This window comes from Curtobacterium sp. NPDC090223, from assembly GCF_044746585.1.
GTDB lineage: Bacteria > Actinomycetota > Actinomycetes > Actinomycetales > Microbacteriaceae > Curtobacterium.
The window spans coordinates 112,404-343,089 of record NZ_JBIVCN010000001.1; the positions used below are offsets into that span (position 1 = coordinate 112,404).

A 230,686-nucleotide genomic window follows, 5' to 3' on the forward strand; every position below is an offset into this window, starting at 1 on the left:
TCAACGCCCTGCTCGCGATGTACGCGATCGTCGCCTACATCGGGATCTGGAACTCGGTCGTCGACGTGTTCATCTGGGCGACCCGGTGGATGTTCTACGACCCGGCTGCCCGGGTGGCCCGCAAGCAGGCACGCGCCGCACGCCGGAGCGCCCGCACGCAGCCGCAGGAACCGGCCACCGAGGACTGGCGCGCCGTCCTCTACTTCGGCGACCGCGGCCACAGCATGCCGAAGCGCCACCACGCCGACGTCGTCGGCGCGGGCCGCGGCGCAGCGGGCAACGGTACGGACCACCCCGGTACGCGCCGCCAGGACACGACGACCATCGACACGAACGAGAAGACGGCCGCCTGACCATGTCGACCACGAAACGCCTCTCCCCGCTCCGCGTCGGCCTCGCCGCCGTCGTGGCCGTCGCGCTCGTCGCCGCCGGGTACGTCGGCTTCGACCGCTGGCAGTCCGCGCAGGCCGCCGAGACCCAGCAGTCCTGGTTCGCCGGGTACACCGACGTGACCGCCACCCCGACCTTCGCCTTCGAGGACGTCAAGTCCGCGAAGGGCCGCAACGTGATGCTGTCCTTCGTCGTGGCGGACAACGACGCCGCGTGCACCCCGACGTGGGGCTCGTTCTACTCGTTGCAGGGCGCATCCGACCAGCTCGACCTCGACCGGCGCATCGCTCGCCTGCAGCAGCAGCACGGCGAGGTCGGGGTCTCCTTCGGCGGCCTCTCGAACGACGAGCTCGCGACGACCTGCACGAACCGCTCCGACCTGGTCGACGCCTACACGACGGTGGTGAAGCGCTACGACGTCAGCACGGTCGACTACGACGTCGAGGGCGACGACCTCACGAACCACGCCGCGGGGGAGCGCCGCGCGAAGGCCGTGGCGGAACTGCAGGAGCAGCGTCGAGCCGCCGGGCACCCGCTCGCCGTGTGGCTGACGCTCCCAGCGGTGCCGTCCGGTCTGACGAGCGACGGCACCACCGCGGTCGCGCAGTTCCTCAAGGCCGGCGTCGACCTGGCCGGCGTGAACGCGATGACGATGGACTACGGCGACGGCAAGGGGGCGAGCCAGAGCATGTACTCCGCCTCGGTCCAGACGCTGCAGCAGGTGCACCGGCAGCTCGGCGTCCTGTACGAGCGGTCCGGCACGCCGCTGTCCGACGGCACGCTCTGGCACAAGGTCGGCGCGACGCCGATGATCGGCCAGAACGACGTGCAGGACGAGGTGTTCACGATGGCCGACGCGAAGAAGCTCAACACCTGGGCGAGGCAGCAGGGACTCGGCCGGATGTCGATGTGGTCGCTCAACCGCGACACGACGTGTGGGTCGAACTACGTCAACCTGTCGACCGTGTCGGACTCCTGCTCCGGCGTCGACCAGGACGGCGTGCTCTTCGCGGACGTGCTCGGCAAGGGCTTCAGCGGTGGGGTCGTCGCGGCCGCGTCGGACGTCACGACCGCCGAGCCCTCGGCCACCGCGGAGCCGACGGACGACCCCTCGACCAGCCCGTACCCGGTGTGGAGCGCGGACGCGTCCTACCTCGAGGGCACGAAGATCGTCTGGCACCGCAACGTCTACCAGGCGAAGTGGTGGACCTCGGGCGACCTGCCGGACGACCCGGTGCTGAGTGCCTACGAGACCCCGTGGCAGCTCGTCGGCCCCGTCCTCGAGGGCGAGAAGCCGGTGCAGCAGGTCACCCTGCCCGCTGGGACGTACGACGCATGGTCGGGCACCGCGACGTACGACACGGGGGACCGCGTCCTCTTCGACGGGATCCCGTACCAGGCGAAGTGGTGGAACACGGGCGACAGCCCGGAGGCCTCCACGAGCGACCCGGACGGGTCGCCCTGGGTGAAGCTCAAGGACTCCGAGATCGCGCGGATCCTGCAGGACGGCAGCTGACGCCGCCTGGTCGCGACCACGACGGACGGGAGGCCCGGTGCCAGCTGGCACCGGGCCTCCCGTCCGTCGTCGGGTCGCGCGCCTGTCCGCTCGCCGCGGACAGGTCGTGTCACCCGTCCACGGGACTCTCGACGGCACTCGCGTTTCCGATACGCTTGGACGCCAAGAGGAGGAGGTCCACCGATGCCAGATCCAGTGGTCCCGCAGCCAGAGGGACAGCGTGCCCCGGAGCAGCGGCTGGTCGACACGACGCTGACCTTCAGCATGGAACTCGGAGCGGCACTGACGCCCGAGTCCGGTGTCTCGCCCGAAGAACGTGAAGCGATCAACGCCCTGCCCTCCGGCTCGGCGCTGCTCGTGGTCCGCCGCGGTCCCAACGTCGGCGCCCGGTTCCTGCTCGACTCCGACGTCACGACGGCAGGCCGGCACCCCGACGCCGACATCTTCCTCGACGACGTCACGGTGTCCCGCAAGCACGCGCAGTTCCTCCGGCGCGGCACGACCTTCAGCGTGAAGGACCTCGGTTCGCTGAACGGCACGTACTTCGACGGCGACCGCATCGACGAAGCACAGCTCACCGACGGCGCCGAGGTGCAGGTCGGCAAGTTCCGCCTGACGTTCTACGCGTCCCGCGTCGACCTGGCGCGCCTGGCGAACGCGTAGTGGCTGCTCGCTCGGCCGTGGTGCGGTCGGGTTCGCCGGCCGCGGACCTGCTGACTATCGGCCAGGTCCTCGCGCGGCTGAAGCCGGAGTTCCCGGACCTGTCGAGCTCCAAGCTGCGCTTCCTCGAGGAACGCGACCTCGTCACGCCGGTCCGGACCGCCAGCGGGTACCGCAAGTTCTCGCCCGCCGACGTGGAGCGCCTCCGGGTCGTGCTCGGGCTGCAGCGGGACCACTACCTCCCGCTCAAGGTCATCAAGGAGTACCTCGCCGACGTCGACGCCGGGCGCGACCCGGTCCTGCCCGGTGGCGGCGACGGTCCGAAGCCCTCGATCCTCGGCGGCGAGAAGCGGTACTCCCGCGATGACCTCGTGCGTGCCGCCGGCGCCTCGCCCATGCTGCTCTCCGACGCCGTCACCGCGTCGCTGCTGCCAGCGTCCGACACCTTCGGCGAGGACTCCGTCGTCGTGCTGAAGGCCCTCGTCGAACTGCAGCGCACCGGCATCGAGCCGCGCCACCTCCGCACCTTCCGCAGCACCGCCGAACGCGAGGTCGGGCTCATCGAGTCCGCGCTCATGCCGGTGTCGCGGCGCGGGGACGCGACCTCGAAGGCGAAGGCACTCGAGCTCGCGCGGGAGATCGCCGGGCACCTCGAGGTCATCCGGTCGAACCTCATCCGGGCCGCGATCGGGCGGATGGACGCGTGATCCCGGTCTCCGCTGGGCCTGTCGTTCCGTCGGTGGACGGGCGTATCCTCGACACGCCGGACGCGCCGAGTCGGATGTACCGCGTCGGAGCCGTCGGAGTCGCTACCGTGGACCTCGGCACAACTCTCAACCCGTCGTTGAAGCTTCGGGTGAGGGCTCGATCGTCCTGGAAGGCAGTCCAATGAGTGGGAACGAAACCCCCGGTACCCCGTCAGACATGACGCGGTACGACCTCGGGTTGCTCTTCACCGACGGTCTGCCCGAGCACGACGAGCAGAACGGCTACCGCGGCACCGTCGCCGCGAAGGCAGCCGGCATCAGCTACCGCCAGCTCGACTACTGGGCACGCACCGAGCTCGTCGAGCCGACGATCCGTGGGGCCGCGGGCTCGGGGTCGCAGCGGCTCTACGGCTTCCGGGACATCCTGGTGCTCAAGCTCGTGAAGCGCCTGCTCGACACCGGGATCTCGCTCCAGCAGATCCGCACCGCGGTGAACCAGCTCCGTGAGTCCGGCGTCTCGGACCTCGCCCAGACCACCCTGATGTCCGACGGTGCCTCGGTGTACCTGTGCACCTCCGACGACGAGGTCATCGACCTGGTGTCCCGCGGGCAGGGCGTGTTCGGCATCGCGGTCGGCAAGGTCCTGCGCGAGGTCGAGAGCTCGCTCGTCGAGCTCGACGCGACGCCCGCGGCCGACCCGGCCGACGAGCTCGCGGCGCGCCGCGCGACGCGCGCGTCCTGACGCGCCGCGCGCGCTGACGCGCCGCGCGCGCTGACGCGCCGCGCGCGCGGACGCGCCGCGCGCGCGGACGCGCCGCGCGCGCTGACGCGCCGCGTCCGCACCCCAGACAGCCGTGAGATCGCACTCACTGTCGCCTCGGGCTGTGCTGACCGACCCGGAGTGCGATCTCAGCGAGACGCGCGCGGCCCCGGACGCGCGAGACCCCCGGCGTCGCCGCCAGGGGGCCTGTCGCTCGACCGGTGTCCGCTACTCGGCGGGAGCGCCGTCGGCGTAGGGGCCGATCTTGCCCGTGCGCATGATGCGCTCGAGCAGCTGGTCGAAGTTGCGCGCCATCTCCTGTGCGGACTCGCCGGGCCACACGTGCAGGGGCTTCGCCGCACCCTGGGCCTGCTGCAGCGAGGTGCGCTCGGGCAGCTGCGGGGAGAGCACGAGCGGGCCGAACATGTCGCGGAGTTCCTTGATGCGGAACTGGTGCTCGAGCGACTGCACACGAGCACGGTTCACGATGATGCCGAGCGGCTGCAGGCGGGGGGAGAGCCCGCGACGGATCTCCTCGATCGCGCGGAGTGCACGGTCGGCAGCCGCCACGGAGAAGAGGCCGGGCTCGGTGACGACCGTCACGCGGTCGGATGCCGCCCACGCGGTGCGGGTCAGGGCGTTGAGCGACGGCGCGCAGTCGATGAGCACGAGCTCGTAGTCCTGCTCGACGTTGGCCAGGGCCTCTTCGAGCTTCCAGATGTCCCGGATGGAGGGGTGCGGGCCGTCGAAGTTGATGGCGGAGGGCGAGCCGACCATGACGTCGATCTTGCCCTGCGAGCCCTTCGTCCAGCCGGACGGCGCGATGGCCTGGCGGACGATCTTCTCCTTCGGGTTCTCGAGCACGTCGGCCACGTTGAGGTGTCCGGCGATGTTGATGTCGAGGCCGGTGGAGACGTCGGACTGCGGGTCGAGGTCGACGACCAGCGTTCGCAGGCCCTTGGCGAACGCGGCCGAGGTCAGACCGAGTGTGACCGTCGTCTTGCCGACACCGCCCTTGAGAGAGCTCACGCTGAGTACATGCACGTTGAGCAACGTTACCGCCAGTAGGGTTGTCCCACCTGACCCAGCGCTGAAAGGGCCCGCGTGTTCCGCAAGATCCTGGTCGCCAACCGTGGCGAGATCGCGATCCGTGCCTTCCGTGCGGCGTACGAGCTCGGCGCGGGCACCGTCGCCGTCTACCCCTACGAGGACCGCAACTCCCTGCATCGTCTCAAGGCGGACGAGGCCTACCTGATCGGCGAGCGGGGGCACCCGGTCCGGGCGTACCTCGACGTGTCGGAGATCATCCGTGTCGCGCTGGAGTCCGGCGCCGACGCCATCTACCCCGGGTACGGCTTCCTGTCGGAGAACCCGGACCTCGCCGCAGCGGCCGCCGCGAACGGCATCACGTTCATCGGCCCGGGCGAGCACGTCCTGGAGATGGCGGGCAACAAGGTCACCGCGAAGGAGCACGCGATCGCGGCCGGCGTCCCGGTCCTCGCGAGCACGCCGGCCAGCCGCGACATCGACGAGCTCATCGCGGGTGCGGACGCCGTCGGCTTCCCGGTCTTCGCGAAGGCCGTCGCCGGTGGTGGCGGCCGTGGCATGCGGCGCGTCGAGACCAAGGCCGAACTCCGTGCAGCACTCGAGGAAGCGATGCGCGAAGCCGACAGCGCGTTCGGCGACCCGACGATGTTCCTCGAGCAGGCCGTGCTCCGCCCGCGCCACATCGAGGTCCAGATCCTCGCCGACGCCACCGGCACCGACGCGGGCACGATCCACCTCTTCGAGCGGGACTGCTCCGTGCAGCGCCGCAACCAGAAGGTCGTCGAGATCGCCCCGGCACCGAACCTGGACCCCGCGATCGCCGCGGCGCTGCACCGCGACGCCGTGGCCTTCGCCCGCTCGATCGGCTACGTGAACGCCGGCACGGTGGAGTTCCTCCTCGACACCGTCGGCGAGCGTGCCGGCCAGCACGTCTTCATCGAGATGAACCCGCGCATCCAGGTCGAGCACACCGTCACCGAAGAGGTGACGGACGTCGACCTCGTGCAGTCCCAGATGCGCGTCGCCGCGGGGGAGACCCTGGCCGACCTCGGGCTCTCGCAGGACACGGTCGCCGTGCACGGGGCCGCGCTCCAGACCCGCATCACGACCGAGGACCCGACGCAGGGCTTCCGCCCGGACACCGGCCGCATCACGACGTACCGCAGCCCGGGTGGCGCCGGGGTCCGGCTCGACGGCGGCACCGTGGCGACCGGCGCCCAGATCAGCCCGCACTTCGACTCGATGCTCGCGAAGATGACCTGCCGCGGCCGTGACTTCCCGTCCGCCGTGCAGCGGGCCAAGCGCGCCCTCGCGGAGTTCCGCATCCGCGGGGTCAGCACGAACATCCCGTTCCTGCAGGCCGTGCTCGAGGACCCGGACTTCGCCCGCGGTGACGTCTCCACCGCCTTCATCGAGGAGCGTCCGCAGCTCTTCAGCGGCCACGTCTCGAAGGACCGCGGCACGAAGGTCGTGAACTGGCTGGCCGACGTCACGGTGAACAAGCCGAACGGCGAACCGGGTGCGCAGATCGTCGACCCGGCGCTGAAGCTCCCGCGCCTGGACGTCACCCGGCCCGTGCCGACCGGCCAGCGCGACCTGCTGCTCGAGGTCGGGCCGGCGGCCTGGGCGAAGGCGCTCCGCGAGCAGACCGCCCTCGCCGTCACCGAGACGACGATGCGCGACGCCCACCAGTCGCTCCTCGCCACCCGGGTCCGCAGCAAGGACCTCGTCGCGGTCGCCCCGTACGTCGCCCGGCTCACCCCGGAGCTGCTGAGCGTCGAGGCATGGGGCGGTGCGACCTACGACGTCGCGCTCCGCTTCCTCGGCGAGGACCCGTGGGAGCGCCTGGCGTCCCTGCGCGCGGCGATGCCGAACATCCCCATCCAGATGCTCCTCCGCGGGCGCAACACCGTCGGGTACACGCCCTACCCGACCGAGGTGACCGACGCGTTCGTCGCCGAGGCAGCCGCCACCGGTGTCGACGTGTTCCGCGTGTTCGACGCCCTCAACGACGTCAGCCAGCTCCGCCCGGCACTCGAGGCCGTGCTGGCCACCGGCACCGCCGTCGCCGAGGCCGCACTCTGCTACTCCGGCGACCTGCTGGACCCCGCCGAGGACCTCTACACGCTCGACTACTACCTCCGCCTGGCGGAGCAGATGGTCGAGGCCGGCGCCCACGTCATCGGCATCAAGGACATGGCGGGCCTGCTCCGCGCGAGCGCCGCCGAGCAGCTCGTCACCGCGCTCCGGGAACGCTTCGACCAGCCGGTGCACGTGCACACCCACGACACCGCCGGCGGCCAGCTCGCGACCCTCCTCGCGGCAGCGCGGGCCGGAGCGGACGCCGTCGACGTCGCCGCGGCCCCGATGGCCGGCACCACCAGCCAGCCGAGCATGTCCGCGCTCGTCGCGGCCCTCGCGCACACCGAGCGGGACACCGGCATCTCCCTCGCCGCCGTCGGCGACCTGGAGCCCTACTGGGAGGCCGTACGCCGTGCGTACGCGCCGTTCGAGTCCGGTCTCGCCGGGCCGACGGGCCGCGTGTACAAGCACGAGATCCCCGGCGGGCAGCTCTCGAACCTCCGCCAGCAGGCGATCGCGCTCGGGCTCGGCGACCGCTTCGAGCAGGTCGAGGACTGGTACGCCGAGGCGAACCGGATCCTCGGGCGGCCGACCAAGGTCACGCCGTCCTCGAAGGTCGTCGGCGACCTCGCGCTGCAGCTCGCAGCGGTCGACGCCGACCCGGTCGACTTCGAGCAGAACCCGCAGAAGTACGACATCCCGGACTCCGTCATCGGCTTCATGGCCGGCGAGCTGGGGGAGCTCCCCGGTGGCTGGCCCGAGCCCTTCCGGTCGAAGGTCCTCGCGGGGCGCGACATCGTCCCGACGATCACCCCGGTGCCCGACCACGAACGCGCTGCCCTGGCCACGCCGGGAGACGACCGCAAGCAGGCCCTCAACCGGCTCCTGTTCGCGGGTCCGACGCAGCAGTTCCAGCAGGTCCGCGACGAGTACGGCGACCTTTCGGTCGTGTCGACGGTGGACTACCTCTACGGCCTCCGCCCCGGCGAGGAGCACGTCGTGCCGCTCGGCAAGGGCGTGCACCTGCTCGTCGGGCTCGAGGCGATCGGTGAAGCCGACGAGCGCGGCATCCGCACGGTGATGACGACCCTGAACGGGCAGCTCCGTCCGGTGGCGGTCCGTGACCGTTCGATCCAGGTCGAGACCAAGGCCGCCGAGAAGGCGGACAAGACCGACCCGAAGCACGTGGCGGCGCCGTTCTCCGGCGTCGTGACGCTCAAGGTCGCCGTCGGTGACTCCGTCGAGGCCGGGCAGGCCGTGGCGAGCATCGAGGCGATGAAGATGGAAGCGGCCATCACGGCACCCGTCGCGGGTGTCGTCGGCCGACTCGCGATCCCGGTGACCCAGCAGGTGGACGCCGGAGACCTCCTGGTGGTGCTGCAGTAACGTGACCGTCCGTCCCATCCGCCTCTTCGGCGACCCCGTCCTCCGTTCGACCGCCGACCCGATCGCCCCGACCGCCCTCGGGTCGAACGGGATCCGGGACCTCGTGCAGGACCTCATCGACACCGTCAAGGAGCCCGGTCGCGCCGGGGTCGCCGCGCCGCAGATCGGCGTCGGCCTCCGCGCGTTCTCGTACAACGTCGACGGCGAGGTCGGGTACGTCCTCAACCCGGAGGTCGTCGAGGTCTCCGGTGAGCCCGAGCTGATGGACGAGGGCTGCCTCTCGGTTCCCGGCCTGGCCTACCCGACCAGCAGGTACCCGTACGCCAAGGTCCGTGGCGTCGACGTCGACGGCAACGAGGTCGTGGTGGAGGGCACCGGGCTGATGGCCGAAGCCCTGCAGCACGAGGTCGACCACCTGGACGGCACCGTGTACGTGATGACCCTCGCCCCGGAGACGCGCCGCCAGGCCCTCCGCGACATCCGCGCCCAGGACTGGTTCCACTGACCGACGCCGAGTGGACAACGGCGGACACGCCGGCGCTGGCCGACGTAGGCTCACCGCAACCACAGGAGCGCGTTCCCGACGTTCCGACCCCCGTCATGGGGCTCGGCACGGCTGCTCCGACCACGTAGGTTCGTCGCGACGCCGCGAGACCAGCGGGGTCCACGGCGACGCCGACGACCAGGGCTCGTCGCGACGCCGCCGATCACCGGACTCGTCACGACGACGACAGGATCAGGGGCAGACGATGGAACGACAGCGCAGGGGAATCCGTGCGGCCGCAGCGGTGACGATGGCGGTGGTCGCAGCGGCGGTGGGGCTCGTCGCGATCACGCCGGCGGCCCCCGCGTCCGCCGCGACCACCGAGTCGGAGGCGGCCGACTACGCCACCGACGTCTACGGCGACGCGTGGGACTTCTCGAACTCCTCGGACTTCAACACCGACTTCTCGCACACCGCGGCGACCGTCTCCGGCGGTGCCCTCAAGGTGTCGCTCGCGACCGGCAACCGCCTGTTCCTGGTCCACTCGATCTCCGGCAGCCTGCCGTTCGGCCGGGACGGCGCACGGCAGCCGGTCGACCCGGCGAAGTACACGCACCTAACGTTCTCGATGGACCAGCCCCTGACGAAGCACATCGGCGCCGTCTACTGGTTCACGTGCCGCGAGCAGACCTCGGCCTGCGGTGGTGGCTTCAGCTTCCCGATCGTGCAGGGCCCGCACGTCTACGACTTCGACCTGACGGCGAAGTCGAACCTGCTGGCGAAGGTGCCGTGGAAGTCCGCCAAGAAGGTCGTCTTCCGGCTCGACCCGGTCGTGCTGGCCTCCAGTGAGGGCAACACCGGCAAGACCGCGAGCATCGACTGGGTCCGGCTGCACGCCGCGCCGGACGCCACGCACCCGCACGCCGGCATGCCCGCCGGGACCTACAGCGGCTACACCGTCACCCCGAAGCCGCAGCTGGTGGTGGACTCCCCGAACCAGACGCAGGGGCAGGACCTGGCGACCGCACAGGCCGGGCGCCCCTGGAACTTCAGTTCCGCGGCGGCGACGGCGAAGGTGACGTTCTCGAACACGAAGGTGACGTCCCGCGATGCGAAGGGCATCAACGCCCGCAACGCCGCGCCGAAGCAGAACGATCCGCAGGTGCACCTGCCGGTGTCCTCGTTCTCCGGCAGCACCTACCACTACGTCCAGTTCGACATGCAGTACGACGGCCGCTTCGACCTCGGCAGTTCGTCCGGCGGCGGGAAGCTGGCGCGTGTGATCTGGAACGTGTCGGGCACCGGGACGCCGCAGATCGGCAACGACGTCCTGACGTACACCTCCGGCAACCAGTCCGAGGTCTCGCTCGACATGACCGCGTCGAACCCCCTGGACGAGAAGGCCCTCGCCCCGAAGGCGGGCTGGGCCGGCCGGACGATCACCGGCCTGCGCTTCGACCCGAACGAGGACCCGGGCCAGGCGACCTGGCACCTGCGCTCGGTGCACCTCCGCGCCGACCCGACGGCCACCGGTGCGACGAACGTGACGTTCCACGACAACGCCTGGGTGCAGGGCACGACCGCCGACGTGGCCGTCGGGACCGCCGCACCCGGGGGCAGCGGCTACACGCGCATCGCCACCGGCGTCGCGGTCGCGAAGGGGGCCAACAGCGTGCCGTTCCGTCTCGGCACGCTGCCCGCCGGCAAGTACAACGTGCAGGTCACCCTGCACCACCCGGACGGCAGCGCCGCGACCGCCTACGCGAACGCCGCGATCGTGATGAAGGCGGACACCTCGCACGACCCGAAGGGCCGCTTCGACGGCGCTTCCGGGAACGCCGACGGCGTGACGATGACCGGGTGGGCGTTCGACCCGGACGCCACCGCGGGCACCCAGGTGCGGGTGTACGACGCGACCTCGGGCTCGCGGTCCATCGGGACGGTCACGACGTCCGTCGCGCGACCCGACGTGCAGCGGGCGTACCCGTCCGCGCCCGCGACGAGCGGATGGTCGTTGACCGTGCCGCTCACCGCCGGTACCCACAAGATCTGCGCGTACGGACTGAACACCGGCGCGGGGTCGTCGAACCCCCTGCTCGGTCAGTGCCGGAACGTCGCGGTCGCTGCGGGGGCGTCGCACGACCCGGCCGGTTCGCTCGAGTCGGCGACGCCGGTCGCGGGCGGCGCGTCCCTGACCGGATGGGCCTGGGACCGGGACACCACGGCACCGATCTCGGTCGCGTTCTACGACCAGACATCGGGTTCGCGGAGCCTCGGTCGCGTCACGACGAGCCTGCCGCGCGGTGACGTCCAGCGGGCACACCCGACGGCGCCCGCGAACACCGGGTACTCCAAGGTCGTCACGCTGGCCGCCGGCACGCACAAGCTCTGTGCGTACGGCATCAACGTCGGCGCCGGCAGCACGAACCCGCTCCTCGGCTGCCGTTCCGTGCGGGTCGGCTGAGCGCGGAACGCACCCGTCGGGGTGACACCCGGACGCGGGATTGTCGCCATGTCCTGACGAAGAGGTACCGTATCCCGGTCGGCCTCCCACCGACACGGTTTCCCACACCTCCAGGACGCACGATGGCACCCCAGAACGACGAGCTCAGCTCGCACCGCACCCGCACGAACCGCCGCCCCGAGCCGGTCGCCACGACGACCTCGTCGACGGCCGTGCTCGAGCCCACGGACGCGCCGGACAACCGCACCGTCTGAGCGCGTGGTGCGTCCGCGACGCGGCGGACGCAGCCGACCTGGTCTGGACCGACTGGAGGCCCGGTGCCGGTCCGACGGACCGGCGCCGGGCCTCCAGACTGGTTCCGTCCGGCGCCCGCCGCCTACTTGCGGCGGCGACCCTCCACCACCGGCGTCGCCGTGGTCTGGACCTTCGATCCCGCGTAGATGTGCGCGATGTCCGCGGCGAAGTCCCGCAGGATCACCGACCGCTTGATGGTCAGCTTGGGGGTGAGGTGCCCCGACGCCTCGGTCAGCTCGGTGTCGAGGATCGTGAACGACCGCACCGACTCGGCACGGGAGACCCGGCTGTTCGCGGTGTCGATCGCCTCCTGCACGACGGCCAGGACGCGCTCGTCGTAGGCGGCCTCGTGCGCGGAGAGCGCCGGCGTGATGCCGCGTGACTCGCACCAGCCGGGCAGCATCTCGCGGTCGAGCGTGACGAGGGCGGCGACGAACGGCTTGCCCTCGCCGACGACGACCACCTGGCCGATGAGCGGGTGCTCGCGGACGCCGTCCTCGAGCGGTGCTGGTGCGACGTTCTTGCCGCTCGCGGTGACGATGAGCTCCTTGGCGCGGCCGGTGACGGTGAGGATGCCGTCGGCGTCGAGCCGGCCGAGGTCGCCGGTGCGGAACCAGCCGTCGGCGAACGCCCTGTCGGTGGCCTCGGGGTTGTTCCAGTAGCGGTCGAAGACGTCGACGCCGCGGATCAGGATCTCGTCGTCCTCGGCAATCCGGATCTCGACGCCGGGGAGCGCGCGGCCCACCGATCCGATGCGGAGCTCGGCGGCACGGTTCACCGTGGCGGGCGCGGTGGTCTCGGTGAGGCCGTAGCCCTCGAGGATGAGCACCCCGATCGACCGGAAGAAGTGCGACAGCCGCGGGGAGAGCGGTGCCGAGCCGCTGATCGCGTACCGGACCCGGCCGCCGATCGCGTCCCGGAGCTTCGCGTACACGAGTCGGTCGAACAGCTTGTACTTCAGTGCGAGGGTGAGCGGCACCCGCGCGGCGGCGACGGCCTCGGAGTGCGCGACCGCGGTGGCGGCCGCTGCCCGGAAGATCCTGCCCTTGCCGCCGAGGTCGGCCTTCTGCTCGGCCGAGTTGTAGATCTTCTCGAAGACGCGGGGGACCGCGAGCAGGAAGCTCGGCTTGAAGGTCGACACGGCCTTCATGAGGTCCTTCGTGTCCGGTTCGTGGCCCACCAGGACACCGGCGGAGATCGACATCGCGGCGATGAACCGGGCGAACACGTGCGCCATCGGGATGAAGAGCAGCGTGGAGGCGTCCCCGGCGATGATCTCGGACATCGCCTCGGTGGAGCCCTCGACCGTCGCGGTGAAGTTGTCGTGCCGGAGCACGCAGCCCTTCGGCCGGCCGGTCGTGCCCGACGTGTAGATGATCGTGGCGTCGTCGTGGCCGTGCACGGCGGCGGTGCGGGCGTCGAGGTCGTCGTCGGTGACGTCCTCGCCGAGCCGGGTCAGGTCGTCGAGGCCGCCGCCGTCGATCGTCCAGTGCTGCCCCAAGTGCGGCAGATCGGCGGCGATGCCGGCGACCCGGCGTGCGTGCTCCTCTTGCTCGACCACGATCGCGACGGCCTCGGAGTCGCTGAGGATGTGCCGGATCTGGTCGGGGGAGCTCGTCTCGTAGACCGGGACCGACACCAGCCCCGCGGTCCAGATGGCGAAGTCCACCAGGGTCCACTCCAGGCGGGTCCTGGACAGGATCGCGACGTGCGCGCCGGGTTCGAGGCCCGCGGCGACCAGGCCCTTCGCGATCCCGCGCACGCGACGTTCGACGTCGAGCGCGCTGATGGTCGTCCACGTGTCGCCGTGACGCTCGCTGAGGATCGGGCGATCCGGCGTCAGGCGCGCACGGTCCGAGAGCAGCCGGGCGGCGGAGCCGTGGTCGGGCGCGACGGGCGGCGTCGTGGCTGGCTGGGACTCGCTGGTTGGTGCGGGTCGCTGATCGTTCACGGCAACTCCCTTGTCGACCGGTTCGATGACGAGTTCGTCTCATGTTGACGACTCTGCTTCCAGCATAGGGCTCGACGTCGCGCGTTCGATGAGTACGCACCGCGCGCGCGTTCGGTGCGTGGGTACCGAACCGGTAGGCTCGGTCCTCGTGCACGCCATCGGAATCGACATCGGGGGCACCAAGATCGCGGGAGCGGTCGTCACGGAACTGGGCGAGATCCTCGCCGAGGACCGCGTCGCCACGAACGCTGCGGACCCGAACGCCATGCTGGACGACGTCGTCGCGATGGTCTCGCGACTCCGCGACGGCCACGACGTGGGCGCCGTCGGCGTCGCCGCGCCGGGGTTCATCGACGCCTCACAGTCGATCGTCTACTACACGCCGAACATCCGGTGGCGGAACGAGCCCCTGCGCCAGAAGCTGCAGGAGCGCCTCGGCGACCTGCACATCACGGTGGACAACGACGCCAACGCGGCCGGCTGGGCGGAGTTCCGCTTCGGCGCCGGACGGCTCGTGTCCGACATGACCATGCTCACGATCGGCACCGGCGTCGGGGGCGCGATCGTCACCGAGGACCGGCTGTTCCGCGGCGGCTTCGGCACCGGTGGTGAGATCGGTCACCTGCGCATCGTCCCGAACGGCCTGCCCTGCGGCTGCGGCGCCCGCGGCTGCATCGAGCAGTACGGCTCCGGCCGTGCCCTGCAGCGCATGGCCAACGACGTCGCCGACGCCGGCGGCATCGGCGTCGCGCTGGCCCAAGCCCGCGACGACAACGGCGGCCAGCTCGACGGCGCGATCGTCGGGGACCTCATCCTCGCCGACGACCCCGGTGCCCTCGCGGCGCTCCGTCGCCTCGGGCGGCACCTCGGCGAGGCCTGCGCCTCGCTCTCCGCGGTGCTCGACCCGCAGCTCTTCGTGTTCGGCGGCGGCGTCGCCAGCGCGGGGGAGCGCCTGCTCGACCCGATCCGTCAGGCGTACCTCAACAACCTGCCGGCCCGCGGGTACCACCCGGAGCCGGAGTTCGTGATCGCCGAGCTCGTCAACGACGCCGGTGTCGTCGGCGCGGCCGACCTCGCGCGGATCCACGCCCGCACCGCCTGACGACCGACGCCGCACGCCTCACGCCTCACCCGATACGGAGTCGACGATGCTCTACTGGCTGCTGAAGAACTTCCTGCTCGGCCCGCTCATCCTCACGCTGTTCCGGCCGTGGGTGGTGGGGCGTGAGCACGTGCCGACCTCGGGGCCGGTCATCTTCGCGTCGAACCACGTGTCGTTCATCGACTCGGTGATCCTGCCCGCCGTGCTCGACCGCCGGATGTCGTTCCTCGCGAAGAGCGACTACTTCACCGGCCGCGGGCTCAAGGGCTGGGCCACGAAGACGTTCTTCAACGCGATCGGGCAGCTGCCGATCGACCGCTCCGGCGGCAAGGCCTCGGAGGCCTCGCTCCGCACCGGCCTGCAGGTCCTGGCGCGCGGCGAGCAGCTCGGCATCTACCCCGAGGGCACCAGGAGCCCGGACGGCAAGCTCTACCGCGGTCGCACCGGCATCGCGCGGATGATCCTCGAGGGCCGCGTCGTCGTGGTCCCCGTCGCGATGGTCGGCACCAGGGAAGTGCAGCAGATCGGGCAGCGCATCCCGAAGTTCAAGCGCGTCGGCGTCGTGTTCGGCAAGCCGCTCGACTTCTCCCGCTTCGAGGGGTTCGAGACGGACCGCTTCATCCTGCGCAGCGTCACCGACGAGGTCATGCACGAGCTCGCCGGCCTCAGCCGCCAGGAGTACGAGGACGTGTACGCGACGAGCGTCAAGGAGCGCGCGAGCACGGCGCGCGAGAAGGTCATGCGGGAACGCGCGGGCACGCCTGCACGTTAGGCTCTGATGGTCCCGGCACCCGGCCGGAACAGCCACCATCGCAGAACCAAGAGGTACAGCCTTGTCCGAGTCGACCGACTTCGTCGCCCTGCAGGATCCGGACGTGATCGAGGGCCTCGACTACTGGCGGACGCTCCCGATCAAGCAGCAGCCGAGCTGGCCGGACCAGGCCGCCGCCGAAGCCGCCTCCGCGGAGATCGCCACGCTGCCGCCGCTCGTCTTCGCGGGAGAGGTCGACCAGCTCCGCGACCGCCTCGCCGCGGCCGCGCAGGGCAAGGCGTTCCTGCTGCAGGGCGGTGACTGCGCCGAGACCTTCGCCGGTGCGACCGCCGACTCCATCCGCGACCGCGTGAAGACGATCCTGCAGATGGCCGTCGTGCTGACGTACGGCGCGTCCATGCCGATCGTGAAGATGGGCCGCATGGCCGGGCAGTTCGCCAAGCCCCGCTCGAGCGACTTCGAGACCCGCGGCGACGTCACGCTGCCCGCCTACCGCGGTGACATCGTGAACGGCTACGACTTCACGCCGGAGAGCCGCGCGGCCGACCCCCGTCGCCTCGTGCAGGGGTACCACACGGCGGCCTCCACGCTGAACCTCGTGCGGGCCTTCACCCAGGGCGGCTTCGCCGACCTCCGCCAGGTGCACTCGTGGAACAAGGGCTTCGCGTCCAACCCCGCGAACGCCCGGTACGAGCACCTCGCGAAGGAGATCGACCGCGCGATCCGCTTCATGGACGCCTGCGGCGCGGACTTCGACGAGCTGAAGCACGTCGAGTTCTACGCCTCGCACGAGGGCCTGCTCATGGACTACGAGCGCCCGATGACGCGGATCGACTCGCGCTCCGGCCAGGCCTACGACACCTCGGGGCACTTCATCTGGATCGGGGAGCGCACCCGCGACCTGGCCGGCGCCCACGTGGACTTCCTGTCCCGCGTCCGCAACCCGATCGGGGTCAAGCTCGGCCCGACCACCACGGTCGCCGACATGGAAGCCCTCATCGAGAAGCTCGACCCGAACCGCGAGCCCGGCCGCCTGACGTTCATCACCCGCATGGGCGCCGGCAAGATCCGCGACGAGCTCCCGAAGCTCCTCGAGGCGATCAAGGGCATGGACGCGAACCCGCTCTGGGTCACCGACCCGATGCACGGCAACGGCCTGACCACCCCGACGGGCTACAAGACCCGTCGGTTCGACGACGTCGTGGACGAGGTCCTCGGCTTCTTCGAGGTCCACCGCGAGGCCGGCACGTACCCGGGCGGCATGCACGTCGAGCTCACCGGTGACGACGTCACCGAGTGCCTCGGCGGGTCGGAGCAGATCGACGAGGCCACCCTCGCGACCCGCTACGAGTCGCTCTGCGACCCGCGGCTCAACCACATGCAGTCGCTCGAGCTCGCGTTCCTCGTCGCCGAGGAGCTCAGCGCGCACCCGCACACCGCGCGCTAGTCGCGCGCACCGCGCCGCACGCTGTCGCTTTCGTCGCCCGGCGCCGCACGCGCCGATTGCGACAGCGTGCGGCCGTCTGCGCCGCGCATCCGCCTGCGCGCTGTCGCATCCGTCGCAAGTGGTGCGGCAGCGACGGTGGTGACGTGCGCGCCCGCGCCGCACTGTCGCTTTCCGCGACCGGTGCGTGGGCGCGCTGCCGCCCCGCGCGCGCTACTGGTCGTAGGCCAGCGTGATGGTGTCGCCCCGGTGGACGGTGGCGTTCGCGCCGGGGTCCGTCGAGGTGACGGGCAGCGTCGACTTCCAGTCGTAGAAGCTGCACAGCACGTTCTTGCAGTCCGGGTAGGACACCTTCAGCCCGAGGTTCTCCAGCGTCGAGGTGGCTTGGTTCAGTGTCTTGCCCTGCACGTCCGGCAGCGTGATCGGCGCCGGGCCCTTCGACACGACGAGGTCGATCGCGGTGCCCTGCACTGCGGGGTCGGCCTCGGCCTTCGCGGAGATGACCTGCCCCTCGGGGACGTCCTCGCTGTACTGCTCGTCCTGGGCACCGACGGTGAGCTCGACGGCCTCGAGGGCTGCCTTCGCGTCCGCAGCGGTCTTCCCGGTGACGTCCGGCACGGCGCCGAGGGACACGGTCAGGGTGACCGGGCCCCGTTCGCCGTAGGTCTGCACCTTCGTCAGGTCGACCGCGTTGCCGTCGGTGTCCCGCCCGGTGGCCGCGATGACGGTGTCCTTGGCGACCTCGTCGGAGAACTGGTACCGCGGGTCCTGCAGGTCGAAGTCGTCGTCGAGGGCCGCCTGCGCGGTGGACACCGACTGCCCGACGATCGCGGGGAGCGTGATCATCTTCGGGCCGTCGGAGACCAGGATCTGCACGGACGTGCCCTTGCGGACCTCACGTGCGGCGGCGGGGGCGGTGGCGGACACCTGGCCCTTCGCGACGACCGCGTCGAAGCGCGCACGGGTCTTCGCGGCCGCCTGGAGCCCCTCGGCCTCGAGCATCTGCCGGGCCTGGGAGACGGACTTGCCGGCGACCTGGGGGATCCGGACGTTGCCGCCGGGACCCGGACCGAAGTACCAGCCGAAGCCGGCGCCGGCCAGGATGAGCGCGACGACCACGACGAGCGCGATCCAGCCGCGCTTCCGGCGCTTGGTGGACTTGTCGGCCAGGCGCTGCGCGGCGGGGGAGAGCGCGCCGGGTGCTTGGCCGGTGCGGCGGGGACCGGGGGCGTTGCGCCCGCGGCCACCGGTCGGGCCCGTGCTGCCCCGACCCGGTTCCGGTGCGGCGTCCGTGCGCGAGCCGATCACCGCGGTCGCGTCGGTGGCGTCCGGGCCCGGTGCGCCGGCCGGCAGGATCGCGGTGGCGTTCTCGGGCCGCAGCACCGCGGTCCGGTACTGCCCGGTCGCCCGCTGCTGGTTGCCGTTGATGTGCTCGAGCATCTCGCGGGCGTCGCGCGGCCGGTCGTCGGGGTCGCGGGCGGTCGACCACGCGACGAGTTCGTCGAGCTCGGCCGGCACGCCCGGCGTGGCCGCGCTCGGCATCGGCACGGTGTCGTTGGCGTGCTGGTAGGCGATCTGCATCGGCTGCTCGCCCTTGTAGGGCTGCTCGCCGGTGAGCATCTCGTAGAGCATGATGCCGACGGCGTAGATGTCGCTCCGGGAGTCGGCGGCACCGCGCGTGACGAGCTCGGGGGAGAGGTACGCGATCGTGCCGAGGAGCGCGGCCCCGGTCGCGGTGTTCTGCGTCGAGGCGCGCGCCAGGCCGAAGTCGCCGAGCTTGATGCGGCCGTCGTCGGCGAGCAGGACGTTCTCGGGCTTGAGGTCACGGTGCACGATGCCCGCGCGGTGCGCGGACGCCAGGCCGGCGAGCACGGCGCGGAGGATGTCCGTCGCCTGCTCCGGCGTCAGGGCGCGGTGCTCCTGCAGCAGGTCCCGCAGCGTGATGCCCGGGATGTACTCCATGACGATGTAGGCGGTGTCGCCCTCCGCGCCCTGGTCGTAGACGCCGACGAGGTTCGGGTGGGACAGCCGCGCGGCCGAACGTGCCTCTTGGATGAAGCGCTCACGAAAGGCCTCGTCGTCGGCGAGGTGGCCGTGCATGATCTTGATCGCGACCCGGCGCTCGAGTCTGACGTCGGTCGCGAGGTACACGGTCGCCATGCCTCCGCGCGCGATGCGGGAGCGGACGCGGTACCGCTGATCGATCATGCGACCGATCATCGGATCCGTGGCGGCGTTCGTGGTCATCGGCGGCATTCTACGAATCGGGACTGCACGACGGCGCATCGGCGCACCGGTCGTGATGCAATCTCGATCTCAGGGATGAGGTCGAGTCCGTGGCGGCCCCGGGTGCGCGCAGCGCTCAGAGCGTCGCCAGCCAGGCGGTCGCGGACTTCTCCCACTGGGCGTACGCCTTCGGGTACGCGGAACGCTGGACGGCCTGCGCGGCGTCGGCCACGCTCTTCGTCGACCAGCCGGGGACGTCCAGGAGCCCCGAGGTCGTGCCCTTGTTCGGGTTGTGCTTGCCGCCGAAGAACAGCTTGGCGGCGTAGGTCGGGTCCTGCAGCTGCGCCGCGGTGCCCCAGCCCTGGCTCGGCCGCTGCTGGAACAGCCCGACCGAGTCCCGGTCGCCGTGCGACAGGTTCCGCAGGCTCGACTCCTGCATCGCGGCGGCCAGTGCGATGACGAGTCCGCGGTCCGGCACCCCGAGCGACCGACCGACGCTGACGATGGTCTCGGCGTTCTGACGCTGCTCGGCGGACAGCGAGGGTCCGGTGGTGGGCAGGACGAGCGTCTTGCCGGCGTAGATCGTGCTCGTGTAGGTCAGGCCGTTCGCGGAGAGGAGTGCCGAGACGGACACCCCGTGCGCGGCGGCGATCGTCGCGATGGTCTCGCCACTGCGGATCGTGACCGACCCCTTCGAGGACGACGACGATGTCGAGGAGGACGGGGTGGCCGCGGTCGTGGCAGCGGCGGGCGCGACCGTGGCAGCAGCCGCTCCGGCCTTCGGCACCGTGAGCGACTGGCCCGGGTAGATGACGCTCGCGAGCGAGAGCTTGTTCGCGCCGAGCAGCGCCGAGGTCGACACGCCCACGCGGGCCGCGATGCCCGAGATCGTGTCGCCCGACTTCACGTGGTAGCTCGACGTGGTCGACGTCGTGGTGCCGGCGGTCGACACCGCGGGCGTCGACGCCAGGTGCAGCGTCTGCCCGGGGTGGATGATCGTGTTCCAGCCGAGGCCGTTGCGCACCAGGATCTCCTGCGCGGAGAGGCCGTACCGGGCGGCGATGCCCGACACGGTGTCGCCCTGCTGCACGGTGTACGTGGTCGGGGCCGTGCGGACGGCGGCGACCGTGGTGACGGTCGTCTGCGTGGGTCGGGCGACCGCGGTGCCGAACACCGACCGGTGCCCGACGTTGTGGTCCTGGTCGACGTGGCGCTTGTTGTTCGCGCCGTCGTCCTCGTGACGCGGCTCGGCGTGGGCGACGGGGCCGGTGAGTCCGGCGGTCACGGCGATGGTGCCGGCCAGGACGATCGGCATGGTCGCGAAGCGGGCGGATCGTTGGCGTCGAGCGTGGTCGTCTGCTGCGGTGTCCACGTGGTGCTCCTGTCTCCGGGTGAGCCGTGCGCACGCGGGCGCGCACTCACAGGTGGCTCCACGCTGGCATGTCGTGAATCGCAAGTCAACCAGAGAGTCGGATGTGATGCGTGTGACGAATGTGACTCGAGTGTGGATTCCGTTCGGCCGTCCCTCTGGCAACATGGGCGTGTGAGTGCCACACCCACGGATGACATGTCCCTTTCCGAACGCTGGCTGACGGTCCCGGACCTCGTCGACCTGCTCGGCGTGAGCCCCGGCCGCGTCCACCGCCTGTTCGAGCAGCGCACCCTGCTGCCCGCGCGCATCGGCGGCGTGCTGCGGGTCCCGAGCGAGTTCCTCGACGAGGGCGAGCCGCTGCCCGAACTGCGCGGCACGCTCGTCGTGCTCGGCGACAACGGGTTCACCGACGACGAGGCGGTCCGCTGGATGCTCGCCGTCGAGGACGCGATCGGCGACTCGCCGATCAACGCGCTGCGCGCCGGCCGCAAGGCCGAGGTGCGCCGCATCGCCCAGTCCCTGCTCTAGCCGCGGCCGCCCCGTCGGGTCCGGCCCGACGTCCTGGTCGCGACCGAGCGACGGACAGGAGGCCCGGTGCCAGCTGGCACCGGGCCTCCTGTCCCTCTGCTGTCGTTTCTACGCGACGCGGCGGCTGACCGTCTCGGCGAGCGACGCGAGCTGCTCCCGCGCCGACGGCGTGAGCGGAGCGGCGTCCAGCGCCGCCTTCGCGCGCTGCACGTGCCGGTCGATCGAGCGCTCCACCGCGGTCACCGCGCCGGACTCGGTCAGGGTCGCCCGGAGCATCTGCACCTGGGCCTCGTCCAGGTCCGGGTCGCCGAGCAGCTCGTCGAGGAGCGCCCGCGAACCACCGGGCAGCGCCTTGCGGGCGGTGGCGATGAGGACGGTGCGCTTGCCCTCCCGGAGGTCGTCACCCGCGGGCTTGCCCGTCACCTCGGGGTCCCCGAACACGCCGAGCATGTCGTCGCGCAGCTGGTAGGCGACGCCGAGGGGCAGACCGAAGGCGCGGAGCCCCTCGAGCTGCGACTCGGACGCGCCGGCGACGAGGGCGCCGATGACGAGCGGTGCCTCGACCGAGTACTTCGCGGACTTGAAGACCACGACGCGCTGCGCACGGAGCAGGTGCTCGCTCTCGTCCACGGTCGGCCACACCGTCTCCTCGTGGATGTCGAGGTACTGCCCGGCGGTCACGTCGAGGCGCATCGCGTGGAACTCCTGGCGGACGATCCGTGCCCTGGCGGGGTCGAGGAGCGCGAGGCCCTCGTCGAAGACCGCGTCGCTCAGGGAGAGCAGTCCGTCGCCGAGGAGCAGAGCGGAGTTCGTGCCGTAGAGGGCACGGTCGCCGACCCAGCCGGAGTCCTGGTGCATCGACTCGAACCGGCGGTGGGCTGCCGGACGCCCGCGGCGGGTGTCCGAGCGGTCCATGATGTCGTCGTGCACGAGGGCGGCGGCGTGGAAGATCTCGAGGGCGGCGGCGACCGTGACGACCGCTTCGGCCGTGGTCTGACGCGACCCCTCCGCGAGGGGGTCGAACGAGCCCGAACGCCCCGCGACGGACTGCCACCCCCAGTAGCAGAACAGGGCCCGGAAGCGCTTGCCGCCGGACAGGAGGTCTCGGGCGAACTCGTCGAACGGAGCCAGGTCCGGACTGATCGCGGCGAGTCGATCGCGCTGCTCGTCGAGCGCCCGATCGATCCGCGCCGAGACGAGGTCCACTAATCGCGTACTCTCAGCCACGATCCCTACCCTAGTGGGTGGCCGAGACATAGAATCGGTCCACCAATCCACGCGTCGATCCCAGGGACAAGAGGGAATCAAGATGCCACTCTCGGAGCAAGAGCAGCGCCTTCTCGAAGAGATGGAGCGCAGCCTCTATCAGAACGACTCCGACTTCGTGGCGCGCGTCACCCGGCGACAGGGGCGTCCGACGTACACGTCGATCACGCTCGGGGTTCTGGGCGCGCTCGCTGGAGTCGCCGTCGTCATCCTCGGGTTGGTCATCCGCCAACCCCTGATCGGAGTCCTCGGCTTCGTCGTGATGCTCGCCGGGGTGCTGTTCGCGCTCCGACCGGGCATGCGCGCGCCGAAGGCGTCCGGGGCACCGCGGGCATCGTCGCCCGGCAAGCCCCGCGGCGCGTCCTCCGGCGGAGGATCGTTCATGGACCGCATGAACGACCGCTGGGACAAACGGAACGACCCGAGCTAGTACGCACCACTCCTGAACGGGGTCGGCCCACACGGGCCGGCCCCGTTCTGCGTGCGCGGGCGGCGGCGCGCCCGGCGCTCCGCCGCTCCGGTCCGCAGGGCTTCTTCGACACGGCACACGTCGATCGACCCGTGCCGTGTCGACTCCTGCGAACGCATCGTGTGCGGGCGCATCGTTCGACAGCGCACGAGTCGATCGACTTCCGCCGTGTCGGATCGTGCGGACGCATGCGTCCGGTCAGCCGTGCGCGCTGCCCGCCGCTCGACACGTGCGCGGCCCTCCGCCACCCCGAGGGCTGCGAAAGTCCTCCACTTTGCTCCACCACACCGCCGCAGCCCCGGATCCGCATGGAACCGGGGCTGTTCTGCGTTCGCCGACCCGCGTCGTGCGCCAGCGAGGGCCCCAAAAGGGGTGTCAGGGGTGATTTCGGGCGCGGATTGCTGGGCTGGTGGAGGGAAGTGGAGTACCGTGGGGCTCATCGACAACCGGTGGAGCTGAGGGGAGGCCCCGACGTGCTGCTCGGTACCCATGCCCCGAAGCTCGACGAGAAGGGTCGCGTGATCCTCCCCGCCAAGTTCCGGGACGAACTGTCCGGGGGTCTCGTGATGACCCGTGGGCAGGAACGGTGCGTGGTCGTCTTCAGTGCCAGGACGTTCGAGGAGATCCACGAACGCGTCCGTCAGGCGCCGATGACCTCGAAGCGCACCAGGGACTACATGCGCCTGTTCCTCTCGGGGGCCAGCGCAGAGCAGCCCGACAAGCAGAACCGCGTGACGATCCCGCAGAACCTCCGTGAGTACGCGGGGCTCGAGCGGGACCTCACGGTCATCGGCAGCGGTGACCGTGCCGAGATCTGGTCGACCCCCGCGTGGGAGGCCTACTACGCCGAAGCCGAAGAGGCATTCGCCGAGAACGACGAGGAGGTGATCCCGGGCATCTTCTGATCCGCGGATCGGGACTCCCAGCCGTCCGCCCTGATGCACCTTCCCCGGTGTCAGGTCGGTATGGATGGGGATCCGGACCCGCGGCTCACGAAGAGCAGGGCTGCACATGGCAGAGGACGAACGCTTCCCACACACCCCCGTCATGCTCGAGCGCATCGTCGACCTCTTCACGCCGACCCTCGAAGGGCCGGGCAAGGTCGTCGTCGACGCGACGCTCGGCATGGGCGGGCACTCGGCGGGGCTGCTCGAGCGGTTCCCGGAGCTGACGCTCATCGGGCTCGACCGCGACACCGACGCGCTCGGCATCGCGGGGGAGCGGCTCGCCCGCTTCGGCGACCGGGTGCACCTGGTGCACACGGTCTACGACGAGATCGACGCGGCACTCGAGGAAGTCGGCGTCACCGAGGTCGACGGCGTGCTGTTCGACCTCGGCGTCTCCTCGCTCCAGCTCGACCGGGCCGAACGCGGCTTCGCCTACAGCCAGGACGCGCCGCTCGACATGCGCATGGACCGGACGCAGGGCATCACCGCGGCCGAGGTCCTCGCGGACTACGACGAGGCCGAACTCCGGCGGATCTTCCAGCGCTACGGCGAGGAGAAGCTCGCCGGCCGGTACGCGAAGGCGATCGTCGAGCGCCGCGCCACCACCCCGTTCACGATGTCGGGCGACCTGGTGCAGGTGCTCCACGACGCGACCCCGGTGGCGATCCAGCGCCAGGGCCACCCCGCCAAGCGGGTGTTCCAGGCGCTCCGCATCGAGGTCAACACCGAGCTGAGCGTCCTCGAGCGGGCGATCCCGGCAGCCCTCGACGCGATCGCGGTCGGCGGCCGGATCGTCGTCGAGTCGTACCAGTCCCTCGAGGACCGCATCGTCAAGCGCGCCCTCGTCAAGCGGACGACCTCGAGCGCACCGGCCGACCTGCCGGTGGAACTGCCCGAGCACGCCCCCACCTTCTCCCTGGTCGTCAAGGGCGCCGAGCTGGCCGACGAGGCCGAACGCGCCGCCAACCCCCGAGCAACACCCGTGCGACTCCGCGCGGCCGAGCGGATCCGGAAGTGACATGAGCACGAACCTCGCACTCGTCGACCCCGTCGTCGCCCCGTCGCGCGCGCCTCGCCCGTCCCGGGAGCAGCAGCGCCCGGAGCTCGTCGAGGTCACGCCGACCCGGGCGCAGCGCCGTGCACGCCCCCGGATCGCCTACGCGATCGTCGCGGTCGCGGCCCTCGGGCTGCTGCTCCTGGCGCAGCTCGGCATCAGCATGGTGCTCAGCCAGGGCGCGTACCAGCTGAACTCCCTGACCGCCGAGCAGACGAAGCTCAGCCGGACGCAGCAGTCCCTGTCCGAGGACCTCCGGGTCCTCGACTCGCCGCAGAACCTGGCCCGCAACGCCCAGGCGCTCGGGATGATCGCGAACTCGACGCCGGTGTACCTCGACCCGAAGACCGGCCGGGTGTACGGCACGCCGACGCCGGCGACCCCGGACGAGGCGACCGGCAACACCGCGAACCAGGTCCCGAACTCGCTGCTCGACGACGTCCCCCTGGTCGCGAAGCAGGGTGACACGACGACGAGCAAGGAGAACGGCGCGACGACGGGCACCACCGACGACGCGACGAAGGACGCCGGCACGAGCACGTCGACCACGGACGACGCTGGGAAGACGAGCGGGTCCAGCGCGTCGGACACGGGTTCCTCGAAGTCCTCCGTAGAGTCCGACCCGAACCAGCTCCAGGCGCCCTCCACCCGGTGACCTGCGGGCCAGAACTGCCCCCAGCACCACCCGGGAAGGACCGCACCGCGTGACGAAGACGATCCGCAACCGACGGCTGAGGTACAGCGTCGTGATCATCGCCGTGATCGCCCTGGTGGCGGTCTTCGTGATCCGCCTGGTCGACATCCAGGTGGTGCAGGCCGCGGCACTCAACGAGGCCGCCACCGCGAAGCGCAGCATCCCGGTGACCCTGTACGGCACACGGGGGTCCATCGTCGACCGGAACGGCACCGAACTCGCCGACAGCGTCACCCGCTACAACATCACCACCGCCCCGCGGCTCGTGAAGGACTTCGAGGGCAAGCTCGGCGGCACCCGCGTCAAGGACGTCACGGTCGACACCGCGCTCACCGCGATCGCGAAGGCATCCGGCGGCGACGCGGCCGCGATGCGCAAGGCCATCGACGCGAACCCGAAGTCCGACTTCGCGTACCTGGTCAAGGGGCTCGACGTGAAGCACTACGAGGCGGTCAAGGCGCTCGAGGTCCCGTGGCTCTACCCGCAGCAGCAGTCGGCGCGGACGTACCCGACCGGCGCGACCACCGGCAACCTGACCGGCTTCATGGGGACCGACGGCGCCCAGGCCGGCCTGGAGTACGCGTACGACAAGTGCCTCGCCGGCACGAACGGCTCCGAGACGTACGAGCGTGGCGAGGACGGCGTCCAGCTGCCCGGCAGCACCGTGACGACGAAGGAGGCCAAGGACGGCGGGACGCTCACGACGACGATCGACAGCGACCTGCAGTACATGGCCGCCCAGGACATCGCCGACGCCGCGCAGCAGCTCGGCGCCGTCTCCGCGACGGCGACGGTGACCAAGGCCAAGACCGGCGAGATCCTCGCGGTCGCGGACTACCCGACGGTGGACCCGAACGACGTCGACGCGACCACGGACAAGGGCGCCTACGGCTCCCGCGCGATCACGGACACGTACGAGCCCGGATCGACGATCAAGGCCGCCATCGCCGCGGCCCTGATCGACCAGGGCAAGGCCACACCGACCACCGGCGTCGTCGTGCCGTACTCGCGGACGTTCCCCTGGGGCGGCACGATCCACGACTCCGAGTTCCACGCGACCGAGAACCTGACGCTGACCGGCATCCTCCGGGACTCCTCGAACGTCGGCATCACCGAGCTCGGCGCCCGGCTGACCGAGCAGCAGCGCTACGACGTGATGAAGAAGTTCGGCCTGTTCCAGCCGGAGTCGGCGATCGACTACCCGGGGCAGCCGGGCATGCAGTACGGCTCCACGCCGGACTGGGACCAGCAGACGGACATCAACTCGATGTTCGGGCAGGGCATCTCGACGACCGCACTGCAGGTCGCGAGCATCTACCAGACCCTCGCGAACGACGGCGTCCGGATCCCGCTGCACTTCGTGAAGGGCTGCACGACGGCCGACGGCACCACGATCGACGCGCCCGACGTGCAGAGCGAGCGCGTCGTGTCCGCGAGTGCCGCCACGCAGGTCACCGACATGCTCCAGAGCGTCGTCACCGGCGGCACCCTGGTCGGCATGAAGCCGATCTCCGGCTACAACATCGCCGCGAAGACCGGTACCGCCGAGGTCGCCGAGGGCTCGAAGGGCTACGGCTCGGAGCGCATCACGTCGGTGGCCGGAATGGCACCCGCCGAGGACCCCCAGTATGTTGTCACGGTGACGTTCACGAAGCCGCAGACCAACAAGTGGTCCAGCGGAGCGGCTCCGGCGTTCCGCACACTCATGTCCCAGGTGCTCGAGAAGTACCGTGTCGCCCCCTCCACGACCGAGGCGAAGACCTACCCGTCGACGTGGTAGACCAAACCGTCCACGTGGTGAGGAAGAAGGAGCACTTGTCCGCACGGATCCCCCCGGTCCTCCGGCCCGAACACCCGACCCCGAGGGCCCTGGCCGAACTGGCGAACGCCTTCGGCCTCTGGGTCGTCGGCTCGCTCGACGGCGTCGAGACGACCGGCGTCACGCTGAGCGCGGCCGAGGTCGCCCCAGGTGACGTCTTCGTCGGCGTGCACGGTGCGAACCGGCACGGCGCGGAGTTCGCCGCGGACGCCGCCGAGCGCGGTGCCGTCGCGGTCCTGACCGACCAGGACGGCGTCGCGCTGGCCGAGCCGTCCGGCCTGCCGGTGCTCGTCGTCGACGACCCCCGCGCGGCGCTCGGCGACGTGTCGGCCTGGGTCTACCGCACGCACCCGGACGAGGCGACCGACCTCCCGCAGCTCTTCGCGGTCACCGGGACCAACGGCAAGACCAGCACGTCCTACATCCTCGAGGGCATCCTCAAGCAGCTCGGCCTGGTCACCGGCCTCAGCTCGACGGCGGAGCGCCACATCGGCTCGCTCAGCGTCACGAGCCGCCTGACCACCCCGGAAGCCTCCGAGATGCACGCACTCCTGGCCCGGATGCGCGAGAGCGAGGTCCGCGCGGTCGCCGTCGAGGTGAGCGCGCAGGCCCTCAGCCGCCACCGTGTCGACGGCATCGTCTTCGACGTCGTCGCGTTCACGAACCTCAGCCACGACCACCTCGACGACTACGCCGACATGGAGGAGTACTTCCAGGCGAAGCTGCCGCTGTTCCAGCCGGAGCACGGCCGCCGCGGCGTCGTCTCGCTCGACTCCGAGTGGGGTCACCGCGTGGTGCAGGACTCCCGGATCCCGGTGACCACCATCACGGTGCACCCCGACGTCGAGGCCGAGTGGCACGTCGACATCGTCGAGGCCCATGCGGCGTACACCGAGTTCCGGCTCACCGGTCCCGAGGGTCGCGAGCTCACCACCCGTGTGCCACTCATCGGCTGGCACATGGCCGCGAACGCCGCCCTGGCGATCGTGATGCTGGTGGAGGGCGGCTTCGAGCTCGGTGCCATCGCGCACGCCCTCGAGAGCAACCACCGTCGGTACCCCGACGAGCAGGACGGCGCGACGGTGTCCGCCATCGAGTGCTACCTCCCCGGCCGTACCGAGCGCGTCTCCGGCGACCGTGGCCCGAGCGTCTACGTCGACTTCGGGCACAGCCCGGACGCGTTCCTCAACACCCTCGCCGCGGTGCGCCAGTTCACGCCGGGCAAGGTCGTGATGCTGTTCGGCGCCGACGGCGACCGCGACAAGACCAAGCGCGGCGACATGGCCCGCGTGGCCGCCGAGGGCTCGGACATCCTCGTCGTCACCGACCACCACCCGCGCTTCGAGGACGCCGCGTCGATCCGGAAGACCCTGGTCGACGCCGCGCGCGAGGCCTTCCCCGAGCACGAGATCCACGAGGTCAGCCCGCCCGAGGCCGCGATCCGCACCGCGGTCGGCCTGGTCGGCGAGGGCGACTCGATCCTCTGGGCGGGCCCCGGCCACCAGGACTACCGCGACATCCAGGGTGTCCGGACGCCGTACTCCGCCCGCGACGAAGCCCGTGCGGCACTCCGCGAGGCCGGTTGGGAGCCGAACGCCGGCCCGGTGGAGGAAGCGCGATGATCGCCCTCACCCTCGCCGAGATCGCCGCCGCGATCGACGGCGAGTTGGTCCGCGGTGCCGCCGAGACGGTCGTGGACGGCTCCGTCGAGACCGACTCCCGCCTGGTCGGCGCCGGCAGCGTCTTCTTCGCCCTGCTCGGCGAGGAGACCGACGGCCACCGCTTCGTGCCCTCCGCCGCCACCGCCGGCGCCGCACTCGTCGTCACCGAGCACGAGACCGAGCTGCCCGACGGCACCGCCACGGCGCAGATCGTCGTCGCGGACGGCTACGCCGCACTCGCCGCCCTGGCCCACGAGGTCGTCGCCCGCGTGCGCGCCTCCAGCGCCGAGCGCACCGCGGCCGACGGCAGCCCGGCACCGCTCCGCGTCGTCGGCATCACCGGCTCGAACGGCAAGACGAGCACGAAGAACATGCTCCGCACGATCCTCGCCGCGCACGGCGAGACCGTCGCGCCGGAAGGCTCTTTCAACAACCACGTCGGCGCCCCGGTCTCGATGCTCCGCATCACGCACGACACCCGCTACCTCGTGGTGGAGATGGGCGCGAGCGGCGTCGGGCACATCGCGAAGCTCGTGCGCATCGCCGAGCCGGACACCGGTGTCGTCCTCAAGGTGGGCCTCGCGCACGCCGGCGAGTTCGGCGGGATCGAGGCGACGCAGCGCGCCAAGTCCGAGATGGTCACCGACCTGCCGGCCAGCGCGACCGCGATCCTCAACGTCGACGACGACCGCGTCGCCGCCATGCGCGGCCTCACGGCCGCCCACGTCGTGGGCTTCGGCACGTCGGACGACGCCGACTACCGCCTGTCCGGTGTGTCCACGGACCGCGACGGCACGCGCTTCACGCTCACCGCGCCTCCCGTCCGGTCGGAAACCGACCACGAGATGCCGGGAGGCTCGGCGCAGGTCGCCGAGACCGTCGACGTCCGCCTCGCCATCCTGGGCGAGCACCACGCGATGAACGCGACGGCCGCGCTGGCCGTCGCCCACCGCTGGGGCGTCCCACTCGCCGACGGCGCCGCCGCGCTCGCGTCCATGACGCGCGCCGAGCGCTGGCGGATGGAGCTGCTCCAGGGCGGCCCCGACGGCGTCACCGTCATCAACGACGCGTACAACGCATCGCCCGACTCGATGTCGGCCGCGCTCCGGACCCTGGCGCAGATCGTGCGTCCGGGGGAGCGGACGATCGCCGTGCTCGGCGAGATGGCCGAGCTCGGGGAGTTCTCCGTCGAGGAGCACGACCGCATCGGCCGGCTCGTCGTCCGTCTCGGCATCGGGCAGCTCGTGGTCGTCGGCCGCGGCGCGATGCCGATCCACCAGGCCGCCACCCTCGAGGGATCGTGGGACGGCGAGTCCGTGTTCATCGAGGACGTCGACGACGCCGTCCACGCTCTGCAGGAGATGGTCCGCCCCGGCGACGTCGTCCTCGTCAAGTCCTCGAAGTCGGCCGGGCTGCGATTCCTCGGCGACCGCCTCGGAGGTGTATCCGAATGATCGCCCTCTTGATCGCCGGCGCCGTGTCGCTGGTGTTCACACTCCTGCTCACGCCGCTCTTCATCCGGCTGTTCCACCGTCTCGGGTGGGGCCAGTTCATCCGTGACGACGGTCCGCAGTCGCACCACACCAAGCGCGGCACCGCGACCATGGGCGGCATCGTCCTGATCCTCGGCACGGTGATCGGCTACTTCGTCGGACACCTCGTCGGCGGGGACTCCATCACGCTGTCCGGTGTGCTCGTGCTCTTCCTGATGGTCGGGCTCGGATTCGTCGGCTTCGTCGACGACTTCCTCAAGGTGCGCCGACAGCGCAGTCTCGGGCTCGGCGGCTGGGCGAAGATCCTCGGGCAGGTCATCGTCGGGGTGATCTTCGCGACCATCGCCCTGGTCGTCCCGACCTCGACGGGCAAACCCCCGGCGTCCACCATGATCTCCGCCATCCGGGACATCCCGTGGCTCGACTTCATGGCGCTCGGCACGGTGATCGGGACGATCCTGTTCCTGGCCTGGATCGTGCTGCTCACGGTGTCGACCTCGAACGGTGTGAACGTCGCCGACGGCCTCGACGGGCTCGCGACCGGGTCGAGCATCCTGGCGATCGGCTCGTACGTGATCATCGGCTTCTGGCAGTCGAACCAGATCTGCGGCGGTGCCCGGCTCGACGCCAGCACCGAACACGCCTGCTACACCGTGACGAACCCGCTCGACCTGGCAGTCGTCGCGGCCGCGGTGTGCGGTGGCCTGATCGGCTTCCTCTGGTACAACACCTCGCCGGCGCAGATCTTCCTCGGCGACACCGGCTCGCTCGGCCTCGGTGGCGCGCTCGCGGGTCTCGCGATCCTCAGCCGCACCGAGCTCCTGCTCGTCCTCATCGGCGGCCTCTTCTTCATCGTCACCGGCTCGGTCATCCTGCAGCGGGCGTACTTCAAGATCACGCACGGCAAGCGCATCTTCCGGATGAGTCCGCTGCACCACCACTTCGAGCTCAAGGGCTGGGCCGAGGTGACCGTGGTCGTGCGGTTCTGGATCATCGCCGGACTGTGCGTCGCCGCCGGTGTCGGACTCTTCTACCTGGAATGGATCGCACGCGTTGGTTGATCGGCTCGCAGGTCTCGACAGCTGGTACTCCGAGGGCTGGAAGGGCCTCGACGTCGCCGTCCTCGGACTCGGCGCGACCGGGTTCTCGGTCGCCGACACCCTGGTCGAACTCGGCAGCACCGTGACCGTGTACTCGACCGACGCCCCGTCGGACAGCGTCGAGCTGCTCGACGTGATCGGTGCCCGGTTCGTGCAGGTCCCGCTCGACACCGTCCCCGTCGCGCTGCAGGACCAGGCACCCGACGTCGTCATCGTCTCGCCCGGCCTGCCGCCGCACAACGCGACCGTGCGGTGGGCCGTGGAGAACAGCACCGTCTGGGGGGACATCGAGCTCGCCTGGCGTGTGCGTGACAAGGTCGTCCGCGGTCCGGTCGCCGCTCCGTGGGTGACCATCACCGGCACCAACGGCAAGACCACCACGACGCAGCTCACGACGGCGATGTACGAGGCCGAGGGGCTCCGTGCCGTGGCCTGCGGCAACATCGGTGTGCCCGTGCTCGACGTCGTCCGTGACCCGGACGGCTTCGACGTGCTCGTGGTCGAGCTCTCCAGCCACCAGCTGCACTACATGGCGGGCTCCGGCGACGGCGCGGTGCTGCCGCTCGCGTCGGCCTGCCTGAACATCGCCGACGACCACCTCGAGTGGCACGGCTCCGCCGCGGCGTACCGGGCCGCGAAGGCCAAGGTCTACGAGCGCACCGTGCTCGCGTGCGTGTACAACGTCACCGACGAGGTCACCCGCGCCATGGTCGAGGACGCCGACGTCGTCGAGGGCTGCCGCGCGGTCGGCTTCACCCCGGGCATCCCCGGCCCGGGTGAGGTCGGGGTCGTCGAGGACGTGCTCTGCGACCGCGCCTTCACCGAGGACCGGCGGAACTCGGCACTCGAGCTCGCGACGCACGCCGACCTGGAGCAGGCCGGCCTCGCGAGCCCGCACATGACGATGAACGTGCTGGCCGCAGCTGCCCTCGCCCGTGCCGGTGCCGTGCGGCCGAGCTCGATCCAGAGCGCGGTGCAGGCCTTCCGTGCCGACCACCACCGCACCGAGCTGGTCGCGACGGGCGTCGACGGCATCGCCTGGGTGGACGACTCGAAGGCCACGAACCCGCACGCGGCGACGGCATCGCTGTCCGCGTTCGAGTCCGTCGTCTGGATCGTCGGCGGCCAGTTCAAGGGCGTCGACATCGACGGCCTCGTCGAGCGCTTCGGGCCGACCGCCCGCGGCGTCGTCGTGATCGGCACCGACCGGACCCCCGTCCTGGAGGCATTCGGGCGACACGCGCCGACGGTGCCGGTGCTGCAGGTCGAAGCATCGGACACTGATCAGGTCATGCCCGAGGCGGTCCGGCATGCCGCTTCGGTCGCGAGACCGGGCGACACGGTCCTCCTCGCCCCGGCTGCCGCGTCGTTCGACCAGTTCGGCTCCTACGCGGACCGGGGCGAGCGCTTCGCGGCGGCGGTCCACGAGCACCTGGGAGGCAACGCCGATGGCGACACCGACGGACCTTCCGACGAACGCCCGTAGCGGGACCGGACGCCCGAGCACGTCCGGACGTCCGAGCGCAGCTGGTCGTCCGAGCGCGGCACAGCAGGCACGTGCGGCGGGCGCCCGACGGACGAACGGTGCGGTCGTCGCCGTGAAGAACGTCTTCGTCGCCGAGTCCAGCACGTTCTACACGATCCTCGGCGTGACGCTGTTCCTGGTCGTGTTCGGCGTCGTGATGGTGCTCTCCTCGTCGAGCGTCGAGCAGTACGCCAAGACCCACGACTTCTTCGGCGCCTTCACCCGCCAGGGCATGTACGCGGTCATCGGTGTCCCGCTGATGCTCATCGCGAGCCGGCTCCCGGTGTCGTTCTGGCGGCGCTGGGCGATGTGGATCGTCGGTGTCGGCCTGGTCGTGCAGGCGCTCGTCGTGCTGACCCCGCTCGGCTACTCGATCCAGGGCAACCGGAACTGGATCCGCGTCGGCTCCTTCACCGCGCAGCCCTCCGAGATCCTCAAGCTCGCGCTCGTGCTCGGCATCGGCGCGATCATGTACAACAAGCGCGGCAAGCTGCACGACTGGAAAGAGGTGTTCGTCCCGGTCGGGCTCGCGAGCCTGCTCTCCATCGGCCTCGTGCTGGTCGGCGGTGACCAGGGCACCGCGATGATCATGATGATCCTGGTGTTCGGCGCACTGTTCGTCGGTGGCGCGCGGCTGCGGCACCTGCTCGTCGGGGTGATCGGCCTGCTCGTGCTCATCCCGTTCGTGACGATGGCCTCGAGCTCCCGGTCCTCCCGCATCAGCGCCTGGCTCTCCGGCTGCACGGACACGAGCCAGTACCAGGACCTCTGCTGGCAGCCGGTCCACGGCATGTGGGCCCTGGCGTCCGGCGGCGTCTTCGGGGTCGGGCTCGGCAACTCCAAGGCGAAGTGGTCGTGGCTGCCCGAGGCGGACAACGACTACATCTTCGCGATCATCGGCGAGGAACTGGGGCTCATCGGCGCGGTCGTCGTGCTCGCGCTCTTCGTCGTGCTGGCGATCGGCATGGTGAAGGTCATCCGGCTCTCGGACGACCCCTTCGTGCGGACGGTGACCGGTGGCGTGCTCGCCTGGGTGATCGGCCAGGCGCTCGTGAACATCGGCGTCGTGCTCGGGCTGCTGCCGGTGCTGGGCGTCCCACTGCCACTCATCTCGGCCGGTGGTTCGGCGCTCATCATGACGTTGGTCGCGATCGGCGTCGTGCTGTCGTTCGCCCGCGAACTCCCCGGCAAGAACTCCCTGCCGACGACGCCGACGACGACGAACGGACAGCTCAGGTGAGCACCTACCTCTTCGCCGGCGGCGGTACCGCCGGTCACGTGAACCCCCTGCTCGCGGTCGCCGACCGGCTGACCGAGCGCTCCCCGGAGGACTCCGTCATCGTCCTCGGCACCGCCGAGGGCCTGGAGTCCCGCCTGGTCCCGATGCGCGGCTACGAGCTCCTGACGATCCCGCGCCTGCCGTTCCCACGGAAGCCGAACGCCGCGGCCCTGCGGTTCCCCGGCGCCTTCTGGCGTGCGGTCAAGCGCACCGAGCAGATCATCCGCGAGCGACAGGTCGACGTCGTCCTCGGCGTCGGCGGCTACGCGTCCGCTCCGGCGTACATCGCGGCGAAGCGCACCGGCACACCGATCGTCGTGCACGAGCAGAACGCCAAGCCGGGCTTGGCGAACCGGCTCGCCGCGTTCCTGACGAAGCACGTCGGCGTCACGTTCTCGAACACCCGGCTCCGTCACTCCCGCGTGGTCGGGATGCCGCTCCGCCGGGAGATCGAGTCGCTCGACCGTCGTGCGAGCCGTGCGGAGGGCCTCGCCGAGTTCGGCCTCGACGCCACGCGTCCGGTGCTGCTCGTCACCGGGGGCTCGTCCGGTGCCCGGAGCATCAACACCACGATCAACCGCTCGGCCGCGACGATCGTCGGCGCCGGGTGGCAGGTCCTGCACGTCGTGGGCGGCAAGTCCGAGATCGGCCCGAGCGACCTCGACGGCTACACCGTGCTGCCGTACTGCGACCGGATGGACCTGGCCTACGCCGCGTCGGACTTCGTGGTCTCGCGCTCCGGGGCGGGCATGGTCTGCGAGCTGACGGCCGTCGGGTTGCCGAGCGTCCTGGTGCCGTACCCTGTCGGCAACGGCGAGCAGCGGCACAACGCCAAGGACGTCGTCGACGCCGGGGGAGCCGTCCTCGTGGCGGACCAGGAATTCGACCAGGACTGGGTGACGTTCCAGTTGCTGGGCCTGCTGCAGGACCGCGCCCGCATCGCGAGCATGGCGGTCCGTGCCGGCAGCGTCGGCCACCGCGACGGGGCCGACCGGATGACCGACCTGGCCCTCGACGCAGCGCGAGAACGCAGCACGAGCGCCAGCAACGGCACCACCGGCACCGACACCAGCACGACCGGCACCAGCACCACCGGCACCACGGAGGAACCATGACCATCAAGCCGGACCTGACCCAGCCGATCCCGGACGACCTCGGCACGGTCCACTTCGTCGGCATCGGCGGTTCCGGCATGAGCGGCATCGCCCGGATGTTCCTCGCCGCCGGCCACACCGTCACCGGCAGCGACTCCCGCGAGACCGCGACGACCGGCCGGATGCGCGAGCTCGGCGCCGAGGTGCACATCGGCCACGACGCGAGCAACGTCGGCGCCGCGGACACGATCGTCGTCACGAGCGCCCTGTGGCCCGACAACCCCGAGCTCCTCGAGGCCCAGCGCCGCGGGCTGCCGGTCCTGCACCGCTCACAGGCCCTCGCCGCGCTGATCGCGGAGCACCGCCTGGTCGCGGTCGCCGGTGCGCACGGCAAGACCACCTCGACCGGCATGATCGTCACCGCAATGGTCGAGCTCGGCCTCGACCCGAGCTTCGTCAACGGCGGCGTGATCCAGTCACTCGGCACCAGCTCGGCGCCGGGCAAGAGTGAACTCTTCGTCGTCGAGGCCGACGAGTCCGACGGATCCTTCCTGCTCTACGACGTCGCCGTCGCGCTCATCACGAACGTCGACGCCGACCACCTCGACCACTACGGCAGCGAGGACGCCTTCATCGACGCGTTCGTCGAGTTCGCCGCGAAGGCCAGCGAACGCGTGGTCGTGTCGAGCGACGACGCCGGTGCCAAGCGCGTCACCGCGGGTGTCCGGGCGCTGGAGCACGCCCCGGAGATCGTCACCTTCGGCGAGGCCGTCGACGCCGACGTCCGCATCGAGGGCATCATCGAGTCCGCCGGCGTCGAGGTCGACTTCCGCGCGGCCGGCGAGTCGCACCACATCACGCTGCGGGTCCCCGGCCGGCACAACGCGATCAACGCCGTCGGCGCCTTCGCGGTCCTCACCGGGCTCGGCGTCGCACCGGCCGACGCGATCCGCGGCATCGAGGCCTTCGGCGGCACCGAGCGCCGCTTCGAGCTGCACGGCGTCGAGCGCGGCGTGTCGGTCTACGACGACTACGCCCACCACCCGACCGAGGTCGCGGCCGCACTGAAGGCAGCGCGGAACGTCGTCGGCGACGGCCGGATCATCGCGATCCACCAGCCGCACCTGTACTCGCGCACCCGGATGATGGCCGGCGACTTCGCCAAGGTCTACGAGGACCTCGCCGACCACACCGTCGTGCTCGACGTCTACGGCGCGCGCGAGGACCCGGAGCCCGGCGTCACCGGCGCCCTCGTCCAGGAACGCTTCGCCGACCAGTCGCACGTCGACTACCTGCCGGACTGGGCCGACGCCTCCGCCCGCGCGGCAGCGGTCGCCCGCGACGGCGACATCATCATGACCCTCAGCTGCGGCGACGTGTACCGGATCATCCCGCAGGTGCTCGCCGCACTGCAGACCGACGGGGCAACGTCCCGGTGAAGCGCCCAGAGGGCTTCGACGAGCGACCGGCCCAGCCGGCCGCTCCGGTCGAGGACGACCGCGCACCGCGAGAGCGACGTGCACCGCGACTCCCGCGGCTGCCGTTCGGTCGCGGGGCCGGCTCGGACGACGGCCGGGAGGCCCGGGTCGCCCCCGACGTGCCCGCTGCGGTCCCGGAGACGGCCGCGCCCGAGCCCTCCCGTCCCGCGGGTGGTCTGCCGGACCTCCCCGACGTCAGCGAGACCGGACCCGTCCGGACCGACCACGGCACCGGGGCCGACCACGACGCGGCCGCGACCGACGTCGTCGACCTGCACCCGGCCTCCCGTTCGGAGCAGACCGACGGACACGACGCGCCCATCGGTGCCGGGGTCCGCGCTGCCGAGACCGCGCGCGACGCGCGTGTCGCTCGGAAGCGTCGCAAGCTCCTCGAGCGTGCCGAGGTCCGGCGGTTCACCCGCCGCTCCCGGCACCGGCGCGCCGCCTGGGTGACCGCCGGCGGCGTGGTCGTCGTGCTCGGCGTGTCGATCCTGGTGGCGGTGTACTCGCCGCTGATGGCACTCCGGACGATCGAGATCAAGGGCACGAGCCGGGTCGACGACGCCGCGCTCCGCCAGGCCCTGTCCGAGCAGATCGGGACGCCGCTCGCGCGCCTCGACTTCGGTGCGATCAAGAAGGACATCGCCGGCTTCCCGCTCATCGAGAGCTACGTGACCGAGGAAGAGCCGCCGAACACGCTCGTCGTGACGGTCACCGAGCGGACGCCCGTCGTCGCGGTGAAGACCGGCAAGACCTTCGACCTGGTCGACCCCGCGGGGATCGTCGTGCAGTCGGCGCCGAAGCAGCCCGACACGATGCCGCTCGCCGACATCGGGTCCGCGAAGCTCGGGTCCTCGGTGTTCCGCACGATGACCGAGGTGGTGCTGGCGCTGCCCTCGACCGTGCGGGCGCAGGTGTCCGGCGTGTCCGCGTCGACGGCGGACGACGTGACGCTCACCATGAAGGACGGTTCCCGGGTCGTGTGGGGGAGCCCGGACGACTCGGACGCGAAGGCGGCGCTCCTCGACGCCCTCGTGAAGGACCACGCGTCCCGCGACCCGAAGACGGCCGTGGAGTACGACGTGTCCGCCCCGGACAACGGCATCATCCGCGCCCAGTCCTGAGCCGCGGCGCCCCGGGATTGCCGAGGCGGCCCGGTGTTGCCGAGGCGGCCCGATGTCGCCGGGGCGCCCCGATGTTGCCGAGGCGCCGCAGTATTCGGCGGCGTCTCGAGCCGACCGAGGCGTGTCGGGGTCGTCGGGGCGCCACCGGCCCGAGCTGGCGGCCCCGACCGCCGGGGCGCCCACATGTCGCGGAGGCGCCGCAGCGTTGCCGAGGCGCCGCAGTTTTTGGCGGCGTCTCGAGCCGACCGAGGCGTGTCGGGGCCACCGAGGCGCCACCGGCCCGAGCTGGCCGCCCCGACCGCCGAGGCGCCCCCATGTCGCCGAGGCGCCGCCCCCTCGCCGAGGCGCCGCAGGATTCGGTGGTGTCTCGGGCCGACCGGGGCGTGTCGGGTTTGCCGGGGCGCCACCGGCCCGACCTGCCGGCCCCGACTGTCGCCGCACGAGGGAGAATTGCGGGACGGTATCGCGACACGCGGCGTGGCGGGGCGACACCGCGGCGAGCACCCCCGTAGCGTCGATGCAAGCACCACACCTAGCAGCAAAGACCCTGAACTTCAAGTAAAGGTTGAGGGTTCAACCGGAGGCCGGACTGACGTGACCACGAACCACAACTACCTCGCCGTCATCAAGGTCGTCGGTGTCGGCGGCGGCGGTGTCAACGCCGTCAACCGCATGATCGAGCTGGGCCTCCGTGGGGTCGAGTTCATCGCGATCAACACCGACGCGCAGGCACTGCTGCTGAGCGACGCCGACGTCAAGCTCGACGTCGGCCGCGAGATCACCCGCGGCCTCGGCGCCGGCGCGGACCCCGAGGTCGGCCGTCGTGCCGCCGAGGACCACGCCGAGGAGATCGAAGAGGCACTCGCGGGCGCCGACATGGTCTTCGTCACCGCCGGCGAGGGCGGCGGGACCGGCACGGGTGGTGCGCCCGTGGTCGCCCGCATTGCGAAGTCGATCGGCGCGCTCACCATCGGTGTCGTCACGAAGCCGTTCAGCTTCGAGGGCAAGCGTCGTCAGTCGCAGGCCGAGAACGGTGTCGCCGGGCTCAAGGACGAGGTCGACACGCTCATCGTCGTGCCGAACGACCGCCTGCTCGAGATCTCCGACCGCGGCATCTCCATGGTCGAGGCCTTCGCGACCGCCGACCAGGTCCTGCTCGCCGGCGTCCAGGGCATCACCGACCTGATCACGACCCCGGGTCTGATCAACCTCGACTTCGCGGACGTCAAGTCCGTCATGCAGGGCGCCGGTTCGGCGCTCATGGGCATCGGCTCCTCGCGCGGTGCCGACCGCGCGATCAAGGCTGCGGAGCTCGCCGTCGCGTCGCCGCTGCTCGAGGCCTCGATCGACGGTGCGCACGGCGTGCTGCTGTCGATCCAGGGTGGTTCGAACCTCGGCATCTTCGAGATCAACGACGCGGCCCGCCTGGTGCAGGAAGCCGTCCACCCCGAGGCGAACATCATCTTCGGTGCGGTCATCGACGACACGCTCGGCGACGAGGTCCGCGTGACCGTCATCGCCGCCGGCTTCGACGGCGGCGAGCCCTCGTCGCAGGTCAAGGAGCGTCGCGCGAGCTGGGTCGACCCGGAGGCCGGTGCGACCGTCCCCGTGGCGGGTGCCGGCTCCACGGCGATCGAGGACTCGACGAACTCCTCGCCGTCCTGGGCGTCCTCGGAGCACGAGCCGCCGGCGCAGCGCGCCGCCGACCCGGCGTTCGACGGCGACGACGACGAGCTCGACGTCCCCGACTTCCTGAAGTAACGCGACGTGACGGACGGCTCCACGAGCCTCCAGGCCCGGTTGTCCGCGGTCCGTGACGGCATCGCCGACGCGGCCAGGGCAGCCGGTCGCGCACCCGACGAGCTCACGCTCGTCGTCGTGACGAAGTACCACCCGGCTTCCCTGGTGCGCGACCTCGCCGCGCTCGGCGTGACGGACGTGGGGGAGAACCGCCACCAGGAGGCCCAGGCCAAGGCGGCGGAGCTCGCCGACCTGGGGCTGACGTGGCACTTCGTCGGGCAGCTGCAGTCGAAGAAGGCCCGACAGGTCCGCCGGTACGCGCACGTCGTGCAGTCGCTCGACCGCGGTTCCGTCGTGGACGCGTTCGCGCCGACCGAGCAGGACCCCCGTCCGCCAGTGATCGACGGGTTCGTGCAGGTCAACCTGACCGACGACCCCGGTCGCGGTGGGGTGCACCCGGACGACGTCGACGCGATGGTGGAACGGATCGCGGCGACCGGCACGATCGCCCTGCGTGGCGTGATGGCGGTCGCGCCCCTCGACGAGGAGCCCCGCCCGGCGTTCGCCCGGCTCCGCGGGATCTCCGAGCGGGTGCGGCTGATCGTGCCCACGGCGACCGACATCTCGGCGGGCATGAGCGGCGACTACGCCGAGGCGATCGCGGAGGGCGCGACACACCTGCGGATCGGGACGGCAATCACCGGAAACCGGCCGGTCGCACCCTAGCCTCGAACCAGCACATCCCGAGCAGCAGGGCACCCACGTGCACGCACATCCTGGAGGAACCATGGCCGGTCCGTTGAAGAAGACGATGGTCTACCTCGGCCTCGCCGACGAGGAACTCGAGTACGAGGACGAGCAGCCGCAGCAGCAGGCTCGCGCACAGCAGCCGCAGCAGCACCAGCAGGCCTCGTCCGCTGCGACCCAGCACGATGCACCCGCACCGGCCGCCGCGACGCCCGCCCCGGCGGCTCCGGCGCAAGCAGCCCCCGAGGCCAAGGCCCCGCACACCCACCAGCGCGGCGCCCAGGTCACCCCGCTCCGCCGCTCGCACACGACCGCACAGAAGGCGACCCCGGTCCAGGAAATGAACGAGATCCTCACCGTCCACCCGCGCGAGTACAAGGACGCCCAGTCCATCGCCGAGAGCTTCCGCGACGGCATCCCCGTCATCATCAACCTCTCGCAGATGACCGAGACCGACGCGCGTCGCATGATCGACTTCGCGAGCGGCCTGTCCCTGGGGCTCTACGGCAAGATCGAGCGCGTCACCAACAAGGTGTTCCTGCTCTCCCCGGCGCACGTCGCAGTGAGCGGTGAGGCGCCCGAGGTAGAGTCCGACATCGAGGCGTCCTTCTTCGCCCAGTCCTGAGTCGACGCGTCCCGTGGTCCCCTGACCGCGGTGCGCCGCCCAGGCCCACCCGCCCTGTGCGCGGTGTCACCACGGCACCGTGCACCCGAGACGAGCGAGCCGCACCGTGTCCGTGATCTTCACGATCCTGTACTTCCTCCTCCTGCTGTACTTCTTCGTGCTCTGGGGGCGGTTCGCGCTCGACATGGTGCAGGCGTTCAACCGCTCGTGGCGTCCCCGCGGCGGCATGCTCGTCGTCGCCGAGGTGGTCTACACCACGACCGACCCGCCCATCCGCGCCGTGCGCCGCGCGCTCCCGCCGCTCCGGATGGGCGCCGTGGCGCTCGACTTCGGGTGGTCGATCGTGATGCTCGTCGTCATCATCCTGATGAGCATCGTCCGGGTCATCTCCGTCGCGGTCTGACCCACCCGCACCCGATCCGGCTGGCCGCGACACGCGCCACGCCCGGACACGATCACGGATCGAGCCCGGCGTCGGTGTACGGTGGTCGGGATCGATGCCCGCTCCGGCGGCGCATCCGCACCGGAAGTCGTGCCTGGTACATTCAGGCCCAACGTTTCGGTTCCACACGTTCAGCAGTTCTATTGAGGTGACGGCAATGGCTTTGACGCCGGAAGACGTAGTCAACAAGCGGTTCCAGCCGACCAAGTTCCGCGAGGGCTACGACCAGGACGAGGTCGACGACTTCCTCGACGAGGTCGTGGTCGAGCTGCGCCGTCTGACCCAGGAGAACGAGGAGCTCCGCCAGCGCCTGCAGGCCGCCGAATCGGCGCCCAAGCCGGCCGCTGCCGCGGAAGCCGCCCCCGCTCCGACCCCCGAGCCCGAGCCGGAGCCGGCCTCCGTCGCCGCCGCTCCCGAGCCCGCGCCGGTCGCAGCCGCTGCCCCGACCACCACGGTCCCGGCGGACGAGGACACCGAGGGCACCACGAACCTCCTCACGCTCGCACGTCGCCTCCACGAGGAGCACGTGCGTGACGGCATCGAGAAGCGCGACGCGCTCATCGCCGAGGGCCAGGCCCAGGCGGCGCGTCTCGTCTCCGAGGCCGAGAGCAAGCAGCGCCAGATCATCGCCGACACCGAGAACACGAACCGTCAGCGTGTCGCGGTGCTCGAGCAGGAGCAGCGCCAGCTCGAGGGCAAGATCGACGAGCTCCGCACGTTCGAGCGCGACTACCGCGCCCAGCTGAAGAGCTACATCCAGGGCCAGCTCAACGAGCTCGACACCTCGTCGGGCACCGAGCAGTCCGGCCTCACCCCCGCGCCGGCGTCGGCGCAGGGCTTCGGCAACTGACGTTGTCCCAGCAAGACCAACGAGCGAAGGTCAGTGTCCGCGCGATCGCGGCACTGGCCTTCGCCGCTGTCGTGGTGGTGGCGGCCGACCAGGTCGTGAAGGCGCTGGTCGTCGCGAACCTGCCGTACGGACAGGTCGTCCCCGTCCTCGGCGGGGCCCTGCAGTTCCTCTACGTGCGGAACCCCGGCGCCGCCTTCTCCTTCGCGGTCAACATGACGTGGGTGTTCTCGATCGTGTCCGCCGCGGTCGTCGTCGCGATCATCGTCTTCGCGCGTCGCATCCGGTCCATGTGGTGGGCGATCGTCCTCGGCATGCTGCTCGGCGGGGCGCTCGGCAACCTGAGCGACCGGCTCTTCCGTGAGCCCGGCTTCGGCCAGGGGCACGTCGTCGACTTCATCTCGACGCCGTGGATGATGCCGGCGATCTACAACATCGCGGACTCGTTCATCTGCGTCAGCATGGTCGTCTTCGTGCTGCTGGTCGTCTTCGGGGTCAACCTCGACGGCACCAGGACGGTCTCGTCGAAGAGCAAGGGCAAGGACGGCCAGGAGGCCCGGGTCGAGCCCGGCACGGACGCTGCGGTGAGCCCGTCGGTCGCGTCCGCGGACGTCGCGGACTCGACTCCTCGCTCGACGTCCCAGCGCGATTCGCTGGGGCACGACGCCACGTGACCGAGTCGCGTTCCCTGCCCGTCCCCGACGGGCTCGCCGGTGAGCGTGTCGACGCCGCCATCGCGAAGCTCCTCGGGTTCAGCCGGTCCTTCGCGGCCGACGTCGTCGCCGCCGGGGGCGTCCGCGTCGACGGTGCGGTGGTGGACAAGTCCGACCGCCTGCACGCCGACTCCTGGCTCGAGGTCGAGTGGACCCCGAAGGAAGCGCCGCGGATCGTGCCCGCCGTCGTCCCCGGGATGACGATCGTGCACGACGACGACGACATCGTCGTGGTCGACAAGCCCGTCGGTGTCGCCGCGCACCCGTCGCCCGGGTGGGACGGCCCGACCGTGCCCGGTGGCCTCGCGGCCGCGGGGTTCACGATCGCGACCTCCGGGGCCGCCGAACGCGCGGGGATCGTGCACCGGCTCGACGTCGGGACCTCGGGGCTGATGGTCGTCGCGAAGACCGAGCTGGCGTACACGAGCCTGAAGCGGGCGTTCAAGGAACGAACGGTCGAGAAGGTCTACCACGCCCTGGCGCAGGGGCACCCGGATCCGACGTCGGGCACCGTCGACGCGCCCATCGGCCGGCACCCATCGAGCGACTGGAAGTTCGCGGTCACCTCGGACGGCAAGCCGAGCGTCACGCACTACGAGACGCTCGAGGCCTTCCGGGCGGCGACCCTGCTCGAGGTGCACCTGGCGACCGGACGCACGCACCAGATCCGGGTGCACATGGCCGCGACCCGGCACCCGCTCGTCGGGGACACGATGTACGGGGCGGACCCGGTGCTCGCTGCCGAGCTCGGGCTGACGCGGCAGTGGCTCGACGCGGTGCGGCTCGGGTTCGCGCACCCGCGCACCGGGGAGTGGGTCGAGTTCCAGGCCGAGTACCCGGAGGACCTCCGGCTCGCGCTCGAGAAGATCCGGGGCGCGTCGGCCTGACGCGGTGCCGGGCGGCCGACGCTGCCCGCGCCCCGGCGCCGGCTCACCCGACCGCGCCCCGGCGCCGGCTCACTTGACCGCGCTGGCCGTCGGCTGCCGCACCGGTGTCGGCGCGGACGGTGCGGTGTCGCCGCCGGCCGCCTGACGACCGGGCAGCAGCAGCGCCAGCACCGTCGCGAAGCCGGTGATGCCGATCGCCCACCAGAACGCCTGCTGGAACGCCCCCGCCGCGTCGCCGCCGGCGGCCGCGCTCGCGAGGACCACGGCGAGGACCGCGGTGCCGAACGCCCCGCCGAGTTGCTGAGCGAGCCGGGTGATGGTACTCGCGTGCGGCATGTCCGGGCGGTCGAGCCCGACGAAGCCCACCGACATGATCGGGATCATCACGGCACCGAGGCCGAGTCCGCGGACGACCAGCACGAGCGCGATCCACCAATGGTTCGTGTCGCCGTCCGCGACGGCGAAGGGGATCGTGGCGACGAGGACGACCGCGAACCCGACGACCGCGACGACCCGTGCGCCGATCCGGTCGGTCAGACGGCCGGCGAGCGAGCGGCTGAGCAGCGAGCCGACGCCCTGCGGGATGAGCAGCAGTCCGGCGCCGAGGGCGTCCGTGCCGCGGAGCTCCTGGAAGGACAGGGGCAGGAGCAGCATGCCGCCGTAGAGGGCGGCGCCCATCAGGAACATCAGGGTCGCGGCTGCGGCGAGGGGCCGGTGTCGGAGCAGCGCCAGGTCGACGAGCGCCGCGCTCCGCCGTCGGGTCGCCCAGAGCACGAACGCGACCATGAGCACGACCCCGGCGCCGAGGGGAGCCCAGACGTCGAACCGCGCGAAGCCGTCCGTCCGGCTGGCGTTGCTCAGACCGAAGAGGACGCCGACCACGGCGGGGGAGAGCAGCACCAGGCCGACGACGTCGAGCCGGGCGGTGCCGACCGGACCGTCCGCGGGCATGAACAGCCGTGCCAGGACGAGTCCGGCGACCGCGAACGGCACGTTCACCCAGAACAGCCACTGCCAGTCGGCGGCGCCGAGGATCAGTCCGCCGATCACCGGCCCGAGGATCGGCCCGAGTGCCGTGGGCAGCGAGGCGACCGACATGAGCTTGCCGATGTTCCGTCCACCTGCCGCCTGCATCAGCAGCGTGGTCAGGAGCGGCATCATCGCGCCGCCACCGATGCCCTGCGCGACCCGGAACGCGATCAGGCTCGTGGCGTCCCACGCGAGCGAGCACAGGACGCTGCCGACGAGGAACACCACCAGTGCGGCCATCCAGAGCCGGCGTCCGCCGATGCGGTTCTGCAGCCACCCGACGATCGGGACGGTGACCCCCATCGCCAGCAGGTAGCCGGTGCTCACCCACTGGATGGTGTCGACGCTCGTGTGCAGGTCGCGACTCAGGGTGTGCAGCGCGACGCTGACGATCGTCGAGTCGAACAGCGGTGCCATCGCGCCGACGATCAGCGCGACGGCCAGTCTGGTCAGGTTCTTGTCCATGGTGGAGATACGCTCCCGTTTCTTGTTGGCGTCACCGTACTGCGGCGCGTTAAGATACGCAAGTGGATCTTGCGAAGACCAGGCGGCGCGGCGCGGAACTCGAGTCGGCACTGCTCGACGCCGCGTGGCAGGAGCTCGAGCGGAACGGGTACGCGTCGCTGACCTACGAGGCGGTCGCCGCCCGCGCGGAGACCTCGAAGCCCGTGCTCTACCGCCGCTGGCCCACGAAGGTCGACCTCGTCCTGGCGGCGCTCCAGCACGCCGGGCTCTTCGAGCGCCGAGCCGTGCCGGACACCGGGACCCTGCGGGGCGACATGCTCGCGGCGCTCCGGGACTTCAACGAGTCGCGGTCCGGGTTCATCACCGTGATCAGCCTCTACCTGTCGAGCATCAACGCGGACACCGGACTGTCACCGGCCGACCTCCGTGCACGCCTGCTCGGCGACCGGTCGAGCGTCGGCCGGGTCTTCCTCGAGCGCGCCGTCGCGCGGGGCGAGGTCCCCGCCCGGGACTGGCCGGAGGGCCTGACCACGCTGCCGTCCGACCTGATGCGGCACGACCTCGTGATGACGCTCAAGCGCGTGCCGGACGACCGGGTGCTGGAGATCGTCGACGACATCTGGTTGCCGCTGGTGCGGTGAGGGAGCGGCGCGGCGTGTCTGTCCGCGGTCGCGGTTAGGCTGTTCGAGTCCCGCAGCAGCTCGTACGAACCGGAGGTTCCGTGGCGGATTCCGACTCCTTCGTCCACCTGCACGTGCACAGCGAGTACTCGATGCTCGACGGCGCGGCCAGGCTCAACGACCTCGTGGCGGAGACCGCCGCGCAGGGCATGCCGGCCGTGGCGGTGACGGACCACGGCAACATGTTCGGCGCGTTCGAGTTCTGGAAGGCCGCCAAGGCCGGCGGCGTCAAGCCGATCATCGGCACAGAGGCCTACATCACGCCGGGGACCCACCGTTCCGACAAGACCCGTGTGCGCTGGGGCGACGGCGGCGGCGACGACGTCTCCGGTGCGGGGTCGTACACGCACATGACGATGTTCGCCGAGAACACCGCGGGCATGCACAACCTGTTCCGGCTCTCGTCGAAGGCCTCGCTCGAGGGCTACTACTTCAAGCCCCGCATGGACCGGGAGCTCCTCAGCGAGTACCACGACGGCATCATCGCGACGACGGGCTGCCCCTCGGGAGAGGTCCAGACGCGCCTGCGCCTCGGCCAGTACGACGAGGCGATCAAGGCCGCGGCGGACTTCCGTGACATCTTCGGCAAGGAGAACTACTTCGCCGAGATCATGGACCACGGCCTCGAGATCGAGCGCCGGATCATGACGGACCTGATCCGCCTCGCGAAGGACCTCGGCCTGCCGCTCGTCGGCACCAACGACCTGCACTACACGCACTCCCACGACGCCAAGTCGCACGCCGCACTGCTCTGCGTGCAGTCCGGCTCCACGCTGAACGACCCGAACCGCTTCAAGTTCGACGCCGACGAGTTCTACCTGAAGACCCCGCAGCAGATGCGCCACGTCTTCCGGGACAACCTCGAAGCGTGCGACAACACCCTGCTCATCGCCGAGCGGTGCAACGTCGAGTTCGACACCGCGGCGAACTACATGCCGAAGTTCCCGGTGCCCGAGGGCGAGACCGAGCACTCCTGGTTCGAGAAAGAGGTCGCGAAGGGGCTCGAGTACCGGTACCCGGGCGGCATCCCGGCAGAGGTCCAGGAGCGCGCCGACTACGAGGTCGGCATCATCAACCAGATGAACTTCCCGGGGTACTTCCTGGTGGTCGCCGACTTCATCAACTGGTCCAAGGACAACGGCATCCGCGTCGGCCCCGGTCGTGGTTCCGGTGCCGGCTCGATGGTGGCGTACGCGATGCGCATCACCGACCTCGACCCGATCCGGCACGGCCTGATCTTCGAGCGCTTCCTCAACCCGGACCGCGTCTCGATGCCCGACTTCGACGTCGACTTCGACGACCGGCGCCGCGGTGAGGCGATCAAGTACGTCACCGAGAAGTACGGGTCGGAGCGCGTGGCGCAGATCGTCACGTACGGCACGATCAAGGCGAAGCAGGCGCTCAAGGACTCCTCGCGCGTCCTCGGCTTCCCGTTCGGCATGGGCGAGAAGCTCACGAAGGCGATGCCGCCGCCCGTGATGGGCAAGGACATCCCGCTCACCGGGATCTTCGACAAGGAGCACCCGCGCTTCAAGGAGGCCGTCGACGTCCGCACCGTGGTCGAGACCGACCCCGAGGCCAAGACGGTGTTCGACACCGCCCTCGGACTCGAGGGCCTGAAGCGGCAGTGGGGCGTGCACGCCGCCGGCGTGATCATGTCCAGCGACCCGCTGATCGACATCATCCCGATCATGAAGCGGGAGCAGGACGGCCAGATCGTCACGCAGTTCGACTACCCCGCGTCGGAGTCGCTCGGCCTGATCAAGATGGACTTCCTGGGGCTCCGCAACCTCACGATCATCAGTGACGCCCTCGACAACATCAAGAGCAACCGCGGCATCGAGCTCGACCTCGAGACGATGGGCTTGGAGGACCCCGAGGCCTACGCGCTCCTGCAGCGCGGCGACACCCTCGGCGTGTTCCAGCTCGACGGCGGCCCGATGCGCGGCCTGCTGCGCCTGATGAAGCCGGACAACTTCGAGGACATCTCCGCGCTCATCGCCCTGTACCGTCCGGGCCCCATGGGTGCGAACTCGCACACGAACTACGCGCTCCGCAAGAACGGCGAGCAGGCGATCACACCGATCCACCCGGAGCTCGAAGAGCCCCTCAAGGACATCATCGGCACGACCTACGGCCTGATCATCTACCAGGAGCAGGTCATGGCCATCGCGCAGAAGGTGGCCGGGTTCTCGCTCGGTCAGGCGGACATCCTCCGTCGCGCGATGGGCAAGAAGAAGAAGTCGGAGCTGGACAAGCAGTACGCCGGCTTCGAGAAGGGCATGCTCGACAACGGCTACTCGGCCGCTGCGATCAAGACCCTGTGGGACATCCTGCTGCCGTTCTCCGACTACGCGTTCAACAAGGCGCACTCCGCCGCGTACGGCGTGGTCTCGTTCTGGACGGCGTACCTCAAGGCGCACTACCCGGCCGAGTACATGGCGGCGCTGCTGACCTCCGTCGGTGACGCCCGGGACAAGCTCGCGCTGTACCTCAACGAGTGCCGCCGGATGGGCATCAAGGTGATGCCGCCGGACGTCAACGAGTCGATCGGCTTCTTCGCCGCCGTCGGGGACGACATCCGCTTCGGCATGGGCGCCATCCGGAACGTCGGCTTCAACGTCGTCGACGACATCGTCAAGGCCCGCACCGAGAAGGGCGCGTTCGAGTCCTTCCACGACTTCCTCCGGAAGATCCCGATCTCCTCCGCCAACAAGCGGACCGTGGAGTCGCTCATCAAGGCGGGCGCCTTCGACGAGTTCGGTGACAGCCGGCGTGCGCTCGTGGAGATCCACGAGGGCGCGGTCGAAGCCGCGGTGAAGGTCAAGCGCGACGAGGTCCACGGCAACGTCGGCTTCGACTTCGACTCCCTGTTCGCCGAGGTCGCCGAGGAACAGCCGTCGCTGGCGGTCGTCTCGCAGGTGCCGGAGCGTCCGGAGTGGTCCAAGCGCGACAAGCTGGCGTTCGAGCGCGACATGCTCGGGCTCTACGTCTCCGACCACCCGCTCGCCGGGCTCGAGATCGAACTCGCGAAGCACCAGTCGATCACCATCGCCGACCTCATCGGTGCCGACGACTCGGTCGAGGGCGAGACCGTCACGGTCGCCGGCCTGCTGACGAGCGTGCAGCACCGTGTCGCGAAGACGTCGGGCAACCCGTACGGCATCGTCCAGATCGAGGACTTCGGCGGCGAGATCGGCGTGATGTTCCTCGGCAAGACGTACCAGGAGTTCGGGCCGTCGCTCGTGGCGGACTCGATCGTGGTGCTCCGCGGCCGGGTCAACGTCCGCGACGACGGCAAGGCGCTGCACGCGGTGAGCATGTTCCAGCCGGCACTCGGCGACGTGATGGGCTCCGGTCCGCTCACGCTCTCGGTGCCGGAACGGCAGGCCACCACCGAGACCGTGACCGAGCTGGCCGCGGTGCTCGGCCGGCACACGGGGGACACCGAGGTGCGGCTCCGGCTGCTCAAGGACGACGTGGCCCGCACGTTCGAGCTGCCGTTCCCGGTGAACCTGACGCCCGACCTGTTCGGCGAGCTGAAGAGCCTGCTCGGCCCGCGCTGCCTGGTGTAGCGACCGCCTCCGGAGATGACCGACCCCGACGGCCCGGACGCCGCCACACTGGCGGCGTTCGGCGTCGCCGGGCTGCCGCTCGCGCGGCTGTCCGGCGGCCGCGGACGCACCTGGCTCGCCGGGGACGTGGTGCTGCGGCCGCACGACGGCGCCGTGGTGACCGACTGGCGTGCCGAGGTCCTCGCGTCACTGGAACACACGTCGGCGTTCCGGACGCCCCGGCCCCTCACGACCATCGACGGCAGCTGGCGCTCCGGCTCCTGGGAGGCCTGGCAGTGGCTGCCCGGCCACGCCGACGAGACCCGGGTCGCCGACGTCATCCGCGCCGGCACCGCCTTCCACCGGGCGATCGCCCACCTCGACCGTCCGGCCTTCCTCGACGACGAGGACGACGACGACGGCTGGAGCCGGGCCGACCGGATGGCCTGGGGAGAGGCCGAGCTCCCGCAGGACCCGACCCTCGACCGGCTCGCCACGGCGTTCCGCCCCGTCGGCGCACCCGCACAGCTCGTCCACGGCGACCTGCTCGGCAACGTGCTGTTCGCCGACGGGCAGCCGCCCACCGTCATCGACTGGCCGCCGTACTGGCGTCCCGCCGGGTTCGGTACGGCCGTCGCCGCGGTCGACGCCGTGTGCTGGCACGGCGTCCCGGTCACGGCGCTCGGTGCGCTCGGGGACGGCACCGCCGACTGGCGGCAGCTGCTCGTCCGCGCGTTGACGTTCCGGATCGCCACCCTGCACCTGCACGGCGCGTGGGACGCGACGAGCGTCGCGACGCACCGTCCGGTGGTCGACGCGCTGGTCTGACGGACAGGAGGCCCGGTGCGGGCCCGGCACGAGCCTCCCGTCCGGTGCTGGCTCACCCGATGGCGGCCCCGAACCCACGAGACGCCGCCGAAGCGGCGAGACGCCGCCGGATCCGGCGGCGTCTCGCCGCATTGCAGGCGTCTTCGCCTGATCACGCGCTCCTCAGCGACGTGACGGGCCTGCTGCACTCGCTCGGAGTCGCTCGGTGACGAGGAGCTTCGCCGACCACCGGTCCGGCCATCCCGCGGCCACCCACGAGGCCTGCGGCTCGTGGCCCGCACGCCCGAGCCACACGACCTCGTCGATCGCGCGCTGCTGGCGTGCGAGGACCGCGTCGACGACCTCGATCGGGCCGTCCCACCGGTAGCCATCGAGGAAGGCGTCGATGCGTGCCCGGCGGTCCACCTCGGGTCCGAGCCCGCGCTGGCGGAGCTGCTGCACGTCGTCGTCGAACGGCGCGAACCACTCCAGGGCGTAGGCGACGTCGCTGATCGGTTCGGCCGGACGCGCGACGTCCCAGTCGAACAGCCCGACCGCGCGGCCGTCGCGCCACGCCGTGTTCCGCGGCTGCGGGTCACCGTGGCATACGACCGAGCCGCCCTCGGCCGGGACGGCCCACTCCGCCCACGCCGGCGGCGTCCAACGCCGGGTCGCATCGTGCACCCGCCGGAGGAGCGCCCCGGCCGACGCGACCGCCGCGGTCGTCGTCTGGTGCGGCCAGGCCGCGTCGCCGCCGTCGCCCGGGACGAGCCGGACGAACTCGTGGTGCTCGTCGACGGCGAGCGGTTCCGGGACCGGGAGCCCCGCGTCGTGGAGATGCCGGAGCAGGGCGTGCACGGTCGGGGTCCAGGGCTTCCGGGGGCGACGGACGACGTCGCCGTCCACCTCGACCTCGCGCGCCGTCATGCCTGCACGCTACGCGACGACCGCGGCGCCACGTGACGGGCGGTCGCCGCCGCCCTCGGTACGCTGGACGCCTCATGATGCAGCGAATCGACCTCCGCGGTGGGCTCCCGGCCCGCGCCGAACTCCTCCGACTCATGCCGCGTGCCGCCGGGGACGTCTCGCACGCGGTCGACGCCGCCCGGGTACTCGTCGAGGACGTCCGCGCTCGCGGGGCCGAAGCGCTGCAGGAGCAGGCCGAACGGTTCGACGGGGGAGCGCCCGCGAACGTCCGGGTCCCGGCAGCGGAGATCGCCGCGGCCGTCGCCGGCCTGACGCCCGAGCTCCGCGATGCCCTGGACGAAGCGATCCGCCGGGTCCGTGCCGCGAGCGCCGCCCAGGTCCCGCCGGCGTCGGTGACGACGCTGGGCGACGGCGCCGAGGTCCACCAGCGCTGGCAGCCGATGCGCCGGGTCGGGCTCTACGTCCCCGGCGGCAAGGCCGTGTACCCGTCGAGCGTCGTGATGAACGTCGTCCCCGCGCAGGTCGCCGGCGTCGGGTCGATCGCACTGGTGTCCCCGCCGCAGCGCGACCACGGCGGTGCGGTGCACCCGACGATCCTGGCGGCCGCGGGACTCCTCGGCATCGACGAGGTCTACGCGATGGGCGGTGCCGGGGCGATCGGTGCGCTGGCGTACGGGGTGCCGTCGATCGGGCTGGAGCCCGTCGACCTGGTCACTGGACCGGGGAACAACTACGTCGCCGCGGCGAAGCGGCTCGTGCGCGGGGTGGTCGGCATCGATGCCGAGGCCGGTGCGACGGAGATCCTCGTGATCGCCGACGACACCGCCGACCCCGCGTTCGTCGCCGCCGACCTCATCAGCCAGGCCGAGCACGACGAGCAGGCCGGCAGTGTGCTGGTGACGACGTCGGCGACGTTCGCCGATGCGGTGGAAGCCGCGATCCCAGGACAGACGGCCGTGCTCGGGACTGCCGTGCGCCTCCAGGCCGCCCTGGACGGACCGCAGTCCGCCGTCGTCCTCGTCGACTCGCTCGCCGACGCGGCGACCGTCAGCAACGCGTACGGGCCGGAGCACCTCGAGATCCAGACCGCGGACGACGACGCGGTGCTCGCGGACATCGCCGCCGCGGGAGCCGTGTTCGTCGGGCCGAGCACCCCGGTGAGCCTCGGCGACTACCTGGCCGGCTCGAACCACGTCCTGCCGACCGGCGGTCAGGCGCGCTTCGGCTCCGGGCTCTCCGCGTCGACGTTCCTGCGCCCGCAGCAGGTGATCCGCTACACGGCGACGGCACTGGCCGAGGTCGCCCCGCACATCGTCGCGCTCGCGACCGAGGAACAGCTCCCCGCACACGGGGCCGCCGTGACGGAGCGCGTGACCCGATAGCCTGGGGGCGACATGTTCTGCCCCTTCTGCCGCCACCCGGACTCCCGCGTCGTCGACTCCCGCACGAGCGACGACGGCACCTCCATCCGTCGACGCCGCCAGTGCCCGAACTGCGGACGGCGTTTCTCGACCACCGAGACGGCGTCGCTCAACGTCGTCAAGCGCAACGGGGTGCTCGAACCGTTCTCGCGGGAGAAGATCATCTCCGGCGTGCGGAAGGCCTGCCAGGGACGTCCGGTGACGGACTCCGACCTCGCGGTGCTCGCACAGCGGGTCGAGGAGATCGTGCGGTCCTCCGGGGCCAGCCAGATCGAGGCGAACGACATCGGGCTGGCGATCCTGGACCCGCTGCGCGAGCTCGACGAGGTCGCGTACCTGCGCTACGCCAGCGTCTACCAGGCCTTCGACTCGCTCGAGGACTTCGAGTCCGCCATCGGGCAGCTGCGGATCGACCACCACGGCGCCGGCCCGGCGTCCGGGGCGTCCGCGTGAGCGGCATCGCCGAACGACTCGTCCGCGGCGGGTACGCCGTCGTCTTCCGGTCCGTCTTCGCGAACATGGACCCGGAGCGCGCTCACCACGTCGCGTTCGCCGTCATCCGGTGGCTGCCGCACGTGCCGTTCCTGTCCGGCGTCGTCGAGCGGTACTCCCGCCCGGCCGCGGCCGACGGCGTCACCACGATGGGCATCCACTTCCCCTCCCGCTTCGGGCTCGCCGCCGGGTTCGACAAGGACGCCCGCGGCATCGCCGGACTCGGGCTGCTCGGCTTCGGGCACGTCGAGGTCGGCACGATCACCGCGAAGCCGCAGCCCGGCAACCCGAAGCCCCGGCTCTTCCGGCTCATCCCCGACCGGGCGCTGATCAACCGGATGGGCTTCAACAACCGCGGTGCCGCGGCCGCCGCCCGCCGGCTCGAACGCGCTCGGCGGAACCCCGGCCGCCCGGTCATCGGCGTGAACATCGGCAAGAGCCGCGTGGTCGACGTCGCCGACGCGGTCGAGGACTACCTCGAGTCGACCCGGCTGCTCGCGCCGTTCGCGGACTACCTCGCGGTGAACGTCAGCTCGCCGAACACCCCCGGCCTCCGCGGCCTGCAGGAGCTCGACCAGCTCCGCCCGCTGCTGTCCGCCGTGAAGGGCGGCGCTGGCCGCGTCCCCGTGCTCGTGAAGATCGCGCCGGACCTCACCGACGAGCAGATCGACGCGATCGCCGGGCTGGCGGTGGACCTCGGTCTCGCCGGGGTCATCGCGAACAACACCACGATCGACCGCTCCGGGCTCGTGACCCCGGCCGACGCGGTCGCGGAGATGGGCGCCGGCGGGCTCTCCGGTGCGCCGCTGGCCGGTCGCTCGCTCGACGTGCTCCGGCGTGTGCGGGCTGCCGTGCCGTCGGACTTCTGCGTGATCGCGGTCGGGGGCGTCACCTCCGAGGCCGACGTCCAGGCCCGCATCGACGCCGGCGCGACCCTGGTGCAGGGGTACACCGCGTTCCTCTACGAGGGGCCCACCTGGGCCACCCGCATCAACCGGCTGCGCCGCCGCCGCTTGCGGCGCGCCGCGCGCTGACGCGCGGGCGCGCCGCGGGCGCGCCGCGGGCGCGCCGCGGGCGCGCGCGACGCGGGCGTCCGACCGCGTCCGTCGAGATGCCGTAATTACTGCATCTCACCCAGCCGGACGGGCGAGACGCGGAACCTCGACGGCTGTTGCGCGGCGAGTCGCGGCACCGGCGTGACCCGTCGCCGGCCTGGAGGCTGGTGACGGGGCGGCACCGAGCCTCCCGTCCGGTGTGTGCCCGGGGTGGCGCCGCCATGCCCCCGAGACACCGCCATGTCCCCGAGACGCCGCCGAAAGCGGCGGCGTCTCGGGGACATGGGGGCGCCACGCGCGGATGCGGGCGCCGCCGCGCGCGGCCGCCGGCCCGCCACCCGCCCCCCGCACGACGAAGCGCCGCCGGCCAGGGGCCGACGGCGCTTCGCGCAGAGCAGGAAGTCAGGCGGGGTACTGCCCGCGCTTGACCTGGGGCTTCGGCAGGCGCAGGAACCGCAGCTGCCACGCCCGGGTCAGGATGTACAAGAACGTGCCCTTCTGGAACACGCCGAACTTCGCGGTGAGCTTCTTGCGGAGCACGACCCAGAGCACCACGCAGTCGAGGATGAACAGCGCCACGAACGCCCACACGAGCAGCAGCGCGTACGAGGCAGCCGCGGTCTGGGACGCCACGAACCCGACGATCAGGAAGACGACCAGGACCGGCATCATCACCTCGCCCACGTTCCAGCGGGCGTCGATGTAGTCGCGGACGAACTTGCGCTGCTCGCCCTTGTCCTTCGCGGGGAGGTAGCGCTCCTCGCCGTTGGCCATGCCGACCCGGGCCTTCTCACGCTCGTTGGTGAGACGTGCGCGGGCGGCCTTCTTGTCGACGGGGGAGTTGCCGACGAGCGGGCGGCGGTTGGCTGCCTCGCGCTCACGGCGCGACGGCGTCGGACGACCCTTACCGTGTTCGAGCAGTTCCTCTTCCGAGGGGTTGACTGTCGTGTTGGTCTTCGGTGCTGCCTTCGCCACGGTGATTCCTGCTGTCGGTGAGCGGTGCACCGAGGAGCGCCCCGGTGCCGGTGTCCTCTAGATTACCGGGCATGACCGACACCGCACAGTCCGCACCCGCGACCGACCCCCGGCTCCTCGACGCCCTCCGCGAACAGGTGCAGGGCGACCTGCCCCGGACGATCGCCGATCTCTCCGCGCTGGTGCGGATCCCGTCGGTGTCGTGGTCGGCGTTCGACGCGACGAACGTGCGGCGGAGCGCGGAGGCCGTCGCGGAGCTCGCGCGCGACACCGGCGTGTTCGAGGACGTCCGGATCGTCCGCAGCGCGGTGACGGGCGACACGCCCGCCGGTGCAGCGGACGCCGACGGCGCGCAGCACGACGGCGTCGAGCTCGGCCAGCCCGCGATCCTCGCCGTCCGCCCGGCCCGCAACGGCAAGCCGACCGTGATGCTCTACGCCCACCACGACGTCCAGCCGCAGGGCGACGACGCGCTCTGGGAGACCCCGCCGTTCGAGCCGACGCTCCGCGGTGACCGCCTGTACGGCCGCGGCGCCTCGGACGACAAGGCCGGCGTGATGACCCACATCGCCTCGCTCCGGGCGCTGCACGCGCAGTTCGGCGACGACCTCGACCTCGGCATCGTCCTCTTCGTGGAGGGCGAGGAGGAGTTCGGCTCCCGCTCGTTCCGGACGTTCCTCCGCGAGCAGAAGGAGCACCTCGCCGCCGACGTGATCGTGGTCGCCGACAGTGACAACTGGTCGACCGAGGTCCCGGCGATCACGGTCTCCCTGCGCGGCAACGTCACGTTCAAGCTGACCCTCACGACGCTCGAGCACGCCAGCCACAGCGGCATGTTCGGGGGAGCGGCCCCGGACGCGATGCTCCCGATGGTGCGGCTCCTCGCCTCGCTGCACGACGACGCCGGCTCGGTCGCGGTCGAGGGCCTCACCGCGTACGACGCGCCGGTCCCCGCCCGCACCGAGGCCGAGCTCGCCGCCGACGCCGCCCTGGTGCCCGGCGCGACGCCCGTCGGCACGGGGGACGTGCTCTCCCGGATGTGGTTTCAGCCCTCGATCACCGTCACGGGGATGGACGTCCCGAGTGTCGCGAACGCCTCGAACACGCTGCTGCCGACCGTGTCCGCACGGGTCTCGGTCCGGGTCGCGCCCGGCCAGTCGGCAACGGACGCGTACGCCGCCGTCGAGCGGCACATCACCGCGCACACCCCGTTCGGCGCCCGCTTCGAGATCAGCGAGCCGGACGCCGGCGACGGGTTCCTCGTCGACACCAGCGGCTGGGCCGTCCGTGAAGCGCGGACGGCGATGGCCGAGGGATGGGGGACCGCCCCCGTCGAGCAGGGCATCGGTGGCTCGATCCCGTTCGTGTCCGACCTGGCCGCGGAGTTCCCGGAGGCGCAGATCCTGGTGACCGGCGTCGAGGACCCGGACACCCGTGCGCACAGCCCGAACGAGTCGCAGCACCTCGGTGTGCTGCACCGTGCGATCGCCTCCGAGGCGATCCTGCTGGCTCGCCTCGCGACGCGCTGACGACATGACCAGCCTGGAGGCCCGGTGCACGTTCTCCACATCGGCTCACGTCCGTCGGTGGGCGTGCTTACAATCGGACCAGGCGCGGTGAACCGCACCGCTGCGAGAGGGAGGCGCCCATGAGCGACACCATCACGAACGAAGCCGTCGTCACGGACGTGGCTGCAACGGCGACGCCGTCGCACGGCGTCCTGCTCAGTGACGCCGCCGCCGGCAAGGTCGCGAGCCTCCTCGAGCAAGAAGGGCGTGACGACCTCCGTCTGCGCCTCGCCGTCCAGCCCGGTGGCTGCTCGGGCCTGATCTACCAGCTGTACTTCGACGAGCGCCTGCTCGACGGGGACACCACGGCGGAGTTCGACGGGGTCGAGGTCGTCGTCGACAAGATGAGCGTGCCGTACCTCGACGGCGCGACGATCGACTTCGAGGACACGATCCAGAAGCAGGGCTTCACGATCGACAACCCGAACGCCCAGGGCAGCTGCGCCTGCGGAGACAGCTTCCACTGACCCGCAGCCACACCCACGCGAACGCGAGTGGGGAGCGACCGACACGGCCGCTCCCCACTCGCGTTTCCGCGTGCCGGACTTCTCGCACTCCGCGACACCCTTGGTTGACCAGGGAAAACCGCTGTCCCTCGGCCGCAGTTCGGGCTCCGGGGTGTGTCGCGTGTGCACGGGGCGTCGCCAGCTGCGAGTAAGCTAGGAGTGTCCCAACCAAGCTGGGAGCCAGCCATGGGTCACCTCTGTGACCCGACGTCGGTCTCGACGGGCTGAGCCCACGGCTTCAGTCTTTCCGAGAGGTAACAGTGCGTTCGAATCGCCGTATACGTTGGGCGGCCGTCCCGGTGGCCGTCGGTCTGGTCATCGCACTGGCTGGCTGCTCGCAGCAGCAGCTCAACGGATGGCTCCCCGGCACCGATGAGACGAAGGACGTCACGAACCACACGAGCCGCATCGTCGGCCTGTGGACCACCAGCTGGGTCGTGCTCCTCGCCGTCGGTCTGATCGTGTGGGGCCTGATCATCTGGGCAGCGATCGTCTACCGCCGTCGCAAGGGCCAGACCGGCCTGCCGGTGCAGATGCGCTACAACATGCCGCTCGAGATCTTCTACACGATCGTGCCGCTGATCCTCGTGCTGGGCTTCTTCGCCTTCACCGCGAAGGACCAGGCCGCGATCGAGAAGCCCTTCGCGCAGCCGGACACCACGGTGCACGTCTACGGCAAGCGCTGGGCGTGGGACTTCAACTACATCGACCAGAACGACCCGTCGAAGAGCGTCTACTACCAGGGCATCCAGGCCCAGGAAGAAGAGAACGCGAACGGCGCGATCGACGAGTCGCAGCTCCCGACCCTCTACCTGCCCGTCGGCAAGAAGGTCAAGATCGAGCTCGACTCCCGCGACGTGGACCACTCCTTCTGGATCATCGACTTCCTCTACAAGAAGGACATGCTCCCGGGGAAGACGAACTACGAGTACTTCATCCCGCAGAAGGAAGGCACCTACCAGGGCAAGTGCGCCGAGCTCTGCGGTGAGTACCACTCCCTGATGCTCTTCCAGGTGAAGGTCGTGTCGCCCGCGAAGTACCAGGCGTACCTCGACACGCTCAAGGACCAGGGCAAGGTGGGCCTGCTCGGCGACGAGTACAACACCAACACGAACCAGCCTGACAACAAGGCGCCCGTCACGGCGTCAGACGACAAGTAGGGGCTCGCCAGATGACAACGTCATTCGTCGGCCAACCGACTGCCACCTCGACGCCGGACTTCCAGGCGTCGAAGGTCGGTCGGAAGGGCAACATCATCGTCCGGTGGATCACCTCCACGGACCACAAGACGATCGGGTACATGTACCTGATCACGTCGTTCCTGTACTTCCTGCTCGCCGGCGTGATGGCCCTGGTCATCCGCGCACAGCTCTTCGAGCCCGGGCTGCAGCTCGTGGCCACGAAGGAGCAGTACAACCAGCTCTTCACGATGCACGGCACGATCATGCTGCTGCTCTTCGCGACGCCGCTGTTCTCGGGCTTCGCGAACGCCATCATGCCGCTGCAGATCGGTGCCCCGGACGTCGCCTTCCCGCGACTCAACGGGTTCGCCTTCTGGCTGTACTTCTTCGGTGGCCTCATCGCCGTCGGTGGCTTCCTCACCCCGCAGGGTGCCGCGTCGTTCGGCTGGTTCGCCTACGCGCCACTCAGTGACACGACGTTCACACCAGGCCTCGGCGGCACCCTCTGGGTGTTCGGCCTCGGTCTGACGGGCTTCTCGACGATCCTCGGCGCGGTGAACTTCATCACGACGATCATCACGATGCGTGCCCCGGGCATGACGATGTTCCGCATGTCGATCTTCACGTGGAACACCCTCGTGACGTCGCTGCTCGTGCTGATGGCCTTCCCGGTCCTCGCCGCCGCGCTCTTCGGCCTCGGTCTCGACCGTGTGTTCGACGCCCAGATCTTCAACCCGGCGAACGGCGGGGCACTGCTCTGGCAGCACCTCTTCTGGTTCTTCGGCCACCCCGAGGTCTACATCATCGCGCTGCCGTTCTTCGGCATCGTCTCCGAGGTCTTCCCGGTCTTCAGCCGCAAGCCGATCTTCGGGTACAAGACCCTGGTCTACGCGACCATCGCCATCGCGGCCCTCTCGGTCACGGTGTGGGCGCACCACATGTACGTCACCGGTTCGGTGCTGCTGCCGTGGTTCTCGCTCATGACGATGCTCATCGCGGTCCCGACCGGCGTGAAGATCTTCAACTGGGTCGGCACGATGTGGCGCGGCTCGGTGACCTTCGAGACCCCGATCCTCTGGGCGATCGGCTTCCTGATCACCTTCACGTTCGGTGGTCTGACGGGTGTCATCCTGGCCTCCCCGCCGCTCGACTTCCACGTGTCGGACTCGTACTTCGTCGTCGCGCACTTCCACTACGTGGTCTTCGGCACCGTCGTGTTCGCGATGTTCTCCGGCTTCTACTTCTGGTGGCCGAAGTGGACGGGGCGCATGCTCAACGAGCGCCTCGGCAAGATCCACTTCTGGCTCCTGTTCATCGGCTTCCACACGACGTTCCTCATCCAGCACTGGCTGGGCGTCATCGGCATGCCGCGTCGGTACGCGACGTACCTGCCGAACGACGGCTTCACCTGGATGAACCAGCTGTCGACCATCGGCGCGATGATCCTCGGCATCTCGTTCCTGCCGTTCATCTTCAACGTCTACGTCACCGCGCGGAACGCCCCGAAGGTGGCCGTGAACGACCCGTGGGGCTACGGACGCTCGCTCGAGTGGGCGACCTCCTGCCCGCCGCCGCGGCACAACTTCACGTCGATCCCGCGCATCCGTTCGGAGTCCCCGGCATTCGACCTGAACCACCCCGAAGCGGGTGTGCCGATCGGTGTGGGTCCCGCCAAGGACGCTCCCGATGCCCCGACCTACGACGCCGCGAAGGGCGAGGTGAAGTAAGGCGATGCGCGCCAACGTCAACCTGTTCTGGATCCTCTTCGGGTTCTTCATCCTCGCGGACGCCGCGTACACGATCTGGTTCGCCCTCGCCCACGACGGCAAGTGGGAGCCGGTCGGCACGGTCGGCATCGGCCTGGTCGGCATCATGTCCGCGTTCATCGCGTTCTACCTCGGCCGTGTCCTCTCCGCTCAGGGCGGGGACCTGCCGGAAGACCGCCAGGACGCCAACATCGAGGACGGCGACGCCGAGCTCGGGCACTTCAGCCCGTGGTCGTGGTGGCCCATCCTCCTCGCCGGCGCCGTGGCGATCACCTTCCTCGGTGTCGCGGCCGGTCTCTGGATCGTCCCGATCGGCCTCGTGTTCATCACGGTCACGCTGGTCGGCTGGGTCTTCGAGTACTACCGCGGCAACTTCGGTCACTGATGGCTGCAGCACTGCGATCGCACTGACCCGCACCTGACGCGCTTCGGGCGGCACCTCCACCGGTGCCGCCCGAACTGCGTCCAGACGACCTTCCCGGACACGGCGCGCGCGAGCGTTCCTGCCAGGGGAATCATCCGGCCCGTGTACGGCTTGAGCCATGCGGACCCCACCACCACGCGAAAGGAGTCACCTCCGGTGACCGACAAGCGCACCCTCATCATCTTCGGCGCGACGGGCGACCTCGCCTCCCGCCTCCTCCTGCCGGGCCTCGGCACGTTCCTGCAGAGCGGCCGCGCCGTTCCCGTGCAGCTGATCGGCACGGGTCGCAGCGAGCGTTCCCCCGAGCAGTGGAAGGACATCGTCACGAAGTCCTTCGCCACGCAGGACGTCAAGGGCCCGGAGGTCGACGCGACCATCGAGTCGACCCAGTTCATCCAGGGCGACCCGACCGACCCGAAGCACCTCGAGGCGCTGCTCGCCGCCGCCGAGAACGAGCCGATCCTCTACTTCGCGCTCCCGCCGCAGATCGCGTCGGACATCTGCGAGGCGCTCGAGCACGTCGAGCTCCCCGAGGGCACCACGCTCGCGTTCGAGAAGCCGTTCGGCACCGACGTGGCCAGCGCCAAGGCCCTGAACGAGACCGTGTTGAAGCTCGTCCCGGAAGAGCGCGTGCACCGCACCGACCACTTCCTCGGTCGCACGACGGTCCTGAACATCATCGGTCTGCGCTTCGCGAACCGCCTGTTCGAGCCGATCTGGAACGCGGAGAACATCGAGAAGGTCGACATCTTCTACGACGAGACCCTCGGCCTCGAGAACCGCGCGCAGTACTACGACGAGGCCGGTGCGATGGTCGACATGATCCAGTCGCACCTGCTCCAGATCCTCGGGCTCGTCACGATGGACGCCCCGGCCGCGATCGACGCCGTCGAGTTCCGCTCCTCGCTCGCCCGTGCACTCCGGTCCACGCAGCTGAAGGGCGACGACGCGAAGATCGCCTCGCGTCGCGCTGTGTACACGGCCGGCACCATCGACGGCAAGGACCTGCCGTCGTACCAGGACGAGGACGGCGTCGAGCCCTCCCGCAGGACCGAGACGCTCGCCGAGATCTCGGTCGAGGTCGACACGGCCCGCTGGAAGGGCGTCCCCTTCACGCTCCGCTCCGGCAAGGCACTCGGTGCCAGCCGCAAGGAGGTCCTGATCACCTTCAAGCCGGTGCCGCGTCTGCCCTCCGGCCTCAGCGGTCGCCCGAAGACGGACACGCTCCGCATCGTCCTCAACCCGGACGAGATCGAGCTGACCGTGTCGGCGAACGGTGGCGGCAACCCGTTCGAGATGGGCCAGGTCACCCTGTCCTCGTCGTTCAGCGACGGCGAGCTCACCCCCTACGGTGAGGTCCTCAACGGCATCTTCCACGACGACCCGCTGCTCTCGATCCGCGGCGACGTCGCGGAGCGCTGCTGGGAGATCGTGGAGCCGGTCGTCGCCGCCTGGAAGGCGAACGACGTCCCGCTCGAGGAGTACCGCGCCGGGTCGCGTGGTCCGGCCGACTGGGAGTCCTCGTCCTGACGCGCGCGGTCCCGGGGACCTGACGGACGGGAGGCCCGGTGCCAGCTGGCACCGGGCCTCCCGTCCTTCTTTCCCATCACGGCCGCGGTGGGATGTCGGAACGCGCGTGGGTGGTCGGGAGTTCCGACTGCCCACGCGCGTTCCGACTGTCCTGGGCCCGCGTCAGGCGGGCGCACCCGCGCTGCCTGGGCTGCGTCAGGCGGGCGCGCCTGCGCGCTCGCCCTCCCCGGTCCACGAGCGGGTGCCGCCGTCGCGCTGCGGGATGCGCGTGCGGTGCCCGGACGCCTTGCCGCGCGCCCGGTTGATCGCGTCCGCCGCGGCGACCAGGGTGAGGTGCGAGAGCGCCTGCGGGGTGTTGCCGACGTGGTGGCCGGTCGCGACGTCGACCTCCTCCGAGAGCATCCCGACGTCGTTCGCGTAGCCGACGAGCACGTCCATGAGTCGTTCGGCGTCCTCGATGCGGCCCGAGGCGGCGTACTGCTCGACGAGCCAGAACGAGCACGCCAGGAACGGGTGCTCGCTCCCGCTGAGCCCGTCGAACCCGGCCGCGGTGCGGTAGCGCAGCACCAGGCCGTCCGAGCCGACGCGCAGATCGTGCTCGATCGCCGCGACGGTGCCGAGCATCCGCGGGTCGTCGGCCCGGCAGAAGCCGATCTGGGGGAGTACGAGCAGGCTCGCGTCGACCTCGTCGGTGTCGTAGTGCTGCCGGAAGGTGCCGCGGGCGGCGTCGAACCCGTGCTCGTCGATCTCGGCACGGACCGCGTCCCGGAGCGTCCGCCAGCGGTCGACGGGTCCTTCGAGCCCGAACTCCTCCACCGCGGCGACCCCGCGGTCGAACGCGGCCCAGATCATCGCGCGGGAGTGCGTGAAGCGGCGGCGGGGCCCGCGCATCTCCCAGATGCCGTTGTCGGGCTCCTGCCAGTGCTCCTCGACGAAGCCGAGCAGAGCCCGCTGGAGTGCCCAGGAGTCGGCGTTCTCCTCCACCCCGAGCTCACGGGCGTCGTGGAGTGCCGCGAGCACCTCGCCGAAGACGTCGCCCTGGTACTGCGTGTACGCGCCGTTGCCGATGCGCACCGGCTTCGAACCGGCGTACCCGGCGAGGTGGTCGAGCTCCCACTCCGGCAGCTCGCGCTCCCCGGCGATGCCGTACATGATCTGCACGTCGGCGGGGTCGCCGGCGATCGCGCGGAGGAGCCAGCCGCGCCAGTGCTTCGCTTCGTCCTGGTACCCGTGCGCGATGAGCGAAGCGAGGGCCAGGGACGCGTCGCGGAGCCAGACGTAGCGGTAGTCCCAGTTGCGTTCACCGCCCGGGTCCTCGGGGAGGCTCGTGGTCGCGGCGGCGACCACCCCGCCGGTCTCCGCGTGGGTCATGGCGCGGAGGAACAGCAGCGACTGCCGGGTCTCGGCGGCGTACCGGCCGTCGACCCGGGTCTTGCCGGTCCACGCGTGCCACCAGTCCTTCGTGTGCGCGAGCGCGTCGTCGACGTCGAGCGGCTCCGGCGGTTCCCGGTGCGAGGGGTACCAGGTGAGCACGGTGTCCAGGACGTCGCCGTCGCGGACGGTGGCGACGGCGAGGTGCCGGTGGTCGTCGGCGTGGAAGCGGATGCCGCGGACGATCACGGACCCGGGGCCGGCGGTCGCCAGGAGCGCGGGGTCGTCGTCGTCACCGATCTGCCGGACCCAGGGCAGCGCGCGTGCGTAGTCGAAGCGGATGCGCAGGGTCTGCCGCATCTCGACCGCGCCCCGGAGCCCGCGGACCCTCCGGACGATCGTGGCGCGGTGCGCGTCGATCGGCATGAACTCGGTGACCTCGACGACGCCGGAGTCCGTGGTCCAGACGGTCGTCAGGACCAGGGTGTCGGTGTCGTACCGGCGCTCGGCGGTGGCGTGCTGGTCGGACGGGCGGAGCGACCAGTGTCCGGCGTGCTCGTCACCGAGCAGTGCGGCGAACGTGGACGGCGCGTCGAACCGCGGCAGGCACGCCCAGTCGATGGTGCCGGCCCGGTCCACGAGGGCCGCCGTGTAGCAGTCCCCGATGATCGCGTGGTCTTCGATGCGCTGTGCCATGACCCGATCGAACCACTGCGTACCGATGTTCCACCGGCGTCATGACGGTCCGGCTGATGGTCCGTACAGTCGCGGCCCCGGTCAGTCGAGGTCGGCGAGCCCGATCCGGCCGAGTTCGGTCCAGAGGCCGGCGCCGTCGGGCGCGTAGACCCAGGGGGCCGTCGACTCCTTCGAGCGCTCCTGCGCCCGCGAACGGCCACCGGCGAGCACGGCCTCACTGGTGGAGAGCTGGCGGATCGCGACCCCGGCGACGTTCTCCGGGTGCTCCCGCGCGAAGTCGCCGTAGAGGGTCTCGTCGTGCTGCCCGTCGTCGCCGACCAGGAGCCACTGCACGTCCGGGAAGTCCCGGGCGAGGCGCCGCAGGTTCTCGTGCTTGTGCATCTGCCCGCTGCGGAAGAAGCGGTCGTGCGTCGGGCCCCAGTCGGTGAGGAGCAGGGTGCCGGACGGGTACATGTTCCGCGTCAGGAACCGCTGCAGCGTCGGCGCGACGTTCCAGGCGCCGGTGGACAGGTACACGGTGGGCGCGCCGGGGTGCTGCGCGAGCACGCGCTCGTACAGCACCGACATCCCGGGGACGGGGCGCCGGCCGTGCTCGGTGAGCACGAAGGAGTTCCACGCGGCGAGCATCGGCCGGGGGAGCGACGTCACCATCACGGTGTCGTCGATGTCGGAGAGCAGCCCGAACCGGGTGTCCGGGTGCACGATGAAGACGTCCGCCTCGACGTCGCGCTGCCCGCCGGCCGACAGACGGATCGTCTGCCATCCCGGTTCGAGGTCGATCGGCACGATCGTGTCGACGACGCCACCGCGGTCGGACTGCACCGTGTGGGTGGTCCCACCGGCGGTGATCGTCACCTCGGCGTGGTCGACGGCGACGCTGGTGAAGGTCTTCCAGCCGCGGACGCCCTCGAACGAGGCGTCCGACGCCAGGCCGCGGCGGGTGAGCAGCACGCGGCAGAGGACCCGGATCCAGCCCGGTGCGCCGTAGCCCGTGTACGGGATGACGGTGGGGACGAGACCGCGGCGTCGGGCACGCTGTTCGCGGAACTCCTGCACGGCGTCCTCGATGCGGGCTGCCCGGTGCAGGATCGGCTCGGCCAGCGACGGCTCGTGTGACGTCGGGTCGGGCATCGCCCCATCATCCCACGCGTGGGACGCCAGATGTCCACGGCGGCGGAAGACACCCCGAGAATCGCAGCGATGTTCCAGCCGTCCTCTGCGAGAGTTGGCCCCGTCGGTCGGCCTCGCCGCTCCGGCACCGCTGACAAACGGCCCGCGGCCACCGCGAGAAGGAGAACACGTGCTCGTCACCGAGGTTTCGAACGCACTGCCGGGGGGATCATCACTGCTCAGGAACGAGCCGGTCCAAGCCCGCAGTTCGGCGCGCCTCGCCGGACTCCTGGACGCCGCTGCCGCGGTGATCGACGAGATCGGGTTCGAGCGGCTCACGACGGCCATGGTCGCCGAGCGGGCGGGGGCGTCCATCGGCACCGTGTACCGGTACTTCCCGGACCGGATCGCCGTGGTCGAGGCACTCGCGATCCGCTGCACGCAGCGACTCGCCTCCCGCTTCGTCGAGGCGCTCGAGTCGAGCGGCGCGACGACGTGGCAGGACGCCTGCGACGCGCTCATCGACATGACGAGCGACATGTACCGCACCGAGCCGGGCTTCCGTGCCATCCGCTTCGGCGATGCGGCGGACTCCGGCGTCGGTGACGCCGAGGACCGCATGGCGGCGCTCGGCGGCGCCGTCGGCACCATCATGCGCGACCGGTTCGGGCTGCCCGCCACCGAAGCGGTCCTGCGCGCCTGGGTCGTGCTCACCGAGTCCGGACACGCCGTCCTCGCACGCGCGCTCCAGGACCGCGCCGCACCGGACACCGCCCTGGTCGAGGCCTACCGCGCGATGACCAAGACGTACATGGCGTCGGTGATCAGCGCGTCCTGACGCACCGCACCAATCCGACCGGCGCCCGCCTCCGAACACCGGGGCGGGCGCTCGGCTGTCCGGGACACGTCACGGATCGTCACGCGACCGAACGGCTGTCGGTGCTGACGGGTACTCTCACTCGGAGTCGGGCTACCTCCTACCAGAAGGGCACCCATGATCGAGTTCCGCTCGGTGCGCAAGACGTACCCGGACGGCACGGCCGCAGTCGAGCGGTTCGACCTCGTCATCCCATCGCGAACCACGACGGTCTTCGTCGGGTCCAGCGGCTGCGGGAAGACGACGCTGCTCCGCATGATCAACCGCATGGTCGACCCGTCGGCGGGTTCCGTGTCGATCGACGGCGAGGACGTCGCCGGCGTCGACCCGGTGAAGCTCCGCCGCAGCATCGGCTACGTGATGCAGAACGCCGGACTGCTGCCGCACCGCAAGGTCGCGGACAACATCGCGACGGTGCCGCTCCTGACCGGGGTGTCCAAGCAAGAGGCCCGCAGTCGCGCCCTCGAGCTGATGGACACCGTCGGCCTGGACCGAGCGTTCGCCGACCGGTACCCCTCCCAGCTGTCCGGTGGGCAGCAGCAGCGCGTCGGCGTCGCCCGCGGGCTCGCCGTCGACCCGAACATCCTGCTCATGGACGAGCCGTTCGGCGCCGTGGACCCGCTGGTCCGCAACGACCTGCAGGACGAGCTCATCCGGCTGCAGCGCGAGCTCGGCAAGACGGTGGTCTTCGTCACGCACGACATCGACGAGGCCTTCAAGCTCGGCGACCAGGTCGTCATCCTGAAGAAGGGCGGCGAGATCGCCCAGCTCGGCACCCCCGCGGAGATCCTCTCCGAGCCGGCCGACGACTTCGTCGCGAACTTCATCGGCGCCGGTCGCGGTCGCCGGGCGCTCCGCGTGGAGCAGACCCCGACGGGGCCGATCGTCGTGGACGGCGACGGCCGGGCCGCCGGTGTCCTCACCGGACCGGTGCAGGTCGTGGACGCGGCGTCCGCGGTGCCGCAGGGCACGTCGGACGTGCCGCTCGGCACGCGGGACACCGCGTGAACTGGGTCACCGGCAACCTCGACACGATCACGTCGAACCTGATCGCGCACGTCTGGTTGTCGATCCCGCCGATCGTGATCAGCTTCGTGCTGTCGGTCCCGATCGGTCTCCTCGTGAACCGGCTGCGCAAGGGCCGGCGCGGTGCCAGGGCGACGGGTTCGACGATCGTCGTGATCGCGAGCCTGCTCTACGCGATCCCGTCGTTCCCGCTGTTCCTCGCGCTCCCGCCGCTGCTCGGCACGAACATCCTCGACCCGCTCAACGTCGTGATCGCGCTGACGATCTACGGCGTGGCCCTGATGGCGCGCTCCGCCGCCGACGCGCTCGACGCCGTCGACCCCGCGGTGGTGAACGCGGCCGAGGCCATGGGGTACTCGCCGGTGCAGCGGTTCTTCCGCGTCGAGCTCCCGCTCGCCGGGCCCGTGCTGCTCGCCGGCATCCGGGTCGTCGCGGTGAGCACGGTGAGCCTCGTGACGGTCGGCGCGCTCCTCGGCATCCCGAACCTCGGCTTCCTGCTGACCGACGGCCTGAAGCGCGGCATCAGCGTGGAGATCCTGACCGGCATCGTCCTGACGATCGTGCTCGCACTGGTCATCGACGCCCTGCTCGTGCTCATCGGACGCCTCGTGATGCCCTGGACCCGGGGGAGCAGCCGCACCGCCCGCAGCGTCCGGCGCCGTGCCGCGGCCGACGTCCGCACCGGGGAGGTGTCCGCGTGAACCTCTTCGCCGGCGCCATCGCCTGGATCTTCGACCCCGCGAACTCCACCGGGTCGAACGGCATCCCCGTCCGTCTCGTCGAGCACATCTGGATCACCCTGCTCGCGGTGGTCATCGCCTGCGCGATCGCGGTGCCGCTCGGGCTCGTCATCGGCCACACCGGCAAGGGCAAGAGCCTGGCCGTCGGGTTCTCCGGCGGCGTCCGCGCGCTCCCGACCCTCGGCCTCCTGACGATCCTCGCGCTCTGGATCGGCCTCGGCATCGAGGCCCCGCTGATCTCCCTGGTGATCCTGGCGATCCCGTCGATCCTCGCCGGGACCTACTCCGGGCTCGAGGCGATCGACCGCGTGACGATCGACGCCGCGCGGGCCCAGGGCATGACCACGTGGCAGCTGCTGACGAAGGTCGAGATCCCGCTCGGGCTCCCGCTCATCATCGGCGGCATCCGTGCTGCGGTGCTCCAGGTCATCGCCACCGCGACCCTGGCCGCGTACATCAACGCGGGCGGACTCGGCGGGTACGCGTTCTCCGGGCTCGCCAACCAGGACTACGAAGAGGTCCTCGGCGGTTCGCTCCTGGTGATCGCACTCGCCATCGTCTTCGAGATCGTGTTCGCCGTCCTGCAGCGGCTCGCGGTGCCGGCGGGACTCACCGCCGCCTCCGCGGGTGATGGACGACGCAACGCTGACAGCTCGGAAAGTCGAGCATCAACCCCCTTGGAAGGAACACTCCAGTGATCACAGCACGTACCAAGCGCCTCGGCGCGACCATCGCGGTCGCGACCGCGGCAGCGATCGCCCTCGCGGGCTGCTCCTCGGGGGACCCGCTGTCCTCCGGTGGCAGCTCGGGCGACTCGAAGTCCATCACCGTCGGTTCGCAGGCGTACCCGTCGAACGAGATCATCGCCGAGCTCTACGCGCAGGAGCTCGAGCACGCCGGCTTCGACGTCACGAAGAAGCTCAACATCGGTCAGCGCAAGGCCTACTGGCCCGAGGTCGCCAAGGGCAACATCGACGTCTTCCCGGAGTACAACGGCAACCTGCTGAACTACCTCCTGCAGACGGACAAGAAGGACACCACGACGGAGACCACGACGGACGGCATCAACGCCGCCCTGAAGGACGAGCTCCCGTCGGGCGTCAAGGCGCTGACCTCGGCCGAGGCGTCCGACTCCGACACCTACACGGTGACCCAGGAGCTCGCGGACAAGTACGACCTGAAGTCGATCGCCGACCTGTCGAAGATCGGTGGCACCATCTCGATCGCCGCGAACCCCGAGTTCGCGACGGCCGCGTACGGTCCGACCGGCCTCAAGGCGAAGTACGGCATCACCGCCGAGGTCAACCAGCAGAACGACTCCGGTGGCCCGCTGACGGTCAAGGCGATCAAGGACGGCGACTCGCAGGTCGCGGACATCTACTCGGCCAGCGCGTCCATCGCCACCGAGAAGCTCGTCACGCTCGAGGACCCGAAGAACCTGGTCCCGGTGAACAACGTCACCCCGATCGTGTCCTCGAAGCTGTCGTCGAAGGCGACCGCGGCGATCGACAAGGTCAACAAGGTGCTGACCACCGAGGCGCTCGTCGAGCTCGACCGGCAGAACTCCGTGGACCAGAAGTCCGCGGCATCGGTCGCGAAGGCCTTCCTCGAGAAGCAGGGTCTGCTGTAAGCACCCTGTTCCATAAATACACGACAGGTGTCGGGCAACAGCCCGGCACCTGTCGTCGTTCGTGGCGGTGGACGCGAGCACAGAAATTCCGCACGGTTGTGCCGTGCACAGGCTGTGCACGTTCGTGCAGTTGAACCTTCTACACGTTGTCGAACCGGGTGTCGGCGCGGTACCGTGGAGACGTCCCAACGGTTGTGACACACCAGAAGTACCCCTTCCACAGGAAGCAACTGACGTGCACCAGCAGCGCGCGGCGTTCCCGATCGGTACAGCCGCATGAACGACATCCTCGATCCCCTGATCCTGTCGCGGTGGCAGTTCGGTCTGACGACGATCTACCACTTCCTCTTCGTCCCGCTGACGATCGGCATGGCCGTCGTCGTGGCGACGTTCCAGACTGCCTGGTACCGGACCGGCCGAGCGCACTACCTGCAGCTCACGCGGTTCTTCGGCCGGATCTTCCTGATCAACTTCGCGATGGGTGTCGTCACCGGCATCGTGCAGGAGTTCCAGTTCGGCATGAACTGGTCGAACTACTCCCGGTTCGTCGGGGACGTCTTCGGTGCACCGCTCGCGCTCGAGGGCATCCTGGCCTTCTTCTTCGAGGCGGCCTTCATCGGCGTCTGGATCTTCGGCTGGGACCGACTGCCGAAGGGCGTCCACCTCGCGAGCATGTGGTGCGTCAGCGCGGGCACGATCATGTCGGCGTACTTCATCATCGCCGCGAACGCCTTCATGCAGCACCCGGTCGGCTACGTCATCAACGAGGCAAAGGGCCGCGCGGAGCTCACCGACATCTGGGCCGTCCTGACGAACAAGGTCGCGCTGGCGGCCTTCCCGCACACGCTGTTCGCGTGCTTCATGGTGGCCGCCGGCGTGATCATCTCCGTCGCGGCGTACCACCTGGCGCGCAACCAGAACCTCGAGACGATGATGCCGGCGCTGAAGTTCGGCCTCTGGACCATGGTGGCGGCCGGCGCGCTCACGGTCCTCACGGGCGACCAGCTCGGCCTGACGATGGTCGACACGCAGCCGATGAAGATGGCCGCGGCCGAGGCGCTGTACAACACCGCGACCGGCAAGGACGCCTCGTTCTCGATCTTCACCCTCGGGACGCCGGACGGCGTGCACGAGCTCTTCTCGATCCGCGTGCCGTACCTGCTCTCCTTCCTCTCGACCCACACCTTCACGGGCACGGTCGAGGGCATCAACAACCTGCAGGCCGAGTACACGCAGGTGTACGGCCCCGGCGACTACAAGCCGATCATCTGGGTGACCTACTGGTCCTTCCGCTGGATGATCGCCCTGGGCGTCGGCGCCGTGATGGTCTCGCTCGCGGGGCTCTGGCTCACCCGCAAGGGCCGCTTCCCGCGGCAGCGCTGGGTGTGGCGGATCGCGACGTGGGCGGTGCCGCTGCCGATGGCGGCGATGATCGTCGGCTGGATCTTCACCGAGATGGGCCGTCAGCCGTGGCTCGTGTTCGGGTTGCTGAAGACCGCCGACGGGGTCTCGCCGAACGTGACGGGGCTCGAGGTCCTGATCTCGCTGATCGTCTTCACGCTGATCTACGGATCGCTGGCGGTCGTGGAGTTCCGGCTGATCAAGAAGGTCGCGCAAGAGGGCCCTGCCGCTCCGGCAGCGGTCGACGAGGAGACCGGTGAGGTCAAGCACGAAGTGACGGTCTACTGATGGATCTCCCCGTTCTCTGGTTCGCCATCGTCGGCCTGTTCTTCGTCGGCTACTTCGTCCTCGACGGCTTCGACTTCGGCGTCGGCATGGCGCTGCCGTTCCTCGGCAAGGACGACACCGACCGCCGCGTGATGATCAACACGATCGGCCCGGTCTGGGACCTCAACGAGACCTGGGTCATCGTCGCCGGCGCCTGCCTGTTCGCGGCGTTCCCGGAGTGGTACGCCACGATGTTCTCCGGGTTCTACCTGGCGCTGCTGCTCATCCTGGCGGCGCTGATCGCCCGCGGCGTCTCGTTCGAGTACCGGCACCAGAACAAGCAGCTGCAGTGGAAGCGCTCGTTCGACCTGATGATCATCATCGGCAGCGCGGTCCCGTCGTTCCTGTGGGGCGTCGCGTTCGGCAACGTCGTCCGGGGCATCCCGATGGACTCGGGCCACAACTACACGGGCACGCTGTTCGACCTGCTGAACCCGTTCGCGCTGCTGACCGGTCTCGCCACGCTCCTGGTGTTCTTCACGCACGGTGTCGTGTTCATCGCGCTGAAGACCGAGGGCGACATCCGCGTGCGGGCCAAGCGGCTCGCGACCAGGGCGGGCATCGTGACGATCGTCGTCGCCGCCGCCTTCCTGGTGTCGATGGCCGTCGTCCGGGCGACCCCGACGTCGCTGGTCCTGTCGGTCGTCGCCGCGCTGGCGCTCGTCCTCGCGGTGCTCTGCAACGCGTGGGGCAAGGAGGGCCGGGCGTTCACGCTGATGGCCGTGACGATCGCCGCCGTGGTGCTCGCGATGTTCACCGCGGTCTTCCCGGACGTGATGCCGGCGACGAACGACGCGGCGAACAGCCTGAACGTCTACAACGCCTCGAGCGGGACGTACACGCTGACGGTGATGAGCTGGGTGGCGCTGATCTTCGTGCCGCTCGTGCTCGCGTACCAGGCGTTCACGTACTGGGTCTTCCGCAAGCGCGTCACGCGCGCCCAGGTCACCGCGGCAGCGCACTGACGATGAAGCCGCTCGACCCGCGTCTGCTCCGCCTGTCGCGTTCCGCGCGCGGCTTCATCGCCGCCGCGGCCGGCACCGGCGTCCTCCGCACGATCGCCACCATCGGCATCGCGTGGGGGATCGCCGCGGCGGTGACGCAGGTCGTCGACGCCCGGAGCGGCATGCCGGACACGTTCGTGCCGACGCTCGCGCTCCTCGGCGCGGCCTTCGTCCTCCGTGCCGTCGCGGCGTGGGCGACCGACGACCTCGCCGCCCGGGCCGCGGCGACGGTGAAGAGCGAGATGCGCTCCACCGTGCTCGCCCGGGCCGCCGAACGGGGTCCGGCGTGGCTCGCCGAGCGCTCGAGCGCCGGCTTCGCGACCACGCTCGGTCCCGGGCTCGACGCCCTCGACGCCTACTTCGGCCGGTACCTGCCGCAGCTCGCGCTCACCGCGATCGCGACGCCCGTGCTCCTCGTCGCGATCGGTCTCGGCGACCTGACGAGCGGGCTGGTCATCCTGTGCGCGCTGCCGGTGATCCCGGTGTTCATGATCTTGATCGGCATGGCGACGCGATCGCTCCAGCAGCAGCAGTCCGACGCGCTCGCCCGGCTCGGCGGCGCGTTCCTCGAGGCGGTCGAGGGCCTCGCCACGCTCAAGGTCTTCGGGCGCGCCCGTCGCCAGGTCGGTCGGATCGGCACCGTCACGGACGAGTACCGCCGCGGGACCATCGGGGTCCTCCGGCTCTCCTTCATGAGCGGGTTCGCCCTCGAGCTCGCCGCCAGCCTCTCGGTCGCGTTGGTCGCGGTGTCGATCGGCATCCGGCTCGTGGACGGCTCGCTCGGCCTCGGTGCGGCGATGTTCGTCCTGGTCCTCGCACCGGAGGCCTTCGCGCCCCTCCGCCAGGTCGGCGCGGACTTCCACGCGGCGCAGGACGGCGTCGAGGCGTCCGGCGCGGTCCTCGACGTCCTCGCCGACGACCGTGCTCCCGCCCGGCGACCGGACGCGCTGCCGGCCGCGGCTGACCTCGTGCTCCGCGGCGTCACGGTGCGTCGGCCCGACGTCGTGATCGGGCCCGTCGACCTCGAGGCGCCTCCGGGCACCGTGGTCGTGCTCGCCGGCCCGAGCGGCTCCGGCAAGTCCAGCCTCATCGCCGCGATCCGCGGGGTCCTGCCGCACGACGGCGCGGTGACCGTGCCCGGCACTGCCGGCACCACCCGGGACGACCGCATCGCGTGGGCCGACCAGCGCCCCCGTCTCGTCCGCGGGACCATCGCGGAGAACGTCGCGCTCAGCGCGACCCCGGCGGCGCCGGCGGTGGGGTCCGCGCTCCGTGCGGCGGGGCTGGGACTCGACCCGGGCCTCCGGGTCGGTGCCGGCGGAACCGGTCTGTCGGGCGGCCAGGCGCAGCGTGTCGCCGTCGCACGAGCCCTGTACCGACACGAGCGCGCCGGCACCCCGCTCGTCCTGCTCGACGAGCCGACCTCGGCACTCGACGCCGACGCCGAGGCGCACGTGGTCGCCACGATCCGCCGCCTCGCCGACGACGGCGCGGTGGTCGTCGTCGCCAGCCACCGACCGGCGGTCGTCGCGGCCGCCGACCTCCGGGTCGCCATCGGCGACACCGGGGTCGTCACGACGCACGTCGCGGGAGCACACGCATGAGCACCACCGACCTGGAGGCCCGGCGCGGCTCCGTCCTGCGGCTCGCGATGCCCCGTGGGCCGGGGTGGGCACGCGCGGTCACCGCCGGTGCGCTGAGTGCGTTGTGCGCCGTCGCGCTGCTCGCGGCGAGCGGCTACCTGATCACGCGCGCGGCGGAGCACCCGCCGATCCTGTACCTGACGCTCGTGATGGTCGGAGTCCGGGCGTTCGCGCTGGGGCGGGCGGCGCTGCGGTACGTGGACCGGCTCGCCGGGCACGACGCGTCGTTCCGGCAGCTCGCGGTGGTGCGCACGGAGATGTACCGACGGCTGGCGTCGGTCGCGCCGGCCGGGCTCGGGACCACCGGCCGCGGTGACCTGATGACGCGGCTCGTCACGGACACCGACCGGCTGCAGGACCTGCCGATCCGGGTCGTCGGACCGCTCGTGTCCGCCGGTGTGGCCGCGGTCGCCTCCGTCGTCGCCGTCGCGCTCGTGTCCCTGCCGGCCGCCCTCGTGCTGTTCGTCGCGCTCGTCGTCGCCGCGGTGCTCGGGTCCGTCGTCACCGCGTCGATCGCCCGGCGCAGCGACGAGACGACGGCCGCCGAGCGCGGCCGCGTCGCCGACCTGGTGCTCGACACGGTCCGCACACTCGACGTGTTCGCCGCGTACGGCACGCTCGACGAGCGACTCGCGCACATCGCGACGCTCGATGCCCGGGTGACCCGCGCGGTGCGCCGCCGGGCCACGGTCGAGGCACTCGTGGGCGCGCTCGTCGGGCTCGTCGGCGGTGCCGCGGTGATCGGGGTCCTGATGGTCGGCGCTCCCGCGGTCGTCACGGGAGCCCTCGACGGCCCGCTCTGGGCGCTGGCGGTGTTCGTGCCGCTCGCGCTGTTCGAGGTCGTCGGTGGCGTGCCGCTCGCGGTGCTGACGTTCCGGCGGGTCCGGGCCGCGGCCGACCGGGTCGAGCAGGTCGTCCCGGCGACGCTGCCGGAGGGGATCGTGCCGGAGCCCGACGCCGACGCCGATCCCGCGTCGCTCGTGGTGGACGGCCCGGTCGCGGTGGCGGTCACCGGCATGACCGTGCGCTGGCCGGGTGCGGCGGTGCCCGCGGTGGACGACGTGTCGTTCTCCCTGCGACCGGGCGAGGTCGTCGTGATCGAGGGCCCGAGCGGCGCGGGTAAGTCGACGCTCGTGGACGCCCTGGTGCGGTTCGTCGAGTACGAGGGCAGCTACACGCTCGACGGTGTCGAGGCCCGGTCGGTGCACCCGGACGCCGTCCGCGCCCGGGTCGGACTCATCGAGCAGGACCCGTTCGTGTTCGACCAGTCGATCCGGCAGAACCTGCTGTTCGCCCGCGAGTCCGCGACCGACGAGGAACTCCTCGCCGTGCTCGCGCGGGTCGGGCTCGGGCCGTGGGTCACGCGACGCGGCGGGCTGGACGCGGGTGTGGGGGAGCGCGGGGCGCTGGTGTCCGGCGGGCAGGCGCACCGCCTGGCCCTGGCGCGGGCCCTCCTGCACGCGTTCCCGGTGCTGGTCCTCGACGAGCCGACGGCCGACATCGACCCGGACCTCGGCGAGTCGGTCCTCCGTGACCTCGTCGACACCGCGAGGGCCGCGGGCAACACGGTCGTCGTCGTGTCGCACGTGCCGGTGCCGCCGGACCTCGTGACCAGGACCCTGCGGATGCGGGACGGCCGCCTGGTGGCGTGAGCCGCCTGGTGGCGTGAGCCGCCTGCGTCGGGCTTATATCCTTGGTGACCGGAGCACGTCCGACGGACGTTCCCCGCGCCTCCAGACCGATTGAGAGTTCCGTGACCATCGAGCAGCCCGTCGAGGACCCGCACGCCTACGACTTCCGTCGTATCCAGGACAAGTGGCAGAGCCGCTGGGAAGAGCTCGGCCTCTTCACCATCGACCCCGAGGACCGCCGTCCGCGGAAGTACATCCTCGAGATGTTCCCGTACCCCTCCGGCGACCTGCACATGGGCCACGCCGAGAACTGGGCGCTCGGCGACTTCGTTGCGCGCTACTGGCGGCAGCAGGGCTTCAACGTGCTGCACCCGATCGGCTGGGACTCCTTCGGGCTGCCCGCCGAGAACGCGGCGATCAAGCGCGGGGTCGACCCGAAGGCCTGGACGTACGCCAACATCGAGCAGCAGAAGGCCTCGTTCAAGCGGTACGCGCCGTCCTTCGACTGGACGACCGAGATCCACACCTCGGATCCCGAGTACTACAAGTGGAACCAGTGGCTGTTCCTCAAGATGTACGAGAAGGGCCTGGCGTACCGGAAGGACAGCTGGGTCAACTGGGACCCGGTGGACCAGACGGTGCTGGCGAACGAGCAGGTCCTGCCCGACGGCACCTCGGACCGCTCCGGCGCCGTCGTCGTCAAGAAGAAGCTGACGCAGTGGTACTTCAAGATCACGGACTACGCGGACCGGCTGCTCGACGACCTCAACCAGCTCGAGGGCCGCTGGCCGTCGAAGGTCCTCGCGATGCAGCGCAACTGGATCGGCCGCTCGGTCGGCGCGGACGTCGACTTCGTCATCGAGGGCCACGACGAGCCGGTGACCGTGTTCACCACCCGCCCGGACACCATCCACGGGGTGACGTTCCTGGTCGTCGCACCGGACTCCGACCTGGCCGCCGCGCTGGTCGCTCCGGCGTCGCCGTCCGTCCGTCAGGCCTTCGACGACTACCTCGTCGCCACGCAGAAGACCTCGGAGATCGACCGGCAGAACGCCGACCGCCCGAAGACCGGCGTGCCGACCGGGCGCTTCGCGATCCACCCGCTGACCGGTGAGCGCCTGCCGATCTGGGCCGCCGACTACGTGCTCGCCGACTACGGCCACGGCGCGGTCATGGCCGTGCCCGCACACGACCAGCGCGACCTCGACTTCGCGCGCACGTTCGACCTGCCCGTGAAGGTCGTCGTGGACACGAACCAGCCCGTCACCGGCGCGATCCCGGTGATCGACCCGTCCACCGAACTGCCGGACCTGAACCCCGCCTCGACGGGTGAGGCACTCACCGGGCAGGGCCGGATGATCAACTCCGGGCCGCTCGACGGCATGTCGAAGCAGCACGCGATCACCGCGGCGATCAAGCTCCTCGAGGAGCGCGGGACCGGTCGCGCCGCCAAGACGTACCGCCTGCGCGACTGGCTGATCTCCCGCCAGCGCTTCTGGGGCACGCCGATCCCGATCATCCACGGCGCCGACGGCACCGAGTACCCGGTGCCGCTCGACCAGCTGCCCGTGCGGCTGCCCGACACCGACGGGCTCGACCTCAAGCCGAAGGGCACCTCGCCGCTGGGGGGCGCGACCGACTGGGTCAACGTCCCGAACCCGGTGGACGGCACCCCGGCGCTCCGCGACACCGACACGATGGACACCTTCGTGGACTCGTCGTGGTACCCGTGGCGCTTCCTGTCGCCGAACGACGACACGCAGGCGTTCGACCCGGAGCTGGCACGCAAGTGGGCTCCGGTCGACCAGTACATCGGTGGCGTCGAGCACGCGATCCTGCACCTGCTGTACGCCCGCTTCGTCACGAAGGTCCTGTTCGACCTCGGCTACCTCGACTTCACCGAGCCCTTCTCGGCGCTGCTCAACCAGGGCATGGTGCTCTCCGGCGGCTCGAAGATGTCGAAGTCGAAGGGCGGCGTGTCCCTCGGTGACGAACTCGACGCGCACGGCGTCGACGCGATCCGCATGGTGATGGGCTTCGCCGGGCCGCCCGAGGACGACATCAACTGGGAGGACGTCTCCCCGGCGGCCTCCGCCCGGTTCCTCGCCCGTGCCTACCGCCTGGCGACCGACGTCACGTCGACGCCGGACGCCGTGTGGGCCGAGGGCGACCGCGCGCTCCGGCAGGTCACCCACCGGTTCCTGGCCGATGCGCCGGGGATGATGGAGTCGTTCAAGTTCAACGTCGTGATCGCGCGGCTGATGGACCTGGTGAACGTCACCCGCAAGGCGATCGACAACGGTCCGGGCGCCGGGGACCCCGCCGTCCGTGAGGCCGTCGAGACCATCGCCTTGGGTCTCAGCGTCTTCGCGCCGTACACCGGCGAGGAGATGTGGGAGCGTCTCGGCTACACGTCCTCGGTGGCGACGTTCGGGTGGCGGAAGGCCGACCCGACGCTGCTCGTGCAGGAGACCCTCACCGCGGTGGTGCAGGTCAACGGCAAGGTGCGTGACTCGTTCGAGGTCTCGAAGTCGATCGAGGCGGACGAGCTCGAAGGCCTCGCGCGGTCGTCGGCGAACGTACAGCGGTACATCGGGGAGCGGGAGATCGTGAAGGTGATCGTCCGCGCGCCGAAGCTCGTGAACATCGCCATCAAGGGGTAGCGCGCTCCTCCGGTCCTTCCTGCACAGGGCGGGGCCTGGTGCTCCTGTCCACAGTGTCTCGTCGCGGAGCCCGGCCGGCCGGTCGGGCTCCGTAGCGTTTCCGCCATGTCCCGGTTCACCCTCACCCCTCGTGCGGCGCTCGTGCTCGCCGCGATCGTGGTCGTGGTGGCGCTGGTGGTGATCGTGCTCGGTGCGCGCGGGGGCGGGGCCGGCGAGACCGTGTCGGTGGTGTCCGGCGCGCCGTCGCGTGGGGCTGCGCCGACGCCGACGCCGACGCCGTCGTCTGCGGTCCCCGCGGTCGTCGTCGTGCACGTGCTCGGGGCCGTCGGGCGGGCGGGGGTCGTCTCGTTGCCGGTCGGCAGCCGTGTCTCGGACGCGCTCGGAGCCGCCGGGGGAGCCGCCGCCGACGCCGACCTCGCCCGGCTCAACCTGGCGCGGCCCCTGGTGGACGGGGAACGCCTTTACGTCCCGAAGGTGGGGCAGGTCGAGGTGCCTGCGGCGCTCGACGGTTCCGGCGGCGCGCCGTCGACCGGCCCCGGCGCTCCCGGTGCTCCCAGTGCGTCGGGCGCGGACGGTTCCGCGGACGTCGTCGACCTGAACACGGCCGACCAGACCGCACTCGAGACCCTGCCCGGCATCGGGCCGGCGCTCGCGGAACGGATCCTGGCGTGGCGGACGGAGCACGGGCGGTTCGCCGCGGTGGAGGACCTGCTCGACGTCGCCGGCATCGGGGACGTCCGGTTCGCCGAGCTGCGGGACCGGGTGCGCGTGTGAACGTCACGGCGGACCGGACCGACCTGCGCGTCGCGGTGCCGGCGGCGGTGACCTGGGCGGTCGCGGCGCTGCTGGTCGGTGAGCCGGATCGGGCGTGGTGGGTCGTCGGCGGAGCGGGCGTCTGCCTGGTCGTCGCGGGCGTGGTCGTCGTGCTGCCCGCGCTGCGTTGCGGTCCCGGGCGCGCGGTCGTCGTGCTGCGTGTCAGCGCCGCGCTCGTGCTGACGTCGTCGTCGTTCGTGGGCGTGGTCGCCGTCGCGGTGGCGACCGGGGCGACGAACCGATCGCCGACTGCGCTCACGGCGGTCACCGGTCGGACGGTCCAGATCCAGGCGGTACTCGACCGGGACCTCGGCGCAGCGGACCGCTCCGTCCTCGCCACGCTGCACGGCGCTACCGACGTCGGCAGCGCTGCCGACGTCGGCAGGCTCGACGTTCCGGTCCGGGTCGTGCCGTCGCGGGACGCCGGACCCCGAGCCGCACTCCCGGCGGGGACCCGGCTGACCGGGCGCGCGGTGCTCCAGGCCGACGAGCCCGGCGCCGCGACGGCGTACGTCGTGTTCCTCCGCGGCGCCGCCACCAGCTCGCCACCGGCCGGGTTCCTCGGCGCGACGAACACGGCGCGCGCCGCCTTCGCGCAGGTCACCTCGCAGCTGCCGCAGCCGGGTGGGTCGCTGCTCCGAGGGCTCGCCATCGGGGATCGTGGTGGCCTGGACCCCGCGACGGAGTCCGCGATGGAGACGAGCGCGCTCACCCACCTCACCGCCGTCTCGGGGTCGAACTGCGCGGTGATCGTCGGGCTCGTGGTGGTCCTCGGGAAGGCCGTCGGGCTGGGTCGGCTGGCGCGGGCCGTGTGCGCGATCGCCCTGCTGATCGGGTTCGTCGTGCTCGTCCGCCCGGACCCGTCGATCCTCCGTGCCACCGTGATGGCCGTCGTCGTGCTCGTCGTGCACCTGGCCGGGCGTCCGGTGCGGGGCGTGCCGCTGATCTGCCTCGCGGTCCTCGGGATGCTCGTCGTGGACCCGTGGTTCTCGCGCTCGTTCGCGTTCGGACTGTCCGTGCTCGCGACGAGCGGGATCGTCGTGCTCGCGCCACCCCTGACCGCGTTGCTCGCGCGGCGGTGCTGGACGCCTGTGGCCGCGGCGCTGGCGGTGCCGATCGCGGCGCAGGTGGCGTGCTGGCCGCTGACGATCCCGCTGTCGGCTGCGCTGCCGACCTACGCGGTGCCCGCGAACCTGCTCACCGAGCCCCTGGCACCGGTGGTCACGGTCCTCGGCCTCGGTGCGTGCCTGCTCGCGCCGGTGTGGCCCGCGGGTGCCGAGGTCCTCGCTGCCGTCGCCTGGGCGCCGGCTGCGGCGATCGGCGCCGTCGCGCACGGGGCCGCCGCGCTGCCGTTCGCCGCGGTGCCGTGGCCGGCCGGGCTCCTCGGCGTCGGGGCCGCCGCCGCGGTCAGCTCGGGGATCGTCGCCGCCGTCCTCGTGCCGGCGGCACTGCGGGCCCGGGTGCTCCTGGTCGCGGCGGTCGTCGGGGTGATCGGCATCGCGTCGACGCTCGTTCCGCGGGCGGTCGTCCGCGCCGGGCTCCCCGGGGACTGGGCGATGGCGGCGTGCGACGTCGGGCAGGGCGACGCCGTCCTGGTCCGCAACGGCACGAGCACCGCGCTCGTCGACGTCGGCGACGACCCGGAACGACTCCGCGCCTGTCTCGACCTGCTCGGTGTCCGGCGGATCGACCTGCTCGTGCTGACGCACTTCGACCGCGACCACGTCGGTGCCGTGGCCGAGGTCGCGGCGGACGTGGACGTCGCGCTCACCGGGCCGACCGGGCGTCCTGCGGACGACGGCGTCGTGCGGGATCTCCAGCGTGCGGGCGTGGACGTCCGGGACGCGGACGACGGGGTCGCGGGGATGCTGGGTGCGCTCCCGTGGCGGGTGCTCTGGCCGCGCGCCGGCGACTCCACGAGCGGGAACGACGCGAGCATCGTGCTCCGGGTCGGCCCGGCGCCGGACTCTTGCCGAACGTGCCTGTCCGGTGTGCTGCTCGGTGACCTCGACGCCACCGCGCAGCGCCGGCTGCGGGGGAGCGCGGTCATCGAGCCGGTCGACGTCGTCAAGGTCTCGCACCACGGTTCGGCGGACCAGGACCCGACGCTCTACCGGGAGCTCGCGGCGCCGGTCGGCCTGATCGGCGTCGGGGCGGACAACACCTACGGGCACCCAACCGCGGCCGCCCTGGCGATGCTGGCCGCCGCCGGGACGACGCCGTTCCGGACCGACCTGCAGGGCACCGTCGTCGTGCGCCGGGGAAGCCAGGGGCCCGAGGTCTGGACGGAGCGCCGGGCGACGGAGCCCGTGCCGTCCGGGACCGTGCCGCCCGGGACCGTGCCGCCCGGGGCCGCGCCGCCCGGGGCCGCGCCGCCCGGGGCCGCGCGGTCCGGGGTCGCGCGGCCGGGAGTCGTGCCGCCCGGGTCGGGGGTGGCCCGTAGACTCGGAGCCGCACCATCGGAAGGAACGCATGCCCGCCAAGAAGCCCGCGCGCGCCGCCGCGAAGATCGACCAGGTCCCGTGGTCCGGCATCCGTCCCGCGCCCGTGGTCCTCGTGACCGGGCCGGAGACGTTCCTCGCCGAGCGGGCGACCGGCATGCTGCGCGACCTCCTGGTGGGCGAGGACCCCGCACTCGAGGTCCACGACCTCGAAGCCGACCAGTACGCCCCCGGCCTGCTGGCCACCCTCGCGAGCCCGTCGCTGTTCGGCGAACCGCGGCTCGTCCGGGTGACGAACGTCGAGAAGTGCACGGACGCGTTCATCACGGAGACGATCTCCTACCTCGGCAACCCCGCGGACGACGTCACCCTCGTGCTCCGGCACGGCGGGGGTGTCCGCGGCAAGAAGCTCCTCGACACGATCCGCAGCGGCGTCGGCGGTGGGATCGAGGTCCAGTGCGACGAGCTCAAGCGCGAGACCGACCGCATCGACTTCGTGAACGCCGAGTTCCGTGCGGCCCGGCGGAAGATCGCCCCCTCGGCCGTCCGAACGCTCGTCGCGGCGTTCGCGGACGACCTCGCCGAGCTCGCGGCGGCGTGCCGGCAGCTCCTCGCCGACGAGGCGCAGGAGATCACGGACAAGGTCGTCGACAAGTACTACGGCGGCCGGGTCGAGACGAACGCCTTCAAGGTCGCCGACATCGCACTGGCGGGTCGATCGGCTCCGGCGATCGTCGAGCTGCGGCACGCCCTGTCGACGGGTGAGGCCCCCGTGCCGATCGTCGCCGCGTTCGCGAGCAAGATCCGCACGATGGCCAAGGTCAGCGGCTTCCGGGGCTCCAGCGGGCAGGCCGCTTCCGCGCTCGGCATGGCGCCGTGGCAGGTGCAGCGTGCGCAGCGCGACGTCGCGGGGTGGAGTGAGGCCGGTCTCGCGAACGCGATCATCAGCATCGCGGAGGCCGACACCGCGGTGAAGGGTGGCTCGCGCGACGCGCACTACGCGCTCGAGGTCATGGTCCGCACCATCGCCCGGCGCGGCGAAGCTCGCTGACGCGACCCGTCCCGGCCCGCGCCGGCCCGCGCCCGCGCGCGCCCGTTTCCGCGCGCGGCGTGAGCGCACCCCGCGTAACCGAAACCACTTCGCACCACGGAAGTACGCGGTGCGAAGTGCTTTCGGTTGTGCGAAGCCGAACCGAACTGCCGCCGCCCGCGCCCCCGCGCGCACCGCGCCCGCACCGCCGCCGCGCGCGCCCCCGCGCCCCACGAACGACGAAGGCCCCACACCGAACGGTGCGGGGCCTTCAGAGATCAGCTGCTCAGAGCGCGCTGACCTTCTTCGCGATGGCCGACTTGCGGTTCGCGGCCTGGTTCTTGTGGATGACGCCCTTGCTCACGGCCTTGTCGAGCTTCTTCGTGGCGACGACGAGGGCCGCGGCGGCCTTCTCCTTGTCGCCAGCGGAGACCGCCTCGTTGGTGTGGCGGATGAGCGTCTTCAGCTCGGACTTGTAGGCCTTGTTGCGCTCCTGGGCCTTCAGGTTGGTCTTGATGCGCTTCATCTGCGACTTGATGTTCGCCATGTGGTGCTCCTGCTTCGTCTCGTACGGGTGAATGCGACCGCTGGGTAGAGGGGCCCTTGGTCGTCTCGCGTTCCACCCGTGGGCGGGGAACGCGCAAGCCAGCAAGCAACACTACCAGGAGGGGGACAGCGGTTCAACGCGCGCGACACGCGTCACCGCGCGGAAACACGCGGGCGTTACCGTGATGGGCATGCCGTCCCTCGCACCTCGGATCGACACCGTCCCCGCCTCCGGCATCCGCCGCGTCTTCGAACAGGCCGCCCTGCTGCAGGCCGACGGTGCGGACGTCACGATGCTCGTCATCGGCGAACCGGACGTGCCGGTCGCGCCGCACATCGCCGACGCCGCCAAGCGCGCCTGGACCGAGGACCGCACCGACTACACGCCGAACGGCGGCATCGCGCCGCTCCGGACGGCCATCCAGGAGAAGCTGCGCCGCGAGAACCGCATCGAGGCCGACCTCGAGCAGATCTGGGTGACGGTCGGGGCGACGCAGGCACTGTTCCAGGCGATGACCCTGGTGCTGAGCCCCGGTGACGAGATCCTCGTGCCGGACCCCGGGTACACGACGTTCACGTTGAACGCGCACATCATCGGAGCCACCCCGGTGCCGTACCGGCTGGAGCCGCAGCACGGCTTCGAACCGGACCTGGACGCGCTCGAGGCCAGCATCACCGAGCACACCAGGGCGATCGTGGTGAACTCGCCGTCCAACCCGCTCGGATCGGTCTTCGGCGAGGACACCCTGCGGGACATCCTGGCGTTCGCGAAGCGCCACGACCTCTGGGTGATCAGCGACGAGGTCTACGAGTACTTCACGTACGACACCCGCCACGTGAGCCTGGCGGCGCTCGACGAGGACGACCGCGTGTTCACCGCGTTCTCGCTGAGCAAGACGTACGCGATGACGGGCGTCCGCGTCGGGTACCTCGTCACGCCCAAGGGCCTCGGCGCCACGATGCGCACGACGCAAGAGGCGATGATCAGCTGCGTCGCCGAGCCCGACCAGTACGCGGCCCTCGCCGCGATCGTCGGCGACCACTCGGCGGTACGGGATGCCCGGGAGCACTACCGCGCCAACCTCGCGGTCGCGACCGAGGTCCTCGACGCCGCCGGCATCAGGTACAACGACCCGCGTGGCGCGTTCTACCTGTGGATCGACATGTCGCACGCCGCACAGGGCGACGTCGCAGAGTGGGCGCTGGCGTTCCTGCAGCACGAGAAGGTCGCGGTCGCGCCGGGCAGCGCGTTCGGCCGCACCGGCGAGGGCTGGATCCGGGTCTGCCTGGCGGCGACCCCGGAGGACCTCCGGCGCGGCCTGGGCGCACTGCCGGCCCCGGCGCACGCCGTCGTCTGAGCGCGGCCGTCCGACCGGCCCGGAGGCTCGGTGCCGGTCCGCCTCGCACGGTGCGAGGGCAGGGTGGCTGGCCTGGAGGCTCGGTGCCGGTCCGCCTCGCACGGTGCGAGGGCGGGTGGCTGGGTGCTCGTCCTGACGACAACTGCGCGTGCGTCCGACTGCGCACTTGTCGGTACCGCGAGCAACTCGCGCCCGGCGCGAGCAACTCGCGCGCAGCTCGCGCGCCCGGCGCGAGCAACTCGCGCCCGCCCCGCACCCCGAGCACGCCCAACCGTGGGACAATCGTTCGACCGTCCGACCCACCTGAGGAACCGTGAGCCCACAAGCAGCCACCCCGCTCGAGCCCGCCGCGACTCCGGCCGAGGCGATCCGCAACTTCTGCATCATCGCGCACATCGACCACGGCAAGTCGACGCTGGCCGACCGCATGCTGCAGATCACCGGCATCGTCGAGGACCGCGCGATGCGTGCCCAGTACCTCGACCGGATGGACATCGAGCGCGAACGCGGCATCACGATCAAGTCGCAGGCCGTCCGGATGCCGTGGGAGCTCGACGGCAAGACCTTCGCGCTGAACATGATCGACACCCCCGGGCACGTCGACTTCTCCTACGAGGTGTCCCGCTCGCTCGCCGCGTGCGAGGGCGCGATCCTGCTGGTCGACGCCGCGCAGGGCATCGAGGCGCAGACGCTCGCCAACCTCTACCTGGCGCTCGAGAACGACCTCGAGATCATCCCGGTCCTCAACAAGATCGACCTGCCGGCCGCCGAGCCCGACAAGTACGCCGCGGAGCTCGCGCAGCTCATCGGTGGCAAGCCGGAGGACGTCCTCCGGGTGTCCGGCAAGACCGGCGTGGGCGTGCCCGAGCTGCTGGACCGCGTGGTCCGCACCGTGCCGAACCCCGTCGGTGACGCGGATGCCGCGCCCCGCGCGATGATCTTCGACTCCGTCTACGACAGCTACCGCGGCGTCGTGACGTACGTCCGCATGATCGACGGCTCGATCGCCCCGCGCGAGAAGGTCCAGATGATGTCGACCAAGTCGACGCACGAGATCCTGGAGATCGGGGTGTCGAGCCCCGAGCCGAAGCCCACGAAGGGCCTCTCCGTGGGGGAGGTCGGGTACCTCATCACCGGCGTGAAGGACGTCCGCCAGTCCAAGGTCGGCGACACCGTCACGAGCGCGCAGAAGCCCGCGACCGAGGCGCTGCCCGGCTACACGGACCCGAAGCCCATGGTGTTCTCGGGCCTGTACCCGATCGACGGCTCGGACTACCCGGACCTCCGTGACGCGCTCGACAAGCTCAAGCTCTCCGACGCCGCACTCGTGTACGAGCCGGAGACCTCTGTGGCGCTCGGCTTCGGCTTCCGCTGCGGGTTCCTCGGGCTGCTGCACCTCGAGATCATCACCGAGCGGCTCTCCCGCGAGTTCGGCCTCGACCTCATCACGACCGCCCCGAGCGTCATCTACGAGGTCACGACCGAGGACAACTCGGTCACCGAGGTCACGAACCCGTCCGAGTTCCCGACCGGGCGCATCGTCGAGGTCCGCGAGCCGATGGTCCGCGCCGCGATCCTCGCGCCGAAGGACTACGTCGGCGCGATCATGGAGCTCTGCCAGCAGCGCCGCGGCTCGCTGCTCGGCATGGAGTACCTCGGCGAGGACCGCGTCGAGATCCGCTACCAGATCCCGCTCGGCGAGATCGTGTTCGACTTCTTCGACCAGCTGAAGAGCAAGACGCAGGGCTACGCCAGCCTCGACTACGAGCCCATCGGCGACCAGGCCGCCGACCTCGTCAAGGTCGACATCCTGCTGCAGGGCGACCAGGTCGACGCGTTCAGTGCGATCGTGCACCGCGACAAGGCGTACGCGTACGGCACGCTGATGACCGAGCGCCTGCGCAAGCTCATCCCGCGCCAGCAGTTCGAGGTGCCGATCCAGGCTGCGATCGGGGCCAGGATCATCGCTCGCGAGAGCATCCGCGCGATGCGCAAGGACGTCCTCGCGAAGTGCTACGGCGGTGACATCACCCGCAAGCGCAAGCTCCTCGAGAAGCAGAAGGAGGGCAAGAAGCGCATGAAGACCATCGGCCGGGTCGAGGTCCCGCAGGAGGCCTTCATCGCGGCGCTCTCCGGCGACGTCGAAGAGAAGAAGAAGTAGGAGCGGTTCAGCCCCGCTGGTCGCGGGAACGCAGGGCCGCCAGGCACACGGACGGGAGGCTCGCAGCAGCCAGTCCCGCCAGTGCGGTCCGCACGATGGTCGCGTCGGATGCCGCCGCGACGTCCGCCGCTGTCGTCGCGACGACCGCGGCGGCCACGGCACCGAGCGCCAGGAGCGCCGTCACGCCGCCGATGACGAGCGGCACCCGGCGGTGCTGGTGGCGCTGCACCGCGAGCACGAGCGTCGCGCTGAAGAGCAGCACGCCGAGCCCGGCCGCTGATGCCCCGACGGCGGCGACGAGGTCGAGCGTCTCGACGTCGGCGGCCACCCGGTCGACCGCGATCCGGCTCGCCGCGGCGACCGCGAAACTGCCGAGGGTGAGCACGCCGGCGGCCCGGACCCGCGGGTCGACGGACCGGCGGCGGGCGGGGGCGGACGTGAGCACGCGTCCACGATAGGGGCGGGGCGGAGGGGTGCACGGCCTCCAGTTCGGGGTGCGCGGAAAGCGGACGGCGGGCCGGACCGCGTGGGTTCGACCCGGCCGTGCACCCCCAGTACGATGGCCTGATGAGCAGCCGCGGAGGGTACCTGACCGCCCTGACCTACGGAGCAGTCGGTGCCACACAGGCGCCCGACCTGATGACCTACCCGCCCGAGGGATTCGTCCCGGCGGAGTCGCGCTCGCGCATCGGTCACGGCGACCAGCGCTTCGAGACCGCGGTGACCCAGGCGCTGACGTGGCAGATCCAGGAGCGCAGCGGCATCGCGGTGCGCGTCGACGACGCACCGGACGACGACGAGGTCCGCTACAACCCGGTGACCTTCGACGAGCAGGGCGTGCCGATCGCGCCGGCCTCGATCGGGACCCCGCGGGTGGAGCAGTTCGCGCCGGACGGCACCCCGCTCGTGACGGCGGGGACGAGCGCGGTGCTGACGATGCACGCGTTCGGGCAGACGGTGCAGGCGCCGGTGCGGGTCGTGTCGATCATCGACGAGCCGGACCGCAAGGGCTTCGCCTACGGCACGCTCGAGGGGCACCCGCTCTCGGGCGAGGAGTCCTTCGTCATCGAGCGCACCGCCGACGGCTCGGTGTGGCTGCAGATCCGGCAGTTCTCGCAGCCGGCGAGCGCGAAGTGGCGCTTCGTCGCCCCGCTGCTCCGTCGGCAGCAGCGCGTGATGGCGGAGAAGTACCTCGAGGCGCTGCGCGGCGACTAGTCCGCGCTCAGCCCTCGTGCCGCAGCGGCGGCAGCGCGGCGATCGCGTCCTCGATGAGCGCGGCGTCGGACACGCAGTCGCGGGCGATGGCGACCGCGTTCGTGTGCCGGAGCGCGTCGACGTCGTAGACGCCGGTCGCGACCGCGAGGAACGGGATGCCGACGGCGTCGGCGGCCTCGCCGTCGCGCGGGGTGTCGCCGACGATGACGGCGCGGGTGCCGGCGAGTGCTGCCGCGGCGAGGGCCGTCACGCCGGTGCGCTCGACCTCCTCGTCGCCGAAGTACGAGTGCTCCCAGTCGAAGGCGTCGACGTCGAACCCGGCGCCGGCGAGCTTGACCCGCGCGCGGTAGGCCGAGTTGCCGGTGAGCAGCCCGTTGCGCCAACCGATCTCGGCGAACCGGGCGACGAGCGCCGTGGCCCCGGGAGCCGCGGTGCGGTGCTCGCCCGAGCGGTGCCGTTCCTCGGAGAGGTCGCGGAGGTGCCGGCTGACGGTCGGGATCAGGTCGTCGCCGAGGTCGTGGGCACGGACGTGCTCGGCGATGATGCCGGCGTCGGTCCGGCCGTGCTGGTGCCCGACGAGCAGGGGGAGGTCGCGGCCCGTCGCCCGCTCGAGCGCGAGGTGGTACAGGTTGCCGGGCGAGGTGGCGTTGCGGACGAGGGTGCCGTCGATGTCCCACAGCACCGTGGTCGGGACGGGGTGGTGCTCCATGCCTCCATCATGGCGGACAATGGACTCCATGCCGAGTGCTCTCCCGATCGCCGACCCGGCACCCGCGGACGGACTGATCACCCCCGCTGCCGGATCGGGTGACGTGCCGTTCGGCGTCTACGTGCACGTGCCGTTCTGCCGGGTTCGCTGCGGGTACTGCGACTTCAACACGTACACGGCATCCGAGCTCCGCGGTGTCCGCCGTGACGACTACGCCGGGCACGCCGTCCGCGAGATCGCCTGGGCCGCCTCCGTGCTCGACCGCTCCGGCGTGGCTCGCCGTCCCGTCTCGACCGTCTTCTTCGGTGGCGGCACCCCGACCATGCTCCCCGCGAGCGACCTGGCGATGATCCTGCGGGCGATCGACGACACGTGGGGGATCCTGCCCGGGGCCGAGGTCACGACCGAGGCGAACCCGGACTCCGTCGACGCGGAGTCGATCGCGACCCTGCAGCGGGCGGGTTTCACGCGGATGAGCTACGGCATGCAGTCCGCGGTCCCGCACGTGCTCGCCACGCTCGACCGCACCCACGACCCGCTCCGGGTGCCGGACGTCGTCGACCTCGCGAAGCAGCAGGGGCTCGACGTCTCACTCGACCTGATCTACTCGACGCCGGGGGAGTCCCTGGACGACTGGCGCACCTCGCTCGACGCGGCCATCGCCTGCGAGCCCGACCACGTGTCGGCGTACTCGCTCATCGTCGAGGACGGCACCGCGATGGGCCGTGCCGTCTCCCGCGGGGAGCTGCCGGCACCGGACGACGACCTCGCCGCGGACATGTACGAGCTCGCGGACCAGGTGCTCGGTGACGCCGGGTACGGCTGGTACGAGGTCTCCAACTGGGCGCGCGGCGACGAGCACGTCAGCCGGCACAACCTGTCGTACTGGAAGGGCCACGACTGGTGGGGCGTCGGACCCGGTGCGCACTCCAGCGTCGCCGGCACCCGGTGGTGGAACGTCAAGCACCCGGCCGCGTACGCGAACCGGGTGCTCGCCGACGAGTCCCCGGCCGCCGGACGCGAGACGATCGACGACGAGACCCGGTACGTGGAGCGCCTGCTGCTGGCCGCGCGCGTCCGCGGGGAGCTGCGCACCGAGGAGATCCGACCGGAGGCCCGTGGCCGGGTCGCCGGGCTCATCGCCCGCGGTCTGGTGGACGGTCGCAGCGCGCTGGCCCGGCCGGGGCGCCTGGAACTCACGCTGCCGGGCCGGCTGCTCGCCGACGCCGTGGTGCGGGAACTGCTCGACTAGTCCTTGATGAACTGGAACGTGAGCGGGTACCGGTAGAACCGGCCCTGGTTCGCGGCGACGGCGGCCATGATCGCGAACACGACCACGAGCACCCCGATCACCGGGAGCAGCACGAACCCGATCAGCACGATCGTCAGCAGGCCGGACACGAAGCTCGCGATCGCGACCGTGATGTGGAAGTTCAGCGCCTGCCGGGTGTGCTCGCGGATGAACTGCCCGCGGTCGCGCAGCACGATGTACGCCACGAGCGGCACGATGAAGTTGAAGAAGATCCCACCGATGTGCGTCAGGGTGGCCCAGAGGCGCTGGTCCTCGGGCGTCATCGGCTGGGGCGGCTGGTACTGCGGTCCGCCGGGCTGCTGTCCGTAGCCCTGGGGTCCGTTCGGCGGCTGTCCGTAGCTCATGCGCACGAGCGTATCCACACCGGTGCAGAAGTGTCGGGACGTCGGTGGTCGGGCGTAGGATCAGCACTCGTCACATCCGAGTGCCAGCACGAGCGGAAGGGGTCCCGGTGGTCAGTGAACGGTCCCTCGAGGTCCTCAAGGCGATCGTGCGCGACTACGTCGCCTCACGCGAGCCGGTCGGGTCCAAGTCCATCGTGGAGCGCCACGCGTTCGGCGTCAGCGCCGCCACGATCCGCAACGACATGGCCCTGCTCGAGGACGAGCAGCTCATCATCGCTCCGCACACGTCGTCCGGCCGGGTGCCGACGGACAAGGGCTACCGGCTCTTCGTGGACCACCTCGCTGCCGCCCGCCCGCTGACCAGCGCCCAGCGGCAGGCCATCGAGACGTTCCTCGGCGCCTCGAACGACCTCGACGACGTGCTCAGCCGCACCGTCCGGCTGCTCAGCCAGCTCACGAACCAGGTCGCCCTGGTGCAGTACCCGTCGATGGTGCGCGCCCGGGTGCAGCACGTCGAACTCGTCCGGCTCGGGGACACCCGCCTGATGGTGGTGCTCATCACCGACACCGCCCGGGTCGAGCAGCGGGTGGTCGAGACGGACGTCACCCTCGACGAGTCCGCGCTCGTCGAGCTCCGCGCCGTGGTGAACGGTGCCGCGGTCGGACTCCTGCTGCAGGACGTCCCGACGGCGCTCCGGGCGATCCCGGCGCAGATCCGGCCGGAGTCGCAGACCCTCGCCGGGGTGGTGGTCGCGACCCTCATCGAACAGGTCGCCGCCAACCGGCAGGACCGCCTGCTGATGGCGGGGGCGGCGAACCTCGCGAAGAGCGAACAGGACTTCTCCGGCGGGCTGTTCCCGGTCCTCGAAGCGATCGAGGAACAAGTGACCCTGCTCCGGTTGTTCGGGGAGATGCAGCTCGACGACGTCTCCGTCACCGCACGGATCGGCGTCGAGAACGCGGAGTACGGCCTCGACGCGACCAGCATCGTCGCCGGCGGGTACGTCGCGGCGGGCGGCGAGGTCGCGCGCCTCGGCGTCCTCGGCCCCACCCGGATGGACTACGGCACCAACATGGCCGCGGTCCGCGCGGTCGCGCGGTACCTGTCCAGGCTGCTCGGAGAGAATTGACGACCGACCACCCCGGGGACGCGCGCTGAGCGCGGCAGCCGACCCGGGCCTCCAGACCGATCCACCAGCAAGACCGACGAAACCTACCTGAGGAACACGTGGCAGACCACTACGACGTCCTCGGTGTCCCGCGTGACGCGGCCGACGCCGACATCAAGAAGGCGTACCGCCGCCTCGCCCGCGAACTGCACCCGGACGTGAACCCGAGCCCGGACGCCGCCGAGCGCTTCAAGGACGTGACGCACGCGTACGACGTGCTGAGCGACCCCGAGCAGCGTCGTCGGTACGACGCCGGCCCGCAGGCCGACAACCCGTTCGGCGGCGGCGGCGCGGGCGGCTTCAGCGACATCTTCGACGCCTTCTTCGGCGGCGGAGGCGGTGGGAGCCGTGGCAACGGTCCGCGCAGCCGCGCCGAGCGCGGCCAGGACGCGCTGCTCCGCATCGACGTCGACCTCGACGAGGTCGTCTTCGGAACCCACAAGGACGTCGAGGTGGACACCGCGGTGCTCTGCGAGACGTGCGGTGGTTCCTGCTGCGCGCCGGGCACGAGCCCGCGCACCTGCGACATCTGCGGCGGCACCGGGCACATCCAGCGCCAGGTCCGCTCGCTCCTCGGCAACGTCGTGACGAGCGCGCCGTGCGGCACCTGCCGCGGGCACGGCACCGTCATCCCGAACCCGTGCCCCACCTGCCAGGGGCAGGGCCGCGTCCGCGCGCGCCGGACGATCCCGGTCGACGTGCCCGCCGGCGTCGACTCCGGGCTGCGCCTGCAGATGCCCGGTCAGGGTGAGGTCGGCCCGGCCGGCGGACCCTCCGGCGACCTCTACCTCGAGATCCGCGTGCGCCACCACGACGTCTTCAGCCGCGACGGGGACGACCTCCTCGCCACGCTCGAGGTCGCCATGACCGATGCGGTCCTCGGCACCACGACGACGATCGACGGCCTGGACGGCCCGGTCGAGCTCGAGATCCGTCCGGGTGTGCAGAGCGCCGACGTCCTGGTCCTCAAGGACCGCGGCGTGACGAAGCTGCGCGGGAACGGCCGCGGCGACCTGCGGGTCGGCGTGCAGGTCGTCACCCCGACCAAGCTCTCGCACAAGGAACGCCAGCTCGTCGAGCAGCTCGCGAAGTCGCACAAGGCGTCGCCCCCGCAGCTCGCGAAGTTCCAGCAGGGCATGTTCGGCAAGCTCCGCGACCGCTTCTTCAACTTCTGATGGCGTCGCTCTACCTGGTCGACTCGCTGGACGGCGTGGCCGTCGGCGGGTCCGTGGCGCTCGACGGCACCGAGGGCCGGCACGCCGTGACGGTGTCCCGGGTCCGCGTGGGGGAGACCCTGCGGATCTCGGACGGCCAGGGGACCGTCGCGGTCGGCACGGTGGCCTCGGTCGACCGGGACGCGCTCGTGCTCACCGTCGCGTCGCTGACCACCTCGCCGGTCCCCGTCCCGGCGCTGACGCTCGTGCAGGCGCTCGCGAAGGGCGGCCGGGACGAGATGGCGGTGCAGGCGGCGACCGAGATCGGTGTCGACCACGTCGTGCCGTGGGCGGCGGCGCGGAGCGTCTCCCGGTGGGAGGGCGCGAAGGTCGCGAAGGGCCGGGCCCGGTGGCAGGCGATCGCCCACGAGGCCGCGAAGCAGGCGATCCGGTCGCGGGTGCCGTCCGTCTCGGCGCCGGTGACGACGGCTGCGCTGGCTGCGGGGGTCGGGTCTGGTTCCGGCGGTTCCGGCGGTTCCGGCGGTTCCGGTGGTTCCGGCCGTTCCGGCCGTTCCGGTGGTTCCGGTCTGGAGGCCCGGGTCGCGTTGGTCGTGCTCGATCCGACCGCCACGGTGCGGCTGGCGACCTGGGAACCGCCGTCCGACGCCACCGAGATCGTCCTGGTGGTCGGCCCGGAGGGCGGGATCGACGGCTCCGAGCTGGATCGGCTCACCGCCGCCGGTGCCGTGCGGGTGCGGCTCGGCGACAGCGTGCTCCGGACCTCGACGGCCGGTCCCGCGGCCCTCGCCGTGCTGCAGGCACGGCTGGGTCGGTGGTAGCGGCAGCCCCGTCGATCGCAGACCCGACCTGCATCGCCAGCCGTATGCGCTGCGGGATCGGGATGATCTGGGAAGACTGCGAGTCGGTCACGGGTTCTACGATGGAGCAATGAGCACCAGCACGCCCAGCGTCTTCTCGAAGATCATCGCGCGGGAGATCCCGGCCACCATCGTGACCGAGGACGACCGTGTCATCGCCTTCGAGGACATCGCGCCCAAGGCCCCCGTGCACGTGCTCGTCGTCCCCAAGACCGAGGACTACGCCAACGTGACCGAACTGGCCGCGGGTGACCCGGACCTCCTCGCCCACATCGTGGCCACCGCGCAGCGCATCGCCGACGAGCGCTCCGGTGGGCAGTACCGTCTCGTCTTCAACACCGGCGAGACCGTCGGACAGACCGTGTTCCACGTGCACGCGCACGTACTCGCAGGCGACCTGCAGGAAGGCACCCTTGCCAGCTGACGACACCGCACACCCAGAGCCAGAAGCCGTCTCGGAACTCAGCGTCGACGGGATCGCGATGGTCCAGCTCCTGGGCCCGCAGGACCGGCTGTTGAAGACCGTCGAACGCCAGTACCCGGGGGTCCGGGTGCTGGTCCGTGGCAACGAGGTCACGCTCACCGGGCCGGAGCGCGACGTCGCCCGTGCCCGTGCGCTCGTCGACGAACTCGTCGGCATGGTGCGGCGCGGCCAGGACATCGGCCAGGGCGACATCCCCACCTCGGCCCGCATCATCGACGAGGAACGCAGCCCCGCCGACGTCTTCGGCACGCCGATCGTGTCCAGCCGCGGCAAGTCGGTGCGCCCGAAGACCGATGGGCAGCGACGCTACGTCGACGCCATCGACGAGAACACGATCACGTTCGGCATCGGTCCAGCCGGCACCGGCAAGACGTACCTGGCGATGGCCAAGGCCGTGCAGGCCCTGCAGCGGCGCGAGGTCACCCGCATCATCCTGACCCGCCCCGCGGTCGAGGCCGGCGAGCGTCTCGGGTTCCTGCCGGGCACGCTCACCGACAAGATCGACCCGTACCTCCGGCCGCTGTACGACGCGCTCAACGAGATGATGGACCCCGAGCTCGTGCCGAAGCTGCTGGCCGCCGGCACGGTCGAGGTCGCTCCGCTGGCGTACATGCGCGGGCGGACGCTGAACGACTCCTTCGTGGTCCTCGACGAGGCCCAGAACACGACGCCGGAACAGATGAAGATGTTCCTGACGCGTCTCGGGTTCGGCTCGAAGATGGTCGTCACGGGCGACATCACCCAGGTCGACCTGCCCGGCAACGTCTCGGGTCTGCGCATCGTCACGCAGATCCTGTCCGAGGTGGACGACATCCACTTCGCCCGCCTCGGCAGCGAGGACGTCGTCCGCCACACGCTGGTCGGCCGCATCGTCGACGCGTACACGGTCTACGACGAGCAGCGGCTCGCCGAGCAGGCCGGACACCGCCCCGGCGGCCGTGGCACCGCGCCGACGCCGAACCCGGCCGGCGCGAACCGCGCCGAGCGCCGCGGCCGTCCGCCGCAGGACCGCCAGCACAGCCCGTACCCCCAGAACGACCCCCGAGGAGGAACCCGGTGAGCATCGAGCTCAACAACGAGTCCGGTGTGGACATCGACGACGACGCCGTCCAGCGGCTCGCGGCCTTCGCGCTCGACGCGATGCACGTGCACGCGGACGCCGAACTCGCGATCGTGCTCGTCGACGAGGGCGCGATGGAGCAGCTGCACGTCCGGTGGATGGACGAGCCGGGTCCCACCGACGTGCTGAGCTTCCCGATGGACGAGCTCCGCCCGGGCACCGAGGACGAGCCGACCCCGGCCGGGCTCCTCGGCGACATCGTGCTCTGCCCCCAGGTGGCCGAGGCCCAGGCGAAGACCGCCGGTCACTCGACGACGGACGAGCTCCTGCTGCTCACCTGCCACGGCATCCTCCACCTCCTCGGCTTCGACCACGCCGAGCCCGAGGAGAAGGCCGAGATGTTCGGGCTGCAGGGGGAGATCCTGACCGCCTTCGCCGCGCAGCGCCGGGGGCGGTGACCGCAGTGCTGCTCGTCGCCGTCCTGCTCGCGGTGGCGTTCGTGCTCGTCGTCCTCGGCGGGCTCCTCGCCGCTTCGGACGCCGCGCTCGGTGTCCTGTCGCGCGCGGACCTCGACGAGATCGCCCGCGGCAGCAAGCGCCGCCGCGCGATCGAGGCGATCGCGGACGACGTCGGCGCGCACGTCAACGCGCTCAACTTCTTCCGCGTGCTCGCCGAGACCGCGGCCGCCGTGCTCGTCACGATCGCGCTGTTCTCGGTGCTCGACACCTGGTGGCTGGCGCTCATCGTCTCCGCGGCGATCATGACGGCCGTCTCGTTCGTCCTGGTCGGGTCCAGCCCGCGGAGCGTCGGGCGTGCGCACGCCGACCGGCTCGTCGCGGTCACCGGCGGGCTGGTGCACGCCGTCCGCATCGTGCTCGGGCCGCTCGCCGGGCTCCTCGTGGTCATCGGCGACCGGGTGACCCCGGGCCGGAACGGCAGCACGTCGAGCGTCTCCAGCGAGGAACAGCTGCTGTCCCTCGTCGACGAGGCCACGGAGAGCAACGTGCTCGAGGACGAGGACCGCGACCTCATCCACTCGGTGTTCGAGTTCAGCGACACCCTGGTGCGCGAGGTGATGGTGCCGAGGACCGACATGGTCACCGCGGACGCCGCAGACACCCTCGCCGCGGTGATGGAGCAGTTCCTCGCCGCCGGCGTCTCCCGGATGCCCGTCACCGGGCGGGACAGCGACGACGTCCTCGGCGTGGTCTACCTCCGCGACCTCGCCAGGGCGCTCTACGAGAGCGCCGACGCCCACGGTCGCCCGGTCACGTCGCTGCTGCGCGTCGCCGAGTTCGTGCCGGAGTCCAAGCACGCCGACGAGACGCTCCGGCACATGCAGGCCGCGAAGAACCACCTCGTGCTGGTCGTCGACGAGTACGGCGGCGTCGCCGGACTCGTCACCATGGAGGACCTCATCGAGGAGCTCGTCGGTGACATCTCCGACGAGTACGACCGCACCGTCGTCGACCGCGTCGACCTCGGCGGCGGCGTCTGGCGGGTCTCCGCGCGGATGCCGATCGACGACCTCGGCGACCTGTTCGGCATCGACCTCGACGACGACGACGTCGACACCGCCGGCGGCCTGCTCACGAAGGAACTCGGGCACCTCGCCACCGCGGGCGAGTCCGTCACCGTGTCCGGCGTCGTGCTGACGGCCGACCGTGTCGAGGGCAAGCGCCGCCACCTCATCTCCGTGCTCGCCGAACGCACCGACGCCCTCGCCGGCGCGGAGCAGGCGTTCGACGACACCGCATCCACCACGACGGGAACCACGCACCCATGACCGACACCTCCGCCACGCCCTACCGAGCCGGGTTCGTCTCGTTCGTCGGCCGCCCGAACGTCGGCAAGTCCACGCTGACGAACGCCCTGGTCGGTGAGAAGGTGGCGATCACCTCCTCGAAGCCGCAGACCACGCGCCGGGCGATCCGCGGCATCGTGCACCGCCCGGACGGGCAGGTCATCATCGTCGACACCCCCGGTGTGCACCGCCCGCGCACGCTGCTAGGGGAGCGGCTCAACGACCTCGTGCAGTCGACCCTCGGCGACGTCGACGTGATCGGCTTCTGCGTCCCGGCGAACGAGCCGATCGGCCCGGGCGACCGGTTCATCAACGAGACGCTCGACCACTTCCCGCGCGCGAAGAAGATCGCGATCGTGACGAAGGTCGACCGTGCCGGCAAGGAGAAGATCGCCGAGCAGCTCCTGGCCGTCTCGGCGCTCCGCGAATGGGACGCGATCGTGCCGACCTCGGGGACGAAGGGCACGCAGCTCGAGGCCCTGCTCGGCGAGATCACCGCGCTGCTGCCCGAGTCGCCCGCGCTGTACGGCGCCGATGCCGTCACCGAGGAGACCAGCGAGGAACGGATCTCCGAGCTCATCCGCGAGGCCGCGCTCGAGGGCGTCCGCGACGAGCTCCCGCACTCCCTCGCCGTGCTGATCGAGGACATGGTCGAGCCGGATCCCGACGACGACCCGAACGGGCCGCTCCGCATCTTCGCGAACCTGTTCGTCGAGCGGGACAGCCAGAAGGCGATCGTGATCGGGCACAAGGGCGAGCGGCTCAAGGACGTCGGGACGCGCGCGCGTGCCGAGATCGAGTCGCTGCTCGGCGGCCGCCACGTGTACCTGAACATCCGGGTGAAGGTCGCGAAGGAGTGGCAGCGCGACCCGAAGCAGCTCGGCCGGCTCGGGTTCTGACCCGGCCGTCCGAGTCATTCGCCGGAGTGACGCGCCCGTGACCGGACCGCCGTACCGTGGACGGGTGTTCCGTCCCATGTTGCGCGCCCAGATCACGGTCGACCTCGTCGTCGCCGGCGTGCTCGGTGCCCTCGTCGCGATCGTGTCGACGCGGGGGATCGACGGACCGCTCGGGTACGTCGTCGTCCTCGGGATGACCGTCGCCCTCGCACTCCGCCGACTCTCCCCGGGGCTCGCGCTCACGATCGCCTGGGTCACCGCCGTGTTCCAGATGGTGAGCGGGCAGCAGCCCGACCTCGCCGACGCCTTCATCGCCGGGGTGGTCTACACGACGAGCGCCTACGGCAGCCGGCGGGTCCGGGTGGCGGGGCTCGTCTCCGCGATCGTCGGCGCGATCACCGCCGCGGTGTACGTCGGGGTCCGGGACTACTTCCAGCGGCTCGGCCTCGACACCGCGAGCCCGCCGGCGCAGGAGTCGGTCCAGGTCACCCTGGCGTACCTCGTCGTCATCCTGGCGCTCCTGCTGCTGCCGTGGCTCGCCGGGCTCGTCGTCCGCACCCGCCGGGCGGCGAGCATGAGCCGTGAGGCCCAGCTGCTGGCGGAGCGCGACGCGGCCAGGGCCGACCGTGCCGTCGCGGTCGAACAGGAACGAGTCCGGATCGCCCGGGACATGCACGACATCGTGGCGCACTCCCTGGCCGTCGTCATCGCCCAGGCCGACGGCGCCCGGTACGCGCTCCGGGCCGACCCGGCCGTCGCGGACCAGGCCCTCGGCACGATCTCGAGCACCGCGCGTCGGGCACTCGGTGACGTCCGCGAGCTCCTCGGGGCACTCCGGCACGAACAGGGCACCGCCCCGACACCGGACATCGACGACATCGAGCAGCTCGTCGGCGAGATGCGGGACGTCGGCCTCGACGTCCAGGTCGAGCGTCGCGGCGACTCCGCGGGGCTGCCCACCACCACGCAGCTCGCGGTGTACCGGATCGTCCAGGAGAGCCTGACGAACGCGTACAAGCACGGCGAGCACGGCACCCCGGTGCGCACGACGTTGACCTACCGGCCGGACACCGTCGAGATCGACGTGGTCAACCGTCGTGCCGACCACGGCCGGGCGGGCCCCGGGACCGGGCACGGGCTGGTCGGCATGCGGGAGCGTGCCACGCTGTCCGGGGGCAGCATGACCGCCGGCCCCCGTGGCGAGGACTTCGCGGTCGCCGTCCGGATCCCCGCACACCCGGCCAGCGGGCAGATGCCCCGCGGGCTGTTCACCTCGACGGACCAGGAGCGCACCGCACGATGAACGAGAACCCCATCCGCGTCGCACTCGTGGACGACCAGGCACTGTTCCGGACCGGCATCAGGATGCTCATCGACTCGCAGGCGGACCTGCAGTTCGTGGGCGAGGCCGGGGACGGCGCCGAGGGCGTCGAGCTCGTGCGCCGCGGTCGGCCCGACGTCGTGCTGATGGACGTGCGGATGCCCGTGATGGACGGCATCACCGCGACCGCGAAGATCGTCGAGAACGCCGGCACCGACGGGGCGAAGGTGCTCGTGCTCACCACGTTCGACTTCGACGAGGCGGCGGCGAAGGCCATCCGCGCGGGGGCGAGCGGGTTCGTGCTGAAGGACGCCGACCCGGAGTTCCTGCTCGCGGCGATCCGCACCGTGCACGCGGGCACCGCGGTGTTCGCGGCGTCGGCCACGCGTGAGCTCCTGCGCCGGTACGACGACTCCGCCGAACGCGCGGCGAACGTCCCGGCCGCCGTCGACGACCTGACGCCCCGCGAGCGGGAGATCTTCGACCTGGCGGCGCGGGGCTTCAGCAACAGCGAGATCGCCCAGCACGAGTACGTCAGCGAGGCCACGGTGAAGACCCACATCTCCCGGGTGCTCACCAAGCTCGGACTGCGGGACCGCGTGCGGCTCGTCGTGTTCGCCCACGAGCACGGCCTCGTCACGCGGGACTGAGCCCCCGCGTCGTCCGTCATCCTCCCGGATGACGGACGCACCGGGATGTGCACCGTTCGACTCATCCACAGAAGCCGACGGACCGACGCGCCCCGGGCCTCCCGGCCGTCATGGTGGGTACATGACCACCAGCCACGAACCGATCATCCGACTCGACCACGTGTCCAAGCACTACGGCGACGCCGCGCGCCGGGTGACGGCGCTCGACGACGTCAGCGTCGACATCGGCGCGGGCGAGTTCACCGCGGTGATGGGGCCGTCCGGATCGGGCAAGTCGACGCTCATGCACGTCGCGGCCGGGCTCGACGCGGTCTCCGCGGGCAGGATCCGGATCGACGGCGTGGACATCACGCAGCTCGGCGACAAGGACCTCACCGAGCTGCGCCGTCGGCGCCTCGGGTTCGTGTTCCAGTCGTTCAACCTGGTGCCGACGCTCGACGTCAGCGAGAACATCCGGCTGCCGTTCCTGCTCGGCGGACACAAGCCGTCGCGGGACGAGTCGGCGTGGATCGACCGGCTGGTGGACATGCTCGGGCTCGGCAACCGGCTCGGGCACCGGCCGCACCAGCTCTCCGGCGGTCAGCAGCAGCGTGTCGCGATCGCTCGGGCGCTCGCGTCCCGGCCCGCGGTGGTCGTGGCGGACGAGCCGACGGGCGCACTCGACTCCCGCACCGGACGCGACGTGCTCGCGATCCTGCGCGGCGCCGTGGCGGAGTGGGGCCAGAGCGTCGTGATGGTCACGCACGACCCGGTCGCCGCCGCCAACGCGGACCGCATCCTGTTCCTGGCCGACGGCCGGATCGTTGGGGACCGCCCCGCGATGAGCGCCGCCGACATCTCCACCACGATGCTCGGGATGGAGGCAGCAGCGTGAACACCGTCAAGGAGTTCAGCCCGACGATCCTGGTGGCCGCGCTCGGCACCACGTTCGGGTCGGCACTCGTCATCGCGCCCGGCATCGTGACCGAGGCACTCGGCGCCCTCGGGCTGTCGGACCTCGCCGCCGTGAAGTCCGTCCTCGACGTGATCGGGTGGCTGTTCCTCGGCATCGCGCTCTACGTCGGGGCGATCGTCACCGCGAACACCTGCGCGACGCTCATCGCCGGGCAGACGCGGATCATCGCGCTGCAGCGGCTCGTCGGTGCCACCGGGGCGACGCTCCGGTCCCGCATCGTGCGGGCGGGCCTCGTCGTCGGGGTACTCGGCGGTGTGATCGGGGTCGTCGTCGGCACCGGGCTGAGCGCGCTCTTCGTCGCGATCCTCCGGAGCACCGACTTCCTGCCGGACACCTCGTACACGCTCGTGCCGTGGCAGCTCGTGCTCCCGGTCGTCGCCGTGGTGCTCGCCACCTGGGGTGCGTTCGGCGTCGGGTCCCGTCGTGTGCTGACGGTGACCCCGCTGGAAGCGCTGTCCTCGAGTGTCGAGCCGAGTCACGACGACGTCCGCTCGGGCACCGCGCGGAAGGTCTGGGCGATCCTGCTGATGGCCGGTGGGGGTGCGCTGATGGTCCTCGGGCTGGCGCTCAGCGCGGCGACGCCGATCGCCGTGCTGCCGGCAGCGCTCGGCGGGTTCGTCTCGTTCGCCGGCGTCTCGGTCGGCGCCACGATCGTGATGCCGCCCGTGCTGGCGCTGATCGGACGGATCGGGGCGAAGGACCCCGTCGTCCTGCTCGCCGGCCGCAACGCGCTGCGGGCGCCGGGTCGGTCCTCGCGGGCGACGATCGGGCTCGTCATCGGTGTCACGCTGCTCGTGACGTTCGCGGTCGCGCTCGGGATGATGCAGCACGTGCTCGAAGCACAGCTCCGTGGGCAGCTCCAGGGCGGCGGCCCGGAGCAGCTGCAGGGCATGCGGGACTTCTTCGTGCAGGTCAACGGCGTCGTCAGCGTCATCGTCGGGTTCTCCGCGGTGATCGCCGCGGTGGGGGTCGTCAACGCACTGGCGCTCGGGGTGCTCCAGCGGCGCCGCGAGCTCGGGCTCCTCCGCGTCCTCGGGCTCACCGGGGCGCAGGTCCGCCGGATGATCATCACCGAGGCCGTGCAGATGGTCGTCGCGGCCGTGCTCACCGGACTCGTCCTCGGCACGTTCTACGGCTGGGTCGGCGGGCAGACGCTCCTCGGGTCGCTCGGTGCTCCGGGGGCTCCGGTGCTGCCCCCGATGACGATCGTCATCGTGGTGGTCGGGGCGCTGGTGCTCGCGGTCGCCGCCACCGTGGCACCGGTGCGGCGCGCGATGCGCGTGCCGCCGACCGAGGCGCTCGCGGTCGACTGAGCCCCGCCGCGCTCCCGCCCGGGAGGCCCGGTGCCACCTGGCACCGGGCCTCCCGGCTGCGCGCGCCCGGCTGCGCGCGCCCGGCCGGCCGCGCCCGGCCGGGCGCGCCCGCCCGGCCCGCTGAGATCGCACTTCGTGTCGGACCCGTGCGCCCGCCGACGACACGAGGTGCGATCTCACCGGGGTGGGCGGCGGGTGCGCCGGGTGGGGCGGCACGGGCCCGAGGTGCCACGACTCGCCGCTCAGGTTCGTCCAGGTGTCCCGTTTCGTGCGTGCGGCGGCACGAGATGCCGTGATTGTGGAACCCCGGGCGACGGACCGCACCCGCCCGCGCCCGCCCGCACCCTGTCACACGGGTGGGGAGCGGTGCTACCGTTGGCAGCGATGTACTCGGCGCTCCTCCTTCTTCGCTGCCGCGACGAGGCCTGACACAACGGCCCACCTCGTCGCGGAGTCCGTCGTGGCCGCACACTCCACCACACGACGAAAGTGCGACACCATGCAGAACACCCAGCGCCCCTCCGGGATGCCGATCCACAAGTACGTCCCCTTCCACGAGCAGATCACCGTCGAGCTGCCCGACCGCACCTGGCCGACGAAGCGCATCGACAAGGCGCCGCGCTGGTGCGCAGTGGACCTCCGTGACGGCAACCAGGCCCTCATCGACCCGATGGACGCCGAGCGCAAGCGCGCGATGTTCGACCTGCTCGTCCGCATGGGCTACAAGGAGATCGAGGTCGGGTTCCCCAGCGCCTCGCAGACGGACTTCGACTTCGTGCGCAGCCTCATCGACGAGGGCGCCATCCCCGACGACGTCACCATCCAGGTCCTGACCCAGGCGCGCGAGCACCTGATCCAGCGCACGTACGAGGCGATCGACGGCGCGAAGCAGGCCATCGTCCACCTGTACAACTCGACGTCGATCGTCCAGCGCGAGGTCGTCTTCCGCACCGACGTGCAGGGCGTCGTCGACATCGCCGTCGCCGGAGCGAAGCTCTGCAAGGCGGCCGAGGCGACCCTGCAGCACGACACGACGGTGTACTACGAGTACTCGCCGGAGTCCTACACGGGCACCGAGCTCGAAGTCGCGCTGCAGATCTGCAACGCCGTGCTCGAGGTCTTCGAGCCGACCCCGGAGCGCAAGGTCATCATCAACCTGCCCGCCACGGTCGAGATGGCGACGCCGAACGTCTACGCCGACTCGATCGAGTGGATGTCGCGGAACCTCGCCCACCGCCAGGACGTGATCCTGTCGCTGCACCCGCACAACGACCGCGGTACCGCCGTCGCGGCCGCCGAGCTCGGCTACATGGCCGGCGCGGACCGCATCGAGGGGTGCCTGTTCGGCAACGGGGAGCGCACCGGCAACGTCGACCTGGTCGCCCTCGGCATGAACCTGTTCACCCAGGGCATCGACCCGGAGATCTCCTTCGCGGACATCGACCAGATCAAGCGGACGGTGGAGTACTGCAACCAGCTGCCCGTGCCGGAGCGCCAGCCGTGGGCGGGCGACCTCGTCTACACGGCGTTCAGCGGGTCGCACCAGGACGCGATCAACAAGGGCTTCGACGCGATGAAGGCCAAGGCAGCCGCAGCAGGGAAGAGCATCGACGACGTCGAGTGGGCGGTGCCATACCTGCCCGTCGACCCGAAGGACATCGGCCGTTCGTACGAGGCCGTCATCCGCGTCAACTCGCAGTCCGGCAAGGGCGGGGTCGCGTACCTGCTCAAGACGGACCACGCGATCGACCTGCCCCGCAAGCTGCAGATCGAGTTCTCCGGTGTCGTGCAGCAGCGCACCGACACCGAGGGCGGCGAGTTCAGCTCCGAGAAGATCTGGGACCTGTTCCGCGACGAGTACCTGCCGTCCCCGGTCGACGAGGACAAGTGGGGCCGCTACGAGATCACGAAGACGGCGACCTCGAGCGACTTCGACGGCACGACGAACCTCTCGGTCGCGCTGCGCGTCGACGAGGGCGCCGTCACCGCCGAGGCCGTCGGCACCGGACCGATCGACGCGTTCCTCTCGGTGATGCGGGAGCAGGGCGTCGACGTGACGCTCTACGACTACTCGGAGCACACGATGAGCGCCTCCGGTGATGCCAAGGCCGCGTCGTACGTCGAGCTCGACGTCGACGGCGTGCGGCTCTGGGGCGTCGGGATCGACGCCGACATCGCGACGGCGTCGCTCAAGGCGATCGTCTCCGCGGTGAACCGCGCCGTGCGTGCCGGAGCTGCATCGGGCGCGGCCCCGGAGCTCGTCTCGGCCTGACCGTCCTCGGCGGACCTCAGGTCGCGCCCCGATGAACACATCGCGCCCCGTCCAGACGGGGCGCGATGTGCGTTCGGGGGTGCGACCCGACGGCGTTCCAACCCATCGCGGTCGCGCTGGTAAGTGAATTCGCGCGTGGGCGGTCAGAACTTCCGACCTCCTACGCGCGATTCAACCTCCTACGCACGGATCGACCTCTGGAGCGCGGCCCGACCTCCACCGCGCGGAACGACCTGCCGCGCGGGCGCCACCAGGCACGCGGTGTCGGGGGACCGGGGGATACTGGGGGGATGCCGCTCTACCGGGACGAATGCGTCGTGCTCCGCACGCACAAGCTCGGTGAAGCCGACCGCATCGTGACGATGCTGAGTCGGCAGCACGGCAAGATCCGCGCGGTCGCGAAGGGCGTCCGGCGCACCGCATCGAAGTTCGGCTCCCGACTTGAACCGTTCATGGTCGTGGACGCCCAGTTCTACGAGGGCCGCTCGCTCGACATCGTCACGCAGGCCGAGTCTCTCGGGTCGTACGGCGCGCAGATCGTCGCGGACTACAGCGCGTACACCGCAGCGAGCGCCATGGTCGAGACCGCCGACCGCCTGAGCGAGGCGGACGCCGGCCTGCAGCAGTACCTGCTGCTCGTCGGCGCGCTCCGCTCCCTGTCCCGCGGCGAGCACGTGCCCTCCGCCACCCTCGATTCGTACCTGCTGCGGGCGATGAGCATCGCGGGGTGGGCGCCCTCGTTCTCGGACTGCGCCGTCACCGGTGAACCCGGGCCGCACTCGGCCTTCGTCGTGCAGCTCGGTGGCGTGGTGGCCGACGGTGCCGCGCCTCCGGGTTCGCCACGGCTCGACTCCACGACGCTCTCGATCCTCGGGTCGTTGCTCGCCGGGGACTGGGCCACGGTGGACTCGGCCGAGGAACGCACCAGGTCGCGAGCCTCCGGCGTGGTCGCGGCCTACGCCCAGTGGCACCTGGAACGATCGCTGAAGTCGCTCCCGCACGTCGACCGCACGGAGCACCCGGCGGCGATGCCGACACACGGGCCCGGGCACGATCCGGTGGCGGCGACGGCACGCGCGGTTGCAGCGACTCCCGCACCACCCCTCCCGGAACCCGACCTCGGACCGGGCACAGCAGAAGGAACGCCCATCGCATGAGCCCCCGCCGATCCGACGCCGCCGAGCCGTTCCGGCCGATCGACTGGACCGGCGAGACGCCGCCGGCGATCCCGCAGCGGTTCGTGCCCGAGCACGTCGCGATCGTGATGGACGGCAACGGCCGGTGGGCGAACGGCCGCGGCCTGACGCGCATCGAGGGACACAAGGCGGGCGAGGCGTCGTTGCTCGACGTCGTGGCGGGCGCGATCCAGATCGGCGTCAAGCACGTCTCGGCGTACGCGTTCTCGACGGAGAATTGGAAGCGCTCCCCGGAAGAGGTCCGGTTCCTGATGGGCTTCAACCGCGACGTGATCCGCCGTCGCCGTGACCAGCTGAACGAGTGGGGTGTGCGGGTCCGGTGGGCCGGCCGGCGTCCGCGACTCTGGCGGAGCGTCATCGAGGAACTCGAGGTCGCCGAGCAGATGACGGCGGGCAACGACGTCCTGACCCTGACGATGTGTGTCAACTACGGCGGCCGGAACGAGATCGCGGACGCGGTGCGGTCCTTGGCGGAGGACGTCGCAGCGGGGAAGCTCAAGCCGAGCCAGGTGACCGAGAAGGCCCTCGCGAAGCGCCTGTACGTGCCGGAGATGCCCGACGTCGACCTGTTCCTCCGGAGCTCGGGCGAGCAGCGGACGAGCAACTTCCTGCTGTGGCAGTCCGCCTACGCCGAGATGGTGTTCCTCGACCGGCTCTGGCCGGACTTCCGACGCTCCGACCTGTGGGGCGCGATCGAGGAGTACGCGAGCCGCGATCGTCGGTACGGCGGCGCCGTGGATGCCCCCACCGCTTGACCCGGCACGCCGGCCGGCGGTCGGGCGGCGAGGACGCCGCCCAGCCGCACGCCCCGGACGGGTCAACGATGGCGTCGCCCGCTCTTGACGATCTTGTTGATGAGCAGACCTGCGACGATCGCGACCAGGCCGATCCCCACTCGAGCGCAGAGGGACACCCAGCTCGCAACGTCGGCAACCTCGATCGCGGTGAGTCCGGCCACGGCCGTCAAGCCCACGACCACGATCACGACGACAGCCGATGGGCCACGCATCACACGCATCCGCTCTTCGCTGCGTGGTCGTTCGAGAAGAAGACCTGCAATTGCTTGTTGTTCTTGCACGTGCCCTTCTGTGCTGAAACGGCCGCGGCGGCGACAGCGATGATTGCCTGGACGGCGAGGCAGGCGATCTGCCCGACAATCGTTTGGTCGAACTGGTTGAACAAGACGTCGTGCCCGCCCGAGTCGTAGCCCCCTCCGAGCCTGGCCTGGTCGTCAACCGAGACGATGTCGAACGTCATGCCGTCGCCGAGGTCGACGGTGGAATGCAGTCCGTCCGGCTCTGAGCGGTCTTCGCTCACCAGCCCCGCCTCGCGGAGATCGTCGAGCGCGGCGATCAGGTCGACCTCGCCGAGTTGCTGGGACCGCATGTCGCCCGCACTTGCGGCTGCAGGCGGGATTGCGCAGACGAGCGAGCTCGCGAGCACACCCGAGGCGAGTGCGATGCTTGCACCTGTGAGGTCATCTGGAGACACACTGGCCGGAGGACCGGGTCAGGCCAGCAACGGTTCCGCCGCGCGCACCGCCTCGAGCGCCGCCCGGACACTCGGCACCCGTTCGGCACCGCGTGCGACGACGACCTCGACCCGCCGCGCGAGCTCGTCGTCGACCGGATCGATCGACACCCCTGGTGGGATCACCGTCGTCGCGAGCGCCAGCCGGGGGAGGAGCGCCACCCCGAGTCCGGCCGCGACGAGTCCGACGACCGCTGCCGCGTTGTCGGTCTCGAGCACGATGTCCGGCACGAACCCCGCGCTCGCGCACGAGGCGAGCAGGTGCCCGCGGCAGCGCGGGCAGCCGCCGATCCAGCGCGCACCACGCAGGGAGGCGAGATCGACCGCCGTGGAACCGGCGACGGCACCGACCGAGCCGGCGGGGCGGACGTGCCCCGGGCCTCCCGACCGGACGAGCGCGGGCCGGACGACCGCGAGCCGGACGACCGCGAGCGGATCGCGACCCAGCGCCCGCGTGACGAGTGCGGCGTCGGTCGCGACGTCGTCACCGACGTACGTGAACGTCAGCGCGACGTCGACCTCGCCCCGCCGGACCAGCTCGAGCGCCTCCGGCGGCTCGACCTCGACGTACGACGTCGTGACCCCGGGGACCGCGGCCGCCATCGACGCGAGCACCGCGGGTACCAGTGTCGACGAGGCGCTCGGGAAGCCGGCGATCCGGACGCGTCCGCGGGCGAGCCCTCCGACGGCGTCGAGGTCCTCTTGTGCAGCGGTCAGGGCTGCCTGCACGTGCAACGCGTGGTCGGCGAGCACCTGTCCCGCCTCGGTCAGGGTGACGCCGCGTGCGCCCCGGAGCAGCAGCGCGTGCCCGAGTCGCTGCTCGGCTCGCTGCAGGAGCTGGCTGACGGCCGGCTGGCTGTACCCGAGGGTGGTTGCGGCGCCGGTGATCGACCCGGCGTCGGCAATCGCCCGGAGCGCGCGGAGCAGCTGCGGGTCGAGATCGTCCATAACGCAATGCTATGGCGCTGCAAAGGGAACTGCTCTGGTGTGATGGATCGGCGCACACGAGCATGATCCGCATGGACTCCTTCGTCGACGGCCACGGCTACCTCGCCGCCTGCACCGCCGGGCTCCCGACACGGGGGACCCTCGCGGCGATGCGTGCCGACCTCGACGAGTGGGGCACCGGCGGATCGAGTCCGATCCGGTACGGCGAGCTCGTGGAAGCGGGGCGCGCCCTGTTCGCGCAGATCGTCGGCGTCGATGCCAGCCGGGTCGCGATCGGCTCGCAGACCTCCGCGATGACCGCGGTCGTCGCGTCGTCGCTGCCGGACGGCGCCGAGGTCCTCGTCCCGGAGGGCGACTTCAGCTCGATCGTCTTCCCGTTCCTCGCCCAGGCGCACCGGGGGATCCGCGTCCGGAGTGTCCCGCTCGACGCCCTCGCCAGCAGCGTGCGGCCCGACACGGCGCTCGTCGCCTGGTCCGCCGTGCAGTCCGCGACGGGCGCCGTCGCCGACTCCGCGGCGATCGTCGCCGCAGCGCGCGCGGCCGGCGCCCGCACACTGTGCGACCTCACCCAGGCCGCCGGTGTCCTGCCGGTCTCCGCAGCGCCCTTCGACGTGACGGTGACGCACGCCTACAAGTGGCTCTGCGCCCCGCGCGGCGTCGCGTTCATGACGGTCTCCACGTCGGCGCTCGACTGGCTCCGGCCGGTGCAGGCCGGGTGGTACGCCGGCGAGGACGTGTGGTCCTCCTGCTACGGCCCCGCGATGCGACTCGCCGACGACGGCCGCCGGTTCGACGTCTCCCCGGCGTGGCAGGCCTGGCCCGGGGCGGTCGCCGCCCTGCGGCACGTCGCGTCCCTGGACACGGCAACGGCCTGGAGGCACGCCACGCGTCTCGCGGACCAGGTCGCCGTCGCGATGGGGTCGGCTCCGCAGGGCCAGGCCATCGTGACCTTCCCGGACGTGTCGGGTGCGGGGCTGGCGGCGCTCGGCGCTGCCGGGATCACGGCGTCGGGACGCGCCGGGCGGCTGCGGCTCGCGTTCCACCACTGGAACGACGAGTCCGACGTGAACGCCGTCGTCGCTGTGCTCTCCCGTTAGTCTTGCCGGGTTACGTTTTCCGCACCGGGCATCCAGCTCGGCGACCTGATGGAGTTCTCCTTGGCTCAGCCCTCCCGTCTCGACTCGGTCATCGCCCTCGCCAAAGGCCGTGGGTTCGTCTTCCAGTCGGGTGAGATCTACGGAGGATCCCGGTCCGCGTGGGACTACGGGCCCCTCGGCGTGGAGCTGAAGGAGAACATCAAGCGGCAGTGGTGGCAGCGGTTCGTCCGCGGCCGTGGCGACATGGTCGGCCTCGACTCCGCCGTGATCCTGCCCCGCAAGGTGTGGGAGGCCTCCGGCCACGTCGCGACCTTCACGGACCCGCTCGTCGAGTGCCTGCACTGCCACCACCGGTTCCGCGAGGACCACCTCATCGAGGCGTTCGAGGCGAAGAAGGGCCGCGCGCCCGAGGGCGGCATGGCCGAGATCGCCTGCTCGAACTGCGGCACCCGCGGCCAGTGGACCGAGCCCCGTGAGTTCTCCGGGATGCTCAAGACCTACCTCGGCCCGGTCGAGTCCGAAGAGGGACTGAACTTCCTCCGCCCGGAGACCGCGCAGGGCATCTTCGTCGACTTCGCCCAGGTCGTCACGACCAGCCGGATGAAGCCCCCGTTCGGCATCGGCCAGGTCGGGAAGGCGTTCCGCAACGAGATCACCCCCGGGAACTTCATCTTCCGCACGCGCGAGTTCGAGCAGATGGAGATCGAGTACTTCGTGCCGCCGGCCACCGCCGAGCAGCACTACGAGCAGTGGATCGCGGACTCGGTCGCCTGGTACACGGACCTCGGCATCGACCCGGAGAACCTCCGGCGCTTCGACGTGCCGGACGGCGAGCGCGCGCACTACTCCGACGCCACCGCGGACATCGAGTACCGGTTCGGCTTCCAGGGCTCCGAGTGGGGCGAGCTCATGGGTGTCGCGAACCGCACCGACTTCGACCTCAACAACCACATCGAGTCGTCCGGCAAGGACCTGCGGTTCTTCGACCAGGCCGCGAACGAGAAGTACGTGCCGTACGTCATCGAGCCGTCCTTCGGTCTGACCCGCGCACTGATGGCGTTCCTGCTCGACGCGTACCACGAGGACGAGGCCCCGAACGCGAAGGGCGGCGTCGACAAGCGCACCGTCCTGCGCCTCGACCCGCGCCTGGCCCCGGTGAAGGCCGCGGTGCTGCCGCTGTCCCGCAACGAGCAGCTCTCGCCCGTCGCCCGCGGCCTCGCCGACGACCTCCGCAAGACCTGGAACGTGGACTTCGACGACGCCGGCGCGATCGGTCGTCGCTACCGCCGCCACGACGAGATCGGCACGCCGTTCTGCATCACGGTGGACTTCGACACGCTCGAGGACAAGGCCGTCACCGTGCGCGAGCGCGACACCATGAGCCAGGAGCGCGTCTCGCTCGACCAGCTGCAGGGGTACCTCGCCGCCCGCCTGATCGGCGCCTAGCACCGCGACCGACGCGGTCGGGACCCGGGAATGCCCGGGGCCCGACCGCGTTGTCGTTGGACATGAACGACTCTGTGAAGGTCGATGTCTGGTCGGACATCGCGTGCCCCTGGTTCTACATCGGCAAGCGGAAGTTCGAGGCCGGCGTCGCCGCGTTCGGCGGCCCCGTCGACGTCGAGTACCACTCCTTCGAGCTGAGCCCGGACACCCCCGTCGACTTCGAGGGCACCGAGGCGGAGTTCCTCTCCGGCCACAAGGGCATGCCCGTGGACCAGGCGCAGCAGATGCTCGACCAGGTCACGGCGATCGCCGCGTCGGTCGGGCTCGACTACGACTTCGAGTCGATGCACCACACCAACACGGTCAAGGCCCACCAGGTCATCCACCTCGCGAAGCAGCACGGCAAGCAGCTCGAGATGGTCGAGCGGCTGTTCGCGGCGTACTTCGAGCGCGGTGAGCACGTCGGTCAGGAGTCCTCCTTGGCGGCACTCGCCGAGGAGATCGGTCTCGACCGCGACGAGGTGCTCGCCACCCTGCGCGACGACGCCAAGATCGCCGACGTTCGGGCCGACCAGGCGCAGGCCCAGGCGTACGGCATCAACGGTGTGCCGTTCTTCGTGATCGACGGCAAGTACGGCGTCTCCGGCGCCCAGGACCCGGCAGCCTTCGAGCAGGTGCTGCGCCAGGTCGTCGCGCTGCGCGAGCAGCCCGCGGACGTGGAGGCGACCCGATGACGGACCTCGACGTGCGTGGCGGGGCCGAGCCGGGCCTCCAGTCCGTCCCTGGACTCGCACCGTTGCTGACCGGAGGCGCTCCCGTGTGCGAGGGCGACTCGTGCTTCGTGCCGGGCGCCGAGGGCGACTGGTCCGAGGTCCCGGACTAGGCCCCTCGCCTAGCCGCGCGGGGGTTCCTCGTCGGTGATGTCGGCGACCGTCGCGCCGTAGGCCGCGATGAGGTCGTCGGCGTCGACGAAGGCGCTCGCGCCGTGTCGACCCGCGCCGAGGGCGACCCGGCGACCGACGATGCGTTCGTCGGCGAAGACCGGCAGGTCCCCGGCACCGATCGGGGTGATCGTCCCGCGCTCGTAGCCGGTGGCCTGGAGCGCCGTGGCGGCGTCGGGCATCGACAGCTTGTTGACGCCGACCAGCGTCCGGAGCTTCTTCCACGCGATGCTCCGCCCGCCCGGCACCAGGGCCAGCACGAAGTCGCCGTCGTGGCGCTTCACGACGAGCGTCTTGACGATGTCGCCCGGTGCGATGCCGAGCAGGTCGGCCGCCTCGGCGAGGGAGTTCGCGGCGGGCCGCTCGACCACCTCGACTCGGAGGCCCCGGGCGGCGGCGTCGGCGTCGAATCGGGCGATGGCGTCGGTCGTCATGTGGAGAACGCTACCGGCGCGTGCCGACGTGGGAGAATGGAGACCGTATGACCATCACACAAGCCCCCCGGAAGCCCCTGCGCATCGGCCCGATCGAGGTCGACGTGCCGGTCGTGCTCGCGCCGATGGCGGGCATCACGAACATGGCGTACCGCCGCCTCTGCCGCGAGTACGGCGCCGGCCTGTACGTCTGCGAGATGATCACCTCGCGGGCGCTCGTCGAACGGACCCCCGTGTCGATGCAGCTCATCCAGCACCACGAGTCCGAGACGCCGCGCTCGATCCAGCTCTACGGCGTCGAGCCGAACACCGTGGCGGAAGCCGCGACGATCCTGGTGGGCGAAGACCGCGCCGACCACATCGACCTGAACTTCGGGTGCCCGGTGCCGAAGGTCACGCGCAAGGGCGGCGGAGCGGCGCTGCCGTGGAAGCTCGACCTGTTCAAGGACCTGGTCGAGAAGACGGTCAAGGCCGCCGGTGACGTCCCGGTCACGGTGAAGATGCGCAAGGGCATCGACGCCGACCACCTCACCTACCTGGACGCGGCGCGCATCGCCCGGGACGCCGGCGTCGCCGCGGTCTCGTTGCACGCCCGTACCGCGAACGAGCACTACTCCGGGCAGGCCGACTGGTCCGCGATCGCCACCCTGAAGGAAGCCGTCACCGACATCCCGGTGCTCGGCAACGGCGACATCTGGTCCGCCGCCGACGCGCTGCGCATGGTCGACGAGACCGGCTGCGACGGCGTCGTGGTCGGGCGCGGGTGCCTCGGACGCCCGTGGCTGTTCGGCGACCTCGCTGCGGCGTTCCGCGGCGAGGGACTGCGCTACATGCCCTCCCTCGGCGAAGTGGCTGCCGGGTTCCGTCGGCATGCCGAGCTGCTCGTCGAGTTCTTCGGTTCCGAAGAGCACGGCTGCCGAGACATCCGGAAGCACGTGGCCTGGTACTTCAAGGGGTACCCGATCGGCGGCGACGTCCGCTCCGGGCTCTCGATGGCGTCCTCGCTGCAGGAGATCGACGACCTCCTCGCCCAGCTCGACGCGGACGCCCCGTACCCGGGTGCCGACGCCGAGGGGCCCCGCGGCCGCGCCGGGCACCCGAAGCGGACCGCGCTGCCCGACCGCTGGCTCGAGAGCCGCGACGTCGACGCGGAGTTCCGCAAGGTCCTCGCCGCCGCCGAGCTGCACCACAGCGGCGGATGAGCGCCCTGTCGTCCTACGGTCCCGCCGACGCCGAGCGCTGGCTGCCCGAGGAACACGGCAACCGCCGCTCGGACTTCGCCCGCGATCGTGCCCGGCTGCTGCACTCCAGTGCGCTCCGGCGGCTGGCCGCGAAGACCCAGGTGCTCAGCCCCACCACCGGGCTCGACTTCGCCCGGAACCGGCTGACCCACTCGCTCGAGGTCGCGCAGGTCGGCCGTGAGCTCGCGGACTCCCTCGGGCTGGACCCCGACGTCGTCGACACGGCGTGCCTGGCGCACGACATCGGGCACCCGCCGTTCGGACACAACGGCGAGACCGCCGTGAACGCCTGGGCCCGGGACATCGGCGGGTTCGAGGGTAACGCGCAGACGCTGCGGCTCCTCACCCGGCTCGAGCCGAAGGTGTACGGCTCCGGTCCGGACCAGGACCGCGCGTACGGGCTCAACCTGACCAGGGCGTCGCTCGACGCCTCGTGCAAGTACCCGTGGCCGGCCGCTCAGGGTGTGGCCGAGTCGTCGTCCGGTCGCACCAAGTTCGGTTTCTACGACGACGACCACGCCGCGTTCGAGTGGCTCCGTGCCGGCGCACCACGACGGCAGCGCTGCATCGAGGCGCAGGTGATGGACCTCTCCGACGACATCGCGTACTCCGTCCACGACTTCGAGGACGCCGTCGTGGCCGGGTTCATCGACGTCGCCGCGCTCGGGGACCGCGTCGGCGAGAACGACATCGTGTCGGCGATGCACGCCTGGGTCGGTGACGACCTCAGCCGCGACGAACTGCTCGAGGCGTTCGACCGTCTCCGCGCGCTGCCGCTGTGGATGACGTCGTACGACGGCTCCCGGCGCGACGCCGCACGGCTGAAGAACCTCACCTCGCAGCTCATCGGCCGCTTCGCCCGCACGGCGACGTCCGCCACGCGCCAGGCCTACGCGTCCGGGTCCCTCGTCCGGTTCGCCGCCTCGGTCGTCACCCCGCCGGAGATCATCGGCGAGATCGCGGTGCTCAAGGGCATCGTCGCGGCGTTCGTGATGACCCAGGGCGACCGGCAGCCCGTGTACGAGGAACAGCGGCGCATCCTGACCGAGCTGCTCGACGCGCTGGCGCGCCGCGGTGAGGACGCGCTCGAGCCCGGGTTCGCCGCGGACTGGCGGCAGGCCCAGGACGACACCGGGCGGCTCCGGGCCGTCGTGGACCAGGTCGCGAGCCTCACCGACCAGGGCGCCCTGGCTTGGCACCGGCGTCTCGTGGTGGGGGAGCGGGAGACCGTCCACATCCCCGTCTGAGCGGTCGGCGGCGTCCGCGGTCCGAACTAAGATCGTGGGGTGGCTGGACTCATCGCGCGGAACGACATCGACGAGGTCCGCGCGCGCGTGAACATCGCCGACGTCGTCGGTGACTACGTCACGCTCAAGTCCGCCGGGGTGGGGTCCCTCAAGGGTCTGTGCCCGTTCCACGACGAGCGTTCCCCGTCCTTCCACGTCCGTCCGCAGGTCGGTCGGTACCACTGCTTCGGGTGCGGAGAGGACGGTGACGTCTTCAGCTTCATCATGAAGCAGGACCACACCACGTTCTCCGAAGCGGTCGAGCGGATGGCCGCGAAGATCGGCTTCACCCTCCACTACGAAGAGGGCGACGGGCCCCGCACCGACTACAACACCCGTGCCCGGCTGATCGCCGCGAACGAAGCCGCGCTGCAGTTCTACGTCGCGCAGCTGACGACCGCCGCGGCCGACCCGGCGCGGCGGTTCCTCGGCGAACGCGGCTTCGACCCGTCGGCCGCGCAGCACTTCGGCGTGGGCTTCGCGCCGAAGTCGTTCGACGCGCTGAAGGACCACCTCAAGGGGCGCGGCTTCACGATGGAGGAACTCACGTCCGCCGGGCTCGTCAGCCAGGGCGACCGTTCCCCGTACGACCGCTTCCGCGGGCGGCTGATGTGGCCGATCCGCGACGTCACGGGCGCCACGATCGGCTTCGGCGCACGTCGCCTGCTCGAGGACGACAAGGGCCCGAAGTACCTGAACACCCCGGACACGCCGATCTACCACAAGAGCCAGGTGCTCTACGGCATCGACCTCGCCCGCCGGGACATCTCGAAGCAGAAGCAGGTCGTCATCGTCGAGGGCTACACCGACGTGATGGCGTGCCATCTCGCCGGGGTCACCACAGCGGTGGCCACGTGCGGCACGTCCTTCGGGGTCGACCACATCAAGGTGCTGCGTCCGATGCTCGGCGACGTCGGTGGCGGCGACCCGAACGCCAACGGCGAGGTCGTCTTCACGTTCGACCCGGACGAAGCGGGGCAGCGTGCGGCGTCGCGTGCCTTCGCGGAAGAGCAGCGGTTCGCCGCCCAGACGTTCGTCGCGGTGGCGCCGGGGGGACTCGACCCGTGCGACCTCCGTCTGGCGCGGGGCGACGACGCGATCCGCCGACTCGTGACGAACAAACGGCCGATGTTCGAGTTCATGATCCGCCGCACCCTCGACGGGCACGACCTCGAGACGGTCGAGGGCCGCGTCGCCGCCCTGCGCTCCGCCGCGCCGGTGCTCGCCGGCATCCGGGACCGCTCCCTCACCCAGGGGTACGTCCGCGAACTGGCCGGGTGGCTCGGCATGGAGATGGCCGAGGTCCGCCGGGCCGTCGACGGTGCACGCCGTGCGTCGTCCGGGTCCTCGTCCTCGTCCGGCGCTGGGCGGGGAGTCCCCGTCGGACAGGCCGGTCCCGGCGGGCAGATGGTCGCTCCGCTCGACGAACCCGTCGCGGGGATCCGATCACTGCCGAACGACCCGATCACCCGGATGGAGCGCGACGCCGTGATGGCGATGGTGCAGCAGCCGACGTCGGTCGGCGCGCCGCTGCTCGGGCTCGCGGCCGCGGCGACGTTCTCCGCGCCGATGCTCGCCGTCGTGCGGGACGCCGTCGTCGCCAACGTCGACGCGCTCGGGCGGCCGGACTGGCTCGACCGGTTGACCTCGGACGTGCCGGCGCCGGTCCGGGGGCTCGTGTCCGAGCTCGCACTGGCGCCGATCCCCGCGCGCAACGACGAGGACCTCGCGATCTACTGCCGGGGAATCGTCGTCGCGCTCGTCGAGCGGGACCTGCTCGCACGCAAGGCCTCGTTGCTCGGACAGCTGCAGCGCGCGGACCCGAACGAGCACGCCGACCGTCGTGCCGACCTGCAGCGCCAGCTCGTCGACATCGACGCCCAGCGCATGCGGCTGCGCGCCGACGCCCAGGCGTCGTAGGGGCGCGGCGCCGCACGCGCGCCGCGCTGCGCAGCGCGCGTGGCGCGCGCAGCGCGGTGCGCTGTGCGCGCGGCCGCAGTGTGCGAGCTTCCGTACACGGTGCGAGCCAACGGGCCCCGCACCGTGTACGGAACCCCGCACGCTGCGGGTGCCGGCCCCGCGGCCTCGCACGGTGCGGGGCGGAGGCGGGGCGAGCCTCCAAGCCGGTCGTGCCGCCGCGTGCCGGTGCGTGCCGGGTCAGGCCGGGACGGGCGTCGGTGAGATCGCACTTCGTGTCGCTTCGTCCCCGCGGGAGGCGACACGAAGTGCGATCTCACCGCCAGCGGGCCCCGCGCGCGGCGCGCGTTGCGCGACGCAACATGCTTGCGCGCGCCGCCGCGCGCCGAGGCGGAATCATGCGTCACGCGCGGGACTCGTGCGTTACAGCGGTGTAACAAAACCTTCCCCGCCGAAAGAAATTCCGTGGCAGGGTGTCTCTCAATGAGTGTCCCGGGCCGGCACACAGCAGTTCCACCGCCCGGCCGGGGACTCCTGCAACCATCACCAGAGAGGCATCGGATATGGCATCCGTGACCAAGTGGGGCAAGCGCACGATCGCGCTCGGCGCTGGAGCAGCAGCGACGGCGCTGGTGCTCACCGGCTGCGCGGGCGGCAGCGGCTCGTCCAGCACCGACCTGAACGGCCTGATCATCGGCACGACCGACTCGATCACATCGCTCGACCCGGCCGGTTCCTACGACAACGGCTCGTTCGCCGTGCAGAACCAGGTGTTCCCGTTCTTGATGAACACCCCCGTCGGCAGCCCGGACGTCAAGCCGGACATCGCGACCAAGGGCGAGTTCACGAACCCGACGACCTACACGGTCACGCTCAAGAAGGGGCTCGAGTTCGCGAACGGCCACAAGCTCACCTCGAGCGACGTGAAGTTCTCGTTCGACCGTGAGCTGAAGATCAACAACGAGAACGGCCCGCAGTCGCTGCTCGCGAACCTCAAGAGCATCGACACGCCGGACGCCACGACCGTGGTGTTCAACCTCGACCACGCGGACCAGACCTGGCCGCAGGTGCTCTCGAGCCCGGCCGGCCCGATCGTGGACGAAGACGTCTTCTCGGCCGACAAGCTCACCCCCGCGGCGGACATCGTCAAGGGCAAGGCGTTCGCCGGGCAGTACGAGATCACCTCGTACAAGGAGAACCAGCTCATCCAGTACAAGGCGAACGCCAAGTACGACGGGCTGCTCGGCAAGGCGAAGACCGACGAGGTGACGGCCAACTACTACACCAAGGAGACCGACCTCAAGCTCGCGGTCCAGAAGGGCGACGTCGACGTGGCGTACCGCTCCCTGACCCCGACGGACATCGCGTCGCTCCGCAAGGACGACAAGCTGACGGTCACCGACGGCCCCGGCGGCGAGATCCGCTACCTGGTCTTCAACTTCAAGTCGCAGCCCTTCGGCACCGGCCAGTCCGACGCCGACGCCGACAAGGCCCTCGCGGTGCGTCAGGCGGTCGCGGACGTCGTCGACCGTGACGCGCTCGCGAAGGAGGTCTACAACAACACGTACACGCCGCTGTACTCGATGGTGCCGGACGGCCTCACCGGTGCCGCGACGCCGTTCAAGTCGCTCTACGGCGACGGCAACGGCGCCCCGGACGTCGACAAGGCCAAGAAGGCCCTGAGCGACGCCGGCGTCTCCGGCAAGGTGCAGCTCGACATCCAGTACGCACCGGACCACTACGGTTCGGCGTCGGACGACGAGTACGCGCTGCTCAAGACCCAGCTCGAGAAGTCGGGCCTGTTCACCGTGAACATCCAGTCGACGGTCTACACGACCTACGCCCAGGAGCGCACGAAGGACTCGTACCCGGAGTACCAGCTCGGCTGGTTCCCGGACTTCTCGGACGCGGACAACTACCTGTCGCCGTTCTTCACGAAGGACAACTTCGTGCAGAACCACTACGACGACAGCGTGATCCAGGACCTCATCGCCAAGGAGCAGGCCGAGTCCGACCCGGCCAAGCGCGCTGACCTCATCGAGCAGGCCCAGCAGCGTGAGGCGACGCAGATCTCCACGCTGCCGCTGCTGCAGGGCAAGTCCGTGGCGGTCGCGAGCAAGGACGTCAAGGGCCTCAAGCTCGACGCCTCGTTCAAGTTCCGCTACGCGACGCTCAGCAAGTAACCCGACGAACGACAGGGGGCGCTCCCACGAGGGGCGCCCCCTGTCGGCGTCATCCGAAAGGCACCCATCCCGTGACCCTCACGAACCCCGAGGCGATCGACACGGAGCCCACGAAGCCGCAGGCACAGCGACGTGCCAACGGCGGCGGCGGCATCGGTCGGTACATCCTCATCCGCTTCCTCCTCATCTTCCCGACCGTCTTCATCCTGGTGACGCTCGTGTTCTTCCTGATGCGCATCATCGGGAACCCGATCGTCGCCTCGGTCGGCGGCCGTCTCACCGCGGCGCAGCTGCAGGAACGCCTGCACGCCGCCGGGTACGACCGGCCGGTCATCGTCCAGTACCTGGAGTACCTCGGCAACATCGCCAGGGGTGACTTCGGCACCACGGCGACGGACCACCGGCCGATCACCGAGATCATCGTCACGTACGGCGGCGCGACCGCGGAGCTCGTGTTCTACGCGCTCATCGTCGCGCTCGTGCTCGGCATCCCGCTCGGCATGCTCGCCGCGTACCTGCGCGACAAGTGGCCGGACGTGCTCCTCCGCGCCCTGGCGATCCTGACCTACGCGACCCCGGTGTTCTTCGGCGGCCTGCTCATGAAGCTCGTGTTCTCGGTGTGGCTCGGCTGGCTGCCGCTCGGCGACCGCGCGTCGACCCGGGTGGAGCTCGCACTCGACCAGGTCCCCGGCGCGACGGGCATCTACATCATCGACGCGCTCCGCACCGGCAACGGCCAGATCATCGGCGACGTGCTGCTGCACGCCGTCCTGCCCGCGCTGACGCTCGGCCTGCTGACCGCCGGCATCTTCCTGCGCCTGGTGCGCGCGAACATGATCGGGTCGCTCGGCTCCGAGTACGTCGACGCGGCCCGGTCCCGTGGCGTCCGCGAGTCGCGGCTCGTCCGGACCCACGCGTTCCGACCGGCGCTCGTGCCGATCATCACCGTGATGGGCCTGCAGATCGCCATGCTGCTCGGTGGCTCGGTCCTCACCGAGACCACGTTCGGCTGGCGCGGGCTCGGCTTCGAGCTCAACCAGTACCTGTCGGCCCGTGACTTCGTCGCGGTCCAGGGCATCGTCGCGATGCTCGCGGTGATCGTGGCGGTGACGAACTTCGTCGTCGACGTCGTCGCAGCCCTGATCGACCCGAGAGTGAGGTTCTGAACATGTCCGACACCACACTCGTCGACCGTCACGAGCCGCTGTGGAAGCGCCTGCCCGTCGTCGTCCAACTGCGCCGCAGCACCGGGTGGCAGCGCGCGATGCTCATCGTCGGCGTGGTCATCTGCGCCGTCTACCTGCTCGTCGCGGTCTTCGCCCCGCTCATCGCCCCGTACGGCTTCGGCCAGCTGCAGGGTGACGACGGCGTGAGCTTCCCCCGCACGGGCGCACCGAGCGCCGAGCACATCTGGGGCACCACGGTCGGCGGCTTCGACGTGTTCAGCCGCGTCGTGTTCGGCACCCGCACCGCCGTGCTCGTCGTCATCGTGGCGGTCATCGTCTCGATCATCATCGGCGTCCTGCTCGGCATGGTCTCCGGCTACATCGGCGGCTGGCTCGACCGCGTGCTCGTCGTCGTGGCCGACGCGATCTACGCGTTCCCGTCGCTGCTGCTGGCGATCGTCGTCTCGATCGTGGTCTCCGGTGGCAACTCGAGCTACTACGGCGGCATCACTGCGGCGGCGATCTCGATCACCGTGGTCTACGTTCCGCAGTACTTCCGCGTGGTCCGCGCCGAGGCCGTCCGCCTGAAGAACGACGCGTTCGTCGAGTCGGCCCGCGTGATGGGCACGAACCCGTGGCGCATCATGACGCGGCACGTGCTCCGGAACTCGACGCGCTCCCTGCCGCTCATCCTGACGCTCAACGCGAGCGACGCGATCCTGACCCTGGCCGGCCTCGGCTTCCTCGGGTTCGGCATCGGCCCGACCGCGGGTGCCGAGTGGGGCTACGACCTCAGCCGGGCACTGTCCGACGTGGCGTCGGGCGTCTGGTGGACCGGTGTCTACCCCGGTGTCGCCATCGTGGTCCTGGTCCTCGGGGTCACGTTCATCGGCGAGAGCCTCAACGACATCTCCGATCCCCGCCTGCGTGCGCGCCGGCGGCTGAAGCAGCTGGTGAGCACCCGCGACAAGCGCGGCGGGACCACCGGAGCAGAAGGGGCGGCAGCAGCATGAGCACCCCCAGCAACACGAACGCCCCCGGCAGCAACGCCTCCGAGCCCGGCGGCAACGCCTCCGAGCCCGTCGTCGTCGTCGACGACCTGACGGTCACCTTCGCGACCGACGGCGGCGCCGTCGACGCGGTCAAGGGCGTCAGCATCGACGTCCGCCCCGGCGAGGTCCTGGCCCTGGTCGGCGAGTCCGGCTCCGGCAAGTCGGTGACCGCCAGGAGCATGCTCCGCCTGATGCCGGAGACGGCGACCCTCGGCGGCGCGGTGCTCCTCGACGGCACCGACGTCGTCACGGTCGGCTCGCAGAAGCTCCGCGAACTCCGCGGTACCGCCGGCGCGATGGTGTTCCAGGAGCCCTCGACGGCGCTCAACCCGGTCTTCACGGTCGGGTGGCAGATCGCCGAGGGACTCCGCGCCCACGGCGGAGTCTCCAGGAAAGAGGCGCGCGCGAAGGCGATCGACTACCTCGGCCGGGTCGGCATCCCCGACCCCGAGGTCCGCGTCGACCACTACCCGCACCAGTTCTCCGGCGGGCAGAAGCAGCGCGTCGTGATCGCCAGTGCGCTCGCCCTCGAGCCGTCGGTGATCATCGCGGACGAGCCGACCACCGCCCTCGACGTGACGGTCCAGGCGGAGATCCTCGACCTGCTCCGCCGGTGCCGGGACGAGTTCGGCGCGGCGATCGTCATCATCACGCACAACATGGGCGTGGTCGCCGACCTGGCCGACCGCGTCGCCGTGATGTACCAGGGCGAGGTCGTGGAAGAGGCCCCGGTCGCCGAGCTGTTCGGCAACCCGAAGGCCGACTACACCAAGCGCCTGCTCGCCGCGGTCCCGCGGCTCGAGGCGTCCACCGGTGTCGCGCGGCGCGCCATCATCACCGAGGACGTCGAGCCCGTCGTCGAGGCCAGGGCGCTCGAGATCGAGTACCCGGGCCGGCTCGGCGCGCACGCGTTCAAGGCGGTCAAGGGCGTCGACCTGGCGATCCGTCCCGGCGAGGTCCTCGGCCTGGTGGGGGAGTCCGGCTCCGGCAAGACCACCATCGGCCGCGCCATCGCGGGGCTGACGAGGGTCACGGGCGGTTCCCTCCGGGTCCTCGGCACCGAGATGCTCGGGTACCGCGAGCGCGACTTCAAGCGCCTCCGGAAGGACATCGGGTTCGTCTTCCAGGACCCGGCCACGTCGTTCAACCCGCTGCTGACGATCGCCGAGTGCGTCGCCGAGCCGCTCGTCGTGCACGGCGTGGCGTCCTCGCCGCGTGCCGCGCGCAAGCAGGTCGACGAGCTCATGGAGGCCGTGCAGCTCCCCGCCGCGTACGGCGACCGGTACCCGCACGAGCTCTCCGGCGGGCAGCGCCAGCGCGCGTCCCTCGCCCGGTCGCTCGCGCTCCGGCCGAAGCTGCTCATCGCCGACGAGCCGACCAGCGCGCTCGACGTGTCCGTGCAGGCCCGCGTGCTCGAGCTCTTCCTCGAGCTGCAGCAGGACTTCGGGTTCGCGTCGCTGTTCATCAGCCACGACCTCGCGGTCGTCGGTGCGCTCTCGGACCGCATCGCGGTGCTGTACCGCGGGGACCTGGTCGAGACGGGCACCACCGCAGAGGTCCTCGGCTCGCCGAAGCACCCCTACACGCAGCGACTCCTGGCGTCGCTGCCGGTGCCGGACCCGGCGGAACAGGCCGAGCGACGGCGTACGCTGGAACGACTGGAGCAGGCAGGGGCCTGATCGCCGTCTGCGGTTCTGCAGACGGGTCCTGATCCGACCCATCCTGGAGGCCCGGCTCGCGTCGACGACGCAGGTCGGGCCTCCAGGCGGCTGGCTCCTGCAGCACCACGTACGTCGCGCGGACCGGTCACGTCCGCGCTGCGCCGCCAGGGGCGGCGCGGAAGGGGTTCCATGATCGGGGTCAACGACCCGGCGGTCGTCGCGGACGACGTCGCCATCGAGTACCGGGTTCCGGGAGCGCGCCCGATCCGGGCGGTCGACGGTGTCAGCCTCACCGTCCGCAGCGGGGAGATCCTCGCGGTGCTGGGGGAGTCCGGCTCGGGCAAGTCGAGCTTCGCCGCCGCGGTCGCCGGGCAGCTCGGCGCCCGCGGCGAAGGCGAGGGCGCGCACCGTCGCCACATCGTCGGCGGGGAACTGACCGTCCTCGGGCAGAAGATGCGTGGACTCCGTGCCTCGTCGCGGCGGCTCGCCCGGCTGACCGGGCGGATCGGGTACCTGTCGCAGGACGCCGCCGACCGGCTCAGCCCCGACCTGACCGTCGGCGAGGCGATCGCCGAACCGATCTACGCCCGTGACCGCCGCTTCGACCGGAAGGAGGCGGGGCTCATCGTCGCCAGACTCGTCGACGCGGTGCACCTGCCGCTCGGGGTCATGCGGCTGAACACCTGGGAGCTGTCGAGCGGGCAGCGGCAGCGTGTGGCGCTCGCGCAGGCGCTCGTCCTCGAGCCGCAGCTGCTCGTCGCCGACGAGCCCGCACGCGGCGTCGACGTGCTCGTCCGCCAGTCCGTGCTCGAGGCCCTCGCCGGCCTGCAGCGCAACCGGCAGTTCTCCGCCGTCGTCGTGTCGAGCGACCTCCGGGAAGCCCGTGCCCTCGCCGATCGCGTGGCGGTCATGAGCGAGGGCCGGCTCGTCGGGCTCGGCACCTTCGACGAGGTCCTCGACAGCCCCGTCGACCCCTACGTCCGGACGCTCGCCTCGACGGCGGCGCGACCGGTGAAGCGCCCGGCCGGTGCGGGGACCGGCCCCCGCACGTCCCGACAGGAGCAGTCATGACCGACACCGACGTCCAGCCCCGCGGCCACCGTGCCGTCGTGACCGATGCCGGTGCGCCGCTCCCGGTGCCCCCGCCCACCGCCGGACCCATCGCGATCCTGCCGTCCCCGGCGGAGCTGCACGTCTCCGCGGTCTCGGCCGCCGGCGGCACCGTCGCCCCGCTCGGACCGGACACGCGCGGCATCGTCTGGCTCGACCCGCGTGACCCGTCCGGGCTCGCCGCGGCGCTCGACGCGGCACCGTCGGTGTCCTGGGTGCAGCTGCCGTTCGCCGGCGTCGACGCCTTCGCCGAACTGATCGCATCGCACGGTGACACCGTCCTGTTCACCTCGGCGAAGGGTGCCTACGCGGAGCCGGTCGCCGAGCACGCCCTGGCGCTGACGCTCGCGACGCTCCGGGTGCTGCCGGCCCGGGCCCGTGCGACGTCCTGGGCGACGAAGCCCGAGGGCGTGTCGCTCTACGGCCGCACCGTCGTGGTGATCGGCGCCGGTGGCATCGCGCTCGAGTACCTGCGGCTCCTCGCGCCGTTCGACGTGGACGTGACCGTGGTGCGACGCTCGTCCGCTCCGGTGCCGGGCGCGTCCCGGACCGTGACGACCGACGAGCTCGACGCGGTGCTCCCCACCGCGGACGTCGTGATGATCGCCGCGGCGATGACCTCGGGGACCTCGAAGCTCTTCGGCGCGCACCAGTTCTCGATCATGCAGCCGTCGGCGCGCCTGGTGAACATCGCCCGCGGCGGACTCGTCGACACCGACGCGCTCGTGGACGCGCTGCACGCGGGGGAGATCGCCGGCGCGGGCGTGGACGTGACCGACCCGGAACCCCTGCCGGATGGACACCCGCTCTGGGACGCCCCGGGCGCGATCGTGACGCCGCACCAGGCCGACACGCCGGAGATGGTGGCGCCGCTGCTCGCCGAGCGGGTGCGGGTGAACGTGGCCGCGTTCCTCGCCGGCACCGGCGAGGGCTTCGTCGGCATCGTCGACCCCGTCGCCGGGTACTGACGCGCGGGGCCCGGGCGCTCGGGGCTCGGGGCCCTGGGGGCCCGGTGCCCCCGGGGGCCCGGGGCCCCGGTGCCCCCGGGGCCCCCGGGGGCGCGGGGCCGGGCCCCGGGGGCAGTGTGCGCGGTTGCGTACACGGTGCGAGGGTCGCGCCGTCCCACGGTGTACGCAACCTCGCACCGTGCGGGCGCCACCTCGCACGGTGCGAGGTGCGCGGCACGCCCGGGGTGCGTGGCCGATGCGCGGGGCTCGTCCGATGTACTGCTATGCTGTTACCCGTTGTTCAGACCGGCTCGACCGGAAGCGCAACTGATCCTCGATAGCTCAATTGGCAGAGCAGCCGGCTGTTAACCGGCAGGTTGTTGGTTCGAGTCCAACTCGGGGAGCAGCAGACCCCCACCGTTCGCGGTGGGGGTCTTTTGTCGTGCTCACCCTCTCTGGGCTCGCTCTTGCCCGGTCCACGGCAGAGCCACGGGGACAAGCTGTTAGCGTTCACAGGTGCACCGCCTCCGCCGAACCGTCACCGCAGCGCTCTGTGCCGCGGTGCTCGCGGTGCTGGCCGGCGGGTGCACGTCCGGAGCCGAGTCGGAACCGGACGACTCGGTGGACAGCACGCCGTCGTCCGAGATCGCCGCGTCGGGCACCTCGCCGATCGTGTTCGCGTTCGTGTGCGACGTCGACGGCTCGGACCGCTCCGAGACCTACACGACGTACTCCGCGGTGTGGCAGGACCAGCGCACGGCCTGTCGTGCGGAGCGGATCACCGGGACCGAGGCGTCGGCGCAACAGCAGGCAGCGCTCGACGCCGCTGCGGGCTCGGCCACGCTCGAGGAACTCGCGAGCGCCTGCGCGGAGACCGGGGTCGCGCCGTGGACCTCGGCCGTCCGCTCGAGCGCGGCGGCGAACACGGCCGCCGGCCTGGCGCTCTACTGTCCCGGCCATCCGCAGATGGACCGCCTGCGGGACGCGATCGCTGCCTACCGGAGCTGAGCCGGGCCTCCAGGCCGTTGCGTGCCGCGCGTCGCCGACGGACCGGCGTCAGCCCTCCGGGTGGTCGCGGCCGGGCAGCCAGGACTTGCCGGGGCCGCCCCAGCTGTTCTTCTTGACGGCCTTCTGGACCTGCTTCGGGTACGGGTGGCTCAGGCGGTCCGCGTAGAGCAGGCCGTCGAGGTGGTCGTACTCGTGCTGGAAGATCCGCGCCAGCCACCCGTGGGCCTCGATCTCGAACGGCTCGCCGTGCTCGTCGAAGGCGCGGAGGAGCGCGCCCTCGGAGCGGCGCAGCGGGAAGCGGAGACCGGGGATGGAGAGGCAGCCCTCGGACTCCTCGTCCTCGTCGAGTTCCTCCACAGCCTCGGGTTCGGCGGGGGTGATCCACAGGACGGGGTTGATCGCCGCGCCGCGCCACTGCACCTCGTCATCATCGACGTATGAGTACACGAAGAGCCGCTTGCCCACCCCGACCTGCGGACCGGCCAGCCCGACGCCCGGCGCCAGGTCCATGGTCTCGAACATGTCCGCCACCAGGGATCGGAGCTCGTCGTCGAAGGCGGTGACCTCCGCGGCGCGGTCGTGCAGGACTGGTTCACCGGTGATCCGGATCGGGAGAACGGCCATTCACCCAGGTTATCGGGAGGAGTCGGATAGCCTCGACGCGTGACGACGGACCTGCAGATCCCGGACGCCGTGAGCAACCTCACCCCGTTCCAGGCCCTCATGATCCCCGTCGCGCTCATCGGTGCGGTCTTCCTGTCGCTCGGCGCACAGTTCCAGAGCCGCGGCGTCAAGCGCGTCGAGGCCCGGCTCGGCAAGCAGTCGAAGGGGCTCAGCGTCCGGCACGTCGTCGGGCTGATCTCGAGCGGCTACTGGGTGCTCGGCACGCTCATGCTCGGCATCGCCGTCGTCCTGCAACTGATCAGCATCACGTTCGCGCCGCTGATCGTGGTGCAGCCCCTCGGGGCCGTCGCGCTCGTCATCACGACCTGGTTCTCGTCGCGGTCCTCCGGCGTCCCGCTCGGGCAGCGCGCCCGCCGCGCGGTCTGGACGTGCATCATCGGCGTCGGGATCTTCGTCGGCATCGCGGCGTTCGTCGGGCACGAGAGCCCGATCACGCGGTCGCAGCTGATCACCGTGCTGGTCATCCTGGCCGTCGTGCTGGTCCTCGTCCTGGTGTCCTTCCGGGTCGTCGCCAAGCACAAGAGCGCGCTGTACTACATCATCGGTGCCGGGGTCCTCTACGGCTTCGTGGCGACCCTGGCGAAGGTCACGCTGAACCGGTTCGTCAACCACACGTTCGACTGGGTGACCGTCCTGGCGATCATCGGCGTGATCGTGGCCGCGTCGCTCGGCGGGTACTTCGTGCAGAACGCGTACTCCGCGGGCTCGGCCGACCTGGTGATCGCCGGCCTGACGGTCGTCGACCCGATCGTCGCCGTCGGCATCGGCGTGATCGTCCTCGGCGAGGCAGCTGGCGCGCCCGTCGTCGCGGTGCTCGGGTTCGTCGTCGCGGCCGCGATCGCCGTCACCGGGGTGTTCCTGCTCGCCAAGCACCACCCCGAAGCGCGCCGGTAGCCGGGTCCTCCTCCGGCAGGGGGCGCGGTCAGCCGCGCGGCGGACGTGCTCGCGCTGAGGCGTACGGTAGCGTTTCAGACCCAGACCAGCCCGGTACCAGCACCACCACCGGTACCGGACGAAGGCCCAGGAGAGGACGACGCCCGCCGTGTCAGGAGACGCCACCCCCGTTCCGCTCGACCACCCGACGGACCACCGGCCCCTGCGGGTGCTGATGGCCGCGGACACCTTCTCCCCGGACGTCAACGGTGCAGCGACGTTCACCGAGCAGCTCGCCGTCGGACTCGCCGAGCGGGGCCACGAGGTCCACATCATCGCCCCGGCTGCCGGCCGACACCACGGCACCTTCGACGAGGAGCACCGCGGCGTCACGCTCGTCGTGCACCGTCTGCCGTCGTACAAGTGGCCGCTGCACGCGTGGCTGCGCTTCGCGTGGCCGTGGACCGTCCGGAAGCACGTCGCGCCGATCATCGACGCGTTCAAGCCCGACGTCGTGCACATCCAGTCGCACATCATCGTCGGCCGCGGTGTCGCCCGTGAAGCGCACGACCGGGGCATCCGGATCATCGCGACGAACCACTTCATGCCGGAGAACCTGCTCGAGTACACGCCGTTCGGCCGCTTCACGCTGCCGATCGCGCTCAAGATCGCCTGGAACGACGCCGCACACACGTACCGGCTCGCCGACGTGATCTCGACCCCGACGAACCTGGCTGCCGACTACCTCCGCCAGGCCATCGCCGGGCAGCGCGTGCTCGCCATCTCGTGCGGCATCGACGCCTCCCGCTACCTCGCCCGCGAGGGCCGACCGGCGGGCAACGACATCACGTTCGTCGGACGGATCGCGCCGGAGAAGAACCTCGACGTGCTCTTCCGCGCGCTCCCGCTGCTGCCGGCCGAGCTGAACGCGACGATCACGATCGTCGGTGACGGCGAGATGATCCCGAAGCTCACGACCCTCGCGAAGGAGCTCGGCATCGAGGACCGGGTGACCTTCCTCGGGTTCGTCTCCGACGAGGTCAAGTTCCGGGCGCTCACGAACTCCACCGTCTTCGCGATGCCCTCGACCGCGGAACTGCAGAGCATCGCGTCACTCGAGGCGATGGCGTCCGGCCTGCCGGTCGTCGCCGCGAACTCGATGGCACTGCCGCACCTGATCGACGGCAACGGGTACCTGTTCGAGCCCGGCGACGAGCACGACCTCGCGGCCAAGCTCACCATGGTGCTCACCGCCCCGGACGACGAGTACGTCGCGATGCGGGCGCGCAGTCTGGCCATGATCGAGGCACACGACATCAACCGCACCCTCGCGACGTTCGAGGCGCTGTATCGTGGGGAACCGGTGGCCTAGCGCCTGCCGACGAGGGGCGGTAGCCAAGCTGGTCAAGGCAGTCTGCTCATAACGGAACGATTCGCGGGTTCGAGTCCCGCCCGCCCCACGTAGCCGCTCACCCCACGTAGTCGTAACCCAGCTCGGGTTCGAGAGGATCCGAAAGGCGGGCTCGACCCACATGCACCTGCGGAAGCGACCCGCCAACGGCGTGGACACGGACAGCCCACACCCCACCCCGAACGTGACGTTCGAGGCGTCCAAGGGCGGCACCGGCGTCCGCGTCAACGCGTTCCGCATCGGGTTCATGGGCGGCATCGGCGTCCTCGTCGCCCTGCTCGCCGGCGCCCTGATCGGCCAGCTGTCGACGGTGCTCGTCTACATCGGCGTCGCACTGTTCATCGCGCTCGGGCTCGACCCGCTCGTCACCTTCCTCGAGCGGTACATCCCGCGGTGGGCGGCGATCCTCGCGGTGGTCGTCACCGTGCTCCTGGCGTTCGGCGGCGTGGTGTTCGCGGTCGTCCCGATCCTCATCAACCAGGCGACGAACCTGGTGCAGAACTTCCCGGACATCGTGCAGGACGTCTCCCGGCAGGACTGGGTGCAGAGCCTCTCGAAGCAGCTCAACGGGTCGTTCGACGTCGACCACTCGCTCCAGCAGCTTCAGAAGTTCGTCGAGGACCCGGGCAACCTGCTCAGCCTCGGCGGCGGGATCCTGGCGGTCGGCAGCGGCATCCTCTCCGGGCTGACCGGCGCGCTGATCGTCCTCATCCTGATGCTCTACTTCCTCGCCTCGATGCGGAGCATGAAGAGCATGATGTACCGCTTCGTCCCGGCGTCGCGACGACAGAACTACATCGACGTCAGCGAGGAAGTCACGTCCTCCGTCGGCCGCTACGTCGTCGGCCAGATCACACAGGCGGGCATCAACGGTGTCCTCAGCCTGGTGTTCCTGCTGATCATCGGTGCCCCGCTACCCGTGCTGCTGGCGACGTTCGCGTTCATGGGGTCGCTCATCCCGCTCGTCGGCACGATCGGCGCCGCGATCGTGATCTCGCTGCTGTGCTTCTTCGCCTCGCCCGCGACCGCCCTCGCCGCCGCGATCTACTACCTCGTGTACATGCAGGTCGAGTCGTACGTGATCTCCCCGCGCATCATGTCCCGCGCCGTGCAGGTCCCTGGCGCCCTGGTCGTCATCGCCGCCGTCGCCGGTGCCACGATCGGGGGAGTGCTCGGAGCGCTCGTCGCCGTCCCGGTCGCCGCGTCGGTGATCATCATCGTGCAGAAGGTCATCTACCCCCGTCAGGAGCAGGCGTGACCGACCTCGCCGACGCGATCGCCGCCCGGGACCGCTGGGCGCGCAGTGCTCGCGGGCCGCTCGCACTGGTCAACGCCCAGCGCGTCGACCAGCCGCAGTCCGTCTGGCCGGTCCCCGGCACGTGGGCACCGGCGGTCGGCGGCCTGACCGTGACGGCGACGGCAGCCGACGGTGTCGTCGTCGACGGGGTCCCCGTGGACGGCACGGTCCTCGTCGCCGGGGACGACGCCGTCGTCCCGTCCGCCGTCGCGTTCCCCGACGGGTTCGCGGGCACCGTGTCCGGGTCGACGCTCCGGGTCTGGGACCCCGCATCCGCCGGCATCGCCCGCTTCGCGCGGATCGACCGCTTCCCGTTCGCCGCCGACCTGGTCCGGCCCGGCAGGTACACCCCGGTCGACCCCAGCCAGGAGGCCGTTGGTGACGTCCTCGACGCCGCCGGCGACGCGCTCGTGGTCGCCGGCACGGTCGAGACCACCGTCGGTGCATCGGTCGCGTCGCTCCTCGCCGTCCGCTCCGCACCGTTCGGCGGTGTGCCGCGGCTGCAGCTCATCGTGCAGGACGGCACGAGCGCCCTGCCGGAGGACGACGCCGCGAGCTCGTACTCGATGGGGCGGTTCCTCTTCGTCGAGGACCCGGGCGGCCCGGCCGACGTCGAGCTGGACTGGAACCGCCTGGTGCTGCCGCCGTGCGCGTTCTCGTACCAGTACGCGTGTCCGATCCCGCCACCGCAGAACCGCATCGCCGTTCCGATCACGGCGGGGGAGCGGCACCCGGTCGACCACGACGGCGCCGTTCTGCACTGATCGGGCCGGTGTCCTTGCCGTTCCCAGGCGGAACGCTGCATAATGGGCCTGTCCGCCAGGACATCACAATCGCATATCGATGGTTCCACGGTGCTCTCGAGCACTGGTCCGGATCCTCCAGCACAGGTCGATGGGGAAGTCGCACCTGATGATCGGAGGAACCATGACCGGGACTGCGTCTGGAGTGCTCTACGTGCACTCCTCCCCCCGCGCACTCTGCCCCCATGTCGAATGGGCAGCAGGTCGCGCCATGAGTCGTGCCGTGAACTTCTCCTGGCTGGACCAGCCTGCGCAGGACGGCTCCCGCCGCACCGAGTACACCTGGACCGGCGCGGTCGGCACCGGTGCAGCGATCGCATCGGCGCTGCGCGGGTGGGAGCACCTGCGGTACGAGGTCACCGAGGAGCCCACGCAGGTCTCTGACGGCGGCCGGTGGATGCACACGCCCGACCTCGGCGTCTTCTACGCGCAGACCGACGTCACGGGCAACATGGTCATCCCGGAGGACCGTGTGCGCTACGCGATGGAGGTCGCCGGCAGCAACGCCCTCGAGCTGCACCGTGAACTCCGGCTCGCGCTCGGGCAGGCCTGGGACGACGAGCTCGAGCCGTTCCGCCACGCTGCCGAGGGCAACCCGGTCGTCTGGCTCCACCGCGTCGGCTGACACCGCCGAACACGCGAAACACCTCCGAACACGCGAAACGCCGCCGATTCCGGCGGCGTTTCGTCGTGTCAGAGGTGTTTCGGCCTTGGGGCGGTGTCACCCGCGCCGAGGCGGCGATCAGGCCGTGCGGAACGCGACGACGGCGTTGTGGCCGCCGAAGCCGAACGAGTTGCTCACCGCGAGCAGGTCGCCCGCCGGGAGCTCGCGCGGCGAGGTCGCGACGTCCATCACGATCTCCGGGTCCTGCTCGGTGAGGTTGATCGTCGGCGGTGCGACCCGGTTGTGCAGCGCGAGGACCGTGAACGCGGCCTCGATCGCGCCGGCACCACCGAGGAGGTGACCGGTCGACGCCTTGGTGGCCGACACGACGACGGAGTCGAGGTGGTCGCCGAAGACCCGACGCATGGCGTGGTACTCGGCGATGTCCCCGACGGGGGTCGAGGTGGCGTGCGCGTTGACGTGGACGACGTCCTCGCGCGAGGCGCCGGCGTGCTCCAGTGCCATGAGCACGGCGCGCGCTGCCGCGCTGCCCTCGGGGTCCGGGGCGGTGATGTGGAACGCGTCCGAGGTGATGCCGGCACCGGCGACCTCGGCGTAGATCTTGGCGCCGCGGGCTTCCGCGTGCTCCTTGGTCTCGAGGATGAGCGCGGCGGCGCCGTCCGCGAGCACGAAGCCGTCGCGCGTGACGTCGTACGGACGCGAGGCGGTCTCGGGGGAGTCGTTCCGACGCGACAGGGCCTGCATCGCGGCGAACGACGCGAGGGGCATGGGGTGCAGCGCGGCCTCGGCGCCACCGGCGATGACGATGTCGGCTTCACCGGTCGCGACGTGGCGGTAGGCCTCGGCGAGGGACTCGGTGGAGGACGCGCACGCCGAGAGGTAGGTGCGGGCGCCACCACGGGCGCCGAACTCCATCTCGATGGCGGCGGCGGGGCCGTTGGCCATGAGCATCGGGACCGTCATCGGCAGGACGCGCCGCGGGCCCTTCTCGCGCAGGGTGTCCCAGGCGTCGAGCAGCGTGTTCACGCCGCCGATGCCGGTCGCCCAGTCGACGATGAGGCGCTCAGGGACGACGGTCTCGGCGTCGATGCCGGCGTCGGCCCAGGCTTCACGCGCGGCGATGAGGGAGAGCTGCGACGAGGGGTCGAAGCGCTTCGTCTCGGGGCGGGTGAGCTGGTCGGTGATGAAGCGGCGCGCCTGCCCGGCGAACTCGACGGGGATGTCGAGCTGGGCGTAGCGCTCGTCTTCGAGCCTGGTGATGCCGGACTTGCCCTCGAGCAGGGCGTCCCAGGTCTCCGAGGCAGTCGCGGCGAGAGGGGAGATCGCACCGATCCCGGTGACGACGACGGTCTTGTTGGTCATGGAACGACTTGTTTCTTCTGAGGTGGACATGACGAGCGCCGCGGCCCGTGACCGGAAGGGTCGAGCCGGACCACGGCGCTCAGGAAGTTCGTGTCAGGCCTGGGCCTTGACGATGAAGTCGACGGCGTCACCGACGGTCTTGAGGTTCTTGACCTCTTCGTCCGGGATCTTCACGTCGAACTTCTCTTCGGCGTTGACGACGATGGTCATCATCGAGATGGAGTCGATGTCGAGGTCGTCCGTGAACGACTTGTCCGACTGCACCGTGTCGGTGGCGATGCCGGTCTCGTCGTTGATGAGCTCGGCCAGGCCGGCGAGGACTTCTTCGTTGGACAGGGCCATGATGGTGTCTCCTTGAGGGGGGTGTCGTTTGACCGTGGACCAGCCTAGGGCACGGGGTGGTCCCGCGCCCGCAGCCTGGCGGGACTGTGGAAAGTCGGGGTCGTCCTAGGGGAGGACGACCACCTGTGCGCCGAACACGAGTCCGGCGCCGAACCCGATCTGCAGGGCGAGGCCGCCCGACAGCTCGGGGTGCTCGTCGAGCAGACGGTGGGTCGCGAGCGGGATGCTCGCGGCGGAGGTGTTGCCGGTGGTCGTGATGTCGCGGGCGATCACCACGGACTCCGGGATGCCGAGCTGCTTGGCGAACTCGTCGATGATCCGGATGTTGGCCTGGTGCGGCACGAACGCCGCGAGCTGGTCGGGGCGGACCCCGGCGGTCTCCAGTGCTTCCCGGGCGACCTTGACCATCTCCCAGACGGCCCAGCGGAACACGGTCTGACCGGCCTGCCGTATCGTCGGCCGCGCGGCCCCCGCTTCCCACTCGTTGAAGGTGGCCGTCATGCCGATCGCGTCCCACTTGGAGCCGTCGGAGCCCCAGATGGTCGGCGCGATGCCGGGGAAGTCGCTCGGGCCGACGATCGCGGCGCCGGCACCGTCCCCGAGCAGGAACGAGATCGAGCGGTCCGTCGGGTCGACGATGTCGCTGAGCTTCTCGGCGCCGACGACGAGCACGTGGTCGGCGATGCCGGACTTCACGAAGGAGTCGGCCTGGGCGATGCCGTAGGCGTACCCGGCGCAGGCGGCGCTGATGTCGTACGCGGCCGCGGGGGCCGCGCCGATGCGCTCGGCGAGCAGTGACGCCATCGAGGGGGTGGCGACGGTGTGCGTGACGGTGCTGACGAGCACGACGCCGATCTGGTCGGGGGTGATCCCGGCCTTGGCGATCGCCTCGAGTGCGGCGGCCTCGGCGAGGTCGACCGCTTCGACGTCGGCGCCGGCACGCATCCGGGTGACGATCCCGGTGCGCTGGCGGATCCACTCGTCGGACGAGTCGATCGGACCGACGAGGTCGTCGTTCGGCACGGTGTTCTCGCCGCGGGCGGCACCGAGCGCCAGGATCCGGCTGAACTCGTGTCCACGGCGCTGGGCCAGGACGGGACGCGCGGCGTCGGCTGCGGTGGGGGTGGTGTCGGTCATGCTGCTGCCTCTGCGGTGTTCAGGAGCTCGATCGCGGCCGGCAGGTCCTCCGGGGACTTGATCGCGACGGTGGGCGTGCCACGGAGGCCGCGCTTGGCGAGGCCCACGAGGGCGCCGGCGGGAGCGAGCTCGACGATGCCGGTGACGCCCGCCTGCTGGAACGACTCCATCACGGAGTCCCAGTGCACGGGGTTCGCGATCTGGTCGACCATGAGGTCGACGAAGCGACGGCCGTCCTGGACGCGGGAGCCGTCGGCGTTGGTCCAGATGGGCAACGTCGGGTCGGTCACGGCGGTCGCGGCGGCAACCGGGGCGACGCGCTCGACGGCCGGGGCCATGTACCGGGTGTGGAACGCACCGGCGACGGCGAGCGGGATCACGCGGGCCTTCGCGGGCGGGTCCGCGGCGAGGGCGGCGATCGCCGCCGCAGCCCCGGCCACGACGGTCTGCCCGCCGCCGTTGTGGTTCGCGGGGACGAGTCCGTTGGCGTCGAGCGCCCGGGCGACCTCGTCCGGGTCGCCGCCGAGGACGGCAGCCATCGAGGTGGGCTCGAGCGCAGCGGCGTCGGCCATCGCCCGGCCGCGCTCGGCGACCAGCGTCACGGCGTCGGTCGGCGTGAGGATCCCGGCGACGGCGGCCGCGGTGAACTCGCCCACGGAGTGGCCGGCGACGCCACCGACGAGGGTGCGGCGTCCGTCCGCGAGGAGCGCGTCCGCGGTGATGATCCCGGCGGCGACGATGAGCGGCTGGGCGAGGGCGGTGTCCTTGATGGTGTCCGCGTCGGACTCCGTGCCGTGCAGCGCCAGGTCGACGCCGATCGCTTCGGACCACAGCCCGACGCGTTCACGGACGGCAGCGTCCTCGAGCCACGGGGCGAGGAAGCCTGGGGTCTGGGAGCCCTGTCCGGGCGCGACGACGACGATCACCGGACAATCCTGTCTGCCACCGGGCGTGCGGCCCGTGTGGACTCCCGACACGAATCCGCCCGAGACATTGTGGAACCCCTACGGCTCACCGGCGGCCGATGCGTCGCCGGCCGGACGCCGACTCGGACATCGCACCGAGGATGAGTGCGGACTGCACGATCAGTGCGTCCCTGGCGTGGGTCGCGTCCCAGCCGATGATGTCCGCCACGCGACGCAGGCGGTACCGCACGGTGTTCGGGTGCACGAAGAGTTCGCGCGCCGTGGCTTCCAGGGACCGGCCGGTGTCGAGGTAGCACCAGAGCGTCTGCAGGAGCTCGGTGGACTGGTCCTTCAGCGGCACGTAGATGCGCTGCACGAGTGCGGACCGGGCCAGGGGGTCGCCCGCGAGTGCGCGTTCGGGCAGCAGGTCGTCCGCGAGCGCGGGACGGGGTGCACCGCGCCAGGCACGCGCGACGGCGAACCCGGCGAGGGCGGCCTTCGCGGAGGTGGAGGCGTCCACGACCCCGGGGACCTCGTTGCCGAGGACCAGGTGGCCCTCCCCGAACATCGGCTCCAGCGCCTGCGCGATGGCCATGAACGAGACGGGTTCCTCGCCCTCCGGGACGTCGTCCCGCGGTGTGGAGCGGCCGATCACGACCACGAGCCGTGCGCCCTGCACGCCGATGAGCACGTCGGCGTCCATGTGCCGGGCGGAGCGCCGGACCTGGTCGACCTCGAGCTGCTTCGGTGCCGTGCCGACGAGCACCGCGACCTCGCCGTGGCCGTGCCAGCCGAGCGCCGCGATGCGCGACGGGAGCTCGTCGTCGTACTCGCCCGACAGGATCGAGTCGACCACGAGCGCCTCGAGCCGGGCGTCCCAGAGCCCGCGGGCCTCGGCGGCCCTGGCGTAGACGTCGGCGGCCGCGAACGCGATGTCCCGGGAGTACTTGAGGATCGCCTCCTGCAGCATCTCGTCGTCCTTGGCGCGTTCCTCGACGACGGTGACGACGACACGGATGAGCTGCAGGGTCTGCTGCAGGCTCACCGATCGCAGGAGTTCACGCGGCGCGGAGCCGAACACGTCGGCGGCCGCGATCCACGGCGTCGACGCACTGCCCTCGAGCCACGAGATGAAGGACGTGATGCCGGCCTGGGCGACCATGCCGACCGCGGAGCGACGCCCCGGGGGCATCTCGCTGTACCAGGGGAGGGTGTCCTCGAGCCGCTTGATGGTGGCGGTCGAGAGTTCGCCCGACACCTGCCGGAGCCAGGAGAGCGCCCGTTCACGGTCGTTCTCCCGGCCCACGGCGGGGTCGGTGCGGGGTGTCGTCACCGCCGGTGTCAGCTCTCGCCGCCGGCGCTGCCCGTGGTGCCGGCGGTCACGTCGTGCAGGCGGTACTTGTCGATCGCCTGCTGGACGAGTGCGCCGTCGATCTTGCCCTGGCGGGCGAGCTGCTGCAGCGTCCGCACGACGACCGAGGGGCCGTCGATGTGGAAGAAGCGACGGGCGGCCGGACGGGTGTCCGAGAAGCCGAAGCCGTCGGCGCCGAGCGTGGCGTAGTCCGTCGGCACGAACGGACGGATCTGCTCCTGGACCTGGTGCATGAAGTCGCTGACGGCGACGACCGGGCCCTCGGTGGCGAGCAGACGCTCGGTGACGTACGGCGTGCGGGGCTGCTCGTTCGGGTTGAGGAACGCGTGCTGCTCCGCGGCGAGACCGTCGCGGTAGAGCTCACCCCAGCTCGTGACGCTCCACACCTCGGCGGAGACGCCCCAGTCCTCGGCGAGGAGCTGTTGTGCCTCGAGGATCCACGGCACGGCGACACCGGACGCGAGCAGCTGGGCCTTGGGGCCGTCGTGCTCGCTGCCCTTGAGCAGGTACATGCCCTTGACGATGCCCTCCACGTCGACGCCCTCGGGCTCGACGGGCTGCACGATCGGCTCGTTGTAGACCGTCAGGTAGTACATGACGTTCGGGTCGGCGTGCTTCGGCGAGCCGTCCTCGTTCGTGCCGTACATCCGGTCGAGGCCGGACTGGACGATGTGCCCGATCTCGTAGCCGTACGCCGGGTCGTAGGACACGACGGCGGGGTTCGACGCCGCGAGGAGCAGCGAGTGCCCGTCCGCGTGCTGCAGGCCCTCGCCGGTCAGCGTGGTGCGGCCGGCCGTGGCGCCGATCATGAAGCCACGGGCCATCTGGTCACCGGCGGCCCAGATCGCGTCACCGGTGCGCTGGAACCCGAACATCGAGTAGAAGACGTAGACCGGGATGAGCGGCTCGCCCTGCGTCGAGTACGAGGTGCCGACGGCGGTGAACGCGGCGAGGGCGCCCGCCTCGTTGATGCCGACGTGGATGATCTGGCCCTGCGGGCTCTCCTTGTAGGCCAGGAGGAGCTCACGGTCGACCGACGTGTAGTGCTGGCCGTTCGGGTTGTAGATCTTCGCGGTCGGGAAGTACGCGTCCATGCCGAACGTGCGCGCCTCGTCCGGGATGATCGGGACCACGCGGTCGCCGAAGTCCGGGGAGCGGAGCAGGTCCTTCAGCAGACGGGCGAACGCCATGGTGGTGGCGATCTCCTGCTTGCCGGAGCCCTTCTTGACGACCTGGTACTTCGCGTCGTCCGGCAGGGTGATCGACGTGTACTTGGTGCGACGCTCCGGCACGTACCCGCCGAGCGCGTGACGGCGCTCGTGCATGTACTGGATGGCCTCGTCGTCGTTGCCCGGGTGGTAGTACGGCGGCGTGTAGGGGTTCTCCTCGAGCTGCGCGTCGGAGATCGGGATGCGCATCTCGTCGCGGAACTGCTTGAGGTTGTCGAGCGTGAGCTTCTTCATCTGGTGGGTCGCGTTGCGCCCCTCGAAGCTCGGGCCGAGGCCGTAGCCCTTGACCGTCTTCGCCAGGATGACGGTCGGCTGGCCCTTGTGCTCGGTCGCCGCCTTGAACGCCGCGTAGACCTTGCGGTAGTCGTGGCCGCCGCGCTTGAGGTTCCAGACCTGGTCGTCGCTGTAGCCGTCGATCAGCTGGAGCGCCTTCGGGTCGCGCCCGAAGAAGTTCTCGCGGACGTAGGCACCGTTCTCGGCCTTGTAGGTCTGGTAGTCACCGTCGGGCGTGACGTTCATCAGGTTGAGGAGCGCACCGTCGGTGTCGCGGGCGAGCAGGTCGTCCCACTCGCGGCCCCAGATCACCTTGATGACGTTCCACCCGGCGCCACGGAAGTAGCTCTCGAGCTCCTGGATGATCTTGCCGTTGCCGCGCACCGGGCCGTCGAGACGCTGCAGGTTGCAGTTGATCACGAAGTTCAGGTTGTCGAGGCCGTCGTTCGCCGCCACCTGGAGCTGGCCGCGGGACTCGACCTCGTCCATCTCGCCGTCGCCGAGGAAGGCCCAGACCTGCTGGTCGGAGGCGTCCTTGATGCCGCGGTTGGACAGGTACTTGGCCTGCTGGGCCTGGTAGATCGCGTTGATCGGGCCGATGCCCATCGACACGGTCGGGAACTGCCAGAAGTGCGGCATGAGCCGCGGGTGCGGGTACGACGACAGGCCGCCGCCGGCGTGCGACTTCTCCTGACGGAACCCGTCGAGCTGGTTCTCGTCGAGGCGGCCCTCCATGTAGGCGCGGGCGTACATGCCGGGGGAGGCGTGGCCCTGGAAGAACACCTGGTCGCCGCCGGACGCGTGGTCCTGCGCGCGGAAGAAGTGGTTGTAGCCGACCTCGTACAGGGCGGCGCTCGACGCGTACGTCGAGATGTGCCCACCGACCGAGATCCCCGGACGCTGCGCGCGGTGCACGGTGATGGCCGCGTTCCAGCGGATCCACCGGCGGTAGCGGCGCTCGAGCTCTTCGTCGCCGGGGAACTCCGGCTCGTTCTCCGGCGCGATCGTGTTGACGTAGTCCGTGGTCGGGACCATCGGCACGCCGAGGTGTAGTTCCTTGGACCGCTTGAGCAGGCTGAGCATGATCTCGCGAGCACGCTCGTGCCCGTGTGCCGCGACCAGTCCGTCGAGGGACTCACGCCATTCGGCGGTCTCCTCCGGGTCCTGGTCCTCGTGCCCTGCGCTGTACGGGTCCTGGTCGTTCACCGTCACCCTTGACCTCGGTTCGTTCTCGTGGTGGTGGACATGGTGGCGCACCGGTCGGTCGGGTCACGACCAGCGGTGGGAGCCGCGGTCCACTCTAGGCCCCACCACCGACCAGCAGCCTGACGGTGACGTGTGTCCGCACGACTGTGAACGGGTGCTTGCATTCACGTGTCGTCGGCGTACGATTGCCGATCGTGCCCACGCGAACCCGCGCGGGCGTGGATCGACGGGCACACCCGCAGCCCCCAGGAAGAAGCACACGCACCGATGGCACTGGAGACTGGGTCACTCGCGCCGGACTTCGAACTCCCGAACCAGTTCGGGGAACACGTCCGCCTCAGCGACTTCCGCGGATCCCGCCCGGTCGCACTCGTCTTCTTCCCGCTCGCGTTCTCGTCGACCTGCACGAGCGAACTCTGCGCCCTTCGGGACAACATCGCGATGTTCCAGGACAACCGCATCGAGCTCATCGGCATCTCGGTCGACTCGAAGGCAACGCTCCGTTCCTTCGCCGACGTGAACGGCTACGACTTCGAGCTCCTGGCGGACTTCTGGCCGCACGGCGCCGTCTCCAAGGAGTACGGCGTCTTCCTCGAGCACAAGGGCTTCGCGAACCGCGCCACCTTCGTCATCGACGTGCAGGGCCGCATCCGCGCCTCGATCATCTCGGAGCCGGGCGTCGCCCGGGACGTCGCCGAGTACCGCGCGGCCCTCGACCGGCTCGCCGCCTGCACGGCGCCGGTCCCCGTCGGCTAGGCAACCGCACGTCGGTCCGGTTCCGAACACTCCAGTGGTGCTGACGCACCGGACTGGAGGCACGGTGCAGCACACCGACACGACGCACGGAACCGGCGTGGTCCGTCCCGGCGCCTACGCTCCGTACCCGGTGACGGCCGACCCCGCCCCGTGGTCGCTGACGCGCTCCGTCGTCCGGACCACCGTCGGTCCGGTCGTGGTGCACGCCCGTCCTGGCCCCCGTCCGCTGCTCCTGCTCCACGGCGTCGCCGGGTCCTGGACGACGTGGACACCGCTGCTGCGCGCCGCGCACGGGTTCACGGGCCGCGGCCTCGTCCTGGTCGACCTGCCCGGGTGGGGGTCGTCGCCGGCCCCGGCGCAGCCGCTCGAGGTCGACGACGCCGTCGCGGTGCTCCGTTCGGTCCTCGACGCCCTGGCGGTCGGCACCGTGGACGTCGTCGGGCACTCGATGGGCGCGTTCATCGGCATGCACCTCGCCGTCGCCGCGCCCGGACGCACCCGGTCGGTGACCCTGGTGTCCGGCACCACCTTCGCGGCCGTCGACGCCGCCAGGCACCCCGTCCGGGGCGTGCTGACCCTGCCGTCGTTCGCCCTGCTCCGAGCCGGACTCGCGGTCACCCGGAGCGCCGCGGTCCCGATGCTCCGCGGCTTGGCGCGCATCGGCCTGCTCCGTCTCCTCGCCGCGCCGGTGTTCACGCACGTGGGCGCACTCGACCGCAGCGTGCTCGACGCCTTCGTCGCGGAGCTCCGGCCCGCCGGGTTCCTCGGCGCGGCCCGGACCGGGGCCGCCTACGACACCGACCGGTGGCGGGGCATCGACTGCCCGGTCACCGCGATCGCCGGGCGCGACGACGTGTTCGCACGGGTCCGCGACCTCGACGACCTCGCCCGGGTCGTGCCGCAGACCCGCACGGTGCTGCTCGACGACTGTGGCCACTTCGCCCACGTCGAGCACCCGGCCGCGGTGCTGCGGGCCCTCGGCGACGACGCGGTCAGTGGTACTGCGGCGGCCAGTCGAACGCCGGCGGCCGGTGCGGCACCTCGCCGATCGTCGTGACCACGAGATCGACCTCCTCGAGGTCCCGCAGCGCGATCGACCTCGGGTTGCCGTAGAACCTGTGGCCGTCGACCCAGATGGTCAGGTCGCCGTGCAGCCCGCCCACGTGCGCCGGACCCAACGAGACGTCCCACTCGTCGAAGAACTGCCCGAGCGTGAAGGTCCGGCGCTCCGGGGACTCGACGTGCACGATGCCCGACGTGTCGTGCGTGTGGATCTCGGCCGCGAAGTGCTGCTCGGCCGAATGCCCGACGTCGCCGGGGATCACCACCGGGGTGTCGCCGTCGGTGATCGTCACGTGCGTGTGGACGTGCTCCGCGAGCCGCTGCCCCCACACGTCGTGGAGTCTCGCTGCGTCGGCCCGTGCCGCCAGGTCGGTCGGCCTCGGCCACGGTGGAGCGCCATCGGTCGTCGCGCACCCGCTCACGAGCACGACGACGGCGAGCCCCACCGCCGCCCACACCGCTCGTCGCACCCGTCCATGCCTACTCGTGGTCGCCCCTGCGCGTCCCCGGTCACGCGTGCACGGGGAACGTCGCGGCGACCCGGGAGCGGACCTCGGCCAGGACCGCGGCGCGCATGACCGGGGAGAACAGGGAGTGGTCGCCGTCCGGGACGTGCACGAGCGTCACGGTGCCGCCGGTCTCGCCGGCGGCCCATCGACGGAGCGCCGCGCCGCCGCCGAGACGGTGGAAGAGCCGCGCGTCGTCGTCCGCGGCGATGAGCACGACGTCGGTGCCGTTCGCCACGAGGGGCCGGACGTGCTCGACGACCCCGCCCGCGCGGTCCCGGCGGGCGATGCGGGCACGGACCTCTGCCGGGACGAGCGCGTTGTACCGCTCACGGACCCACCGCCGAGCCGGCGACGGGGCGTCCACGGCACGGACGGCGTCGCTGTAGTCGCCCGGAGCGGCCGGACGGCGCCGGTAGTCGTTCGGGCTGATCTGCACGACGAGCCGCGGTGCCTCGGCCCGGGACCGACCAGCGACCCACGCACCGGCGCACATCCCGACGAGGGCGAGCCGGTCCGCCGTGACACCGAGTGCCGCGACGACCGCCGACTGGTCGTCGATCCACTCCTGCGCGAACAGGTGGTCACGCTCGGCACCGCAGACGACGGAGCTCTCGCCGGTGCCGCGGCGGTCGACCCGGACGACCCGTGCGCCGTCACGGGCCAGTGACCGGGCCAGTGCGACCTGGTAGTCGCTCGCTCCGACCCGGTGCTCGGCGGCGCCGTTGTGCAGCACCACCACCGGGCCGTCGGCCGGGGCCGCGGCGGGGACGGTCTCGATGCCGAACAGCGCATCGGGCCCGAGTCGCACGATCCGCTCGGACACGCCGTCGTCGAGGTCCAGGACCGGATCGAGCTCCGGCGGACGGGTGGCCGTCGTCGCGGTGGGCACCAGCCCGTCGATCCACGACACGACCCGGTCGACGGCGTCCGACGGGATGCGGGCGTGGATGCTCGTGCCGTCGAGGAGCTCGGCGGTGCCGTGCACCTGGACGGAGCGGACGTCGCCGAGGGCCTTCGGCGCTCGGGCACCCGGGCGGACGAACACGCCGGTCGCCCCGGCACGCGGGGTGAAGCGCAGTGCCGCGAGCGCGGACGCCTCCGCCGGACCGAGGTCGAGCCCGACGAGGCTCTCGAGGTCGTCGACCACCCGCTGCGGACCGATCGTGATCGACGCGAGCGCCCGCTGCCGCCGGAGCCACGCCCGCCCGGACTCCGGCGCGTCCCAGAGCACCAGGCCGTCCTCGCCCCCGGCGGCCGCGCCAGCGACCAGCCCCGCCGAGGCGAGCCCGACGAACACGATCCGCGACACACCGGTCGTGCGCAGCACGGCCGCGGCCCACGTGGCGGACCGGACCTGCGCGTCGGGGTCGGGGTCGGCGCCGGAGTCCCCACGTCCGGACGGGTCGTAGCGCACCGAGGCCACGCCACGAGCCTCCAGGCGGTCTGCCAACAGGCGGAGCGTGCGGTACGCGATCACGCCCTCCTGGCCGAGTGGCGGGCAGATCACGACGCCGGCGCGGGCCGCGCGCGGTGCCTGCACCGCAGCGCGGATCGCCGGCGAACCCGACCAGCCGTGGAACGTCGTCACCGTGCCAACGCGCGACGGACGTCCACCGGCCACGCCGTCGGGTCGGTGCCGTGCGCGGCGAACAGGGCGATCGTGATGCGCTCCAGACCGAACGCGAGGCAGGCGCTGTGCGCGACCTCGCCGTCGGCGGTACGGATCGCGAACGACGTGCCGAAATGGTCCTCGTGCAGGTTCGCGGAGCTGATCGCCGTCGGTTCGCCGGCGTCGCCGTACACCGGCGTGACGAACTCGAACTTGAGCGCCTGCTCGATCTGGTTGCGCGCCAGCATCGTGCCGACCCGGCCGAAGAACGGGTCGTTGGCGGGGACGACGTCGATCTCCAGGCCGAAGTCGCGCAGCAGGTCACGCATGACCGGCACGCGGCCGTCACGGTGCGCCTTCGCCGAGGACGGCGTGCCGATGTGCACGAACTCGTGCATGTGGAAGGCCTGCAGCCGCATCGGGTCGAGCGACGGCTCCCGTCGGAACGAGTCCCCGAGGACGTCGAAGGACCGGCCCGCCTGCGGGACCGTCCCGGTCACGAGCCCGTAGACCGGGTGGCAGACGGCCGGCGCGAGCATCAGGTCCGCCGGCTCCAGGAACGACTCCCAGCGCTCGCCGCGTTCCCGGGCCGCCAGCAGTTCGCGGTGCTTCCGGTCGTCGCCCGTGAAGCCGGAGACCGATGCGGCGAGGTCGGGGAAGGACGCGATGTAGTCGGTGCGTTCGAACGCGGCGAGGGGTTCGACCGGCGGGAACCGCAGGACCTCGGCGTCGAGGTCGGCCATCGACCGGACGGCCGCGGCGTCGACGGCGCCGTACACGCGGTCGAAGACGCCGGTGCGGCCGTAGAGCCCGGGGGAGCCGAGGTCCACCAGGACGCCGTCCGTGAGCAGTCGTGCTCGGAGGACGGCACGGGCGCGGTCGAGCGGGGTCCCGTCCGCGGCGCGGGTGCCCGGGTCGGAGGTGCTCGGGTCGGTGGTGCTCGGGGTGGTGGTGGTCACAGGATCACTCCGGTCATGATGGCCAGTCCGGCGTCGTTCTGGAGGAGACGGTCGTTGCTCACCATGACGGCGGCACCGTGGGCGTCCCGGAGGTGTCGGGCGATGCTCATCGGCCCGGTGGCGGCGTAGCCCGCGATCCCGACGATGCGCATCGCCGTCGTGACGAGGTCGGTGACCCGTTCCGAGGCCCCGATCTTCAGGGCGTTCGCGGCGAGGGCGTGGGCGCTCGACTCGAGCGCCTCCGGGTCGTCCGCGATGCCGTCGTACCGCTCGGCGGCGTGTCGGACGGTGTCGGCGAGCGCCTGCAGGTCGACGAGGAGCTCGGCGAGCCGGAGCGCTCCGGGCGGGGTGGTCCCGACGGACGCCCTGGCCTGCTTGCGGACCGCGGCACGCGCGCGTTCGGCGGCCGACACGGCGATGCCGAGCCAGACCGACGCCCAGAGCACGTGCGAGACCGGCAGGACGGTGTGCGCGGAGATCATCGCGTAGTCGTCGTGGAACACGGCGTCGACGGTGGTCGAGGCGTCCAGGACCCAGCCGTTGCTGCACGTCCCGCGGAGGCCCATCGTGTCCCACGTCGACGTCTGGGACAGCACGGTGTCCGCCGTCCAGCACACCACGAGCCGCTGGTCCGAGGCGGGAGCGTCCGGGTGACGGCGGGCGGTGACGAAGACGGCGTCGGCCTCGGTGGCGTAGGAGATGACCGGCGCGTCCTTGCGCAGACGGATGCGCGTGGCCGAGCCCGCGTCCGTCGCCTCGGGCTCGATCGCGCACGTGGACCGGCGGGCATCGCCGCCGACGCCCTTCTCGGTCGTCGCGGACGCCACCAGTGCGCCGTTCCGGACGGCCTCGGTCATCGCGACGATCCCCGCGCCGTCCCCGCCGTGGCGCCACAGGGCCATCGCCTGCCCGTGGTGCATCGCGAAGACCATGCCCGTCGCGGCGCAGGCACGACCGAGTTCGGTCGCGACGGCGGACAGCTCCGACACGGTCGCACCTTCCCCGCCGAGCTCGACGGGGACCGCCGCGGCGAGGAGTCCGTACTCGCGCATCGCGGCGATCGCCTCGCGCGGGGGACGGGCGTCCCGGTCCACCTCGTCGGCGAACTGCGCTGCGACCGCGGCGACGGCGGCCGCCCGTTCGGCGAACCGGTCGCGGGTGGCCCCGGCGCGGTCGGCGGTGTGCTGCAGGAGCGTCACGAGGCCGTCGCCAGCACCGCAGCCGCCACGATCGACTCCACCGAGCCGAAGGTCGCCCGGTTCAGGACCGCGTCCGGGAACTCCGCATCGAGCTCGTTCTCGACGGCGAGCATCACGTTCACCGTGGCGTGCGACGTCAGGCCGAGCGCGTAGAGGTCCGCGATCGGCGCGACGTCCCACGCGTCGACGGTGAGGCGTCCGTGGTCGGCGAGGGCCTGTCGCACGGCCTGTTCGGCCGCGGGGTCAGCGAGGGCGACGGTGGTCGCTCCGGAGGTCGGGTCCTGATGCATGTCAGCAACGGTAAGGAGCGGTCGGCACCGGGAAACCGCCGTGCGGATGCGGCTTCCCGCAGGACGGGCGTGGGTCTGAACACGGGTACAGCCTGCAGCGTTGTAACGCCCGCTCAGCGCTCCGCGAGTGCCACGGCGGTGGCCATCGCGAGGCCCCGCTCGTGGGAGAGGGAGACGGAGATCTCCACGATGCCGAGGCGCGCTGCGAGCGTTGCGGCGGTTCCGTCGAGCTCGACTGTCGGTGCGCCGTGCTCGTCGAGGACGACGGCGACGTCGTGCGGAGCGATCGCGTCAGCACGGGTCGGGCGGAGGAGCTTGACGACGGCCTCCTTGCCGGCGAAGCGTGCGGCGAGGCGTTCGGGGGAGTCGTCGGTGTCGGCACGTTCGCGTGCGGTGAAGACGCGGGCCAGGTAGCGCTCGCCGTGTGCGGCGATGCCGGCGGAGACGTCCTCGACCGCGGCGAGGTCGCAGCCGGTGCGGATGGCGCTCATGACGGAAGCGTACGGCCGGGCTCGCGCTGCGGCTCTAGGATGGCCGGGAAGGGCCTTTAGCTCAGCTGGTAGAGCGCCACGTTTACACCGTGGATGTCGTCGGTTCGATCCCGGCAGGGCCCACACGAGGATCCCCGGATCACGGGTCGGATCTCGGTCGGGAGCGGACACCGTTGCTCACCTCGGCGACCTTCGTCATGGTGATGCTTCGGTCCCACAGGGTCGCGGCGATCGTGCTCGTGGTGTCGGAGGCGAGGGCTGTGCGAACGTCACGCGAGGCGACCGGGAAGAACGTCGTCCGGCTCAGGCGACCCGGTGCTACATCTGTCGCCGCGACCACTGCCGCCCGGCGGCCTGCCGCTCGGCCGCAAGACCCTCAGCGAGCGTGCGGAGCATCGTCGTGGTGCGGGAGACGCCGGTGGTCTTGCCCAGCAGGCGTTCCGCGTCGGCGGCCCACTGCTCGCGTACCCGCCCGAGGTTCCCGAGCGCCGTGTCCGTCGGGTACAGCCGGACGCCCCGACCGTCCTCCGCGCTCTGCCGCTTCTCCACGAACCCGATCTTCTCGAGCTCACGGAGCGCGGTGCTGAGGTTGCTGCGGAGGAGGCCGGTGGCGTCTGCGGTCTCGCTCGGCGTCGCACCGGGGTGGGTGGAGACGTAGCGCATGACCTGTGCGTACGAGGGTGTGAGGGAGATCGTGTCCTCGAGCTCGGCTTCGCGCAGTCGGATCTCGCGGGCCAGGGTCAGGACGCTCTCCGCGAGGTCCGCGTAGATCCGGTCGTCGTCGGTCTCGTTGGTGGCCACGGCTCCACCCTATCCTCGACCGCGGATTCCCATAGCTATGATTTCACAACTTCCGGGCGCGCACCAAGAGGGACGATCATCCCGTTCCCCGGGATGGTCGTGGAACGAAGGGGGTTGCTCGGTGATCAGCAGCACCGACGATCGGAGCGTGAACACCTGAGCCCTCTGCCCCACCGTCGCCCGTGACGCGGCAAGCGGTCTCGGCTCGCAGCGGACGGCCGAACCCCGCGCGGCTCAGCGATCGGTTCCGTCTACAGCGACGAGGCCACGACATCCTGGGGTGTCTCCGAGGGGAGCGCGCCCCATGCCTGCTCGCCGAACGGTGTCATCTGGAAGCTCACGAACCGCCAGCCGTGTTCGTCGTCTCGGACGAGGACCTGGGTGGCGACACCGGCGAGTGTCCGCTCGCCCCCTTCCGGCGCGCGCATCCGGTTGGTGATCGGTCCGGTGACGACGGCGACGTCGCCCACCACGCGGATGTCGAGGTCGCCGCGGGTGATCTCGAGGTACGTGCGCCGCGTGGCCGTGTGCTCGAGGAGCTGCGCCTTGTCGTGCGTCAGACCCGGCGCGTGGATGTGCACGAGGGTGTCGTCGAACAGCGCATCGAGCGCGTCGAGGTCGACGGCGATGAGTGCCTCCTGTCGGCGCCGCTCGACGTCGAGGAGCTCGGCCGCGACGGACGGCGACGCCGCGCGAACGCCGGTGACGGCCGGCTCCGCCGTGGGGAAGGGCGCCGGGGTGACGTCCACGCTGCGGAAGCCGGTCGCCTCGTCGGCGCGGTACCCCGGTCGGGGCATGCCGACGAGTGCGTGGTACCTGCTGAAGATCGCGTCGGCCTCCGCGAGCGGCAGGACCTCCTCGATGTCCGTGAAGGGCTCGCCGTCGGTGCGCTCGGCCACCATCCGGCGGATGACCTCGTACGCCTCGCCGCGGTTCGCCATCACGAGCCGGTTCACCGGCTCCAACCGTGCGGCCTGGTAGGCGCGGATCCCCTCGTCGGGATCGGTGGTCGACGTCAGCTGCTCGGCGATCACGCGGGCGTCGACGAACGCCTGGCAGACGCCGTTCCCGCCGCGGGGGTACATCGCGTGCGCGGCGTCACCGAGCAGGACGACGCGGCCGTCGGTCCAGGTGTCGAGCGGGTCGTGGTCGATGAGCGGGAAGAGGAGCACCTCGTGGGCGTCGCGGAGCATCTGCTGGACGTCGAGGAACGGCAGGGCGGTGTCGTCGAACAGCGGCAGGATCTCGTCGGCGCTGCCGTGCTGGTTCCAGTCCTCGACGGTCTCGTCTCGCGTGGCCTCGACCACCCAGTTGACGAGGGTCTTGCCGGTGCCCTCGAAGTCGTCGGCGATCGGGTAGACGATCATGCTGGCGATCCTGGGGTCGCCGATGTGCAGGATCGTGCCGCCGGTCTTGAACGGCTCCATGATCGTGGTCCCGCGCCACATCGTGATGCCGGAGTACTTCGGGTCGGCGCTCTCGGGGTGCATCTGGCGGCGCACGGAGGACTTGATGCCGTCCGCAGCGATCACCACGTCGGCGCGGACCTCGCTCGTCCGGCCGTCGCGGTACTCCAGGTGGATCGTCGCGCCGGTGCTGCCGGACACGTACGAGACCGTCCTGGCGCCCACGACGACCGAGTCCGGGCCAAGGCGCTCGAGCACCGCGTCGTACAGCATCATCTGCAGGGACCCGCGGTGGACGAACCGCTGCGGGTACAGGTAGCCCATGTGCGTCCCGCACCGCTCCGCGTAGATCTCCTGACCGAAGTGGTTGAAGAACAGCGACTCCTGCGCGTCGACGGACATCGCCTCGAAGGCCTCGCGCAGCCCGATGCCGTCCAGCTCCGCGACCCCGTATGGCTTGATGTCGACGCCGACGCCGAGCGGCTTGAGCTCGCCCACCGCCTCGTAGATCTTCGGGAAGACGCCCCTGGCGTGCAGTTGCAGGGCGGTGATGAGGCCGGCGGGGCCCGCTCCGACGATGGCGATCTCCATGGTGTCCACTCCTTCGTGAGTCCGTCAGCTGACGCTAAGTGGTTGTAAGAATAGAGTCAAATGATCCGATCGAACTCAGTGGGTGTGTGTAAAGTTACAACCACTTGATCGTGGTTTGACGAGGAGGTCATCACCGGTGCCAGCTGCATCCGAACAGGACGAGTTCTTCTCCGACGAGCGGACGACCGGTCGTGCCGGCGCCGTGACCATGCCCTCCGGGAGCTACCGCGAACACGTGCTCGACCCTGCCGACCCCGTCGTCGCGCAGTACCGCGGGCAGCGCTGGGACGAGTACGCGGCCGACCGCACCGCTCCGGACTTCGTGCAGGAGCTCCTGGCGGACTGGCGGCGGTGCTACGAGCAGCCGTTCCGCGGGGTCACCTCCGACGGCTCCGTCCGGCCAGGGCTCTTCGCTCTCGAGGGCCGTGCGGACACCGCGGCGCCGTCGATCACCGAGCCGGTCGCCGCCGCGATGCTGCTCATCGGCTCGATCGACGGGCCGACCGCCGACGCGCTCCGGTACGACTTCGAATCGCCCGAGTGGCGGGCATGGAGCAACCCCGAGTTCACCGTCCACCGCGTCGGGCTCCGCCTGGAGGACTGCGCCGAACCGGTGGTCGATGCCATCCTCGGGCTCGTCGACGCATCGCTCAGCCCCGAGGGCTCGGCGCGCGTCCGGGAGCTCATGGCACTGAACGGCCTGCTCGGTGACCTCGTCGAGCTCCCGACCGTGATGAACGACCGTAGCTACTGGTTCGCCCTCTACGGGGAACCGGACCCGGACGCACCGTGGGGCTGGCAGCTCTTCGGGCACCACCTCGCCGTGCACTTCGTGTCGGTCGGTGGCCGGCACGTCATCGCGCCGGCGTTCCTCGGTGCCGAGCCCGCGGCGACCGACGGTGACCGCGTCGACGCCTTCGGTCCCCGCGAGCGGGCGGCGCTCCGGCTCGCGTCGACGTTCGACGAGCGGCAGCGGGCCGAAGTGGTCGTCTACGAGTCCGTCCTCGATCCGAGCATGCCGCCCGGGCGTCTGCACCCCGCCGACGAACGCCACGTCGCCGGGGCGTTCCAGGACAACCGGGTGGTGCCGTACGAGGGCATCCGCGCGTCGGGGCTCGACGACGAGCAGACGGCGGCGCTCCTCGAGGTCGTCGACGACGTCCTGGTGCTCCTCCGCGACGACCAGCGAGCGCGGACGCTCGCCGAGTTCGAGGACCACCTCGACGAGACCTCCGTCGCCTGGTACGGCGCCACCGACGGCAGCGAGCCCTTCTACCTGCGCGTGCACAGCCCCGTGCTCCTGACCGAGCTCGACCACCACGCCGGCGTGTGGCTCGGCAACCAGACGCCGGCCCGGTTCCACGTGCACACCACGCTGCGGCACCCGAACGGCGGCGACTACGGCCACGCACTCGTCGAGCGGTGGCGGGTGCGGCAGGCGAGCCTCGTCGACCGGGACGTCCCGTACGGGTTCGGCGACACGGCGATGCTCGGGTACCTGTGCGCACCGGCCGAGCCCACGGTGACACCCGGGCCGGCGGTGCTCCTCCTGCACGACGCGTTCGGCGTGAACGAGGACACCAGGGCCCTCGCGCGTCGGTACGCTCGGCTCGGGTACACGGTCCTCGCGGCAGACATCTGGGGCGGACGCACCACGCCGGTCGCGGGGGAGGAGATCGGCCCGCTCATCGGCGGGATGGCGTCGAACCGGCCCGAGTGGTCCGCGCGGGTCCGTGCGGCGCTGCATCGCCTGGTGGAGGAGCCGTCCGTCGACCCGGACCGCATCGCCGTCGTCGGGTACTGCTTCGGCGGCGCGTCCGGGCTCGAACTGCTCCGGAGGGCGCACGAGGCAGGGGTGCGCGACGCGGAGCAGCACGACGTCCGGGCCGTCATCAGCGTGCACGGCGGGCTGGACCTGGTCGGCGACGACTGGGCGGAGAGTCCGGCCGCACCGGGGACCCGGGTGCTGCTCTGCACCGGCGCAGCGGATCCGATGGCGACGCCCGAGATGGTGGCCGCGGTCGAGCGCGGGCTGTCCGCGATCGGCGCCGAGTGGGAAACGGACACGTACGGCGGCGCGGTGCACGCCTTCACCAGCGTGCACGCGTCGCTCGCCGGCCCGCCCGACGTCGCCGCCCACCACCCGCGCGCAGCGGCACGCGCACGGGTCGCCACCGAGCACTTCCTCGCCGAGGCGCTCGCCGCCGAGTGAGCCGTACCGAACCAGCATCCAGACCAGAAGGAACCCCACCATGCAGCTCGCACGTTTCCGCACCCCCGCCGGCGACCTCCACGTCGGGCGGGTCGACGGCGACCACGTCGTCGACCTGACGGGCACCGCGGGCATCGGCTCGTCCGTCCGCACGCTGCTGGCCGACCTGCCGACCCTCCGACCGGCCATCGCCGCTGCGACGGGGAAGTCGTACGCCCTCGCGGACGTCGAGTTCCTGGCGCCGGTGGACGCCCCGCAGAAGTTCCTCGGCATCGGGATGAACTACCGCGCGCACGCCGCCGAGGCCCTCCAGGCGGGCATCCCGACCCCCACCAGCCAGCTCTGGTTCAACAAGCAGGTCTCCTGCATCGCCGGACCGTACGACGACATCGTCAAGCCGGGCGTCTCCGAGGAGATGGACTACGAGATCGAGCTCGGCGTGGTGATCGGCACGCGGTGCCGACACGTCGCGCGCGAGGACGCCCGTGAGGTCGTCGCTGGGTACGTCGTCGTGAACGACGTGTCCGTGCGGGACTGGCTCGCGAAGCGCTCGCCGACGTTCACGCTCGGCAAGTCCTTCGACACGCATGGGCCGTTCGGGCCGTGGTTGACGACCGACGACGAGGTGGCGGACCCGCACGACCTGGCGCTCCGACTCTGGGTGAACGGGGAGGAACGCCAGAACGCGCGCACGAACGACATGATCTACGACGTCTACGACCAGATCGCGTACCTGACGACGGTGATGACGCTCGAGCCGGGTGACGTGCTCGCCACGGGCACGCCGTCGGGCATCGGCGCGCCGACGGGCGCGTTCCTCCGCCCCGGCGACGTGGTGCGCGGCGAGATCGACGGGCTGGGCGTCATCGAGAACCGCGTGGTCGCGGAGTCCTGACGCGACGGACGGGAGGTTCGGCGCGGTCGTGCGCCGAGCCTCCCGTCCGGCGTCAGGTCACGATCGCGACCCGGCGTCGGTCACGCACCGTGCAGCCAGCGATCCGCGTCCTGGTCGCGCGCGTCGAGCTGGTCTGCCCGGTCCACGCCCGGCAGGTCGTCCGGCGCGGTGTAGCCGGCCTGCGGGTTGCGGTACCGGAGGTGTCGAACGTGCGGAGGCGCCGGACGCCGGCGCGCCGCTCGGCCCGGCTCGGCTCGGCTCGGCACGAGAACCGGAACCATCCATCGGCAACGTCAAGGGTCCTCTCAGTGGCAAATGTTGTTATAGTTCTAAACATACTTCCCGATCCGGCTCTCTCCGGCCGGGAAGGACGACGTGCACGGCGCAGTGCAGCACCGTTGCGCGACCGATGACAGAAGAGGACGCACGACAATGACCGTCGTAGACATCAACATCCACCACCTTCCCGAAGACCTGTTCTCGAACCCGAAGATCCTGAACGCCTTCCTCGACTCCGCTCCGCGCGGCTTCGGCGAGATCGCCCGCGTGATCGAGATGGAGTCCGGCAAGCGCCAGCTCGTCCTCGAGAAGCCGGCAGGACATCAGAACCTCAACTACGTCGAGGGCGACTACTCCGCCCAGGCGAAGCTCGCCGCGATGGACGACGCCGGCGTCGACTACGGCATCCTCCGCGTCCCCGTCTGGCAGGAGTGGCTCCCGCTCGACGCCTGCAAGCTCGTCAACGACGAGGCCGCGAAGATCGTCGCCGAGTCAGACGGCCGGCTCTTCATGACCGCGGCGGTCCCGCCGTGGGGCGGCAAGGAGAACATCGCGGAGCTCGAACGCGCCATCGAGATGGGCGCGGTCGGGGTTCAGCTCGCGTGTCACTACGGGCAGCTGTACCTCGACGACGACGCGTTCACGCCCTACCTCGAGGTGCTGAACGACAAGCGGATCCCGGTCATCGTGCACCACACCCCGCTCCCCGTCGAGTGGAGGTCGATCATCGACTACACGAACCTGCGCCGCGAGTTCGGTCGGATCCAGGACCAGGCCACCGCCGTCGGCCGTGAGCTGTTCTCCGGCATGTTCGACCGTTTCCCCGACCTCCGCTTCGTGCACACGATGCTCGGCGGCAACTGGTTCGCCAACACCGAGCTGCTGACGCCGCACGCCTCGATGAAGCAGGAGTCGATGGTGCGTCTCGACCCCACCGGCGGCGCGAAGATCAAGCAGTACCTCGACCAGAACATCCACTACGACCTGACGCACCCGCACTCCTGGGGCAAGAAGCAGGTCGAGGCCGCCCTCGAGATCAACGGTGCCGACCACTTCATGTTCGGCTCGTCGTTCCCGGTCTTCTACGGCTGGATGAGCCAGGGCGTCGACTTCGTCACGAACACGCTGGACATCTCGGAGGCGGACCGGACGGCCGTGCTCGCGGGGAACGCCAAGCGCATGTTCGGCCTGCCGATCGAGATCGACGAGCCCGCTGCGGCGGGCGTCGCGGCGCGCTGAGGGGACGGACGTCGATGCTGCCCATCACCGCCACCGACCCGCCGTTCCACGTCACCCGGGCGAGCCATGTCGCACTGCACGTGCGGGACCTCGGTGCCAGCCGCGACTTCTACCGCGACGTCATCGGACTCGTCGTGACCGAGGAGACCCGGGACGTCGTGCACCTGCGCGGACTCGAGGAGGCGGCGCACCACAGCCTCATGCTGCTGCGGACCACCGGTGCGCCCCTTGCCGACCGGATCGGGTTCCGCGTCGAGAGCGACGAGGACGTCGACCGGGCCGAGCACTGGTTCGCCGCGAACGACGTGCAGCACCGCCGGGTGGAGCGGGACCACCAGGGCCCGACGATCCTGTTCACGGACGGCGTCGGCACGCACGTGGAACTCACCAGCTCGATGGACGTCGTCGAACGGAAGATGCAGCGGTTCGACGAGTTCCACGCCGGGGCACCGCAGCGGCTCGACCACTTCCAGGTCGTCACGCACGACGTGCAGGGCGCCACCGACTGGTGGGCGCGGCTCGGCATGCGGATGTCCGAGTACACCGCGAAGGACGGGACCGAGGAGCTCTGGGGTTCGTGGATGGAGGTCAAGGGCAACACCCACGACCTCGTCTTCACCAACGGGCGGGGACCGCGGCTGCACCACTTCGCGTTCACCGTGCCGGACGCCGTCAAGCTCATCGACGCGGCCGACGTCGCCGGCGCGCTCGGCTTCGGCGAGGAGATCGACCGCGGCCCCGGTCGGCACGGGATCTCGAACGCGCTGTTCCTGTACCTGCGTGATCCGGACCAGCACCGCATCGAGCTGTTCACGACGCACTACCAGTTCATCGACCTGGAGACCCCGCCGATCCGGTGGGACGTGAGCGACCCCCGCCGTGCGCAGCTCTGGGGGATGCCGGCCTCGGCGCGGTGGTTCTTCGAAGCGAGCGCGTTCCCGGACGAGCCGGTCCACGAACCGCTGCTCACCGCGACCCCGGCGACGCTCGAGGACTACCTCCAGCTGCACTAGCCCGACACGCGAGTGACCCCGTCCGGATCGTCCGGACGGGGTCACTCGGCGGTGCGGCGTGGGCTGCGAGTCAGGGCGAGGCTGCGCGTCAGCGCGCTGCGGTTCGTCGTCCGGACGGGACGCCCGCGGCGCCGTACGCCGCCTCGAGCGTCGCGTCGTCGACGCGGGGGAGCGCGCCGGTCGTGCCGAGCTCGACGTCGCCGTCCACGATCACGTTGCGGAGCCGCCCGGTCGTCGCGTCGCTCGCCTCGTCCGACACCTCGACCTCCACCACCGAGCCGGGCTCGACCACCGTGGAGCCGGTCGGCGTGCCCAGCAAGACGACGTCGCCCGGTTCGAGCGTCATCATCCGTGACAGGTCCGCGATGACGAAGGCGGGGTCGAACACCATGTCCTGCCGGGTCAGTGCGTCCTGGACGAGCTCGCCGTCCACCCACGTCCGGAGCCGGAGGTCGCCCGGGTCGACGGTGCGTGCGTCGATGCGGTCCGGACCGATCGGCGTGAAGCCGTCGAACCCCTTCGAGTGCACGTTCGACCCGGGGTCGGCGTAGCGGAGGTCGTACACGCCGAAGTCGTTCGCCGCAGCCACGGAGTCGACGTACCCCCAGGCCCCACGACGGTCGACGCGGTGTGCCCGGGTGCCGATGACGACGGCGATCTCCCCTTCGAGGGCGAGCAGCCCGGTGCCGCGCGGACGCACCACGACCGTGTCCGTCGTGGTGATCGTCGACGGCGCCTTGAGGAAGTACGACGGGTTCTCCGGTGACTTCCCGCGCTCCGATGCCCGCGAGTGGTAGTTGAGGTGGACCGCGACGAGCTTCGACGGACGCGGCAGCGGCGCCGTCACGCCGGCACCCCGCCCCGCACGAGCCCCTCGTGCTCCAGCACGTCGGCGGCTCGGGCGAGCAGCGCGTCGATCCTCGCCCGCCCGGCGCTCGAGACCGGCGCCAGCGGGGGCCGGACGTGGTCGGAGGTGATGAGTCCTGCGCGCTCGAGCACCCACTTCGCCGGGGCCGGGTTCGTCTCGACGAACAGGAGTTCCACGAGGGGGTGCAGGGCGTAGTGGATGCGGCGGGCCTCGTCGTGGCGCCCGGCCTGCCAGTGGTCGTACATCGCGGCGACCGAGCGCGGGGCGAGGTTCGTCACCGCGTTGATGAAGCCGGCTCCGCCGAGCGCGAGCAGGGGGATGCCGAGCAGTTCGATGCCCGACCACACCAAGAAGTCGCGGCCGCACAGGTCGAGGACGTGCGAGAAGTGCTCGAAGTCCTTCGTCGTCTCCTTGATGCCGATGATGTTGTCGTGCGCCAGGCGCAGGGCGTGCACGGTCTCCGGCGCCATGTCGACCGCGGTCCGGCTCGGCACGTTGTAGACGACGAGGGGCAGGTCGGGGTACTCCCTGGCGATCGCGCCGTACCAGGCGATGAGTCCGTCCTGCGTCGGGCGGGCGTAGTACGGCGTGATCACCAGGACGGCGTCGGCGCCCGCCTCGGCCGCGGCCCCGGTGAGCTCGACGGTCTCGTCGAGCTTCGCCGACCCGGTGGCGGGCAGGAACGGGATCTCGTCGGCCGTCACCTCGGCGACGATCCGGAGCGCGCGCACGCGCTCATCGAAGGACTGCGCGCTCGGCTCGGCGGTCGAGCCGCCGACGGAGAGCCCGTGCAGGCCACCGTCGCGCTGCCAGGTCGCGAGTCGGCGCAGGCTCTCGTCGTCGAGCGCGCCGTCCGGGGTGAACGGGGTCAGGACGGCTCCGAAGGCACCGCGGAGGGCGGTCGGGTCGTTGCGGAATCTCACGTGGTGCTCTCTTTCCATTGGTCGTAGCGGGTGCGCCATCGGGCTCCGAGGGGGTACAGGCCAGCGATGGGGGCACCCTCCGCCACCCGCTCGGCGATGAAGGTCTCCTGCAGTTCCTGTTCCCGGGCGTCCGCGCCGACGTCCGCGGCCATCGCCCTCGGGATGACGACGGCACCCTCGGCATCGCCGACGACGACGTCGCCGGGCATGACGAGCACGCCGGCGCACGTGATCGGCAGGTCGGAGTCCATCGGCACGTGTCGTTCCCCGAGCACGGCACCGTGGGCGCCGCCGACGTACAGCGGGAAGTCCATCGCGCTGAGTGTCGGGGTGTCGCGTGATGCGCCGTCGGTGACGACGCCGGCGCCGCCGCGCTGCTGGACGCGGAGCGCGAGGATGTCGCCGATCGTGCCGGCGGCGAGCTGGCCCCTGGCCTCGATGACCAGGACCTGACCGGGCTCGATGCTGTCGACCACCCGCTTCTGCGCGTTCATGCCGCCGCCGACCTCGTCGAAGACGTCGGACCGGAAGGCCGTGTACCGGAGCGTCCGTGCCTCGCCGAGGAGACGCTGTCCGGGGTTCAGCGGGCGGAGGGCGGTCAGGAACGTACCGGTGACCCCTCTCCGCCGGAGCTGGGAGCAGATCGTCGCCGTGCTGACCGCTCCGAGGTCTGCTGCGACAGTCGCGTCGATCACTCGTGCTCCCTTCGTTGGGTAGTTGTAACTATATAGACACCTCTCGAGGATCGCCAGCGGTTCATTCGAAACGTATAACTGTATTTGTATTGCTATCCCGTCGGCGCCGCCGTACTGTGCGACCACCCCTCCTGACAACGAAGTGAGAAGGCAAGGTCCCATGAGCGACAACATCTCGGTCCGGCCGGTCACCCGGCTCATCGACGGCGCACGGTTCGGCGGGTTGCACACGACGGTCGTGGTCCTCGCCACCGTCGTCATCCTGCTCGCCGGCGTCGACAACATCTCCATCGGCATCATCGGCACCGCCATGGCCGCCACGATCCACACCACGGTCCCCTCGATGGCCGGCGTCTACTCGGCCGGCGAGGTCGGGTTCCTCGCCGGTGCGTTGATCTTCGGTCCCGTCGCGGACCGCGTCGGGCGCAAGCCGATCCTCATCGCCACGGTCGTGCTGTTCGCCGTCTTCACCCTCCTGACGCCACTCGGCACCACGGTCGGCGCGATCATCGTGTTCCGGCTCGTCACCGGTATCGGTCTCGGCGGCGCCATCCCCGTCGCCCTCTCGCTCGTCACGGAGTACATGCCGGCCCGCATCCGATCCGGGCTCACGTCCGTCGCCTGGGCCGGGTTCCCCGCCGGTGGCGTCGTCGTCGGCATCGCGGCGGGGATCGTCCTGCCCCACGGTGGCTGGGAGCTGCTCTACGTGATGATCGGCAGCGCCTCCCTCGCCGTCGCCGTGCTCCTGGTGGCGCTGATGCCCGAGTCGCTCGACTTCATGCTGCGCTCCGGCGCCCCCGAGCGCCGCGTCGACCGCGTGGTCCGGCGCCTGCGCCGTGGATCCGACGTGCCGGTGACCACGGACACGCTCCTCACCGTCGAGGCGAACCCGGCCCTGGTCGAGTTTCCCGAGACCGTCCAGTCCAAGGCCACCGTCCGCTACCTGTTCACCGAACGACGAGCACTGCGCACGGTGCTGCTCTGGTGCGCCTTCGGGTGCACCTTCGTCCCCGTGGTGTTCGTCGGCGACTGGGGTCCCGCGCTGCTGCAGGCCTCCGGCCTCGGCATCGGGCTGGTCGGCCTGTCCATCACCTGCAACAGCATCGGCAGCATGATCGGTTCGGCCATCATCGGACGGCTCATGAGTGCCCTCGGCGACTACAAGGTGCTCCTCGGTGCGCTCGGATGCGCCTGCGTCGCCTTCATCGTGTTCGGCCTGTCGCTCGGCTCGTTCGCCGGGATCGCCGTCGCCATCACCGCCGTCGGCTTCTTCAGCGGCGGTGCGCAGTCCGGTGTGATCACGTTCGCCGCGCTCCTCTACCCGAATTCGCTCCGTGCCACCGGTCTCGGCTGGGCCGTCTCCGCCGGTCGGGCGGTGGCGGCGACCGCACCGCTGCTCGGTGCGGCGACCATCGGCGCCGGCTGGCCGCCAGCTGCATCGATCGCTCTCATCGGGGGGTTCCCGCTCGTCGGCCTCGTCGTGGTGCTGCTGATCCGGGGACTCGTCGCGGCCCGTGCGGAACGGATCGCGCTGCAGTCCGCCTGAGCGGTGACCAGGCCGGGAGGCGCGGTGTGGGTCGGACCCGCACCGCGCCTCCCGGCTTCGTCGCGTTCGCGGACCGCAACCGACTTGACGAGGTCGGCCGCGATCCACAGGCGGGGCCGTGTCCCCACACCCCTGCGCGGACACGGCCCCGGATCGGCCCGGAACGGGCCGGTCTACCGCTCGGCCACCGCGAGCGGGGCGATCGACCGGCCGGCGTCGTCGGCGCGGTCCCGCGGGAACGCGGGAAGCCGGACCCCGGTCATGGACTCGAGCACGCGGACCACCTGGCGGGAGTACCCGTGCTCGTTGTCGTACCAGACGTACACCACCGCGGAGCCGTCGCCGTCGGCGATGGTCGCGAGACCGTCCACCACGCCCGCCTTGCGGGAGCCGAGCACATCGCTGGAGGCGAACTCCGGCGACTCGACGTAGTCGACCTGTCGACGGAGCGACGAGACGAGCGAGACGTCGCGGAGGAATGCGTTGAGCTCGGCGCGGTCGGGTGACCCCTCCAGCTGCAGGGAGAGCACGGCGAGCGACCCGTTCGACACCGGGACCCGGATCGCGTTGCCGCTGAGCCGACCTGCGAGCTCCGGGTACGCCGCGCCGACGGCCTTCGCCGCACCGGTCTCGGTGATCACCATGTTGAGCGTCGCCGCACGACCGCGACGATCGGCGCTGTGGTGGTTGTCCGTGAGGTTCTGGTCGTTCGTGAACGCGTGCACGGTCTCGACGTGTCCGTGGCGGACGCCGTAGCGTTCGTGGAGCGCGGCGAGCACCGGGGTCACAGCGTTCGTGGTACAGCTCGCTGCCGCGAGGACGCGTTCGTCGCCGATCTCGCCGTCGTTGACGCCGTGGACGACGTTCGGTACGTCGCCGTTCGCCGCGGTGGTGAGGAGCACGCGTCCGGCGCCGGGCGCTGCGAGGTGCCGTTCGAGGCCGGCACGGTCGCGCCAGCGGCCGGTCGAGTCCACGACGACGGCGTCGTCGATCCCGTGGGCGCGGTAGTCGACCTGGTCGGGCGCCTGGGCGCGGATCACCTGGAGGACGGTGCCGTTCGCGGTGATCGTCTGCGCGTCCTCGTCGACGGTGATGGTCCCGTCGAAGGGGCCGTGGATGGAGTCCCGACGGAGCAGGCTGGCACGCTTCGTGAGGTCTCCGCGGGCGCCTGGGCGCAGGACGACCGCCCGGAGGCGGAGCCCGCTCGCGCCACCGGCACGGGCGAGGAGGATCCGGGTGACGAGCCTTCCGATGCGGCCGAAGCCGTACAGGACGACGTCGGTGGGCGGCAGTGCCCGGTCTCCGTGTCCCACGACGTCGGCGAGTTCGGCACGCAGGAACCCGGTGAGGTCCATCGAGCCACCGTCCTCACGGTCGTGCTCGCGGAACTGGCGGAGCAGGGCGGCGACGTCGATCACCGCAGGCCCGAGGTCGAGGGAGGCCAGGGCGCCGAGGACCGGGAACGTGTCGGACGGCTGCAGTTCGACGCCGTCGAGGTGCCGGGCGAACCGGTGCGCCTTGAGTACCTGGTTCGCCGAGAGTCCCACGAGGCGCCGGCCGTGGACGGTCGTGACGACGTTCTGCCGGCGGTACAGGCTGCCGACGATCGGGATGGCCGCCTCGGCGAGGGACTCCTCGTCGATCCACGCGGCGAAGACCTGTTCGTCGTGGGTCACGCGGCGGCCGCCCCGTCCAGCAGAGCGGCGGAGGCGGGTGCCTCGTCGTGCGGGTCTGTCTCGTCGTGCGAGGCCGCCTCGTCGTGCACCCGGTCGAGTGCCGCGCCGAGCTCGGCAGGGCCACCCCACTCGGTCACGCTGGTCGGCATGGCCGTACCGAGCGAGGCCTCGAGCAGATCGCCGTCGGCCGCGCCGGCCGGGTCGGTGACGACGAACGCGTCGACACGGACTTCGGCTCCGTCGGCTCGGTGCAGCCGAACGGCCACGAGAGCGTCCGTGGCGCCGGCAGCCGCAGGATCGACGCCGCTCGGCACGTAGCGCCCCCGGTGGTCGATGAGGTGCAGCCCGGCCACGTCGTCCGCACCGGGCCACCAGACGTCGCCGTCCTCGGTGAGCGCGGTGTCCACGAAGACGGCGTCGCGGCCGGCGTCGGCGGCGACGCCCGAACGCCTGGTCAGCGTCCGGACCGGGACGACCGTGCCGATGGTCAGCGGGCGGGCTGCCAGGGCCCCGTGCACTCCGCGGTGCAGCAGGACCGGCCCGGAGGCGAGCACCTCGACCAGGTGCCCCGCGGGGGTCTCTCGCTCGACGTTCCGAGCGACCTCGCCGGCGACCGCGACGACGCAAGTCCGGTCGGTGCCGTGCACCCGCACCAGCGTGAGGTCGAGCGCCTCGCGCTCCGTGTGCGCGCGGAGGGCGTCCGCCACACCCGCACCGTCGTCGGAGCCGAGCACCCAGACGGTGTCATCGCGCTCGTCGTGCAGCACGGTGCGTTCGGACGGGGACACCGGCGCGCCCGTCGTCCTGCGGCCGTGGTCGTCGCGGGTGGCGAGGAGGGTGGCGTGCACGGTGCGGATGACCCGGGCGTCGGGACCGACCGCGTCGAGGGCATCTGCGCCGACGCAGGTGAGCGCGCGGAGGGTCGCGACGCTCGCGGGGGAGTCGGTGACGTGGATGCCCAGGATGGAAGGGACGTCGGTCGAGCCGAGCATGAACGGGACGACGTACATGGTGCGGCCGCGCATGCCCTCGGCGACGCGTTCGACCACAGCGCGGCGCTCGGCGCGGCCTGCGACGAGGACGGAGGTCCGGGTCGCTGCGCCGGTGCTACCGCTGGCTGGGGCGGAACTGCGGGCGCGGGACCGCACGAGCAGGCTGCCCGGGCGGGCGCCGGGGTCGAGTCGCACGACGTCGTCCTCGAGGGTGAACCGGGTCACGAGGTCCCGCCACTGCTCCTCCGAGCCGTCGACCCAGACGACCTCGTCGGGCCGCGTCAGCAGTGCGGTGCGGGCCACCCACCGCGCGATGCCGGCGTGGGCGAGGTCGTGGTTCCAGGCGCCGTCCGGTACCTCGGGCAGGGGCAGGACCCCCGCCGGTGGGAAGGTGTGGCGGTGCTGTGCGGTCCGGGGCATGGTGGGCCTCCTCGTCGAGTTCCGTGCTGGTGTCTGCCCACCCTCGGTCCCACGTGCACGATCACGACCGCGAGGCCCGCGTGAAATACGTTGGATCTTGCGGAAACGGAGAACTGGCCCCCTACGCGTCCGCGGTGTGCCGTTCCAGGAACTCGAACACCTCGGTGTCGTCGACTCCGGGGAACCGGCCCGACGGCAGGGAGGCGAGCACGCGGGTGTGCATCCGTGCGCTCGGCCACGCGGCGTCCGACCAGCGTGATGCGAGCGGCGACGCTGGTCGGCGGCAGCAGGACTCGTCGGGGCACGTGGACACCTGGCGTTCAGTGGTCTCCCGACCTCGGAACCACTTGGCATCGTCGAACCGAACGCCGAACGTGATGCTGAAGCCGCCCTCCGGGCCGGAACCGGTCTGGGTCGACGACCAGTAGGTGCCGGCGGTGTTGTCGGTGTACTGGTGCGCCTCGGACGTCCGGGCGCTGCGGTCGCCCGCCCGACGGGCGACCCACTTCCGGCAGACGACCTGGCCCTCCACCGCGCCGGTGACGTCGGTGGGCAGCGGCAGGTCGTCGTTCTCGTAGGCCTTGTAGATCGCGCCGTCCTCGCCGACCCGCAGGAAGTGCACGCGGATCCCGAGGTGCTCGGTGAGCAGGTTCGTCATCCGCAGAGCGGCCGACTCGTGCGTGACGCCGAACGCATCGCGGAAGTCCTCGACCGCCAGGTCGCGTGCCGACTTCGCCTCGGTCAGGAACCCGACCGCCTGCTGCCGCGGCATCAGGCAGGCCGCGGCGAAGTAGTTGATCTCGAGGCGCTGCTGCAGGAACTCGGCGTACGACGATGGTGGCTGGTGCCCGAGGAGTCGGTGCGCCATCGCCTGCAACGCCATCGAACGGAGCCCGTGGCCGCCTGGGATGGATGCCGGCGGCAGGTAGATCCTGCCGTTGGCGAGGTCCGTGATGCTCCTGGTGGAGTGCGGCAGGTCGTCGACGTAGAGCAGGTCGAACCCGAGGCGTTCCGCCATCCGGCTGACCTCCCGGTGGGTCAGCGCACCGACCTCGTGCCCGACGGCACCGACCACCTCCTCCGCGAGGGCGTCGATCTCCGGCATCGCGTTGTTCCGCCCGCGCATCCGTTCGCGCAGCTCGGTGTTGGCCCGGCGCGCCTCCTCCGGCGTCGCCGACGCCTCCCGCGCCTTGCGGTCGAGTTCCTGCAGGGTGCGCACCAGCGCCGCCAGCGCGTCCTGGGGCAGGGACTTCGAGACTCGTACGGGAGGCACGCCCAGCGCCGCGTAGTGCGGCCCGGCCTGCAAGCGCTGCAGCTCCAGTTCGAGTGCGGACCGGGGGTCCGGGGCCTCCGCGTGCAGGAGGTCGAGGACCTCCACGCGCAACGCGGCGGACAGCGCCGGCAGCTCCGCCGCGCGGACCGGCCGCTTGCCGTTCTCGATGAGCGAGAGCGTCGAGGCCGTCGTGGCGAGCTCGTTCGCGAGCGCGGTCAAGGTCCAGCCGGCGCGGACACGGAAGTGCCGGATGCGTGCGCCGAGGATGCGTGCGTTGTCGTCATCGACCTGCATGGAACGGACCGTATCCGAAAAAACGAAGAAGTTCGAGTGCGGTCGTCGTGCTCAGCGCCAGGCGCACACCGCACCGTTGTGGAAACGCCCCACCACGGACACGTTCGCGGTGGTTCAACGACGAAAGGCGAACTGATGACGATCATCGACGAACGAACGGCCCCGGTGCCGGACGTCCTGCCCCTGCGAACCGTCGGTCTCGAGGACATCGCGTACGTCGGCGGCAAGAACGCGTCCCTCGGCGAGATGTTGCGGTCATTGGGCGGTCTCGGGGTGCGCGTGCCCGACGGGTTCGCCACCACGGCGACGGCGTTCCGACGACACATGGAGCACACGGGCCTGACCGACTGGATCTGCAGGACACTCCTCGCGCTCGATGTCGACGACACCGCCACCCTCGCGGCGGCCGGCGCGGAGATCCGTCGACGGGTGCTCTCGACGCCGCTCGAACGCGGCCTCGACCAAGCCGTTCGCGACGGGTTCGTCGAACTCACCGCGGGTGCGCCGGCGGACGCGTCGTTCGCGGTGCGCTCGTCGGCGACCGCCGAGGACCTCCCGGACGCGTCGTTCGCCGGGCAGCAGGACACCTACCTCAACGTCCGCGGCATCGACAACGTGCTCGACGCGGTCCGGCGAGTGTTCGCGTCGATGTACACCGACCGGGCGATCTCGTACCGGGTTCACCACGGCTTCGTCCACGACGAGGTCGCGATCTCGGTCGGCGTGCAGCGGATGGTGCGTTCGGACCTGGCGTCCGCAGGCGTCCTGTTCACCCTCGACACCGAGTCCGGGTTCGACCGAGCGGTGTTCGTGACGAGTGCGTACGGGCTCGGCGAAGGCGTCGTGCAGGGGGCGGTGAACCCGGACGAGTTCACCGTCTCGAAGACGGCGCTGGCCGCGAGGCGTCCCGCGATCCTGGGACGAGTCCTCGGTTCCAAGGCTGCCCGGATGGTGTTCACCGAGGACGAGGCAGTCGGTCGGACCACGGCGTTCGTCGAGGTCGATGCCGCAGAACGGCGGCACTTCTCACTCCGCGACGACGAGGTCACCGAGCTGGCGCGGATCGCGCTCGTCATCGAGCAGCACTACGGGCGTCCGATGGACGTCGAATGGGGCAAGGACGGCCTGGACGGCGAGCTGTACGTGCTGCAGGCCCGACCGGAGACCGTCACGTCCCGGACCTCCGTCGCCAGCATCGAGCGGCACCGCCTCGCCGTGCCGCCGATCGTGCCAGCCCGGCTCGAGGGCCGCGCGATCGGGCAACGCATCGGCAGCGGTGCTGTCCGGATCCTCGCGAGCATCGACGAGATGCACGACTTCCGGTTCGGGGACGTGCTCGTCACGGACATGACCGACCCGGATTGGGAGCCGATCATGAAGCGCGCATCCGCGATCGTCACGAACCGCGGCGGCCGCACCTGCCATGCAGCGATCATCGCGCGGGAGCTCGGCATCCCTGCCGTCGTGGGAACCGCCACGGCGACGGACGTGCTCGCCGACGGCGACGTCGTCACGGTGTCCTGCTCGGAGGGCGAGACCGGGTTCGTCCACGAGGGGACGCTCGCGGTCGAGGTGGACCGGCTCGCGGTCGGCGACCTCCCGGACGTCGACGTCGACCTCATGATGAACGTGGGCAACCCCGAGCAGGCCTTCGCATTCGCCGCGCTTCCGAACGCCGGTGTCGGGCTCGCCCGCATGGAGTTCGTCGTCAGTCGGCAGATCGGCGTGCACCCGAACGCGCTGCTCCAGCTGGCGGAACAGCCCTCGGAGCTGCGGGAGCAGATCGAGGACCGGATCGCGGCGTACGGGTCCCCGCGGGACTTCTTCGTGAAGCGTCTCGCCGAGGGGGTCGCGACCCTCGCCGCGGCGTTCGAGCCGAAGCCCGTCATCGTCCGGCTCTCGGACTTCAAGTCGAACGAGTACGCCGGACTCCTCGGCGGCAGCCGGTACGAGCCGGACGAGGAGAACCCCATGATCGGGTTCCGCGGCGCGTCCCGCTACCTCTCCGACGACTTCGCCCGGGCCTTCGCGCTCGAGTGCGAAGCGATCCGGCAGGTCCGCGAGGTCATGGGCTTCGCGAACGTGAAGGTGATGATCCCGTTCGTCCGCACCGTCGAGGAGGCGTCCGGCGTCGTGGAGCGTATGGCGTCACACGGACTCGTCCGGGGGAAGAACGGCCTGGAAGTGGTGATGATGTGCGAGATCCCCTCGAACGCCCTCGACGCCGACCGATTCCTCGACCACGTCGACGGGTTCTCCATCGGCTCCAACGACCTGACCCAGCTCACCCTCGGCGTCGACCGCGACTCCGGACTGGTCGCGGACTCGTTCGACGAGCGGAACCCCGCGGTGCTCCGGCTCATCGACATGGCGATCGACGCGTGCCGAGCCCGTGGCGCGTACGTCGGGATCTGCGGACAGGGACCGAGCGACCACCCCGAGCTCGCGGACCACCTCCGTGCCCGTGGCATCTCGTCCATGTCCCTCAACCCCGACACGATCCTGGCGACGTGGCAACGGCTTGCTGGTCGATGACCGAGGGACTCCTGGGCGCCGCGCGGGCATCGCATCGTGTCGCACAGCTCTGTCCGACGGCCCTTGAATGAAAACAACGTGTTACAGAGTGTGGATGACGAATACCTGGCGTTGACCTCGCTCACGTGACCGATTACGTTCACTGCATGACCACCACGGACGTACGCACGGCAGGAGCGGACGACGTCGACCGCGCCGTGCTCCGAGCACTCGCGCACGACGGCCGCGCATCCTGGGCGACGATCGGGGAGCTCGCGGGCTGCTCGACCTCCACCGCGCAGCGCCGCGTCACCCGTCTCGTCGAGGAGGGTGCCGTCCGGATCATCGCCGCGTCGGACGTCCTGGCAGCGGGGTTCGGTGTCTCCACGAAGGTGCGGATGCGCTCCGGCGCCGCCCGGGCCGACGCGCTGGCCGACGCGCTCGCACGCCGCCCCGAGGTCCGGTTCGTCGCGACGCTCACGGGCTCAGCGGACTGCACGGCCGAGGTCGTCCTGCCCCGTGTCGGCGACCTGACCACGTTCCTCAGCACGATCGAGGTCGACGGCCGGCCCGTCGAGACCGAGGCGCTGCCGATCGTCCGGACGTTCACCGCGCCGTTCACGGTGTTCCCCGGGGACGCGCTCGCGACGACCGGACGTGCGCCCCCGCCCACGGCGCGGTCCACGACCGCGAACGCCCCGGCGCCGGACCCGTCGTCGGGCCAGGGCGTCACCCCGGTGCACGCCGATGCGACGCCGGAGGAGCGAGCGGTCTTCGCCGCACTCGTCCGCGACGGTCGGAAGCCGCTCACCGACCTGGCACGCGAGGTCGGCCGTTCCGAAGCGGCCACCCGGCGCACCCTCGAGGACCTCGTGCAGAGCGGACGGCTCCGGATCGGGCCACTCGTGGCGCCGGCGCTGCTCGACCGCGCGACCGAGCTCGAGGTCTGGATCTCCGTCGCGCCGGACCAGCTGTCGGCCGCGGCCGCCCAGCTCGCCGGACACCCGTCGGTGCACTACGCGGCGGCGTCGCTCGGCCGGTTCAACCTGATCGGCCAGGCGTTCCTGCCGGACTTCGCCTCGGTCTACACGTTCACCACCGACGTGCTCGGGGCGCTCCCCGGCGTGCGCGAGGTCGACGTGACGGTGCAGCTCCGCACCGTCAAACGGATGTGGAGCCGCATCGAGGACGGCCGCTTCGTCGCAGCCAGTGACACGTCGGCCCCGGCGATCCCATGACCACCCCGGATCCCATGACCACCCCAGTACGAGAGGACGAGATGGACGACACCGCACCCCAGCAGCCGTGGCAGTGGGACGAGGCCACCTGGCGCGGCCACGTCGAGGAGGTCCGCGCCGGACGCACCCTGCTCCCGCCCGAGGGGCCGGAGCGATGGCCGGGCGGTGCGCGGGTGGCGGTCGCCATCTCGTTCGACTCCGACCACGAGACCCCGTCCCTCCGCGACGGGGAGACGTCACCGGGCCGGATGGCCATGGGGGAGTACGGCGCCCGCGCTGCGGTCCCGCGCATCCTGCGTCTGCTCGACCGCTACGAGGCGCCGTCGTCCTTCTACATGCCGGCCGTGTGCGCGCTGCTCCGACCGGACGAAGCGCCGACCTACGTGGAGCACGGGCACGAGGTGGCGGTGCACGGCTGGATCCACGAGCGGAACACGCAGCTCGGACACGACGACGAGCTCGACCTGCTGAGCCGTGCGGTGGACGTGCTGACCAGCCAGACCGGGGTACGTCCCACCGGCATCCGCACGCCCTCCTGGGACTTCAGCGACTCCACGCTCGACGTCGCCCGCGAACTCGGGTTCCGGTACGACTCGTCCCTGATGGCGGACGACGACCCGTACGAGATCCTGCACCGCGGTGCGCCGACGGGGATCGTGGAGATCCCGGTGGACTGGATCCGCGACGACGCCCCCTACCTGATGATGGAACGCTTCCAGTCGCTGCGGCCCTACACGCCGCCGCACGAGGTCGGCCGCATCTGGCGCGACGAGTTCGACGTCGCCCGCGCCGAGGGCGGCGTGTTCCAGCTCACCATGCACCCGCACTTCATCGGGCACCGCTCCCGCCTCGTCGTCCTCGAGGCGCTCCTCGCCCACATCCGCTCGTTCGACGACGTCTGGTTCACGACCCACGCCGGTCTCGCCGAGCACGTCGCGGCCGCCAGCGGTCTCGACCCGGTGGTGGCGTCCGTACCGGACGTGACCACCTGACGGCCTGGAGGCCCGGTGCCAGCCCGCCCCGAGCCTCCCGTCCGCTGCTCCACCCGTTCCGCACCCCCGCTCCGCCACCAGGAAGTCGACGCAACGATGACAGCAGAAGCACCCAACCCGACCATCGGCGCCGACGGCGCCGCACCGACCGCCGTCCACGAGACCCGACTCTCGGCCCGCGGCCGCAAGGCGATCGTCGCCGGCGGCATCGGCAACGTCGTCGAGTGGATCGACTGGGCCGTCTACACCACCTTCTCCTCGGTGTTCGGTCACCACTTCTTCCCGCCGGGGAACGACGCGGCGGCGCTCCTCGCGACGCTCGCGGTCTTCGCGGTCGGCTTCGTGATGCGTCCGATCGGTGCTGCGGTGCTCGGCGTGTACGCCGACCGGCACGGTCGCAAGAAGGGGCTGATGCTCACGATCGGGCTCATGGCCGCTGCGTCCCTGCTCATCGGGGTCACGCCGGACTACGCGACGATCGGGATCGCGGCACCGATCATCCTGCTCCTGGCGCGACTCGTGCAGGGCTTCTCGGCCGGCGGGGAGTTCGGGTCCTCCTCCGCGTTCCTCGTCGAGTCCGCGGCTCCGAAGCGGCGGGCCTTCGCCGGGTCGTGGCAGCAGGTCTCGGTCGGCGCGGGCGTCCTGATCGCGTCCGGGATCGGCGCGATCATCACCTCGGTGCTCTCCCCGGCGGCCCTGGACGCGTGGGGCTGGCGCGCCGCCTTCGTGTTCTGCGCGCTCATCGGGCTGGTCGGCATCTGGCTGCGGACCTCGGTGCAGGAGACCGAGTCCTTCACGGCGCAGCGTGCGCGGGACGAGGAGTCCGCAGCCCCGAAGCGGAACGCCGTCGTCGCGATGTTCCGTGACCACCCCGGAGCGACCGCGCGGGTGTTCGGCATCACGATCGCCGGCACGCTGCTCTACTACATGTGGGTCTCGTACATGCCGACCTACGCGCACGTGACCACCGGCCTCCCGCTCAACCAGGCGCTCATCGCGAACGTCATCGCCATGGTCGTGTTCCTGGTCCTGCTGCCGTTCGCCGGCATCCTGTCGGACAAGATCGGTCGCAAGCCGACGATGTCGATCTTCGCCGGCGGGTTCCTGCTGTTCGCATGGCCGGCGTTCACGTTCCTCACCGGCACGTTCTGGTCGCTGCTCATCATCCAGGTCATCGGCATCCTGTTCCTGCTCGGGTACTCGGCGAACTGCGCGGTGATCATGGCCGAGCAGTTCCCGCCGGAGGTCCGGGCGACCGGCATCGGGCTGCCCTACGCCCTCGCCGTGGCGATCTTCGGTGGCACGGCCCCGTACATCACCACGTGGATGAGCGGCGCGGGCTTCGGGAACCTCGTCTGGGTCTACTGCGCGGTGGCCGCCGCGATCGGCCTGGTCGTCTACCTGACGATGCCCGAGACGAAGGGGAAGGTGCTCCGATGACGCGACACGTCCTCGTCACCGGCGCCGCGAGCGGGATCGGCCTCGCCGTCGCGCAGCGGTTCGCCGCGCTCGGAGACCGGCTGACCCTCGTCGACCACCGTGCCGACGCACTCGACGCGGCCGCAGGGTCGATCGGCTCCACGGAGGCCGTCGGCACGATCGTGGCGGACCTCCGTGACCGGGACGCCCCGACGCGCGCCGTGACCACGGCGTGGGAGCAGGCACCGGTCGACGTCCTCGTGAACGCCGCCGGGGTCTACCCCGCGACGCCGTTCCTCGAACTCGACGCCACCACTTGGGACGCCGTGCAGGACGTCAACGTCCGAGCGCCCCTGCTCGCCACCGTCGCGCTCGGCCGGCTCGCCGGTGCCGCCGGTCGGACGCCCACCGTCGTGAACATCACCTCGGGCGCCGCGCTCCGTGCCCGCCCCGGCGCCGCCCCGTACAGCACGTCGAAGGCCGCGCTCGAGATGGTGACCCGGGCCAGCGCCCTCGAGCTCGGCGCCGCCGGGATCCGGGTGAACGCCGTGGCACCCGGGTTCGTCGTCGTCGACAGCGACGTGAACCGGGTGAGCGACGAGTACGCCGCTGCCGTCTCACCGAACCCGCTCGGGCGACCGGGCGAACCGTCCGACATCGCCAAGGCCGTCGTCTGGCTGGCCGACCCGGAGCAGTCCGGCTGGGTGACCGGGACGATCCTCCGCGTCGACGGCGGATCGTCGACCGGAGCGCACACCCTGCCGCTCAGCACCACACGAGAGGAAGTCACCGCATGACCGACCGCACCCCGTACACGATCGTCGGCGCCGGCGCGATCGGCGGCACGCTCGCCGTGCACCTCGACGCCGCCGGCGTCCCCGTCCAGCTGGTCGACGCCGACCCCGAGCACGTCAGCGCGATCCGTGCGGACGGACTCCGGCTCCGGACGGCGGACGGGGAACGCGTCGCCCGCCTGCCGATCTGGCACCTGGACGACCCCGAGGCGCCGGCGACCCTGGGACCGGTGCTCCTCGCCGTCAAGGCACTCGCCACCGACGCCGCCTCGGCCTGGATCGCACCGCGGCTGGCGCCGGACGGGTGGGTCGCGTCGCTGCAGAACGGGCTCAACGAGGCCACCATCGCCCGGCACGTCGGGGCGGACCGCACGGTCATCGCGTTCGTCGACCTGTTCGCCGACGTCGTCGCTCCCGGTGTCGTGCAGGACGGCGGACTCGGCGCGATGGCGCTCGGCGAGTACGCCGGGGGGACGAGCGACCGGAACCACCTGCTGGCGGAGGACCTCCGTCTCTGGGGGGCACCGGTGGTCACCGACAACGTCGCGGGCTTCCTCTGGTCGAAGCTGGCGTTCGGCGCGATGCTCACCGCCACCGCGCTGGCCGACGACGACATGAGCGTGCTCATCGACCGGAACCGCGACGTGATGGCCTCCCTCGCCCGCGAGGTCCTCGCCGTCACCGAGGCGCAGGGCATCGCACCCGAACCGTTCGACGCGTTCGAGCCGGCGGCGTTCGCTCCCGGAGCGGACCCGACCACGACGTCGACCGCGCTCGACGGCCTGGTGGCATGGCTCGCGACGCAGTCGAAGACACGCTCCGGGATCTGGCGGGACATCGCGGTCCGACACCGCAAGACGGAGGTCCCCTTGCACTACGGACCGGTCGTCGACGCCGGCGACCGGCTCGGCGTCCCGACGCCCGGCATCAGCGCCCTGGTCGCCGAGATCGTCGCCGTCGAGAACGGCGCACCGATGCGCGAGGAGCGGATCCGCGGCCTGCTCCGCGCCGTGGAGACGGCGCGATGACCGACACCATCGCGCCCGGCGCCCTGCTCGACGCGGTGACTGCGCGACGAGCACGGATGATCGACGACCTGGTGGCGTACGTCGAGACCGAGACCCCCTCGGACGACCTCGCGCTGCTGCGTGCCGGCCTGGCACACGTCGAGCGGTTCCTCGCCGAGACCGTCGGACCGTTCGCCGCGCGGACGCTGCACGAACCCGAGCGCCACGGGCCCGTCGTGGTCGGCGACCTGCTGGGGCCGCGGGACACGGACTCCTGGGTCGTGGTCCTGTGCCACTACGACACGGTCTGGGCGGCCGGGACCCTCGAGGGGTGGCCGGTCCGCATCGACGGATCACGCCTGACCGGACCCGGCGCCTACGACATGAAGGCGGGGCTCGTGCAGTTCGCCCACGCCGTCGCCGTCCTGGACGCCGCTGGAGCGCCACGACCGAACATCCGGCTCGTCCTGAACGGGGACGAGGAGGTCGGCAGCGCGGGTTCCCGACCGGTCATCGAGGACGTCGTCCGGCGCACGCCCGGCCCGGTGCTCGTGTTCGAGGCCTCTGCGGGTGCGGACGGCGCGCTGAAGACCGCGCGGAAGGGCGTCGGGCTGTTCGACGTGCACATCCGGGGCGTCGAGGTGCACGCCGGCCTGGACCCCGCGGGCGGAGCCAGCGCCGTGGACGAACTCGCCCGGGTGGTCCTCGCCCTGCACGGGGCCGCTGACCACGCAGCCGGGACGTCGCTCAACGTCGGCGTCGTCGCGGGCGGGACGCGGCCGAACGTCCGCGCGGGTGCGGCGACGGCTGCCCTCGACGTCCGGGTGTCGTCCGACGGCGAGGCAGCGCGGATCGACCAGGTGCTCGGGGGACTCGCGCCCGTCGCCCCGGCTGCGTCCATCACCGTGACGGGTGGGTGGAACCGGCCCGTCATGGAGCGCACCGCGCGGAACGTGGAGCTCTTCCGGACGGCCGAGGCCGCGGCGGCCGCGCTGGGTCTCACGGTCACGGAGACGAGCGTCGGCGGCGCGAGCGACGGGAACTTCGCGGCGGCGCTCGGCGCGGCCGTGCTCGACGGGCTCGGGGCCGTCGGCGACGGAGCGCACGCCCGGCACGAGTGGGTCGACCTCGACGCGATGGTCGAGCGGACGGCACTCGCGGCGGAGGTGCTCCGGCGACTCGCCTGACGCGTCGGCCGCGGCGTCGGCGACCGGGGCCGATGGACTCCGACGAGTGCGACAGCCCGTACACGAATGCGCGGCGCAATCGTGTACCCGGTGTCGCATTCGTCCGGCTACCCGACGCGGCGCCTCAGGCCACCACGGTCCGGTCGAGCGCCCGGTCCGCCACCCGCTGCGCGAGGATCCGGATCTCGCCGATCGCCGTCGTCTCCCACAGCGCCCCGCGGAGCGCGTGGCCGATCCCGAGCAGCCGCCCGTCGGCCACACCGTGTACGTCACGCAGGGCCCCCGTCTCGTCGGCGTCGGGCCCGAGCCCGACCGGCTCGGGCACGATCCGCCCGGCGGCCAGGAGCGAGTCCACGACCGGACTCCACCCCGGCGTCGTGACCGCGGCCGGCCCGGTGCAGAACACGACGACGTCGTACGCGGCCGGGTCGGCGTCGCGCTCGTACCGCAGCGTGCCGGCGTCGACGAGCGCGGTGAGCTCGGCGTGCACCGACGGCGCCATCCGGTGGCGGTGCACGTCCCACCGCCGCGCGAAGTGCGACAGGAACCGCCGCCGTTCCGGCTCGCCGAGCCCGAGCCAGTGGTCCATGAGCCGCGGGCGCATCCCGTCGATCACCGGCTGCCACGGGGCGCCGGCGGCATCCGCGGCGTCGAGTTGCGCGCGGAGGGCCGATGCGAGCGACCCGAGGGAGCGCGTGTCCGGCGGGAGCCCGGGACCCGGCGCGGCGGGGGAGTCGAGGTGCACGGCCGGCACCAGCAGGTGTCGGCTCGTGGCGGTCGTGCGGATGCCCTCGTCGCGACGGGCGAGCGACGTGGCGACGTCGACCATCGTGAGTCCGGTGCCGATCAGCAGGACGGAGGCCCCTGCCGCGATCCCGGCGATCGCGCCCGGCTCCCAGGGGTCGTCGATCTGCACCGCAGCACCGGTGGTCCAGGTGGCGGGCGGCGGGTTGCCGACCGCCAGGACGGCGACGTCGGCTTCGACGGTGGTGCGGTCCGCGAGGGTCACCACGGCCCCGCCGTCGTCCACACGGAGGTCGACGGCGTCGCCCTCGACGGCACGCACGCGTCCGTCGGACCGGGCGACGAGTCCTGCCCAGACGCCCTCCAGGTAGTCGCCGAAGAACCGCCGCTCGACGAAGTCGCCCGGCTCGACCTGCCTCCCGTGCTCGGCGGCCCAGCGCAGGAAGTGCGTGTCGTCGACGGCGCTGACGCTCATCTTGCCCGCCGGGCTGTTCAGCCGGTGGTGTCCCTCGGCGCGCCCGTACGCCACGCCCCGACCGATCGTCGGCTCATCGGCGACCACGGTGACCGTGGGGCCGTCGGCACCGCGCGCGGCCGCCCGCTCCTCGAGCGCGACCGCGACGTACACCGCGCTCGCGCCGCCACCGACGATGACGACCGACGTCCCGGCCATGTGTTCCTCCGCCTCCCGCACGCCTGACGGCACGCGTCCCCTGACGACGCTAGCGGCTCACACGTCGTCGTCCTTCGTGCTGAGGTACAGACGGTGACTCGTGATGACCAGGGAGAGCCAGCCGGCGCCGGTGACCCAGCCCACCGCGACGTCGGTGAACCAGTGCGCGCCGAGCAGCACCCGGGAGAGTCCGACCGTGACGGCCGTCCCCGCTGCGCCGCCGATGATCGCTGCCTGCGGGCCGTCGTCCCGCTGCCGGAGCGCCAGCAGGTAGGCGAGGACGCCGAGGATCGTGGTCGCGTTCAGGGTGTGCCCGGACGGGAACGACGGTGACCGCTCGAACGGCGGGATCGCGTCGCGGCGGTGCGGCCGGTTGCGCTTGATGAGGTCCTTCCCGACGATCGTCATCGCGAGCGATCCGGCGCCCGCGGCGACGAGCAGCACGACCGGGCTCGCCCGACGGTCCCGGACCGCGAACGCGATCGCCGAGCCGATCGTCAGCGCCGGCATCGCGATCGGCCCGAACACGTGCGCGATGCCCGCGGCGGCACCGTCGACCGCGGGGGAGCGGAGTCGCTTGGCGCGCTCGAGCACGGGGCGGTCGAGGCTCGCGATGCCGTCCTTGCCCGTCACGCCGTCGTAGATGTACGCCGCACCGGCGGTCGCGGCGACGGCGATCGCGCCACCGACGGCGAGGGTCGCGACGAGGGCACGTCGCGCACCGATCCGCTGCGCGACGCCCTGGTGCCGTGATGCCAATCGCCTGCCGGCGCGGCTGCGCCACTCCGTGAGGTCCCGGCGACCGATCCGCCGGTCGTAGGGTGTGGGACTGGTGGACGCGGCGTCGGTCATCCCACCACCTTGGCCCGATCGGGCGCGGGGTGTGCTCACGCGACGCTCCGCAGGGCCGCCGCCGGACGCAGCCGGGATGCGCGCCATCCGCCGAAGGCACCGGCGAGCAGGCCGCCGAGGACGGACAGGCCCACGGCGACGAGGACGATCCCCGCTGTGACCGGGATCTGCAGGACGATGTCGCTCGCCACGCTGGACGAGGCCGCTGCGCCCGGCCCGCCGGCACCGCCGCCGGCCGTGGTGGAGCCGGTGGAGAGCGTCGGGGCGATGACGTTGACGACGATGATCCCGACGATCCCCACCGCCGCACCGATCGCGCCGCCGATGAGCCCGGTCACCATCGACTCCCCGGCGACCTGCCGGACGATCCGGCCGTTCGACCAGCCGATCGCCTTCAGCGTCCCGAACTCTCGCGTCCGTCGGGTCACGCCCGACACGGTGAACAGGATCGCGATCGCGAACGCCGCGGCGAGTACGAGCAGGGACAGCCAGGTGCCGAGGTTCGACAGCAGGTTCGACACCGTCCCCAGCGATCCGGAGATGCTCGACGCGAGGTCGGCCTGCGTGGAGACCGTCGCCTTCGGCAGGGCCTTCTCGATGGCGGCCTTGACGGTGCTGACGTCGGACGCCGAGGTCGCGGCGACCGAGATGTCGCTGATCTTCCCGGTCAGCCCGGAGAGCGCCTGGGCGGTGTCGAGCGGGATGTAGGTGTCGGTCGCGGTGGCGGAGTCCGACGAGGTCGACGCCACGATGCCGACGACGCTGAACGTGGTGCCGCCGATGTCGAGCGTGTCACCCACGCCGAGGTCGGCGCCGGTCGCGTAGGTGCTGTCGAGCACGACCACGTCCTTGCCGTCGTCGCTCGCCGTCAGGTACCGGCCGCTCGAGAGTTCGGTCGAGGACATCGGTCCGACCGTCGTCGCCCCGGGGGAGACACCGGTCACGGTGAAGGAGTCGAGGCTGAACGAGCTGGCGCCGGTACCGGACCCGGACCCGGAGTCGGACGTCGACGGCGCCGCGGTCGAGCCCGAGGAAGGCACTGCCGTCGAGCCGGACGTCGGCGCCGCGCCGATCGACCCGGAGAACGAACTGTTCTGCAGTGACAGCGTCGCGGTCGCCGCGCTGACCCCGTCGATCGCCTCGACCTCGGTCAGCGCACTCGAGCTGTACGTCGCGGAGCCCATCGCGGCCGAGAGCGTGCTCTTCGCCACGCTCGTGTCGCCGCTGGTGTCGTCGGTCGACCCGTCACCGGATCCGAAGTCGAACTGCTGGGGGCCGCCGGAGCCGGCAGATGCCGTCTGGGTGACGGTGATGTCGGTCCCCACGCCGTAGACGGACTCGAGTGCGGTGGACTGGGCCTTCGCGACGCCGGCGGAGAACCCGCTGACGACGATGACGAGCGCGATCGCCAGGGCCATGCCCAGCGCGATCACGACGCTCTGCTTCTTCCTGTTGACGAGTTCTCGTCGGAGGTACGCGAGGAACATCTGGACTCCCGGTTCGGACGGTCGGCGGATGGCCGACGCTACGAACGGGGACGGGCAGTGACCCGGCAGCATCCGGAGGAGCGTCTAAGAGCGAGCGAGCGGGTGATGGCGGTCTGGAGGCCCGGGTCGGGCCCGACCCGTGCCTCCCGTCCGGTCGATGGCTAGGTTCAGGGCCATGGATGCAGCGCAGCAGACCGTCACCACACCCGATGGCACCGCGATCGCGGTGACCCGACGCCACGGCGGCGGCCCGGCCGTCGTGTTCCTGCACGCCGGCGTGGCCGACCGCCGGTCCTGGGACGCCGTCGCGGCGCTCCTCGACGCCGACGACCTCGACCTCGTCGCGTACGACCGTCGCGGGTTCGGCGAGACGTCCGCGGCCGCCGACCCGGCCTCGTTCACGCACGCCGGAGACCTGCTCGCGGTCCTCGACGCGCTCGGACTCGACCGGGTGTTCCTGGTCGGGAACTCGATGGGCGGCGCGCTCGCACTCGATGCCGCATTGCTCCTGCCCGAGCGCGTCTCCGGGCTGCTGCTCATCGGCGCCGGGGTGTCCGGCATGACCGACGAGGACACGCCGTTCGACTGGGAGCTCGACCCCGCGACCGAGCCGTTGCTGGACCGGGCCGAGGACCCCTCCGCCGACGTCGACGCGCGGATCGCCGCGCTCGCGCACCTCTGGCTGGACGGCCCCGCGGCGCCCGAGGGGCGTGTGGGTGGGCCGGCGAGGACGCTGTTCGCGGACATGAACCGGCGGATCCTCGAGGTCGACGCGCCCGACTCCGCCGGGGACGACGGCATCGAGGCCTGGACCCGCCTCGGCGAGGTGACGGTGCCGGTGACCTGCACGTGGGGCGACCTCGACATCCCCGCCGACCTGCCGTTCTACGCGGAGATCGCGCGGCGGCTCGGCCAGGGTCCCGCCCGGGTGCTCCCCGGCGTGGCGCACCTACCGGGACTCGAGCAGCCCGACCTCGTCGCGGACCTGGTGCGGGAGACGCTGCCGCGCTGACACGGCGACGATCCACGCCGCTGCGCCGAACGCCACCGCCTCGGCCACCGCGGGGACCGCGTCCGTCCAGGTCATGGTCATCAGGGCGACGCCCGTCGGTCGCAGTGGGAAGAGGAAGAACGGGCCGATCTCCCACGCTGCCGTGGCGACGACGACGACGGCCCCCGCGCTCCGCAGCCCGCCGGTCTCCTTGCCGACCACCGTGAGCGCCCAGGCGAAGAGGACCACGGCCACGAGGGCCTGGACCACCACGGTGAACACGGTGAAGGGGAACCACATCCGCGTGACCGACGAGGTGAGCAGGTCTGCGGTGACGACCACGGCGAGCACCACGGCGCGCGGATCGCGCCAGCGGAGAGCGCCGCCGAGCGCGGACGCCACGGCTCCGAGCGTGGCGACGACCGGGGTCACCCCGGCGAGGACGAACACGAAGCCGACGACCGGGAAGAAGCGCAGCCCGACCAGCAGGACCTGCACGACCACGCCGGCGACCAGCAGACCCACACCCCAGCGCACCCGACGTCCCCCGATGTCCATGCGGTCACGGTAGCAGCGGCGCGGCCGTAGGGTCGGGTGCGTGACTGTGACGATCGCGGGCTGTGGCGACCTCGGCATCGAGACCGGACTCCGGTTCGCGGCATCGGGACAGCGGGTGGTCGGGTTGCGGACTCGTGCCGGACTCGTGCCGGCGCCGATCGAGGGCCGTGCCGCCGACCTCCGGCGTGCCGTCCCGACGATCGACGCGGACACCGCGGTGCTGGTCGTGGCGCTCGCTGCCGGGTCCAGGGACGTCGACGAGTACCGGGCGACCTACGTCGACGGGCTCCGGAACGTGCTCGACGGCGTCGACGCGTCCGGGGCGTCGCCGCGGGTCCTGCTCGTCTCGTCCACCTCGGCGACCGGCGGGACGGCCACCGGCGACGTGCTGCTCGAGGCGGAGGCGCTGCTGCGGTCCCGGGTGACGGACGCGGCCGTCGTGCGGATGTCCGGCATCTACGGACCCGGCCGTACGCGACTCGTCGACCAGGTGCGCACGGGGGTCGTCTCCGACGGCGCGCGGATGACGAACCGGATCCACCGCGACGACGCCGCGGCCGCGCTCGTGCACCTGGCGGCACTGGACGACCTGCCGCCGTTCGTGATCGGCACCGACGACGAACCCGTCCGGCTCGGGGAGGTGCACCGGTTCCTCGCCGCGTCCCTCGGGGTGTCGCTCGAGGTCGTGCCGGAGCCCGGGTCGGGTGGTGGGGTGCGACAGTCGAACGACGTGCTGCGGTCGACGGGTTTCACGTTCACGTACCCGACGTACCGCGAGGGGTACCGCGCGGTCCTCGCGGGCGAGGGCACCCGCCACCCCTGAGCGTCGCGGGTCAGGCGGCGTCGATGACCGCCGTGGCGACGCGGCGGGCGACCGCCGTGTCGTACCCCGGGTCGCGGAGCCGCATCGCGAGCGTGCCGGACACGACGAGCGTCAGTTGCTCGCCGACGTCCGCCGCGCGCCGGCCGACGACCGGCTCGGCCAGTGCGGTGAGCCGTGTCCGCAGCCCGGACGACTCGGTGTCGAGCACCGCGCGGATCTCGGCGGGCGCGTGCGCGTACTCGGACGCGGTCCCGAGGAACGCGCACCACCGGGACGCGTCGGAGCGGGCGCGGAAGGCGTCCAGCGCGTCGAAGACGGCCAGCAGGCGGTCACGCGGGTCGCTCCGGCGCTCGACCGCGGCCGTCCAGGTGTCGTCCCAGTCCCGGTGCCGGCGCGCGAGGGTCGCCGCGACGAGCGACTCCTTGCTGGCGTACCCGCGGTAGAGCGTCGCCGAGGAGACCCCGGCGCGCTCGAGGACCTGGTCCACGGAGGTCGCCGCGATGCCGTGGGCGAAGAAGAGCTCCTCCGCGGCGTCGAGCAGCTTCTGCTCCGTTCCTGAACGCATGGCCATGCCAGCACCCTAGACTCCGAAAAGTGAAACGACCGTTTTTGTTCTCTGTTTCGGGGACCGCGCTCATCGCCGTGACCTACGGCCTCGTCCGCCTGGCCTACGGCCTGGTGCTGCCGGACGTGCAGGCGGAGCTGCACCTCGGCGCGACGGGGGCCGGGTGGATCTCCGCCGGCGCCTCGGTGCTCTACTGCCTCGGCGCCGTGGTCGGCTTCCTGCTGGCGTCGCGGTACCCGCGCTCGCTCGTGGTGCTCGCTGCGGCCACGGCGGGCACCGGGTCGGCCGGTGTGGCTGCGAGCGGGACCAGCGCCGTGTTCGGGGCCGCGGCGGTGCTCGCGTCCGCGGGTGCCGGGCTCGCCTCGCCCGCGCTCGTGCGCCTCGTCGCCCGGAACGTGCGGAGCGGTGCCGTCGCGCGGACGCAGACGATCGTGAACGCGGGGACCGGGCCGGGACTCGTCGTGGCCGGGGTGCTCGCGCTCCTGCTGCTGCCGGACTGGCGTGCTGCGTGGGTGATCAGCGCGGTGTGCGCGTTCGCGGCCGGGGCGGCGGTGCTGTGGGCGGACCACGCGCCGGGCGGGCACGCCGACGCCGACGAGCAGCGCGTGGCGCTGCCGTCGCGGTCCTGGTGGCGGCGACACGGCGCGCTGCTCGCCGGCGCGCTCCTGCTCGGGGCGGGCTCGGCCGCGACGTGGAACTCCGGCCGTGCGGTGCTCGTCGCGAGCGGCGCGGACCGGGACGCCTCGGTCCTGGCGTGGGTCGCTCTCGGCCTCGGCGGTGCCGCCGTGACAGCGACCGGGCGCTGGACCGACGCACGCTCGCCCCGGAGTGCCTGGACGATCACGGTGCTGGCGGTCGCGATCGGCACGGTCGCGCTCGGGCTCGCGCCGTCCGTGCTGCCGGTGGCCCTCGTCGCCTGCCTGGTCTTCGGATGGGGCTACACCGCGGGGACCGGGGCCCTGATCGCCTGGACGAGCGACCTCGACCCGGCGCACGCGCCGTCCGGGACTTCGATGCTGTTCGTCACCCTCGTCCTCGGACAGGCCGTCGGTGCGGCGGCCGCGGGTGCCGTCGTCGACGTGTCCGGGTACGCCGTCGCGTTCGTGCTCGCGGCGGTCGTCGTGGCCGTCGGTGCGGTCGTCCCGGTGCTCGGCTCGCGACCCGCAGGCCGCTCGCACCGAACGCCACGGGTGGTACGGCAGGATGGTCTCCCGTGAGCGGACAACCCCAGCAGCCGAAGTGGCGGACCACCTGGTCCACGATCCAGGTCGGCGTGCTCTCCGCGGCGGTCGTCACGTGCATCGTGCTGCTCGTCGTCGGCGACCGCACCCTCGCCCGGGTGTGGGCGGTCGCGCTCGTGTTCTTCGGGATCGCGCTCCTCGGGCACATCGCGTTCCTGCTGTACACCCGGCACACGGAACGCGACCGGCCCTGAACCAGGACCGGCCGCGCTCGGGTGTGGGCGGGTCAGGGTGTGACCATGCCGCCGTTCACGTTGAGCGTTTCGCCGGCCACGAAGCTCGACTCCTGCGACGCCAGGAACACGTACGCCGGTGCGAGTTCGGCGGGCTGCCCGGCTCGGCCCATCGGCGACTCGCTGCTGCCGAACTCGGGCAGTGACTCGGGGTCGACGCCGCTCGTGACCTGCAGCACCGACCAGGTCGGTCCCGGTGCGACGACGTTGACGCGGATGCCGCGCTCGACGAGCAGCTGCGACAGCCCCTTCGAGAAGTTGTTGATCGCGCCCTTGGTCGCCGCGTAGTCGAGCCGGTCCGGCGCCGGTTTGTAGGCCTCCATCGACACGGTCGTGGTGATGGTCGCCCCGGGCTGCAGGTGCGGCAGCGCCGCCTTGACCAGGCGGAACAGCGCGAACACGTTGACGTCGAAGGTGGCCTCGAACTGCTCGTCGGTGATGTCGAGCAGGTCGGGCTGCCACACCTGCTTGCCGGCCACGCTGACCAGCGCGTCGATCCCGCCCAGGCCGGCCACGGCCTCCTGGACGAGCCGGCCCGCGTACTCGCGGTCCCGCAGGTCGCCCGGGATCGCGACGGCGGTGCGCCCCGCCGCGCGGATCTGCTCGATGACGTGGTCGGCGTCGGACTGCTCCTCCGGCAGGTAGGCGAGGGCCACGTCGGCGCCCTCACGGGCGAAGGCGATCGCGACGGCACCGCCGATGCCGGAATCGGCGCCGGTGATGAGCGCCTTGCGGCCGGCCAGCCGGCCGGTGCCTCGGTAGCTGGACTCGCCGAGGTCCGGGACCGGCGTCATCTCGGACTGGAGGCCCGGCTCGGCCTGCGTCTGTGGCTCCGGGCTGACGTTCGGGTAGCGCGACCGCGGGTCACCGAACTCGTACTGATCGGTGGGCATGTCAGTTGGCCTCCAGTTCGACCTTGATCCAGCCCGGCTCACGCCGGTCGAACGCCTGGTAGGCGTCGATGGCGGAACCGATGGGCTCGTGTTCGGTGATGAGTGCCGTCGGGTCGAACTGCCCGGCGGCGACCATGTCGATGAGCGGTGGCGTCACCGAGTGGTGGTCGCAGTTGCCCATCCGGATGGTCAGGTTCTTGTTCATGGCCTCGCCGATGGGGTACGACTGCGCGGTCGGGCCGTACACGCCGATGATCCCGATGCGGCCGTACTTGGCGACCGAGGCGACTGCCCACTGCGCGACCTGCGACGGCCCGTCGCCGGGCTTCCACTGCTGTGCGTCGCCGAAGCCCTCGGGACGTGCGTCCGGGGCGACCTGACGGACCTCGGCGTCGAACTGTGCCGCCTGGTCGTCGGAGACCGCTGCCGGGCCCCGCTTCGGCCGCTCGGCGTCCACGCCGACGGCGTCGATGACGGCGTCCGCGCCGATGCCGTTCGTCAGGTCCATGATCGCCTGCACCGGGTCCTCGCGGTTGTAGTCCACGATCTCGCAGTTCTGGGCGAGCGCCGCTGCCAGCCGGGTCTCCTCGCCGTCCACGACGATCACGCGGCCGGCGCCCTGCTTGAAGGCCGACGCCGCGGCGAACTGCCCGACGATGCCCGCACCGAACACCACGACGACGTCACCGCGCGTGACTCCGGCGAGCTCCGCGCCGAACCAGCCGGTCGGGAAGATGTCGGACAGCAGGATGGCCTGCTCGTCGCTGACGTTCTCCGGCAGCGGGTGCATCGTGTTCTGCGCCCACGGCACGCGCACGTACTCGGCCTGCAGCCCGTTCACCGGGCCGGTGGACTCCGGACCGCCGAAGAAGCTCGTGCCCGCCTGCGGCCCGTTCGGGTTGGCGACGTCGCACTGCGCGGTCTTGCCCATCCGGCAGTATCGGCAGGCGCCGCACGAGATGGTCGAGTTGATGACGACCCGGTCGCCGGCACTGAAGCCGCGGACCGCGTCGCCGACCTCGGTCACGACGCCGACGGCCTCGTGGCCGAGGATCGTGCCCTGCTGCATCGGGGCCATCGTGCCGCGCACGAAGTGCAGGTCGGTGCCGCAGATCGCCGAGCGCGTGATCTGGACGATCGCGTCGTGGGGGTCCTGGATGGTGGGCTCGGGCACCTCGTCCAACCGGATGTCTCCGATCCCGTGCCAGACCACTGCGCGCATGTCGTTCCTCTCGTCGCTGCTGTCGTTCGACGACCAGCGAACGCGATCGCACCTCCGAACACGTCCAGCGACGGCGGCGATCCTGGCGGCATGAGTGACGACGAGCAGCAGGTACGGAAGGACTTCCGCGCCGCGGTCAACATGACCGCGTCCGAGCTCCGGAAGTGGTTGGACACGGACGAGTCGAAGCGCGTCGGGCAGAAGTCCGGTGGCAGCTCCGAGTCGACGGGGCACGAGAGCGGACGGCACATCGTCCGGATCCTCGAGAAGCACCAGGCCGACTACACGGACGCGGACTACGCGCACATGCGGAAGGTGGTGGGGTACGTGGCGCGACACTCGGAGCAGCGCCCGCACGGCGACGTGCACGACACCCCGTGGCGGTACTCGCTCATGAACTGGGGCAACGACCCCGAGCAGTGAGGAGTGCCCCCGGCGTCGCGACGACGTCGGGGGCACTGCACGGTGGTCAGGCGGTGACGGGGTCGACCTGCAGGACCGTGGCGATGCTCCCCGAACGCGCACCCTCGTAGGCGGCGAGGATCATGCCGAGCACCGCGATGCCCTCACGCTCGGAGTGGATCGGTCGGGTCCCGTCCCGCAGGCAAGCACCGAACGCGCCGATCTCCGCCGCGAAGGTGTCCACGTCCGCGTAGGTCACGGTCTCGCTGGTGCCGTCGAGCAGGTCCCAGCGGAGCGTGGTGCCGTCGCTCGTCAGGGACCCGAGTTCGCCGACCGCGCTGAACCGCTCGGTGCCGGCCGCGGGTTCGTACGCCCAGCTGGTCACGAGCTGGCCGACCGCGCCGTTGTCGAAGCGGAACAGCGCCTGCGCGGAGTCCTCGCCCTCCATGAACCCCAGCCGGTGCGTCGAGAGCATCGCGGTCGCCTGCACCGGGACGCCCCCGGCGAGGTGCATCATCAGGTAGCTCGGGTGGTACCCGGTGTCGATGAGCTCGCCGCCGCCGCTCTGCGACGCGTGGGCACGCCACCCCATGTTCGACGGGTCGAAGTCGTTCCGGAAGCTGTCCGTGGTGCGGACCTCGTACACGGTGCCGAGGACGCCGGAGTCGATGAGCTCCTTGGCCTTCGCGACCGCCGGCATGAACAGCTGGTTGTGCGCGCACATCAGCGTGACGCCCGCCTCGGCGACGGCGGCCTGGACGTCGCGGGCCTCGTCCGGGGTGAGGCAGAGCGGCTTCTCGCAGAGCACGTGCTTGCCGGCCTGCGCGGCGGCGACGATGGCATCGCGGTGCAGGTGGTGGGGCAGGCAGATGTCGACGGCGTCGATGTCGGCGCGCTCGAGCATCTCGCGGTAGTCGGTGAAGAACGGGACGCCGAGCTCCTCGCCGCGCGCCGCAGCAGTGGCCTCGAAGGCGTCCGCGACGGCCGTGATGCGGATCAGGTCCTGGTGCTGGGCGTACCCGTTGATGTGGACGGTGGCGATCCCGCCGCCGCCGATCAGTCCGACGCGGATGGTGTCGGTGGACATGGTGACTCCTGTTGGTGCTGGGGGCGTACTGGTGGTCGGTCGTGCGGTACGGACGCGGAGCGTCAGGCGGCGACGGGGGTCCGTGCGGCCTCGTTCGCGGCGACGACGAGCCTCGTGAGCTCGACGGCGCGTGCGATGTTGTCGTCGGCGCGTGTGCCGGCGGTGATGTGGTCCACCCACCGGCCGAAGGCGTCCTGCGCGTCCTCGGGGACCGGGATGGTGACCGGCTCGTCGCCGTAGGCCGACCCGCCGGCGGTGAGCCGGGCCTCCAGGTCGGTGAACGAGAGCCACCCCGCGGTCCCGGCCACGTCGATCGTGAACGGGGTGCCCGCGACGAACCCGGCCTCGACGATGCCGATGGCCTGGGACGGGTAGCCGACGGTGACGACGGCGTGGTCCTCGACGGCGCGGCCGGTGACCGAGCGGTACACGGCCTGCACGGTGTCCGGACGCGCGCCGAGGAACAGCTGCGTCAGGTAGACGGGGTGGCAGCCGAGGTCGGTGAGCGCGCCGCCGATCGCGGTCGACGGGTCGAAGAAGCGCTCCGGCAGCCACGGCCGGACGGCGCCGTCGTGGGAGAGCCGGACGCGGGCGTGGTTGACCTCGCCGAGGCGACCCGACGAGATCTCGTCGAGGATCGCCTGCGTGTACCCGTGGTACAGGCGGGGGAGGGACACGACGAGCCGAACGCCGGCGGCGTCGCAGGTGGCGACGATCTCCTCGCACTCCTCCACGGTCGGGGCGAGGAGCTTCTCGGTGAACACGTGCTTGCCGGCGCGGGCGGCGCGGGTGATGACGTCGCGGTGCACGTCGGTCGAGGTCGTGATCGTGACCGCGTCGACGTCGTCGCGGGCGAGCAGCGCGTCGAGGTCGTCGGTGAACTCGACGCCGAACTGTTCCGCGCCAGCACGGCCTCGGGCGACGTCGTCGTCCCACACGGCGACGAGTTCGGTGCCGGGGTGTTCGACGGTCTGGCGGGCGTAGTCGCCGGCGTGCACGTGCCAGAAGCCGAGGACGGCGACGCGGATCGGTGTGGTGGAGCTGGGCATGGTTGCCTTTCGCGGTCCTGGGCTAGACCCGGACCTTGTCGTAGTCCTTGGGCAGGGTGAACGGGCAGTAGGTCTGCATCATCGGGTCGACGCGCGCCTGGGCACGCTCGACCGCTTCCTGGGGGCCGGCGGTGCCGAGGAGCACGCTGGAGCGCGCGTCCGCGAGGGAGTCCCACCAGGCGCCACCGACGGGCAGCGGCGGCCGACAGGTTGAGGTCGGCATGGCCTGGACGAAGTACTCGATCGACTTCGCCGAGCCCTTCGGGTCCTTCAGCGCGGCGATGTTCGACGGCACCGTCGTCGCCGGCGGCATGTAGATCTCCTGGCCGCGCTTGCTCGTGTAGTACTTCATGAACTCCCACACGGCGCGGTTCTTCTTCGACCCCTTCGGCAGGCACAGCGCGAAGCCGCCGGACCACGTGTACGGGTCGTCGCCCTGCTCCATGGTGGGCAGGTAGGTGACGCCCCACTCGAGGCCCTTCACGTAGTTGTCGAAGGTCTGGATGGTCGACGGGACGCTCACCATGAACGCCAGGCGGTTGTTCTGGAACGACGTCTGCGCTGGCGGGTGGCCGGTCGGCTCGTAGGTCGCCTGGAAGGTGTCGGTGGCCTTGTAGTCCAGGCGCTTGGCCCAGTCCTCGTAGAACTCGAAGATCTTGCGGACCTTCGGGTCGTTCATGGTCATGCCGCACTGCTGCTGGTCGAAGTACGTCGCGCCGAAGCCGAGGCCCCACGTGAAGGGCCAGCCCTCGCCGTACCAGGGGATGAAGCCCATGTGGGTGTAGTCGGCGCCGTCCTTCTTCGACAGCTGGTCGTTCAGCTCGGCCATCCGGGCCATCGTGACCGGGCCGTTCTGCTTCCAGTCGAACTCGTCCTGGTCGATGCCGGCGTCGCGGAGCATCTTCCGGTTCACGAAGAGCCCGCGGGCGTCGGTGTCGAAGGGCAGGCCGTAGGTGTTGCCCTGGTAGGTGAGCTCCCCGACGGTGAAGCCGAGCCAGTCGGCGAGGAACTCCTCCTTGCTCTTGTCCTCGAACTCCTCGATCAGCTCGTCGATCGGTTCGATGAGCCCGATCGCGGCGTACTGCGCCGCGCTGAACCGGTCGAGCAGCCACAGGTCGGGGGCGGTGCCGCCGCGGACGGCCGTGATGACGCTCGTCGCGTCGCCGGTGCCCTGCGAGGGGACCTGGTTCACGTTGACCTTGATGTCCGGGTGCAGCGTGTTGAAGTCCTTGATCATCTTGGTCTGGTACGGCACGAAGGTGCCGGTGACGCCCCACAGGGAGACCGTGTTCGGGTCGCTCCTGGCACCGGAGCCCGCGGCGCACGACGCGGCGAGGAGTGCGAGGGCCCCGGCGCCACCGGCGGCTGCGGCGCTCCGGATGAACGTGCGGCGGTCGAATGCGTTGCTCACTTGAAGCTCCCGATCTGGATGCCCTTGAGGAAGGTCCGCTGGAAGAAGAAGAACAGGATCACGAGCGGCAGGATGATCAGGACCGACGCCGCCATCAGCTGGTTGAACTGGAAGTCCCCGGCGTTGTTGAGCCGGAACACCTGCAGACCGATCGACAGCGTCTGCACGCTCTGGTCCTGCAGGTAGATCAGCGGCCCGAGGAAGTCGTTCCACGCGCCGACCGCGGCGAAGATGCCGACCGTGACCAGCGCCGCGCGGGCCTGCGGGAACACGATCCGCCAGAGGATCCGCCACTCCGACGCCCCGTCCATGCGGGCGGCGTCGAGCAGGTCCTTCGGGATCTGCAGCAGGAACTGGCGGAGCAGGAACACGTAGAACGCGGACCCGAACAGGCTCGGTACGACGAGCGGCAGGAACGTGTTGATCCAGCCGAGCCGGGCGTACAGGTCGAACATCGGGATGAGCGTCACCGGGAACGGGATGAACAGCGTCGCCAGGACGACGTAGAACAACCGGTCACGGCCGCGCCACTGGATGCACGAGAACCCGTACGCGATGACCAGGTTCGACACCATCGAGAACACCGTCACGAGCACCGTGATGATGAGCGTGTTCCGGAAGAACGTGAAGAACGGCATCGCGTTCACGGCGTCCGCGAAGTTCGACCAGTCCAGCCACTTCGGGAACCAGGTGGGCGGGAAGGCCCCGAGCTCCGCGTTGCCCTTCAGCGCGGAGATGATCATCCAGTAGATCGGGATGAGGAACAGCAGGCTCATCGCGATGAGCACCACGCGGGCCCCGATCGAGGACCACGGGGACCGGATCGACCCGTCGGCGTTGCGGGAGCGCTCGCCCTTCCGCCCGGCACGGCCCGCCGGCCGGACCGTCTCCAGCGACGAGGTCACCGTCTCGTCCTTCGTTGCGTGCAGCGTCATGGCCTACTCCCCGCTCACGTCGTAGTTCACGAACCGCTTGGACAGCCAGTACACGAGCCCGGAGAGGAGCATGCCGGCGAGGAACAGCAGGACCGCCATCGCGCTCGCGAACCCGAGCTGCGCGTAGCTGAACGCGTTCTTGTAGAGGTAGAGCATGTAGAACAACGTCCCGTTGTCCGGCGACCCGAGGCCGCCGGTCCCGGACGAGATGACGTACGCCTCGGTGAACACCTGCAGGCCGTTGCTGATCCCCGTGATCAGGTTGAACAGGATCGCCGGGGAGATCAGCGGCAGCGTCAGCGCGAAGAACTGGCGCACCGGACCAGCACCGTCCACGCGGGCTGCCTCGTACAGGGTCTTCGGGATGCCCCGCATACCGGCGAGGAACACCAGCGCCGCGTTGCCGGCACCCATCTGCGCCAGCGCCACGATGACGAGCTTCGCCGTCGTCGGGTCACCGAGCAGGTTCGTCGCCGGGACCCCGACGAGCTTCAGCGCCTGGTTCACGATGCCGGTCTGCGGGTTCACCAGCACCACGAAGATGAACGCCAGCGCGAACGTCGGGATGAGTGACGGGATGTACAGCGCCGTCCGGTACCAGCTGATCTCCTTGACGTCCTGGTTCATCGCCAGGGCGATCACGATCGCGACCACGATCCCCACCGGCACGGCGATCACCGCGTAGAACAGCGTGTTCTCGACCGCGGTGTGCACCAGCGGGTCGATCACCGCGGCCACGTAGTTGCCGAAGCCGACGAAGGTCGCGGCGTTCATGCCCGAGTAGCGGGTGAGACTGATCACGAACGAGTAGATCAACGGGTACGCGATGAACACGAGCACGCCGACGATCCAGGGGGAGATGAACGCGATCCCGATGCGGAGTCGTCGTTTCTCCGCTGCGGTCCAGGGGTGTTTCTTCCCCGCGCGTCGACCGGTGCTGCCGGTCGAGGTCGCGGGTCGCACTGCGGTGGCCGGGCGAGCGGTCGTCGTCACGGGCGTCCCTTCGGATTCCCCTCGGCCACCTCACTGTGACCGCGGGCGCCGCCACGTCGGTGTGGCCGCTGACGAGTGTTCAATCCAATTGATTGACAAATTCGCTTGGTCAGTGATGCTAGGGAGCATGACCGGAACTCGTCAAGCAGCAACGCCCTGAGATGTCTGCAGGGCAGAACCACTCGTCCGTCGGCGCGCACAACCGCGCCGTGGTGCTCGACATCGTGCGCCGGAGCGGGCCCGTCACCCGGACCGACCTCCGTGACCGGACCGGCCTCACGGCGCAGACCGTCTCGAACATCGCCGCGCGCCTGGTCGCCGACGGGCTCCTCCGCGAGGACGGCCGCGCGCTGTCCCTCGACCCGGACGGCCGCTTCGGGATCGGCATCCACCTCGACCCCGCCCAGGTGACGGTCGTGCTCGTCGACCTCGCCGGCGGACTGGTCGCACCCCGTGCCGCGAGCGGCGCGGGCCGGCCCCTCGCCGGCGGACTGGTCGCACCCCGCGCCCCGAGCGGCGCGGGCCGGCCCCGCGGCGCCGACGCCGATCACACGAGGGTGGCCGAACACCGCCTCGGCGCCGCCGACATCGACGACCCCGCCGCCACCATCGACGCCATGGCCGCCGCCGTCGAGGACCTGCTGGCCCGCACCGACCGCACCAGGGTCGCCGGCATCGGCGTCGCCGTCCCCGGACCGATCCAGCCGGACGGCAGCGCCCTCGGCCGCCCCGCACAGCTCACCGCGTGGTCCGGTGTCCCGATCGCCGCAGAACTCACCACCCGCACCGGCCTGCCCGTGCTCGTCGAGAAGGACGTCGTCGCCAGCGCGCTCGCCGAGTGGTGGACCGCCCCGAGCGCCGACGACCTGGTGTCCGTCTACCTCGGGCACGGCGTCGGCGCCGGCATCGTCACCGGCGGCGAGGTCGTCCGCGGCAGCACCGGCAACGCGGGCGAGTTCGGCGGGATGCCCGTGCACGCGCACGGACGCTGGACCGAACTCTGGGAAGCCTGCCAGCCCCTCCAGCAGGTGCGACGAGCCGTCGCGGCCGGACTGCTCGACCCGGTGCCGGACGACAGCCCTGCCGCCGTCCGCACGGCCTTCGAACGCCTCTGCGCCACCCCGGCAGCGCGCCCGCTCCTGGCCGAGGCCGGCACCGCCCTCGGCTCGGCACTCGCCCACGTCGTGGAACTCCTCGACGTCCCACGCGTCGTCATCGGCGGGAGCGCGGCGCTCGCCGGAGGGCATGCCCTGCTCGACGCGCTGGGCGCGCGGCTCGCCGAGCGGCTGCCCGCCGAGGCCGTCCCGTCGGTGGAGTTCACCACCCTGGGAGAGGACGTGGTCGCCCGCGGCGCGGCGTGCGCGGTGCTCGGGAACGAGCCGGCCGTGTCGGCGCCGGTCCCGCGGACGGTGCGGATGGTCCGGACGGGAGGCCCGGCTCGGCCCCGCGACATCGCCCACCCCTGGTAGGCGCTCGCCTCCGGCTCACGCGGCAGCGGCGCGCGCTCGTGTCACTCGGCTGCGATGCGCAGCAGCAGCGGTCCGAGCAGCCCGATCACCCAGACCGCGACGAGTGCGGCTGCGCCGACGGCGAGCATCCGCCGCTTCCAGCGGCGTCGGGGCGTCGGCGGGGTCTCGCCCCACATCTGGGTGCGCACCAGGATCCGGTTCGCCTCACCGACGAGCTTGCGGATGTCGGGGTCGTCGAGCTCGAGCCGGCCTTCCCGGGCGTGCTCCGCGATCGCGGTGGCCTCCTCCAGCGAGAGACCGTCGCTCGTGCCGTCACGACCTGTCATGGCGCCATCGTCCCACGCCGCGGGGTCCGTCGGCCGGGACTGCGGCGGGTGGTCAGATCGGGGTCCGCTCGACCGTCAGGTGCAGCGGCACGCCCCGCTGCAGCGCCGCGACGTCCGCGCTCGTGATCGGGGCACCGTCGACCGTCGGCAGGTCGAGGTACGTCCGTCGGAGGACGTGCGCGAGCGCATCGGCCGAGACCTCGGACGTGCCGTCGACGAGCGTCCAGTGCTCCGGGTGGCGTCGGAGCTCCCGGGCGGTGGCGGCGGTGCCCGGCTCGGCGAGGAGCGCGGACCACAGCTCGTCGTCCGTCGTCGCGGCGAGGGCCTCGGGGGTCAGGGCGCGCACCTCGAGCGCGCGCGCGACCAGGGACCGCAGGACGACCACGGGGACGATGTTCGCGGCGGAGCGCTGCGCCCGCGCTTCCCGCACGGCGAGCTCCACGATGGTCCCGGCGGTCTCGCGGTCGGTGTCCACCGTGCCGTCGACCAACCGGAGCCGTCGGAGCAGGACGTCGGGCGGCACCGTCGTCCGGCCGTGCGCCTGGCCGCTGCGCACGAACGAGTCGAGGTGGTCGAGCTTCAGCCCGCCGGCGCGCGGGGTCAGCGGCGACGGCAGGGAACCGTCGTCGGTGGCGATCACGTCCTCGGGATCGATGCCGCCGGCGCGCAGCAGGTCGCCGAGTCCGCGGACCGCCGTGCGACCGAGCGTGTGGTGGTCCAGGCCGCCGAGTCCCTCGAGCGTGTGGCTGAACGGCAGGTGTCCGACGTCGTGGAGCAGCCCCGTCACCCGGGCGAGGTCGTCCGCCGGGGCGAAGTGCGCGACGAGCGCCAGGACGCCGAGCGAGTGCTCCAGTCGCGTGTACGTCTGCGTGGTGGTGATCGACGCGGCGCCGGCGTGGGCGACGAACGCGAGCCGCCGGACCGGCCACGTGCCGAGCAGCCGCCGTTCCAGCGGGGTCAGCCGCACCTCGATGCGCCACAGCGGGTCGAACCACACCCCGTCGATCCCCAGCGTGTCCACCGCGTCGCCGTGCACATGACCTCCTCGTCGTCGTCCACCACACGCTACCGGGGGACGCGGCGCACGGGTGGACGCCAGCGGCGATGGCGTACCACGGGCACATGGCACATCGTTTCCGCGGACAGGTCGTCGTCGTCACCGGGGCATCCAGCGGCATCGGACGCGCCGCCGCCCACGAGTTCGCCCGGCAGGGCGCCACGCTGGTGCTCGCCGCCCGGAGCCACGAGAGTCTCGAGGCCGCGGCCGCCGAGTGCCGTGCCCTCGGCGCCGAGGCGATCGCGATCCCGACCGACGTCGCCGAGGAGCACCAGGTCGAGGACCTCGTCGCGACGGTCACCAGCCGGTTCGGGCACATCGACGTCTTCGTCGGCAACGCCGCGCTGTTCGTCTACGGCCTGTTCGAGCAGACGCCGACCCAGGCGTTCAAGCGCGTCGTGGACACGAACCTCTACGGCCACCTCAACGCGATCACGTACCTGCTGCCGCACTGGCGACAGCGCGGACGCGGCACGTACGTCCTGGTCGGGAGCATCCAGTCGCTGCTCTCCGCGCCGTACCAGTCCGCCTACGTCACGAGCAAGCACGCGGCGCTCGGGCTGGTCGACGTCCTCGGCGACGAGTTCGCGCACACCGGGATCCACTTCACCACGCTGATGCCGTCGACGATCGACACGCCGATCTACCAGAACGGCGCCAACTACACCGGCAAGAACTCGCACCCGCTGCCGCCGACCGTCTCCGTCCAGCGTGCCGGCAAGGCGGTCGTGACGGCGGCGCTGCACCCGAAGCGCTACCGCTTCGTCGGGCGCATCCAGGCGTCGCTCGTCCCGCTGCAGTACGTGTTCCCCGGCCTGTTCCACATGATCACGAAGCCGATGGTGGAGACGTTCGCGCTGCGCGGGAAGCAGGCGCCGACCGACGGGAACCTCTACGAGCCCGCCGACGCCGGCAACGCGACCGACGGCGGCTGGGTCGCGAAGCGGCGGCGCGTCACGCGCCCGCTGCTCTGGATCGGTGCCGCCGCCGCGGTGGCGACCGTGGCCATCGGCCGGCGCCGCTGACGGACGGCTGGCGCCGGTGACGGACGGCTGGTACCGCTGACGGACGGCTGGCGCCGCTGACGGACGGCTGGCGCCGCTGACGGACGGGAGGCCCGGTGCCAGCTGGCACCGGGCCTCCAGTCCGGGTCGTGGCCGCGCCCCACACATCGCGAGACGCCCCCGTCCAGCCGAGACGCCGCGCGGTTCGGCGGCGTCTCGCCGAGAGGGCGGCGTTCCGCCGCTTCGGCGGTGCCGCTAGAAGAGCTTCGCGGAGGCGCGACGCGCGCCCTCGCCGAGCGTCTCCAGCTTCGCCGCGGCGATCTGCGGGTGGACGCGGCCGCCGAGGCCGCAGTCCGTGCCCGCGATGACGCGCTCGCGCCCGACGACCGAGGCGAAGCGCTCGATGCGCTGCGCGACCAGGTCGGGGTGCTCGACGACGTTCGTGGCGTGACCGACGACACCCGGCACGATGACCTTGCCGTCGGGGAGCGTGACGTCCTGCCAGACGGTCCACTCGTGCTCGTGGCGGGCGTTGGCGGCCTCGAACGAGTACGCGCCGGCGTCGATGTCGAGCATCAGGTCGACGATGTGGCGGAGCTCGATGTCGGTCGTGTGCGGGCCGTGCCACGAGCCCCAGCAGAGGTGGAAGCGCACGCGGGACGTGTCCAGCCCCTTGAGGGCGTGGTTCAGCGCCTCGACGCGGATCCGGGTGAAGGCGCGGTAGTCCTCGACGCTCGGCTCCGGGTTGATCTGGTCCCAGTTCTCGGCGATCGACGGATCGTCGATCTGCAGGACCAGGCCCGCGTCGAGGATGGTCTCGTACTCCTCGCGCAGGGCGTCGGCCCATGCCCAGATGTGCTCTTCGTCGGTCGCGTAGTACTCGTTCGCGACGCGGGCGGCCGAGCCGGGGGAGAGCGCGGTGATGAAGCCGTTGTCGGCGCCGGCGGCCTCGACCGCGTGCCGCAGGTTCGCGGCGTCGGCGGCCGCGGCCGCGTGGCCGGTGTACGTGATCGGGCCGGTCGTCGTCGGGAATGCAGTCGCGTTCTTGCCGGTGCCGATGCCGGACTCGGGGTCGGTGTAGGCCTCGCGGAAGATCGTCCAGTCGCGGCGGTCCGGGAAGCTGGTGAGCTGCACGTTCCCAGGAGTCGAGCGGACCGGCTGCTGCGTGAAGATGTTCGCGTCCGTCAGGCTCAGGCCGCTGACGCGCTGGAACGAGTAGCCCCACCACGCGCCGTAGTCGACGGCGTTCGACATGGCCTTGCCGAACTCGCCGTCCCCGGGTTGCGTGATGCCGAGGCGGGTCTGGCGGGCGACGACGTCGTCGACGGCCTTGCTCGTGAGCTCCCGGACCTCGTCGGTGGTCTCGAGGGTGAAGCCGTCGGCGGCGAGAGGCCGTGCGGCGTTGGCGGCGATGAGCTCCGGCGTGCGGGGGAGCGAGCCGGCCGTGGTGGCCTGGACGTGGTCGGTGTTCTCGAAGGACATGCGGGTGCCTTTGCAGATCGGAGGGACGGTGTCTGCGCGCGAGGCTTCGCGGTGCGCTGCTCGTCCCAGCGTGCCACGCGGGGTCTCGCGCGGCCGAGTTCCGTTACGGGAAGCGTCCGCGGGGCGGGCGGGGCGGGCCGGGCGGGTCCGGGCCCGGTCCGGTCCCGGCCCGGTTCGGTTCGGCCCGGTTTGTAGGACTTGTTCGACACGGCGGGCGTCGTTCGACTTCTGCGGTGTCGAACGATGCGCACGCACTCGGTTCTCGTGCATGTTTCGACACGGCAGGCGTCGTTCGACTTCTGCGGTGTCGAACCTTGCCGGCACGTCGAACAGCGGGCTTGCGGTCAGCCGCTGATGTCTGACATGTTGGACTCTGGCTGGCCACCGTGCCAGGGGATGGGGAGACGGATGAAGAAGACGACGGGCATCGTCGCGGGCGCGGTCCTGACGCTGGGGCTGATCGCGGGTGCAGCGACATCGGCGGCAGCGGAGTCGCTCGAAGGGGGCGTGACGATCGAGAACGGTCAGCAGAGCAGCATCGGCGTCACGATCGGCGGGAGCTTCTGGCAGTGGGGCGTCGACACGAGGGACGTGTGGTCGAACTACTTCCACGAGAACCAGTGCCACGGTGCGACGGCGGTCGGGAAGAAGACCGTCCGTGTCACGAACGTCCGCGGCGGGTCGTACGCGAAGGCGGTCGCGCCGAAGAAGTCCAGCGGGAACCAGGCGTTCTGGCATCGCTGCTGACGAGATCGGGAGGGTTCCGCCGTGGTACCTCGTACGATCCGCGCTGCGTACGCCGTCGCGCCGCTCGTGGCGTGCGTGATCGCGTTCCTCGGACTCTTCCAAGCTGATCAGGGCGGCGTCCTCGGGGCGTCGACGTCGATCACGGCGGTCGGTCGCGCCGGTTCCGACAACAACGCGCGGCTGGCATCCTCCCTCGAGGATGCTGCAGACGAGACCGGCGGCACCATCGTCCGGGAAGTCGCCGACCGGTCGAGTCCGTCCACGAAACGGACGCTGCTCGTCACCGGCGCGTCCGGATCCCTCGGCGCGCACTGGCTCGAGCGCGGCTACCCGGACTTCACACGCTCGATGAGCACACTGGTCCGGCCGATGTCCGACCTCGACCAGTACGACGCGTCCGCCGAGTACCAGGTGTTCGGTCGGCAGAACGTGGCGACGTCGTTCGGAACGACACTCCGAGAAGCAGGGTTCGAGGTGACGTCGGCGGCGATGCCCTCGACGCTCGAGCGCACGATCGGCGACGGGACCAGCGACCTCGCTGGGCTGGTGGTGATCGTGTCACTCGGGTGCGCCGTCCTCTGTTTGGTCTCAACGGCGGGTGCACCTCGACGGTTCGCAGTCCGGCGCGTGGCTGGCCGTGGCCACCTGGCGGCCCTGTCCCTCGATCTGAACGCGGCGGGGTGGTCCGTGGGGACGGCAGGGGCACTGGTCATGCCGATCGGCAGTCTGCTCGCCGTGTACAACGGGCTTGCACGGTCGGCGGACTTCGCCCTCGTCAGTGCCGTGGCGTGGGGGATGCTCCTCATGCCGATCCTGTTCGCGCACGTCGTCGGGGGCGCGATCGCATGCCGAGTGCCCGCTGCGATCGCGATCCGCGGTCGGCGGCCGGCTCGGTCCGCCTTCGTGCTCACGGTGCTGGCGCGGGTACCGGCGACCGTGCTGGTCGTGACGACGTGCTTCGACCTGGTCGGGAGCGCTGCAGTCGTCCGAGCGGGCGATGCCGAGCGTGAACTCCGCGCTGCTGGGGACAGCGTGCAGCTCTGGGTGACCGGGGAATTGCGCCCTGAGCGGAACACCCAGGCGTACTGGGACCGGCTCGGGGCGTTCTCGGGTGCCGGGTTGACGGATGGCGACGCGCTCCTCGCAGCGGTCGGCGAGCTCACCGCGTCCGACGGAGAGCCGATCCCCGCACTGTACGTCGATGCGGGCTACCTCCGGCGCCATGTCGTGACCGCCATCGACGGAACACGGGTCGACGCCGGAGACCACCCGGTGGTCTGGGTCCCGGCCACGAGGAGTCCAGATCGGGAGCGGATCGTCGACGAGGTCCGGCGCTGGTCACTCGACCGCGTCTCCGACGACGTCGAGTCCGGCATCCTGGCATCTGGCGTCGATGTGTACACGTACCCCGATGACGGCAGCATCGCTGCCTGGCTCCGCGATCCGGTGGTCGTCGTCGTGCCAGATCCACGAGCAGCGTTCTCCGAGGACCAGCTCGGTTCATGGCTCTCAACCGGCGACGTGGTCTTCGCCTCCGAAGGGCGAGCTCGTACCGCGCTCCGCTCCGCTGGCCTCACTGCAGAGATCAGCGCGGTCGTCGGCGTCGGGCAGGAAGCCGCCGAGCGTGCGCGCGCTGCGCGGGTGTCGGAACGCATCGACGCCGGGGTCTCGGCGACGACGTTGCTCACCGCGGCCGTGCTCGCCGTGCTCGCCGCGGTGGTCCACCGACGGCGACGAGGGCAAGCGGTGTTCGTGCGCTTCGCCTCCGGCTGGTCGTGGTGGCGCGCGAACCGGGCGCTGCTCGTCGGAGAGCTCGCCTTCCTCGTGACCGCCGTGGTGGTGACGGCCCGCGAACTCTGGGATCGGGGAATCGGTCGCAGCGGCCTGGACCCCACGACCGATCCGGCAGCGATGAGTGCGCCGTCGGCCGTGCCGGTCGCCATCACCGCAGCCTTGGTCATCGCCCTCGTCAGTACGTGGGCCCTGTCCTGGACAGCCCGTCGAGCCGTCCGAACGCACGGAAGCGAGACCTGATGATCGAGCTCGAACAGTCCAGCAAGTGCCGCGGGACCCGCATCCTCTGGGAGCGTCTGTCGCTCCGCATCGGACCAGGGGAGATGGTCGCGTTGACCGGGCCGAGCGGATCGGGGAAGTCGACGTTGCTCGACTGCATCGGACGGATCGACGAGTTCGACGGTGGAACGCTCCGGATCGACGGCGTGACCGCAGGACGTGCTGGAGTCGACCGTCGGCTGCGGCGCGACGTGCTCGGGTACCTGTTCCAGAACTACGGGCTCATCGAAGACGCCACCGTCCACGAGAACCTCGACGTCGTCCACGCGGGCGCGCGACGACGGCGCTCGCAGAACGACGCGGCGCTCGAGCGGGTCGGACTCCGGGGCCGCGGCGGTGCTCGCGTCCACGAGCTCAGCGGCGGCGAGCAGCAGCGGGTGGCGCTGGCTCGGCTCATCGTGAAGGAGCCGACCGTGATCCTCGCGGACGAGCCGACCGGTGCGCTCGACGACGACAATGCCGCGGTCGTGCTCGGCGTGCTGCGCGAGTTCGCTGCCCAGGGGAGCGCGGTGCTCGTCGCGACCCACTCCGACGCGGTGCGGGCGACCTGCGATCGAGCGTTCGCGCTGCAGGGAGTCGTCAGCTGAGGGATCAGTGGACCAGGGCGGCGACGGCCTCGATCTCGACGAGCTGGTCGTCGTAGCCGAGCACCGTCACGCCGAGCAGTGTGCTCGGGACGTCGTGGTCACCGAAGGCGTCGCGGACCACCTGCCACGCGGCGACGAGGTCCGACTGCTGCGACGTCGCCACGAGCACCCGCGTGGAGATCACGTCGGTCAGGCTCGCACCCGCGTCGGCCAGGGCCTGGCGCAGGTTCGCGATGCACGCCGCTGCCTGGCCGGCGGGGTCGCCGATCGCGACGGTCCGACCGTCGCCGTCGAGCGGGCACGATCCGGCGAGGAAGACCATGCGAGCACCCGCGGGTGCCGTCGCGGCGTACGCGTACTCGGCCACCGAGCTGAGGATCGTGGACCGGATGAGCTGCACTGCGCTGGTCATGGCTCCATCCTGACGCGCTCGACGAGCGGAAGCGACGGGGTCGCTGTCGTACGACGAGAACTGTGTCGTTTCGAGTCGGCTACACCCACACCACCAGTCCGGACGACGTACCGTCGGACCATGACCACGACGACCGACACCACCGCGTTCGCAGCCGACTGGCAGACCTGGCACGACCAGCACGAGGCAGCCAGGGCGAGCGAGCACGGCTTCCTCGCGATCACGAGCATCCGGTGGCTCACCGCGACGCCCGAACGGTTCGAGGACGCTCCCGGCGCGTGGTCGACGAACGAGGACGGCCCGGTCGTGGAACTGGCCGACGGCGAATCGCTGGAGATCGACGGCTCGACCGTCACCGGGACGCACCACTTCGGCCCGCTGGCGGAGCGCTCGTCCACGAACGTCGTCTGGCACACCCGGGACTCCGACGTCGTCATCGAGGTCGCGCGCCGCGGCGGCAGCGACGTCATCCGTCCGCGGGACCCCGCAAACCCGACCCGGGTGACGTACACCGGAACGCCGTCCTACGCGCCCGACGAGCGGTTCGTCGTCGACGCCCGGTTCGAGCCGTTCGACGAGCCGCGGGAGGTCACCGTCGGCTCCGTCGTCGACGGGCTCCAGCACGTGTACGCCGCTCCGGGCACACTGTCGTTCGACCTCGACGGGCCGCGGACCCTGCTCGCGTTCAACGGGCACGGCGACGGGCTGCACGTGCTCTTCACCGACCGGACGAGCGGGGTGACGACCTACGCCGCGAACCGGAGCCTGGACATCGCGGCGCCGGACGCCGAGGGCCGCACGGTGATCGACTTCACCCGCGCCACGAACCTGCCCTGCGCCTACACCGCGCACGCCACGTGCCCGCTGCCCCCGGCGGAGAACCGCCTGGATGTGGCGATCGAGGCCGGCGAGCGACTTCCCGTCTGATGGGTCTCCGGACACATCCGACCCACCGCCCTGCGGCGGGAGGGTGACCTCGTCCTAGGCTCCTGACCGTGGACACGGGGGAATCGAACGCCGCACGCTCCGAGCGAACGGCGCGGATCCGACCGGCGGTCCCGATCGCAGCCGGCGCAGGCGCGCTCCTGTGGTTGCTGATCGGGCTCGCCGGTGCCGGCCTGTCGTGGTCGTCGCTCACGTCGCGGTACTCGCCGGTGTTCGACCTCGTCCTGCCACCGACCGAGCCGCTCGTCGTCTGGGCACAGCCGGCGCCCTGGAACGTCGTGCAGCCGGTCCTCCTCGCGCTCGTGTTCGGCGCGCTCCTGGCCGTCGGGTACGCCCTCGTGGTCGCCCGACCCGGGTGGTCGACGTCGTCGCGGCTCCTCCGCGTCGGCGCAGCGTGGTTCGTGGCCGTCCTCGCCGCCGACCTCACCGCGCTGCTCTGGACCGTCGGTGCCGCGATCGTCGATCCCGGTCCGAACGGGTACATGTGGGTGCTGCGCGACGCGATCCCGACCGCGGTGGCGACCGGGTGGTTCGGAACGGTGTGGGGCTGGGTGCCGGCCGTCATCGTGGGAGCCGGACACGGCCTCCCGTCCGAGACGACGACCGTGCCGCGAGCCGGACGCCGGACTGCCGTGGTCGCCGCAGTGGCCGCCGTGGTGCTCGTGGTCGTGCTCATCGCGGTCCAACCGGTCATCGCGCGCGACGCGCGGGTCGCCGCCGGCGGCACGCCGGACGGGTTGCCGACCGAGACCGTCACGCCGACCCCGCGTCCGGCTGAACCCCCGGTCGTCGCACCGGACGCGGTCACCCCCGGTGCTGGGTGGTGCTCCGCCGAGGACGCCCAGCTCTCGCTGTCCGGCGTGGACGGTGCGCTGGGACACCGGGCGATGTCGGTGGTGCTCGTGAACCGGTCCTCGTCCGCGTGTGTCGTGGACGGCTTCCCCGACGTCGCGTTCGCTGCCGAGGACGGTGCGTCCGTCCCGGTGCCGATCGAGCACGGTGCGTCGTACCTGGGCGGTGCTGCGACGCCGACTGCGGTGACCGTCGAGCCCGGTTCGAGCGCCGTGGCAGCGCTCGAGTGGGGCGCGGGTGGCACCGGCGAGTCCGTGTCGACGTTCTGGCTGGCGCCGTACGCGGGGACGTCGCGGACCCCGCTCACGGCGGACACGGACCTGGCTGCGGACGCGACGGTGACGGTCAGCGCGTGGGCGCTGCCGGGCACCGGCGAGTGAGCGCGCGGAGGCAGTCGAAGCGCGCGTAGGCAGTCGAAACGCGCGTAGGGGGTTGGAAGTTCTGACCTCCTACGCGCGAAACGACCCACCGGGCGGGGCGGGGAGGGGCCGGGCGAGCCGGGGTCAGGGCTGGACCCGGGACCAGGGGGAGCGGGCGCGCCAGGACCGCGGGTCGAAGGTGAACACGCTGCCCATCCCGGGCTGGTCGAGCGCGCGGGAGATCGGCTCGCCGAGCAGGTCCGCGAGCAGGAGCGCCCCCACCGCCCCGTGCGAGACGACCGTCACGTCGGAGCCGTCCCCGGTGAGGGCCCGGACCGCGGCGACGATGCGCCCCTGGGCATCGACGGCCCGCTCCCATCCGCGCACGGACTCCGTGGGACGGGCGAAGAACGCGTCCACGACGGGCTCGAACTCCGACGGCACCAGGTAGCCCGTCGCGCTCCGGTCGATCTCGCCGAGCAGCGGGTCGGTCGACGGGGTACGCGACACAGCAGCGCCGAGGAGTGTGGCGGTCTCCACGGCCTTGCGCTCCTCGCTCGAGACGATCCGGGCGACCGCCGGGTCCCAGGCGGTCCGGTGTGCCGCAGCGGCACGGCTCCGGCCCGTCGCGGACAGGCCCCAGGACTCGATCGGGTCGGAGGGCTCCACGTCCACCTCGGCGTGGGTGAGGAAGTACGACACCATCCGCCGATCCTGGCAGCTCCGGCCGTGTTCAGGAGCGTGGAGCGCGGCCGGCCGTTGCGTGCGCATGGTTCGACACCGCGGACGTCGATCGACCTCTGCCGTGTCGACGCATGCGGACGGATGCTGTGCGTGCGCATGGGTCGACGCCGCACGAGTCGATCGAGCGCTGCCGTGTCGGACGACGCGGACGGATCGATGCGGGCGGACGCCGTGCCGCGCCCGCGGTCACTCCAGGTCGTCGGCGACGGTGGGGTCGACGACCCGCACACCCTCGACCTCGCCCAGGCGGGCCAGCAGCACACCGGGCTCCCGGGCGCCGGTGACCTCGAGGCGCACCGCTGTGGCCCCGTCGCGGTCGCTCTCCTGCTGCACGAGCCGGCCGACGTGCCAGCCGCCCGCGGTGACGAGCGCCAGGACCCGCGGGAGCACCCCGCGTCCGGCGTCGTACACGACGTCGAGGGTCAGGGACGTGTCCGCGGACCGTGGGAGCGCCCGGATGAGCGCCGTGTAGCCGAAGACCACGACGAAGTGCAGGGCGGTGACGACCAGGGCGAGCAGCCACAGCCCGGCACCGGCGGCCATCCCGATCGCGGCCGTCTCCCAGACCGACGCCGCGGTGGTGAGCCCGCGGACGGCACCGCGGCGGGTCAGGATCAGTCCGGCGCCGAGGAACCCGACGCCGGACACGATCTGCGCGGCGACACGGGACGGGTCGAGCACGACGTGGCCGTCGACCAGCACGTCACTGAACCCGTACTTGCTCACGAGGAGCATCAGCGCGGACGCGGTGCCGACGATCGTCTGGGTGCGCATGCCGGCGCTCTTCGACCGGAGCTGCCGCTCGAGTCCGATGAGCGACGCGAGCGCGAACGCCAGGAGCACCTCGCCGATCTGCAGCAGCCCCTGGCCGGCGAACGGCGCGGTCAGGTCCTGGATGCTCATCGGGTCGACGGTACGCCTGTGACGTACTGTTGCGTCCGGTTCCGTCCGGTTGCGGCCGGGCTCCCACGCCGGTGGCTCCCTCGGTAGCGTGCGCCGCATGTGTCCGAGCGAGATCCCTGCAGATGACCGGTACGACGACCTCATCGCGCCGCTCCGACCCGTGATCGAGCGGATCGGTGCCGACGCCCTCGAGCGCGAGCGTGCGGAACGGCCGGCGCGGGAGCAGCTCGGGTGGCTGGTCGACGCGGGGTTCTCGCGATGGCTGACCCCGACCGCGTGGGGTGGGGCCGGCGCACGCCTGTCGGACCTGTTCCGCGCCGTCGCCGAGGTCGCCGAGGTGGACCCGAACCTGGCGCACGTGTGGCGGAACCACTTCTCGTTCATCGAGGACCGGGTGCACGCCGAGGGGAGCCCGTTCGACCGCGACGTGGTCGAACGACTCGGGAACGGCGAGGTCGTCGGCGGTGGGTGGAGCGAGACGCCGAACGCGGCGGGGGAGCGCATCACGACGACGGCACGACGGGACGCGGACGGCGGTTGGCGGGTGACCGGCGCGAAGTTCTACTCGACGGGCAGCATCTACGCCAGGTGGATCACGGTGATGGCGCTCGACGAGGCCGGCGACCAGGTCGTCGCGCTCGTCGACGCCGAGGACCCCGGCGTCGTGATCGGGGACGACTGGGACGGGTTCGGGCAGCGGATCACCGGCAGCGGGAGCGTCCGCTACACCGACGTGCCCGTCCCGGACGAGCGCGTGCTGCCGTTCGCCACCCGGTACCCCTACCAGGAGCAGTACTACCAGACCTTCATGCACGCGATCCTCGTCGGGATCGGCCGCGCTGCCCTCCGCGACGGCGTCGACGCACTCCGTGCCCGCGCTCGTGGGCACCACAACGGCACCGAGGTCCGGCCGACCGACGACCCGGAGCTGCTCGCCGCGATCGGGACCGTCGCGGCGCGGGTGTACGCGGCGGACGCGGCCTTCGTCGCGAGCCTCGGTCCGATCGACGCGGTGGTGTCCCGGCACGCGGAGCTCCGCGCGGCCGGGGTCGACCCGACGTCGGACGAGCTCCTCCGCGCCGGGCTCGAGCGGAGCTGGATCACGGTCGCCCAGGCGCAGACCGTCGTCACGGACGCGGTGCTCGATGCGACGACGCTCGTCTTCGACGCGCTCGGCTCGTCGGGCACCTTCCGGTCGCTCGGGCTCGACCGGCACTGGCGGAACGCCAGGACCCTGTCCTCGCACAACCCGCGGGTGCACAAGCGGCGCATCGTGGGGGACCACCTGGTGAACGGCGCGAACCCCCTCGACCGCGCCGAGCCGACCCCGCGCACGGCGCCCCGGGAGACCGCCGAGCCGACCCCGCGCACGGCGCCCCGCGCGACCGCCGACCCCGTCACACCGGGCAGTGCTGCGACGACGTCGTCGTAACGTCCCGTCATCGCGGGCAACCCGGTGACACCTCGGCGCACCGGAGCGTGCCGCGCCCGTACGGTCGTCCGCATCGGCCCGTCACCGGACGCTGGGGAGGCGGAGGTGACGGGCCGTTCCACACCGGGAGGCCCACGTGCACGCACCCGCCGTCATCGACCGCCACGTCGGCGTGCCGGACGCCGACCTCACCGCCGCGGTCACCCGGCCGGGCGGGGTCGCGCTGCTCGCCGACCGGATCAGGGCGTCCGGCGCCGACACCGTCGTCATCGGCGCCGACCGCTTCGACCCGGAGCGCGGTCGTGCGTACCGACTCGACCCGACCTCGGCGGCGCTGGCGCTCGGCCGCGCGCTGCCGGAGCACCGCTTCCTGATCGCCGTGGCGCCCACGCGTGAGCACCCGTACAACGTCGCCCGCCGGCTGCTCTCCCTCGACCACGTGCTCGGTGGCCGGGTCGGGATCCTCGTCGGCGCCCGGGACCACGGCGTGCCGCCATCGGACGAGGAGCACGACCCCGCCGAGTTCGCCCGGGTGGTCTCCGGCCTCTGGACGACCTGGCCGCTCGAGAGCATCGTCGGGGACCGGGACACCGGGGTCTTCGCCGACACCGGGCTCGTCCGTCAGCTCGACCACGACGGCGGACCCGGCGGCTACCGCGTCCGCGGTCCCCTCACGACGCCGTCGAGCGTGCAGGGGACTCCGGTCCTCGCGGTGTGGTCGGACGTCGACCTGCCCGAGGCCGACCTGGTCCTGTCCGCGACGACCCTGGCCGACCTGCGTCCGGGGCCGGGGCCGGCATGAGCGGGCGGGACGCGGACGCGGGGCTCGACCTCGGCGTCAACCTGCAGGGGTTCGGGCAGCGGCCCGCGGCATGGCGGACGCAGGACGTCGCGGCCACCGACCTCATCGGCGCCGCGTTCTGGGAGCACCTCGGCCGCACCGCCGAACGCGGGCTGCTCGACATGGTCTTCCTCGCCGACCACCCGTCGTACAGCGACCCGAACGTCCGCGCCTACGGGCTCCTCGAACCGTTCGTGGCACTCGGGGTGATCGCCGGCGCCACGACGCACCTCGGCCTCGTCGGCACCGCGTCGACCACGTACAACGACCCCGTCGAGCTCGCCGAACGCACCCTCTCGCTGGACACGATCTCCGGGGGCCGGACCGCCTGGAACGCCGTCACGACCTACGACCGGTCCGTGTCGGCGAACTTCGGCGTCGACCGGAACCCCGACCGTCCCGAGCGCTACGCGCGAGCGGGGGAGTTCGTGGACCTGGTCCAGGCGCTCTGGCGCTCGGCCGCCACCGGCGAGGACGTGCGGTTCCGCGGCGAGTTCCTCGCCCACGAGGGCGGTCCGCTCCGGGTGCCACCATCGGCCCAGGGGCACCCGGTCGTGTTCCAGGCGGGTGGTTCGCCGCACGGCCGCGACCTCGCGGCCCGGGTCGCCGAGGCGGTCTTCGCGGTCGAGCTGACGCCGGAGCCGGCGCGCGAGCACCACCGCGAGGTCAAGCTCGCCGCCGAGACGTACGGGCGCCGGTCCTCGGACGTGGCGATCGTCCCCGGGCTCTCGCTCGTGCTCGGGAGCACCGAGGCGGAGGCCCGCGCCCGCTTCGACCACCTGGAGTCGCTCGCGCCCGACGGCTACGCGCTCCGCGCGCTCGGTACCCACCTCGACGCGGACCTCAGCGACCTGCCGCTGGACGCGCCGATCCCGGCGTGGATCCTCGACCGGCAGGTCGACCCGGTGACGTACGGGCCCTCGCTGGGCTACCACGAGACGGTCGTCCGCTGGGTCCGCGCGCACAACACCACGCTCCGGGACGTCCTGCGCGGCTTCGGCGGCTACGGGGCCCGGATCGTCGTCGGCACGCCGGAGCAGGCGGCCGACACGATCGAGGACTGGTACCGCAGCCGTGCGGCCGACGGCATCAACCTGATGATCGACGAGTTCCCACGGGGCCTGGAGACCGTCGTGGACGAGCTGGTCCCGATCCTGCAGGAGCGCGGCGTGTTCCACCGCGAGTACGAGCACACGACGCTGCGCGGCCGACTCGCGGCCCGAGCACGTGACGCTGCGCGGCCGACTCGCGGCCCGAGCACGTGACGCCGCGCGGCCGACTCGCGGCCCGAGCGCGTGACGCTGCGCGGCCGACGCGCAGCCCGAGTGCGTGACGCTGTGTGACGGTTTCCGGAGCGCCGCGAGTCACATGACGAAACCGCCGGTCACGGGCCGCAACACCTGTCGTGGAGGCGCCCTTCCGGCCGTACGGTCGGCGCATGACCGACTTCCTCGACCGCGAGCACGACAAGACCTTCACCGCCGTCTACAAGCGTGAGACGCCGGACATCCTCAGCGCCTTCGCCCGGTTCGACGACGCCGTCTTCCAGGCCGACGACCGGGCGATCCCCTTGAAGTACCGGGAGCTCATCGCGGTCGCGGTCGGCATCACGACCCAGTGCGTCTACTGCATCGACGCCCACTCGCAACGGGCGGTCACCGCCGGCGCGACCGAGGCCGAGCTCGCCGAGGCCGCCTGGGTCGCGACCGCGATCCGCGCCGGCGGCGGCTTCGCCCACGGCCGCCTCGGCTTCAAGTTCGGCGCCGACGCCGCACCGAGCGCCGAAGCCGCACCGAGCGCCGCCGCTGCGGCCCCAGCAGCAGCAGCGCACACCCACTGACACCGAGGACCGAGGACCCCATGCCCGATCGCATCACCCTGGTCACCGCGCTGCAGGGTGCCGGCTGGCACCCCGCCGCCTGGCGCGCTGCGGCCTCCGACGCCGAGCGGCTCACCGCGCTCCGGCACTGGCGCGACGTCATCGTCGAGCAGGACCGCCTCGGCGTCGACGCCGTCACCATCGAGGACTCCTTCACCGCCGGCCCGACCACCCGCGACGGCAGCGACCTGGACACGCGCACGGTCGTCGGCCGCCTCGACGCCCTCCTCGTCGCCGCGGCGGTGGCCCCCGCGACCCGCCAGATCGGCCTCGTCCCGACGGTCAGCGTCACCCACACCGAGCCGTTCCACGTCGCGACCGCCCTGCAGACCCTCGACCACGTGTCCCTCGGCCGCGCCGGCTGGCGACTGCAGGCGAGCCCGACCCAGCGCGAGGCCGACCTCTTCGGCCGCCGCACCCTGCCGTCGCCGTCCGGCGTCCCGGCACCGGAACAGATCGCCGACCTGTTCGCCGAGGCCCGCGAGGTCGCCGAGGTCGTCGACCGCCTCTGGGACAGCTGGGACGACGACGCGATCATCCGCGACGTCACGACCGGCCGCTTCATCGACCGGGACCGGATCCACAACGCCGAATTCACCGGCGAGCACGTCTCCGTGCACGGCGCGTCGATCGTCCCGCGGTCGCCGCAGGGCCGGCCGCCGGTGTTCTCGCTGGCGCACCGGGCGGACGCGGCCGCGCTGGCCGTGGACGTCGCGGACGTCGTGCTGGTCACGCCCGGCATCGACGGACGGGAGGCCGTGGACTGGGTCGACGAGATCCGTCGCCTCGAACAGGCGGCCGGGTCCACCACCCCGCGTCCGGTCCTCGCGGACCTCGCGGTGCTCATCGGGTCGTCCCCGGCCGAGGCCGCGGACGCCCTCGCCGCACTCGACGCCGCTGCGGGAACCCCGTACGCGGTCGGGTCCGGCTCGGACGCCGCGGTGCTCGCGACGACGGTCCCGGACCTGGTGGCGCGCATCGCGGACCTCCGTGGCGCCGGGTACGCCGGCGTCCGTCTCCGTCCGCTCCGCATCCCGCAGGACAGCACCGCCATCGCGCGCCGTCTCGTCCCCGCGCTCGTCACGGCCGGCCTCCGCGCCGACGTGGCCTCCCGACCCGCGCTCGACCTGCGCACCCGGCTCGGCATCGCGCCCGCCGTCAGCAGGTACGCGACCACCGCCACCGCCAGCACCGGAGGAGTCCCAGCATGAGCACCAAGCGCCAGGTCCACCTCGCCGCGCACTTCCCCGGCGTCAACAACACCACCGTGTGGAGCGACGACCGGGCCGAGAGCCAGATCGCGTTCTCGTCGTTCGAGCACTTCGCGCGGAACGCCGAGCGCGGCCTGTTCGACTACCTGTTCCTCGCCGAGGGCCTCCGGCTCCGCGAGCAGAAGGGCCGGGTGCACGACCTCGACGTCGTCGGGCGCCCGAACACGCTCGCGATCCTCGCCGCCCTGGCCGGCGTCACCGAGCACATCGGGCTCGTCGGCACCCTGCAGACCACGTTCAACGAACCGGTCGAACTCGCGAAGCAACTCGCCACGCTCGACCATCTGACCAACGGCCGTGCCGGCTGGAACGTCGTGACGAGCTCCGACGCGTTCCACGGTGCGAACTTCCGCCGTGGCGGCTTCCTCGACCCGTCCGAGCGGTACACCCGCGCCGCCGAGTTCATCGACGTCGCCCGGGAGCTCTGGGACTCGTGGCAGGCGGACGCGGTCGTCGCCGACCGTGCCACGGGCGTGTTCGCCGACCGCTCCCGCATCCGGGACGTCGACCACCACGGCCCGCAGTTCGACGTCTCCGGCACCTTCCCGGTGCCGCGGAGCCCGCAGGGGCACCCGGTGATCGTGCAGGCGGGCGACTCCGACGAGGGCCGCGACCTGGCGGCCAGCCGCGCCGAGGTGGTCTTCTCGCTGCACACCGAGTTCGCCGACGCCCAGCAGTTCTACGCCGACGTCACCGCCCGGCTCGAACGCGTCGGACGGTCGAAGGACGAGCTGCACATCCTGCCCGGCGCGACCTTCGTGATCGGGGACACCGCGGCCGACGCCGAGGAACGCGCCCGGTCGATCCGTCGCGCCCAGGTCAGCCCGGCGACCGCGATCGCGTTCCTCGAGCAGGTCTGGAACCGGGACCTGTCCGGGTACGACGTCGACGGTCCGCTGCCGGACGTCGAGCCCGACCTCGACGGCGCCGCGATCACCCGGGGCCGTGCGCGCCACGTCCGCGACGTCCCCGCGCTCGTGCAGGGCTGGCGCGACCGGGCCGCGGCCGAGCACCTCTCGATCCGGGACCTCGTCATCGAGGTCTCGACCCGCGGCGGCTTCGTCGGCACGGCGTCGCACATCGCCGCCGAGATCGACCGGTACGTGCAGGAGCGTGCGACGGACGGCTTCGTGGTCGTCCCGCACACGAACCCGTACGGCCTCGACGAGTTCGTCGACACCGTCGTGCCGATCCTCCAGGAGCGCGGCGTCTACCGGCGGTCGTACGACGAGGGCGCGACGCTCCGCCAGACGCTCGGGCTGCCCGGCGTCTCCACCGGCCAGCAGGTGTTCGCGTGAGCATCGGCAGCCTGGCCGTCCTGGTGCCGGGGAACTTCGCGGACGACGCCCCGGCGGCCGGTCTCGAGTCCACGCTCGACCTCTTCGCCACCGCGGAGCGCCTCGGCGTCGACGGCGCCTGGGTGCGCCACCGCCACCTCGAGCACGGCATCGGGTCCGCGGCGGTGTTCCTCGCCGCGGCGTCGCAGCGCACGACGAGCATCGAGCTCGGCGTCGCGGTGGTCCCGATCGGCTGGGAGAGCCCGTTCCGCCTCGCCGAGGACTTCTCGCTGGCCGACGTCCTGTCGCACGGTCGCCTCCAGGTCGGCCTGTCGACGGGGACCCCGCACGCCGACCTCCTCGGCGACCTGGTGTTCGACGGCGACTGGCGCTCCTTCGACCTCGGGTACGGCCGCGTCTCGCGCTTCGTGGCGAACCTGGGCGGTTCCTTCCTCGGCGAGCCGGACACGGTCATCGCCAGCCCCGGGAACACGCAGCGTCCGCGCCTGCAGCCGTACGCTCCCGGTCTCGTCGACCGGGTCTGGTACGGCGCCGGGTCCCTCCGCTCCGCCGCGTTCGCCGGCAGCGCCGGGCTGAACCTGCTCATCGGCAACCTGACCTCGGGCGAGGACACGGACGACTACGGCACGGCGCAACGGAACCAGCTCGCCGCGTACCGGGACGCCCACCGCGCCGCGTTCCCCGACGGCCGTCGTCCCCGCGTCGCCTGGGGCCGCTGCCTGGTGCCGACGGACTCCGCGGACCGGGCGTCCCGGCAGCGCTTCGCCGCCTGGCGGGACTCCCGGCTGGAGCGGCAGACGGCACCGCAGGGCCCGCGCCGGACCCTGTTCTCCGCGGACCTGGTCGGGACGAGCGAGCAGATCGTCGAGCAGCTCGTGCACGACGCCACGCTCGCCGAGGTCGACGAGTTCCGCGTCGAGCTGCCGTACGAGTTCGCCGCCGAGGAGTACGAGCAGATCGTCACCGACGTCGTGACGAAGGTCGCCCCCGAACTCGGCTGGACCCCGTCGACCCGGACGGCGGAGGCGGTGCCGGCATGACCCGCTACGTGCTCTCCCGGATCGGTCAGGCCGTCCTGGTGCTCTGGGCCGCGTGGACGATCTCGTTCTTCGTCCTCTACGTCCTGCCGAGCGACCCCGCCCGGATCCTCGTCGGGCCGGACGCGACCGACGTCACCGCTGCCCAGCTCGACGCCCTCCGGCACCAGTACGGCCTGGACCAGCCGGTCCTCGTGCAGTACGTCCAGCACCTCGGCGCGCTGCTCACGGGCGACCTGGGCCGCTCGATCGGCAGCGGTCGCCCGGTCGCCGACGTGATCGGCGAGGCCGTCCTGCCGACGGCGCAGATCGCGGTGACCGGGCTCGTCCTGGCGATCGTGGTCGGCGGCGGCCTCGCGGTCCTGGCGACCTGGACGCGGAACCGGGCGCTCGGGCAGTTCCTCCTGCAGCTGCCGCCGATCGGCGTGGCCGTGCCGGGCTTCTGGTTCGCGCTGCTCCTGGTGCAGTGGTTCTCGTTCGGCCTGCACCTGTTCCCGGCGTTCGGCGGCGAGGGGGCCGCGTCGATCGTGCTGCCCGCGATCACGCTCGCGTTGCCGACGGGCGCCACGATCGCCCAGCTGCTCTCGAAGTCGCTCGTCCAGACCCTCCGCGAGCCGTACGTCGACACCGCCTACGCCAAGGGCGCGGGCCGGTGGCGCGTGCAGCTCCGGCACGCGCTGAAGAACGCCGCCCTGCCGGCCCTCACCGTCACCGGGCTCATCGTCGGGCAGCTGTTCTCCGGCACGGTCGTCACCGAGACCGTGTTCTCCCGACCGGGCCTCGGCCGGGTGACCGCGACCGCCGTGCAACAGCAGGACGTCCCCGTCGTGCAGGGGATCGTGCTGCTGGCCGCGGCGGTCTTCGTCGTCGTGAACCTCGTCGTCGACCTGGTCTACCCGCTCCTCGACCCCCGCGTGGTCGTCGCCGGCAGCCGCCGTCGGCTCCGCGAACCGGACAGCGAGCCGACCGGCGGACCGACGCCCCAGGGGGTACCCGCGTGACCGAGACGACCGGACTCGCGCTCGGCACCGGGCTCAGCACGCGCCGGAGCGTCCGCAGCAGCTCCCTCGCCGCGGCCCTCGTCGCCCGCCCGACCCTGACGATCGCCGTCGTCTGGCTCCTCCTGGTGCTCGTCGCGGCCGTGCTCCCGGGGGTGCTGACCGTGCACGACCCGCTCGCGGCCGACCCCGCCGCGAAGCTCACCGCTCCCGACGCCGCGCACTGGTTCGGCACCGACCAGCTCGGCCGCGACCTCTACGCCCGCGTCGTCCACGGCACCGCGCTGACGCTGCAGGCCGCCGTCCTCGCGATCGTCATCGGCCTGGTCGGTGGATCGCTCGTCGGACTCGTCGCCGGGTTCGTCGGCGGGGTCGTCGACGCCGTGCTGATGCGCCTCGCCGACGTCCTGCTCGCCATCCCGAGCCTGCTGCTCAGCCTGACCATCGTCACGGTCCTGGGGTTCGGCACGGTCAACGTCGCGGTGGCGGTCGGTGTCGCGAGCATCGCCACGATCGCCAGGATCATGCGCTCCGAGGTCGTCCGCGTCCGCACCGCGCAGTACGTCGAGGCGGCGTCGGCGAACGGCAACCGCTGGTGGCGGGTGCTGCTCGTGCACGTGCTGCCGAACGCCGCCGGCCCGGTGCTCGTGCTCGCCGCGCTCGAGTTCGGCACCGCGATCCTCGCCGTCTCCAGCCTGAGCTTCCTCGGCTACGGCGCGCAGCCGCCCCAGCCGGAGTGGGGCTCCCTCGTCGCGACCGGCCGCGACTACATCGCCACCTCGTGGTGGCTCACCACGATCCCGGGTCTCGTCATCGCGGTGACGGTCCTCGCCGGCAACCGGCTCGCCCGGGCACTCGACACCGAACGGCGGGCGATCCGATGAGCCTCCTCACGATCCGCGACCTGACGGTCGACCACGGGCACGGCGCGTCCCGGCGCACCACCCTGCACGGCATCTCGTTCGACATGGGTCGCGGCGAGCGCGTCGCGATCGTCGGCGAGTCCGGTTCGGGCAAGTCGACGACGGCCCACGCCGTCCTCCGGCTCCTGCCGGCAGCGGCGACCCTGACAGGAGGCCGGGCGGACCTCGCCGGGGCGGGTGCCGGTACCGCGGACCTCGACCTGGTCACCGCCACGGACGCCGAGGTCCGCGCGGTCCGCGGCGTCCGGATCGGCTTCGTCCCGCAGGACCCCACCGTCTCGCTGAACCCGGTCACGAGGATCGGCACCCAGGTCGCGGAGGTCCTCCGGATCCACGGCATCGCCTCCGGTCCCGACGCCGCTGTGCGGGCCGTCGAGGAGCTCCGCCGCGCCGGCATCGACCGCCCGGAGCTCCGCGCCCGCCAGTACCCGCACGAACTCTCCGGCGGGATGCGGCAGCGCGTGCTCATCGCCATCGCGCTCATCGGCGACCCCGAGCTCCTCGTCGCCGACGAGCCCACGAGCGCCCTCGACGTCACCGTGCAGCGGACGATCCTGGACCACCTCGACCGGCTCGTCGCGGAGCGCGGCACGAGCGTGCTGTTCATCACGCACGACCTCGGCGTCGCCGCCGACCGAGCGGACCGGATCATCGTGCTCTCCGAGGGGCGGATCGTCGAACAGGGCACCCCGGACGAGGTGCTCGGGTCGCCGCGCGAGGCGTACACCCGTGCGCTCATCGCCGCCGCGCCCGGTCTCGACGACGTGACCGGCGTCGCCGGGGCCGACCCCGGCCTCCCGTCCGGTCCCGGTGACCCCCTGGTCGTCGCGACCGGACTGCGGAAGTCCTTCGGCCACGTCACCGCCGTCGACGGGGTGGACGTGACCGTCCCACGTGGCCGCACGCTGGCGCTGGTGGGGGAGTCGGGGTCGGGGAAGTCGACCACCGCGCGGCTCGTGCTCGGCCTGGAACGCGCCGACGCCGGCACCGTGCTGTTCGACGGCAGTCCCGTCGGGCACCGGGGTGCGGCGCTCCGGGCCTTCCGGCGGCGGGCGCAGATCGTGCAGCAGAACCCGTACGCGGCGCTGCACCCGAAGCTCGCGATCGAGTCCGTGATCGCGGACCCGCTCGCCGCGTTCGGCATCGGCTCCCGCCGGTCGCGGGCGGCCCGGGCGCGCGAGCTCGTCGACCTCGTCGCCCTGCCGGCGTCGGTGCTCCGGCGGCGCGCGGACGAGCTCTCCGGTGGTCAGCGGCAGCGTGTCGCGATCGCCAGGGCGCTCGCGCTCGACCCGTCGTTCGTCGTGCTCGACGAGCCCGTCTCCGCGCTCGACGTGTCGGTGCAGGCGCAGATCCTCGACCTGCTCGCCGAGCTGCAGGAGCGGCTCGGCGTGTCCTACCTCTTCATCTCGCACGACCTGGCCGTCGTCCGCCGCATCGCGCACGAGGTGTCCGTCCTCCGGGGCGGCCGCGTCGTCGAACACGGCGACGTCGCCCGGGTCCTGCACGACCCGCAGCACGAGTACACCCGCGCGCTGCTCGACGCGATCCCGGGACGATCCCGGCGCGTCGCACCCGATCTCGGCGTCGTCGACGTCGTCACCCCCGAAGGAGCACCATGACCACCGCACGAACCCCGTACCGACTGGTGGCCGCGATCGCGGCCGGCGCCGCGGCGGCCCTCGTCATGGCCGGCTGCTCCTCCGGCGGGACGGCGGCGTCCGGTTCCGGGTCGTCGAAGCCGGTCGACGGCGGCGACCTGACCTACGCGATCGCCAACGACCCGATCTCGCTCAACCCGTCCGGCACCGGAGCGGGCAACGACACGCTCGCCATCACCCGCCAGCTCGTCGACTCGCTGCTCTGGCAGGACCCGTCCGACGGGTCGCTGAAGCCCTGGCTCGCGACGAAGTACACCGCGAACAGCGACGCCACGGCGTTCACGTTCGACCTGCGGTCCGGCGTGACGTTCTCGGACGGCACCGCGTTCGACGCGACCGCGGTCAAGGACACCTTCGACGACATCGCGGCCGCCGGCGCCGCGAGCACCGCCGCCTCGTCCTTCTCCGGGTACAGCGGCACCAAGGTCGTCGACGACGACACCGTCGAGGTGGACTTCTCCACGCCGAACGCCGCGTTCCCGAACGCGGCGTCCTCGGTCGCACTCGGCATCGTCTCGCCCGGCACGACGAAGGTGCCGTTCGCCGACCGGGCCACCGGCGCCGACGTGGTCGGGACCGGACCGTTCACGCTGACCTCGTACACGAAGAACACCGCGACGGTGATCACGAAGCGGAAGGGGTACGACTGGGGTCCCGCCGCGCGGTCGAACCCCGGCGCAGCGCACCTGTCGAAGGTCACGTTCCAGGTCGTCCCGGAGGCGAGTGTCCGCTCCGGCAGCCTGCAGTCCGGGCAGCTCGACGCGATCAGCAGCGTGCAGCCGAGCGACACCGACTCGCTGAAGTCGCAGTTCGCCCTGGTCACCCGTGCGAACCCCGGCCAGGTGTTCGGACTGACCTTCAACCAGAAGCGGCCGCTCGTCGCCGACCTGACGGTCCGGAAGGCGATCGCACAGGCCGTCGACCCCGCCGCCGTGCGGGACACCTCGCTGAACTCGCTGTTCAAGGTCGGCAAGTCCGTCCTCGGGTCGACGACGCCGGGGTTCACGGACACGTCGTCCACGCTCGCGTACGACCCGTCCGCCGCGTCCGCCGCGCTGACGAAGGCCGGCTGGGTGAAGGGCGCCGACGGGATCCGGACCCGCGCGGGGGAGAAGCTGCAGCTCAAGCTCGTCTGGATCACGAACTTCGGTCCGAACCAGACCTCGCTCGAGCTCATCCAGCAGGAGCTGCAGAAGGTCGGCGTCGGCCTGACCCTGGAGAGCGGCACCGTGCCGCAGTACCTCGCGAACCTGGCCAGCGGCAGCTGGGACGTCGCGTGGGACAACAACTCCCGCGCCGACGGTGACGTGCTCCGCTCGAAGTTCTCCAGCACGGGCGCGCAGAGCATCGGCGCCGACGACACGACCCTCGACGCCCTGTTCACCAAGGAGCTGTCGCAGTCGTCCGTCACGGAGCGTCAGGCCACGTTCGCGCAGATCCAGGAGCGCATCGCGGCGCAGGCCGACTTCGTGCCGGTGCACGAGCTGACGAGCATCATCGCCACGGCGAAGGACGTGCACGGCATCGCGTACGGAGCCGACACGCGACTCGACCAGCTCACCGGCGCCTGGAAGGACGCCTCGTGACGACACCGCTCGCCGTCCTCGACCTGGTCCCCGTGAGTGCCGGGTCCACCGCCGCCGAGGCGCTGCGCAACGCGGTCGACCTGGCGCAGCACGCCGAGCGCGCCGGGTACGCCCGGTACTGGCTCGCCGAGCACCACCTCAACCCCGGGGTGGCCGGGAGTGCGCCGGACATCGTGATCGGGGCGATCGCGGCGGCCACCTCGTCGATCCGCGTCGGCAGCGCGGCGACGCTCGTCGGCAACCGGCGGGCGCTGCAGATCGCGGAGACCTTCGGGACGCTCACCGGGTTGTACGGTGCGCGGTTCGACCTCGGGCTGGGGCGTTCCGGCGCCCCGGCCCCGGGGGCGGCCCGGGCGCCGTCGCTCGCACGGCGTGCCGACGAGGTCGTCGACGGCCTGCTCGTGCCCGCCCCGTTCGACTTCACCATCGCGCCGAACAGCCGCTTCGCGCTGCAGGGCTCGCTGCTCGGGCGCGTCCCGGGGGACGTCGAGCGGTTCGCCGGGGAGGTCGACCTGCTCCGGGCGTTCTTCGCGGGCACCTTCACGCACGGGGACGAGGTCGTCGGGGCCACCCCGGCCGACGGTGCCGACGTCGCGCTCTGGATCCACGGTTCGACCGGCGGTGAGAGCGCCCGGATCGCCGGCGAGCTCGGGCTGCCGTACGGTGCGAACTACCACACGTCGCCCGGCACCGTGCTGGCCTCGGTCGCGGCGTACCGTGCGGCGTTCCGCCCCGGTGTCCTCGCGGCGCCGCACGTCATCGTGTCCGCGGACGTCGTCGTCGCCGACACCGCCGCGGAGGCCGCGCGGATCGGTGCCGGGTACGACGCCTGGGTGCACTCGATCCGGTCCGGAGTCGGTGCGATCCCGTACCCGTCGCCCGAGGACGCGGCAGCGCACCCGCTCGACGCGTCCGACGCGGCAGCGGTCGCCGATCGTGTCGCCACGCGGTTCGTGAGCGCGCCGGAGCAGGTCGTCGCGCAGCTCGAGACGCTCCGTCGGGCGACGGGCGCCGACGAGCTCCTGGTGACGACGATCACCCACGAGCACGATGCCCGCGTGCGCTCCTACGAGCTGCTCGCGGAGGCCTGGGCCGCGCACGCCTGACGCGCGCGCCCCCGCGGGCTCCGCGGCCCGCGCTCCGCGCTCCCGCGGGCTCCGCGGCCCGCGCTCCCGTGGGTTCCGCGGCCCCGAATCGACACCACGCCAGTCGATCGACCGGCGTGGTGTCGTCGCGTGCATACGCATCGGGTACATGCGCATGGTCCGACACGGCACGAGTCGATCGTCTCATGCGGTGTCGGACCATGCGGACGCCGACGCCGACGCGGACGCCGACGCCGACGCCGACGCCGACGCGGACGCCGGACGCCGGACGCCGGACGCCTAGCTGTTGTCGAGCGGCAGCCCCTCGGGGTTCAGCGTCGACTTCGGCACGGCCTCGTTCGACAGGTTGTACGCCTTGAGCCACTTCGCGTACGAGCCGTCGTCGATGAGCTCGTTGAGGGCGTCCTCGATCGGCTCGGCCAGGCCGTTGCCCTTCTTCGTGGTCGCGGCGATGAGCCCCTGCAGCGAGGACCCGGCACCCGAGTACGTTCCGGCGGTCTTCGTCGGGTCGGCGCTCTTCGCGTTCTGGGTGTTCTGGTACGCGATCGTCGGGTTCGGGCCGAGGTAGCCGTCGATCTTGCCGGACTTCAGCGCGAGCTGCTTCGCGTTCGCGTCGGGGTAGTACTTGACCGTGATGGTCTTCCCCTGCTTCGCGAGGTCGGTCTTCCACTCGAGCAGGATCTTCTCCTGGTTCGTCCCGGAGTCGGTGGCGATCGTCTTGCCGGCGAGGACCGAGGGGTCACCGTCGAACACGAGCGAGCTCGACTCCGGCACCTGCAGCGCGAGGTTGTCCTGGCGGTAGGACGCGAAGTCGTACTTCTCCTTGCGCTGCTCGGTCACGGTGATGTTGGACAGACCGACGTCGACCGAGCCGCCGTCGATCCCGACGAACAGGTTGTCCCACGTGGAGTTCTTCACGACGGGGTCGAGCCCGAGCTTGGCGGCGACGAGGCGTCCGATGTCGGGCTCCGAGCCGGTCAACGTCTTCTGGTCGTCGCCGGTGAACGCCAGCGGCGGGAAGCCGGACGGCAGCGCACCGACGCCGATGACGAGCTTGCCGGACTGCTTCACCGCGGCGGGGAGCTCGTCGTGGAGCTTCGTGTCCTCGGTGACGGCGATCGTCGTCTCGGTCGCGGCGCCGTTCGCGTGCGCGCCGACCGTGACGGTGCCGTCGGCGTCCGAGCCGGAACCGCTGCCGGTGCCGGCGTTCGCGGTGGCGCAGCCGGCCAGGGCGATGACGACGCCGGAGGCCAGGACGAGAGCTCCGGCGCGGGTGCGCCAGCGGGCTGGGGTGGTGGTGGGCATGGTGCTCCTGGGTGCGATGGTGTGCGGGAGTGGGGGTCGAGCAGGGGAGGCGGTGTCGGTGGTCAGCGCAGGCGGCTGAGGAACGCGCGGGTGCGCGGGTGCTGCGGGTCGTCGACGACCGCGGCCGGCGGTCCCTGCTCGACGATCCGGCCGTGGTCGAGGAACACGACGTGGTCGGCGACCTCGCGGGCGAAGGCGACCTCGTGCGTGACGATCACGAGCGTCGTCCCGGACTCGGCGAGGGACCGGATCACGCCGAGCACCTCGCCGACGAGCTCCGGGTCGAGCGCCGAGGTCGGCTCGTCGAGCAGCAGGACCTCGGGTGAGGCGGCGAGCGCACGGGCGATCGCGACGCGCTGCTGCTGGCCGCCGGAGAGCTGGCGCGGCCGGTCCTCGGCGCGGTCTCCGAGTCCGACGCGCTCGAGCAGGGTCCGTCCGCGGGCACGGGCGGCCGCTGCGGGCTCGCCGTGGGCGACCGGCCCCTCGATGACGTTCTCCAGCGCGGTGAGGTGCGGGAACAGGTTGAAGTGCTGGAAGACGAACCCGATGCGGGAGCGCTGCCGCAGGATCTGCCGCGCCGGCAGCTCCTTGAACCGCGGAACAGCGCCGACCGCCCCGACCGCCCCGACAGCGCCGACCGTGCCGTCCGGGCCGCCCTTGCCTGCTCGTCCGCGCGTGCGGGTCCGGCCCGGCCGCAACCGCACCCCGATGGGCTCGCCGCCGATCGTGACGACGCCCCGGTCGAGCGGCTCCAGGTGGTTGATCGCCCGGAGCAGCGTGGACTTCCCGGACCCGGACGGCCCCAGGATCGCGGTCACGCTGCCCGCCGGCAGGTCGAGGTCGACGCCGTCGATGACCCGGTTGTCGCCGAATGCCTTGACGGCCCCGCGGATGCTGATGGCGGCGCTCACGAGACGACCCCTCCGGAGGAACCGGCCACGCTGCCGGCGTCGGCCGACGACGCGGGGCGGGGCGGGCCTCCCGTCCGGTCGTGACGCAGGACGGCGCGCAGTCGCTGGAACGGGGTCGGGGGCAGCGTGCGGACCGACCCGCGCGCCGTCCACCGCTCCACGTAGTACTGCACGACCGACACCGCGCTGGTGAGCACGAGGTACCAGATCGTGGCCACGACGAGCAGCGGGATGATGTCGGTCGGGTAGGTGCTGCTGAGGTTCTGGACGACCCCGAACAGGTCGAGCAGCGAGACGTAGAACAGCAGCGAACTGGCCTTGAGCAGCCCGACGACCTGGTTCACGAACGCCGGGACGATCGACCGCATCGCCTGGGGGAGCACGATCCGCAGGAACTGGCGGTGCCGGGGGAGCCCGAGCGCCTGGGCCGCCTCGAGCTGCCCGTGGTCGACCGCGAGGACGCCGGCGCGGACGATCTCCGACGCGTACGCGATCTCACTGAGGCTCAGGCCGATCACCCCGATCGCCAGGTCGCTCAGCACGTTCGTCGTCGGTACCGCCACCTGCGGTCCGAACGGCACCCCGATCCCGATGGTCGGGTACAGGCTGCCGAGGTTGTAGAGGAAGACCAGCACCAGGATCAGCGGCACCGAGCGGAACAGCCAGACGTACCCCCAGGCCAGCCCGGACAGCACCGGATTGCGGGAGAGCCGGGCGATCGCGACGACGATGCCGCCGGCGAAGCTGATCACCGCGCTCAGGCCCGTCGCCACGAGCGTCAACTGCAGCCCGGTCAGGATCGCCGGGCTGAACAGCCACTTCGCGACGCCGGGCCACTCCCACGACGGGTTCGTGAACAGCGTCTGCACCACGTTGAGCAGCAGCACCAGGACGACGACCGCTGCGATCCACCGCAGCGGGTGGCGCAACGGGACGACGGGGCGGTCGAGCGCGGCGCGTCCGGCCGCGTCGATGGCCGGGACGGCCGGACGGGAGGCCGGGCTCGCCTCCGCCACGTCCGTCCCGATGGTCTTCTCGAACGGGTGGATGCCGACCTCCTCCGCCGGCTTCGTCACGTCGTACAGCGGGGTGTACCCGAGGCGCGTGTAGACCCGGACCGCCTCGGGCTGGCGTGGCCCGGTGGTCAGGTACACGCGGCGGAAGCCGCGGCGGGCGGCCTCGGCCTCGAGCTCCTCGACCACGCGGCCGGCGAGGCCCCGACCACGTGCCTCCACGGCGGTCCAGATGCGCTTCAGCTCGACGGTGTCGTCGTCGTGGGGCATGAACGCGCCGCCGGCGACCAGGCGCTCGTCCTCGTACAGCAGCACGAAGGTGCCGAGCGGGGCGACGAAGTGCTCGACCGGGTACCGGTTGATCTCCGTCGACGCGGGCTCGCCGAAGTGGTCGCCGTAGCGCGCGTCGTACTCGCGCTCGAGGTCGGCGAGCATCGGCGCCGCGGCCGGGTCGTCCGGACGGACGGTGCGGAACACGAGGGTGCCGCGTGCGGTGGCGTCTGCCGTGGTCATGGCGTGACGGTACGAGGGGGTGCCGCGCACGGACAACGGGCACCGCAACACGGCGGCACGGAAGGGAACCCAGCGTCACACGGGTCGCGTGCGTGACGTCCCGTGACGCACGCCCGCGGCTATCGTGACCCCATGACAGCGCACCGTGTGACCGCTCCCGAGCCCCCGGCGGACGGGTCGAAGTCGAAGGGCCCGGCGTCGTACTTCCCGAGCATCGAGAAGACCTACGGCCGTCCCGTGCAGGAGTGGCTCGACCTCGTCGCGGACCGGCTCGACACCGAGCGGCACATGGAGGTCGTCACCTGGTTGAAGACCGAGCACGGCATGGGCCACGGCCACGCGAACGCCGTCGTCGGGTACGTCAAGAACGCCCTCGCGGCGCGCGACCAGGAGCGGGACGCCCGCTGCTAGGAGCGGACGAGGCGTGCGATCGCCTCGGATGCTTCCTTGACCTTCGCCGAGGGGTCCCCGCCGTCGGCGACCGCGTCCGCGACGCAATGAGTGAGGTGGTCCTCGACGAGCCCGAGCGCGACGGACTGCAGCGCCTTCGTCATCGCGGACACCTGGGTGAGGATGTCGATGCAGTACTGCTCGTCCTCGACCATGCGCTGGAGTCCGCGCGCCTGGCCCTCGATGCGCTTGAGCCGCTTGAGGTAGGCGTCCTTCGACGAGATGTAGCCGTGCTCGTGCTGCTGCTCGATGTCGCTCATCGGGACCTCCCTGGACCGGGACCTCGCCCGGTACCCCACCAGGGTATGTCATCTGCGCAGGGTGGTTGACGCGGTTGACGCCCTCGCCGTAGTGTTGGTTGACACGGTTGCAGGAAGGTGCGTGCGATGGCAGCGACGGGTCGAGCAGCGGCAGGCAGGGCGGACACCGCGGAGACCGCACTGCTCTCCGCCATCCGGGACCGCCTGCGTGCCGGGCGCTACGACGACGCCATCGCCGCGACCGCCGACGTCGGGGCGCTGGCCGACCGCATGGTCGCAGCGCTGCCGTCGGTCAAGCACGAGGCAGACGAGCTGATCGGCCCCTTCTACGACTCGTCCTCGCTCGCCGCCTGGCGCGGGGTCTCGCGACAGGCCATCAGCAAGGCGAGCGCGAAGGGCGACCTGCTGGGGTTGAAGATCGGCGACGGCACGCGGATCTTCCCGTCGTTCCAGTTCGGGCCCGCCGGCGCACCGCTGCCCCGGCTGCGCGAAGTCCTCGCGCTGCTCGACCCCGACCGGATCGACCCGTGGGGCAGTGCACTGTGGCTGAACACCCCGGCCGACGCGTTCGGTGGCACGACCGCGGCCCAGGCCCTCCGAGACGGCCGACACGACGCCGTGCTGGCAGCCGCCCGGCGTGCCGCGACCGCGTGGCTGGCGGACGCGTGACGGAACGCCGCACCGAGGTCGCCCAGCGCGCCCCGGAACCCGGCGCCGACCTGACCGGGTTCCCGGCGGCCGAGTCGCGCGGCACGACCTTCTACCGCGCGAAGCGGCACGACCGCGGCGCCTGGTGGTTCGCCAGCACGCCGGCGGACGCGGACGGGGTGGACGGCGGGCGGTTCGACCTCGCCGATCCCCGGGGCACCTGCTACTGGGCCGACTCGGTCGAGGTCGCGGTGCGCGAACGCCTGGCGCACCACACGCTGCACACGAACACCGTGTTCGTCGGGCGGGCGCGGGAGATCGTCGTCGTCGCGGCCCGGGCATCACGGGGCCGCCGGTTCGCTGACGTCACCGCGCCGGACGCCGTGCGGCACGGGGTCGGCGCCGAGCTCCAGACGATGGTCGACTACCGCGTGCCGCAGGCGTGGGCGCGGGGCTTCGACGCCGCCGGGTTCGCCGGCGTCCGCTACAGCACGCGCTTCACGAGCGACGCCGCGGCGAACGCGTGGGCGGTGTTCGGCGATGCGGGGGTGCCGCGGCGGCCGCGGCCCGAGCGGGTGCACCGCGACGGGGTCACCGCGTGTCGCGAGTCCGGCATCCGCGTGCTCGAGGACGGCTCCGCCGCCGGCCCCGAGCGCTTCACGATCGTCCAGCCGCCGCGCGCCTGACCGGCGCCGCCGGCCTGCCGGGCGGCCGGTGGTGGCTGCTGCGGCCTGGCTGCTGCCGGCCGGGGTCCGAGACGGGGGCGTCTTCGTGCGGCGCCGCACAGTTCCCGAGACGCCCCCGATTCCCGCGGCGTCTCGGGCAGTCGGGGGCGCACTGGGGCCGGAGGGGCGCCACGGGGAACGCCGCGGTCGGGCAGTCGGGGGCGCCGTGGGGCCGGCGGGGCGCCACGGGGGCGATGTCGGCGGCCCGTCGTACGGTCGTGGCGTGGTGGAACCCGTCGACGCGTGGTGGCGCCGCCGGCAGTGGTCGCGCGGTGTGCCGATGCCGTACGCCGTGGGGCAGTTCCGCGACGCCTGGCAGTCCTACCCGGTGCTCATCCGCCAGTACCACCCGGAGTGGAACGCCGGCATCGTCCTCACCCAGATCCCGCCGGCAGCCGATGTGCTGCTCACGTGGGAGTGCGACGTCGGCCACGTGTTCGTCGCCACGCCCGCCGAACAGCGCGGTCGCCCGGGCCGTGAGCGCCGCCGCTCGGTGTGGTGCCCGGAGTGCCAGGTGATGGCGAAGCCGCAGCGCTGGCCCGTCCTGCCGGCGGACTGGCCGGCCGAGGTCCCCACGCCGCAGCGTGCCGTCCGTTCCGCGGGTCGGCAGACCCTCCCGGCAGCCCCGGGGCGCGGCGCTGCCGGTCCGGTGCCGACGGGCGCTGTCGCGTCCGCCCGGGCACGACCAGCGGGGTGGCGTCCATCGGGGCAACGTCCTCCGCGGGCACCGCGGACGATCTGCCCGAAGACGCCGCGGCTGCCCTCGGGTGAGGCCTTCGTCAGCGTGTGCGCTCCGGCGACGGCATCCGCGGTCGAGGCCGAGCTCCGGGCAGCGCTCTCCGACCGGTTCGACTTCACGTTCGACCGCACCGCGATCCGCCTCGACCGGCCCTTCCACGACCACGTCGAGGCATGGCCGGACATCATCCTGCCGGAGCTCCGCGTCGCGATCGAGTACGACTCCACCGGGCGGCACGGCCTCGAGCACGTCGGCCCGCGCGAGGACTCCGACCGCCGGAAGGACCGAGCACTCCGCGGCGTCGGGTGGGAAGTGGTGCGCATCCGGACCGGCCGGCTGCCGGCGCTCGGGCCGTACGACCTGCAGGTGTCCGGCATCTCCGGCCGGACGATCGAGCGCCTGGTCGACACCCTGCGCGAGGTCCGCGGCGCCCTCTTCGTCGACGCCTACGCCCGCTGAGCGAGCGCCCGGCGGCGCCGAGCCCCGGCAGTGTGCGTCGTCACGGACAGCGTGCGAGCCTGCGCGCGTCGCACCATGTACGGAACCTCGCACGGTGCGGGACTGCCTCGCACGGTGCGGGGCTGCCTCGCACCGTGCGGGACTGCCTCGCACGGTGCGGGACTGCCTCGCACGGTGCGGGACTGCCTCGCACGGTGCGGGACTGCCCCGCACGGTGCGAGGGCTCCGCGTCAGCCGCGCAGCGCCAGCGCCTCGCTGAGCCAGCGCGCGTGCACCGCCCACGGGTCCGGCGCGCCGGCACCGACCACCGCGACGTGCTCGAGCAGCGCCGGCGTGACCCGGAACCACTCGGTCCCCGGGTACCGCGACGCGGCGAACTGCGCGTGCCGCCGCCGCTCGAGCACCCGGTCGCCGCGCTCGAACGCCAGCAGGTCCTGGTGCGCGATCCGGGCCAGCCGCTGCCGCGGGTTCGCCGTCGTACCGATCTTGATCCGGTCCCCGACGTCGTCGCGCTGCCGGAGGTAGTACACGACGTCGACGCGCGGGGGAGCGAGGTCCTCGTCGGGGACGTCCCCGTACGGCCACTCGCAGACCGCGCAGAGCATCCCCGAGGGGAAGCTCACGCCCACACGGGACCCGCAGACCAGGCACGGGCCGGGCAGCACGTCCTCGGTGCCGTGGTGCGCCGCGCCGAAGTCGCTCACGACCAGCACGTGCGACGCGCACAGCGGGACCGGAGCGCCGGACGCACTCGCGTCGCCGCAGCCCGGGACGCAGCAGGACTCCATGCGCCGAACGCTACCGGCGACCCCCGACCCTCACGCGTCGAAGATGACGCCGATCGGCTCACGCTTCTCCTCCTGGAATCGGTCCTCGGCACGGCCGAGCGCCCAGTACGCGGAGAGCGACATGTCCGACTTCTCGAGTTCCCATTCGTCCTGCAGCAGACGACGGATCGCCTTGATCGCGGTCCGCTCACCATGGGCGAACACCTGGACCGGCCTGGAGGCCCTGGGCAGTTCCCGGGTCTCCGCCAGCAGGAGCGTGCCCGGCTGGGCGCCGGCGGCGTCGCGGTGCAGCCACCGCAGCGCGATGCCGGCCGGGTGCGGGATGTCCTGTTCGTCGTCGGGGCCGGCCACCTCGACCAGGGCGACGCCCGTGGCGGAGTCGTGCATGGCCTCCAGGGCGGATGCGATCGCCGGGAGCGCGCTGTCGTCGCCGAGGAGGACGTGGACGACCGCCGGGTCGGTGCTCGGCGCGTAGCCGCCGCCCGGGCCGGACAGGGCGAGCCGGTCGCCGGGCTTCGCCGCCGCGGCCCACGGGCCGGCGAGTCCCTCTGCGCCGTGCACGACGAAGTCGATCGCGATCGTGCGGGCCTGGTGGTCGATCGCACGGACCGTGTACGTGCGGCGGGCCGGGCGGTCCTGCTTCGGGTGGGTCTCGCGGAGGGCCTCGAGGTCGTACGGCGGCTCGAGCCCGAGCTCCGGCTTCGTCACCAGGAGCTTCACGTACTTGTCGGTGCTGCCGAGGCGGTCCGGGTCGGCGGCCGCGATGAAATCGTCGAACGCCGGGCCTCCGAGGTGGACGCGGACCATGTGCGGGGACAGCTGTTCCGTGTGGTCGACGACGAACACGTGCTGGGTGCGGTTCTTCGAGCTCATCTGGGGAGCTTCCTCTCAGTGGTTCTGCGTCGCCTGAGTTCGTGGAGATCGTGCTTGACGTGCGCCTCAGTAAGGTTAGCCTTACCTCATGGACACGACCGTCATCCCGTTCTCCGAGCTGCTGCGCAAGCGCACGCGACGCTCGCACGGTTCCTCGGCCGGGAACGACTTCATGCACGACCTGCTCCAGGGCAGGTGCGATGTCGCCGACTACGCCGCACTGCTCGGACAGTACTCGTTCGTGTACGACGCCCTCGAGCGCGCCGCCGACCGGATGGCGGACCACCCCGTCGCCGCGCCGTTCGTGACCTCGCAGCTCACCCGGATGCCGGCGATCCGTGCCGACCTCGAGTACCTGATCGGTCCGGACTGGTCCGAGCTGGTGTGCCCCTCGCCCGCGACCACCGCTTACGTGCGGCGGCTCAACGAGGTCGCGGCCGAGTGGCCAGGCGGCTTCGTCGCGCACCACTACACGCGGTACCTCGGCGACCTGTCCGGCGGTCAGGTGATCGGCCGGATGCTCGCGGACCAGTTCGGGTTCGACACGAACGGCGTCCTCTTCTACATCTTCGACCAGGTCGCCGACCCGACCGCGTTCAAGGACACCTACCGTGCGCAGCTCGACGCCGCGCCGTGGGACGACGAGGAGCGCGAACGTGTCATCGCCGAGGTGGAGCTCGCGTACGCGCTCAACAACGGGCTGCTCGCCGAACTCGACGCGGCTCGACGGCCGGTCGGCGGGGCCGACGCCGTCGGTGCCGTCGGTACTGGCGGCCCTGGCGGGTCCGTCGGCTCCGGTTCCGTCGGTTCCGTGGCCGACGGTGACGTGGCGGTGATCGCGTGACCGGGGAACAGCCGCCGTTCGACGCCGAGGCCCGGCGCGCCATCCTCCGGCACATGAACACCGACCACGCGCTCGACAACCTGGTCATCGCGCGGGCGAACGGCGCGGCGACCGCGGTGGCCGCCACCATGACCGAGATCGACGCCATCGCCGGGGTGTGGCTCGCACAGCTCGACGACGGGGACGTGGAGCACGTCATCGTGCCGTGGACGACTCCGCTGACCGATCGGCGGTCGGCCCGCGTGCAGATCGTCGAGGTGCACTCCGCCGCGCAGGCCCAGCTCGCGGAGCCGAGCTAGCCGGCGCTCCCAGACCCGCCGGGAACGCGGGCGCTCCGCCACAGCAGGGGTGCTTCCGCTGGCCGCCCGTGTTCTCGGCGACACATCCGCGGCGCACCTGTGTCCTGGTGGCGCCCCTGTGCGCGCGAGGCGCCGCCGAGGTCCTGAGGCGTCGCCGAGGTCTTGAGGCGCCGCCGAGGTCTCGAGACGCCGCCTTCGTCTCGAGACGCCGCCACATCCGGCGGTGTCTCGGCGACCCGACGGCGTCTCGTCGACCCGGGGCACCGCTCGAGCCCGTGTCCGGTACCCGGCCGTCCGGACGGTCGTCGTCACGGACACCCGCCTGCCGATACGCTGCTGGGGTCCCGGGGGCGGTGTCCCGGGCGACCCGAGAGGACGAGATGACGGCGATCGACGGATCGACGCGCTTCGGCAGCGCACGAGACGATGTCAGCGGAGCGGTCGACAGCGACCTGCGAGCGGACGTCCGGTACCTCGGGAGCCTGCTCGGGCGGGTCCTGCGTGAGAGCGGTGGCGACGACCTCCTGCGCGACGTCGAGGCACTGCGCGCCGCAGTGATCGAGGCGTACGAGGGCTCGGACACCGACGGTGCTGCACGGGCCGAGTCGGTCGTGGCCGAGCTGTCCGCCGAGCGCGCCGAAGAGGTCGCTCGCGCCTTCACCACCTACTTCCACCTGACGAACCTCGCCGAGGAGCACCACCGGGTCCGCGTGCTCCGGCTCCGGGGCGACGACGGCGGCGTCGGGGGAGACTCCTTCCCGGCCACGTACGCCGAGCTCGTGGGTGAGGTCGGCGCGGACGAAGCCGCCGCCCGCCTCGCGGCCCTCCGCTTCCACCCGGTGCTCACCGCCCACCCGACCGAGGCCCGCCGCCGCGCGGTGACCACGGCCGTCCGGCGCATCACCGACCTCATCGACGAACGCGACCGCGCCAAGAACGCGACGGCGCGCGCCGAGAACGAACGCCGCCTGCTCGAGGAGATCACGAACCTCCTCCGCACCTCGCCGCTGCGCACCACCCGACCGACCCCGCTCGACGAGGTCCGCACCGCGATGAGCGTGTTCGACCAGACGCTGTTCGAGATCGTCCCGCAGGTGTACCGCCTCCTGGACGACCGGCTCCTCGGCGACGACGCCGGAAGCGTGCCCGTGCAGGCGCCCGCGTTCGTGCGCTTCGGCACGTGGATCGGTGGCGACCGCGACGGCAACCCGTTCGTGACGTCGGACATCACCCGACAGGCCGCGGAGATCGCGGCCGAGCACATCCTGCTCGGCCTGGGTCGCGCGGCCACCCGCATCGGCAGCACCCTGACCCTCGACCACAGCGAGACACCGGCCGACGCCGGACTCACCGCGCTCGTGGCGTCGCAGGAGTCCCTCGACCCGGACATCGCCGAGCGCATCGGCATCCGTGCGCCGAACGAGACGCACCGCCGTGCGCTCCTCTTCACGGCCGCGCGCATCGACGCCACCCGCCGCGGCGACGCCCCGCTCGCCTACGACGGCCCCGAGGTGCTGCTCTCCGACCTCCGCACGATCCAGGCCTCGCTCGTCGCAGCGGGTGCGGCACGCCCGGCGCACGGCGAGCTGCAGAACCTGATCTGGCAGGTCGAGACCTTCGGGTTCCACCTCGCCGAGCTCGAGATCCGCCAGCACTCCCAGGTGCACCGCACGGCCCTCGCGGAGATCCGCGCCGGCGGTGCGCTGAGCGAGACCACGGAAGAGGTCCTCGCCGTCTTCCGGACGATCGCGGACCTCCAGCGTCGGTACGGGGTCCGCGCCTCGAACCGCTACATCGTCTCGTTCACCCAGTCCGCGGCGGACCTGGCGAACGTGCACGAACTCGCGGTCGCCGCGCTCGGTTCCGCCGAGGCCGCACCGGTGCTCGACGTCATCCCGCTCTTCGAGACCTTCGCCGACCTGCACGCCAGCGTGGATATCCTCGACGAGGCCGTGCGCACCGAGGCCTTCCAGCGTCGACTCGCCGCGACCGGCCGCAAGCTCGAGGTGATGCTCGGGTACTCCGACTCCTCGAAGGACGTCGGCCCGGTGTCGGCGAACCTGGCGCTGTACGACGCGCAGGCGAAGATCGCTCAGTGGGCCAGGGACAACGACATCGAGCTCACGCTCTTCCACGGCCGCGGCGGTTCCCTCGGCCGCGGTGGCGGTCCCGCCAACGAGGCCGTGCTGGCACAGCCGCCGGGATCGATCGACGGCCGGCTCAAGCTCACCGAGCAGGGCGAGGTCATCTTCGCCCAGTACGGCGACCAGGACATCGCGGCCCGGCACCTCGAGCAGATGGCCTCCGCGACGCTGTTCGCGTCCTCGCCGTCGAACGAGGCCCGCATCGAAGCAGCCGCCACCCGGTTCGCCGATCTCGCACAGCAGCTCGACGACGTCTCCCGCGACGCCTTCTACGGCCTCGTGAAGGCGGACGGCTTCGCGCCGTGGTTCGCCCGGGTGACCCCGATGGAGGAGATCGGGCTGCTGCCGCTCGGCTCCCGTCCGGCGCGCCGCGGGCTCTCCGTCGAGTCCCTCGAGGACCTCCGCGCGATCCCGTGGGTGTTCTCCTGGACGCAGGCCCGCATCAACCTGGCGGGCTGGTACGGCCTCGGATCCGCACTCGAGGCGGTCGGTGACGTCGAACTCCTCCGCACCGCGTACGCCGAGTGGCCGCTGTTCGGCGCGATGATCAAGAACGTGGAGATGTCGCTCGCGAAGACCGACGAGCACATCGCCCGCCGGTACCTCGAGCTCGCGGACCGCGACGACCTCGCCGCGCGTGTGCTCGACGAGATGATCCGCACCCGCGACTGGGTCCTCCGGGTCTCCGGCGGGGCGGACGTCCTCGAGGACCGGCCGGTCCTGGCCCGTGCCGTCCGACTCCGGAGCCCGTACGTCGACGCCCTGTCGCACCTGCAGCTCCGAGCCCTGCGCGCCATCCGCACCAGCGGCAGCACCGATCCGACGGACACCGACCACCGCCTGCTGCTGCTGACGGTGAACGGCATCGCCGCCGGCCTGCAGAACACGGGCTGACACACCGCTCGAGGCTCGAGACGCCGCCATGCGGCCGAGACACCCCGGTTTCCGGAGGCGTCTGGGCCGGTTGGCGGCGTCTCGCCGTTTGCGGGGCGCGCCGTCCGGCGTCCGAGGTCGGGCCGGCGCCGCGCCGCGCCACGCTGCGCACACGGTGGCGCCCGGCCAGCACCGGAGGCGCCGCGCCTCTGCCGAGACACCGCCGTCCTGCCGAGACACCGCCGGAATCGGCGGCGTCTCGGCGCGCACGCGGTGTCTCGCGGGTATTGGGGCGCCACAGTGCAGCCGGGAAGCCGGAGGCGCCGCACCTCTGCCGAGACGCCGCCGTCCTGCCGAGACACCCCCGGAATCGGCGGCGTCTCGGCGCGACCGCGGTGTCTCGCGGGTGATGGGGCGCCACAGCCACAGCCACAGCCACAGCCACAGCCACAGCCACAGCCACAGCCCAGCCGCACCGCCCCAACCCTGTCGAATCGATTCGGGGCGGCGTAGCGTTGCCCGGGTGACGACGGAGCGCACCCGGACCCAGGCCACCCTCCCGCCGATCGTGCCCCTGGCGCTCATCGTCGGGGTGTCGCCGTTCGCGACGGACATGTACATCCCGGCACTCCCCGCGATCGCCCGCGACCTCGGCACCACACCCAGCGCCGTGCAGCTCTCGCTCACCGCCTTCCTCGTCGCGTTCGCGGTCGGGCAGCTCCTCGCCGGCCCGGTCAGCGACGGCATCGGCCGCCGACCGATGATGCTCGGCGGGACGGCCCTGTTCGCGCTCGCGTCCCTCGGCTGCGCGCTCGCGCCGGACGTCGGCACGCTGATCGTGGCGCGAGTGGTCGAGGGACTGGCAGGAGCCGCGGCCGCGGTGGCCGGACGAGCGATGGTCTCGGACGTGATGTCGGGGCCGCCGATGGCCAAGGTGTTCGGCACCCTCGCTGCGATCAACGCGATCGGCCCGGTCGTCGCGCCGCTGGCCGGGGGAGCGGTGCTGTCGTTCGCGACGTGGCGCGTGATGTTCGTCGTGCTCGCCGTGCTCGGCGCGGTGTTCTTCGCGATGGTCGTGCCGTTCTTCCACGAGACCCTGTCGACCCGCGGCAGCGTCGGACTCGGCGCGAACTGGCTCCGCATCCGCCGGCTCGTCGCGATCCCGCGGTTCCGGGCGTACCTGCTGAGCGGGGTGCTCTCGACGATCGGGTTCTTCGCCTACATCGCGACGAGCTCGTTCGTGTTCCAGACCGAGTTCGGGTTCTCGGAGGGGCTCTACACCCTCGTCTTCGCCACGAACGCGACGATGATGATCATCACGACGCTCGTGTTCCGCCGGGTCGTCGGCCGCTTCTCCGAGGACGGCCTGCTCACCTTCGGCCTCGTCGTCGGCACGGTCGGCGGTGCCGGGGTGCTCGCGGCAGCCCTGCTCGGCCTTGGCCCCGTGCCGGTCTGGTGTTCGCTCGCGGTCGTCACCGGGGCCTGGGGCTTCGTGCTGCCGGCGGCGATGACCCGGACCCAGCACGTCGGCGCCGCACACCCGGGCACCGCGGCGGCGCTGCAGGGCGGCCTGTCGTTCGGGCTCGGCGGACTCGGGACGCCGCTCGCGGGACTCCTCGGCGGCACCGCGGTCGCGATGGGCTCGGTGATGGTGGTGCTGATGGCCGCCGCGGTCGTGGTCCAGGCGTCCGCAACTCGTCGGCGCCGCTGACGCCGCGCACCGTGCGAGCTTCCGGACAACGTGCGAGCCGCGGAGCCGCGCACCGTGTCCGGAACCTCGCACACTGCGAAACGAAGCACCGAACGAAGCACCGAACGAAGCCGCAGCCCGAACCGATAGGGTCCCTTGAGCAAGGGGCACCGACCAGAGAGGCATCCCGTATGGACATCGTCGTACACGAGGCGCAGACGGACGCCGCGGTCCTGGAGTGCAAGGGGCGACTGAACATGGTGTCGGCCCCGGCATTCCGGGAGACCGTCGCCAAGGTCGTCGGTGACGGCCGGAACCGCGTCGTCGTCGAGCTCTCCGGGGTCGAGTTCATGGACTCCTCCGGACTGGGCGCGCTCGTCGGCTGCCTCAAGACGGCTCGGCAGGCCGGCGGTGACCTGCGCATCGCGGCCCCGTCCGACCAGGTCTCGATGGTCCTGAAGCTCTCCAACATCGACAAGATCCTGCGCACGTACCCCGACGGGGACGCCGCGGTGACCAACTGGGGATGAGCACCGCCGTGGGCGAGCACCGTCTCGACTTCGCGTCCCCGCCGGACGACGTCTCCGCCGTGCACGA

Annotated in this window: 206 protein-coding genes, 3 tRNA genes and 1 pseudogene (2 of these 210 only partly in view); 147 read left to right on the forward strand and 63 right to left on the reverse strand. The window is 71.5% G+C overall.

Annotated elements, in window-relative coordinates:
• The 5 genes from ACIPJY_RS00515 to ACIPJY_RS00535 form a co-directional block, all read left to right on the forward strand.
• A protein-coding gene (locus ACIPJY_RS00515) for a glycosyltransferase family 2 protein (RefSeq protein ID WP_400460662.1) crosses the window boundary here: on the forward strand, positions 1-353 show its 3' end. Its footprint begins 2,137 nt before the window's first position; the window shows 353 of its 2,490 coding nt (coding positions 2,138-2,490); the start codon falls outside the window, past its left edge; its stop codon occupies positions 351-353.
• A gap of 2 nt (positions 354-355) precedes the next feature.
• Positions 356-1,906, forward strand: a complete 1,551-nt coding sequence (locus tag ACIPJY_RS00520) for a chitinase (protein ID WP_400460660.1) — start codon at positions 356-358, stop codon at positions 1,904-1,906.
• A gap of 183 nt (positions 1,907-2,089) precedes the next feature.
• Positions 2,090-2,569 carry an FHA domain-containing protein gene (locus ACIPJY_RS00525; RefSeq protein ID WP_400460658.1) on the forward strand — a complete coding sequence of 160 codons (480 nt, stop codon included), beginning with the start codon at positions 2,090-2,092 and terminating at the stop codon, positions 2,567-2,569.
• A complete protein-coding gene (locus ACIPJY_RS00530; RefSeq protein ID WP_400460656.1) occupies positions 2,569-3,273 on the forward strand; it encodes a MerR family transcriptional regulator in 705 nt (234 codons plus the stop codon). Before ACIPJY_RS00525 ends, ACIPJY_RS00530 begins: the two co-directional genes overlap by 1 nt.
• 217 nt (positions 3,274-3,490) lie before the next feature.
• Positions 3,491-4,015 (forward strand): MerR family transcriptional regulator, encoded by a 525-nt coding sequence (locus ACIPJY_RS00535; RefSeq protein WP_395868411.1) that lies wholly within the window; start codon positions 3,491-3,493, stop codon positions 4,013-4,015.
• Between the two features lie 246 nt (positions 4,016-4,261).
• Here ACIPJY_RS00535 and ACIPJY_RS00540 read toward each other — a convergent pair whose 3' ends face one another.
• Positions 4,262-5,077: a ParA family protein gene (locus tag ACIPJY_RS00540; RefSeq protein WP_400460654.1), complete on the reverse strand. Its 816-nt coding sequence runs from the start codon at positions 5,075-5,077 to the stop codon at positions 4,262-4,264.
• Between the two features lie 60 nt (positions 5,078-5,137).
• Between ACIPJY_RS00540 and ACIPJY_RS00545 the strand changes: the two genes are divergently transcribed.
• From ACIPJY_RS00545 to ACIPJY_RS00560, 4 genes are all read left to right on the forward strand, one after another.
• Entirely contained in the window at positions 5,138-8,548 is a 3,411-nt protein-coding gene (locus ACIPJY_RS00545; protein WP_400460652.1) for a pyruvate carboxylase, read from the forward strand.
• A gap of 1 nt (position 8,549) precedes the next feature.
• On the forward strand, positions 8,550-9,053 hold the full coding sequence (locus ACIPJY_RS00550) for a peptide deformylase (RefSeq protein ID WP_400460650.1): 504 nt from the start codon (positions 8,550-8,552) through the stop codon (positions 9,051-9,053).
• Between the two features lie 244 nt (positions 9,054-9,297).
• Positions 9,298-11,496: a hypothetical protein gene (locus ACIPJY_RS00555; protein ID WP_400460648.1), complete on the forward strand. Its 2,199-nt coding sequence runs from the start codon at positions 9,298-9,300 to the stop codon at positions 11,494-11,496.
• A gap of 122 nt (positions 11,497-11,618) precedes the next feature.
• Positions 11,619-11,750 carry a hypothetical protein gene (locus ACIPJY_RS00560; RefSeq protein ID WP_260235675.1) on the forward strand — a complete coding sequence of 44 codons (132 nt, stop codon included), beginning with the start codon at positions 11,619-11,621 and terminating at the stop codon, positions 11,748-11,750.
• Between the two features lie 122 nt (positions 11,751-11,872).
• Here the strand turns inward: ACIPJY_RS00560 and ACIPJY_RS00565 are convergent, their stop codons facing one another.
• Complete coding sequence (locus ACIPJY_RS00565) at positions 11,873-13,741, reverse strand: AMP-dependent synthetase/ligase (RefSeq protein ID WP_400460646.1); 1,869 nt, start codon at positions 13,739-13,741, stop codon at positions 11,873-11,875.
• A 148-nt stretch (positions 13,742-13,889) separates the two neighbouring features.
• Here ACIPJY_RS00565 and ACIPJY_RS00570 point away from each other — a divergent pair, with 148 nt between their 5' ends.
• From ACIPJY_RS00570 to ACIPJY_RS00580, 3 genes are all read left to right on the forward strand, one after another.
• Positions 13,890-14,843 carry an ROK family glucokinase gene (locus ACIPJY_RS00570; RefSeq protein ID WP_400460644.1) on the forward strand — a complete coding sequence of 318 codons (954 nt, stop codon included), beginning with the start codon at positions 13,890-13,892 and terminating at the stop codon, positions 14,841-14,843.
• Between the two features lie 46 nt (positions 14,844-14,889).
• A complete protein-coding gene (locus tag ACIPJY_RS00575; protein WP_400460642.1) occupies positions 14,890-15,615 on the forward strand; it encodes a lysophospholipid acyltransferase family protein in 726 nt (241 codons plus the stop codon).
• A gap of 103 nt (positions 15,616-15,718) precedes the next feature.
• Complete coding sequence (locus ACIPJY_RS00580; RefSeq protein ID WP_400460903.1) at positions 15,719-17,062, forward strand: class II 3-deoxy-7-phosphoheptulonate synthase; 1,344 nt, start codon at positions 15,719-15,721, stop codon at positions 17,060-17,062.
• A 210-nt stretch (positions 17,063-17,272) separates the two neighbouring features.
• On the opposite strand, the gene pknB is transcribed toward ACIPJY_RS00580, so the two are convergent.
• Together pknB and ACIPJY_RS00590 are read right to left on the reverse strand one after the other, a co-directional pair.
• Entirely contained in the window at positions 17,273-19,306 is a 2,034-nt protein-coding gene (pknB, locus tag ACIPJY_RS00585) for a Stk1 family PASTA domain-containing Ser/Thr kinase (protein WP_400460640.1), read from the reverse strand.
• 115 nt (positions 19,307-19,421) lie between these two features.
• On the reverse strand, positions 19,422-20,657 hold the full coding sequence (locus ACIPJY_RS00590) for a LysM peptidoglycan-binding domain-containing protein (RefSeq protein WP_400460638.1): 1,236 nt from the start codon (positions 20,655-20,657) through the stop codon (positions 19,422-19,424).
• Between the two features lie 195 nt (positions 20,658-20,852).
• On the opposite strand from ACIPJY_RS00590, the gene ACIPJY_RS00595 reads away from it, so the two are divergent.
• Positions 20,853-21,185 carry an Rv2175c family DNA-binding protein gene (locus ACIPJY_RS00595; RefSeq protein ID WP_400460637.1) on the forward strand — a complete coding sequence of 111 codons (333 nt, stop codon included), beginning with the start codon at positions 20,853-20,855 and terminating at the stop codon, positions 21,183-21,185.
• Between the two features lie 108 nt (positions 21,186-21,293).
• On the opposite strand, the gene ACIPJY_RS00600 is transcribed toward ACIPJY_RS00595, so the two are convergent.
• Positions 21,294-22,412: a polyprenyl synthetase family protein gene (locus tag ACIPJY_RS00600; RefSeq protein ID WP_400460635.1), complete on the reverse strand. Its 1,119-nt coding sequence runs from the start codon at positions 22,410-22,412 to the stop codon at positions 21,294-21,296.
• 82 nt (positions 22,413-22,494) lie between these two features.
• Here ACIPJY_RS00600 and ACIPJY_RS00605 point away from each other — a divergent pair, with 82 nt between their 5' ends.
• From ACIPJY_RS00605 to ACIPJY_RS00700, 20 genes are all read left to right on the forward strand, one after another.
• Positions 22,495-22,881: a DUF3040 domain-containing protein gene (locus ACIPJY_RS00605; RefSeq protein ID WP_400460633.1), complete on the forward strand. Its 387-nt coding sequence runs from the start codon at positions 22,495-22,497 to the stop codon at positions 22,879-22,881.
• A gap of 512 nt (positions 22,882-23,393) precedes the next feature.
• Positions 23,394-23,825 (forward strand): division/cell wall cluster transcriptional repressor MraZ, encoded by a 432-nt coding sequence (gene mraZ / locus ACIPJY_RS00610; RefSeq protein ID WP_400460901.1) that lies wholly within the window; start codon positions 23,394-23,396, stop codon positions 23,823-23,825.
• Between the two features lie 106 nt (positions 23,826-23,931).
• Positions 23,932-24,885, forward strand: a complete 954-nt coding sequence (rsmH, locus tag ACIPJY_RS00615) for a 16S rRNA (cytosine(1402)-N(4))-methyltransferase RsmH (RefSeq protein WP_400460631.1) — start codon at positions 23,932-23,934, stop codon at positions 24,883-24,885.
• 1 nt (position 24,886) lies between these two features.
• Positions 24,887-25,576 (forward strand): hypothetical protein, encoded by a 690-nt coding sequence (locus ACIPJY_RS00620; RefSeq protein ID WP_400460629.1) that lies wholly within the window; start codon positions 24,887-24,889, stop codon positions 25,574-25,576.
• Positions 25,577-25,625: 49 nt separating this feature from the next.
• Positions 25,626-27,395, forward strand: coding sequence for a peptidoglycan D,D-transpeptidase FtsI family protein (locus tag ACIPJY_RS00625; RefSeq protein WP_400460628.1), 1,770 nt, complete (start codon positions 25,626-25,628; stop codon positions 27,393-27,395).
• Between the two features lie 35 nt (positions 27,396-27,430).
• On the forward strand, positions 27,431-29,056 hold the full coding sequence (locus ACIPJY_RS00630) for a Mur ligase family protein (protein WP_400460627.1): 1,626 nt from the start codon (positions 27,431-27,433) through the stop codon (positions 29,054-29,056).
• Entirely contained in the window at positions 29,053-30,549 is a 1,497-nt protein-coding gene (gene murF, locus ACIPJY_RS00635) for a UDP-N-acetylmuramoyl-tripeptide--D-alanyl-D-alanine ligase (protein ID WP_400460625.1), read from the forward strand. Before ACIPJY_RS00630 ends, murF begins: the two co-directional genes overlap by 4 nt.
• Complete coding sequence (mraY, locus tag ACIPJY_RS00640) at positions 30,546-31,649, forward strand: phospho-N-acetylmuramoyl-pentapeptide-transferase (protein WP_123653074.1); 1,104 nt, start codon at positions 30,546-30,548, stop codon at positions 31,647-31,649. Before murF ends, mraY begins: the two co-directional genes overlap by 4 nt.
• Positions 31,642-33,174, forward strand: a complete 1,533-nt coding sequence (murD, locus tag ACIPJY_RS00645; RefSeq protein ID WP_400460623.1) for a UDP-N-acetylmuramoyl-L-alanine--D-glutamate ligase — start codon at positions 31,642-31,644, stop codon at positions 33,172-33,174. Before mraY ends, murD begins: the two co-directional genes overlap by 8 nt.
• Before the next feature lie 112 nt (positions 33,175-33,286).
• Entirely contained in the window at positions 33,287-34,453 is a 1,167-nt protein-coding gene (gene ftsW / locus ACIPJY_RS00650; RefSeq protein ID WP_400460621.1) for a putative lipid II flippase FtsW, read from the forward strand.
• Positions 34,450-35,607, forward strand: coding sequence for an undecaprenyldiphospho-muramoylpentapeptide beta-N-acetylglucosaminyltransferase (murG, locus tag ACIPJY_RS00655; protein ID WP_400460619.1), 1,158 nt, complete (start codon positions 34,450-34,452; stop codon positions 35,605-35,607). The genes ftsW and murG overlap by 4 nt, the downstream gene beginning before the upstream one ends.
• On the forward strand, positions 35,604-37,025 hold the full coding sequence (murC, locus tag ACIPJY_RS00660; RefSeq protein ID WP_400460617.1) for a UDP-N-acetylmuramate--L-alanine ligase: 1,422 nt from the start codon (positions 35,604-35,606) through the stop codon (positions 37,023-37,025). The genes murG and murC overlap by 4 nt, the downstream gene beginning before the upstream one ends.
• Positions 37,022-38,188, forward strand: a complete 1,167-nt coding sequence (locus ACIPJY_RS00665) for an FtsQ-type POTRA domain-containing protein (protein WP_400460615.1) — start codon at positions 37,022-37,024, stop codon at positions 38,186-38,188. Before murC ends, ACIPJY_RS00665 begins: the two co-directional genes overlap by 4 nt.
• A gap of 594 nt (positions 38,189-38,782) precedes the next feature.
• Positions 38,783-39,949 (forward strand): cell division protein FtsZ, encoded by a 1,167-nt coding sequence (gene ftsZ, locus ACIPJY_RS00670; RefSeq protein WP_400460614.1) that lies wholly within the window; start codon positions 38,783-38,785, stop codon positions 39,947-39,949.
• Between the two features lie 6 nt (positions 39,950-39,955).
• Complete coding sequence (locus ACIPJY_RS00675) at positions 39,956-40,654, forward strand: YggS family pyridoxal phosphate-dependent enzyme (protein ID WP_400460612.1); 699 nt, start codon at positions 39,956-39,958, stop codon at positions 40,652-40,654.
• A gap of 61 nt (positions 40,655-40,715) precedes the next feature.
• The gene (locus ACIPJY_RS00680) at positions 40,716-41,300 is read left to right on the forward strand and encodes a cell division protein SepF (protein ID WP_400460611.1); all 585 of its coding nucleotides are present in this window, start codon (positions 40,716-40,718) and stop codon (positions 41,298-41,300) included.
• A 106-nt stretch (positions 41,301-41,406) separates the two neighbouring features.
• Positions 41,407-41,703 (forward strand): YggT family protein, encoded by a 297-nt coding sequence (locus ACIPJY_RS00685; RefSeq protein ID WP_400460610.1) that lies wholly within the window; start codon positions 41,407-41,409, stop codon positions 41,701-41,703.
• A gap of 196 nt (positions 41,704-41,899) precedes the next feature.
• Positions 41,900-42,592 carry a DivIVA domain-containing protein gene (locus ACIPJY_RS00690; RefSeq protein ID WP_400460608.1) on the forward strand — a complete coding sequence of 231 codons (693 nt, stop codon included), beginning with the start codon at positions 41,900-41,902 and terminating at the stop codon, positions 42,590-42,592.
• Between the two features lie 2 nt (positions 42,593-42,594).
• The gene (gene lspA / locus ACIPJY_RS00695; RefSeq protein ID WP_400460607.1) at positions 42,595-43,263 is read left to right on the forward strand and encodes a signal peptidase II; all 669 of its coding nucleotides are present in this window, start codon (positions 42,595-42,597) and stop codon (positions 43,261-43,263) included.
• Positions 43,260-44,189 (forward strand): RluA family pseudouridine synthase, encoded by a 930-nt coding sequence (locus ACIPJY_RS00700; RefSeq protein WP_400460606.1) that lies wholly within the window; start codon positions 43,260-43,262, stop codon positions 44,187-44,189. The genes lspA and ACIPJY_RS00700 overlap by 4 nt, the downstream gene beginning before the upstream one ends.
• A 69-nt stretch (positions 44,190-44,258) precedes the next feature.
• Here the strand turns inward: ACIPJY_RS00700 and ACIPJY_RS00705 are convergent, their stop codons facing one another.
• Complete coding sequence (locus ACIPJY_RS00705; protein WP_400460604.1) at positions 44,259-45,683, reverse strand: MDR family MFS transporter; 1,425 nt, start codon at positions 45,681-45,683, stop codon at positions 44,259-44,261.
• Between the two features lie 62 nt (positions 45,684-45,745).
• Here ACIPJY_RS00705 and ACIPJY_RS00710 point away from each other — a divergent pair, with 62 nt between their 5' ends.
• The 3 genes from ACIPJY_RS00710 (at position 45,746) to ACIPJY_RS00720 (ending at position 50,745) form a co-directional block, all read left to right on the forward strand.
• Entirely contained in the window at positions 45,746-46,324 is a 579-nt protein-coding gene (locus tag ACIPJY_RS00710) for a TetR/AcrR family transcriptional regulator (protein WP_400460603.1), read from the forward strand.
• A 131-nt stretch (positions 46,325-46,455) separates the two neighbouring features.
• Positions 46,456-49,938 carry a DNA polymerase III subunit alpha gene (gene dnaE, locus ACIPJY_RS00715; protein WP_400460899.1) on the forward strand — a complete coding sequence of 1,161 codons (3,483 nt, stop codon included), beginning with the start codon at positions 46,456-46,458 and terminating at the stop codon, positions 49,936-49,938.
• A 15-nt stretch (positions 49,939-49,953) separates the two neighbouring features.
• A complete protein-coding gene (locus ACIPJY_RS00720; RefSeq protein ID WP_400460601.1) occupies positions 49,954-50,745 on the forward strand; it encodes a hypothetical protein in 792 nt (263 codons plus the stop codon).
• A gap of 162 nt (positions 50,746-50,907) precedes the next feature.
• Here the strand turns inward: ACIPJY_RS00720 and ACIPJY_RS00725 are convergent, their stop codons facing one another.
• Positions 50,908-51,651 (reverse strand): phosphotransferase enzyme family protein, encoded by a 744-nt coding sequence (locus ACIPJY_RS00725; protein WP_400460600.1) that lies wholly within the window; start codon positions 51,649-51,651, stop codon positions 50,908-50,910.
• Positions 51,652-51,725: 74 nt separating this feature from the next.
• On the opposite strand from ACIPJY_RS00725, the gene hisD reads away from it, so the two are divergent.
• The 3 genes from hisD to ACIPJY_RS00740 are packed head-to-tail and all read left to right on the forward strand — an operon-like array spanning position 51,726 to position 54,598.
• Positions 51,726-53,033 (forward strand): histidinol dehydrogenase, encoded by a 1,308-nt coding sequence (hisD, locus tag ACIPJY_RS00730; protein WP_400460599.1) that lies wholly within the window; start codon positions 51,726-51,728, stop codon positions 53,031-53,033.
• A gap of 12 nt (positions 53,034-53,045) precedes the next feature.
• Positions 53,046-53,525 (forward strand): transcriptional regulator NrdR, encoded by a 480-nt coding sequence (gene nrdR / locus ACIPJY_RS00735; RefSeq protein WP_400460597.1) that lies wholly within the window; start codon positions 53,046-53,048, stop codon positions 53,523-53,525.
• Entirely contained in the window at positions 53,522-54,598 is a 1,077-nt protein-coding gene (locus ACIPJY_RS00740) for a quinone-dependent dihydroorotate dehydrogenase (RefSeq protein ID WP_400460595.1), read from the forward strand. Before nrdR ends, ACIPJY_RS00740 begins: the two co-directional genes overlap by 4 nt.
• A 423-nt stretch (positions 54,599-55,021) precedes the next feature.
• Here the strand turns inward: ACIPJY_RS00740 and ACIPJY_RS00745 are convergent, their stop codons facing one another.
• Positions 55,022-55,594 carry a DUF3043 domain-containing protein gene (locus ACIPJY_RS00745; RefSeq protein ID WP_400460593.1) on the reverse strand — a complete coding sequence of 191 codons (573 nt, stop codon included), beginning with the start codon at positions 55,592-55,594 and terminating at the stop codon, positions 55,022-55,024.
• A gap of 71 nt (positions 55,595-55,665) precedes the next feature.
• Here ACIPJY_RS00745 and ACIPJY_RS00750 point away from each other — a divergent pair, with 71 nt between their 5' ends.
• From ACIPJY_RS00750 to ACIPJY_RS00775, 6 genes are all read left to right on the forward strand, one after another.
• Positions 55,666-57,123, forward strand: a complete 1,458-nt coding sequence (locus ACIPJY_RS00750; RefSeq protein ID WP_400460591.1) for a dipeptidase — start codon at positions 55,666-55,668, stop codon at positions 57,121-57,123.
• Positions 57,124-57,242: 119 nt separating this feature from the next.
• Entirely contained in the window at positions 57,243-57,629 is a 387-nt protein-coding gene (locus tag ACIPJY_RS00755; RefSeq protein WP_123653108.1) for an iron-sulfur cluster assembly accessory protein, read from the forward strand.
• Between the two features lie 299 nt (positions 57,630-57,928).
• Positions 57,929-58,828, forward strand: coding sequence for a cytochrome c oxidase subunit II (gene coxB / locus ACIPJY_RS00760; RefSeq protein ID WP_400460589.1), 900 nt, complete (start codon positions 57,929-57,931; stop codon positions 58,826-58,828).
• Positions 58,829-58,839: 11 nt separating this feature from the next.
• Positions 58,840-60,576, forward strand: coding sequence for a cytochrome c oxidase subunit I (gene ctaD, locus ACIPJY_RS00765; protein WP_243698341.1), 1,737 nt, complete (start codon positions 58,840-58,842; stop codon positions 60,574-60,576).
• 4 nt (positions 60,577-60,580) lie between these two features.
• A complete protein-coding gene (locus ACIPJY_RS00770; protein ID WP_400460587.1) occupies positions 60,581-61,000 on the forward strand; it encodes a cytochrome c oxidase subunit 4 in 420 nt (139 codons plus the stop codon).
• Between the two features lie 195 nt (positions 61,001-61,195).
• On the forward strand, positions 61,196-62,569 hold the full coding sequence (locus ACIPJY_RS00775; RefSeq protein ID WP_400460585.1) for a glucose-6-phosphate dehydrogenase: 1,374 nt from the start codon (positions 61,196-61,198) through the stop codon (positions 62,567-62,569).
• A 195-nt stretch (positions 62,570-62,764) separates the two neighbouring features.
• Here the strand turns inward: ACIPJY_RS00775 and ACIPJY_RS00780 are convergent, their stop codons facing one another.
• Together ACIPJY_RS00780 and ACIPJY_RS00785 are read right to left on the reverse strand one after the other, a co-directional pair.
• On the reverse strand, positions 62,765-64,636 hold the full coding sequence (locus tag ACIPJY_RS00780; RefSeq protein ID WP_400460584.1) for a glycoside hydrolase family 15 protein: 1,872 nt from the start codon (positions 64,634-64,636) through the stop codon (positions 62,765-62,767).
• Between the two features lie 81 nt (positions 64,637-64,717).
• The gene (locus tag ACIPJY_RS00785; RefSeq protein ID WP_400460582.1) at positions 64,718-65,767 is read right to left on the reverse strand and encodes an App1 family protein; all 1,050 of its coding nucleotides are present in this window, start codon (positions 65,765-65,767) and stop codon (positions 64,718-64,720) included.
• 169 nt (positions 65,768-65,936) lie between these two features.
• On the opposite strand from ACIPJY_RS00785, the gene ACIPJY_RS00790 reads away from it, so the two are divergent.
• From ACIPJY_RS00790 to holA, 13 genes and pseudogenes are all read left to right on the forward strand, one after another.
• Positions 65,937-66,584 carry a TetR/AcrR family transcriptional regulator gene (locus tag ACIPJY_RS00790; RefSeq protein WP_400460580.1) on the forward strand — a complete coding sequence of 216 codons (648 nt, stop codon included), beginning with the start codon at positions 65,937-65,939 and terminating at the stop codon, positions 66,582-66,584.
• Between the two features lie 156 nt (positions 66,585-66,740).
• Positions 66,741-67,631 carry an ABC transporter ATP-binding protein gene (locus ACIPJY_RS00795; RefSeq protein WP_400460578.1) on the forward strand — a complete coding sequence of 297 codons (891 nt, stop codon included), beginning with the start codon at positions 66,741-66,743 and terminating at the stop codon, positions 67,629-67,631.
• Entirely contained in the window at positions 67,628-68,350 is a 723-nt protein-coding gene (locus tag ACIPJY_RS00800) for an ABC transporter permease (RefSeq protein WP_400460576.1), read from the forward strand. The genes ACIPJY_RS00795 and ACIPJY_RS00800 overlap by 4 nt, the downstream gene beginning before the upstream one ends.
• Positions 68,347-69,087 carry an ABC transporter permease gene (locus ACIPJY_RS00805; protein ID WP_400460574.1) on the forward strand — a complete coding sequence of 247 codons (741 nt, stop codon included), beginning with the start codon at positions 68,347-68,349 and terminating at the stop codon, positions 69,085-69,087. Before ACIPJY_RS00800 ends, ACIPJY_RS00805 begins: the two co-directional genes overlap by 4 nt.
• Complete coding sequence (locus ACIPJY_RS00810; protein WP_400460572.1) at positions 69,084-70,019, forward strand: ABC transporter substrate-binding protein; 936 nt, start codon at positions 69,084-69,086, stop codon at positions 70,017-70,019. The genes ACIPJY_RS00805 and ACIPJY_RS00810 overlap by 4 nt, the downstream gene beginning before the upstream one ends.
• Before the next feature lie 276 nt (positions 70,020-70,295).
• Positions 70,296-71,708 carry a cytochrome ubiquinol oxidase subunit I gene (locus ACIPJY_RS00815; protein WP_400460570.1) on the forward strand — a complete coding sequence of 471 codons (1,413 nt, stop codon included), beginning with the start codon at positions 70,296-70,298 and terminating at the stop codon, positions 71,706-71,708.
• Complete coding sequence (cydB, locus tag ACIPJY_RS00820; protein ID WP_400460568.1) at positions 71,708-72,712, forward strand: cytochrome d ubiquinol oxidase subunit II; 1,005 nt, start codon at positions 71,708-71,710, stop codon at positions 72,710-72,712. The genes ACIPJY_RS00815 and cydB overlap by 1 nt, the downstream gene beginning before the upstream one ends.
• A 2-nt stretch (positions 72,713-72,714) precedes the next feature.
• Positions 72,715-74,355, forward strand: coding sequence for a thiol reductant ABC exporter subunit CydD (gene cydD / locus ACIPJY_RS00825; RefSeq protein ID WP_400460566.1), 1,641 nt, complete (start codon positions 72,715-72,717; stop codon positions 74,353-74,355).
• The gene (gene cydC, locus ACIPJY_RS00830; RefSeq protein ID WP_400460564.1) at positions 74,352-76,046 is read left to right on the forward strand and encodes a thiol reductant ABC exporter subunit CydC; all 1,695 of its coding nucleotides are present in this window, start codon (positions 74,352-74,354) and stop codon (positions 76,044-76,046) included. The genes cydD and cydC overlap by 4 nt, the downstream gene beginning before the upstream one ends.
• Positions 76,047-76,147: 101 nt before the next feature.
• Positions 76,148-78,688, forward strand: coding sequence for a leucine--tRNA ligase (leuS, locus tag ACIPJY_RS00835; RefSeq protein ID WP_400460562.1), 2,541 nt, complete (start codon positions 76,148-76,150; stop codon positions 78,686-78,688).
• Positions 78,689-78,793: 105 nt separating this feature from the next.
• Entirely contained in the window at positions 78,794-79,462 is a 669-nt protein-coding gene (locus tag ACIPJY_RS00840) for a ComEA family DNA-binding protein (RefSeq protein ID WP_400460560.1), read from the forward strand.
• A 731-nt stretch (positions 79,463-80,193) separates the two neighbouring features.
• Positions 80,194-81,255, forward strand: a pseudogene (locus ACIPJY_RS00845) (ComEC/Rec2 family competence protein); the annotation flags it as partial.
• 718 nt (positions 81,256-81,973) lie between these two features.
• A complete protein-coding gene (gene holA / locus ACIPJY_RS00850; RefSeq protein ID WP_400460558.1) occupies positions 81,974-82,993 on the forward strand; it encodes a DNA polymerase III subunit delta in 1,020 nt (339 codons plus the stop codon).
• Between the two features lie 265 nt (positions 82,994-83,258).
• Here the strand turns inward: holA and rpsT are convergent, their stop codons facing one another.
• Positions 83,259-83,519, reverse strand: coding sequence for a 30S ribosomal protein S20 (gene rpsT, locus ACIPJY_RS00855; protein ID WP_400460557.1), 261 nt, complete (start codon positions 83,517-83,519; stop codon positions 83,259-83,261).
• Between the two features lie 190 nt (positions 83,520-83,709).
• Here rpsT and ACIPJY_RS00860 point away from each other — a divergent pair, with 190 nt between their 5' ends.
• Together ACIPJY_RS00860 and lepA are read left to right on the forward strand one after the other, a co-directional pair.
• Positions 83,710-84,876 (forward strand): pyridoxal phosphate-dependent aminotransferase, encoded by a 1,167-nt coding sequence (locus ACIPJY_RS00860; RefSeq protein WP_400460556.1) that lies wholly within the window; start codon positions 83,710-83,712, stop codon positions 84,874-84,876.
• Positions 84,877-85,189: 313 nt separating this feature from the next.
• Complete coding sequence (gene lepA / locus ACIPJY_RS00865) at positions 85,190-87,037, forward strand: translation elongation factor 4 (protein WP_400460554.1); 1,848 nt, start codon at positions 85,190-85,192, stop codon at positions 87,035-87,037.
• Between the two features lie 7 nt (positions 87,038-87,044).
• Here lepA and ACIPJY_RS00870 read toward each other — a convergent pair whose 3' ends face one another.
• Complete coding sequence (locus ACIPJY_RS00870; protein ID WP_400460552.1) at positions 87,045-87,482, reverse strand: hypothetical protein; 438 nt, start codon at positions 87,480-87,482, stop codon at positions 87,045-87,047.
• A 122-nt stretch (positions 87,483-87,604) separates the two neighbouring features.
• Here ACIPJY_RS00870 and ACIPJY_RS00875 point away from each other — a divergent pair, with 122 nt between their 5' ends.
• Positions 87,605-88,252, forward strand: coding sequence for a DUF1990 family protein (locus ACIPJY_RS00875; RefSeq protein ID WP_400460550.1), 648 nt, complete (start codon positions 87,605-87,607; stop codon positions 88,250-88,252).
• 7 nt (positions 88,253-88,259) lie between these two features.
• Here the strand turns inward: ACIPJY_RS00875 and ACIPJY_RS00880 are convergent, their stop codons facing one another.
• A complete protein-coding gene (locus ACIPJY_RS00880; RefSeq protein WP_400460548.1) occupies positions 88,260-88,961 on the reverse strand; it encodes an HAD family hydrolase in 702 nt (233 codons plus the stop codon).
• A 28-nt stretch (positions 88,962-88,989) separates the two neighbouring features.
• Between ACIPJY_RS00880 and hemW the strand changes: the two genes are divergently transcribed.
• A complete protein-coding gene (hemW, locus tag ACIPJY_RS00885) occupies positions 88,990-90,213 on the forward strand; it encodes a radical SAM family heme chaperone HemW (RefSeq protein WP_400460546.1) in 1,224 nt (407 codons plus the stop codon).
• Here the strand turns inward: hemW and ACIPJY_RS00890 are convergent.
• Entirely contained in the window at positions 90,210-90,617 is a 408-nt protein-coding gene (locus tag ACIPJY_RS00890; protein ID WP_400460544.1) for a DUF4870 domain-containing protein, read from the reverse strand. The two genes, hemW and ACIPJY_RS00890, sit on opposite strands and share 4 nt — an antisense overlap.
• Positions 90,618-90,724: 107 nt before the next feature.
• On the opposite strand from ACIPJY_RS00890, the gene hrcA reads away from it, so the two are divergent.
• The 15 genes from hrcA (at position 90,725) to ACIPJY_RS00965 (ending at position 106,527) form a co-directional block, all read left to right on the forward strand.
• Complete coding sequence (hrcA, locus tag ACIPJY_RS00895) at positions 90,725-91,747, forward strand: heat-inducible transcriptional repressor HrcA (protein WP_400460542.1); 1,023 nt, start codon at positions 90,725-90,727, stop codon at positions 91,745-91,747.
• A 98-nt stretch (positions 91,748-91,845) separates the two neighbouring features.
• Positions 91,846-92,961: a molecular chaperone DnaJ gene (gene dnaJ, locus ACIPJY_RS00900; RefSeq protein ID WP_400460540.1), complete on the forward strand. Its 1,116-nt coding sequence runs from the start codon at positions 91,846-91,848 to the stop codon at positions 92,959-92,961.
• A complete protein-coding gene (locus ACIPJY_RS00905) occupies positions 92,961-93,779 on the forward strand; it encodes an RsmE family RNA methyltransferase (RefSeq protein ID WP_400460538.1) in 819 nt (272 codons plus the stop codon). Before dnaJ ends, ACIPJY_RS00905 begins: the two co-directional genes overlap by 1 nt.
• Positions 93,780-93,888: 109 nt before the next feature.
• The gene (locus ACIPJY_RS00910; RefSeq protein ID WP_400460536.1) at positions 93,889-94,242 is read left to right on the forward strand and encodes a histidine triad nucleotide-binding protein; all 354 of its coding nucleotides are present in this window, start codon (positions 93,889-93,891) and stop codon (positions 94,240-94,242) included.
• Between the two features lie 58 nt (positions 94,243-94,300).
• Positions 94,301-95,362 (forward strand): PhoH family protein, encoded by a 1,062-nt coding sequence (locus ACIPJY_RS00915; RefSeq protein ID WP_400460897.1) that lies wholly within the window; start codon positions 94,301-94,303, stop codon positions 95,360-95,362.
• Positions 95,359-95,820, forward strand: a complete 462-nt coding sequence (gene ybeY / locus ACIPJY_RS00920; protein WP_123653137.1) for an rRNA maturation RNase YbeY — start codon at positions 95,359-95,361, stop codon at positions 95,818-95,820. The genes ACIPJY_RS00915 and ybeY overlap by 4 nt, the downstream gene beginning before the upstream one ends.
• A 5-nt stretch (positions 95,821-95,825) precedes the next feature.
• Entirely contained in the window at positions 95,826-97,148 is a 1,323-nt protein-coding gene (locus ACIPJY_RS00925; RefSeq protein ID WP_400460895.1) for a hemolysin family protein, read from the forward strand.
• A complete protein-coding gene (gene era, locus ACIPJY_RS00930; protein WP_400460533.1) occupies positions 97,145-98,065 on the forward strand; it encodes a GTPase Era in 921 nt (306 codons plus the stop codon). Before ACIPJY_RS00925 ends, era begins: the two co-directional genes overlap by 4 nt.
• A gap of 64 nt (positions 98,066-98,129) precedes the next feature.
• Entirely contained in the window at positions 98,130-99,368 is a 1,239-nt protein-coding gene (locus ACIPJY_RS00935; RefSeq protein WP_400460531.1) for a histidine kinase, read from the forward strand.
• Positions 99,365-100,036: a response regulator gene (locus tag ACIPJY_RS00940; protein WP_400460529.1), complete on the forward strand. Its 672-nt coding sequence runs from the start codon at positions 99,365-99,367 to the stop codon at positions 100,034-100,036. The genes ACIPJY_RS00935 and ACIPJY_RS00940 overlap by 4 nt, the downstream gene beginning before the upstream one ends.
• Positions 100,037-100,157: 121 nt before the next feature.
• On the forward strand, positions 100,158-100,910 hold the full coding sequence (locus ACIPJY_RS00945; RefSeq protein WP_400460527.1) for an ABC transporter ATP-binding protein: 753 nt from the start codon (positions 100,158-100,160) through the stop codon (positions 100,908-100,910).
• Complete coding sequence (locus ACIPJY_RS00950; RefSeq protein WP_400460526.1) at positions 100,907-102,304, forward strand: FtsX-like permease family protein; 1,398 nt, start codon at positions 100,907-100,909, stop codon at positions 102,302-102,304. Before ACIPJY_RS00945 ends, ACIPJY_RS00950 begins: the two co-directional genes overlap by 4 nt.
• Positions 102,305-102,803: 499 nt before the next feature.
• A complete protein-coding gene (gene leuA / locus ACIPJY_RS00955) occupies positions 102,804-104,576 on the forward strand; it encodes a 2-isopropylmalate synthase (protein ID WP_400460524.1) in 1,773 nt (590 codons plus the stop codon).
• Positions 104,577-104,866: 290 nt separating this feature from the next.
• Positions 104,867-105,733, forward strand: coding sequence for a DNA repair protein RecO (gene recO / locus ACIPJY_RS00960; RefSeq protein WP_400460522.1), 867 nt, complete (start codon positions 104,867-104,869; stop codon positions 105,731-105,733).
• Positions 105,730-106,527, forward strand: a complete 798-nt coding sequence (locus ACIPJY_RS00965; protein WP_400460520.1) for an isoprenyl transferase — start codon at positions 105,730-105,732, stop codon at positions 106,525-106,527. Before recO ends, ACIPJY_RS00965 begins: the two co-directional genes overlap by 4 nt.
• A 62-nt stretch (positions 106,528-106,589) precedes the next feature.
• Here ACIPJY_RS00965 and ACIPJY_RS00970 read toward each other — a convergent pair whose 3' ends face one another.
• The 3 genes from ACIPJY_RS00970 to ACIPJY_RS00980 all read right to left on the reverse strand — a co-directional run bounded on the left by ACIPJY_RS00970 (position 106,590) and on the right by ACIPJY_RS00980 (position 108,250).
• Complete coding sequence (locus ACIPJY_RS00970) at positions 106,590-106,781, reverse strand: hypothetical protein (protein WP_400460518.1); 192 nt, start codon at positions 106,779-106,781, stop codon at positions 106,590-106,592.
• Complete coding sequence (locus tag ACIPJY_RS00975; protein ID WP_400460516.1) at positions 106,781-107,158, reverse strand: hypothetical protein; 378 nt, start codon at positions 107,156-107,158, stop codon at positions 106,781-106,783. The genes ACIPJY_RS00970 and ACIPJY_RS00975 overlap by 1 nt, the downstream gene beginning before the upstream one ends.
• A 123-nt stretch (positions 107,159-107,281) precedes the next feature.
• Entirely contained in the window at positions 107,282-108,250 is a 969-nt protein-coding gene (locus ACIPJY_RS00980) for a LysR family transcriptional regulator (protein ID WP_400460514.1), read from the reverse strand.
• A gap of 71 nt (positions 108,251-108,321) precedes the next feature.
• Here ACIPJY_RS00980 and ACIPJY_RS00985 point away from each other — a divergent pair, with 71 nt between their 5' ends.
• From ACIPJY_RS00985 to ACIPJY_RS01000, 4 genes are all read left to right on the forward strand, one after another.
• Positions 108,322-109,347 (forward strand): aminotransferase class V-fold PLP-dependent enzyme, encoded by a 1,026-nt coding sequence (locus tag ACIPJY_RS00985; protein ID WP_400460512.1) that lies wholly within the window; start codon positions 108,322-108,324, stop codon positions 109,345-109,347.
• Positions 109,348-109,407: 60 nt separating this feature from the next.
• A complete protein-coding gene (locus tag ACIPJY_RS00990; RefSeq protein WP_400460510.1) occupies positions 109,408-110,793 on the forward strand; it encodes a glycine--tRNA ligase in 1,386 nt (461 codons plus the stop codon).
• A 62-nt stretch (positions 110,794-110,855) separates the two neighbouring features.
• A complete protein-coding gene (locus ACIPJY_RS00995; RefSeq protein WP_400460509.1) occupies positions 110,856-111,527 on the forward strand; it encodes a DsbA family protein in 672 nt (223 codons plus the stop codon).
• Positions 111,524-111,676 carry a hypothetical protein gene (locus ACIPJY_RS01000; protein ID WP_400460507.1) on the forward strand — a complete coding sequence of 51 codons (153 nt, stop codon included), beginning with the start codon at positions 111,524-111,526 and terminating at the stop codon, positions 111,674-111,676. Before ACIPJY_RS00995 ends, ACIPJY_RS01000 begins: the two co-directional genes overlap by 4 nt.
• Positions 111,677-111,685: 9 nt before the next feature.
• Here ACIPJY_RS01000 and ACIPJY_RS01005 read toward each other — a convergent pair whose 3' ends face one another.
• Positions 111,686-112,168 (reverse strand): aminoacyl-tRNA deacylase, encoded by a 483-nt coding sequence (locus ACIPJY_RS01005; RefSeq protein ID WP_400460505.1) that lies wholly within the window; start codon positions 112,166-112,168, stop codon positions 111,686-111,688.
• A gap of 47 nt (positions 112,169-112,215) precedes the next feature.
• Here ACIPJY_RS01005 and dusB point away from each other — a divergent pair, with 47 nt between their 5' ends.
• From dusB to ACIPJY_RS01060, 11 genes are all read left to right on the forward strand, one after another.
• Positions 112,216-113,370, forward strand: a complete 1,155-nt coding sequence (gene dusB, locus ACIPJY_RS01010; RefSeq protein WP_400460503.1) for a tRNA dihydrouridine synthase DusB — start codon at positions 112,216-112,218, stop codon at positions 113,368-113,370.
• Positions 113,367-114,656, forward strand: a complete 1,290-nt coding sequence (locus ACIPJY_RS01015) for a deoxyguanosinetriphosphate triphosphohydrolase (RefSeq protein ID WP_400460501.1) — start codon at positions 113,367-113,369, stop codon at positions 114,654-114,656. Before dusB ends, ACIPJY_RS01015 begins: the two co-directional genes overlap by 4 nt.
• Before the next feature lie 39 nt (positions 114,657-114,695).
• Complete coding sequence (dnaG, locus tag ACIPJY_RS01020) at positions 114,696-116,615, forward strand: DNA primase (RefSeq protein WP_400460499.1); 1,920 nt, start codon at positions 114,696-114,698, stop codon at positions 116,613-116,615.
• A gap of 560 nt (positions 116,616-117,175) precedes the next feature.
• Positions 117,176-118,795, forward strand: a complete 1,620-nt coding sequence (locus ACIPJY_RS01025; protein ID WP_400460497.1) for an ABC transporter substrate-binding protein — start codon at positions 117,176-117,178, stop codon at positions 118,793-118,795.
• A gap of 95 nt (positions 118,796-118,890) precedes the next feature.
• The gene (locus tag ACIPJY_RS01030; RefSeq protein WP_400460893.1) at positions 118,891-119,961 is read left to right on the forward strand and encodes an ABC transporter permease; all 1,071 of its coding nucleotides are present in this window, start codon (positions 118,891-118,893) and stop codon (positions 119,959-119,961) included.
• A 2-nt stretch (positions 119,962-119,963) separates the two neighbouring features.
• Positions 119,964-120,974: an ABC transporter permease gene (locus ACIPJY_RS01035; RefSeq protein ID WP_400460495.1), complete on the forward strand. Its 1,011-nt coding sequence runs from the start codon at positions 119,964-119,966 to the stop codon at positions 120,972-120,974.
• Entirely contained in the window at positions 120,971-122,692 is a 1,722-nt protein-coding gene (locus ACIPJY_RS01040) for an ABC transporter ATP-binding protein (RefSeq protein WP_400460493.1), read from the forward strand. Before ACIPJY_RS01035 ends, ACIPJY_RS01040 begins: the two co-directional genes overlap by 4 nt.
• 171 nt (positions 122,693-122,863) lie before the next feature.
• Positions 122,864-123,745: an ATP-binding cassette domain-containing protein gene (locus ACIPJY_RS01045; RefSeq protein ID WP_400460491.1), complete on the forward strand. Its 882-nt coding sequence runs from the start codon at positions 122,864-122,866 to the stop codon at positions 123,743-123,745.
• Positions 123,742-124,752, forward strand: coding sequence for a D-isomer specific 2-hydroxyacid dehydrogenase family protein (locus ACIPJY_RS01050; protein WP_400460489.1), 1,011 nt, complete (start codon positions 123,742-123,744; stop codon positions 124,750-124,752). Before ACIPJY_RS01045 ends, ACIPJY_RS01050 begins: the two co-directional genes overlap by 4 nt.
• A gap of 310 nt (positions 124,753-125,062) precedes the next feature.
• Positions 125,063-125,135, forward strand: a tRNA-Asn gene (locus ACIPJY_RS01055).
• 112 nt (positions 125,136-125,247) lie between these two features.
• Positions 125,248-125,739 (forward strand): hypothetical protein, encoded by a 492-nt coding sequence (locus tag ACIPJY_RS01060; RefSeq protein ID WP_400460487.1) that lies wholly within the window; start codon positions 125,248-125,250, stop codon positions 125,737-125,739.
• A gap of 48 nt (positions 125,740-125,787) precedes the next feature.
• Here the strand turns inward: ACIPJY_RS01060 and def are convergent, their stop codons facing one another.
• Positions 125,788-126,363 carry a peptide deformylase gene (gene def, locus ACIPJY_RS01065; RefSeq protein WP_400460485.1) on the reverse strand — a complete coding sequence of 192 codons (576 nt, stop codon included), beginning with the start codon at positions 126,361-126,363 and terminating at the stop codon, positions 125,788-125,790.
• A gap of 39 nt (positions 126,364-126,402) precedes the next feature.
• Here def and ACIPJY_RS01070 point away from each other — a divergent pair, with 39 nt between their 5' ends.
• The 6 genes from ACIPJY_RS01070 to ACIPJY_RS01095 all read left to right on the forward strand — a co-directional run bounded on the left by ACIPJY_RS01070 (position 126,403) and on the right by ACIPJY_RS01095 (position 131,432).
• On the forward strand, positions 126,403-127,317 hold the full coding sequence (locus tag ACIPJY_RS01070) for a multidrug DMT transporter permease (RefSeq protein WP_400460483.1): 915 nt from the start codon (positions 126,403-126,405) through the stop codon (positions 127,315-127,317).
• A gap of 148 nt (positions 127,318-127,465) precedes the next feature.
• Positions 127,466-128,668: a glycosyltransferase gene (locus ACIPJY_RS01075; protein ID WP_400460481.1), complete on the forward strand. Its 1,203-nt coding sequence runs from the start codon at positions 127,466-127,468 to the stop codon at positions 128,666-128,668.
• Positions 128,669-128,681: 13 nt separating this feature from the next.
• Positions 128,682-128,756: transfer RNA gene (locus ACIPJY_RS01080), tRNA-Ile, on the forward strand.
• A gap of 72 nt (positions 128,757-128,828) precedes the next feature.
• Entirely contained in the window at positions 128,829-129,965 is a 1,137-nt protein-coding gene (locus ACIPJY_RS01085) for an AI-2E family transporter (protein WP_400460480.1), read from the forward strand.
• The gene (locus ACIPJY_RS01090) at positions 129,962-130,768 is read left to right on the forward strand and encodes a DUF1684 domain-containing protein (protein ID WP_400460478.1); all 807 of its coding nucleotides are present in this window, start codon (positions 129,962-129,964) and stop codon (positions 130,766-130,768) included. The genes ACIPJY_RS01085 and ACIPJY_RS01090 overlap by 4 nt, the downstream gene beginning before the upstream one ends.
• A 163-nt stretch (positions 130,769-130,931) precedes the next feature.
• On the forward strand, positions 130,932-131,432 hold the full coding sequence (locus ACIPJY_RS01095; protein WP_400460476.1) for a DUF3145 domain-containing protein: 501 nt from the start codon (positions 130,932-130,934) through the stop codon (positions 131,430-131,432).
• Positions 131,433-131,549: 117 nt separating this feature from the next.
• Here ACIPJY_RS01095 and ACIPJY_RS01100 read toward each other — a convergent pair whose 3' ends face one another.
• From ACIPJY_RS01100 to aceE, 6 genes are all read right to left on the reverse strand, one after another.
• Complete coding sequence (locus tag ACIPJY_RS01100) at positions 131,550-132,794, reverse strand: beta-ketoacyl-[acyl-carrier-protein] synthase family protein (protein ID WP_400460474.1); 1,245 nt, start codon at positions 132,792-132,794, stop codon at positions 131,550-131,552.
• A 93-nt stretch (positions 132,795-132,887) separates the two neighbouring features.
• The gene (locus ACIPJY_RS01105) at positions 132,888-133,136 is read right to left on the reverse strand and encodes an acyl carrier protein (RefSeq protein ID WP_071275967.1); all 249 of its coding nucleotides are present in this window, start codon (positions 133,134-133,136) and stop codon (positions 132,888-132,890) included.
• Between the two features lie 105 nt (positions 133,137-133,241).
• Entirely contained in the window at positions 133,242-134,273 is a 1,032-nt protein-coding gene (locus ACIPJY_RS01110; protein WP_400460472.1) for a beta-ketoacyl-ACP synthase III, read from the reverse strand.
• Positions 134,270-135,199, reverse strand: a complete 930-nt coding sequence (locus ACIPJY_RS01115) for an ACP S-malonyltransferase (RefSeq protein WP_400460470.1) — start codon at positions 135,197-135,199, stop codon at positions 134,270-134,272. The genes ACIPJY_RS01110 and ACIPJY_RS01115 overlap by 4 nt, the downstream gene beginning before the upstream one ends.
• An 85-nt stretch (positions 135,200-135,284) precedes the next feature.
• Complete coding sequence (locus ACIPJY_RS01120) at positions 135,285-136,511, reverse strand: PucR family transcriptional regulator (protein ID WP_400460468.1); 1,227 nt, start codon at positions 136,509-136,511, stop codon at positions 135,285-135,287.
• Positions 136,512-136,519: 8 nt separating this feature from the next.
• Entirely contained in the window at positions 136,520-139,264 is a 2,745-nt protein-coding gene (gene aceE, locus ACIPJY_RS01125; protein ID WP_400460467.1) for a pyruvate dehydrogenase (acetyl-transferring), homodimeric type, read from the reverse strand.
• A 261-nt stretch (positions 139,265-139,525) separates the two neighbouring features.
• On the opposite strand from aceE, the gene ACIPJY_RS01130 reads away from it, so the two are divergent.
• The gene (locus tag ACIPJY_RS01130; RefSeq protein WP_400460465.1) at positions 139,526-140,014 is read left to right on the forward strand and encodes a peroxiredoxin; all 489 of its coding nucleotides are present in this window, start codon (positions 139,526-139,528) and stop codon (positions 140,012-140,014) included.
• Between the two features lie 130 nt (positions 140,015-140,144).
• The gene (locus tag ACIPJY_RS01135; protein ID WP_400468121.1) at positions 140,145-141,071 is read left to right on the forward strand and encodes an alpha/beta fold hydrolase; all 927 of its coding nucleotides are present in this window, start codon (positions 140,145-140,147) and stop codon (positions 141,069-141,071) included.
• Here the strand turns inward: ACIPJY_RS01135 and ACIPJY_RS01140 are convergent.
• The 6 genes from ACIPJY_RS01140 to ACIPJY_RS01165 form a co-directional block, all read right to left on the reverse strand.
• Complete coding sequence (locus tag ACIPJY_RS01140; RefSeq protein WP_400460461.1) at positions 141,007-141,546, reverse strand: hypothetical protein; 540 nt, start codon at positions 141,544-141,546, stop codon at positions 141,007-141,009. The two genes, ACIPJY_RS01135 and ACIPJY_RS01140, sit on opposite strands and share 65 nt — an antisense overlap.
• Before the next feature lie 40 nt (positions 141,547-141,586).
• Positions 141,587-143,173, reverse strand: a complete 1,587-nt coding sequence (locus ACIPJY_RS01145) for a hypothetical protein (RefSeq protein ID WP_400460459.1) — start codon at positions 143,171-143,173, stop codon at positions 141,587-141,589.
• A complete protein-coding gene (locus ACIPJY_RS01150; protein WP_400460457.1) occupies positions 143,170-144,153 on the reverse strand; it encodes an amino acid--[acyl-carrier-protein] ligase in 984 nt (327 codons plus the stop codon). Before ACIPJY_RS01150 ends, ACIPJY_RS01145 begins: the two co-directional genes overlap by 4 nt.
• Positions 144,150-145,352, reverse strand: coding sequence for an acyl-CoA dehydrogenase family protein (locus ACIPJY_RS01155; protein ID WP_400460455.1), 1,203 nt, complete (start codon positions 145,350-145,352; stop codon positions 144,150-144,152). Before ACIPJY_RS01155 ends, ACIPJY_RS01150 begins: the two co-directional genes overlap by 4 nt.
• A complete protein-coding gene (locus ACIPJY_RS01160; RefSeq protein ID WP_400460453.1) occupies positions 145,349-145,642 on the reverse strand; it encodes an acyl carrier protein in 294 nt (97 codons plus the stop codon). Before ACIPJY_RS01160 ends, ACIPJY_RS01155 begins: the two co-directional genes overlap by 4 nt.
• A gap of 113 nt (positions 145,643-145,755) precedes the next feature.
• Positions 145,756-146,133, reverse strand: coding sequence for a holo-ACP synthase (locus ACIPJY_RS01165; protein ID WP_400460451.1), 378 nt, complete (start codon positions 146,131-146,133; stop codon positions 145,756-145,758).
• 50 nt (positions 146,134-146,183) lie between these two features.
• On the opposite strand from ACIPJY_RS01165, the gene ACIPJY_RS01170 reads away from it, so the two are divergent.
• Positions 146,184-146,256: transfer RNA gene (locus ACIPJY_RS01170), tRNA-Val, on the forward strand.
• 195 nt (positions 146,257-146,451) lie between these two features.
• Here the strand turns inward: ACIPJY_RS01170 and ACIPJY_RS01175 are convergent.
• Together ACIPJY_RS01175 and ACIPJY_RS01180 are read right to left on the reverse strand one after the other, a co-directional pair.
• Positions 146,452-146,934, reverse strand: a complete 483-nt coding sequence (locus ACIPJY_RS01175; protein ID WP_400460449.1) for a MarR family winged helix-turn-helix transcriptional regulator — start codon at positions 146,932-146,934, stop codon at positions 146,452-146,454.
• A gap of 251 nt (positions 146,935-147,185) precedes the next feature.
• Positions 147,186-148,931: an FAD-dependent monooxygenase gene (locus ACIPJY_RS01180; RefSeq protein WP_400460447.1), complete on the reverse strand. Its 1,746-nt coding sequence runs from the start codon at positions 148,929-148,931 to the stop codon at positions 147,186-147,188.
• Between the two features lie 136 nt (positions 148,932-149,067).
• Here ACIPJY_RS01180 and ACIPJY_RS01185 point away from each other — a divergent pair, with 136 nt between their 5' ends.
• The 4 genes from ACIPJY_RS01185 to hpaD all read left to right on the forward strand — a co-directional run bounded on the left by ACIPJY_RS01185 (position 149,068) and on the right by hpaD (position 154,569).
• Positions 149,068-151,143: a DUF3500 domain-containing protein gene (locus ACIPJY_RS01185; protein WP_400460445.1), complete on the forward strand. Its 2,076-nt coding sequence runs from the start codon at positions 149,068-149,070 to the stop codon at positions 151,141-151,143.
• A 40-nt stretch (positions 151,144-151,183) separates the two neighbouring features.
• Positions 151,184-152,038, forward strand: a complete 855-nt coding sequence (locus tag ACIPJY_RS01190) for a fumarylacetoacetate hydrolase family protein (protein WP_400460444.1) — start codon at positions 151,184-151,186, stop codon at positions 152,036-152,038.
• A 432-nt stretch (positions 152,039-152,470) separates the two neighbouring features.
• The gene (locus ACIPJY_RS01195) at positions 152,471-153,556 is read left to right on the forward strand and encodes an amidohydrolase family protein (RefSeq protein ID WP_400460442.1); all 1,086 of its coding nucleotides are present in this window, start codon (positions 152,471-152,473) and stop codon (positions 153,554-153,556) included.
• A gap of 14 nt (positions 153,557-153,570) precedes the next feature.
• Positions 153,571-154,569, forward strand: coding sequence for a 3,4-dihydroxyphenylacetate 2,3-dioxygenase (gene hpaD / locus ACIPJY_RS01200; protein ID WP_400460440.1), 999 nt, complete (start codon positions 153,571-153,573; stop codon positions 154,567-154,569).
• 88 nt (positions 154,570-154,657) lie between these two features.
• Here the strand turns inward: hpaD and ACIPJY_RS01205 are convergent, their stop codons facing one another.
• Genes ACIPJY_RS01205 through ACIPJY_RS01215 form a run of 3 tightly spaced genes read right to left on the reverse strand, consistent with a single transcriptional unit; the run spans position 154,658 to position 157,055 of the window.
• Complete coding sequence (locus ACIPJY_RS01205; RefSeq protein WP_400460438.1) at positions 154,658-155,416, reverse strand: fumarylacetoacetate hydrolase family protein; 759 nt, start codon at positions 155,414-155,416, stop codon at positions 154,658-154,660.
• Positions 155,413-156,360 (reverse strand): 4-hydroxy-tetrahydrodipicolinate synthase, encoded by a 948-nt coding sequence (gene dapA / locus ACIPJY_RS01210; RefSeq protein WP_400460436.1) that lies wholly within the window; start codon positions 156,358-156,360, stop codon positions 155,413-155,415. The genes ACIPJY_RS01205 and dapA overlap by 4 nt, the downstream gene beginning before the upstream one ends.
• Positions 156,357-157,055 carry a hypothetical protein gene (locus ACIPJY_RS01215; protein WP_400460434.1) on the reverse strand — a complete coding sequence of 233 codons (699 nt, stop codon included), beginning with the start codon at positions 157,053-157,055 and terminating at the stop codon, positions 156,357-156,359. The genes dapA and ACIPJY_RS01215 overlap by 4 nt, the downstream gene beginning before the upstream one ends.
• A 160-nt stretch (positions 157,056-157,215) precedes the next feature.
• On the opposite strand from ACIPJY_RS01215, the gene ACIPJY_RS01220 reads away from it, so the two are divergent.
• The gene (locus ACIPJY_RS01220; RefSeq protein ID WP_400460433.1) at positions 157,216-158,601 is read left to right on the forward strand and encodes an MFS transporter; all 1,386 of its coding nucleotides are present in this window, start codon (positions 157,216-157,218) and stop codon (positions 158,599-158,601) included.
• Between the two features lie 173 nt (positions 158,602-158,774).
• Here the strand turns inward: ACIPJY_RS01220 and ACIPJY_RS01225 are convergent, their stop codons facing one another.
• The 3 genes from ACIPJY_RS01225 to ACIPJY_RS01235 form a co-directional block, all read right to left on the reverse strand.
• Positions 158,775-160,277 (reverse strand): glyceraldehyde-3-phosphate dehydrogenase, encoded by a 1,503-nt coding sequence (locus tag ACIPJY_RS01225; RefSeq protein WP_400460431.1) that lies wholly within the window; start codon positions 160,275-160,277, stop codon positions 158,775-158,777.
• The gene (locus ACIPJY_RS01230) at positions 160,274-161,689 is read right to left on the reverse strand and encodes a hypothetical protein (protein ID WP_400460429.1); all 1,416 of its coding nucleotides are present in this window, start codon (positions 161,687-161,689) and stop codon (positions 160,274-160,276) included. Before ACIPJY_RS01230 ends, ACIPJY_RS01225 begins: the two co-directional genes overlap by 4 nt.
• A gap of 121 nt (positions 161,690-161,810) precedes the next feature.
• The gene (locus tag ACIPJY_RS01235; protein WP_400460428.1) at positions 161,811-163,256 is read right to left on the reverse strand and encodes a helix-turn-helix domain-containing protein; all 1,446 of its coding nucleotides are present in this window, start codon (positions 163,254-163,256) and stop codon (positions 161,811-161,813) included.
• A gap of 135 nt (positions 163,257-163,391) precedes the next feature.
• Here ACIPJY_RS01235 and ppsA point away from each other — a divergent pair, with 135 nt between their 5' ends.
• The 7 genes from ppsA (at position 163,392) to ACIPJY_RS01270 (ending at position 172,407) form a co-directional block, all read left to right on the forward strand.
• A complete protein-coding gene (gene ppsA / locus ACIPJY_RS01240; RefSeq protein WP_400460427.1) occupies positions 163,392-165,791 on the forward strand; it encodes a phosphoenolpyruvate synthase in 2,400 nt (799 codons plus the stop codon).
• A gap of 146 nt (positions 165,792-165,937) precedes the next feature.
• Positions 165,938-167,008 carry an Lrp/AsnC family transcriptional regulator gene (locus ACIPJY_RS01245; protein WP_400460425.1) on the forward strand — a complete coding sequence of 357 codons (1,071 nt, stop codon included), beginning with the start codon at positions 165,938-165,940 and terminating at the stop codon, positions 167,006-167,008.
• A gap of 14 nt (positions 167,009-167,022) precedes the next feature.
• On the forward strand, positions 167,023-168,000 hold the full coding sequence (locus tag ACIPJY_RS01250; protein WP_400460423.1) for a polysaccharide deacetylase: 978 nt from the start codon (positions 167,023-167,025) through the stop codon (positions 167,998-168,000).
• Between the two features lie 96 nt (positions 168,001-168,096).
• On the forward strand, positions 168,097-169,440 hold the full coding sequence (locus ACIPJY_RS01255; RefSeq protein WP_400460422.1) for an MFS transporter: 1,344 nt from the start codon (positions 168,097-168,099) through the stop codon (positions 169,438-169,440).
• Positions 169,437-170,216: an SDR family NAD(P)-dependent oxidoreductase gene (locus ACIPJY_RS01260; RefSeq protein ID WP_400460420.1), complete on the forward strand. Its 780-nt coding sequence runs from the start codon at positions 169,437-169,439 to the stop codon at positions 170,214-170,216. Before ACIPJY_RS01255 ends, ACIPJY_RS01260 begins: the two co-directional genes overlap by 4 nt.
• Positions 170,213-171,241 carry a ketopantoate reductase family protein gene (locus tag ACIPJY_RS01265; RefSeq protein ID WP_400460418.1) on the forward strand — a complete coding sequence of 343 codons (1,029 nt, stop codon included), beginning with the start codon at positions 170,213-170,215 and terminating at the stop codon, positions 171,239-171,241. The genes ACIPJY_RS01260 and ACIPJY_RS01265 overlap by 4 nt, the downstream gene beginning before the upstream one ends.
• The gene (locus ACIPJY_RS01270) at positions 171,238-172,407 is read left to right on the forward strand and encodes a M20/M25/M40 family metallo-hydrolase (RefSeq protein WP_400460416.1); all 1,170 of its coding nucleotides are present in this window, start codon (positions 171,238-171,240) and stop codon (positions 172,405-172,407) included. The genes ACIPJY_RS01265 and ACIPJY_RS01270 overlap by 4 nt, the downstream gene beginning before the upstream one ends.
• Before the next feature lie 124 nt (positions 172,408-172,531).
• On the opposite strand, the gene ACIPJY_RS01275 is transcribed toward ACIPJY_RS01270, so the two are convergent.
• Genes ACIPJY_RS01275 through ACIPJY_RS01285 form a run of 3 tightly spaced genes read right to left on the reverse strand, consistent with a single transcriptional unit; the run spans position 172,532 to position 176,163 of the window.
• Positions 172,532-173,824, reverse strand: coding sequence for an FAD/NAD(P)-binding protein (locus ACIPJY_RS01275; RefSeq protein WP_400460415.1), 1,293 nt, complete (start codon positions 173,822-173,824; stop codon positions 172,532-172,534).
• Between the two features lie 57 nt (positions 173,825-173,881).
• Positions 173,882-174,676, reverse strand: a complete 795-nt coding sequence (locus ACIPJY_RS01280; protein WP_400460413.1) for a phosphatase PAP2 family protein — start codon at positions 174,674-174,676, stop codon at positions 173,882-173,884.
• 35 nt (positions 174,677-174,711) lie between these two features.
• Entirely contained in the window at positions 174,712-176,163 is a 1,452-nt protein-coding gene (locus tag ACIPJY_RS01285) for an ABC transporter permease (protein WP_400460412.1), read from the reverse strand.
• Positions 176,164-176,338: 175 nt separating this feature from the next.
• Here ACIPJY_RS01285 and ACIPJY_RS01290 point away from each other — a divergent pair, with 175 nt between their 5' ends.
• Positions 176,339-177,175 carry an alpha/beta fold hydrolase gene (locus tag ACIPJY_RS01290; protein ID WP_400460410.1) on the forward strand — a complete coding sequence of 279 codons (837 nt, stop codon included), beginning with the start codon at positions 176,339-176,341 and terminating at the stop codon, positions 177,173-177,175.
• On the opposite strand, the gene ACIPJY_RS01295 is transcribed toward ACIPJY_RS01290, so the two are convergent.
• Positions 177,113-177,712, reverse strand: a complete 600-nt coding sequence (locus ACIPJY_RS01295) for a hypothetical protein (protein WP_400460408.1) — start codon at positions 177,710-177,712, stop codon at positions 177,113-177,115. The genes ACIPJY_RS01290 and ACIPJY_RS01295 overlap by 63 nt on opposite strands.
• A gap of 40 nt (positions 177,713-177,752) precedes the next feature.
• Between ACIPJY_RS01295 and ACIPJY_RS01300 the strand changes: the two genes are divergently transcribed.
• On the forward strand, positions 177,753-178,535 hold the full coding sequence (locus tag ACIPJY_RS01300; protein WP_400460407.1) for an SDR family NAD(P)-dependent oxidoreductase: 783 nt from the start codon (positions 177,753-177,755) through the stop codon (positions 178,533-178,535).
• A 10-nt stretch (positions 178,536-178,545) separates the two neighbouring features.
• Here the strand turns inward: ACIPJY_RS01300 and ACIPJY_RS01305 are convergent, their stop codons facing one another.
• On the reverse strand, positions 178,546-179,106 hold the full coding sequence (locus ACIPJY_RS01305; protein WP_400460405.1) for a TetR/AcrR family transcriptional regulator: 561 nt from the start codon (positions 179,104-179,106) through the stop codon (positions 178,546-178,548).
• Positions 179,107-179,129: 23 nt separating this feature from the next.
• On the opposite strand from ACIPJY_RS01305, the gene ACIPJY_RS01310 reads away from it, so the two are divergent.
• Entirely contained in the window at positions 179,130-180,317 is a 1,188-nt protein-coding gene (locus ACIPJY_RS01310) for an MFS transporter (protein WP_400460403.1), read from the forward strand.
• Complete coding sequence (locus tag ACIPJY_RS01315; RefSeq protein WP_400460401.1) at positions 180,314-180,535, forward strand: hypothetical protein; 222 nt, start codon at positions 180,314-180,316, stop codon at positions 180,533-180,535. The genes ACIPJY_RS01310 and ACIPJY_RS01315 overlap by 4 nt, the downstream gene beginning before the upstream one ends.
• A 32-nt stretch (positions 180,536-180,567) precedes the next feature.
• Here the strand turns inward: ACIPJY_RS01315 and ACIPJY_RS01320 are convergent, their stop codons facing one another.
• Together ACIPJY_RS01320 and ACIPJY_RS01325 are read right to left on the reverse strand one after the other, a co-directional pair.
• Positions 180,568-181,467 carry an SDR family oxidoreductase gene (locus tag ACIPJY_RS01320; RefSeq protein WP_400460399.1) on the reverse strand — a complete coding sequence of 300 codons (900 nt, stop codon included), beginning with the start codon at positions 181,465-181,467 and terminating at the stop codon, positions 180,568-180,570.
• Position 181,468: 1 nt separating this feature from the next.
• A complete protein-coding gene (locus ACIPJY_RS01325; protein WP_400460397.1) occupies positions 181,469-182,689 on the reverse strand; it encodes a zinc-dependent alcohol dehydrogenase in 1,221 nt (406 codons plus the stop codon).
• Between the two features lie 90 nt (positions 182,690-182,779).
• Here ACIPJY_RS01325 and ACIPJY_RS01330 point away from each other — a divergent pair, with 90 nt between their 5' ends.
• The gene (locus ACIPJY_RS01330) at positions 182,780-183,112 is read left to right on the forward strand and encodes a DUF3140 domain-containing protein (protein WP_400460395.1); all 333 of its coding nucleotides are present in this window, start codon (positions 182,780-182,782) and stop codon (positions 183,110-183,112) included.
• A 46-nt stretch (positions 183,113-183,158) separates the two neighbouring features.
• Here the strand turns inward: ACIPJY_RS01330 and ACIPJY_RS01335 are convergent, their stop codons facing one another.
• The 5 genes from ACIPJY_RS01335 to ACIPJY_RS01355 form a co-directional block, all read right to left on the reverse strand.
• Complete coding sequence (locus ACIPJY_RS01335) at positions 183,159-184,178, reverse strand: Gfo/Idh/MocA family protein (RefSeq protein ID WP_400460393.1); 1,020 nt, start codon at positions 184,176-184,178, stop codon at positions 183,159-183,161.
• A gap of 62 nt (positions 184,179-184,240) precedes the next feature.
• Positions 184,241-185,227: a Gfo/Idh/MocA family protein gene (locus ACIPJY_RS01340; RefSeq protein WP_400460391.1), complete on the reverse strand. Its 987-nt coding sequence runs from the start codon at positions 185,225-185,227 to the stop codon at positions 184,241-184,243.
• A gap of 22 nt (positions 185,228-185,249) precedes the next feature.
• A complete protein-coding gene (locus ACIPJY_RS01345; protein WP_400460389.1) occupies positions 185,250-186,638 on the reverse strand; it encodes an ABC transporter substrate-binding protein in 1,389 nt (462 codons plus the stop codon).
• Positions 186,635-187,573 carry a carbohydrate ABC transporter permease gene (locus ACIPJY_RS01350; RefSeq protein WP_400460388.1) on the reverse strand — a complete coding sequence of 313 codons (939 nt, stop codon included), beginning with the start codon at positions 187,571-187,573 and terminating at the stop codon, positions 186,635-186,637. The genes ACIPJY_RS01345 and ACIPJY_RS01350 overlap by 4 nt, the downstream gene beginning before the upstream one ends.
• Before the next feature lie 3 nt (positions 187,574-187,576).
• On the reverse strand, positions 187,577-188,566 hold the full coding sequence (locus ACIPJY_RS01355; protein ID WP_400460386.1) for a carbohydrate ABC transporter permease: 990 nt from the start codon (positions 188,564-188,566) through the stop codon (positions 187,577-187,579).
• A gap of 161 nt (positions 188,567-188,727) precedes the next feature.
• Between ACIPJY_RS01355 and ACIPJY_RS01360 the strand changes: the two genes are divergently transcribed.
• Positions 188,728-190,035, forward strand: a complete 1,308-nt coding sequence (locus tag ACIPJY_RS01360; RefSeq protein ID WP_400460384.1) for an ROK family transcriptional regulator — start codon at positions 188,728-188,730, stop codon at positions 190,033-190,035.
• Between the two features lie 41 nt (positions 190,036-190,076).
• Here the strand turns inward: ACIPJY_RS01360 and ACIPJY_RS01365 are convergent, their stop codons facing one another.
• Positions 190,077-190,361, reverse strand: coding sequence for a hypothetical protein (locus tag ACIPJY_RS01365; RefSeq protein ID WP_400460382.1), 285 nt, complete (start codon positions 190,359-190,361; stop codon positions 190,077-190,079).
• Positions 190,362-190,413: 52 nt separating this feature from the next.
• The gene (locus ACIPJY_RS01370) at positions 190,414-191,382 is read right to left on the reverse strand and encodes an HD domain-containing protein (RefSeq protein ID WP_400460380.1); all 969 of its coding nucleotides are present in this window, start codon (positions 191,380-191,382) and stop codon (positions 190,414-190,416) included.
• 101 nt (positions 191,383-191,483) lie between these two features.
• Here ACIPJY_RS01370 and ACIPJY_RS01375 point away from each other — a divergent pair, with 101 nt between their 5' ends.
• Positions 191,484-192,443, forward strand: coding sequence for an SDR family NAD(P)-dependent oxidoreductase (locus ACIPJY_RS01375; RefSeq protein WP_400460378.1), 960 nt, complete (start codon positions 191,484-191,486; stop codon positions 192,441-192,443).
• A gap of 234 nt (positions 192,444-192,677) precedes the next feature.
• Here ACIPJY_RS01375 and ACIPJY_RS01380 read toward each other — a convergent pair whose 3' ends face one another.
• Positions 192,678-193,904: a cobalamin-independent methionine synthase II family protein gene (locus ACIPJY_RS01380; protein WP_400460377.1), complete on the reverse strand. Its 1,227-nt coding sequence runs from the start codon at positions 193,902-193,904 to the stop codon at positions 192,678-192,680.
• Between the two features lie 408 nt (positions 193,905-194,312).
• Here ACIPJY_RS01380 and ACIPJY_RS01385 point away from each other — a divergent pair, with 408 nt between their 5' ends.
• The 3 genes from ACIPJY_RS01385 to ACIPJY_RS01395 are packed head-to-tail and all read left to right on the forward strand — an operon-like array spanning position 194,313 to position 197,311.
• A complete protein-coding gene (locus tag ACIPJY_RS01385; RefSeq protein ID WP_400460375.1) occupies positions 194,313-194,651 on the forward strand; it encodes a lactococcin 972 family bacteriocin in 339 nt (112 codons plus the stop codon).
• A gap of 21 nt (positions 194,652-194,672) precedes the next feature.
• Entirely contained in the window at positions 194,673-196,685 is a 2,013-nt protein-coding gene (locus tag ACIPJY_RS01390; RefSeq protein ID WP_400460373.1) for a hypothetical protein, read from the forward strand.
• Positions 196,685-197,311 carry an ATP-binding cassette domain-containing protein gene (locus tag ACIPJY_RS01395; RefSeq protein WP_400460371.1) on the forward strand — a complete coding sequence of 209 codons (627 nt, stop codon included), beginning with the start codon at positions 196,685-196,687 and terminating at the stop codon, positions 197,309-197,311. Before ACIPJY_RS01390 ends, ACIPJY_RS01395 begins: the two co-directional genes overlap by 1 nt.
• Positions 197,312-197,315: 4 nt before the next feature.
• On the opposite strand, the gene ACIPJY_RS01400 is transcribed toward ACIPJY_RS01395, so the two are convergent.
• Positions 197,316-197,723, reverse strand: coding sequence for a Rid family hydrolase (locus ACIPJY_RS01400; RefSeq protein ID WP_400460369.1), 408 nt, complete (start codon positions 197,721-197,723; stop codon positions 197,316-197,318).
• Between the two features lie 120 nt (positions 197,724-197,843).
• Here ACIPJY_RS01400 and ACIPJY_RS01405 point away from each other — a divergent pair, with 120 nt between their 5' ends.
• Positions 197,844-198,650, forward strand: a complete 807-nt coding sequence (locus ACIPJY_RS01405) for a DUF1684 domain-containing protein (protein ID WP_400460367.1) — start codon at positions 197,844-197,846, stop codon at positions 198,648-198,650.
• Between the two features lie 68 nt (positions 198,651-198,718).
• On the forward strand, positions 198,719-199,900 hold the full coding sequence (locus tag ACIPJY_RS01410; protein ID WP_400460365.1) for a DUF4232 domain-containing protein: 1,182 nt from the start codon (positions 198,719-198,721) through the stop codon (positions 199,898-199,900).
• A 123-nt stretch (positions 199,901-200,023) separates the two neighbouring features.
• Here the strand turns inward: ACIPJY_RS01410 and ACIPJY_RS01415 are convergent, their stop codons facing one another.
• Positions 200,024-200,584 (reverse strand): histidine phosphatase family protein, encoded by a 561-nt coding sequence (locus tag ACIPJY_RS01415; protein WP_400460364.1) that lies wholly within the window; start codon positions 200,582-200,584, stop codon positions 200,024-200,026.
• Between the two features lie 225 nt (positions 200,585-200,809).
• Entirely contained in the window at positions 200,810-201,526 is a 717-nt protein-coding gene (locus tag ACIPJY_RS01420; RefSeq protein WP_400460362.1) for an MgtC/SapB family protein, read from the reverse strand.
• A 97-nt stretch (positions 201,527-201,623) separates the two neighbouring features.
• Between ACIPJY_RS01420 and ACIPJY_RS01425 the strand changes: the two genes are divergently transcribed.
• From ACIPJY_RS01425 to ACIPJY_RS01480, 12 genes are all read left to right on the forward strand, one after another.
• Entirely contained in the window at positions 201,624-202,958 is a 1,335-nt protein-coding gene (locus tag ACIPJY_RS01425; protein WP_400460360.1) for an acyl-CoA dehydrogenase family protein, read from the forward strand.
• 136 nt (positions 202,959-203,094) lie between these two features.
• Positions 203,095-203,760 (forward strand): LLM class flavin-dependent oxidoreductase, encoded by a 666-nt coding sequence (locus ACIPJY_RS01430; RefSeq protein WP_400460358.1) that lies wholly within the window; start codon positions 203,095-203,097, stop codon positions 203,758-203,760.
• A complete protein-coding gene (locus ACIPJY_RS01435) occupies positions 203,757-205,064 on the forward strand; it encodes an NtaA/DmoA family FMN-dependent monooxygenase (RefSeq protein ID WP_400460356.1) in 1,308 nt (435 codons plus the stop codon). Before ACIPJY_RS01430 ends, ACIPJY_RS01435 begins: the two co-directional genes overlap by 4 nt.
• 173 nt (positions 205,065-205,237) lie before the next feature.
• The gene (locus ACIPJY_RS01440; RefSeq protein ID WP_400460355.1) at positions 205,238-205,639 is read left to right on the forward strand and encodes a carboxymuconolactone decarboxylase family protein; all 402 of its coding nucleotides are present in this window, start codon (positions 205,238-205,240) and stop codon (positions 205,637-205,639) included.
• Positions 205,640-205,659: 20 nt separating this feature from the next.
• Entirely contained in the window at positions 205,660-206,889 is a 1,230-nt protein-coding gene (locus ACIPJY_RS01445; RefSeq protein ID WP_400460353.1) for an LLM class flavin-dependent oxidoreductase, read from the forward strand.
• Positions 206,886-208,247, forward strand: coding sequence for an NtaA/DmoA family FMN-dependent monooxygenase (locus tag ACIPJY_RS01450; protein ID WP_400460351.1), 1,362 nt, complete (start codon positions 206,886-206,888; stop codon positions 208,245-208,247). The genes ACIPJY_RS01445 and ACIPJY_RS01450 overlap by 4 nt, the downstream gene beginning before the upstream one ends.
• Positions 208,244-209,287 (forward strand): LLM class flavin-dependent oxidoreductase, encoded by a 1,044-nt coding sequence (locus tag ACIPJY_RS01455; RefSeq protein ID WP_400460349.1) that lies wholly within the window; start codon positions 208,244-208,246, stop codon positions 209,285-209,287. The genes ACIPJY_RS01450 and ACIPJY_RS01455 overlap by 4 nt, the downstream gene beginning before the upstream one ends.
• Entirely contained in the window at positions 209,284-210,285 is a 1,002-nt protein-coding gene (locus tag ACIPJY_RS01460) for an ABC transporter permease (RefSeq protein ID WP_400460347.1), read from the forward strand. The genes ACIPJY_RS01455 and ACIPJY_RS01460 overlap by 4 nt, the downstream gene beginning before the upstream one ends.
• The gene (locus tag ACIPJY_RS01465; protein WP_400460345.1) at positions 210,282-211,166 is read left to right on the forward strand and encodes an ABC transporter permease; all 885 of its coding nucleotides are present in this window, start codon (positions 210,282-210,284) and stop codon (positions 211,164-211,166) included. Before ACIPJY_RS01460 ends, ACIPJY_RS01465 begins: the two co-directional genes overlap by 4 nt.
• Positions 211,163-212,824 carry a dipeptide ABC transporter ATP-binding protein gene (locus ACIPJY_RS01470; RefSeq protein WP_400460343.1) on the forward strand — a complete coding sequence of 554 codons (1,662 nt, stop codon included), beginning with the start codon at positions 211,163-211,165 and terminating at the stop codon, positions 212,822-212,824. The genes ACIPJY_RS01465 and ACIPJY_RS01470 overlap by 4 nt, the downstream gene beginning before the upstream one ends.
• Positions 212,821-214,449 carry an ABC transporter substrate-binding protein gene (locus tag ACIPJY_RS01475; RefSeq protein ID WP_400460341.1) on the forward strand — a complete coding sequence of 543 codons (1,629 nt, stop codon included), beginning with the start codon at positions 212,821-212,823 and terminating at the stop codon, positions 214,447-214,449. Before ACIPJY_RS01470 ends, ACIPJY_RS01475 begins: the two co-directional genes overlap by 4 nt.
• Entirely contained in the window at positions 214,446-215,555 is a 1,110-nt protein-coding gene (locus ACIPJY_RS01480; protein WP_400460339.1) for an LLM class flavin-dependent oxidoreductase, read from the forward strand. Before ACIPJY_RS01475 ends, ACIPJY_RS01480 begins: the two co-directional genes overlap by 4 nt.
• A 279-nt stretch (positions 215,556-215,834) precedes the next feature.
• Here ACIPJY_RS01480 and ACIPJY_RS01485 read toward each other — a convergent pair whose 3' ends face one another.
• From ACIPJY_RS01485 to ACIPJY_RS01495, 3 genes are all read right to left on the reverse strand, one after another.
• A complete protein-coding gene (locus tag ACIPJY_RS01485) occupies positions 215,835-216,860 on the reverse strand; it encodes a transporter substrate-binding domain-containing protein (protein WP_400460337.1) in 1,026 nt (341 codons plus the stop codon).
• Positions 216,861-216,922: 62 nt separating this feature from the next.
• Entirely contained in the window at positions 216,923-217,771 is an 849-nt protein-coding gene (locus ACIPJY_RS01490) for an amino acid ABC transporter ATP-binding protein (RefSeq protein ID WP_400460336.1), read from the reverse strand.
• Complete coding sequence (locus ACIPJY_RS01495; RefSeq protein ID WP_400460334.1) at positions 217,768-219,297, reverse strand: GNAT family N-acetyltransferase; 1,530 nt, start codon at positions 219,295-219,297, stop codon at positions 217,768-217,770. Before ACIPJY_RS01495 ends, ACIPJY_RS01490 begins: the two co-directional genes overlap by 4 nt.
• 132 nt (positions 219,298-219,429) lie before the next feature.
• Between ACIPJY_RS01495 and ACIPJY_RS01500 the strand changes: the two genes are divergently transcribed.
• Positions 219,430-219,708 carry a DUF4287 domain-containing protein gene (locus ACIPJY_RS01500; protein ID WP_400460332.1) on the forward strand — a complete coding sequence of 93 codons (279 nt, stop codon included), beginning with the start codon at positions 219,430-219,432 and terminating at the stop codon, positions 219,706-219,708.
• Here ACIPJY_RS01500 and ACIPJY_RS01505 read toward each other — a convergent pair.
• Positions 219,705-220,007: a metal-sensitive transcriptional regulator gene (locus tag ACIPJY_RS01505; RefSeq protein ID WP_400460330.1), complete on the reverse strand. Its 303-nt coding sequence runs from the start codon at positions 220,005-220,007 to the stop codon at positions 219,705-219,707. The genes ACIPJY_RS01500 and ACIPJY_RS01505 overlap by 4 nt on opposite strands.
• Before the next feature lie 126 nt (positions 220,008-220,133).
• Between ACIPJY_RS01505 and ACIPJY_RS01510 the strand changes: the two genes are divergently transcribed.
• From ACIPJY_RS01510 to ACIPJY_RS01520, 3 genes are all read left to right on the forward strand, one after another.
• A complete protein-coding gene (locus tag ACIPJY_RS01510; RefSeq protein ID WP_400460329.1) occupies positions 220,134-220,676 on the forward strand; it encodes a hypothetical protein in 543 nt (180 codons plus the stop codon).
• Positions 220,673-221,341, forward strand: coding sequence for an RES family NAD+ phosphorylase (locus ACIPJY_RS01515; RefSeq protein ID WP_400460327.1), 669 nt, complete (start codon positions 220,673-220,675; stop codon positions 221,339-221,341). Before ACIPJY_RS01510 ends, ACIPJY_RS01515 begins: the two co-directional genes overlap by 4 nt.
• 262 nt (positions 221,342-221,603) lie before the next feature.
• Positions 221,604-222,578: a hypothetical protein gene (locus ACIPJY_RS01520; RefSeq protein WP_400460325.1), complete on the forward strand. Its 975-nt coding sequence runs from the start codon at positions 221,604-221,606 to the stop codon at positions 222,576-222,578.
• Positions 222,579-222,808: 230 nt separating this feature from the next.
• Here the strand turns inward: ACIPJY_RS01520 and ACIPJY_RS01525 are convergent, their stop codons facing one another.
• Positions 222,809-223,366, reverse strand: coding sequence for a GIY-YIG nuclease family protein (locus ACIPJY_RS01525; protein ID WP_400460323.1), 558 nt, complete (start codon positions 223,364-223,366; stop codon positions 222,809-222,811).
• Between the two features lie 30 nt (positions 223,367-223,396).
• A complete protein-coding gene (locus ACIPJY_RS01530) occupies positions 223,397-224,239 on the reverse strand; it encodes a siderophore-interacting protein (protein ID WP_400460321.1) in 843 nt (280 codons plus the stop codon).
• Positions 224,240-224,327: 88 nt separating this feature from the next.
• Here ACIPJY_RS01530 and ACIPJY_RS01535 point away from each other — a divergent pair, with 88 nt between their 5' ends.
• The 6 genes from ACIPJY_RS01535 to ACIPJY_RS01560 all read left to right on the forward strand — a co-directional run.
• Positions 224,328-225,083, forward strand: coding sequence for a heme oxygenase (biliverdin-producing) (locus tag ACIPJY_RS01535; RefSeq protein ID WP_400460319.1), 756 nt, complete (start codon positions 224,328-224,330; stop codon positions 225,081-225,083).
• The gene (locus ACIPJY_RS01540; protein WP_400460317.1) at positions 225,080-225,382 is read left to right on the forward strand and encodes a DUF2470 domain-containing protein; all 303 of its coding nucleotides are present in this window, start codon (positions 225,080-225,082) and stop codon (positions 225,380-225,382) included. The genes ACIPJY_RS01535 and ACIPJY_RS01540 overlap by 4 nt, the downstream gene beginning before the upstream one ends.
• Positions 225,383-225,762: 380 nt before the next feature.
• Entirely contained in the window at positions 225,763-228,420 is a 2,658-nt protein-coding gene (locus ACIPJY_RS01545) for a phosphoenolpyruvate carboxylase (protein ID WP_400460315.1), read from the forward strand.
• A 502-nt stretch (positions 228,421-228,922) separates the two neighbouring features.
• Entirely contained in the window at positions 228,923-230,110 is a 1,188-nt protein-coding gene (locus ACIPJY_RS01550) for a Bcr/CflA family efflux MFS transporter (RefSeq protein WP_400460313.1), read from the forward strand.
• Positions 230,111-230,280: 170 nt separating this feature from the next.
• Positions 230,281-230,619 carry an STAS domain-containing protein gene (locus ACIPJY_RS01555; protein ID WP_400460311.1) on the forward strand — a complete coding sequence of 113 codons (339 nt, stop codon included), beginning with the start codon at positions 230,281-230,283 and terminating at the stop codon, positions 230,617-230,619.
• Positions 230,616-230,686: the 5' portion of an ATP-binding protein gene (locus tag ACIPJY_RS01560; RefSeq protein ID WP_400460309.1), read on the forward strand. It continues 361 nt past the right edge of the window; 71 of the gene's 432 nt are visible here — the first part of the coding sequence; the start codon lies at positions 230,616-230,618; its stop codon lies beyond the right edge, outside the window. Before ACIPJY_RS01555 ends, ACIPJY_RS01560 begins: the two co-directional genes overlap by 4 nt.

What these genes read in the sequence shown, in the direction of transcription:
- ACIPJY_RS01230 (WP_400460429.1), bottom strand. Translation starts at nt 161,689, where the DNA reads ATGCCCCGGACCGCACAGCACCGCCACACCTTCCCACCGGCGGGGGTC.
- ACIPJY_RS01040 (WP_400460493.1), top strand. Translation starts at nt 120,971, where the DNA reads ATGAGCACCCCCAGCAACACGAACGCCCCCGGCAGCAACGCCTCCGAG.
- cydC (WP_400460564.1), top strand. Translation starts at nt 74,352, where the DNA reads ATGAGCACCACCGACCTGGAGGCCCGGCGCGGCTCCGTCCTGCGGCTC.
- ACIPJY_RS01050 (WP_400460489.1), top strand. Translation starts at nt 123,742, where the DNA reads ATGACCGACACCGACGTCCAGCCCCGCGGCCACCGTGCCGTCGTGACC.
- ACIPJY_RS01015 (WP_400460501.1), top strand. Translation starts at nt 113,367, where the DNA reads ATGAGCGCCCTGTCGTCCTACGGTCCCGCCGACGCCGAGCGCTGGCTG.
- holA (WP_400460558.1), top strand. Translation starts at nt 81,974, where the DNA reads ATGCCCGCCAAGAAGCCCGCGCGCGCCGCCGCGAAGATCGACCAGGTC.
- ACIPJY_RS01385 (WP_400460375.1), top strand. Translation starts at nt 194,313, where the DNA reads ATGAAGAAGACGACGGGCATCGTCGCGGGCGCGGTCCTGACGCTGGGG.
- ACIPJY_RS01415 (WP_400460364.1), bottom strand. Translation starts at nt 200,584, where the DNA reads ATGGTGTCGTACTTCCTCACCCACGCCGAGGTGGACGTGGAGCCCTCC.
- ACIPJY_RS01285 (WP_400460412.1), bottom strand. Translation starts at nt 176,163, where the DNA reads ATGTTCCTCGCGTACCTCCGACGAGAACTCGTCAACAGGAAGAAGCAG.
- ACIPJY_RS01485 (WP_400460337.1), bottom strand. Translation starts at nt 216,860, where the DNA reads ATGCCCACCACCACCCCAGCCCGCTGGCGCACCCGCGCCGGAGCTCTC.
- ACIPJY_RS01245 (WP_400460425.1), top strand. Translation starts at nt 165,938, where the DNA reads ATGACCACCACGGACGTACGCACGGCAGGAGCGGACGACGTCGACCGC.
- ACIPJY_RS01130 (WP_400460465.1), top strand. Translation starts at nt 139,526, where the DNA reads ATGGCACTGGAGACTGGGTCACTCGCGCCGGACTTCGAACTCCCGAAC.
- ACIPJY_RS01250 (WP_400460423.1), top strand. Translation starts at nt 167,023, where the DNA reads ATGACCACCCCAGTACGAGAGGACGAGATGGACGACACCGCACCCCAG.
- ACIPJY_RS01470 (WP_400460343.1), top strand. Translation starts at nt 211,163, where the DNA reads ATGAGCCTCCTCACGATCCGCGACCTGACGGTCGACCACGGGCACGGC.
- ACIPJY_RS01495 (WP_400460334.1), bottom strand. Translation starts at nt 219,297, where the DNA reads ATGACCACGGCAGACGCCACCGCACGCGGCACCCTCGTGTTCCGCACC.
- ACIPJY_RS01190 (WP_400460444.1), top strand. Translation starts at nt 151,184, where the DNA reads ATGCAGCTCGCACGTTTCCGCACCCCCGCCGGCGACCTCCACGTCGGG.
- ACIPJY_RS01425 (WP_400460360.1), top strand. Translation starts at nt 201,624, where the DNA reads ATGTGTCCGAGCGAGATCCCTGCAGATGACCGGTACGACGACCTCATC.
- ACIPJY_RS00770 (WP_400460587.1), top strand. Translation starts at nt 60,581, where the DNA reads ATGCGCGCCAACGTCAACCTGTTCTGGATCCTCTTCGGGTTCTTCATC.
- ACIPJY_RS01220 (WP_400460433.1), top strand. Translation starts at nt 157,216, where the DNA reads ATGAGCGACAACATCTCGGTCCGGCCGGTCACCCGGCTCATCGACGGC.
- dnaE (WP_400460899.1), top strand. Translation starts at nt 46,456, where the DNA reads ATGCTCGACGGCGCGGCCAGGCTCAACGACCTCGTGGCGGAGACCGCC.
- ACIPJY_RS01400 (WP_400460369.1), bottom strand. Translation starts at nt 197,723, where the DNA reads ATGACCAGCGCAGTGCAGCTCATCCGGTCCACGATCCTCAGCTCGGTG.
- ACIPJY_RS00520 (WP_400460660.1), top strand. Translation starts at nt 356, where the DNA reads ATGTCGACCACGAAACGCCTCTCCCCGCTCCGCGTCGGCCTCGCCGCC.
- ACIPJY_RS01330 (WP_400460395.1), top strand. Translation starts at nt 182,780, where the DNA reads ATGAGTGACGACGAGCAGCAGGTACGGAAGGACTTCCGCGCCGCGGTC.
- ACIPJY_RS01280 (WP_400460413.1), bottom strand. Translation starts at nt 174,676, where the DNA reads ATGACCGACGCCGCGTCCACCAGTCCCACACCCTACGACCGGCGGATC.
- dusB (WP_400460503.1), top strand. Translation starts at nt 112,216, where the DNA reads ATGACCATCACACAAGCCCCCCGGAAGCCCCTGCGCATCGGCCCGATC.
- cydB (WP_400460568.1), top strand. Translation starts at nt 71,708, where the DNA reads ATGGATCTCCCCGTTCTCTGGTTCGCCATCGTCGGCCTGTTCTTCGTC.
- ACIPJY_RS00525 (WP_400460658.1), top strand. Translation starts at nt 2,090, where the DNA reads ATGCCAGATCCAGTGGTCCCGCAGCCAGAGGGACAGCGTGCCCCGGAG.
- ACIPJY_RS00690 (WP_400460608.1), top strand. Translation starts at nt 41,900, where the DNA reads ATGGCTTTGACGCCGGAAGACGTAGTCAACAAGCGGTTCCAGCCGACC.
- ACIPJY_RS01100 (WP_400460474.1), bottom strand. Translation starts at nt 132,794, where the DNA reads ATGACCAACAAGACCGTCGTCGTCACCGGGATCGGTGCGATCTCCCCT.
- murF (WP_400460625.1), top strand. Translation starts at nt 29,053, where the DNA reads ATGATCGCCCTCACCCTCGCCGAGATCGCCGCCGCGATCGACGGCGAG.
- ACIPJY_RS01380 (WP_400460377.1), bottom strand. Translation starts at nt 193,904, where the DNA reads ATGTCCTTCGAGAACACCGACCACGTCCAGGCCACCACGGCCGGCTCG.
- ACIPJY_RS01255 (WP_400460422.1), top strand. Translation starts at nt 168,097, where the DNA reads ATGACAGCAGAAGCACCCAACCCGACCATCGGCGCCGACGGCGCCGCA.
- pknB (WP_400460640.1), bottom strand. Translation starts at nt 19,306, where the DNA reads ATGACCACGAACGCCGCCACGGATCCGATGATCGGTCGCATGATCGAT.
- ACIPJY_RS00705 (WP_400460604.1), bottom strand. Translation starts at nt 45,683, where the DNA reads ATGGACAAGAACCTGACCAGACTGGCCGTCGCGCTGATCGTCGGCGCG.
- recO (WP_400460522.1), top strand. Translation starts at nt 104,867, where the DNA reads ATGCCGCTCTACCGGGACGAATGCGTCGTGCTCCGCACGCACAAGCTC.
- ACIPJY_RS00560 (WP_260235675.1), top strand. Translation starts at nt 11,619, where the DNA reads ATGGCACCCCAGAACGACGAGCTCAGCTCGCACCGCACCCGCACGAAC.
- ACIPJY_RS00755 (WP_123653108.1), top strand. Translation starts at nt 57,243, where the DNA reads ATGAGCGACACCATCACGAACGAAGCCGTCGTCACGGACGTGGCTGCA.
- ctaD (WP_243698341.1), top strand. Translation starts at nt 58,840, where the DNA reads ATGACAACGTCATTCGTCGGCCAACCGACTGCCACCTCGACGCCGGAC.
- ACIPJY_RS01195 (WP_400460442.1), top strand. Translation starts at nt 152,471, where the DNA reads ATGACCGTCGTAGACATCAACATCCACCACCTTCCCGAAGACCTGTTC.
- ACIPJY_RS01435 (WP_400460356.1), top strand. Translation starts at nt 203,757, where the DNA reads ATGAGCGGGCGGGACGCGGACGCGGGGCTCGACCTCGGCGTCAACCTG.
- ACIPJY_RS01025 (WP_400460497.1), top strand. Translation starts at nt 117,176, where the DNA reads ATGGCATCCGTGACCAAGTGGGGCAAGCGCACGATCGCGCTCGGCGCT.
- ACIPJY_RS01160 (WP_400460453.1), bottom strand. Translation starts at nt 145,642, where the DNA reads ATGCATCAGGACCCGACCTCCGGAGCGACCACCGTCGCCCTCGCTGAC.
- nrdR (WP_400460597.1), top strand. Translation starts at nt 53,046, where the DNA reads ATGTTCTGCCCCTTCTGCCGCCACCCGGACTCCCGCGTCGTCGACTCC.
- ACIPJY_RS00605 (WP_400460633.1), top strand. Translation starts at nt 22,495, where the DNA reads ATGCCACTCTCGGAGCAAGAGCAGCGCCTTCTCGAAGAGATGGAGCGC.
- ACIPJY_RS00795 (WP_400460578.1), top strand. Translation starts at nt 66,741, where the DNA reads ATGATCGAGTTCCGCTCGGTGCGCAAGACGTACCCGGACGGCACGGCC.
- def (WP_400460485.1), bottom strand. Translation starts at nt 126,363, where the DNA reads ATGGCCGTTCTCCCGATCCGGATCACCGGTGAACCAGTCCTGCACGAC.
- ACIPJY_RS00750 (WP_400460591.1), top strand. Translation starts at nt 55,666, where the DNA reads ATGACCGACACCGCACAGTCCGCACCCGCGACCGACCCCCGGCTCCTC.
- mraY (WP_123653074.1), top strand. Translation starts at nt 30,546, where the DNA reads ATGATCGCCCTCTTGATCGCCGGCGCCGTGTCGCTGGTGTTCACACTC.
- ACIPJY_RS01340 (WP_400460391.1), bottom strand. Translation starts at nt 185,227, where the DNA reads ATGCCCAGCTCCACCACACCGATCCGCGTCGCCGTCCTCGGCTTCTGG.
- ACIPJY_RS00980 (WP_400460514.1), bottom strand. Translation starts at nt 108,250, where the DNA reads ATGGACGATCTCGACCCGCAGCTGCTCCGCGCGCTCCGGGCGATTGCC.
- ACIPJY_RS00725 (WP_400460600.1), bottom strand. Translation starts at nt 51,651, where the DNA reads ATGACGGCGCGCGAGGTCGAGGTGGACGGCGACGTCGTCCGTCGCCCC.
- ACIPJY_RS01095 (WP_400460476.1), top strand. Translation starts at nt 130,932, where the DNA reads ATGACCGGGACTGCGTCTGGAGTGCTCTACGTGCACTCCTCCCCCCGC.
- ACIPJY_RS00620 (WP_400460629.1), top strand. Translation starts at nt 24,887, where the DNA reads ATGAGCACGAACCTCGCACTCGTCGACCCCGTCGTCGCCCCGTCGCGC.
- leuA (WP_400460524.1), top strand. Translation starts at nt 102,804, where the DNA reads ATGCAGAACACCCAGCGCCCCTCCGGGATGCCGATCCACAAGTACGTC.
- ACIPJY_RS00860 (WP_400460556.1), top strand. Translation starts at nt 83,710, where the DNA reads ATGCCGTCCCTCGCACCTCGGATCGACACCGTCCCCGCCTCCGGCATC.
- ACIPJY_RS01000 (WP_400460507.1), top strand. Translation starts at nt 111,524, where the DNA reads ATGACGGACCTCGACGTGCGTGGCGGGGCCGAGCCGGGCCTCCAGTCC.
- hisD (WP_400460599.1), top strand. Translation starts at nt 51,726, where the DNA reads ATGATGCAGCGAATCGACCTCCGCGGTGGGCTCCCGGCCCGCGCCGAA.
- ACIPJY_RS01525 (WP_400460323.1), bottom strand. Translation starts at nt 223,366, where the DNA reads ATGGAGTCCTGCTGCGTCCCGGGCTGCGGCGACGCGAGTGCGTCCGGC.
- ACIPJY_RS00970 (WP_400460518.1), bottom strand. Translation starts at nt 106,781, where the DNA reads ATGCGTGGCCCATCGGCTGTCGTCGTGATCGTGGTCGTGGGCTTGACG.
- ACIPJY_RS00915 (WP_400460897.1), top strand. Translation starts at nt 94,301, where the DNA reads ATGGTCCAGCTCCTGGGCCCGCAGGACCGGCTGTTGAAGACCGTCGAA.
- ACIPJY_RS00555 (WP_400460648.1), top strand. Translation starts at nt 9,298, where the DNA reads ATGGAACGACAGCGCAGGGGAATCCGTGCGGCCGCAGCGGTGACGATG.
- ACIPJY_RS01420 (WP_400460362.1), bottom strand. Translation starts at nt 201,526, where the DNA reads ATGAGCATCCAGGACCTGACCGCGCCGTTCGCCGGCCAGGGGCTGCTG.
- hemW (WP_400460546.1), top strand. Translation starts at nt 88,990, where the DNA reads ATGCCGAGTGCTCTCCCGATCGCCGACCCGGCACCCGCGGACGGACTG.
- ACIPJY_RS01085 (WP_400460480.1), top strand. Translation starts at nt 128,829, where the DNA reads ATGCACCTGCGGAAGCGACCCGCCAACGGCGTGGACACGGACAGCCCA.
- ACIPJY_RS01395 (WP_400460371.1), top strand. Translation starts at nt 196,685, where the DNA reads ATGATCGAGCTCGAACAGTCCAGCAAGTGCCGCGGGACCCGCATCCTC.
- ACIPJY_RS01235 (WP_400460428.1), bottom strand. Translation starts at nt 163,256, where the DNA reads ATGCAGGTCGATGACGACAACGCACGCATCCTCGGCGCACGCATCCGG.
- ACIPJY_RS01365 (WP_400460382.1), bottom strand. Translation starts at nt 190,361, where the DNA reads ATGACAGGTCGTGACGGCACGAGCGACGGTCTCTCGCTGGAGGAGGCC.
- ACIPJY_RS00680 (WP_400460611.1), top strand. Translation starts at nt 40,716, where the DNA reads ATGGCCGGTCCGTTGAAGAAGACGATGGTCTACCTCGGCCTCGCCGAC.
- ACIPJY_RS01290 (WP_400460410.1), top strand. Translation starts at nt 176,339, where the DNA reads ATGGATGCAGCGCAGCAGACCGTCACCACACCCGATGGCACCGCGATC.
- ACIPJY_RS01275 (WP_400460415.1), bottom strand. Translation starts at nt 173,824, where the DNA reads ATGGCCGGGACGTCGGTCGTCATCGTCGGTGGCGGCGCGAGCGCGGTG.
- ACIPJY_RS00965 (WP_400460520.1), top strand. Translation starts at nt 105,730, where the DNA reads ATGAGCCCCCGCCGATCCGACGCCGCCGAGCCGTTCCGGCCGATCGAC.
- cydD (WP_400460566.1), top strand. Translation starts at nt 72,715, where the DNA reads ATGAAGCCGCTCGACCCGCGTCTGCTCCGCCTGTCGCGTTCCGCGCGC.
- ACIPJY_RS01035 (WP_400460495.1), top strand. Translation starts at nt 119,964, where the DNA reads ATGTCCGACACCACACTCGTCGACCGTCACGAGCCGCTGTGGAAGCGC.
- ACIPJY_RS00720 (WP_400460601.1), top strand. Translation starts at nt 49,954, where the DNA reads ATGACCGACCCCGACGGCCCGGACGCCGCCACACTGGCGGCGTTCGGC.
- era (WP_400460533.1), top strand. Translation starts at nt 97,145, where the DNA reads ATGACCGACACCTCCGCCACGCCCTACCGAGCCGGGTTCGTCTCGTTC.
- ACIPJY_RS01505 (WP_400460330.1), bottom strand. Translation starts at nt 220,007, where the DNA reads ATGAGCGACATCGAGCAGCAGCACGAGCACGGCTACATCTCGTCGAAG.
- ACIPJY_RS01320 (WP_400460399.1), bottom strand. Translation starts at nt 181,467, where the DNA reads ATGCCCACCGATCAGTACGAGTTCGGTGACCCGCGGTCGCGCTACCCG.
- ACIPJY_RS01440 (WP_400460355.1), top strand. Translation starts at nt 205,238, where the DNA reads ATGACCGACTTCCTCGACCGCGAGCACGACAAGACCTTCACCGCCGTC.
- ACIPJY_RS01535 (WP_400460319.1), top strand. Translation starts at nt 224,328, where the DNA reads ATGGACACGACCGTCATCCCGTTCTCCGAGCTGCTGCGCAAGCGCACG.
- ACIPJY_RS01045 (WP_400460491.1), top strand. Translation starts at nt 122,864, where the DNA reads ATGATCGGGGTCAACGACCCGGCGGTCGTCGCGGACGACGTCGCCATC.
- ACIPJY_RS00910 (WP_400460536.1), top strand. Translation starts at nt 93,889, where the DNA reads ATGAGCACCAGCACGCCCAGCGTCTTCTCGAAGATCATCGCGCGGGAG.
- ACIPJY_RS01335 (WP_400460393.1), bottom strand. Translation starts at nt 184,178, where the DNA reads ATGTCCACCGACACCATCCGCGTCGGACTGATCGGCGGCGGCGGGATC.
- rpsT (WP_400460557.1), bottom strand. Translation starts at nt 83,519, where the DNA reads ATGGCGAACATCAAGTCGCAGATGAAGCGCATCAAGACCAACCTGAAG.
- ACIPJY_RS01295 (WP_400460408.1), bottom strand. Translation starts at nt 177,712, where the DNA reads ATGGACATCGGGGGACGTCGGGTGCGCTGGGGTGTGGGTCTGCTGGTC.
- ACIPJY_RS01360 (WP_400460384.1), top strand. Translation starts at nt 188,728, where the DNA reads ATGTCTGCAGGGCAGAACCACTCGTCCGTCGGCGCGCACAACCGCGCC.
- ACIPJY_RS01180 (WP_400460447.1), bottom strand. Translation starts at nt 148,931, where the DNA reads ATGGAGATCGCCATCGTCGGAGCGGGCCCCGCCGGCCTCATCACCGCC.
- ACIPJY_RS01530 (WP_400460321.1), bottom strand. Translation starts at nt 224,239, where the DNA reads ATGAGCTCGAAGAACCGCACCCAGCACGTGTTCGTCGTCGACCACACG.
- ACIPJY_RS01165 (WP_400460451.1), bottom strand. Translation starts at nt 146,133, where the DNA reads ATGAGCGCCATCCGCACCGGCTGCGACCTCGCCGCGGTCGAGGACGTC.
- ACIPJY_RS01460 (WP_400460347.1), top strand. Translation starts at nt 209,284, where the DNA reads ATGACCCGCTACGTGCTCTCCCGGATCGGTCAGGCCGTCCTGGTGCTC.
- ACIPJY_RS00785 (WP_400460582.1), bottom strand. Translation starts at nt 65,767, where the DNA reads ATGCCCGACCCGACGTCACACGAGCCGTCGCTGGCCGAGCCGATCCTG.
- ACIPJY_RS01475 (WP_400460341.1), top strand. Translation starts at nt 212,821, where the DNA reads ATGACCACCGCACGAACCCCGTACCGACTGGTGGCCGCGATCGCGGCC.
- ACIPJY_RS01105 (WP_071275967.1), bottom strand. Translation starts at nt 133,136, where the DNA reads ATGGCCCTGTCCAACGAAGAAGTCCTCGCCGGCCTGGCCGAGCTCATC.
- ACIPJY_RS01450 (WP_400460351.1), top strand. Translation starts at nt 206,886, where the DNA reads ATGAGCACCAAGCGCCAGGTCCACCTCGCCGCGCACTTCCCCGGCGTC.
- ACIPJY_RS00940 (WP_400460529.1), top strand. Translation starts at nt 99,365, where the DNA reads ATGAACGAGAACCCCATCCGCGTCGCACTCGTGGACGACCAGGCACTG.
- ACIPJY_RS00595 (WP_400460637.1), top strand. Translation starts at nt 20,853, where the DNA reads ATGTCCCTTTCCGAACGCTGGCTGACGGTCCCGGACCTCGTCGACCTG.
- murC (WP_400460617.1), top strand. Translation starts at nt 35,604, where the DNA reads ATGACCATCAAGCCGGACCTGACCCAGCCGATCCCGGACGACCTCGGC.
- ACIPJY_RS01445 (WP_400460353.1), top strand. Translation starts at nt 205,660, where the DNA reads ATGCCCGATCGCATCACCCTGGTCACCGCGCTGCAGGGTGCCGGCTGG.
- ACIPJY_RS01555 (WP_400460311.1), top strand. Translation starts at nt 230,281, where the DNA reads ATGGACATCGTCGTACACGAGGCGCAGACGGACGCCGCGGTCCTGGAG.
- rsmH (WP_400460631.1), top strand. Translation starts at nt 23,932, where the DNA reads ATGGCAGAGGACGAACGCTTCCCACACACCCCCGTCATGCTCGAGCGC.
- ACIPJY_RS01510 (WP_400460329.1), top strand. Translation starts at nt 220,134, where the DNA reads ATGGCAGCGACGGGTCGAGCAGCGGCAGGCAGGGCGGACACCGCGGAG.
- ACIPJY_RS00575 (WP_400460642.1), top strand. Translation starts at nt 14,890, where the DNA reads ATGCTCTACTGGCTGCTGAAGAACTTCCTGCTCGGCCCGCTCATCCTC.
- ACIPJY_RS01270 (WP_400460416.1), top strand. Translation starts at nt 171,238, where the DNA reads ATGACCGACACCATCGCGCCCGGCGCCCTGCTCGACGCGGTGACTGCG.
- ACIPJY_RS01260 (WP_400460420.1), top strand. Translation starts at nt 169,437, where the DNA reads ATGACGCGACACGTCCTCGTCACCGGCGCCGCGAGCGGGATCGGCCTC.
- ACIPJY_RS00945 (WP_400460527.1), top strand. Translation starts at nt 100,158, where the DNA reads ATGACCACCAGCCACGAACCGATCATCCGACTCGACCACGTGTCCAAG.
- ACIPJY_RS01325 (WP_400460397.1), bottom strand. Translation starts at nt 182,689, where the DNA reads ATGCGCGCAGTGGTCTGGCACGGGATCGGAGACATCCGGTTGGACGAG.
- ACIPJY_RS01110 (WP_400460472.1), bottom strand. Translation starts at nt 134,273, where the DNA reads ATGACCGACACCACCCCCACCGCAGCCGACGCCGCGCGTCCCGTCCTG.
- ACIPJY_RS01265 (WP_400460418.1), top strand. Translation starts at nt 170,213, where the DNA reads ATGACCGACCGCACCCCGTACACGATCGTCGGCGCCGGCGCGATCGGC.
- hpaD (WP_400460440.1), top strand. Translation starts at nt 153,571, where the DNA reads ATGCTGCCCATCACCGCCACCGACCCGCCGTTCCACGTCACCCGGGCG.
- ppsA (WP_400460427.1), top strand. Translation starts at nt 163,392, where the DNA reads ATGACGATCATCGACGAACGAACGGCCCCGGTGCCGGACGTCCTGCCC.
- ACIPJY_RS00880 (WP_400460548.1), bottom strand. Translation starts at nt 88,961, where the DNA reads ATGGAGCACCACCCCGTCCCGACCACGGTGCTGTGGGACATCGACGGC.
- ACIPJY_RS00840 (WP_400460560.1), top strand. Translation starts at nt 78,794, where the DNA reads ATGTCCCGGTTCACCCTCACCCCTCGTGCGGCGCTCGTGCTCGCCGCG.
- ACIPJY_RS01350 (WP_400460388.1), bottom strand. Translation starts at nt 187,573, where the DNA reads ATGACGCTGCACGCAACGAAGGACGAGACGGTGACCTCGTCGCTGGAG.
- ACIPJY_RS01005 (WP_400460505.1), bottom strand. Translation starts at nt 112,168, where the DNA reads ATGACGACCGACGCCATCGCCCGATTCGACGCCGACGCCGCCGCCCGG.
- ACIPJY_RS01405 (WP_400460367.1), top strand. Translation starts at nt 197,844, where the DNA reads ATGACCACGACGACCGACACCACCGCGTTCGCAGCCGACTGGCAGACC.
- ACIPJY_RS01545 (WP_400460315.1), top strand. Translation starts at nt 225,763, where the DNA reads ATGACGGCGATCGACGGATCGACGCGCTTCGGCAGCGCACGAGACGAT.
- ACIPJY_RS00905 (WP_400460538.1), top strand. Translation starts at nt 92,961, where the DNA reads ATGGCGTCGCTCTACCTGGTCGACTCGCTGGACGGCGTGGCCGTCGGC.
- ACIPJY_RS00975 (WP_400460516.1), bottom strand. Translation starts at nt 107,158, where the DNA reads ATGCGGTCCCAGCAACTCGGCGAGGTCGACCTGATCGCCGCGCTCGAC.
- ACIPJY_RS01305 (WP_400460405.1), bottom strand. Translation starts at nt 179,106, where the DNA reads ATGGCCATGCGTTCAGGAACGGAGCAGAAGCTGCTCGACGCCGCGGAG.
- ACIPJY_RS01500 (WP_400460332.1), top strand. Translation starts at nt 219,430, where the DNA reads ATGACAGCGCACCGTGTGACCGCTCCCGAGCCCCCGGCGGACGGGTCG.
- ACIPJY_RS00995 (WP_400460509.1), top strand. Translation starts at nt 110,856, where the DNA reads ATGAACGACTCTGTGAAGGTCGATGTCTGGTCGGACATCGCGTGCCCC.
- ACIPJY_RS00985 (WP_400460512.1), top strand. Translation starts at nt 108,322, where the DNA reads ATGGACTCCTTCGTCGACGGCCACGGCTACCTCGCCGCCTGCACCGCC.
- ACIPJY_RS00780 (WP_400460584.1), bottom strand. Translation starts at nt 64,636, where the DNA reads ATGGCACAGCGCATCGAAGACCACGCGATCATCGGGGACTGCTACACG.
- ACIPJY_RS00875 (WP_400460550.1), top strand. Translation starts at nt 87,605, where the DNA reads ATGAGCAGCCGCGGAGGGTACCTGACCGCCCTGACCTACGGAGCAGTC.
- ACIPJY_RS00535 (WP_395868411.1), top strand. Translation starts at nt 3,491, where the DNA reads ATGACGCGGTACGACCTCGGGTTGCTCTTCACCGACGGTCTGCCCGAG.
- ACIPJY_RS00890 (WP_400460544.1), bottom strand. Translation starts at nt 90,617, where the DNA reads ATGAGCTACGGACAGCCGCCGAACGGACCCCAGGGCTACGGACAGCAG.
- ACIPJY_RS01375 (WP_400460378.1), top strand. Translation starts at nt 191,484, where the DNA reads ATGGCACATCGTTTCCGCGGACAGGTCGTCGTCGTCACCGGGGCATCC.
- ACIPJY_RS00815 (WP_400460570.1), top strand. Translation starts at nt 70,296, where the DNA reads ATGAACGACATCCTCGATCCCCTGATCCTGTCGCGGTGGCAGTTCGGT.